This window comes from Verruconatronum alginivorum, from assembly GCF_056590205.1.
Window position 1 is genome coordinate 4,696,849 of record NZ_JBWPVQ010000001.1, and the last position, 230,686, is coordinate 4,927,534.

Below are 230,686 nucleotides of genomic sequence, written 5' to 3' on the forward strand. Positions count from 1 at the left end.
GGCGTCTTGGCATGAAGAGCGTTTTCATTGTCGCCCCCACCACGCCGGAATCGCGGATGAAGAAGATCGCCGAGGCGGCCAGCGGTTTCATTTATTACGTTTCGCGGGTCGGAGTGACCGGGGTGCGGGACGATTTGGAAGGAAACATCGGCGAGGCGGTCGTCGCGATCCGCCAACATACGGAGTTGCCGGTGGTGGTCGGTTTCGGCATTTCGAACCGCGAGCAGGTCCGTCAGATCGCCGCGGTCAGCGATGGGGTGGTCGTCGGAAGCGCCTTGGTGAATTGCGTCCGGGATCATTTGGGGAAACCGGATCAAATCGTCGAAGCTTTGCGGGCGAAGGCCGGTGACCTGGTCGCCGGGGTCGGCCGTTGAGCGGCGGAAAGAGGAGGCGGTTTTGAGCGATCCGGGAAGGATATGGCCGGCCGGACTCGACCTCCACATTTTGACCGGTCCGACGGCGGTCGGGAAAACCGAGTTGGCGCTGCGGTGGGCCGAGCGGTTCGACGCGGAGATTGTTTCGTGCGATTCGCTCCTTTTCTACCGGGGCATGGACATCGGCACCGCGAAACCGACGGGCGAAGAGCGAGCGCGGGTGCCGCATCACCTGATCGACATCGCCGAACCAGATCGGCCGTGGAACATCCAGGAGTATTTGGCGGCCGCCGCCGAGACCGTGGCGGCCATCGCCGGGCGGGGACGGCGGGTGTTGGTCACCGGCGGGAGCGGGTTTTACCTGAAAAGTTTTTGGGCGCCGGTGGTCGATCGGCTCGTTATTTCCCCGGAGATTTCCCGGCGGGTGGAGGCGTGGGCGGAAGTAGGACGGGAGAAGCTGGCTGAGGAGTTGCTCCGCATTGATCCGGCGGCCGGGGAGACGGTCGATTTGGCCAATCCCCGGCGGGTGGCGCGGGCGTTGGAGCGTTCCTTGGCGACCGGCAGGAGCGTGCGGGAATTGAAGGAGGAAATGGCGCGGGAGCCGTTTCCGTTCATGGAGTGCCGTCCTCGCGTGACGTTGTTGGAGCGCGACCGAGAAGAATTGGAAAACCGGATCGCGCGGCGGGTGGACGCGATGCTGGAGGCGGGTTTGATCGACGAAGTCCGCGGTCTCCTGCGGCGCGGGCTCCGGGAGAACCCCTCGGCCGCCTCGGCGATCGGTTATCGGGAAACGATCCGGTTTTTGGAATCGGAAGAGGAATCGCAGGGCGCAGGGCGGATTGAAGAGTTAAGGGAGGAGATCGTTCGAAACACCCGGCGGTTGGTCAAAAAGCAGCGGACCTGGTTCCGGTATCAGTTGCCTTCGGCGACGAGAGTTCTGAACTTGAGCGCGGGCGAGCCGGAACTCGACCGGTTGTTTCCGATGGGGGGATGACGTTCGTTGAAACCGCGGTGACATTCCCGACCGCTCTGGCAAGCGGTCCCCCGGCGCGAGCACGAGCAAAAATCCGGGCCGCGCCCGGGGAATAACATGGAATAAAACTTCCTCGCCACTGGGAGGGATGGCATCCTGCCGTCCGCCGTCGTTTCAAGGTAAGGTCGGCTGGAAGCCAACCCTCCGTTTTAGCACTGCGACCCGCATGAACAGGAAAGTTTCATACGCGGGGAACGATGACATTCGCCACCGCTCTCAAGAGGGGATCGGCGGAAGGGAGCTTCCCTTTAACGTCACTGTTTCTCGTATTCGCCGCCGCTGATCTTCTTCAGGACGGTGAAACCGGCCTGTTTGGCCTCGGAAATCGACGGTTTTCGGGTGATCTGGGGGGAGCCGATGCCGGAAGGAAGCTCTTTGATGACGGACCGACCGCATGTCGGACATTCCGAGAGGTCGGGGTCGTTCGCCCGTTGCGAGTGATCGAATCCGGTCCCGCAGATTTTGCAGGGTGCCGGATCGGGTGTGTAGCGGTAGATCGGCATAGTCGGGCCGGGACCGGAGAGCCGTTTAGCGCGCCCGCCCCTGGTCGGCTTTGCGCTCCATGAATTCCTGGATGACGGCCTGCTCGTTGCTCATCATCGAGAACATCCGCATTTGCTGCGTGGTTTGGACGAACTCGTCGCTGGTGGCGTCGACTTCCGGCACATTCCGATCGGCGACCTTCACAAAGTAGCCGGTGTTGCGGATGGTGATCATCGGGGAGATTTGGCCCACTTGGAATTCCTCCAAACGCCGGAGCAAGTCTTGCGGCAATTCTTCCGGGAAGGGGGGCGTTAAAGTGAACGATTCGATTGACTTCGCTTGGAGCTCGTTGGCTTCGGCGGCTTCCGCAAACGAGGCTCCTTCATCGATGCGCTCGCGGAGGTTTTGCCGGATCTCCTCGCCGTGCTGCGCCATCAGGCGGCGGCGTTCCTCGCTTCGGTAATCGCGGGCGACTCGCTCGCGGACTTCATCCAAAGGCGGAATGTAGGAGGGAAGGGTTCCTTCGTAGATGAGGACGATGTAATTGTTGCGGAGTTCCAGCGGGTCGGACAACCGGCGGCCTTCGCTGAGGCGGAAGACCCATTCCTGGATCTGGCGGGGGAAACCGAGCTCCTGGGGGAAATTGTCGCGGCTAGCTGGAGGGGCGTCCCGAAGTTCGCCCCGGTGGTTTTCGAGGATTTGGTTGAAACCATCGTCTCCCAGGCGGACGTTTTGCTGGAACAAGGTATAGGCGAAATCGGCGGCGGAGTTGCCGGCGATCCGGCGGGCGCGCTGGCGGCGGAGCGATTCCTCCACTTCGTCGCGGACGTCGGCGAGAGTGGTTTCGGGACGTTCGGCCGGCTCTTCGCCCTCTGCGGTTTCCTCGTCGGCCGGGGCCGGGGGAGTGAAACGTTGACGGTTTTCGTTGAAATGGCGTTCGAGGTCGCGTTCGGAAAGTTCGCCGACTTGATCGAGGAAATTATCGCGGGGGAAGAGGGCGAACGAGAAATCGACTCGGGGCGAGCGCTCGTAGCGGAAATCATTGTCGGCGAAAAACTGCTCGAGTTCCTCGTCTCCGACGGTGATTTCAGGATCGAAGCCGGACAGGTCGAGTTGAGCGAGTTCGACTGACCACTCGGTCTTTTGGCGTTGGAGTTGGAGACGGACTTCGGCGGGGAGGACGTAGCCGGGGCCGGCCAACAACTCGCGGGCCCGTTGGATGCGGAAATCCTGTTCAATCACCAAGGCGACATCCCCGGTGGAAATCTGTGGATTGGCTTCGATCTCGTCGATGAAAAGGTCGAACTTGGACCGGCTGAACCGTCCGTTGTCATCACGGAAGGCGTTTTGAGAGGCGACGAAGCGCCAAAATTGTTCCTCCGTCGGGGCGGGGATGCGTAGTTCGTTGGCGAGGCCGAGGTAAGCGATCCGCTCGATCAGGTAGTTGTCGAGCTCGTTAGCCTGGGGTTGGCGGTCGCCGTGCATGATTTGGAAGCTCGTCGAGCCGAGGCGGACGATTTCCTGGCGGTCGCGTTCGGACTGAAGGTTGTAGCCGAAGAACTCCTGGCGGGCGGTTCCGGTGTCGCCGCCGAGGCCAGGCGCCGCGCCGATGGTGAAGACGAAGGCGACAATGATGACGGCGAGGAGGACGAAGAAGACGACTTTGTTGTGCTTCTGTAACTTATCTTGGATGTAGGAAATCATGAATGAGGAGGATGGAAAGGAACGAACGTAGACCGATTGCGCCGCCTGTCAAGGTGAGCCTCGCCGGTTTTCCGTCCTGGCCGAACGGTCGAACGGAGTGGGGCGAGGTCGCCTGCGGATTCAATTCGAATGGATCAAATCCCGAAGCTCAGGACCAGGAAGCCGAGCATCCCTAAAATGGCCAAGGCGGCCGAGATCAGGAATGGCACTTTGTCGAGGAACAGGGTCAAACCGTAAACGCCGAGGGAGCCGAGGGCGGCCAATACTCCGAGGAGCGGTTGCTCGACCGCCCAGAAAAAGAAGAGGAAGAAACCGGCGCCCGCCATGGTGCGGAACCGCATGAATTGGTAGACCGCCGTGGTTTGCAGGAACAAGAGCAGGGCGAGGCCGAGGTCGAGCAGGGCGACGATGACCAGCGGCGAGGTGATCATCGCCCCCAGGTCGAAGGCGAAGACGATGTCGCGCCGGAGCCAGATCAGGGCGACCGCGCTCAGGATGAAAGCCGCGCCGGAAAGATACATCGCGGCGACGGCGGCCTTTTCCCGCCAGACCCCTTCCTTCTTGCGATGTTTGGTGTCTTCGGTGTTTCCTTCGGCGGCGGCGAGCAATTGGTCGATGGTGATCGGCGGGATATCCGCTTCGCCTTTGTTTAAGGATTCGATTTCTTGTTTCGGTTTGACGATCAGGCGCTTTTTTTCGGGGAAAATCGCGGACCGCAACTCTTCGTTTTCCTCCAGCAGCACCCAGTTTTCCGATTCCTGATCGTAAAGGTAAGTCTCCAAAGTCACGTGACCGGTTTCACCCAGTGACTGGAGTTGATCGATCGTGAAAGGTCCGCGGGCTTCCTCCGAGTCCGGGTTACGAATGTAATATTCCTGCATAGGTTAAGGTTTTGTAATGAGAAAAGAAGAACGGAATTCAATCTAAAAGTCACCTGGGCCAATCTGGACAAAAACCCGCCGTAAGCGGAAAGGCAAGCCGTGGTTTCCTCCCCGGCGGACTGGAGGCTGATTTTGAAAGGAATTTCTCATCCGTTTTCCCCGCGGGCGGAGGTGTTCCAGCCGAGTTTGGTCCGGAGCACGGAAAAGTGGGCATAGTCGACCGGTTGGACCAGAGGGAGTTTGTCCGGAGACATCGCGACGGAAATCACCTCGTCTCCGGTGACGGTTATCTGGCGTTGTCCATCCATGGTGGCGGAGAGCGAATGGTCGGGCAGGGCGCTGACCACCGTGAGCCGGACGCTTTCGTCGAAGATCACCGACCGGTTGCTCAAGGTGTGGGGACAAATGGGGGTCATGGCGATCACCCGGGCGTGGGGGTGGACGATCGGTCCGCCGGCGGAAAGATTGTAGGCGGTCGAACCGGTCGGGGTGGAGAAGATGAGGCCGTCGCAGCTGAAACGGCTCACCCATTCGTCGTTGGCGAAGACGTCGAGTTCGGTCAGGCGGGAGGAAGAGGGTTCCTTGATGATGATGTCGTTCAAGGCGAGTCCGCTCTCGTCACCCGCGCCGCATTGGAGGATGGCTCGGTGGGAGAGATTGTAGGAACCGTCCAGGAGCGAAGGGAATTTCTCCCGAGCTTCCTCGTGGGAAAAGATCGTGAGGAAGCCGAGGGTGCCCCGGTTGACCCCGATGATCGGCACATTGGCGCGGGCCGACTGGACCACGACACTGAGCAAAGTGCCGTCGCCGCCGATCACGCAGCAGGCGTCCTGCCCGTCGAGGAAATCGTCGGCGACGGGAAATCCTTCCGTGACGACGGTTTCGGCGCCATGGGAACGGGCGGTGGCCACCAACACCTTTCCCAGTTCGGGCGCGCCCGGTTTGCGGGAATTGATGACGAAAGCGATTTTGCGCAGAGGAGACATCGATACGTGATCCGGTCCGAAACAATAACCCATTGCCGGGCGAAAACGTGCATTGTTTCAAACCCGGCTGAGATGGCAATGGCGAAAGCGACCCCGTCGGTTTTTGGGAGGCCTTTCGGACCTCTCTGGATCGATGGTCTGCCGGGGCTTCGTGTTTCGCCTATTTCGCGAGGTATCGGGTTTCGAAGAGGCAGTTCACATTTTTGTCCGTGTTTCTAAAGAAGTAGACGTGGCCGTCCGCGAGGGAGATCCGGCGGGAGGATACCGACTGCGGGAGTCGTTGCCGCCAGTCGTTTCGTCCGACGAAATCTTCGATCCTGCCGGGGCCGAGATCGAAGTATTCCGAGGGCACCCACGTGAATCCCGCTTCAATCCCTTCCGCGTCGGCATGCAGACGCAGTCTCATTCGGTTGCGAAGCTCGTCCCGCTGGTCGGTGAACAGAAAGTAAGTCGTATTATCGCAGAGGATATTTTGCGATTCGGGTTCCGGCCACGACTTGGGATCGGCCTCCAAATCGATTTGCGAGACGTAAGTGAAGCGGATGGTCGGCGCTTTCTGCAGCTCGATCTCTTCGAGTTCGATGTGCCCCGTTACATCGGGATGAATCTGGATTGTTTGATGAATGTAGCCGGGCGCAGAGATTCTGAGGTCGTAAAGTAACGGCGAGAGTCCGTCGATTTGAAAGCGAGTTCCGCTGGCCAGGGACTTTGTCGTCACCAACGCTCGCCGACGTTGCTGCCAGTGGCCGTGATCCCTGCTGACGGTGGTGTTGTGGGGAATCTCCAGTTTCAGCTCAATGTCCGGGGGATGGTTTCCTGTCTCGCTGAGACGAATCAGGCCCGAGATCGTCCTTAGTTCCTCCTGCTGCGCTTTTTTAAAGGAGAGCGTGCCCGCGTCAAAAATGGGGCCCAGGATATGGGTCTTGGGTTCCACGATCAAAGGCGCGTATCCATGGGCGTAGAATTCAAGACTTCTGCCCGGAAAGACCGCTGTGGCGAAGCTACCGTCGGAATGAATGGTGGCGCGCCTCGCGATTTCCGCATCTTCCGGTTGAACGATTCGGCCGATCAGGATCATGCCTTCCCCGTTCCAATTTCGGTGGATCCGGAAACGGAGCTCCGCCGGCAGTCGACTGGCGGCGTCGTACCGCTGAAAAAGATCCGCCCGGACCGGTTGTCTGGTGATGGGTCGGACTTCCGTGATCCATTCGTGGGCGAGTTTTGAGCTGAAAGCGATCGCCCCAATACCAATCGCCACAAGAGTTATTTTAAAGGAGTAGGTCATAGGTGGGTGGTTAGGAAAATGTTACGGGGTAAACTGGCGGTGAATAACGGACAGAACCAAAGCGAACGGGGGTGGTCAAGGGAAACCTGTAGCGGACGACTTGTCGCGATCCTTGATTTATGGGTGGCTCCACGGCATTCTCGGGGTAGGCTTTAGCAATGAAAACGACCATTCAATGGTTTCTGCTTCTGGCGCTTCCGCTGGCCGCGGCCGCGCAGCCGTTGCTCGACCGTCCTTCGCTGGTTTCCACCGAGTGGCTGGCGGAAAATATGGATGATCCCGGCTTGCGGATCGTCGACGCGCGTCCATCGATGGGACCTTATCTCCAAGCGCATCTCCCGGGGGCGGTCTACCTGAACACCGAGACGGTCAGGGCCTCCGCGGGTGGAGTTCCAGCCCGGCTTCTGCCGCCTGAATTTCTCGGCGAGCTCTTCGGGAAACTCGGAATCAGCAACGACCACACGGTGGTAATCTATTCCGGCGCCGATGATTCTTTTTCTCACGCGACCTACATCGCTTTCATTTTGGAATGGCTCGGCCATGAATCGATTGGCGTTCTGGACGGAGGTTTCGAAAAATGGCGAACGGAGGGACGCGCGGTTACCGACGGGTTCCCCTCGTATTCGCAGGCTGAATTCGTGCCCCGTTTGAACTCCGCCATCATGAAAACCGCGGAGGAGGTCGGCGAAGGCCGGAAGGCCGGAGCCCTTCTCCTGGATGCCCGGCCCTCTCGGGCGGTGGCGGGAGGGCGTCTTCCCGGAGCCGAAAGTTTTTCCCTTGAAGATACGTTGACGGAGGGCGAGCCCAAACGGTGGAAAAGAGGCGAAGAGATCCTGGAAATGGTCCGCGCCGCCGGTTACGACGGGCAGGGAACGGTGGTTACTTATTGCACCAGCGGCCGGCAAGCGTCGCAGATTTGGTTCACCCTCCGCCACGTTGCCGGAATCGGGGCGGTCGCCAATTACCACGGTTCCCTGATCGATTGGACCGCCCGCGGTTATCCGCTGGAGTCGTTTCCCGTGCGATGAGTCGTTTCCGCGACATTCATCCGGCGAAAACCGGGATGCTGGTCCGCGGCATTCATCCGGCGAAAGCCGGGATGCTACAGAGGCGCAAAGGAACCTCCTAAGTTCGGCGGTCCGCGGCTGCCTTGGGTGGTTGTCTCGGCGACTTACTCTTTGCGGAGACAGAGGAGGAATTCGCGGTTGCCTTCGGCGCCGCGGATGGGGGAGTCGATCGCGCCGATCCGGGTGGCGGCGGGGAGGGTTTCCACGGCGAAGTTTTCGATGCTTTCGAGGACGCGATCCTGGATCGCGGGGTCTTTGATGACGCCGCCGGCGCGGTCGACTTCCTTCCGTTCGGCTTCGAATTGCGGCTTCACCAGGGCAATCAGCGATCCGCCGGGAACGAGGAACGGCCAGACGGCGGGGAGGATGATCCGGAGGGAAATGAAGGAGACGTCGATCACGATCAGGTCGTAAGTCTCGCGTGGAAGGTCGCCGGGTTGCAGGTGGCGGGCGTTGACCTTTTCCAGATTGGTCACCCGGGGGTCGTTTTGCAGTTTCGGATGGAGTTGGCCGTGTCCGACGTCGACGCAGGTGGCCGACTCCGCCCCGGCCTGGAGGGAGCAATCGGTGAAACCGCCGGTCGAGGCCCCGACGTCGAGCAGATGTTTCCCCCGGCAATCGATGGCGAAGGCTTCGAGGGCGCGCTCCAGTTTTTCGCCCCCCCGGCCGACGAAACGGGGAGGTTGCACCACCCAAACCGGGGCGTCCTCGGAGATCGTTTTTCCGGGTTTGTCCAACACCTCAGTGCCGAGCCGGACCCGCCCGCTGAGAATCAAACCCTTCGCCTGCGAGCGGGTTTCGCATTGACCGGTCGTCACCAGGAGTTCGTCGAGCCGAACTTTTCGCGGCGGTTTTTCACGTGCCATCCATTTAAACAAAACCCTCATCGGGGCGGAAATCAGCTCAAAAACCGGTCCCAAACGAAAAAAAGCGCCGACTCGGTGGGGCGAAAGCTTGACTAAGTGGGGCAAAGTGGGGTGAAATGGGGCAAGTTGGATTACCCGGGTCCGTTCGCTTTCAAATGACATCTTCCGCAAAGACCATTTATGTCGGTTCATTCCGGCACAATTTGGACGTTAAGAATCGTCTGACGATTCCGTCCAAATGGCGGTTCGCGGGCGACGAGGACGAGGTCTATTTGGCGACCCAGCATCCGGATGGTTACATCTCGGTTCTTCCTCCGGCGGAGCGGGACCGGATGTATGACAAGGTGGCCCAACTGAAGATGAGCGACCGGGCGGCCCAGGACTTTATGCATCGGTTCTTCGCGACGGCCCATTCGTGCGGGTGCGACAAGCAGGGGCGGATCAATCTCACCCCGGACTTGGTGAAGCATGCGGGAATCGAAAAGGAGACCGTGATGGTCGGCACGATGACTAAGTTCGCGATCTGGAGCCCGGAGCGGTGGGAGATCATGAACAACCGGACCTCCGGGGATGCGTTCGGCGATTTGATGAGGCAACTCGATTTGTGATGGTGAAACCGGAATCCAGTTCAAAGACCGACCGGGAAGGGAAGGGCGACGTGAGGAATCACAGCCCGGTTCTTCCCGCGGAAGTCCTTGCGATCCTGGCGCCCCGCGCCGGGGAGCGGATGCTCGACGGCACCTTCGGCGGCGGTGGGCACAGCCGGTTGATCCTCGAAGCCGGGGCCGACCTGGTCGCGCTCGACCGCGACCCCTCGGCGGCGGAGCGGGCGGAGCAGTTCCGGCGCGAGTGGGGGGAACGCTTTCAATTTCACCGGTTGAATTTCGAACAACTCGATCGGTTGCCTGCGGGCGGTTTCGACGGGATCCTGCTTGATGTCGGGGTTTCGTCGTTCCAGTTGGACGAAGGCGAGCGCGGGTTTTCGTTTCGCCAGGACGCTCCGGCCGACATGCGGATGGACCCGGAGTCGGGGCAACCGGCCTCCGAGTGGCTGGAGACGGCCGGCGAGCAAGAGCTTTATCAGGCGATCCGCAACTACGGCGAGGAGCCGGAATGGCGGCGGGTGGTCCGGGCGATCCTCGACGCCCGCGGCACCGGGGCGTTGGCGCGGACCGCGACCCTGGCGGATTTGATCGCCTCGGCCAAGACCGCCCGGTCCCGGCGCGAAAGCCGGCTGCATCCGGCGACCCGTTCCTTTCAGGGGATTCGGATCGCGGTCAACGACGAACTCGGCGCCCTCGAACGGACGTTGCCGAAAGCCTTCGAGCGGCTCAATCCCGGGGGGCGTTTGGCCGTCATCAGTTTTCATTCGTTGGAAGACCGCATCGTGAAACGGTACTTCCGGCAGTTGTGCGGCCAGCCGGTCGGCGCCCGCGACAACACCCCGCAGCAGTTGCGGGAGAAACACGCGGAAGCCCTGACTTCCCGCCCCGTCGGGCCGAAGCCCGAGGAAATCGAAATTAACCCGCGCAGCCGTTCGGCGAAATTGCGCGCCATCCGGAAACTCGAAACCGAGAAAGCATGAAAACGATTCAGAAAAGCACTTTACCGCGTCAATTGGTCGTCCTGACCTTTCTCCTGATCTTCGTCGCCGGGGTCTTCGGCCTGGTGACGGTCGGTCTGCGCCAGCAGATCGCGGCCAGCGGGGCGAAGACCCGGGCGATGGAGACCCGTCTGGCCGAGATCGACCGCACCGTCAGCAAGTTGCGCGGGGAGATCGCCATCGCGCTGAGCCCGGGGCAACTCGAGGCAAAAAACCGGGATTTCCAGCTCGGCCTCCGTCCGGCCCGCGAGTCGCAGATCGTGCGGGTCGACGCGGAGACGCAAATTTGGTTCGCCGCTCGCCGCTGGGAACAGATGGTGGCGCGGTCGGGCGAAACGGTCGGCTTCTACGCGCCGCAAAATCATTGATCCAGTGAGCCCGGCATTCACATCCAGTTGGCGTTTGGGACTTGTTGCCCTTCTGGTGACCGGCTGTTTCGGCGGGCTCGGCTTCCGCTTGTATATGTTGCACGTGGTGGAGGCGGATACCCTCTCGGAAATCGTCGAGCGCAACCGTCGGCAGATCGTGGTGCAATCGGCCCGCCGGGGAAACATCGTCGACGCCCGCGGCAATCTCCTCGCGACCACCCGCACCCAGATCGAGCTCGGGGTCGATCCGCAGTTGTTGCGGGAAGAGGACGAGGAGAAATGGCCGAAACTGGCCTCGTTGATCGGAATGCCATATCCGGAACTGGAGCGGTTGATGAACCGTCGGACCATGCCGGGCGGTTCCGGGTTCGCCGACGACGTCCGGCTGGTGCGGTGGCAGAAGCTGCACGACGGTTTGAGCGAAGCGGTTCACGACCGGGTGGTCGCCCTCGGGATCCGGGGTGTTTACGGAAACCGCCGGTTCGACCGGTTTTATCCGGGAAATGAATTGGCGGCCCACATCGTTGGCTACGTCAACCGCGAGGAAACCCCGGTCACCGGGGTGGAGCGGGCGATGGATTTTTACCTGCGCGGTCAGGATGGCTGGGTCGAATCGGAGCGGGACGGACGCCGCCGGGAGTTGGTGCAATTCCGCAGCCGGGAAGTGGTGCCGACCGATGGCCTGCACGTGCAATTGACCCTCGACACCGTGGTTCAACACATGGTCGAGGAGGAGTTGAAACGGATCGTTGAAGAGCATAATCCGAAAGGGGCGACGATCATCGTCAGCGAGCCGGTGACCGGTTTCATCCTCGGTCTCGGCAATTATCCAACCTACGATCCGAATCGTTTCAACGCGGTGCCGCTCGACAACCAGCGCAACCTCGCGATCACCGACGTGTTGGAGCCCGGCTCCACCTTCAAGATCGTGCCGGTGGCGGCGGCGTTGAATGAAGGATTGATCCGTCCGGACACCGTGTTCGATTGCGGCATCACCAGTATCCAGGTCGGTAGCCGTTCGGTCCGGTTGCCGCGCGACCACCGTCCGTTCGGGGAAATGAACGTCGAGGAAATCGTGGCCAAATCGAGCAACATCGGGGTGGCCCATATGGGGGTGTTGATGGGGGCGAACCGACTTTACGATTACTCGGCCCGGTTCGGGTTCGGGGAACGGACCGACTTCCGGATCGGGGGGGAAGTCCGCGGGACCTTGCATGAAGTGCGCAACTGGGACGGTCTGACCATCACCCGCTTGCCGATGGGACACGCGGTCAGCGCCACGCCGATGCAGATTCACTCCGCGATGGGAGCGATCGCCAACAACGGCGTGTTGATGCGGCCGCAAGTGGTTCGCCGGGCGATCGACGACCGAGGGGAGACGGTGGTTTCATTCTCGCCGAATCCTCGGCGGCGAGTGGTGTCGACCGAAACGGCGCGGACGTTGTCGTCGATGTTGGTCAAGGCGGTCGGCCCCGGAGGAACCGCTCCGCAGGCGGCGATCCCGGGCTTCGAGGTGGCCGGGAAGACCGGAACCACCCAGAAGATCGTCAACGGCCGTTATTCCAACCGGCACCATGTCGCCTCCTTTTCCGGGTTTTTCCCGGCCTCCCGTCCGCAGGTCGTGATCACCATCATCGTCGACGAGCCCCGCGGTCCCGGCAACTCCTACGGAGGACGGGTCGCGGCGCCGAGCTTCAAGCGGATCGGCGAGCAATTGATTCCTTACCTGGGGATTCCCCCCGTCACTGAAAGCCAACCGTTTTTCGCCCAGGAGAGAGCGATTTATGATCCTGCACGCACCGGGTTATAATCTGACACGACGCCGCGAACCGGCCCGTGCGGCGACCGGTCGACGGTTCGTCACTCTCCCGAATCGGCCCGTCGCCGATCCGGGTTCGCCGCTGCTGCGCGAGTTGTGCGACGGGATCGGCCTCCTCTCGGTGCGGGGCGATTTTGACCGCCCGATCCACGATCTCTGCATGGACAGCCGCCGGGCTTCGCCGGGTTCCCTCTTCTTCGCTTTGCCGGGGGAGCAAACTGACGGCAGCTATTATATAGAGGAAGCGATCGACCGCGGGGCGGTGGCGATCGTCACTGAAAAGTCCCGGCCGAATCATCCCCGGGCGACTTTTATTCAAGTGAGCGACGCCCGGTTGGCGATGGCGGTCGTTTCGCGCCGGTATTTCAAGTTCGCCCGGACATCGCCCGCGATCACCGCGATTACCGGCAGCTTCGGCAAGAGCTGCGTGGCGCATTTGGTGAAACACTTGCTGGCGGGCGGAAAGCCGATCGGGTTGCTCAGCAGCATTCATTATGATCTCGGATCCCGGAAGGTTCCTTCTTACCGGACCACCCCGGAAGCGCTCGACTTGTATGGAATGTTGGCGCAGATGGAGGAAAACGGCTGCGCTCGGGCGGTGGTCGAAGTCAGTTCGCATGGCATCGAGCAACAACGAGTGGCCGGACTGCCACTCGATGTGGCGGTCTTTTTGAACCATGGCGGGGACGAACGGTCATTCCAGGTGAAACGTCGGCTCTTCACTGGCGAGAACGGTTCGCTGCCGCGGGTGGCGGTGGTCAATCTCGACGATTCTCATGGCCGGCGGTTGATCCAATCGATCCCGGAAGACGTCCAGGTGGTCACCTTCGGCCGGAGTTTTCACGCCGACATCCGGGCCACAGACGTCGAGGAAGGGGAGGTCGGTACCTCGCTCCGGATCGTCTGGCCGGAGGGATCGGCCAAGGTGCGGAGCCGTCAGCTCGGGGGATTTAGCGTGGGCAACGTTTTGGCGGCGGTGGCGGCGGTTTACGCGGGTGGGACGAATCTTCACCTCGCGTTGTCCCGGCTGGTCTCGTTCGAAGGCGCGCCCGGGCGGATGGAGGAAGTCGACGAAGGTCAGCCGTTCCGGTTGTTGGTCGATTCCGCACATACTCCGGAGACGATCCGCCAGACCCTGCGGGCGGCGCGGGAGTTGGGGGACGGACGGTTGTTGGTGGTTTTCGGCTGTTGCGGCCAGCGCGACTCGTCAATCCGGCCCCGGGTGGTGGACGCGGTCCAGGAGGAGGCGAGTTTCAGTTGGGCGACCGCCGACAATCCACGGAATGAGCCGTTGGAGCAAATATTTGATGGGATGCGACATGGGGTGGCCGACCCCGAAACGATCGTGTTCATCGACGACCGGCGCCGTGCAATTGCGCTTGCGCTCGACACTGCTTTGCCCGGGGATGTCGTCATCTTGCTCGGGAAAGGGGAAGAACCATTTCAGTATATCGGCGATGCCGCGTTGCCCTTCGACGACCGCCTGGTGGCGCGCGAACTGTTGGCTTTGCGGGAAGTCGCCCATGCAACTTTTTTAAAACGCGATGATGGTCTTTGATTCGCAACGATTGGAAAAATTGAGCGGAGGCCGCTGGCAGGGGCCGGCGGTCAAATCCGTGCGCGGCTTCAATTACGACTCCCGGTTGATCTCACCGGGGGAAATGTTCGTCTGCCTGAAGACCGATCAGCGGGACGGACATGATTTCATGGAGAAGGCGGCGGCGGCGGGCGCCTCGGCGGCGTTGGTCAGTCGCTTCCGCGAGGAGGTCGACTTGCCGCAACTCGTGGTGGAAGATCCGCTCCGGGCTCTTTGGGAAATGGCGACAGAGCATCGCCGGGCGTTTGCGGGCCCGGTGGTCGGCATTACCGGCAGTTGCGGGAAGACCTCGACCAAGGATTTGCTCGCCCTTCTGCTCGGCGGTCCGGCGGTGGTGCATGCCACCCGGGGCAACCACAACAACCTGATCGGCGTTCCGTTGACCCTCCTCGGGCTCGATCCGGATCGCCATCAAGCGGCGGTGGTGGAAGCCGGAATTAACCAACCCGGTGAGATGGTCGAGTTGGCGAAAATGATTCAGCCGACCCACGCGATCGTCACCATCATCGCACCCGCCCACCTGGAGCAATTGGGAAGCCTGGAAGGCGTGGCGAAGGAGAAGGCGAAATTGGCGGAGGCCGTCCCGCATTCCGGGGCGGTGGTGATCCCGGTTTCGTGCCGGTTGTTCGAGCCGTTTTACGACCTGCCCGCCGCCACCTTCACGATCGGTCAAGCCGGGGAAGGGGTGGAACCTGACATTGTTTACCGGGCGGAGCAATTGCCCAACAGCACCGTCCTCCACATCAGCAACGAATCGGGGCGGCAGATTTGCACCATGAGAAAAGTGAGCGCCGGGATGGCGGCGAACGCGGTCCTGGCGATCGAGCTGGCCCGGATCCTCGGGGTGGACGATGCGGTGATTCAGGAGCGCTTGTTGCATTGGAGCCCGGGGGGCAACCGCGGGGAAGTGGTGGAGCATGGTCCCAACCGTTTCTACGTCGATTGTTACAACGCGAATCCGGCGGCGATGGAGGATTCGCTCGACTTTTTCAACGACTTGGCGGTCGATTGCGAGCGCCGGTTTTACGTTCTCGGCTGCATGGGGGAACTCGGGGAGGAGTCCGCCGGATACCATCGCGATCTCGGACGGAGAATCCAGTTGAAGCCCCAGGACCGGATGTTCATCACCGGCGGCGCGGAAGTGCTGGCGTTGCGGGAAGGCCTGTTGGCGGCCGGAAACGATTCGGACCAGATCCGGGTGTTCGACCGGATCGAGGAAATCGAAGACGAAGTCCTCTCGGGCGACGGATTCATTTTCGTCAAAGGGAGCCGGGTGTATGCGCTGGAGACGCTGGTGGAGCGGGCGGCGGTGCGGGCAAGGAGGGCCGGATAATGCTCAGTTATCTCGCCGAACTCGAACACATTTGGGGGCCGTTCCGCCTCTTTGGTTTCATTACCTTCCGGGGACTCTTCGCGGCGGCGACCTCGCTGATGATCGGCTTTTTGCTCGGACCGTGGTTGATCCGGAAATTGCGGGCGCTGAGCTTCGGTCAGGTTTTTCGCGACGAAAGCCAGGTGGGAGATTTGGCCGCCTTGCACGCGGGCAAGAAAAACACCCCGACCATGGGTGGATTGTTGATTTTCACCTCGGTGGCGGTCAGCACGCTCTTGTGGGCCCGTCCCAACATCTGGATCCTCACGGCACTCTTTGTTTACGCGGCGTTGACGGTCCTGGGGTTCGCCGACGATTTCCTGAAAGTTTCGCGGAAAAACTCGAAAGGGGTGGCCGGTCGGCAGAAATTGATCTGGCAGAGCGCGATCGCGGTGGTGGCGCTCGGGATCCTGTTGCTCGGGCCGGAGTCGGGCCCGAAGATGCGGGAACTCTGGGTGCCGTTCATGAAAGATCCGATCTGGGCTGCGGCCCCGCTCTGGTTTTTGCTCCCGTTTTTCTTCCTGGTGTTGGTCGGTTCGAGCAACGCAATCAACCTCACCGACGGGATCGACGGACTGGCGATCGGTTGCACGATCTCGGTGGCGTTGGTGTATGCGATCATGGCCTACGCGGCCGGCCATATCATCATCGCGGAATATCTTTTCATCAGTTACGTGCCGGGCACCGGGGAACTCGCCATCATGTGCGGGTGCCTTGTCGGGGCGGGACTGGCCTTCCTCTGGTTCAACGCGCATCCGGCGGAGGTATTCATGGGCGACACCGGGTCGCTCGCACTCGGGGGACTGATCGGCACCATCGCCTTTATGGTCCACCAGCCACTGACGTTGATCATCGTCGGCGGCATTTTCGTGATGGAAGCGATGTCGGTCATTATCCAGGTCGGCTCCTTCCGGATGCGGGGCAAGCGGGTTTTCCGCATGGCCCCGATTCACCATCATTTCGAGTTGAAAGGTTGGATGGAATCGAAAGTCGTGGTGCGCTTCTGGATTCTCTCGCTGGTTTTCGCGCTGGCGGGTCTCGGAACCCTGAAGTTGCGCTGAAAGTCAAAAAACCATGAAAAGCAGGAGGATCTGGAAAAAGGTAAAAGAAGCCGGGAAAATGGTTTGCCCCGGAGGCGTTACCTTGTGCAAATGGCCCCAGGAAACCCGGTTTTTTCGTGGACTTGAGATCGAAACGAACCATCGGCGGACGGGCGGAAATCCGCTTGTCTTCAACCTTCTCAACCATTCCAAAGGACTCAGTGAAAATGAAAATAGTTAGAATATTCGGCGTCGTTCTGGCACTGCATGTGGTCGGCGGCATTCTTTTTATCCAGCCCGGTTGCCAATCGCAACCCCGTCCGGATACCGCGGCGACACTTCCCGCCACCGGCGACCAACCGGCCGAAAGGCTGGATTGGGACGACTGGGACGAGGAGTCCTTCGCGGTCGCCCAGGAGCGGCCACGCTCGGCTCCGAGCCGTCCGGCTTCGCGTCCTTCGACGCCGACCGCCGGGACCGGTTCGACCTTGCAGCCGCTCCCTTCCGGTTTGGAACCGCTCACGCCGGTCCCCGGCGATGAGGGAGAGGAGCGGACCTACACCGTGCGCGGCGGCGACAGCCTTTGGACCATCGCCAACCGTCACAATGTCTCCCTTCGGGCGTTGCTTTCGGCGAACAACTTGACCGAAGACAGCGTGATCCAGCCCGGCCAGGTGCTCCGTCTCCCCTCCGGGAGCAGCGCCTCCCCGCGTTCGTCCGGCACGACCGCGTCGTCGGCTTCGAGCGCGCCGTCCGGGACCACCACCTACACCGTCCGCCGTGGCGACAGCCTTTCCGTGATCGCCCGTCGTCACAACACCACGGTGCAGGATTTGAAGGCGCTCAACAACATGACTTCCGACGTGATCCGGATCGACCAACGCTTGATCGTTCCCGACGTCGGCAGCGAAGGCGCCCGGCCGCAAAGTTCGACTCCGGCTCCCCGGTCTTCGACTTCCGGTTCCAACTCCGCCGCCACCGGCCGCACCCACACGGTCGAGCCGGGCGAAACCCCGGGCGGGATCGCTTCGCGGTATGGCATTTCGGTGAACGACCTGATGAGCGCCAACAATATTTCGGATCCGCGGCGGATGCGGGTCGGTCAACGGCTGACCATCCCGGGCGTGGCCGCCGAAACGACCGCCGCCTCGGCACCGCGGCCGAGCGCTCCGGCGCCGCGCCAGGACCGCGAGCCGGCCGCCACCCGTCCGACGCCCGCTCCTCAACCGTCGCAGCCGGCCCGCACGCCGACGCCGCGCGACATTCCCGTCATTCCTTTGGACGACGAGGAAGAAGAAGAATTCCCCATCATTCCGATCGTTCCGGCAAATGGTTGATGCCGCCGGGGCCACCACGGTGAAACTTTAGGATGCGAACCAAACCAGCAGGATCCAGAAAACAGGACTTATTGCTTCATCCTGCCTTCGTGGTCCTGGTCTGCGTCACCGGCCTCACCTTGCTCGGGGTCAGCATCCTTTTCAGCGCCAGCAGTCATTCCGGTCCGGATCCTTACTTCTTTCTGAAGCGGCAGGTCATCTGGGTCGGGGTGGCGCTGATGGCTGGAATCACCGTGAGTATGGTTCCGCTCGAAAAGTCCAAGCCGCTGGCTTGGATCATCTTCGGAGTCGTCATCGTCGGATTGATCCTGGTTTTGATCCCCGGGATCGGGGTTTGGGTCAACGGCAGCCGTCGCTGGCTCTCCGTCGGTCCGATGCGACTCCAGGTCTCGGAGTTCGCCAAACTGGCGATGGTTTTCGCCCTGGCGGTCTACCTCGGGGCGAACCAACGGCAGATTACCACGTTCTGGAAGGGATTCATCATCCCGTCCGCTTTGGTCGGAGTGATCACCGGTCTGGTCATCCTCCAACCCGACTACGGGATGGCGTCCCTTTGCGCGGTGGTCGGTTTCACCATGATGTTTCTCGCCGGGACCCGGTTGATCTACTTGATCCCGACTGTCACGACCCTCGGATCGCTCTTCCTCCTGGCCCTTTATCTGAGTCCGGTCCGGTGGCGACGGATCATGGCTTTCCTTGATGTCGAAGGCAACCGGATGGACAGTTCCTACCAGCTCTGGCAGGCGATTCTGGCATTTGGCGCCGGAGGTGTTTCCGGAAGCGGGCTCGGGAATGGCCGTCAACAGATGGCCTTTTTGCCGGAAGCCCACACCGACTTCATTTTCGCGGTCATCGGCGAAGAGTTGGGACTGGTTTTCACCGGCGCGGTGTTGCTGCTCTTCTTTGCGATTTTCCTGATCGGAATGGTCCACCTGCGGCGGGCCCCGAATCTTTACCAATACCTTTTTGTCGCCGGCGCCCTGATGCTGGTGGTTTTCCAAGCTTTGATCAACATGGCGGTGGTGACCGGATGCATCCCGACCCAAGGGATGTCGCTGCCATTTATCAGTTACGGCGGGTCCAACCTCGTGGTGGTCTTCATGATCGTCGGGCTGATCGTCAACACGGCCTTTTCCTGGGAAAAGTCGCCGCTCAAAGGAAAAGAACGGAGTCTTAAGGAGATCGTCGCATGAACCGGATTCTGATTTCATGCGGAGGAACCGGGGGTCACCTGGCTCCTGGCATCGCCTTGGCCGAAGGCTTGATCGCTCAAGGCCATACTTGTTGGCTGTTGATCAGTCACAAGAAGGTGGATGCGCGGCTCGTCCAGAAATATCCGCATCTCGCCTTTATCAAGAGCCCGGGAGCGCCGTTCACCTTGCGCCCGACCGGGTTGCTCCGTTTCCTCGGGGCTCAGGCGAAAAGTCTGGTTTCGTCGATGCAGTTGTTGAAGCGGTTGAACCCCGATTTGGTGATCGGGTTCGGCGGATTCAGTTCGGCCGGGATCTCGGTCGCCGCCTTTTTGAAGAAACTGCCGTTCGTGATGCATGAATCCAACCGGATTCCCGGACGGGCGGTCCGGTTCCTGAGTCACTTCGCCCCGGCCCGAATTTATCTCCCGATCGGCGTCAAGATTCGCAGTGTCAGTCCGGAACGGATACGGTATTACGGTTGCCCCGTCCGCAAGGAAGTCCAGCGCCTGCCGGTTGCGAAAAGCCGTGCCACGATCGGGGTCGACGAACATTCCAAACTCCTGGTGGTCCTCGGCGGCAGCCAAGGGGCGAGCGCCTTGAACACCTGGGTCGAGAAACATTTTGAGCATTTGGCCCACGAAGACGTTTGCGTCTATTGCGTGACCGGACTTGGGAAAGGGGATGCACGGGTGGTCGAGTCGGCCTCCGGCGAAGGAGGGAAAGCGAAGGCGCATTTCGTTCCCTTCACCGATCAGATGTCGGAAGTGCTGTCCAGCGCCGATCTGGTATTGTCGCGGGCCGGAGCGGGAACGATCGCCGAGTTGATGCGTTGCCGGACCCCGGCGATCTTGGTGCCGTATCCGTTTGCGGCGGACGACCATCAGCGGGAAAACGCCCGGTTCTTCGAGCGGCAGGGAGGCGGCATCGTGATCGAGCAGGACTACATGAACGATCTCCATAAGGAAGTGTTGGAATTGATATTCAACGACTGGATGCTCCAGAAATTTCGTCTCAATCTGGAACGGATGGACCGGGAGGACTCGCTTAGTCTGATCATCAAAGACCTGGAGGAGATCTGCCGCGCCGCGCGGCAGGAACGGGAATCGCGAAATCTGGAGGTGGCATGACCGGGCATCTCCAGGAAACCCTCTCGCCGGAAGCGGTCTTTCAGGAACGGGTTCCACTGCGCGGCAAGACCACACTGAAAGTGGGCGGACAGGCCCGCTATTACGCGGAGCCGGCTACCGTCGACGATCTGCGCTTTTTATTGAAGGAGGCGGCTCGCCTCAAGGTCGCCCCCTTTATTCTCGGACGCGGTTCCAACCTGCTCGCCCTCGACGGTGAGATACCGTGCCTGGTCATTCAGTTGCGCCATCCGTTTTGGAAACGGCTGGAGCGAGTCGATGATTTAAGATTACGGGTAGGAGCGGGGCTGCGTTTGCGCGAGCTTTGTATCCAAGCCGGCAATCTCGGCCTTGGCGGTTTCGAGTTTTTGGAAGGGATTCCGGGAACGGTCGGCGGGGCGTTGCGAATGAACGCCGGGGCGATGGGGGGATGGATGTTCGACGTGGTGGAGGAAGTCCGCCTGGTCGATTTGGCCGGAAACGAAAAAGTGGTCCGGCGAGACGAACTCCACTACGGCTACCGCCATTGCGTGGAGCTCCGCGACGCCTGCGCGGTGGAAGCGGTGCTCCGGGCGCCCGGTAAGGCGGAGACTTCCGCGATCCGGGAAAAGATCGCCGGTTTCCAGCAACATCGCTACGGCTCGCAACCGAAAGAACCTAGCGCGGGATGTATCTTCAAGAATCCCGAAGGGGATTCGGCCGGTCGACTGATCGATTCGCTCGGTCTGAAGGGAATGGCGGTCGGGGCCGCGGAAGTCTCGCGGGTCCACGGGAATTTTATCATCAATACCGGCGGAGCCACCAGCGACGAGGTGGTGGAATTGGTCCGCCGGGTCCGGGCGGAAGTCCGGCGGCAAAGCGGAGTGCTCCTCGAACCTGAGGTGCTGGTGCTCGGCGCGGACTGGGAAAAACTGTTACAGGAAGGCGGGATTCAATGAAAAACGAACCGGTGATCGCGGTGTTGTCAGGAGGGATTTCGGGGGAACGGGAAGTCTCCCAACGGTCGGCGGCGGCGCTTTATGAGGCGTTGCGCCGGGAGTATCGCGCGGAATTGATCGACGTATCGAGCGCGGCGATACCCGAGGGGCTCGATCCGGACCGCCACGTGGTGGTATCGGCCTTACACGGGACATTCGGGGAGGATGGCGGCATGCAGACGCTTTTGGAGGAGGCCGGATTCGCCTTCACCGGGAGCGACGCCGCCGGGAGTCGGCTCTGTATGGACAAAACCGCGACGAAGGAACTGGCCGCGTTCTGCGGAATTTCGGTTTCTCCCGGAGTGACGTTTTCGGCGGACGCCCCGCCGGCGTTCCGGTTTTTGGAAGCGGAGTTCGGGGACGATCTGGTGGTGAAACCGAATGGGGAGGGGAGCAGCATCGGCTTGCATTTCGTCCGCAACGCCGCCGATTACGAGCGGGCGCTGCAGGAGCTTTCCCCCGGGAAGTGGATGGTGGAGAAGCGGATTCCGGGCCGGGAGTTGACGGTCGGCATTCTCCAGGGCCGGGCGCTTGGGGTGGTGGAGATTATTCCGCAGTCGGGACATTTCGACTACGCCAGCAAGTACACGAAGGGGTTGACCGAATACAAGTGGCCGGCGGATTTGCCGGGGGAAACAACGAAGCGGATACGAAACGCGGCCGAAGCGATCTTCCGGCGATGCGGTTGCCGGGACTTCGCCCGGATCGATTGTATGATTTTGGATACGGGCGAACCTTTTTTTCTCGAAATCAACACGATTCCCGGTTTAACTGAAACGAGTTTGTTGCCAAAGAGCGCCCTCTGCGAGGGAATTGATTTCCCGGTTTTGGCAAAGGAACTGGTTGCGCCGGCCATCCGCCGGTTTTTCGCGCGAGCGGAACAAAAAATTGTCACGTGAAGAAAACCAAAACAGGCCGCAAATCGGATTCCCGTTCCTGGCGGGAAATCCGGCAGACCGCCAGCCGGAAGGTTGTCACCGCCCATGCCAAGCGGCGGATCTTGAAGGGCGTGTTGCGGGGTGCATTGGCGTTTGCCACGGTGATCATCATGGCGGTCGGGACGTATTTGGGGGTCGGATACTGGCAGTCGGGCATCCAACGGGTGAATACGGCCCTGCCATCCCAACCGCTGCGCGAGATCGTTTTTTCCACCGATGGGGTTTTGACGTTGAACTGGGTCGAGTCGGTGCTGGCCTTGCCGGAAGAGGTGGAGATCATGTCGATCGACATCCACCAGCAGAAATTGAACCTGGAAGGGCACGGTCAGGTGAAGAATGCGGTCGTCCGCCGACTGCCCGACCGGTTGGTGATCGAGATCCAGGAGCGGTTTCCGGTGGCTCGGGTGGCGGCGCGTTCTGAGACCGGCGAGGTGGTCGAATACCTGGTTGATCGGGACGGCTTCGTTTTCGAAGGATTTGGATACGACCGGCACGAGCGGGCGGGATATCCGTTTTTGGCCGGAGTCCAGCTGCAGCGGACCCGCGAGGGGTTCCGGCGGTTGCGCGGGATCGATCAGGTCGATGATTTGTTGCAGACGGCGCGGCGCGAGATGCCGCATTTGTATCGATCGTGGTATGTCGTCGACTGCAGCGAGTTGCCGCTGCTGACAGTCCGGAGCGATGATTTCCGGGAGATTGTCTTTGGTCCCGGGCGGCTTGTGGAACAGTTGCGAATGTTGGACATGATTGTTGAGGCAAATCGGCGGCAGATGCTCGGCCGGCAGGACCGGGTTGATTTGTCCTTGGGGAACCAAGTGGTGGTGCGTTGAGGTGGGAGTTTAAGAATATGGCGAAAAGCAAGATCATCGGAGCAATTGAAATTGGCACATCGAAGGTGGTGGTGTTGATCGGCGACGTGGTCAACGGCCGCAGCCTGAGTATTGTCGGAATGGGGCAATGCTCTTCGCGCGGCGTCATCAAGGGGGACATCATCGATTTCAAACAGGCCAGCGATTGTACCCATGCCGCCATTATCGCCGCCGAGAAACAGGCCAACACCAGCATCGAAGGCGTTTATTTGGCCCAAGCGGGCGGTCACATCGACGGGTTTTATAATGAGGCGGTGGTCAACGTCAGCTCCAGCGAAAACATGGTCAGCCGACAGGATATCACCACGGTCTGCCAGCTGGCCAAATCGAAAGCGGTTCCGACCAATCGGACGGTGATCCATCATGTTCGGCAACCATTCCGCCTCGACGGACGACCCGTTGTCAACCCGGAGTTTCTGGAGGGACGGAAGTTGGAGGTCGGCTATTGGACGGTCCACGGCGAGGTGGCGCATGTCAGCAATTCGATCCATATAATCAATGGATTCAGTTTGCACGTCGACGACTTGATCCTCTCCAGCCTGGCTTCCGGAGTCATGACGACGACCGAAGAAGAACGCCGGAGCGGTGCGCTGGTGATCGATATCGGCAGTGGGGTGACCGATTTCGTGTTGTATCGGGACGGACATGTCTTGATGACTGGATCGATTCCGGTTGGGGGCGATCACATCACCAATGATTTGAGCCTTGGCCTCCGAATCGGGCACAAGCAGGCCGAAAGTATCAAGACGAAATACGCCCGGGCATGGGTCCGATTGGAAGACAAAGGGGAGAAAGTTTGGCTCAATGGCGACCTTGCGATCGGCGACCGCCAGATTCCTCGGCATGCGATCAATCAGATTACCTCAGCCCGGGTCGAAGAGATTTTCGAGATCGTCAAAGCCAGGTTGGGGGAGGCATTGATTCCCGAAAAGATCACCGCCGGAGCCGTCGTGACCGGTGGCAGTTCGCGGATTGAAGGGATTGATGAGGCGGCCGCCAGGATTCTCGGGATTCCGACCCGTTGCGGTCAAAACCCGGACTGGGTAAAGGACGAATTGAGAGGGCCGGAATACAGCACCATTCTCGGACTGTTGAACTACGGTTTGATCAATCAAAAGGACAAAGTGGCCGAACAGAGTCGGAAGAAAGGGCTTTTGGCCAGGATTTTCGGTTGAGAGGAACGTTGCGATGAATAATGAAACAAGTCCTTCGATTTCGCTGAATCACAGCCTCCCCGACCGTCAGGCGTCGATCAAGATCATTGGGGTGGGCGGAGCCGGAGCCAATGCTGTCGACCGTTTGAAAATGGAGGATCTCGGGCAGGTGCCATTGGCGGTGATCAACACCGATTCTCAGGCCCTGAGCGCATCTCCGGTGGAGTCGAAGTGCATGATCGGCAAAGGAGTCACCCGTGGCCTTGGCACCGGTGGCGACCCCGAGCTCGGAAGGGCCGCGGCCGAAGCCGACATCGCGGGGATCAACCGGATCGTCAGTGGAACCGATCTGATTTTCCTTTTGGCCGGCATCGGCGGGGGCACTGGCAGTGGAGCCGCTCCGGTGGTGGCCCGGTGCGCGGGCGAGGCCGGCGCGCTCGTGATCGCATTTGTCACGTTGCCGTTTACGTTTGAAGGTGCCCGGCGTCAACGTCAGGCCGAGGAAGGATTGGTGCAACTTCGGCAGCAGTGCGACGCGGTTATTCCGTTGCCAAACGATATTTTGCTTCAGCAACTCGATGACGACGCCAGCGTGCTCGACGCCTTTGAAAAAGCCGACGAATGGATCGCCCGCGGCGTGAAATCGATCTGGTCGATTCTTTCACGGACTGGGTTGATCAACCTCGATTTCGCCACCTTGCGGCAAGTGTTTTCCAGCAAAGGGGGAAAGACGCTTTTCGGACTCGGTTGCGGCGAAGGGAAAAATTGGGTACAGGAAGGCATCAACGACCTGATGCTTTGCCCGCTCCTTCACACGCCGGAGTTTTCCCGGCGGGCCGACCGCTTGTTGGTGAACATCGTGGGCGGTCCCGATCTCGGAATTTCGCACGTGAACAAGATCATGAGCGCCGTCAACGAGCACTTTGGCAAAGAGGCTCACGTGGCGATGGGGGCGGTGATCGACGAGACAATGGCCGGCAAGGTCGAGATTTGCGTGTTAGGAACCACCGATGTGACGACGCGTCCGGGGAACTTCCCGCGCAAGACCAATGTGATGACTCGCCCGGTGGAACCGGCCGCCTTCATCCCAACCCGTCCGCCTGCCGCCGCCCAGATCGCGGCAACGGCGGCGGCCACGCCGAAACCTCCTGCTCCGCCGCACCCGGTGGTTTCGACCCCTGCGGCCCAACCATCCGCTCCGCTATCGCCATCGGTCCCGGTCAATGCGCCAGAATCGATAGTGGCCAAGAAAGCGACGCCCACGGGGCCGGTCCATGGGCAACAGGAAGAACTTCCTTTCAAGGAACCCGGCAAGCGCGGTTTCTTCGACGCGACCGACGATAACGTATTCAATGGGGAGAATCTTGATATCCCCACGTATATGCGCCGCGGCATCCGAATCGTGTTGAATTGACGCGTTGCTCTTCTTGTAGCATCCCGGCTTTCGCCGGAAACATCGAGTGAAGACTCGATGGTTGGAGCTTCGTCCTTCAGGCGAAGACTCGTCGATCACGAAGCCCGCCCCATATGACGCCCCGTCATCGAGCGAAAGCTCGACGCTACGTAGCATCCCGGCTTTCGCCGGATGACATCGAGTGAAGACTCGATCGTTGGAGCTTCGTCCTTTAGAGCGAAGACTCGTCGACCACGACGCCGGCCTCGCATGGCGCCCCGTCATCGAGCGAAAGCTCGACGCTACGTAGCATCCCGGCTTTCGCCGGATGACATCGAGTAAAGACTCGATCGTTGGAGCTTCGTCCTTTAGGCGAAGACTCGTCGATCACGACGCCCGCCCCACATGGCGCTCCGTCATCGAGCGAAAGCTCGACGCTACGTAGCATCCCGGCTTTCGCCGGATGACATCGAGTAAAGACTCGATCGTTGGAGCTTCGTCCTTTAGGCGAAGACTCGTCGATTACGAAGCCCGCCCCATATGACGCCCCGTCATCGAGCGAAAGCTCGACGCTACGTAGCATCCCGGCTTTCGCCGGATGACATCGAGTGAAGCCTCGATGGTTGTGGAGCTTCGTCCTTCAGGCGAAGACTCGTCGATCACGACGCCCGCCCCACATGACGCCCCGTCATCGAGCGAAAGCTCGACGCTACGTAGCATCCCGGCTTTCGCCGGATGACATCGAGTAAAGACTCGATCGTTGGAGCTTCGAGCGGGCGGTGGCCACCGGAGGAGCCCTGCGGATGAACGAGATCGCCCTGTTCGGAGGTGAGCTGATGTCGGCGAAGCCGGGCAGGGATAGCCGATCTTCAGTCGAGGGGTAAACCGCGGGCCTCAGCGCCGATCCGACTCGGGGCGGCGGTAAATGAGTTCGGCGCCGCGTAATTTTTCCCGTAGTTTGGCCGGGTCGTCGATAAAGGTGTAGGGTTCTTCGGCCCAACGGAAGGTCCGGCCGAGGATCAGATGTTCGATCGGCAGCTTTGGAGCGGATACCTGGACGGAATCGGAGGCTTGCGATATAACCTGAGGCGCCATCACTTCTCGGTCGCGGCTCAAACGGGAGACGACCAGCAGTCGACCGTCCGCGAGATGAATTTCTTCGATTCGGACCTGCCAGGCCGGGTCGGGAACGGTGATGTCGATGGACACGGTCCGCAATCCGTCGTTGCCGCCAGGCGCCCCCGCGGGATGCATGCAGCCAAGGAGAACGAAGAGAAGGGCGACGGTCGGCAAGCTGAGGAGGAACATTTTCATCAGGCGGATAATGTGTCCGTTTTCGTCGACGAATCAAGACCGGCGCTCCAATGGATGCCGGGAAAACCGTCGGATTCGGAAAAAATGGCGACGGTGCTGTCGTTAGACGGTTTTATCCGTATGGTAAAAGGGAACTCAGAAAGGAAAGGACGACATGCAGCTACCATTGGAAATTTCGTTTCGCGGGGTGGAGAGAACCCAGGCGATGGAGAGATTAATCAATGAACAAGCGGCGAAACTCGAACAAGTCTGCGATCACATCACCAGCGTTCGGGTCAGCGTCGAGAAACCGCAGGAACATCAGCGAACGGGAAATCCGTTTCGGGTGAGGGTGATTGCCCGGATTCCCCCCGGCCATGAATTGGTCGCCGCCCGCGATCCGGTTGAACGCGATTTACACGATCCGTTGGACAAAGTGGTCCGGGAAACCTTCAATGCCTTGCGCCGGCAGGTGAAGGAGACCAATCAAAAGCAGAAGGGGGAAATCAAACGTCATCCGGCTCAAGAAGTAGGGGCGGTGGTATCCAAGCTCTTCAAGGTGGACGGATACGGTTTTATTCTCACTCCGGAGGGGAGGGAGATCTATTTTCATCGCAACAGTGTGCTGCACGACGATTTCGACCGGCTGGTGATCGGCGCGGGCGTCCGGTTTTCGGAGACGATGGGTGACGAAGGGGCGCAGGCCACGTCATTGGAGCTGATTGACAAACCGGCGGGAAAGATCGCCCGGGGGGACGGCATGGGGAGGCCTTAGAAAGGAGGCGCCGTCTGAGCGGCGGCGGAGGGTAAATGGAATGAAACGGTATCGGGAAATTCAGGACAAATTGAAAGCCGATTTGGATGAAATCGTCGCCCGCAGCGAAGTGATCCGGTCGGCGATGCGGGAGCATGATCCGGCGGGCAATCTCAGCTTCGAGGAATTTGCGGCGGAAGGAGAGTTCGACGAAGTCTTGGATTCCTTGGGCGATCGGTCCCGGAGCGAGTTGTTGGATGTCTGGAATGCGCTCCAGCGGATCGAGCGCGGGACCTATGGGACCTGTGCGGAATGCGATGAATCGATCGCGTTCGAACGATTGGAAGCTCTTCCGGCCACCGAATACTGCATCGACTGCGCGACGAAATTGGAGCAAGCGATCCGCCGCCGGTGACCCCCCGTAGGATCGAGTTTCCCGCGATGGAACCTCGTGTTCCTGCAGGTCCTTGCGCAATTCTTGGGCGGTTCCCCGCAACGGGCCCCTGAAAGGCATCAAAAAATTGCAAATCTTCCGTTAAGCATCGGGTAGAATATCCGTATTTTAATTACATAGCCACCCGGTATCCGTCGGAAGTGATTTTCCGTAGTCGGGTTGGCTTTGCCGCCCGAGTTGGGGATAAGAGGAGGGGACGATCGGATGATCGGCGTCGAACGTTTTGGCCGTGTGGGGAGACGGGGCGGCGGAGCAAAATCCCGCCACGGTGGGAGGCAATATCGGGGTTACGGCGTTGAGTGAGTCCCCGATTGGCTCATTGTTTTTTCGTTTCGCCAAAATGGAATCGAATTTCTATTTTTGAGTCTGGCTGAAATGGGTTAAACCTTCGTATTGTTCCGGTCTTTCAATCCGAAACTTCATCGGCCTCCGGACCGATAAGATAGAAATATTGGAGGTCGTATCCAGGCGAATCAACGGTCACAATATATAATGGGCCGATTTCTGTAAGGAACTCTGTTGAACTACCATTCAAAATTCGGGCATTGCCTCCGAGACGCCCGGAACCAGATCGAAATGACTTATACTGCTTTTCGCAATTTAGATTCCCGGAGGCGATTGCCTCTCCCGTATCTTTGTTTCTTAGTTCCGCTTGGGTGGCGCGAAAAGAGTGGGTACACAACCGCTGAGGGCAATGCAGGCAGCCAAGACAAGTGTTATTGGTTTCATTGTATAGCCAAACGTCGAAATCACTCATGAGGAGAAGCGCCAGCTTCTCGTCATTGGGTGCATCGTCTGGTTGGCCTCAGTCTCGTTCGAGGATGTCGCTGATGCTGAACCGCCGCTCGCCGCGTCGCACATGAACGATAAAAACTCGGTCGCCTTCTTTACGGTGATAGATGAGTAGTGGACCAACAACCAAGCGACGGTAAGGCGTTCCACGTAATTCCTTCGGCTTCGAGCCGGATTCGGGGAAATCCGCCAATTTATCCGTTGATTTAAATGCCTTCTGAGCCAGACTCTTGGCGGCGATCTCATTCTCCAATTCGATGTATTCTAAAATTCTCTCCAGGTCGTTCAGCGCCGGGATCGACCAGATTACTTGAGCCATTTCGTCATTCGTTTGCGCGCCTGGTCCTGAGTCATCACTCGGCCCTTTCGAATCGCCTCTTCGCCCCTCGCGATACCTTCCAAAAGATTCAGGCGCTCCTGCGTGGATTCAAAACTTTCCACATCAACAAGGTAGGCACTAGGACGCCCATGCTCCGTAATCAGCACAGGGGCCTTCTCGTCCTTCACTTCCCTTAAAATTCTCGTCGCTTGCCGCTTCAGAGTGGTTACTAGTTCAACTTTCATAAGTGATACTTTAATGGCACTTGCGCGTCAGTCAAATTCATTTGGCCAACGTCGAAGGGAGGGGCGGCGCCAGTGGCTTTCGCTCTGGCGGCGCGGCTTCACGCCGTTCCCTCCCCTGATTTGTGTGCGCCCAGCATGGGTGCGTTGTAAACGGGGTGCAAGTCCCCTGCAGGAAAACCAAACATGAAAACCTATCATGACGAGACTCCTACCTGAGGCCAAGGCGGAAAGAGCAACCGATTCGCTGGAGGAAGGCTAGGGGAAACCTGCGAGCTTAGGGGTTCCCGATCTACGCCAACAATGGATCGTTCTTCACTACGGGCCAAAAGCCCGGGTCTAGTCGGAACCGCCCGGTGCGGACCCGCATGCCGGGTGGTGTGGGACCTGCCGCTGATTGACTTTTCCGTCAGTCAGCGGTGGGGACCCGATTAGGCACAACACAGCGAAGCCCTGAGTTCACTGCCGGAGGTAAACCGCGGGGTTGTGCATCGGAACAACGTGCTCTTACTCGGGGAGGCCTCGTCTTCATGCCGCGCCGGTTTCAATCTACCGTCAAGGCGCGGCGGCGCGTCCAGCAATGGCCGCGTTGGAAGGCGAGGAGTCAGCCGAGGTCGTAGTAGTCGCATCGAACGAGCCGGGAGTAGCTGCCGACGGGTGACCCGTCCAGTGTTCCGAGGCCGAAGGCCGACAAGACCGGGCGCGAAGCGAGCCGGACCAATGGACCGGAGGCCTCAGGTGTGGTGAAGGACCGAACCGAAGAAGTGGAAACAACCGGAGGTGCCTGTGAGTGATCATGCGGCATCTTCCGTGGAGAACCAAGTTCCACAGGAAAACCTGCTGGAGCGGATTCTGGATCAATCCAATGTTGAAACGGCGTGGAAACGCGTTCGCTCGAACAAAGGGGCGCCGGGGATCGACAACATGTCGGTCGCCGAGTTCCCGGCGTTTGCGCGGGCTCACCTGCTGAGGATACTGGAGCAGATCCGGGAAGGGCGGTATGCCCCCGCTGCGGTAAAACGAGTCTGGATTCCCAAACCGGACGGAAGCGAACGCCCTCTGGGCATACCGACCGTTCTGGACCGGGTGATCCAGCAAGCCATAGCCCAAATCCTCAATCCCATCTTTGATGTGGAATTCAGCGAAGGCAGCTATGGCTTCAGATACGGGCGTCAGGCTCACGCCGCCGTCGAGCGGCTGAGCCAGGCGAGTCAAGATGGATACCGTTGGGGAGTGGACTGCGATTTGAAGTCTTACTTCGACATGGTAAACCACGACCTGTTGATGCACCAGTTGGGCAGACGAATTCGGGACAAGCGCGTCCTCGCCCTGATCGGCAAATACCTGCGTGCAGGTATCCGGCACGACGACGGCAGCACGGAGAAAACACTTAAAGGCGTCCCGCAAGGCGGCCCGCTTTCTCCTTTGCTCGCCAACGTTATGCTCGACCCGCTCGATCGGGAAATCGAGGCGATGCACCTGCCGTTTGCCCGCTACGCGGATGACTTCCTTATCCTCGCCCGCACCCAGACCGAGGCGCTTAGCGTCATGAGCGAAGTTCGGGAATATGTGGAAGGGAAACTGAAGCTGCTGGTGAACAACGACAAGAGCCGGGTCGCTCCTTTGAAGGAGTGCGCCTTCCTGGGGTTTTGTATCCACGGGAAGAAAATCCAGCGGACCGATAAGGCCGCCCGGAGATTCAAACTTCGGATACAGGAGATCACCGCCCGCAGTCGGGGTATCTCGATGAGGCAGCGCCTCCTTGAGCTTCGACGCTACTGCGTGGGTTGGTTTCATTACTTCAAGCTAGGCCTCTCATACAAGGAGGTTTTGCAGTGGGACCAGTGGATCCGCAGGCGAGTGCGTCTGTGCTACTGGTTCCGAGGCGAAGCCGACAAGACCGGTCCGAAGGAGCCGGAACAAGACTGGAAGCGGCCGCGCACGCGGCGGAGAATGCTCATTAGACTCGGTGTACCCAAAGACCGGGTAAAGCTCGCCTCGCGCTCCCGCAAGGGATATTGGCGAATGTCGCGCAACAGTCTGGTGAACCTGGCACTCAACGACCGCTATCTGGAAAAGCAAGGGGTTCAATACCTGAGCAAATTATGGGTAACCTTCAAATACGGAGACAAGGCCAAGGTCTAGTCTCTGGTCCCTGATTCTTCGGAACCGCCGTGATACGGACCCGTATGTCCGGTGGTGTGGGGGCCGGGAGAGTTAATGCTCCCGGCTACCCGATTGGGCTATTTTCGGTAAACGTCCCGTCGATGTCCGACCTTCACCACCTCGACGACAAGAACTTCGTCAAAGACCTCGTAAAGCACGCGGTAATCTCCGATCCTAATTCTGTGCGCGGAAACACGCTTCCGGCCAGCTTCTGGCATCCGGGAGGGTAGGGATTGGTCGCGAGTTCCTCCACCGCCGAGATAATTCGCGTCACCGCCTCGCGGTCGATCCGCCGCAAATCCTTCTTGGTGGCTCGCCGCCACTCAATCCGATAGGATGCCATCCTTCTTCAGCTCCGCGAGGAACTTTTCATGGGAAACGGTCGGCTCCTTGCGCCTGTCTGCGATCGCGGCCAAATCGGAAAGGTCCTCCATAAGCCGTTCATAATCAGCAATAGGCATCAGAACGGCCTTCTTCTGGCCATCTTCGTCGGTCACGTACTGAACGGAGGAACTCATGATCGAAATCTACTGGTTCTTATGAATTTGTCCATCTTTTCCTGCCCAACGTCGAGGCATGGCACGCCGCCTACAGTGATCGCACATCGCCGAGCGGCTTCACGGCGTTGCCATGGCCGATTTGTGTGCGCCCAGCATGGGCGCGTTGTAAACGGGGTGCAAGTCCCCTGTAGGAAAACCAAACATGAAAACTCATCATGACGAGACTACTACCTGAGGCCAAGGCGGGAAGGGCAACCGATTCGCTGGAGGAAGGCTAGTATCTTGTAATACAAACAATTTCGCAAATTGACATTTCTCCTCGGTCATTGATCTTGGGTGAATGGCCAAAAGATACCGAGTGACTCTTACTGGCGAAGAACGCCAACACCTGGAGACTCTGACCAGAAAAGGCAAGGGAACGGCCCGCAAGTTCATTCATGCGCGTGCCCTGCTTCTGTGCGATTACGCATCGAAGGAAAAACCGTGGACGGTCGTGGAGGTTGCCAAGGCGCTGGGTGTGACTTCGCGCACCATCGAACATGTAAAACAGCGCTTTGTTGAGGAGGGCATCGAGGCCGCGCTTGAGCCGCGGCCGCGATGCACGCCACGAGAAGTCACTTTCGATGGCGCCTTTGAAGCACGCCTGACGGCGCTGGCCTGTTCGGCTGCGCCGGATGGTCGCAAGCGCTGGACAATGCGCCTGTTGGCCGAGAAGGTAGTCGAACTTGAGATCGCTCCAGAAGTTTCCGTGATGACAATTCAACGGACACTAAAAAAAACGAACTTAAGCCTCACCTGAGCAAATACTGGAAGATTCCGCCGGATCGAAATCCGGAATTTGTAGCTTGCATGGAGGATGTCCTCGATCTGTATCACCGGCCGTACGATCCGCTTTATCCTGTGGTCTGCATGGATGAATCCTCACAACAGTTGATCGGAGAAGTGGCCGCGCCCATTCCTATGGCGCCGGGACACCCACAATTGATCGACCATGAGTACGTGCGAAACGGTGTTGCCCAGATTTTCATAGCGGTGGAGCCGCTGCGGCGATCACAGAACGCCGGACCGCTAAGGACTGGGCCGCCTTCATTGAATTCTTGCTGGTCGAAAAATATCCAAACGCCGAAAAGGTTCGCTTGGTAATGGACAACCTCAACACCCACACGCTTGCCTCCTTCTATGTCGCATTTGAACCCCAGAGGGCTCGGGCACTTGCTCGTCGTCTGGAACTCCATTTCACCCCAAAACATGGGAGTTGGCTGAACATCGCGGAGATCGAGTTTAGCGTTCTCAAGTCCCAGTGTCTAAATCGACGAATATCTGAAATCGATGAGATGAGAACCCAAGCAGCGGCTTGGGAACGCGAACGTAACAACCGCGACACCTTGGTCAATTGGCAATTTAGCACTGAGAAAGCCCGAACGAAACTCTGCCGACTATATCCGAAGTTTTAAATGTTACAGGATACTAGGGGAAACCTGCGAGCTTATGAACAAGAACCGCATAGAAGGCCGACACAGGGCGACGAGCTGGCACAACGCAGCGTACCGAGCGAAGCGACATGACCACAAGAGCCCAGTCGTTTGGTTTGCCCGTGGAGGTAAATGCGGAGGTTGTGCAGGGAAGCAACGCGCTCTTACCTGGGGAGATCCCGCTGCCCAAAAGGCGGCGGGTTCCGAGCGAAGCGACAAGACCGGATGCGAAGCAGGCCGGAACAGTCAGCAGAGGTCGTAGTAGTGAGCGAACAAGCCGGGGGCTGGAATACGCCCGTTTAAACTTGGAAACCGGAAGTCTTGATCGATCATGAAGGGCCGAACCGAAGAGGAATCTCCTGACCCCGCGAAGGACGTGGCAGACGCTCAAGCCGGACGGTCCGCGTCGCACGAGTGCCTTCGCGGCGGGAAGCATGAGGGGGTTCAAGATCGATCCTTGATGGAGCAAGTTCTCGATCGGGAAAACCTGAATACGGCCTGGAAACGGGTCAAAGCGAATAAAGGAGCCCCCGGTCTCGACGAGATGTCGATCGAGGAGTTTCCCGCGTTCCTTCGGGCCAACTGGACGAGGCTTCGCTTCATGCTGGTGAAAGGAACCTATCGCCCGGCGCCTGTGCGCCGGGTGTTTATTGCGAAACCGGACGGGTCTGAACGCCCGCTCGGAATACCGACGGTGCTGGATCGTTGGATTCAACAGGCGTTGGCGCAAGTGCTGGGGCCGCTCTTCGAGTGCGACTTCAGCGATAGCAGCTACGGTTTCCGTCCCAACCGATCCGCTCATCAGGCGGTGAGGCAGATGGAAGCCTGTTGGAAGGAAGGACGCCTCCATGCGGTGGACTGCGACCTCAAATCCTTCTTCGATACCGTTAACCACGACCGGCTTATGGAGCAACTGCGAGAAAAGGTCCGGGACCCTCTGGTCCTTGGCTTGATTCGCCGCTACCTGCAAGCCGGCGTCGTGCTGCCCGAGGGAATCCGCGAGGCCACGCCTTGCGGCGTACCGCAGGGAGGGCCACTGTCGCCCCTGCTGGCCAATATCGTGCTCGACCCGCTCGACAAGGAGTTGGAGCGGCGCGGACATCGTTTTGTCCGCTACGCTGATGACTTCCTCGTCCTGGTCAAGAGCGTGAAAGCGGCCGAAAGGATGAAAGAGAGCCTGACGCGATTCATCGAAGGAAAACTGAAACTGGTGATCAACCAAACCAAAAGCAAAGCCGCTCCCCTGCGCCAATGCTCCTTCCTCGGCTTCTGCCTTGGAAAGCGCGGCCAGATCATGTGGACGGACAAGGCACTCGCCCGCTTCAAGCTGCGGATCAAGGACGTAGCGGAGCGGAGATGGAGCGCCGGCAGGCGGCCCGAAGGGTGGCGAAGCCATCAAATTACCTCCCGAAACCGCGGTCGCCGGGTCGAGGACGTCATCCTTGAGCTTCGCCGGTATGTCACCGGCTGGCTCAATTACTTCGGGATAAGTCATACCTGCAAAACGGTATTTGCACTCGATAAATGGATACGTCGGCGAGTGAGGTTGTATTATTGGAAACAGTGGAAGCAGCCGCGGACGCGCCGTCGTCGCCTGATCGCCCTGGGTATACCGCCCGAGGAAACCAAACGAGCGACGCGCAGCCGGAAAGGCTACTGGAGAATGAGCAACAACAGCATTCTTCAACGCGCTCTGACCAACAACTACCTGACAAAACAAGGGGTTCCCGATCTACGCAAACAATGGATCGTTCTTCACTACGGGCCAAAAGCCCGGGTCTAGTCGGAACCGCCCGGTGCGGACCCGCATGCCGGGTGGTGTGGGACCTGCCGCTGATTGACTTATCCGTCAGTCAGCGGTGGGGACCCGATTAGGCTTCTCGTTCATTCCGTCCATCTGTGGACAATCGGGAGTGCGAGTAGCAGAAGAATAGGCCATATCGCCAATAGAACGCTTCCAGTCGCCCATCGGGAATTCTCCTTATCACTCCACGATTTGGCAGAAAATACAAGTGAGAGCAGAGCGGAGCCAATATATATCATTGCCCCATAGCCGATGATTCGCATCCCGTGCCGTTCGGAGTAGCCTTGCGCAATTGCGAACGACAAAACAAGTACTAAATTCCCAAGAACGGCAAGTGCAATGGCCAAAACCGACCAGAATCGCTTTGATTCCGGCGCGACACGTGATCGGATGCCTTGGAGAATCAATATACAACCGGCGATCAAAATCACGCTGGTAAATATCTCAATCATAATTCACTTTGCCTAACGTCGAAGCATGGCACGCCGCCTACGGCTCCCGCTCAACACCGGCCGGCTTCTCGGCGTTGCCATCGCTGGTTTGTTGGGCTTCCGTGGTTACCCTACGCTGCGACAGAGATTTCTCTGCATGCCCTCCTGGCGCAGGAGTCCCCCACCCACCGATTGGAGTCCAGAAAAATTTGCACTTACGTCCTTTCTCGATGAGCCATTCTGCATAGCGCCTGCCTTCGTCGGTCAAGGACCAATAGCTTCCATTCCCACTCACGCGGGCAACACCGCTTCCCTCAATCCGGTTTCCTTTTCCATAGGGACTCAAACCACCACTACCCGAACTTCCGCTTTCAGTCTCATAAATATACGAAGTGTAGCGGGGAACGTCTTTTCCCGACTCGTGCATCAATATGATGAACTGTGATTCCACTTCATCAGCCATCGAATCGATCAATGCGAACTTGGCATCTTCGTCATAGGGATTCTCTTCAACCGACTTCGCCAGTTCAAGATGCGTCGCGACCGCTGGTGAGGAATCCCTAAGTGCGGTAAGGAACTGTTTCGGATCAACATCGCCGTATTCAGATGGCGAATAGAATACCCATGGGCGGTTCCAGAGGATCGCGAAAAATCCGCCGGAAATCAAGAGAGCGAAAGCGATGACGAAGAACGTCAGGGCAACTTGGACGCCACCTTCGACTTGGGTTACCGCATAAACAAGGGCAACTTCCGTCAATGTCAGGAAGGACGCTATAATCCATAATGGAGTGATGCGTCCCGGGGGTGTTTGTTTTGTATACTTCATTCTCTTCTGCCCAACGTCGAGGGGAGGTGCGAGTGAAAGCGGCAGCTTTCACTCGTTACCTCTCTCGATTTGTGTGTGCCCGGCATGGGCACGTTGTGATGGGGTTAAAGTCCCCTGTTTGCTTCGCCATCTCCGTTGCACTCCGTCATGAACTCAACTCAACAAATGAAACTAGATTATGGCAACTGCGGAGTCGCGAGGCTCCGTGGGGAGGAAGCCTATGTCAAAGATGTGAGCCCACGTACTGTTCCGAGGCCGAAGGCCGACAAAACCGGGCGCGAAGCGAGCCGGAACAACGCGGTACAAGGCCGACGGCACGGGTAAGCTGGCACAACACAGCGAAGCCCTGAGTTCACTGCCGGAGGTAAACCGCGGGGTTGTGCATCGGAACAACGTGCTCTTACCCGGGGAGGCCTCGATGGGGCGCAATGCCGGTTTCAATCTACCGTCAAGGCATTGCCGCCGGTCCAGTAATGGGCCGGTTGTCCATCGAGGAGTCAGCCGAGGTCGTAGTAGCCGCATCGAACGAGCCGGGAGTAGCTGCCGACGGGTAACCCGTCCAGCGTTCCGAGGCCGAAGGCCGACAAGACCGGGCGCGAAGCGAGCCGGACCAATGGACCGGAGGCCTCAGGAGTGGTGAAGGACCGAACTTAACGTGCGGGACCAACCGTGAGAGTCTGCGAGTCATCGTGCGACTTCTTGCGAGGAGAACTGTGTTCCGTGGGACGATTCGCTTCGGCGGATCGTCTGGTTAGGAACCGCCGTGATACGGACCCTTATGTCCGGTGGTGTGGGGGCCGGGAGAGTTAATGCTCCCGGCTACCCGATTCGCCTCCGATACCATACGAATCCCCAGAAAAGAACACTTACCAAGCCGAAGAAGATCATAGCCATACCCGAAAGGATAATAGACGGCCCCATTGGGTCGCCTTTATCTAGCATGATATGTTCACTCATCTCTTCACTCAATCCGCCCCAATACCGGCGGTGATCGAGGATTAAGATCCCGAGACTCGATGCCGCCACGAAAAATAGAATCGTGGTCGTGGAGGCAAATGCTGTGGCAACCGGGTTCCTAATCTTTATCATTCCTTTGGCGAACGTGAAGAGTAGTCGCGAAGAGTAGTGCGGCAGCGTTACTCGGAGTTGACTACCTCGCCTTGTGGGGAGGTCTTACTTCGCCGTCCGATCTCCTCCAAGGTGATATTTGGATCCGTTACGCTTGCATCAATCAAATCTCGGGCCTCTCCAATCTTAAGAATGAGGCAAAGAAAATCACCTCTTTGAATCCCCGCGTTTGAAAGGCCGAGGTCCTTCCGCATGGCTTTGTAGAAGGTTTCCATTGAAAAGACTGTTGGCGCAGCCGTAGAATTCTGAGACAACCGCGCCATCATATCCACATATGCCCTTACCGTAGCAGGACCTGCCCAAAGAATAATCTTTCGATTAAAGTCCCGGAGAAACTTAACCAGACGGTCTGGCTTGCCTGATCTGGAACCACTTTCCGATGCGATGTTTTGAAACTGATCAATGAACTCTTCATAGACCTTCTGTCTTTTCTCTCTATAAACCTCGGTCACTTCCTTGACCTTCTCCAAATAACGGCCAAGGGCGACGGCTCCGATCGAAACCGTGACCGTAAAAAAGCCGGTCACAAGGGCTGCGCCTAATTCTGGATTCAAACCAGACAGGGTGATCCACAGAGCCCTTACCCCAAGAAACGCTCCCGCAATCAGTCCGATGAGTAAGATCAAACCAGTCAGAATCGAAATGGCTTTTTTCATTTTTATTTCTCCCAACGTGAAGGACACTCGCGGAATAGGCGCTAGCCTATTTCGTTGAGTGCTCCGCCTGGTTGTGTGCCGGGCACGGCCCGTGATCTCAAGAGTGAGAAAATGATAGTGCAGACACAGTTATCAAGTTCAAGTCTCAACCCCAGCCTGACAGAGGCGAAGGGGATAGCGAACGGCAAGGTGCGTCCGGCAACGGACGTATTGAAGGAGGCCGCACGCAAAGCGCGTGTATCGCAAACGCATGGGGTAACGAAAAGAAACCGGTTTAGGCGGTCCGACGCCGGGACGAGTCCGCAACGCAGGATGAAGTCCTCTATCTGTCGAATGGCTAGGAACGTAGAGCCGGTGCTCGTGTGCGAACAGATCATGGGTTCACCCCGGGAGATCCCCTCCACCGTCCCCGCCCTCTGGGGGGACTGGGCCGAGCGCGAGCGAGGTCGACATGGCGGGGAAGTCAGCAGAGGGCATAGTAAGCGGTGGAAACGAGCCGGGAGTAGTCGCCGACGGGTTACCCGTCCGACGAAGAACCAACCGGAGGTCTCACCCCGACGAAGGCCCGAACGGTGCCCGTACCGAACGGTCCGGGTAAATGAAAGCGGCAAGTAGCCGGAGCGTCTTATGGAAGAAGAGCAACTGTCAGTTGAAGCTTTCATAGCGTCGCGCCTGAGCGAAAGCCCGACAGGTCAAGTCCGACTGATGGAATCGATCCTCGAACGGACCAACATGCAGAACGCGCTCCAGCGCGTGAAACGAAACAAGGGAGCCCCCGGGGTGGACGGCATGACTGTCGGCCAACTCAAGGGCTACACCAAACGCCACTGGGACGAGATCAGAGAGAGCCTGCTTAACGGAACCTACCAGCCCTTGCCGGTCCGCCGAAAGGAGATCGACAAGCCGGATGGAGGGGTCCGCCTGCTGGGCATCCCGACCGCTCTCGACCGGATGGTGCAACAAGCGGTCGCCCAAGTGCTCAACCACATCTGGGACCACACGTTTTCCGAAAACAGTTTCGGATTTCGTCCCGGACGCGGCCAACGCCAGGCGATCCGGCGCTGTCAGGAGTATCTGGCAGCTGGATACCGCTACGTCGTGGACATCGATCTCTCGAAGTTCTTCGATCGCGTAAACCACGACCGGCTTATGAGCCGGTTGGCCACCAAAATCAAAGACAAGCGGGTGCTTAAACTCATCCGCGCCTTCCTCACCTCGGGAACGATGGTGGGAGGGCTGGTCGAACCGGGAGACGAGGGGACGCCGCAGGGCGGACCTTTGTCCCCGTTGCTCAGCAACATTGTCCTGGACGAACTGGACAAAGAGCTGGAGAAGCGCGGGCTGAAGTTCGTGCGTTACGCGGACGATTGTGTCATCTACGTTCGCAGCGCCGAAGCGGCCCAGCGAGTCAAGCGCAGCATCACCACCTTCATCACCCGGCGACTCCGTCTGGTGGTTAATGAAGAGAAAAGCGCCATCGCACGACCGTGGCAAAGCAAGTATCTCGGCTTCAGCCTGACAAACTCTCGTCAGAAGCCGCTGATTAGCATCCACTGGAAATCGATCAAGCGCTTCAAGGAGCGGGTAAAGGAGATTACCTCCCGAACCCGCGGCCGTTCCCTGAGACAAGTCATCGACGAACTGGTCACCTACCTGAAAGGCTGGTGGGGCTACTACGGCATCGCCGAGTCGCGCTCCCGCCTGACGGGATTGGCAAACTGGATACGACGACGACTGCGGAGCTTGCAATGGAAGCATTGGAAGAATCCTCGAACTCGGGTCAGGCATCTGCTCGGACTGGGAATATCCCGCGACTATGCCGTCAAAACTGGCAGCGCCAGCAAAGGCTGCTGGCGGATGAGCCAGGTGAAATGGGTGATGATTGCGATGCCCAATCGCTACTTCGAAAAGCTCGGTCTGGTTATTCCTTGGGATTGACCTGCCTCGAATCAGCCGAACCGCCACTTACGGACCCGTATGAGTGGTGGTGTGGGGGGGCCGGCCCGCGAGGGCCGGTTCTATCCCGATCTGCCATTTCCGTTACAGTCCCACCAAAGTGTTCCTCAAGTTTGGCCATGCCGACCAAACAAGAATCTCTTGAATCATCAAGGTCAGAATAACCGCAACGGACAGGACGACCACGGCGGAAAGGATAGGATAATCTTTCTTTTGTATCTTCTGCCAGAACAACGCTCCGATTGCGATCAAAGCACACGCGGGGAGGACGTGAAAAGAAATCGATATAATACTTCCTCCTGGGTTGATTCGAGGTGCGCCTTGAGTGGGAAGGGCGAGAAGAACGATCAAGGGGATTCCGAATAAAAATGCAGTCCATCCGGTTCGGTGGCGAATAGTTTCGGTGCCAAATAATGCCAACGATGCCACGTAGATAAAAGGAGTATTAAAAATCCATCCATTCAATTTTTCGCAGAACGTCGCCGAGTAGGCACGGCGCTTATGATGATCGCTCCTCGCCGGACGGTTTTCCGCCGTTGACTACCTCGGGCTTGTTCTCCTTTAATGCTCCGCGCTCGCTAGTGATCCAACCAGCACAGAACCATCCTCGTCCTTGAATGAACTGTGGAAGCGACTCCTTAAGAAGGGAGTAAATGTCATTCTGGCTAAATATGCTGAATGTGAAGGAATCATGATAAGGCTCAGGACCACCGGAAAGGTACCACGGCTCCTCGAACCCAATCGAGCCATCCCATATAATCCTTTTCGGCAAGCCCTGATCGGCGATTTCGATCGAATTATAGAAGCTCCGGAGATTCGAAAGGCTTCCATCCCGGATTTCCACGTGACCCATGTCTATCGTGATCGGATTCCCAATTGCCGCTTCTGAGATAAACTGAACAAGTTCAACGAAGAGCTCGGAGTCAAAAAACATGTCAGCGCAGCCACTCCGGTAGGAATCCAAAACCAGTGCGATCCGGTAACGATGACCGGTCTTTCGGATCTCCTTGGGAATCGGCGTGATCTTGTGATGCGTCCCATTCACCAGATTTACTTTCCTTTTATTATTCATCTGGAGAACGTGAAGAGGAGGTATGGAGAGTAGCGCGACAGCGCTACTCGGAATTACCTCCCTCGCCTTGTTAGCGGATCCTTGTAGTAGTTGTAGGGCCCAACGATGCGCATACCAGCCCCAGGCTGCACGGTCGATTCCGCCTCGACAACATAGGCGATACCATCCCGTTCCGTCTGAAGCACCCACAACTCCCGCCCAGGCTCAAGGAATAACACACGGTCGATGGAGGGATCCACAACTCGTTCCCGTGGACGGTCCGGATAGAAATCTGCTAATGCCTGCTCGGTGGCGGAAATCCTCTCAATAGCCTCTTGCTGGGCATTCGAATTCATTCTACTCGGTCCGCTCGGGAGGTCGGCGAGAATGGGCCGGAGGACAACCCTTCCTTCCACTTCCACTTCTTCCCATTTAAGGGGCGAAATCCCAGGACCAGCCCAGCCGTCGTCGCTCTGCGGGGCAACCCTTTGCTCTGAAAAAGGCTCGTTCTGAGCGGGCGAGTGACCCTGGCATCCGAAGAACAGAAGAAGGATCGGAAGTATCCATAGGATGTATTGTCTATTCATCATACTTCTCTCGCTAACAGTATAGACTGCGAAACTCAGTTTCGCTTTTTGTGAAGACGTTTTTTGAGGAGATTTGGTTTCATCGAGATCGGGTGGGGAGGGGGACGAATTGAGTTTTTTCTTTTTAAGTATCTGATTTAGCGACTGATAGGGGGATGGTCAAGACTTGATCAGGCGAAGGGGAGTTTCGCATTCTGCGGTAAAAAGCGAAACTCACGTGTCGTGGAAAAAGCGAAACTCGCGGAAGGGAAAAGCCTAGGTGCAATGCGTGGGAGGTGATTCTATCTGACGGCGCTCCGACGGGGGCGATGATCGAAGTCCGGTTGGGGTGAAAGAGATTCGGAAGTCGGGTGGATCGGTGGCGGAGGGAATCGCTTTGGGCGATTCGAACGCGGCGGGAGACGGGGCGGCGAAGCCAACCCCGCTACGGGGGAACGGGGGTTGAGTGGCGACGATGGTGGCGGACGACACGGAGGTCATCCCTCTCGGTTGCGTGGATGAAAGGTGGCGGAGGCTGTTTTGGGACGGGGGAGCGGTGGCTGAGGGGGGACGATGTTGGCGGACGACACAGAGGTCGTCCCTCCCGGTTGCGTGGATGGAGGGTGGCGGAGGCGGTTTTGGGACGGGGGAGCGATGGTTTGAGGGGGGACGATGATGGCCGGACGACACGGAGATCGTCCCTCCCGGTTGATGCGGAGCTCGGTTGGGGGGCGACGCGGGGGCGTTTGTTCTTTGAAGGAAGGCTTCGCCCCGTCACTTCCCCGGGGAAAGGAGAATGATGAATGATGAGGGATGAATGATGAAGGATTCCCGGGGGAGTCGGTGTTCCGGTGGGATCCTGTTGTTTCCGGAATTACTTATCCCACGGGTTGGGGGTGGTGGAAAGTCGAAAGTTTGGGTTTTGGGGGTTGGGGGAGAGGCCAGGGGCAGGGGGACAGGCAGGAATGCCTGTGTCACGGGGAGGGCGGTCGCGGGGGGCGCCCCGCGACCGGTGTGGGAGAAGTTAGCGGGCGGCGGGGGTGGCGGTCGAGGCGGGGGTGGCTTCTTGTTCGCCAAGCCAGCGTTCGGCTTCGATGGCGGCCTGGCAGCCCATGCCGGCGGCGGTGATCGCTTGGCGGTAAACATGGTCGACGCAGTCGCCGGCGACGTAAACGCCGGGGATTTTGGTTTTCACCATGCTGCCGGGTTGCGGCATGAAATAGCCGCTTTCGTCGAGATCGAGGTGGTCGGCGAAGACGTGGGTGTTGGGAATGTGGCCGATCGCGACGAAGATTCCTTTGCAGTCGATCCGCTTTTCCGCGCCGGTTTTCAGGTTCTTGACTTCGACTCCGCTGACCGCTTTCTCCGCGACGCCGTGGATTTCGGTGATGGCGCTGTCCCAGCAGACTTCGATTTTCGGGTGGGCGAGAACGCGGTCGGACATGATTTTGGAGGCCCGGAGTTCGTCGCGGCGGTGGATCAGGGTGATTTTGCTGCAGAAATGGGTGAGAAACAGGGCTTCCTCGGCGGCCGAGTCTCCGCCGCCGACCACGACGACGTCCATGTTGCGGTAGAAGGCGCCGTCGCAGGTGGCGCAGGTGGTGACGCCGCCGCCGCCGAAGAGATCTTTTTCGCCGGGGAGTCCGAGGAGGCGGGGGGAGGCGCCGGTGGAGATGATGACGCTGCGGGCGCGGAATTCTTCGGAAGCGGTCCGGAGGACGAACGGGCTTTGGGAGAAATCGACGCTTTCAATGAACCCCTGCTGGAACCGGGTGCCGAAACGGGTGGCCTGGTTGCGCATGTTTTGCATCAGGGTGAAGCCATCGATGCCGTTCTCGAAGCCGGGAAAGTTTTCGACCTCGGAGGTGGTGGTCAGTTGGCCGCCGGGAAGGTTTCCCTCGATGACGAGCGGGCTGAGGTTGGCCCGGGCGGTGTAGATGGCAGACGTCAGCCCGGCGCAACCGGTGCCGACGATAATCACGCTTTCAATTTTGTCGCTCATTCGTAAGGGTGAAACTAGACCACCTTTCGGGTCAAATGGAAAGAAAATCGGTATGAAAGATCATTTAATCGACAGTCACACGCATTTGGAATCGTTCCATCGTTCGGGGAAGTTGGCGGAAGTCCTGGAACGGGCCCGGGAGGCCGGGGTGGAGCGGTTGGTCACGGTCGGGACGGGGCGGCGGGATTGGGAGCTTTATCGGGGGTTGGCGGCGGCGGATCCGGAGCGGATCGCCTATACAGTGGGGATTCATCCGTGTGATGTCGGGGAGGATTGGCGGGAGCAGGCGGCGGAGTTGCCGGGGTATTTCGGCGGGGAGGTGCGTCCGGTGGCGTTGGGGGAGGTCGGGTTGGACCGGTTTCACCTGAGCCGGGATCCGGAGGAGGCGGAAGTGGAGATGGGGCGTCAGAAGGAGGCGTTCGCGGCGCAGTTGGCGTTGGCGGCGGAGTCGGGGGTGCCGGTGGTGGTGCATTCGCGGGGGGCGTTCGAGGAATGCGTGGAGATGGTGGATCGGTCGGGGGTGGCGTGGGACCGGGTGGTCTTCCATTGTTTCACGGAAGGGGCGGAGGCAATGCGGAAGTTGATGGAGCGGGGCGGCTGGGGGTCGTTCACGGGGGTGTTGACGTATAAGAAGGCGGAGGAGGTGCGGGAGGCGGCGTTGGCGCAGGGGTTGGATCGGTTGATGATCGAGACGGACGCGCCGTATCTGGCGCCGGCGCCGAAGCGGGGGAAGCCGAACGAGCCGGGGTATTTGCGGTATACGGCGGAGTTCGCGGCGGAGTTGTTCGGGGTTTCGTTGGAGGAGTTGGCGGCGCGGACGGCGGAGAATACGCGGGCGTTTTATGCGCTGGGCGCGGGGGCGGAGCGCGGAGCGCATAGACGATAGCTGATAGACGATAGACGATAGACGATAGACGATTGGATGGCGCCTGATAGGGCGCGATGGGCCTGATAGGACGAGGGAAGAAGAGGTTTAACCGCAAAGGGCGCGAAGAGCGCAAAGGAAAGGATTGGGTGACTTCTGTTTGGCTTTCTTCTCTTGTCTTGGCGACCTTGAGCGAAGCGGGCGGTTGAGGCGATGGGGACCGCATGAATGCGGGACTCCAACGGAGGGGTGTTGGGGGAGACGAGATTTTCGATTCCACTTGACCGGGTTTCGGCGGTTTTTCATTGTGATCGCTTTTCTTTTTGACGGGGCGGAGTTGCGTCCACGGGAAGGATACGAAACATGGCGGCGAATCAATCAGAACGGCAGAATGCGGCGAGAGGGCGGGTAACCGTGCCTTGGATACAGGCGTTGGTGTTGTTCGGGATTTGGGTGCTGTTCAGTGGCAAATTCGATTGGTTCCATTTGTCGTGCGGGGTGTTGGCGGTGGCCTTTGTCTTGTGGCTCGACCGGAAACTGGGGCCGGCCAATTTGCGGGAGACGGATTTGCCGGTGCGGGTGCATCCGGTGCGGCTGGCGCTTTATTTTCCGTGGCTGGTTTGGCAGATGATGCTGTCGGCCTACGAGGTCGCTCGGATCATTCTGGGACAAGGAGCGATGCATCCGCGGATGGTCAGCTTCGATTGCGAACAACCGCATACGGTGGCCAGGGTGGTCTTGGGGAACTCGATCACGTTGACCCCGGGGACGCTGACCTTGCATATCGAAGGGGACCGTTACCTGGTGCACGCGTTGAGCGAGAATTCGTTGCAGGGGTTGTTGGCGGGTGACATGCAGCGGAAGGTGGCGGAGATGTTTTGGGCCGACGGCAAGGGGGCGGTGTCGAACGTGAAGATTGGAGACCAAGGTATTCGAGGAGGGATTCCGGGATGATGGAGCGATTTTTCGTGGCGACGACGGTGGCGGTGGTGCTGATCATTTTGATCCCGTTTTACCGGGTGGCGGTCGGGCCGACCGTGTTTGACCGGTTGCTGGCGATCGGGGCGATGGGGGCGAAGACGATCGGATTGGTTTGCCTCTTTGGGTTTCTTTACGGGCGGTTCGACATGTTCGTCGATATCGCATTGGCGTATGCGATTCTCAACTTCATCGCGGGGATCGCGGTGGCAAAATATTTCATTATTCCGCCTTACCGGACATGATTTACCTGCAGAACAGTCTGGCGGTAATCCTGGTGATGCTGGGATTGGTGACGATGTTGATCGGCAGTCTCGGAATCATCCGGTTGCCCGATTTTTTCGCCCGAACCCATGCGGCCAGCAAAGTGGATACGGTCGGGATCATCTTTCTGTTGTCGGGGTTGGCGGTGTATGAAGGGTTCACGCTGACCGGCGGGAAGTTGGTCTTGACGATCTTTTTCGTCGCGCTGACGAATCCGGTGGCGGTGCATATTCTCGCGCGGGCCGCGTTGCGGTTCGGTTTGAAACCGTGGCGGAAATCGGAGAAGGAGGCGAATCCATGAACTGGGGGATCGAGCTGGTTTTGTACGTGATGCTGTTGGTAACGGCGTTGTTGGCGCTTGGGGTGAAGAACCTCTTGGCGGCGGCGTTGGCGGCGGCCTCGTTCAGTCTGATCGTGGCGGTGCTGTTCATTTCGATGGGGGCGGTCGACGTCGGGTTCACCGAAGCGGTGGTCGGCGCGGGGATCGTCGGAGTCTATTTCATTGCGGTCATTTTCAAAACGACGAGGAAGAGCCGGGATTGAGAGTATTCAATTACATACTACTGGCGGTTTTCACCGCGATTCTCCTGTATGCGACCCGTTACCTGCCGGCGCGGGGGGATCCGCATGCGCCGATGCACCAGGAGGAGAGCGTGGTTGGCACGCCGTTGGCCGGGGCGTATTTCATTCAGAACGCGTATGAAGACGCGGCGACGCCGAACATGGTGACGGTGGTCTTGGCCGACTACCGGAGTTTCGATACATTGGGCGAAGTGCTGGTGGTCTTCGCGGCGGCGATCGCCTGTATGTTGATTCTGCGGCGGAGGAGGCCGGAGGAAGAATGATCACGCCGTCGAAAAGTATCATCGTGATCGCGGTGAGCCGGGCGTTGGCCCGGGTGATCCAGTTGTTCGGGATTTATGTGATCATCCACGGGCATTACAGTCCGGGAGGCGGATTCCAGGGCGGGGCCTTGTTGGCGGCGGGGATTCTGTTGTTGCGGATGACCGAAGGACGGGCCGAAAGCCAGTCGGAGTTGCGGACGGATTTGGCGATTCCCTTGGCGGCGGTTGGGGCGTTGATTTTCGCGTTGCTCGGGGTGGTGCCGCTCTTTTTCGGCGGGGTGTATCTCGATTACGGGGCGGTGCCGTTTTTTGGCATGGAGGCTCCGTGGGTCCGGCATTACGGGATGTTGGTGATCGAAGTCGGGATCGGCCTGGCGGTGATGACGGCGCTCGTTTCGATTTTCGATCATTTGGTGGGGGACGGATACGATGATTGAGTTTCTGCACGATTATTACGCGTATTGGGCGATCATGATTCTGCTGGTGATCGGGCTTTACGGGATGCTTTTGAAGAAGAACCTGATGAAGCAATTGATCGGGATGGTGATTTTCCAGAACTCGATCATCCTGCTCTTCGTGACGGCGGCGTTCAAGTGGGAGGCGACGGTGCCGATCCTGGATGACGGCCGTCCGGTCGGGGATGTGACGAATTATTTGAACCCGTTGCCGCATACGCTAATGCTGACGGCGATCGTGGTCGGGGTGGCGATCGTGGGGGTCGGGTTCGCGATGCTGACCGCGATTTACCGGAATTTCGGGACTCTGGAGGAGCCTGAGTTGATGGAGCGGATGAAGGAATGACGGACCATCTACCAGCTCTGATACCGATGTCGCTTTTCATCGGCGCGTTATTGGCTCCGGTTTGTCGGCGTCGGGCGCGGGTGTGGCCGTATGCGGTGGCGGTCTTGGCGATCGGGTTCGCCTTCGCCGGGTCGCTGGCCGGATTGGCCCGCTCGATCCGGGACGGGGAACCGGTGGTTTATTACTTCGGCGGGTGGATGCCTCCGATGGGAATCGAGCTGATCCTCGATCCATTGTCGGCCTTCTTTTGCGCGCTGGTGACCGGGGCGGGACTGTTCGCGTTGTGGCATGGCCGGACGTTGGTGGATGAGGAGATTCCGGGGCGGGGGATTCCGTTTTACAGCGCGGTGCTGTTGTTGCTCGGCGGATTCTCCGGGATGTTGCTGACGGGAGACATGTTCAACCTCTACGTCTTCCTGGAAATCAGTTCGCTGGCGAGCTACGCGTTGTTGTCGATCGGCGACAAGCGGGCGCCGATGGCGGGATTCCGTTATTTGATTTTGGGTACGGTTGGGGCTTCGTTTTATCTGCTCGGCGTCGGGTTCCTGTTCATGGTCACCGGATCGTTGAACATGGGGGACGTGGCGGCGATCCTGCCGGAAATCGGGCATTCGCCCGTGACGTTGTCGGCCCTGGTGTTGATCGTGCTCGGGGTCGGGTTGAAGATGGCTCTTTTTCCGATGCACGGCTGGATGCCGGACGCCTACACGTATGCGACCTCGACCAGCACGGCCTTGGTCGGGGCGGTCGGGACGAAAGTGGCAGCCTATATTTTGATCCGGGTCCTCTTCTTCATGGAAGATCCGGTCTTCGTGGCGGAGGAGATTCCGTTGACGACGATCATCGGGTATCTCGGGGCGGCCGGGATCATCTGGGGGGCGGCGATGGCGATGGCCCAGAAGAATTTCAAGCGGATGCTGGCGTTCAGCAGCGTGGGACACGTCGGGTACATCGCGCTCGGGATCGGGTTGGCGACGCCGCTCGGGTTTGTCGCGGCGGTGTTGCACTGTTTGAACCACGGGGTGATGAAACTCTGTCTGTTCATGATCAGCGGGACCCTGGCCTCGAAGCTCGGTCACAACACGGTGGCCCGATTCGACAACTCGTTGGCGAAGAAAATGCCGTGGACGATGATGATTTTGGCGATCTGCGCGTTGTCGATGATCGGGTTGCCGCCGACGGCCGGGTTCTTCAGCAAGTGGTATTTGGTGATGGGGTCGCTGGAGCAGGGGAACTGGGTGTTCCTGGTGGCGATCGTGATGAGCAGTTTGTTCGCGGTGGTTTATTTCTTCCGGGTGTTGGAGCGGGTTTACCTGCGGGCGCCCGGGGTGGACGAGGAAACGGAAGCGGCGAAGCCGCCGGTGGCCCGGGAGGAAGCGCGGGCGTCGATGCTGGTGCCGATGATGATCCTCGGGGTGAGTTTGTTGGTGATCGGTTTCGGCAACTTCCTGTTGGTGCAGCATGTGATCGTGCCGATGATGCCGGTGGGATGGGGGTTTTAACCACGAATGGACACGAATAAACACGAATCGAAACGTCCGGCGGATGGTGGTGAATTGATGGTTTGGGGCTGATACGGTGTTGGAATTTGAAACATACAGTTCTTCGATTCCGCTGTGGGCGGTGTTGGTATCGTTGATCGCGACGCCGTTGATCGTGATGTCGGCGAAACGGCCGAATTTGCGGGAAGGTTGGACGTTGATCGCGGCGGTGATCAAGTTCGCCCTGGTCCTGACGTTGCTGCCGGGAGCGGTGGCGGGGGCAGTGGCGGAACAGTCGCTGCTGGCGATCGCGCCGGGAATCGAACTCGCTTTCCGGGCCGATTCGTTCGGGGTGTTCTTCGCGCTGATCGCATCCGGTTTGTGGATACTGACCTCGTTCTACTCGATCGGCTACATGCGGGGGAACCACGAGAAAAAGCAGACCCGTTACTACGCCAGCTTCGCGGTCAGTCTGTCGGCGACCATCGGGATCGCGTTTTCGGCGAACCTGCTCACCTTTATCATTTTCTACGAATTGCTGACCCTGGCGACCTATCCGCTGGTCATTCACAAGGAAAACAAAGTGGCGATCCGGGCCGGGCGCCAGTATCTGGCTTTCGCGCTTTCGGCGGGTCTGTTGTTGGTGGCCGGGTCGGCCTGGATTTACGTGACCACCGGGACGCTCGATTTCCAGCCCGGGGGGATTCTGGGCGACGTGGAGAGCGGTCCAGGGATCATGCGATTGGTCTTCGTGGCGTTCATCGCGGGGGTCGGGGTGAAAGCCGGCTTGATGCCTCTGCACAGTTGGCTGCCGTCGGCGATGGTCGCTCCGACGCCGGTGAGCGCGTTGCTGCACGCGGTTGCGGTGGTGAAGTCGGGGGTGTTTGGGGTGGTCCGGATGACCGGATTCGTCTTCGGGCCGGACGTGATGCGGGCGTATGACCTGCACATTCTCCTGGCGCTGTTCGCCGGGGCGACGATCATCTTGGCCTCGTTGATCGCGTTGCGGCAGACCGACCTGAAGAAACGGTTAGCCTATTCGACGGTGGCTCACCTCTCGTATGTGACGCTCGGGGCGGCGCTGTTGTCGGCGGAAGGATTCGCCGGCGGGATCATGCATATCTCGGCCCATGCGACGATGAAGATCACGCTCTTCTTTTGCGCCGGGGCGATTTACGTGCACACCCATCGGCAGCAGATCGGGGATCTCGATGGCATCGCGAAAGCGATGCCGTGGACGATGGGGGCGTTCGTGGTCGGCTCCATGGGATTGGCCGGGTTGCCGCCGGTGAACGGATTTTTGAGCAAATGGCTGTTGATGGAAGGGACGCTCGCCGGAGGAATGTGGATACCGATCGCGGTCCTCTTCACCAGCGGCCTGTTGAACGCGGCGTATTTCTTTCCGATCATCCACCGGGCCTATTTCCGGAAATCGACCAACTTCGACGGAATGGGGGAAGCATCCCCCTTCATGGTGGTGCCGTTGTGCATGACGGCGGCGTTGTCGGTGATATTTTTCATGTTTCCGAACCTCTTTTTCCATTTCTTCGACATGGCGATGATGATCGCGCAGAGCATCACGGAAGGAGGGCGGTCCTGATGAAAACGTGGCACTGGGTGGCGTTGGCGGTGATTTTCGCGGGAACGGTGGTCGCGTCGTTCCTGGATCCGATGGATGAAACGCCGGCGCTGTTTTACGCCTTTTTCGGTTTTTTCGGATGCCTGCTGATGTTGTTTTTGACGAAAGTGGTCGGGAAGAAATTCTTGGCGAGAAAGGAGAATTATTATGATGCTCCCTGACATCCCACCGGCCTTTATCTTCCTGTTGGGGGCATTGCTGCTGCCGCTGTTTCCGGAGCGGTTGCGGGCGACGATCTTTCCGTTGTTTCCGCTCGCCTCGCTGATTTGGATCTGGGGGCTCTCGGAAGGGACGCATCTGACCCATTCGTTGGCCGGGCTGGAGTTGATCCTGTTGGAAGTGAGTCCGCTCAACCGCGGGTTCGGGTTGGCCTTCTCGCTGGCGGCCTTCGCGGGCGGGATTTACGCGATGCACATGCGGGACCTGCGTCAGCAAGTGGCGGCGCTCCTGTATGTCGGCGGCTCGCTCGGGGTCACCTTCGCCGGAGACTTTTTCACGCTGTTGATCTTCTGGGAAGTGATGGCGGTCTCGTCGGCCTTTCTCGTGTGGGCCGGAGCCGGCCGGGCGGCGGAAGCGGCGGGGTTCCGTTATTTGCTGGTCCACCTCTTCGGGGGAAGCCTGTTGTTGATCGGCGTGGTGATGTTGTATCGGGAAGCCGGGACCTTGGAACTCGGGGTGTTCGAAGTCGGGCAATGGTCGCCGGCGGTGGTGTTTATCCTGTTCGGAATCCTGGTGAACGCGGCGGCTCCGCCGTTGCACGCGTGGTTGCCCGACAGTTACACCAAGGCGACGGAGACCGGGGCGATTTTCCTGAACGCCTTCACGACGAAAGTCGCGGTTTATGTGATCGCCCAATGTTTTCCCGGTTGGCCGCTGATCCTTTGGGTCGGGATCGCGATGGCGCTGTATGGCGTGTATTACGCGGTGTTGGCGAACGACATGCGGTTGATTCTCTCCTACCACATCATCAGTCAAGTCGGCTACATGCTGGTCGGCATCGGGATCGGGGGAGACGGGGGCGTCAGCGCCGGGGCGGCCCACGCCTATAACAACATCATTTACAAGACGCTCCTTTTCATGGGGACCGGCGCGGTGATGTATGCGGTGGGGAGGACCAAGCTGACCGATCTCGGCGGATTGGGGAAACAGATGAAATGGGTGGTTGCCCTGTATCTGATCGGGGCGTTTTCGATCTCCGGTTTCCCGTTGTTCAGCGGCTTTGTCAGCAAAGGGATGATCCTGCACGAAGCCGGAAAAGTGGAAACCTATCTACTCTTGCTGGCGGCGGTCGGCACCTTTTTGAGCGTCGGCTTAAAACTGACCTATTACACCTGGTTCTACCGCGAAAGCGAACTGAAGGTGAAGCCGATCCCGGCCAACATGTATGCGGCGATGGTCCTGCTGGCGATCCCCTGTCTGCTCTTCGGGCTCTGGCCGAACGCCTTGTTCGCGACGTTGCCGGTCGCGGTCGAGTTCCAGGCCTATACCGTTTACATGGTGGTGGAGGCGATCCAGTTGCCGTTGTTCGTCTTCGTGGCGTTTTGGATCTTCCGGCATAAAATCCTCGGCGAGGCGAAGATCGCGCTCGATACGGACTGGTTTTACCGGAAATCGGCTCCGATGGCGCGGACGCTGACGATCGGGGCGGTGAACGCGTTTTTCGCGGGGGCTGAGGCCCGATTGTTGAAAGTGATCGATTTGGCGGTCACTTTCGCGCGGAACCCGGCCGGTTTCTGGCGGAAGCCGTTCCGGGATTTCGAACCCGACTTGGACCGGGCCGGGCTGGATTTGGCCCTGATGTTGACCGTGTTGACCATTGTCGTGACGACGGTATTCGTCATTTTTTGACCGGGAACCGTATGGGACGCAGATGGTTGGCGGGGCTCTGCTGGTTGGTCGGCGGCTTGGCGGGGGTCGGGGCGGCGGATGTCCCGGTAAATTCTTTCGGCGAAGGAAGGGCGGAGCGGGTGGCGCCGTTCGCCCAAGGGTCGAGGATGGCGGGCGTTGGCGGCGGGGTTGCCTTCGGGACGCTGGAGTTCGGGGGAAGCGTGCGGCATGATCTCGCGGTTTTTCAGCTCCACCACGGTTGGATGCTCGGCGGGCCCGTGGCCGAAGGAAGCTGGTATCAAGGCGGTTGGATGGTCGGGGCGGAGTTGATCGCGGGATACCGATACCGGCCGGAGCCGGCGGTTTTGGTGGGGGCGACGCCGTTGATTCGGTATGTCTTCGGGGCGGGAAGCCGGTGGAAACCGTTTGTGGAAGCGGGAGCGGGAGTGGCGTTGACGGACGTTGGGGAACCCGACTTAGGCGGAAAGGTGCAATTCAGTCCCCAAGGGGGCGCGGGATTGTTCTGGATGTGGGGAAGGGATGCCGCGGTGGTGGTTCAGCAACGGTTCGTCCATTATTCCAATGGAGGCACGCGGTCGCCGAACGGGGGAATGAATCATCACGCCACGATGATTGGGTTGGCGCGGTTTTATTGACTGCAGGGAGTTTTGCACAGACAAGAATGTCCGTTGTAGCATGCCGGCTTTCGCCGGATGAAGGGAGCGGCGCGCTTTAGCCGCCGTCGTTGGACGGACGGGGGGGACGATTTTCGTGGCCGACGGTCTTCGGCTGAAGCACGAAGTTCTGGCTTATGCTCTGTTTCATCGAGTGAAAACTCGATGCTGCGGGTAGCATCCGGCTTTCGCCGGATGAAGGGGGCCGCCGTCAGTGCCGCGGTCGACAGTCTTTGGCTGAGGCGCGAAGTTTCGGCTTGGCCACATGTTTCATCGAGTGAAAACTCGATGCTACGTGATCCGCCTTTCGCCGGATGACTGAGCCGCCGTCAGTGCCGTGGTCGACTGTCTTCGGCTGAAGCGCGAAGTTTCGGCTTGGGCACATGTTTCATCGAGTGAAAACTCGATGCTACGTGATCCGGCTTTCGCCGGATGACTGAGCCGCCGTCAGTGCCGTGGTCGACTGTCTTCGGCTGAGGCACGAAGCTGCTATGAGGGTTTCGTGACAAGCGGAAAATGAAACCGTTGTTTGATTTATTTTTCTTAGGACATTCTTAAGATCTGCTTTCTTACCTTAGTTCCCCTAGCGGGGGTTTGGGGGCGGCAATGAGCCCCAATCTTTTGGCCTTTGGAGTTGCCCCCGGAAAGGAATGTCTCTCGTCCCCGGTCCCCTCGAACTGGCCGGGGGGACAAACTGCTATCCGCGCGTGCCTTAGAGGCAGCGCATTATAATTTATGCGACCCCCGGCGAGGCCGGAGGAAAAGAGGGACGGAGCAAGCGGCACAATCTACAGGAACGGATGAAAGTCCAAGCATCGAAACGTGCGCGCTCCACTCCGAAATCGGGTTCGCTTCAGGCAAAAAGATCAAAGAACAAAAAGGGAAGTTGGTTGCCCTCAGCCGACTGCAACCTCGGGCATCCTCAGGCCGAGCTTCTCAGGCGTGGTTTGACCGGTGGCCAACCGCCACAGATCGATGGCGAGCTTGCGGGCGGCCGCGACCGCGATCTTGCGCCGAGACCGGCCGCTGACAAGCTTCTCGACCAACTCGCGCACGGGCGGGTAATCGGGTTGCCATCGCACCATGCGCCAGACCGCTTCGATTAACAGGGCGCGTATTCGCGGATTGCCGTGCTTGTTTATACTCAGATCCCGGGAGGATCCTCCGCTTTGGTGAACCCCGGCACATAATCCGACGAAGCCGGCCACTTGACGCCGGTTCTTAAACCGTCCCCAGTCGCAGATCTCCCGCAGGAGCATCACCCAGGTCAGGGCTCCGATTCCGACCGGCAGAGGCTGTTTAACCTCCTCGACCAGTTCCTTTTTGATGGCCCTTTCCTTCTCGTCGAGCTTCAGCAGAATCTCACGCATTACCTCAAGTTGCTGGACCAGATACTCGGGTAATTCGAGACAGAGATCCTTCCATTTGCGCGGCCCCCACCAACGGCCTTTCACGTGGAATCCCTGCGCCAGCAACGCGCTTCGACCACGTGCCTCCCATCCACTCCGGCTCTTCTTGATCTGATCGCGCAGACGTGATCTCGCCCGCGCCTGTTCTTCCTCCTGGCTTGGCACACGAATGACCGTGAAGGCCTTCTTGTTGCCTCGCAAATAGCGGTCGAGTTGGTCGACCAGCCCCCGCGCATCAAGGTTATCCGTCTTTTGGTTGCGTCCGCCCGCCAGGCTCACCGGGGCAACCACGAAAACGGTGGCTCCCAATTCGGTGAGCTGGCGGTATAATCCATAGCCGCAAGGACCAGCCTCATAACAGGCATAAACCTTCAGGTCGGCGGCCACTAACTTGCCAACGAGGCGAACCAGTTCCTCGTGCTTCAAGCGCAACGGGCGTTGCGGCAAGCTGCCGTCCACCTGTAGGCAAGCCACGCCATCGCGGGCATGAAGATCGATCCCGAGCTTGACCTCCTGCCCATTGGACGAGACGATTCCGTTAATCAATTTGGAGAAGTTATTTTTCGATTGGTTATTCATATCGGGCGACATGTTGGAGAATTCTTTCCCACTTGTCGCCCTCATGTTATCTACGGGTAGCATCCGGCTTTCGCCGGATGAAGGGAGCGGCGCGCTTTAGCCGCCGTCGTTGGACGGACGGGGGGGACGGTTTTCGTGGCCGACGGTCTTCGGCTGAAGCACGATGGTCCGGCTTGGCCTGGGGGCACAGACAGGAATGTCTGTGTCACGAAGGGTCACTTGGCGGCGCGGGCGGCTTTGTCGCGGGCGAGTTGGTCGAATAAGACGACCTTGAACATCTGGTAGGCGAGCCAACCGACGCAAGTCATGCAGAGTCCCACCATGATTGCCCAGAAGTTGATCCAGAACGGTTCGTGGCTCGGCACCGTTCCCCGCAGCGAAAGGAAACTGATCAGGAAGAACGGGACGATGAACAGAAGGTCCTTGGCGAACATCAGGAAATAGGAAGGTCTGCCTTTGTTGCTCATAATGAAACGACCAACCTAAGAATGAACCGTCGGCCTTGCCAATCGAAAACTTTGGAAAAATCGGGGGACGGTGCTCGGAGGGTCGGGCGGCGTAGCCCAACCGACTCACGAGGGGGATGCACGGGGTGCCGGTTTTGCTTGTGCGGGGGAGTGCGGATTCCATAAGGTGGACCTTTGTGAAAAAAGATTCGCACACGCCTCGCGCCAGGAAGCGGAGGAAGCTCATCACCTTTCGGCAGATCGTTTACATCGCCGCGGGAATGGGGATTTTGGCGCTTCTCGCATCGTTCGCGCGGGAGGTTCCGGTGCAGGAATTCGTGCAGGCGGTCCGGGATCTTGGGCCGATTTCGTTCTTTCTCGCCATGGCCGTATTGCCGGTGATCGGTTTTCCGGTCACTCCGTTTTATCTGTTGGCGGGGGCGACCTTCGGGATTTGGATCAGCATCATCGGAACCGCGATCAGCCAGGCCCTCAATCTGTTTCTGGCCTATTGGCTCGCGCGCCGCTATTTGCGGTGGGTGATCGAGAAACTGGTCAGGAAGGCGCAATACAAGATTCCCCAAGTGGCCCCGAAGCATTATGTGAATTTCACCATGCTGGTGAAGGTGACACCGGGGCCGCCGAACTTTCTGAAGAGCTTTATTCTCGGTTTGGCCCGGATTCCGTTCGGAATTTTCTTTATCGTATCATGGCCGACGACGATGGGCTTCGCTATCGGGGTGATCATCTTCGGGGATTCGTTGATGGATGGCGATATTGCCCAGGCGATTTTGGGTTTTGCGTTGATGGCTGTTTTCCTTGTGGCGATCAAGGTGGCGGCGGGTTACTACAGCAAGCGCCGCGGGTTGATCGATCCGGTTCCGGAATTGGACGCGGACGAGGGGGAGGTCGAGGGCGACGGGAGGGTGGATGCTCCGGAAAAAGGGGGGTGACCGAGGTTGTTGCGATCTTGTTTTTCCGCCAAGGTGCGAAGATTTGAGAACCTGCCAAATCCCACTTGCAAACGGAAAGCCATCTGCTATCTTCTCCATCGTAAGAGTTAGCGGAGTTGGTGAATTGTCAGTTGATTTGTGTCAGGGACAGTTTGAAATCCGGCAGTCGGGAACAGTCCGCCCTCTTTTAGAGTTAGATACAAATCAACATGTCAACGAAGTTATATGTAGGGAATATTCCCTTCACCACGACCGAAGCCGCTCTCCAGGATCTTTTTTCCGAAGTGGGAACCGTGCAAGAAGTGGTTCTGATGCAAGATAAGTTCACCGGCAAATCCCGTGGTTTCGGGTTTGTCACCATGGCTTCTTCGGAAGAAGCCGCTCGGGCGATTGAAACCTGCAATGGCGCCAAGATCGACGGACGTGAATTGACCGTCAACGAAGCTCGCCCGCGTGAAGAGCGCAGTGGCGGCGGCGGCGGTGGTGGCGGTTACGGCGGCGGTGGCCGTGGCGGTGATCGTCGTGGCGGTGATCGTCGCGGCGGTGGCGGCGGCGGTTACGGCGGCGGTGGCGGTGGCTACGGTGGTGGCGGTCGCAGCGGCGGCCGTTACTAATCCGGCGCTGAACCGGCAACGGTTTTGAATTCGCCCCGGATCCGCAAGGATCCGGGGCTTTTTTGTGGGATGTGATGGAGGGGATGCTTGGAGCTGACGCGAACCGGCGGTTCGCCGGGTTCGATTCGGGAAAACAGACAGAATGTCTGTGTCACAGGAACCGGCTTGAACTGTGGAGGGGATTCATTAGGATGGATGGATGCCGAAACGGAAGGTTGCCATAGAGATACGTGAGGCCACGCGGGCGGATATCCCGGAGTTGGCGGAATTGAACCGGATGGCGTATCCGGATCTGGTGGAGGAAAATGTCGTCTGGGCGACGGAGCAATTGCGAAGCCACCTCCAGGTGTTTCCTCAAGGCCAATTGCTCGCCTTGATCAAAGGGGAAATCGTTGGGGCGGTGGCCTCTTTGATGGTCGATCTCGGGGCGGATCCGTTGCGACAGCATACCTTCGAGGGGATCACCGACGGGGGGTATTTCACCAATCACGACCCGAGGGCGGACACACTTTACGGGGCGGATATCTACGTCCACCCGCGCCATCATGGGAAGGGAGTGGGCTCGGCGCTGTATGAAGCGCGCCGGAATCTGTGCCGACGTCTGAACTTGCGTAGGATCGTGGCTGGCGGCCGGTTGTTTAATTACCATCAATACGCCGATAAATTCAGTCCGGAAGAGTATGTCAGCCGGGTGGTCGCCGGGGAGATCCGGGATCAGGTATTGAGTTTTCAATTACGCGAAGGGTTTGAGATTCGCGGGGTGTTGCCGAATTATTTGCCCGATCCTCCGAGCGGGGACAACGCGGCGTTTCTGGAGTGGTTGAATCCGGATTACCGTCCGGTTCCGCAGGCGAAACGAAAGGCCCGGATCACCTGCGTGCAGTATCAGATGCGGAAAGTTGAATCGTTCGAGGATTTCGCCCGGCAGGTGACTTATTTCGTCGATGTGGCTTCGGAATACCGGTCGGACTTCGTGGTCTTTCCGGAGTTTTTCTCGATGCAGTTGCTCTCCCAAAGCAAGACGTTGACTCCTCAGGAAGGAATTCGGGAGCTGGCGGAATTGGCCCCCCGGTTTCGTGAATTGATGCAGGGGCTGGCGGTCAGGTTCGGATTGACGATCATCGCCGGAAGTCATCCGGCCCAGGAGGGGAAGCATATCTATAACACCAGTTACATCTGTCTGCCGGACGGGCAGGTGGCGGCGCAGCGGAAGCTGCATATCACGCCGAACGAACGGCGCTGGTGGAAGATCACCGGAGGGAACACTCTGCGGGTGATCGACACCCCGAAGGCGAAAATAGGCGTGTTGATCTGTTATGACGTGGAGTTTCCGGAAGCGGTGCGGCATCTGGCGGACAACGGCGTCGAGATCCTGTTCGTGCCGTTTTGCACCGACAACCGGCAAGGGTATTTGCGGGTGAGATATTGCGCCCAGGCCCGGGCGATCGAGAACCAGATTTACGTGGCGATGACCGGGAACGTCGGAAATCTCCCGGATGTGACGAACATGGATGTCCAGTATGCGCAGGCCGCGGTGTTGACTCCGTCCGATTTCGCCTTCGCCCGGGATGCGGTGGCGGCGGAAGCCGATTCGAGCGAGGAAACCTTGTTGGTCTGCGACGTCGATCTGGACGACCTCTACGATTCGAGGTCGACCGGTACGGTGACGCCGAGGCTGGATCGCCGGAAGGATCTCTTCGATTTCGTCTGCCGCGCTCCGGAAGACGAAGAGGATTGAGGGGAAGACGCGAGGAAACCTGGCTTGATTTTTCGCGTTCTTCTGATTCTGTTGACCGTTTTGGCGGCGACGTTCGCCGGCATCGAATCAATCTTCAACAGACTATTAGCTATGATGAATCCTGAAATTCGTAACAAATTGGAAGACATGGAAAAGCGCGCCGGATACCTCTGGAGGTATCTTTGACGTCGCTAAACGACAATTTGACATTCAGACCCTCGAAGCGCGGATGTCCCAGCCTGAGTTCTGGGACAACCAGGAGGCCGCGCACAAAACGATCGCCGAAGTCAATCGGTTGAAGACTTCCATCTCGGGGTTGATCGAGCTCAAACGGAAGCTCGACGACGCCCAGGCGATGGTGGAATTGCTGGCTGAATCGGGCGACGACGGGGATTCCGACGATATGCGGGAGTTGGAGTCGACGGTCGACGAGATGTATGAGGAAATGGACGAGGTGGAGGTTCGTTCCTTCATGTCGGGGCCGCTCGATTCCTCCAACGCGATCCTCAGCATTCACTCCGGCGCCGGCGGCACGGAGTCGTGCGATTGGGCGGAGATGCTTTACCGGATGTATACCCGGTGGGCGGAACGGCGCGGATTCGCGGTCGAAATTCAGGATATGCAGGAAGGGGACGAGGCCGGATTGAGTCGGGTGACCATCCGGATCGAGGGGGAAAACGCCTACGGTTTTGCCAAGGCCGAGCGCGGGGTCCACCGGTTGGTGCGGATCAGTCCCTTCGATTCCAACAAGCGTCGGCACACCTCGTTTTGTTCGGTCGACGTGATCGCCGAAATCGAGGACGACGTGGAGGTCGATTTGGATGAGAAAGACATCCGGGTCGACACTTACCGGTCGAGCGGAAAAGGCGGTCAGCACGTCAATAAAACCGACTCAGCGGTCCGGTTGACCCACCTTCCGACCGGGATCGTGGTCGCGTGCCAGAACGAGCGGTCGCAGTTGAAGAACAAGAACTCGGCGATGAAGGTGTTGAAATCGCGGATCTACGAGCGGATGCTCGACGAGAAGCGGGCCGAGATGGAACGGTTTTACGGTGAAAAGAACGAGATCGGCTGGGGCAACCAGATCCGCAGTTACGTTTTCCAACCGTATCAGATGGTCAAGGACCTTCGGACCGGCGTGGAAACCTCGGGCGTCCAGGAAGTGATGGACGGCGGAATCGACCGTTTTGTCCATGCCTGGCTCCGGGCCGGGTGTCCCTCGGTGCGCAACAAGGAGATCCAAGTCGATGGTTGAGCCGGCGCCGCTCGGGTTCGACGAACTCCGGCGGACTTTCGCCGAACGGGAGTTGTTCGAAAACAAGACGTGGCAATTGTCCCCGTCGGCGTTTCCGTTCGACTCCGCGATGGTGGCGGAACTGGAGAAAATTGGCCAGGCGGCGGTCGATTTCCACCGGGCCTTGGAGAACCTTTACCTGCGGTCGGTGGCCGGGAAGAACCTTCTGCGCAATCGACCGTTGGAAGCACCGTGGGTGGCCGAGTATTTCGAGCGGGGCAAGCCGGAAAGGCTGGTCGCGTTGAATCGCGCCGAGGCTTTCCGCGGGACCCTGCCGCCGGTGATTCGTCCGGACCTCTTGGTGACCGCCGACGGCTTCGCGCTGACGGAGTTCGACTCGGTGCCCGGGGGGATCGGGTTGACCGGCTTTTTGAACCGCCTCTACGGGGAGCAGGATCCGGGGATCGTTGGCGGGGATGACCGGATGATCGACGGATTTTACCGGGCGGTGGCGGCGGCGGCGAAGACCGGCGGCAAGTTTCCGCTGGTGGCGATCGTCGTCAGCGACGAAGCGGCGGTTTACCGTCCGGAAATGGAGTGGCTGGCGGAGCAATTGCGGGAGAAAGGGAAGCGGGTCTTTTGCATGGGGCCGGCCGATTTGATTCCGCTCGGGGGCGGGATCTTCTTCGATCTCGACGGCAACCCGGAAAGAATCGACGTCATTTACCGCTTCTTCGAACTCTACGACTTGAAGAATATCGGCACCTCCGGGCTTTTGTTGGAAGCCTACGAGGCGGAGGAAGTGGCGATCACGCCCCCGGTGCGGACGATTTTCGAGGAAAAGCTCTCGATGGCTTTGTTTCATCACCACCGCTTGCGGGAGTATTGGAAAGAAGCTTTGCCGAAAGGAACGTTGAAGGTGTTGCGGAAGCTGATACCCCGGACTTGGATCGTCGACCCGCATCCCTTGCCGCCCGGGGCGGTGCATGTCGGCCCGTTGGTCGGAGGGGAGATGATGGGCGATTGGCGGGAATTGGCCGACGCCTCGCAACGGGAGCGCGACCTGATCCTGAAAATCAGCGGATTCCATGAGTCGGCTGAAGGGGCACGTAGCGTTCTTTATGGACGGGACAGTTCGCGGGAGGAATGGTTGGCCGGGGTCGAGGAAGCGATCCGGATGAGCGGCACGCATCCGCACATCGTGCAGGAATACCGCAAACCGGTGCGCCGGGAGCATCCGGTCTATGATGAGAACGGCGACATCCGGCGGGTGGAAGGGCGGTTGCGGTTGTGTCCTTATTATTTCATTGAAGACGGCGAACCGACGTTGAGCGGGATCCTGGCGACCTTCTGTCCGGCCGATAAGAAAATTATCCACGGAATGAAGGACGCGGCGATGATTCCGTGCCGGGTGGAGAGGGAGTAGTTACGTGAGACAGGCATTCCTGCCTGTTTTTGACCATCACAGACAAGAATGTCTGTGTCACGCCCGGTGCCTTGAAAAAATGCAAAACCTGCTTGCGTTACCTGCGGCGGAGGTGTCTTATCTTTCTTTTCCCTCGATTCAAGGGGGAACACAACCAACAACAACAACGAAAATCATAGAGTTAAATTTCGAAGGAACTCACTATTCCTGGAATGTTTAATTCTGAAAAGACCTATGAACGTCACACCTAGAGACCTGCTCGACGCAGGCGTCCACTTCGGGCATCAACGCAAGCGCTGGAACCCGCGCTCCAAGGATTTCGTCTATGACCACCGCCACGGCGTGTCGATCATCGACTTGGAGAAGACCCACAAGCAACTCGAGAAAGCCACCGCTTTCCTCGAAGATCTCGTCGCTTCCGACAAGACCGTCCTCTTGGTCGGCACCAAGCGCCAGGCCCAGGAAATGATCCGGGAGTCCGCGCAAGCCACCAACATGCCGTTCTGCGCCAACCGCTGGATGGGTGGTACTTTGACCAATTTCGAAACCATCAAGCGCAGCATCGCCAAATACAAAAAGTATCTGGGCATGGAGGCCGATGGCTCCTTGAACAAGCTCCCGGGTAAAGAAGGAGCGATGGTGAAGCGTGAAATGGCCCGGATGCACCGCAATTTCGAAGGCCTCCAGGAAATGGGGCAATTGCCCTCCGCGCTGTTCGTCGTCGACATCAAGCACGAGGATATCGCCATTACCGAAGCCCGCCGCCTCAAGATTCCGGTGGTGGCGTTGGTTGACACGAATTCCGATCCGCATCTGGTCGATTATCCGATCCCGGGCAACGACGACGCCGCGAAGTCGATCCGGATCATCGTCGATACGATTGTCGAAGCCATCCAGAACGGACTTTCCCAACGGGATTCGCGCCGCGCCAGCAAAGGTGTCGCCGCCAATGCGCGCGCCGACATCAACCAGGAAGCCGCCCAACAACTGAGCGGGGACGCGGGCGACGTCAGCATCGACGGCGAAGCTCTTTCCGAATCAGGATTGTCTTCGGAGACCGCGGAGGCGGCCGGCAACCAACCCGAGTCGGCCGAAGTTCCGGCCAAGGAAGAAGGGAAGGAGTGATCCGCCCCCCCTGCGATCCCAGCGATTTATCATGAGCAACGTAATTAGCGCCAAACTGGTAAGTGAACTCCGCAGCAAGACCGGCGCCGGTCTGCTGGAGTGCAAAAAAGCCCTCACCGAAGCCGAGGGGGATCTCGAAAAGGCGGAAACCTTTCTGCGGAAGAAGGGGATCGCCACCGCCGCCAAGAAAGCGGGTCGGGCCACTTCCGAAGGGATCATCGAGTCCTACATCCACCTCGGTGGAAAGGTCGGAGTTCTCCTCGAACTCAACTGCGAGACCGACTTCGTGGCCAAGACCGATGATTTCAAGGCTTTGGCGCGGGACATCTGTCTGCAAATCGCCGCGGCGATGCCGATCTGCGTGACCCGCGACGAAGTCCCGGCCGCCGACATCGAGAAGGAAAAGGAAATCATGACCTCCCAACTCGAAGGAAAGCCGGCCCACGCGGTCGAAAAGATCATGGAAGGGAAACTCGACAAGTATTTCTCGGGAATCTGTCTCTTGGAGCAACCGTTTGTGAAGAATCCGGATCAGACCATCCGCGATTTGTTGAACGAGCGGGTGACGAAGCTCGGTGAAAACATCGTGATCCGACGCTTCGTTCGTTACCAAGTGGGAGCGTAAGAAACGGTTTCCCGCTTTGGGGATTTGTTAAAAGAGGCCGGGCCGATTGTGTCCGGCCTTTTTTTTGCGAGAGGATGTCGGGAAAAGGGGAATAAACCACGAATGGACACGAATGCACACGAATGGGGAAAGGCAGATGAAGAAGCGGATGATGGGAGGGGGACAAATGTAATCGTGTTCGTTCGGGGGTTGTGGTTCAAGGATTGAGGAAATGAGTAGAAGATGGAAATATGAGGTGGGTCCGCGGGATATTCTCCGGCGGGGGATGGCCAACCGGTGCCCGAACTGCGGCGGAAAGACCTTGTTCGAGCGGGCTTTTACAATGCATGAGAATTGCCCCAATTGCGGCATGCGGTTCGAGTGGGGCGAGGGTTTCTTTCTCGGATCGATGACGATCAATTATACGGTGACGATCCTCTTCTTCCTGCTGCCGGTCGCCATTCTTGGAGTGACCGGTTTCATCTCGCCGATGACCGCGATCGTCGTGGCTCTCTTGGGGGCGATTCTCTTTCCGATTCTCACCTATCGCTGTTCCCGGAGTTGGTGGTTGATGGCCTATTTTTATTTTCTCCCCCACGAACTTCCGGTCAATCGGGCGGGTGTGCCTCCCTACGAAGACGAAGCCTGAGCTTGCCCGCAAAGTGGCGCGGGGCCGTCCCGGCTCTTGGCGGAAGAGCCTGAGCAAGGTGTCAGGTTTTCAGGCGAGCTTCGCCGTTTTGTTCCGGGTTGCGGATTTCCGGGGCCTTGGGTAGGGTCGGGGAATGACGGCGTTACGTTCGGTTAATCCGGCTACCGGCGAGGAAATCGGGAGTTTCCCTGTGATGTCCGATGGGGAAATCGGACGGATCATTGATGAGGTCGACCGGGCGTTCGGCGATTGGCGGACGCGAGAGGCGGAGGCTCGGGCGGAGCCGTTGCGGCGACTGGGGGAGATCTTGCGGGGAAAGCGGGATTCGTTGGCGGATTTGATTGCCCGTGAAATGGGGAAACCGATCAGTCAAGGGCGGGGCGAGATCGAGAAATGCGCCACCCTCTGCGATTATTACGCGGAGAAGGGACCGGCCTTCCTTCGGCCGGAAGAGGTGCCGACCGAAGCGGCCCGTTCCTTTGTTACCTTTCAACCCCTGGGAGTGATCCTGGCGGTGATGCCGTGGAATTTTCCGTTTTGGCAGGTGCTGCGGTTCGCGGCACCGGCGATGGTCGCTGGAAACGGAGTGGTGTTGAAACACGCGTCGAACGTCACCGGATGTGCCCTGGGAATCGAGCGGCTTTTCCGGGAGGCGGAGTTTCCGGAAAGTTTGTTTCGCACCTTGGTGGCTCCGAGCGACCGGATGGTAAAGGTGATCGAGAACTCGAAGATTCGCGGCGTGACGGTGACCGGAAGTGTCGCGGCGGGAAAAGCGGTGGCGGAAGCGGCGGGGCGGATGTTGAAAAAGACGGTGCTCGAGTTGGGCGGGAGCGATCCGTATCTGATTTTGGAAGACGCCGATCTGGAGTTGGCGGCCGAGACGTGTGCCGCGAGTCGGTTGATCAATTCCGGGCAAAGCTGCATCGCGGCCAAGCGATTCATCGTGGTGGAAAAAGTCCGCGCGGAGTTCGAGAGGCGGTTCGTCGACAAGATGAAGAGCAAATACGTCGGGGACCCGCTGGAGCCGGGGACCGAGGTGGGTCCACTGGCCCGGATCGATTTGCGGGACGATCTGCATCGGCAGGTGACGGAGAGCGTGGAGCAAGGGGCGGTTCGGTTGCTGGGGGGAGAGGAACTCGCGCGACCGGGGGCTTATTACTTGCCGACCGTGTTGACCGACGTTCGTCCGGGGATGCCGGCGTTTGACGAAGAGCTGTTCGGCCCGGTGGCGGCGATCGTGCCGGTCGCGGACGAGGACGAGGCGGTCTCGATGGCCAACCGGAGCCGCTTCGGGCTGGGGGCGGCGGTTTTCACGCGGGATCGCGCACGCGGAGAGATTATCGCGGCGACGCGCTTGGAGGCGGGGGCTTGTTTCGTGAACGCCTTGGTGAAATCCGATCCGCGGCTTCCGTTTGGGGGAATTAAGGAATCCGGTTACGGGCGGGAACTCGGGATCTTCGGGATCCGCGAGTTCGTGAACGTGAAAACCGTTTACGTCGCGTGAGTTCAGGGATTCCCCCTCTTTTCAGTCGGCCTTGCGCCGATGGAATCCGGGCGGATGCGACGTTACTGTAAGGGTATGGGCAACGAAGCGTTTAAATTTTTGCAGGAAGCGGTGGGGAAGCCGGAATGGGTATCAACCATCGAGGAGGGGAGCGGCGAGGAAGTGGTCGAATTGGCCAAAGAGAATGGTTATGACTGTGGGATCGACGATTTGAAGAAGGTCGCGGCGGAGATTGTCGAAGGGAAGGATGATCCCGACCGGGTTTCGGAGCAGGGGGTCAAGGAAGCGACCCAATCTTCGGCCGGTTTCGACGAACACGGGGGATACGGGTCCGACAGCGGTTTTGCTCTGATGTCCGGAATCGCGGCGGCGCTGTTGAAAAAGTAGCTCCGGGGGAGGTAGCGGGGTTAACCATTGGGAAGGTCGCGGATCAGGCATTTGGCGATCCGTTCCCATTCCTCGTCGACGGTTCCTTCGTGACGTGCCTTCCCGGCGCGGCCGTACCAGTAACCGGCGTTGCTTAAATCGCCTTCTTTCCGGTGGAGGTAACCGTGGACCCAGGCGAGCGGGCGCGTTTGCCCGTTTTGGCAGACTTCATGTGCTTTTTCCCAGTCCCCCTTGGCGTCCCACCAGAGGGCCTGCAGGGCCGGGTGAAGCTCTTCGGTAGGTTGTTCGCCTTTTTCGATTTTGTTGGAAAATTCTTCGAAAGTCATCGTTGCCTCCTTGACTGAGTATTGCGCTCTTTGTTTTAGCATAACGCATTGATTCCCGAGGGCAAGGGTAAGGGGGACGGTTTTCCGAGAGATGTCGGCAGCCGGGTCGGCGGATGTGGGTCGTGAAACAGGCATTTCTGTCTGTGGTTCCCATCGCCTCCCGGCGTTCGCTTTAGCATGCCGGCTTTCGCCGGATGTCGCGGTGGAAAAGCTCGTCGGCAACGGGAATCCATCAGGCGAAAGCCCGATGCTACGAAGCAAATACTCTTTCCGGGGCGGGCGTGGCACGGACATTTTGTCTGTTGTTCCCATCGCCTCCCGGCGTTGGCTGTAGCATGCCGGCTTTCGCCGGATGTCGCGTTGGAAAAGCTCGTCGGCAACGGATATCCATCAGGCGAAAGCCCGATGCTACGAAGCAGATACTCTTTCCGGGGCGGGCGTGGCACGGACATTTTGTCTGTGGTTCCCATCGCCTCCCGGCGTTGGCTGTAGCATGCCGGCTTTCGCCGGATGTCGCGGAGGAAAAGCTCGTCGGCAACGGAAATCCATCAGGCGAAAGCCCGATGCTACGAAGCAAATACTCTTTCCGGGGCGGGTGTGGCGCGGACATTCTGTCTGTGGTTCCCATCGCCTCACGGCTTTCGCTGGAAAAGCTCGTCGGCAACGGAAATCCATCAGGCGAAAGCCCGATGCTACGAAGCAAATACTCTTTCCGGGGCGGGCGTGGCACGGACATTCTGTCTGTGGTTCCCATCGCTTCCAGGCGTTCGCTGTAGCATGCCGGTTTTCGCCGGATGTCGCGGTGGAAAAGCTCGTCGGCAATGGAAATCCATCAGGCGAAAGCCCGATGCTACGAAGCAAATACTCTTTCCGGAGCGGGCGTGGCGCGGACATTCTGTCTGTGGTTCCCATCGCCTCACGGCTTTCGCTGTAGCATGCCGGCTTTCGCCGGATGTCGCGTTGGAAAAGCTCGTCGGCAACGGAAATTCATCAGGCGAAAGCCGGGCGAAAGCCCGATGCTACGAAGCAAATACTCTTTCCGGGGCGGGCGTGGTACGGACATTCTGTCTGTGGTTCCCATCGCCTCCCGGCGTTCGCTGTAGCATGCCGGCTTTCGCCGGATGTCGCGGTGGAAAAGCTCGTCGGCAACGGAAATCCATCAGGCGAAAGCCCGATGCTGCTATGAGGGTTTCGTGACAAGCGGAAAATGAAACCGTTGTTTGATTTATTTTTCTTAGGACATTCTTAAGATCTGCTTTCTTACCTTAGTTCCCCTAGCGGGGGTTTGGGGGCGGCAATGAGCCCCAATCTTTTGGCCTTTGGAGTTGCCCCCGGAAAGGAATGTCTCTCGTCCCCGGTCCCCTCGAACTGGCCGGGGGGACAAACTGCTATCCGCGCGTGCCTTAGAGGCAGCGCATTATAATTTATGCGACCCCCGGCGAGGCCGGAGGAAAAGAGGGACGGAGCAAGCGGCACAATCTACAGGAACGGATGAAAGTCCAAGCATCGAAACGTGCGCGCTCCACTCCGAAATCGGGTTCGCTTCAGGCAAAAAGATCAAAGAACAAAAAGGGAAGTTGGTTGCCCTCAGCCGACTGCAACCTCGGGCATCCTCAGGCCGAGCTTCTCAGGCGTGGTTTGACCGGTGGCCAACCGCCACAGATCGATGGCGAGCTTGCGGGCGGCCGCGACCGCGATCTTGCGCCGAGACCGGCCGCTGACAAGCTTCTCGACCAACTCGCGCACGGGCGGGTAATCGGGTTGCCATCGCACCATGCGCCAGACCGCTTCGATTAACAGGGCGCGTATTCGCGGATTGCCGTGCTTGTTTATACTCAGATCCCGGGAGGATCCTCCGCTTTGGTGAACCCCGGCACATAATCCGACGAAGCCGGCCACTTGACGCCGGTTCTTAAACCGTCCCCAGTCGCAGATCTCCCGCAGGAGCATCACCCAGGTCAGGGCTCCGATTCCGACCGGCAGAGGCTGTTTAACCTCCTCGACCAGTTCCTTTTTGATGGCCCTTTCCTTCTCGTCGAGCTTCAGCAGAATCTCACGCATTACCTCAAGTTGCTGGACCAGATACTCGGGTAATTCGAGACAGAGATCCTTCCATTTGCGCGGCCCCCACCAACGGCCTTTCACGTGGAATCCCTGCGCCAGCAACGCGCTTCGACCACGTGCCTCCCATCCACTCCGGCTCTTCTTGATCTGATCGCGCAGACGTGATCTCGCCCGCGCCTGTTCTTCCTCCTGGCTTGGCACACGAATGACCGTGAAGGCCTTCTTGTTGCCTCGCAAATAGCGGTCGAGTTGGTCGACCAGCCCCCGCGCATCAAGGTTATCCGTCTTTTGGTTGCGTCCGCCCGCCAGGCTCACCGGGGCAACCACGAAAACGGTGGCTCCCAATTCGGTGAGCTGGCGGTATAATCCATAGCCGCAAGGACCAGCCTCATAACAGGCATAAACCTTCAGGTCGGCGGCCACTAACTTGCCAACGAGGCGAACCAGTTCCTCGTGCTTCAAGCGCAACGGGCGTTGCGGCAAGCTGCCGTCCACCTGTAGGCAAGCCACGCCATCGCGGGCATGAAGATCGATCCCGAGCTTGACCTCCTGCCCATTGGACGAGACGATTCCGTTAATCAATTTGGAGAAGTTATTTTTCGATTGGTTATTCATATCGGGCGACATGTTGGAGAATTCTTTCCCACTTGTCGCCCTCATGTTATCTACGAAGCAAATACTCTTTCCGGGGCGGGCGTGGCACGGACTTTTGTCTGTGGTTCCCATCGCCTCCCGGCGTTCGCTGTAGCATGCCGGCTTTCGCCGGATGTCGCGCTGGAAAAGCTCGTCGGCAACGGAAATTCATCAGGCGAAAGCCCGATGCTACGAGGCAAATTGGAGGTATCTGGGCGGGACTTGCGAAAGCAGGGGATCCGGGGTAGGTTTCGTTGTCCGAAACGGACGCAGAAAAGAGGGAGGCCCCTATGACAAAGCTCGATGGTTACCTGGATTGGGTGGAGGACCGGCGGGATCTGTTTTTCGAATCGATCCGGATCTTCCTTGGAGTGGTGTTGTTTGTGCGGGGATTGTTGTTTTTCCTGCCGACCGGACGGGAGGTGTTGGCCGGTTTTTTGGATACGGTCCCGCTTGAAGGATGGTTGATGCCGGTAGTGTTGGGGCATTACGTTATCATGGCCCATTTGTGCGGCGGCTTGTTTTTGGCGATCGGCTTGCTTACGCGACTTTCCGCGTTGATCCAGATTCCGATTCTGATCGGGGCGGTGTTTTTCGTCCATATCGGCGGAGGATTGTTCGTCGCCGGGCAATCGTTGGAGTTGGCCGCTCTGGTGTTGTTTCTGCTGGTGATCGTTTTTCTCCGGGGGCCGGGTGTTTGGACGCTCGACCATTACCTGTTGCACCGGACGATGGGTCTGCCGGAGCACGGGCATGGACATGGACATCGGTCGGTGATCAATCCGTGAGTCAGGTGAGGCCACAGACAGAAATGTCTGTGTCACGGGAGATCAGTCTTTGCGCGTCGACACCTCGATGACGTCGTGGGGGGCGGATTCTTTCAGGCCGGCGGAGCTGACGCGAATGTAGCAGGCGCGTTTGCGGAGTTCGCCAAGATTGGCGGCCCCGAGGTAGCCCATGCCGGATTGGATGCCGCCGATCAGTTCCGACAAGGTGGTGTCGACCGATCCGGAAACCTCCTTGAGAGCTTCGATCCCCTCGGCGGTCACCTTGCGGGCCGTATCGGCTTTCTCGTGACCGTAGCGGGTGGCGGAGCCCATTTTCATCGCGGCGAGGCTGCCCATGCCGCGGTATTGTTTGTAAAGTTTGCCGTCGATTTCGATGATCTCACCGGGGGCTTCGCGGCAACCGGCGAAGAGACTGCCGCAGATGACGGCGTCGGCGATGGTCAGAGCCTTGGTGATGTCGCCGGATTTGGAGATGCCGCCGTCGGAGATGATTTTCACCCCTTTTTGTTTGGCGACCTCGGAGGCGACGTAGATGGCGGTGAGCTGGGGAATGCCGACGCCGGCGACGAGGCGGGTGGTGCAGATCGAGCCGGACCCTTGGCCGACCTTGATGGCATTGGCGCCGCAGTCGGCGAGGAATTCGACCCCGGCCCCGCTGGTGACGTTGCCGGCGATGATCGTCATGTCGGCGAAGGCGTCGCGGACCATCCGGACCATGTCGCCGACGCCCCGGGTGTGGCCGTGGGCGGTGGAGATCGCGATGGCGTCAACCCCTTCGTCGACCAGTTGGCCGACGTGGGTGACGATCCGGTCGCGGTCGAGTTCGCCGGTCGGTTTGCGGACCGGGGCGATGGCGGCCCCGACGATGAGGCGGAAGGAGGAGTCGCGGCTCGAACGCCGGGCGGAGGTCGCTTCCGAAGTGATTTTTTCGACGTCGGAGAGCGTGATCAAGCCGCGAAGTCTGTCCTCCGCGTCGACCACGAGAAGTTTGTGGATGCCGATGTTTTCGGTGAAAAAGCGGTCGGCGGCCTGGATCGGGTCGCGGCTGATTTCCTTGTCGGAAATGGTGATCAACTGTTGGCGCGGGGTCATGGCCCGGGCCACGGGAAGGTTGCGATAGCGCTCCTTGACCACTTTGCCGGAGAGGAGGCCGAGTAACTTCCCGGATTCGTCGACGACCGGGAAGGTGCGGAAGGCGAAGGACTTGCGTTCGATCAAGTCGAGGACGTCGCCGACGTGGAGGTCGGGGGAGATCGAAATCGGGTCCTGGATCAATCCTTGGATGTGACGTTTGACCCGGGAAACCTCTTTGATCTGGGTCTTGGCCGGCATGTTGTAATGGATCAGGCCCATGCCGCCGTTGAGGGAGAGGGCGATCGCCATCGGGGCCTCGGTGACGGTGTCCATGTCCGACGAAAGGATCGGAATGTTGAGCTTCAGGTTGTCGGAGAGACTGGTTTCGAGGGTGGTCTCCTTGGGGAGAACCTCCGAGTAGCGGGTAGCGAGCGAAATGTCGTCGAACGTGAGCGCGACATGTTGGTTCGCCCGGAAAAAGGCGTCCGCCGATTGGAAGAATTTTGAGTCGAGTTCCTCTACGCTTGAGCTTGCGTGGTCCTTCATAGTGAATAGGTGAACGAAAAAGAGGCATTGATCAAACGGAATTTATCGCCGTTTCGCATCATCCATCGGAGCTTATGAAATTGCATGTGGAAGTCCGTCCGTATCGCCGATCATTTCGCCGTCCGTTGACCACCGCTCATGGAGAATGGCGGGAGCGGCGCGGTTTTTTGCTGCGGATCACCGACGACGAAGGGAAGTCGGGTTTCGGGGAAGTCGCGCCGGTTCCATGGCTCGGGTCGGAAACCGAGGAGGAGGCGGCGGCCTTTCTGCGGAGGTTTCAGGAAGGCTCGGGCGGGATGGGGGAGATCAGCCGGTTGCCCGCCTGCCGGTTCGGCATCGATTCGGCGATGGCCGACTTGCGCGGCGATTTCGCGGAAATCCCGGTGCGACCGCTGGAAGTGGCGGCGCTGTTGCCGTCCGGGTCTGACGCCTTGGAGGAGATGGCGAGTAAAACGCGGGAAGGATTCCGGATATTCAAATGGAAGATCGGGGTGTTGCCCGCCGGGGAGGAGCGGGAGTTGTATCGCGAACTCGACCGGAACCGTCCGGAAGGAAGTCGGCTTCGGCTCGATGCGAACGGGGCGCTCTCGTTGGCGGAGGCGCGGGAGTGGTTGCGGTTATTGGACGAAACCGGGGCGGAGATGTTGGAGCAGCCGTTGCCGGTGGCGGGGTTCGCGGAGATGGTCGAATTGACCAAGGAGTTCGCGACGCCGATCGCCTTGGACGAAGGGATCGGAGGCGCCCGGCAGTTCGAGGAGGCGCACCGGCGGGGTTGGACGGGGCTCTATGTGGTGAAACCGGCGATCTTTGGGGCGATGCGGGAGGCGGCGGCCCTGTTGCTGCCGTTGCGTCCGCGGTTGGTTTTTTCGTCGGTGTTCGAGACCTCGATCGGATTCGAGTCGGTGTTGCGCTGGGCGTCTCGCTGGCAGGCCGACGGGTGCGCGGCGGGATTCGGGACGGACGCCTATTTGGAAGAGGATGGATGGTTCGTCCATCCCCGGGGACCGAAGGTCATCCGAGGATTGGTGGATTTGGCGCGGATTTGGGGTGGGGAGGGGGAGGGATAGACGATAGACGATAGCAGATAGACGATAGACGATAGGGGCTATTTTCGGGCGGCTTCTTCGTTTTCGGTGCAGTCGGAGCAGACGCCGAAGAACTCGAGCATGTGGGAGACGTTGCGGTAGCCGCGTTCGCGGACGAGCCGTTCGAGGCCTTCGACGACGCAGAAATCGAGAGATTCCACTTTCTGGCAGGAGGTGCAGACGATGTGGTGGTGGTGGTCGGGGCCGATGTCGATCTCGTAAAGACTGGTGCCGTCGTGGAAATGGCAGCGGCGGACGAGGTTCAATTTCTCGAAGGCCGCGAGGCAGCGGTAAACGGTGGCCAAATCGCAGAGGCCGGACTCCAGTTCCCCGTGGATTTCCTCGATGGTGGCCGGACGGCTCTTCTCCAGGAGGACCTGGAGGATTGCCTTACGGGGGCGGGTGATCCGCAATTGGTTCTTTCGGAGCGTTTCCAGCGCTTCTTCCATGAGGGCGCCAGGGTCGGCGTGAGTGTGCGGGTGGTCGGCCATGAGTGATGAAAGTCGCCTCCAAGCTGCTTGAGACCGGGCAAAACATCAAATTCTAATTTTACTTTTGCGCTATTCCCGAGAAAGTAGCAGCGTCAGGAGAATAAGGGAAAACACCAGTCCCCCGGTCGGGGATTGGCCCGCACTCGCCACTTTTCGGACAGGGACAAGGAGAACACCAGATGCAGGAGCAAGAATTTTCAGAGGTCGTCGATTTGATCCGCAAGGAGGATCCACGGTTTGCCAAAGGAGCCTATTTCTTTGTCCGTCAAGGCCTTGACTATACGATCCGCAAACTCGACGAACAGGAGCCGGAGCGGGGGACACGTCATGTGAGCGGGACCGACCTGCTCGAAGGGATGCGGGAATTCGCTTTGGACCGTTACGGTCCGATGAGCCACACTCTCCTGACCGAGTGGGGCCTCGGGGAATGCCGTCACTTCGGGGAAATTGTTTTCCAGTTGGTCGATTATGGCGTGCTCGGGAAGACGGAAGATGATAAGTTGGAAGACTTCTGCGGCGGATACGACTTCGAGGAGGCCTTTTTGGGGCCGTTCCGTCCGGCGAAAGCCCGGAAACCGGTCCGAAACGCCCGGCCGGCTCGCAGTCGCGACTAAACGCATCATTCTTTTCCGATATGTCTTCCAATTTCATCGCACCCGCTTCGGGGCGACTTCTCGATTCGTTGCTCAATGAAACCGTCGAGCGCTTCACGCTGCCGAACGGTCTGGTCGTTTTATTCAAGGAGGAGAGCGCCGCGCCGGTCAGTTCGGTCCAGCTCTGGGTGAAGACCGGCAGCATCCACGAAGGGGAAAGCCTCGGCTCGGGGTTGTCCCACTTCCTGGAGCACATGCTCTTCAAAGGAACCGAGAAACGGGCCGGCAAGGAAATCTCCAGCTTGGTCCAGGCCAATGGGGGCAACATCAACGCCTACACCAGTTTCGACCGGACGGTCTATTACATCGATCTGCCGAGCGACAGCACGGCGGTGGCGCTCGACATCCTGGCCGACGCGGTTTTCCACTCGCGCCTGCCGGAGGAGGAAGTCGAGAAAGAGCGGGAGGTGATCTTGCGGGAGATCGACATGTATCTCGACGACCCGTTGTCACAGTTGTCGCAATCGCTGTTCGAGACCGCCTTCCGCGAGCATCCCTATCGGGCACCGGTGATCGGTTACCGCGACGTCTTCGAGACGGTGACCCGGGATGAATTGATGCGGTATTACCGGCAACGTTACGTGCCGAACAACGCGGTCCTGGTGGTGGCGGGGGATTGGGATCTGGACTCCTGCCGGGCGGAGGTGGAGCGGCATTTCGGGAGCCTGCCCCGGCGGAAGATCGCGCCGGTCTTTGTGCCGGCGGAACCGGAGCAACTCGCCTATCGCGAGAATCGGATCTTCGGCGATGTCCATGTGATGCATTGCGGGCTCGGCTTCAAGATTCCCGGGTTGACCCATCCCGATTCGCCCGCGCTGAAGATTTTGGCCAGCATCCTCGGTTACGGAAGCAGCTCCATCCTCTGGAAAAGTCTGCGCGACCGGGACCAACTGGTCCACGATATCGACGTCTCGACCTGGAATCCCGGCACCTCCGGGCTGTTTTACGTCTCCTTCGTCGCCGACCCGGAGAATCGGGAAGCGGCGATCGCCGCGCTCTGGAAGGAATTGGATGCGGTGGTCAAGGATGGGGTCCCGCCCGCCTTGTTGCAGAAGACGATCCGCCAGGCGTTGGTCGGGGAAGTGAACGTCCGGAAAACGGTGCAAGGGCAAGCGGCCCGTCTCGGGGCGGCCGAAGTGGTGGTCGGCGATCTCGATTATCCGCGGGTTTATTTGAAGCAGTTGGCGGCGGTGACGCCGGAAGATTTGCGACGCGTTTGCCGGCAATATCTGCGAGCGGACAAGCTGACCACGGTGACGCTGAATCCGGAAGCGGAAACCGCAGGAGCTCGGACGGCGACGAAGGCGGCCCGCCGGGAGTCGGGATGCGAGCAATTCAAACTTTCGAACGGGACCACGGTGTTGTTGCAGCCCGATTCCCGTTTGCCGAGCGTGCACACCCGGTTGATCCTGCGGGGCGGTCCGGTTTATGAACGGCCGGAGACCCGGGGATCGACGGCGATCCTGGCGACGATGTTGACCAAGGACACGGTGCGCCGGAGCAAGGAGGAAGTCGCCGAAGCGATCGAAGGGGCGGGCGGCTCGATGAGCGATTTCTCCGGAAACAACACCTTTGGCCTGTCGGTGGAAGTGTTGCCGGACGATTTGGAACTCGGACTGAAATTGGCGGGCGAGGCGTTGCTCTCCCCGGCTTTCTTGCCGGAAACCTTCGCCCGGGAAAAGGAAGCGGAGATCGCCTCGTTGAAGGAGGATCTCGACGAAATCGTCGACTACGGCCGGAAGTGTCTGCGGGCCCGGTTTTTCGGGAAACATCCGTTCGCGATCGAACCGAGCGGGACATTGGAGACGTTGTCGGCGGTTCGGTTGGAGGATGTGCGGGAGCTCTACGCCTTGACGGTTTGCGCCGAAAACCTGGTGGTCAGCGTGGCCGGGGATTTCGATCCGGCGGAGATGCGGGAACGCCTCGAAGCGATTTTCGGGAAAACGCCGGCGTGCGATTTCCGTCCGGTTCCGGCTCCGTTCGCCGCTCCCTTGAGTCCGGGCGAGTATCGGGAAACCATGGCGCGGAAACAGGCCGTGGTGTTCGAGGCGTATCCGGACGCGGGGATCACCGATCCCACGTATGCCGTCGGCGAGGTGGCCGACGAGCTGTTCAGCGGGATGTCGAGCCTGTTGTTCGAGCGGGTCCGCGACGATCTCGGGTTGGCCTATTTCGTCGGGTCGAACCGGATCACCGGCGTGGACACCGGACTCTTTTACTTTTATGCCGGAACCAATCCCGCGACCGTCGATCCCGTGGTGAGCGAGATCGGCCGGGAAATCGATCGGGTCCGCGACGGCAAGGTGACCGAAGAGGAACTGCGCCGGTGCCGGAAGCGGTTGAAGGCGCGGAAACGGATGGGGCTGCAATCGTTTGGCGCCCGGGCGATGGATGCCGGATTGAATTATCTGTTCGGATTGCCGGTGGCCGATCTGAAGGCGTATGAAGCCAAGGTCGACGCGGTCACCGTGGCCGATCTCCAAGCGTTCGCCCGCCAGCGGTTTTGTTCGGAAAACCGCGTGCTGTTGGTGGTCGGCCCCGACGGGGCGAAAGCCGTCGGGTGATTCCCAATGGGTGAGACAGGGATTCCTTGTCTGTCTGTAGTTCCGATAGCCTCCCAGCTTCCGCTGTAGCATGCCGGCTTTCGCCGGATGTAGCGGGAAAAGCCCGTCGGCACCGGAAATCCATCAGGCGAAAGCCTGATGCTACGAAGAGGGTATCCGAAAAGGTTTTCGGTCGATCCCTGGCTGTAGCAGCGGGGAAAGACAACACACCCCACCATGCTTGCGCATGGTCCCCCCCTCTCCAGAGGGGATCGGCGTACAGGAAGTTCCCCTCTTGAGAGGGGGGGACCGCTCGCTAGAGCGGTGGGGTGTGTTTCCAGGCCGGTCCGGTCGCTGCGAACCCTTTTCGGATGGGGTCTATGAAGCAAATACTCTTTCCGAGACGGGCGTGGCACAAACGTCTGCCTGTATTTGCGTTGGTGTCGCGGGTCACCAACAATGGTGCGTGATGCCTCGACAAATCCTCTAAGAGTTTTCTAAGATCGGCCTTTACCTATAATTATGAAGATATTTTTGGATGGCTCATTAGTGGAGGCGGCGGACGCCAAGATTTCGGTTTTCGATCACGGAGTCCTTTACGGAGACGGCGTGTTCGAGGGGATCCGGCTCTATCAAGGGTGCGTTTTCCGTTTGGACGAGCATCTGGAGCGGTTGGAGTTTTCGGCCAAGGCGCTCATGTTGAAGTTGCCGATGTCGCGGGCGGAGATCGCCGAGGCGGTCTGCGAAACTTGCCGGCAAAACAACCTCACCGACGGTTACATCCGGTTGGTCGTCACCCGCGGGGTGGGGAATCTCGGCTTGTCGCCGAACTCGTGCGCCAAGCCGTCGATCTTCATCATCGCCGACAAGATCGAGCTCTATCCGAAGGAGCATTACGAGCGCGGGTTGACCGTGGTGACGGTTCCGACCCGGCGGAACGGTCCGGCGACGTTGAGTCCGGCGATCAAGTCGTTGAATTACCTGAACAACATCTTCGCCCGGGTCGAAGCCTCGATGGCCGGAGCGAGCGAAGCGATCATGCTCAATGAGCAAGGGTATGTGTCGGAGTGTTCGGGGGACAATATCTTCACCCTCTTCAAGGGCAAAATATACACACCCCCGGCGAGCAGCGGGGCGTTGAAGGGGATCACCCGTGACGTCGTCATCGAGATCGCGGAGGAGTTGGGGATTCCCCTTGTCGAAGCCAATTTGACCCGCTATGATCTCTGGATCGCTGAGGAGTGTTTCCTGACCGGCACGGCTGCGGAAGTGGTTCCGGTGGCCAAGATCGACGGTCGGGATATCGGCGACGGGAAGCCGGGACCGATCACCGGCAAGTTCCTCGAGGCATTCCGGAAACGGGTCTGCCGCGAGGGAACTTTCCTGTGAATACGGCGGTCCTCAATGGGGGATTTCCTGCCCGTTGACTGACGGATTCCATGGAGATGCCGCGGCTTGTGCGCTCGGGTTGCGGCTTTTCTTTACATCTTGCGCGCAAGGGGCATAGAATTGCCGGAAAAGGACCGCAATGCGGCGATTTTCGTGAGAAAGTGATATCTTAAGACAATGGCGAACTCTTTGAAATGTAACCTTTGCGACAATTTGGCATCGGTTCACCTCACTCAGATCTTGAACAACAAGATCCACAAGGTGGACCTGTGCGAATCTTGCGCACAGGCCAAAGGGGTGACCGACCCGAATGGGTTCTCACTCGCCGACCTGTTGGTCAAGTCGCCTCTCGTGGGCGAATCGCCGTCGGGGCAGTTGAAATGCCCGTCGTGCGGTTTTACTCAAAACGATTTTCGTAAACTGGGCCGCCTCGGCTGTCCGGATTGCTACGGGGTTTTCACGTCTTTGCTCGCACCGGTTCTGGAAAACATGCACAAAGGGACCACGCACAAGGGCAAGATCCCCGTCAAAGCGTTGGAACGGGTTTCGATCGACGAGCGGTTGAAGGCATTGGAGGAGGAAATCCAGGATGCCGTCAAAGCCGAGCGATACGAGGACGCCGCCAAGATCCGCGATCAAATCAACCAATTGAAACAAGGTGCGGAAAACCGATCCTCATAAAGCGATGTCGATTCGTTCGCTGTTCAATTCCAAAGCGGAGCTGACGCATAGTCCCAGCGCCAAGTGCCCGGTCGTCCTGAGCACCCGGATCCGGCTTGCCCGCAATCTCCACGGTTTTCCTTTCCCCGGTTGGGCGAAGCCGGACATGCGGCGGAAGATCGCCGACATTTGTCTCGAAGCGATCGCCGGCCTCCAGGCCGCCAAGAACGCCATCATCGTCAAGGCGGAGGACATCTCGGACCTCGAAAAGCAGATCCTCTACGAACGCCACCTGATCAGCCGGGAGCTGATGTCGAGCAAGAGCGGATCGGGCGCGGTGGTGAGCAAGGACCAGTCTTGCGTCATCATGATCAACGAGGAAGACCATCTCCGGATCCAGGTCCTCCGCAACGGCTTTAATTTCAAGCGGGCCTGGAGCGCGATCGACGCGATCGACACCGCGATCGAGGAGCAACTCTCCTATGCCTTTTCGCCGCAGATCGGTTATCTCACCGCCTGCCCGACGAATCTGGGCACCGGGATGCGGGCCTCGACGATGATGCATCTCCCGGCGTTGACCCTGGCCAACCAGATGGAGAAAGTGATCCGGGCGGTCAACCAACTCGGCATCGCGGTCCGCGGATTGTTCGGGGAGGGGTCGGACGCCAGCGGCAGCATTTTTCAAATTTCCAACCAGACCACCCTCGGCGAAAGCGAAGAGGCGATCATCAAACGACTTTCCAGCGTGCTCAATACCGTGATCGAGCAGGAGATGAACGCCCGGGCGAAGTTGATGGAGACCGACGCGGCCAAGATCCTCGACAAGATCGGCCGGGCCTACGGGACGTTGCGTCATGGCTACGTGACGGCGTCGTCTGAAGCGATGAATCTCCTCTCGTTGATCCGCCTCGGCATTGATCTGGAGGTCTTTCCCCAGGAGCACCGCTCCCTGGTCGACCGCTTGTTGATCGAATGTCAGCCGGGCCACGTGCAATACGCCGCGAAGAAGCTCAAGGTGGAGACGGGCGAACGCGATCGGCTCCGGGCCGCGCACCTCCGGGCGGAGTTTGCAAAACTGCCTGAACCAGATTTAAGTAAAACAAACGAATAACCCACAACCAGAGACATCATGGAACCAATGAACAACTTCACGCCGAGAGCGCAGCAGGTCTTGGCGTTGGCCAGAAAGGAAGCGGACCGTTTTCATCATAACTACGTGGGGACGGAGCATTTGCTTCTCGGCTTGATCAAACTCGGTCAAGGCGTCGCCGTCAGTGTGTTGCAGAAAATGGGGATGGACCTCGATACCGTCCGCAACGCGGTCGAAAAGCAGGTCGGCACCGGACCCGAGGGCAAACCGACCGGCAACATCCCGTACACCCCGCGGGTGAAGAAGGTCCTCGCCCTCGCTGGCAAAGAAGCCAAGGCGCTCAATCACAGCTACGTCGGCACCGAACACATTTTGCTGGGACTTCTCCGCGAAGGAGAAGGGGTGGCGGCCCGGGTCCTCAAGGCGCTCGACGTCGACATCGAACGGACCCGCAACGAGATCCTCAGTGAACTCGATCCGCAATTCACCGGCGAGCCCGACGAAGGGATGGCGACCGGCGGACGCGGTCAGTCGCCCGAGGAGAAAAAGGACCAGAAAACTCCGGCCCTCAAGGCTTTCGGCCGCGATCTCACCGAACTCGCCCGCCGCGGCGAACTCGATCCGGTGATCGGCCGCAAGAACGAGATTCGCCGGGTGGTGCAGATCCTTTGCCGCCGGACCAAGAACAACCCGGTCCTGATCGGGGAGGCCGGCGTCGGCAAGACCGCCATAGTCGAAGGCCTGGCTCAGGAAATCGCCAGCGGCCTCGTGCCGGAGATTCTCGCCGACAAGCGGGTCGTCACGCTCGACCTCGCTCTGATGGTGGCCGGCACGAAGTACCGCGGTCAGTTCGAAGAGCGGATCAAGGCGGTGATGGAGGAGATCAAACGGGCGCGCAACATCATCATCTTCATCGACGAGTTGCACACCATCGTCGGAGCCGGCGCCGCCGAAGGGGCGATGGACGCTTCGAATATCTTCAAACCCTCCCTTTCCCGGGGCGAGTTGCAATGCATCGGCGCCACCACGCTGTCGGAGTATCGCAAATACATCGAGAAGGACAGCGCCCTCGACCGCCGTTTCCAAAGCGTGAAGGTCGACGCGCCGTCGGTCGACGACACGATTTTGATCCTCAAGGGCATCCGGAGCAAATACGAGGAGCACCACAAAGTGGTCTTTACCGACCATTCGTTGGAAGCCGCCGCGAAGCTGTCGGACCGCTATATCACCGGCCGTTTCTTGCCGGATAAGGCGATCGACGTCCTGGACGAAGCCGGGGCCCGCGCCCGCATCGCTTCGCTGAACCGGCCGCCGGAAATCGAAGATCTCTCGACCGAGATCGACGAAGTCTGCGCCAAGAAGGAAGAGGCGATCAGCAAGCAGCATTTCGAGGAGGCCGCCGAATTCCGCGACAAGGAGAAGCAACTCCGGGCCAAACGCGAGCAGGTGCTGGAAAACTGGAAGAAGCACCGCGAGGAAAAGACCATCACCGTCGGCGACGAGGAGATGATGCATGTCGTCGCCGCCTGGACCGGTATTCCATTGCAGCGAATGGAGCGGAAGGAAGCCGAAAAGCTCCTCCAGATCGAAGGCGAGTTGCAGCGGTCGGTCATCGGCCAGGAAGAAGCGACCGTGGTCATCGCCAAGGCGTTGCGCCGCTCGCGGGCCGATCTCAAGGATCCGCGCCGCCCGATCGGATCGTTCATGTTCATGGGACCGACCGGGGTGGGGAAGACCCATCTCGCGAAGACTCTCGCCGACAAAATGTTCGGCAACCAGGATGCGATCATCCAGATCGACATGTCGGAATACATGGAGAAGTTCTCCGTCTCCCGCCTGATCGGATCGCCGCCGGGGTATGTCGGATACGAAGAAGGCGGACAGCTTTCCGAGGCGGTCCGGCGGAAGCCATATTCGGTGATCCTTTTCGACGAAATCGAAAAGGCCCACCCGGACGTGATCCAGCTCCTTCTGCAAGTGTTGGAAGATGGCCGGTTGACCGATAGTTTGGGACGGACCGTCGATTTCCGGAACACGATCATCATCATGACCTCGAACGTCGGGGCCAGCCATCTGCATTCGCAAGGGGTGATGGGCTTCGGGACCGCTCCGGGCGCCGGAGGCGGAGGTTTCGAAAAGGCGAGGGACAAGATCCTCGACGAAGCGAAACGCGTGTTCAAACCGGAGTTCCTGAACCGGATCAACGAGATGGTCGTTTTCCGTCCGCTCGGGCGCGAGGAGTTGGTCAAGATCGTCGAACTCGAAGTCGACAAAGTCGCGAAGCGTTTGGCGGAACGGGAAATCGTTCTTGATATCACCCGCGAAGCCAAGTTGCTCCTGATCGAGAAAGGCTACGACGAAAAGTATGGCGCGCGTCCGTTGCGCCGTGCCGTCGAGCATTATCTCGAAGATCCGTTGGCCGAGTCGATTCTCCGGGGCGACGTCAAGACCGGCGAGCCGATCATCGTCCGCCGCGACGGAGATCATCTCACCTTCGAGCAGGAGACGCCGATCAGCGAAGTCTCCTCATGATGGAAGAGCTTAAATAAACGGTGTCCGAGAGGGGTGATGAACGTTCACTGCTACGGCAGGCTCGAACGTTCAACGCCTCGTTCGGACCCCTCTTCCAGGTAGTGGGGTTGGCTTTGCCGCCCTATGTTTTAGGATGCTCGATACGTCCAAGGATCATCGAACCCGCCTTTGAGGTGCGGGTTCGAGATCGTTCGGTCGTCCTTGGCCGCTGCGGTCGGGCGGCGGAGCCAACCCCACTACGGTAGACGGCGCACGACGGAAATCCGGCGAAAGCCGGGATGCTACCGGGGGACCGGTGTCATGCTGAGCAACGTTGTCGTCGTGGGAATGCCAGAGCGTAAGCCGGAGCTTCGTGCTTCATCGTCCGCAGACTCCGCCAGACCCGACTACGGGCAAAGTCGTCTGGATAATCCGACAGGATAAACATTCAGGGCCGCAGGCGGGTTCGCCTGCGGCCCTTTCGTTTTTATTCAAGGAGTCCTGGGGGCACGGGAAGAGTACGTCTCATCCGGCCGCGGCATGGGATTCCGCTTCGACCGCCACCGTCTCTTTCGACTTCGCGGCGCTTTCGTCTTCATACCATATCGACACGAAAATCACGTTTTCCTGATGTCCGCTCATGCCGACCGGGGATTGTCCGTAGAATTCGGAAACTTGCTGAATAGTACGAACGTTGTTCCGCTCCATCCACCGGTTCATGTCTTCGTCGAAATATTCGAGAGAAGAGTGACTGGCGCCGCATATGAAGTGCTTTACCTTAAGAATCAGTCTCACCTCCTTTGCAGGATTCTCTTGGCGGTGTTTGGCAGGAACGACCGCCAATGTAACGGGGAGGTTATGGCGGGTCCTCTCCGATTGCAAAGGAAATCGGAGGAGGGGATGAGCGAAACGGACCGTGATGATCCGTCGAAAAACTTTGACCGCCTTCGGTTAATGGTTTTTCTTCTCCCTTTTCGCGGAATTCTCCGCTGCGTCACTGCAATACATTTCCTTAACGAAACGTGAACATCAAGATTGAAGACATTAACGACACTCGCAAGAAGCTCCTGGTCACCGTGGGAGCCGACGAGGTGGAGAAAGAGCATGGCGAATTGGTGAAGGAATTCGTCAAGATCGCGCGGGTGCCGGGGTTTCGTCCCGGGAAGGCCCCCGCCCAGATGGTCGCGAAACGCTTTTCGAGAGAGATCGCCGAGGAGCTGGACAAAAAGGTTTTGTCCGCCGCCTACCGGGAAGCCCTCGAGGAAACGAAGGTCAAACCGATGAAGCTGATCGAAGGGCCGACCGAGAGCGTAAAACGGGGCGAGGAAAATCAGATCGAGTTCGTGGTCGACATCCATCCGGATTTCAATCTGCCGGAATACAAGGGAATCGCTGTCACCAAGGGTTCCGAGAACGTCGCCGACGAAGAAATCGAAAAAGTCGTCGAACAGCTGCGTTCCCAGCGGGCGGATTTCACCGTGGTCGAGCGGGAAGCCAAAAAGGGCGACTACGTGAAACTCAATTACGAAGGCAAGATCGACGGCCAGGCGATCGCCGAGATCGCGCCGGAGCGTTCCGTTTTCGGCAAGCAAGCCAACACATGGGAGGAAGTCGGATCGGAGGAATCTCCGATCCCGGGTTTCACCGCCGCTTTGGATGGAATGAAAGCCGGCGACAAAAAGGAAGTGACGGTCAGCTTCCCCGAGGAATTCCCGGAAGAGCCGCTTCGGGGAAAGAGTGCGACCTACGACGTAGAATTGCTCGAAGTTCGGGAACGGGTACTGCCCGAATTGACCGAAGATTTCTTGAAGCAGTTCGGTGTGGCGAATGTGGAAGAGTTGAAGGAGCGGATTCGTGCCGATTTGGAACAGCAGAAGAAGACGGAGAACCGCAACAACCAACGCCAGCAAGTGGCGGAGAAGCTGGTGAATGCCGTCGAGTTCCCGCTGCCGGAAAGTGCGGTGGAGCGCGAAACCCAAGTCATTCTCCGTCAATTCATGGAGACCAATCTCCGCCAAGGAGTGCCCGCGGAAGAATTTGAGAAGCACAAGGAAGAGCTTCACGAAAACGCCCGCAAGGCCGCTCACAACCGGGCGAAGTCCCAGATGATCTTGGCGCGGGTCGCCGAAGCGGAAAAGATCAAGGTGGACGACGGCGACATTAGCCGGTATGTTTTCTTCGAAGCCCAACGCCGTCGCCAGAAGCCGGATCAACTGGTGAAGGAGTTGCGGAAAAACCCGGACGAGGTCGAGTCGATCCGGACCGGTTTGCTTTTGGACAAGACGCTTGATTTCCTCTTGGAAAACGCTAGCATCACCGAGGCAGAGTCTTAATCACAAAGAGAGGCAATTTTCGTGTCATCGTACTACCTACCGCAAGTAATTGAAACCGACGGCCGCGTGGAGCGGAGCATGGACGTCTATAGCCGGCTGTTGAAGGACAGGATCATTTTCATCGGAGCTCCCATCGACGATTTCGTCGCGAACTCCGTGATCGCCCAGCTCCTTTTCCTGCAAATGCAGGATGCCAAGCGCGACATCCATCTTTACATCAACTCCCCCGGCGGGGTGGTTTCCGGGGGGATGGCGATTTACGACACCATCAACTTCCTCCAGAGCGACGTCGTTACTTATTGCGTCGGCATGGCCGCCAGCATGTCGACCGTCTTGCTCGCCGCCGGAACCAAGGGTAAACGCTACGCCTTGCCCAACAGCCGGGTGATGATGCACCAGCCGACCGGCAGCGCCACCGGCCAGACCGCCGATATTGCCATCCAGGCCCGTGAGGTGTTGCAGTGGCGGAAGACCTTGAACCAGGTCCTCGCCAAACACACCGGTAAAACCGAGGAACAGATTCAAAAAGATTCCGACCGGGATTACTTTCTCAGCGCGACCGAGGCCAAGGATTACGGCATCGTCGACCACGTGATCGAACTTAAAGCCCAAGCGGAAGAAATCCGTAAAGCGGTGTAGACGGCTCCTCGCATGGCGAAATCGTCCAAAATGACCATGTGTTCGTTCTGTGGCAAGACCCAGAACGAAGTCAGAAAGTTGATCGCCGGACCGGAGGTTTTCATCTGCGACTCCTGCGTCAACGTCTGTAAAACGATCATCGATCGGGAAGCCCGGCCGGCTCCCGAAACCTCCGAGACTCCGTTCAAACTGATCAAGCCTTCCGAAATGAAGAAGGTGTTGGACGACTATATCATCGGACAGGAGCAGGCGAAAAAGGTATTGTCGGTAGGCGTTTATAATCACTACAAGCGCCTGATGTTCGAGCGGGAAGGGAAGAAGCAAACGGCGGTTTCGTCGGAGTTCTCGGACGTTGAGATCGAGAAAAGCAACATTTTGCTGATCGGACCGACTGGTTCCGGAAAAACCTTGTTGGCCCGGACTTTGGCCCGCATCCTCGACGTTCCTTTCGCCATCGCCGACGCGACCACTCTTACGGAAGCCGGATACGTGGGCGAGGATGTGGAAAACATCGTCCTGCGCCTCCTCCAGGCGGCCAATTACGACGTCAAGCGGGCGGAGTGCGGAATCATTTACGTCGACGAAATCGACAAGATCGGACGGAAGACGGAGAACGTTTCGATCACCCGTGACGTTTCGGGGGAAGGGGTGCAGCAGGCGCTTTTGAAAATCCTGGAAGGTTCGGTTTGCAACGTCCCTCCGCAAGGAGGCCGGAAACATCCGAATCAGGAATACATCCAGGTCAACACTTCCAACGTTCTGTTTATTTGTGGCGGCGCCTACGTCGGACTCGAGCAAATCGTGGAACGGCGGGCCGGTCGTAAAGTGCTCGGGTATGGCGGGCACCAAGGGCAAAGCGAGGCGCAGGAATTCCATCACGCGGAGGCTTTGATGAAACAGATCGCCCCGGAAGATCTGGTGAAGTTCGGAATGATTCCGGAATTCATTGGACGTTTGCCGGTGATCTCGATTCTCGATCCGCTTTCGATCGGCGACCTGGAGAAAATTCTGCTTCACACCAAGAGCGCGTTGATCAAGCAATACAGCAAGCTCTTCGCGATCGACGGTGCGCGCCTGACCTTTACTCGGGATGCGATCCGAGCGGTTGCGGAAAGGGCGATCGAGTTGAAAACCGGCGCCCGCGCTCTCCGTTCCATCATGGAGAAACTGATGCTCGAAGTGATGTATGAACTTCCGCAAAAGGATGACATTGAGGAAGTCGTGATCGACCGGGCGGTTGTCGAAGGCCGGAGAAAGGCCCGTTTGAAGCGGGTGTCGGCGAAGAAAGTGAAGAAGAAAAAAGACGCCGCTTGATCGCTCGGAAAAAATCGACGGAATTTCAGAAATATCCGTTGACTGCGACGATCACCGATGCCACGTTTATCTTTTCTTTGATGCAGGGTGGAGCAGTCTGGTAGCTCGTCAGGCTCATAACCTGAAGGTCGCTGGTTCAAATCCAGCCCCTGCACCCAATGAAGGCCGGTTTCCTCGAGAGGAACCGGCCTTCGCCATTTTCAGAGCGTCATCACGGACTTCCGGGATGAATATGGAGGCGAAGGTGGTCTCTCTTCGGTTCCAAGTGAGTCGTGACAATGGATCCCTCCGGTAAGGTCTTGGCAATGGTGCGTTCGATTTCGGTGGCGATGGCGTGGGCGGTTTTAATGGGGGTCTCATCGTCGAAGAGGAGATGGAGGTCGACCCAATGGCCGTCGCCGAGATTGCGGTGGCGAAGCGCATGGTAGGCGATCTTGTGTTTACCTGCTTCGCGGTCGAGGATTTCGACCAATTGGGCATGCACTCGCGGATCCGCTTCGTCCATCAATCCGCGGATGCTGCGACGAATTAGACCGAACCCGGCGAAGAGAATGTTGATTGCGACCAGGATCGCGAAGATCGGATCCCAGGGAAGCCATCCGGTGAACAAGGTGAGGACGAGGCCGACGATGACACCGACGCTGGTCCAGGCGTCGGTCAGAACATGTTTTCCATTGGCTTCGAGAATTAGGGAGTTTTTCCGTTTTCCGATCCAGATCAGGTAGAATCCGAGAGCGCCATTGATCAGGATGGTCAAGGCGGTCAGACCGGTGCCGAGTCCGATGTTTTCCAGCACGAGTCCGGCGATCCATTTTTGGATGGCGTCATGGATGATGAAAACCGCGGCGATAATGATGAGCGCGCCTTCCGCTCCGGCCGAAAAGAAGCCGATCTTCGCATGCCCGTAAGGATGTCCGGCATCGGCCGGTTTCTGGGAGAGCCGCAGGCTGAAGGACGCGAAGGCGACGGCGATCACATGGACGATCGTTTCGATCGCGTCGGCGAAGATCGCGGCGGAACCAGTTAGTAGGTAGGCGCCGAATTTAATGAGCAACATCAGAACGCCGACCCCGAGCGACAGGTTCATCGCGAACCTGAGCATTCTTCGATCCCGCTCGTTGGTGGGAAGCGCTTCCATTCGGGGAATTTAAACCGAAGTCATTCGGTTTCGAAATACCAAATGCGGCGGGCCTTTCAGTTTGTTCGAAGGGGACGTAGGCAGCCCCGAGGGGTGCGACGAGTTACCGGGCGAGCCATTGCCGCAAAACGGCGGCATCCTGGAGAAACTGTTCGGGGGAATCGTGGCGGACGAATTCCATCAGGACGTAATGGTCGCGGCCGGTTGAGCGGACGAGCTCCAGGTAATCTTTCCAGCGTTCTTCGCCGTCCGTCAAGGCGAGTCGGTCGGTGCCATGGGGCACCCAGGAGAAGATGTGGACGTTGGTCAATCTCGGAAGCAACGTCTTCAGCCCTTCGAGCGCGTATTCTTTCGACGCGCCAACCGCCGGCTGCCAGAGGGAAAAAACGTTCGGATGATCGACCTCCTGCAGTAACGTCGCGGCGGAATGGTTGGTATCGGTCAGGGTGTTGCCATGGAACTCGAACGAGAGGGAGATTCCCGCTTCCGCCGCCATTCCGGCGATCCGGCGGGTTTCCTCCACCACTCGGGCTCGCATTTGCGGATCGGTCTTCTCCGACCCGACGGTTCCGGCCCAGATTCGGATCGTCGGCGCTCCCAAAGCCACCGCGCTATCCAGGACGGCGGTGAATGGAGCTTGTTCGGTTTCGTTCTTGCCGACCCGGTAATAGGATCCGTAGGCGGCGACCCGCAATCCGGCCTCTTCGGTTTGGCGGCGGGCGTCGCGGGCGATTTCCGTTTCGCCCGGCGGAACGTGGACATCGCCGCCCCATTCGATGCCGGTCAAGCCGGCTTGGCCGACCAGGGAGACGATTTCAGAAACCGTGAGTTTACGGAAGGTGATCGAGACGAGACCAGGTGTCAGCATGTTTCGGGCTTCCAAGTTAGGCGATGATCGCCGCCTTCTCCTTGGAGAGTCGCCATTGCATCGGTTGGTTCTTGAGATAACGTTTCAATTCGCTGATCATGTCTTGTCCCATCCGACGGCATTCCCCGTTCACCGACCCGGCGATGTGGGGGGTGAGGGTGACGTTGGGCAGGGTGTAGAGAGGTGAACCTTTCACCGGTGGTTCGGGGTAAGTGACGTCGAGGATGGCTTGGATATCGGGGCGTTGTTTGAGGACCTCGATCATGCCCGGTTCGTCGACGATGGCGCCGCGGGCGGTGTTGATGAAGGTGGAGTTCGGCCGCATCGCGGCGAAATGTTCGCCTCGGATCATTCCGATTGTTTCGTCGAGCAAGGGGGCGTGCAGGCTGACCACGTTGGAGCGGGCGAAAATCTCTTCGAGCGGGACTCGTTCCACTTCGAGCGCATGAGCCGCTTCCGCGTTGAGGAACGGATCGTAGACGATCACGTTCAACGAAAACGGCCGGAGCCGTTCGAGTACCAGACGTCCGATCTTCCCGAGGGAAATCATCCCGACGGTACTTCCGTAAACTCCGGGTACATCTTCGCGATCGGGTTTGGTGGTGAGGCCCTTGTTGGCCGCCGCCCAACGCCAGGTGAGTTTGAGGGAGAGAAGGATGGTGGCGAGGGTAAACTCCGACACCGGCACCGCGTTGGCGGCGGAAGCGTGCGAGAGGACGATGTCGCGCTCCCACAGGGCGTCGGTCACGAATCCCCGGACGCTACCGGAACCGTAGAAAACCGCTTTCAGGTTCGGCGCTTGGCGGAGGAATTCCTCGTCCATCCTGGGAGCGCCCCAGCCGGAGAAGATGACCTCGACCTCGCTGAGCAGATCGGGATGTTTCCGGATCGATTCGGCGGTGTGGGGCTCCGCGATGACGTCGACCAAGCGGGCGATCTCCGCTTGCTCGTCGGGACCGTAGATCAATTCGAACGCTTCGGGTTTGAGAATGTAGAGTGCCTTGAGCATGTGTTTTGGGTCAGCGAATCTGACCGGTTCCGATCACCACGTATTTGTAGCTGCAAAGTTCCTTGAGCCCCATCGGGCCACGGGCGTGAAGTTTGTCGGTGGAAATGCCGATTTCGGCTCCCATGCCGAATTCGAATCCATCCGTGAAACGGGTGCTGGCGTTCCAATACACCGCGGCGGAATCGACGCCGGTCAGGAAGGCGTGGGCGGCTTCGGCGTCGCCGGTGACGATGGCGTCGCTGTGGGCGCTGCCGTGCGCGTTGATGTGGGCCACTGCCGCTTCGAGCGAGGGAACCACTTTCACCGCCAGTTTCATCGCGAGGTATTCCTCGGTCCAGTCACTTTCGACGGCTGGGTGGTGGGGGATCGGCGGTTCCGCGGTTTCCAGTATCCTGGCGGCGGATTCGTCGACCCGGAGTTCCACTCCTAGATCGGCCAATTTCCGGGCGACCCGGGGAAGCAAGGTTTCGGCGGCACCTTGATGGATCAGCATTTTTTCCGCCGCGTTGCAGACGCCGGGACGCTGGCACTTCGAGTTGACCGCGATCTGTTCCGCCATGTCTGGGTCGGCTTTTTCATCCAGATAAACATGACAGACTCCCTGGTAATGCTTGATGACCGGAATCAGGGAGTTTTCCGCGACGAACCGGATCAGTCCCTCGCCCCCGCGGGGGATGATGCATTGGACCAGCGAGTCTAGTTTCAGCAGGCAATTCAAGGCGTAGCGCTCGGTGGTCGGGATCAATTGGACCGCCTTCGGAGGCAAACTGGCCTCGGTCAACGCTTGGGTGATGATCGCCGCGAAGGCGGTGTTGGTGTGGAAGGCTTCCTTGCCGCCGCGGAGGAGGGAGGCGTTGCCCGACTTCAGACAGAGAACGGCGCAATCGATGGTGACGTTCGGGCGGGATTCGTAGATGATCCCGATCACGCCGATCGGCACCCGGAGCTTGCGGATGGAAAGGCCGTTGGGGCGGTGAATGATCTCGATCTCTTCGCCGACCGGGTCTTCGAGGGCGGCCACCTGCCGGACTCCTTCGGCGATACCGGCCAGGCGTTCGCGGGTGATTAGAAGACGGTCGAGGAGGGCTTCGCCGAGGCCGTTGGCCCGTCCCGCCTCGATATCCTTGCGATTCGCTTCGAGGATCGGTTCGGCGGAGGATTCGAGCAAGGAGGCCAAGGCTTCGAGGGCCTGGTCTTTTTGGCCGGCCGGAATCTGGGCCAGTTGAAGCGAGGCCGCCCGGGCGTCCGTCGCCATCGAACGTACCAGCTTTTCGATTTCGTCTTCGTTCATAGTTGGCCGCCATCATTTCGGTTTGCCGAAACGGTGTCAATTGCCCGGTCCACTTTCACCGGGCCCAGCGGAGGCGGAAGGTCAGTTGCTGACCGGGAGGCTGGTGACGAGGATCGGTTCGTCGTCGATTTCGATGGTGATGCTGTAGTCGCCCGGCTGGTCGAAACGGAGGTTGCGGATCTCGTTGATCAGATTGATCCGCTGCAAGGGGCTCTTGGATTCGAATTCGCGCACCACGATCTCGCGGGGGTCTTGGAGGCTGTATCCGAAAAGAATCCGGATCTTGTGTTTCCCGACCGGCACGTCGCTCAAGGTGAGGAACCACATCATCCGGGGATGGGTCACCGGAAAATGACGTGCCTTGATGTTGGAGAACACCCCGAGGAGCGTGTGTTTGCCCGAGCCCGGGTCGATATGAACCCCGTCGCAGGTGATCCAAGCCAATATTTGCGGTTTCGATTGCACCGTGCCAACGTGCAGAAGGGAGAATGGTTTATCAATTCTTTTTGGCACCAGCCTCGCGCGCCTTCAACAGGCCTTCCGATTTGTTGGAGTCCCGCCTTTAGGCGGTCCCCTGGCTTTGGTAAGGTAGCGGGGGCGCCCGCGGACCAGACGGAGCTGGTCCCTCCCTGGGAATCAGACGAAGACCGCATAAATGCGGAACTCGTGCGTCATCAAGTCGCAAACGCGGGAATGAAATGGACCCGCTCCGCTTTCCGTTTCTTTCGTTTGATCAATTGGCCGTGGTGGGGCTAACTCTCGGGGAACGATGGATTCTCCAACTTTCATCTCGATCAATCCGCGCGCGGCGGCGAGTCTGCGGCTCCGGGTGTTGCTGCCGCCGAATCTGGCGACGGTCGCCGGGCGCGACGCGATTCCGGTCAAACTCGAGCTCGAGGCGAGCGGTCAAAAACCGGTGACCCCTGAGCGGGTCTCGCCCGGTCGGGCGTTTCAGATGAAGGCCTCCCATGCGGCGGCGTTGGCCCGGATCGAGGATTGGTGCGCCGGAAAACCGGCGGCGTTTTTGCAACTTTCCCGCGACCAAGTTCGCCAACTGATCGCCCTGCTGGACGGCGAACCGGCGTTTTTTATGATCAACCGTCCCCAAGCGGCCCTCGCGTGGAAGGCCGGGGAATTGCCCGAAGTTTCGCCGCATCTGGCCGTCCGTCCGGAGGAGGCCGCCGCGTCGGCCGAATCCCCTCCGAAACGGCCGACATCGGCGGCGCAGGCTTCACCTTCAGCTTCATCTTCGCCGTCGCGACCGTCCCCTCGGCCGACGCGTCAACCGGTCGCGCGGGCCGGGGTGATGGCCGTCGACGGGTCGACCCAGTTTGTGGCGATCACGCTTCCGTCGCGGGAACATCCGCTTTACGACGAGGCGCTCGATTTGGTGAAGGGGCATGATTTCCGGCTGGAGCCGTCGAATCGCAAGTGGTGGTTGCGGGACAAACACAAGACTCTCGTCTTTTTGTCCGAGCACCTCGCCGACCTCCGGGAACGGTTCCAAGCCGACTTCACCCCAAACTTCGAGCGCAACATCGCCGCGGTGGAACAGGCCGAGGTCGCTTGCCAGGCGGCGGAAGCGGGGGAGGGGTTCCAGCTGGAACTCTCGGTCGCCGCCCGCGGCTTCGATTCCCGCCAGATCCAGGACTCGCTGCAAACCGGCCGTCCTTATCTGGAGCGCGAGGGCAGGGTGGTCTTGTTGCCCAAGAAGCAGTTGGACCGGTTGGAGGAAGTGCGGCGCCTGCTGAGCGGGAGCGCCCGCACCCAGCCGCAACCCCTTTCCGTCCATCGTCTCTCCGGCGCCGACCTGGCGGTGGCCGGCGAGTTGCTCGATTCGCTCCTTCCCGGATTCCAACCGCCGGAAACCTGGCGGTCGCGTTCCGACGCCCTCGGCAACATCTCGCGCCTCGCCCCGGCGCCGGTTCCCGCGGAAGTCGACGACCGGTTGCGGTTGTATCAGCGGATCGGGGTCTCCTGGATGTATCATCTTTATCAACACAAACTCGCCGGCATCCTGGCCGACGAGATGGGTTTGGGGAAAACCCTGCAGGCGCTATGCCTGGTCGAGGCGGCCCGCTCCGCCGGCGGTTCGCGTCCATCCCTGGTGGTCTGTCCGGCCTCGCTGGTGGAGAATTGGCGGCGGGAAGCCGGACGGTTTTTGCCCGGTCTCCGGGTTTTCCTTCATTACCGGGAACAACGACTCGGGTCGGTCGAGGAATTCGCTCCGCACGATCTGGTGATCACTTCTTACGCGACGTTGATCCGGGATCAGGAGTTGTTTCGCGAAGTGGAGTGGAACTGCATCGTCGCCGACGAAGCCCAGCACATCAAGAACCGCCGCACCCAGAACGCCCGGGCCTTGTGTTCCCTGCTCGGCCGGGGCCGGTTCGTGCTGACCGGCACGCCGGTGGAAAACAGTCTGGCCGACCTCGTGTCGCTCTTCGCCTTTCTGATGCCCGGCTATATCGGTCAGCTTCCGACCGACTCCCGGGGAGAGGAGCGCGCCTGGCATGAAGCCCGGTTGCTGAAGAAAGCGGCTCCCTACATTCTCCGCCGCACCAAAGCGTGGGTCGCTCCGGAGTTGCCCGAGAAGATCGAGCAAACGCTCTTCTGCGACATGGAGGAGGCGCAGCGGAAGCTTTACGATTCGTTCCTCGGGGAAACCCGCTTGGAGTTCGATACCCTGGTCAAAGGCGGCGAAAGCGAAGGGGGGATTCGGCGCGCGATGTTTCTCCGGTTGCTCCGCCTCCGGCAGATCTGTTGCGACCCGCGATTGGTCGACGACGGGTCGCTGGCCAAAGATTCCGGCAAACTCAATGCCTTCCGGGAAATCCTCGAGGAAGCGATCGACGACGGGCACCGCCTGCTGGTCTTTTCGCAATTCGTATCCGTTCTTCAGTTACTCAAGGAGGAACTGGAGGAGCAAGGGTTGCGGTATTCCTACCTCGACGGCCAAACCCGCAATCGATTGGCGGTGTGCGACACGTTCAACAACGACCCCGGGATACCGGTGTTCTTGATCTCGCTGAAGGCCGGCGGCACCGGTTTGAACCTGACCGGCGCCGACACGGTGATTCATTTCGATCCCTGGTGGAATCCGGCGGTGGAGGCCCAGGCGACCGACCGGGCTCACCGGATCGGTCAGCAAAAAGTGGTGACGAGCATCAAGCTGATCGCCACCGGGAGCGTGGAGGAAAAAGTCCTGGCGCTCCAGCGGAGCAAGCGCGCCCTGATCGAAAATCTGTTCGAGGAAAGCACCGCCGCCACCGCCCCGGTCGGTCTCGCCGACCTCCGCGAATTGCTGGAAGGTTGAGTGTCGGCGGAAGGCCGTCGGAGTTTTCCCGGAGAACCTCCGCCGCAGGGTGCAATTTGCATAACCGACGACGGTCCCTTTGCACTTTGCAATTCGCATGGCGGACTGGCTTTTGTGGGGGTGTTTCCGTAGGGTGTTGTTTGTTAGTGGTTAGTGGAATTCGGTGATATTGGCATGCCCCGTGCTTTTAACGGAGCCAACCCAAGAACGGGGAAAGTGAAAACAAGCAAAACCGAATTCGGAGCCGGAGGAACCCCCGGTTCCGGGAAAAGTAGAACCACGAACGAGACGACATAAAACGAAAACTATGAAGACACCGAAGAAATTATTTACAGCTGGAGCGATTGGCGCATTCAGCTTGGGCCTCGTCACGGGGGTCACTGCCCAGCAGCAGCAGACTCCGGGGCAGACCGATCGTCCGGGCCAGACTCAGCAGGCTCAGCCGGGGCAACCAGGTCAACAGCAGCAGCACGGCCAGCAGCAACAGGCTCAGCAACCGGGCATGGGGCAAGAGCAGCAACAGGCCGGCCAGCAAAGCCACCGCTGGGAAGACTTGTCCGGCACGGAAGTCACCAATCAGGAAGGCGAGCGCCTCGGCACGTTGGAAGACGTGGCGGTGAAGCTTGAGGACGGACGCCTCGCGTTCGCCATCGTTTCCGAAGGCGGATTCCTCGGGATCGGCGGCGACTGGCGCCCGGTTCCACCGGAAGCTTTGGAAATCCGAGGGCAGGACGACGATCTGGAAATCGTCCTGAATATTAGCGAGAGCGAGTGGGAAAATGCTCCGACCATCGACCGCGAACAAATCGATCAACTCGCCCAGGAACAACGGGCTCAGGAGATCTATTCGTTCTACGGCGAAGATTGGCAGCAAGCCCAACAACGGCAAACCGAGTTCGGCGCTCCCGGCGAACGGGATCGTGACGAAGGCATCCGCCTCGACGACAACCAACACGAACGCGACGATGACGACACCGAGTTCGGCGCCCGCGACCGCGACGACAAGGAAAAGGACAACGGCGAGTATGGCGCCCGTGCCCATGACCGTAAGGACAAGGACAAGAACGGCGAATACGGTGCCCGCGAGCGTGACGACGACAACGGCATGGAATTCGGAGCCCCGGGCGACCGCGATGATCAGGACCGTGCGATCCGCGAGGACGACGACAATGATCTCCAAGCCGAAGGTCTCGACCAGGACCGCGATCAAACCGAGTTCGGTTCTCCCGAGCATCGCCAGGAAGGCGCTGCCGGAGTAGGAGCTCAGCAGCAGCAAGATCAGGAACGGACCGAAGCTCTCGGTCAGGAAGATGACGACACCGAATTCGGCGCCCGCCAGCAACAGCATGGCCAAGCCGGAGTGGGGCAACAGCAACAAGCTCAAGTCGGCCAGCAACAACAGCAGGAAGGGCAGATTCGTCTCGCTTCCGATGTGACCGACTTCGAAATCGTCAATCAGCAGGACGAAGAAATCGGCCGGATCAGCGATCTGTTGGTCAACCTTGAAGAAGGACGCGTCGACTTCGTCGTGTTCACCGAAGGCACCGGCATGATGGACATGATGGGCGGAGGCGACGAGTATGTGGTTTCCCCGCGTGCTCTGCAACGCATCCAAGACGACCGGGCGGTGTTGAACATCCGTCAGCAGGACCTCGAGCAGGCCCAAGCGCTGACCCGTCAGCAACTGCCGCAGCAGGCGCAGCAACAAGCCCGCGCCGGAGCCGAGTCGCCACAAGTCTTCCGTTTCCAGGATGACGACGACACCGGCATCTTCGGCGATCCGGATCGCGACCGCGACGATGCGCGGACCGAAGATCGTGACCGTGACGATCAAGACCAAATGGGCGCCCGTCCGCAGGAAGCTCCGACCCAGCAGGAGCGTCCGGGCCGCGACACCCATCAGCAACAACAAGAGCCTGATCTTCAGACTGACTTGTAATCGTAATTGAAATACTTCGGGGACCGTCGCGTTCGAACGCCGGCAGCCGAGAGCGGATTATTGATTCGACTGGAGGCTGCCGGGGTTCTTCACCCGGCGAAACCGAGGAAAAATTCACCCGAAGGCGGGGGCGGCCGGTTCGCCGGCACCCTTGCCCAGGGGATAACCAAACTACGGGTATTTTTAGGAACTTCACGCTCTCTTCCACAAAGGAAAGGGCTCAACCATAAAAGACCGAGAACCAACACTATCAAAGAAATGAAAACGAAAATCACCTATAAAAAGCGGCTGACCGTTTTGGCAGCCATCTGCAGTTCCTTCTTCTTGCTCGCGGCTTGCGAACCGCAGGATGATCAGCAAACCGGCGCTACGGAAGATGACACTCAAACCTTCGGCGAGCCGCAACGGGATGAGGCTCCGGCCACCCAGCCCGGCACGCAAGATCCGGCCATGGATGATGGCGCGGGCGCTCAGCAGGACTACGGCGCTCCGGAAGGGGACACCCAGGACACCGGAGATACCGGAGCCCAAGACGACCAGTGGGGCGATGATCAGCTCTGATTGAGAGTCGACTGAATCATATTATTCCTGGGCGCGGCGCTCTTCCCTTGCGGGAGGGCGCCGCGTTTTTTGATTTTGGAATTTGGATTGCGGATTGCGGATTTCATGGAAAATCTGGACCAGCCGGGCTCCCGCCTTTCCCGTCCTCCGACCGCAATCCAAAATCCGCAATCCAAAATCCAAAATCCTGACGATGCCATTGGTCGAAAATCCGTTGCCGTCTTCCTATCTGCCGCATCCGTGCGGACTCATGCATCTCCCGCGGGTTCTGGAGAAGATCCGGCGTCACCTCGCGGGCACTCTTTCACCGGAATACGCGAAAACTTTGGGGCGGGGCTTCGACGATCTCCTTTGCCAGCACCTCGGGATTCCGATCGACGATTTGATCGAAGCGGTCCGGACCCATCCCGACCATGCGGAACTCGACCGGCATCTGGCGGCGATTTTCCCGGAGCCTTTGCGGGCCGACCGCTGGAACCGCAAATTGGTCCAACGGGGTTTGGAAGGATACTCGAAAGAGCGGCTCGATATCCGGAAGCGCGAATTGCAACTCACCCATCGCGACGATATTGTAACGATGTGCGACCTGCTGGAGGTCGCGGAAGGACGCCTTCCGTAGAACCGCAACCCAAGGAGAGCGAGGATGGATAAGGGAAAATTGGATACGACGGCCCGTGAACTGGTCGCGCCGGGGAAAGGAATCCTGGCGGCCGACGAAAGCAGCGGAACGATCAAGAAACGTCTCGACAGCATCGGGGTTGAATCGACCGAGGAGAACCGGCGGACTTACCGTCAGTTACTTTTGTCCACTGATGGGATGGAGCAATTCATCAGCGGAGTGATCCTGTTTGACGAAACCCTCCGGCAGAAGGCCGACGACGGCACTCCTTTCCCAAAGTTGTTGGCGGGCAAAGGAGTGATCCCGGGGATCAAGGTCGATAAAGGGGCGAAACCATTCGCGCTCCATCCCGGGAACAAGATCACCGAGGGACTCGACGGATTGCGCGACCGGTTGGCGGAATACCGGGAGTTGGGTGCCCGTTTCGCCAAGTGGCGGGCGGTGATCGGAATCGAACGGGATTCGGTTCCGAGCCGGGCCGCTCTGGAAGCGAACGCCGACGCGTTGGCCCGCTATGCCGGCCTTTGTCAGGAGGAAGGATTGGTGCCGATTGTCGAGCCGGAGGTGCTGATGGACGGGGAAAATGACATCGGCCGTTGCGAGGAGGTGACCCGGGAGACGTTGGAGATTGTCTTCGGACGGTTGCGGATTTACGGGGTGCGCTTGGAAGGGATGCTGTTGAAGCCGAACATGGTGATCGCCGGAAAGAAGTCGGACCGTCAAGCCGGGGTGCCCGAGGTCGCGGACGCGACGATTCGTTGCATGCGCCGCGCGGTGCCGGCCGCCGTGCCGGGGCTGGTGTTTCTATCGGGCGGGCAGAGCGCGGAGTTGGCCACCGAGCATCTGAAGGAGATGAACCGCCGCGGTCCCCAGCCGTGGGAACTCAGCTTCTCCTTTGGCCGGGCCTTGCAGGAACCGGCGTTGAAGGCCTGGATGGGAAAGCCGGATCAGGTTGAGAAAGCGCAGGAGGTTTTCCTGCACCGGGCGAAATGCAACGGCGCCGCCCGGCGCGGGGAATGAAAGAAGAGTTTTTAACCGCAGATGGGCGCAGATATACGCCGATAAGGAGAGACGTATCAGGAGTGCGAAGGATGGGCCTGTTGGATGAGTTCCTGATTCGTGTTTATTCGTGTCTATTCGTGGTTAACTTTGGAGTTTTTTGAGGGCGGTTTCGAGTTGTTCGGGGGAGGCGGAGCCGCCGCCCATGGCGAAGTTGGGTTTGCCGCCGCCTTTGCCGCCGAGTTGACCGGCGAGGTCGCGGATGATGTCGCCGGCTTTCTTCCCGGCGGCGATCGCCTGGGGGGAACAGAAGGCGACCACCGAGAGTTTGCCTTCTTCGAGCGGACTGCCGAGGACCACGATCCCTTCGCCGAGTTGTCCGGCCACTTGGGCGCCGAGCTCGCGGAGGGCGACCGGGTTTTCGACTTGGACCGTTTCGGCCACCAGGCGGAGACCGCCGTCCGTTTGGCCGGCGCGGCCGAGGAGATCGGCGGCGAGATTGCCGGATTCCTTTTGCTGGATCTTCTTGAGTGTTTTTTCCAGTTCGCTCTTTTGTTCGAGCAGTTGTTCGACCCGTTTTTCGAGTTCCGCCGGCTGGCAGGAGAGGCGGCCGGTGACGTGGTGGAGGCGGTCGAGTTGGTCGTCGACGTGGGCGATGGCCGATTCGCCGGCGAGCGCTTCGATCCGCCGGGTGCCGGCGGCGATGGCGGATTCGCTGACCACCTTGATCAAACCGATTTCGCCGGTGGCGCGGGCGTGGGTGCCGCCGCAAAGTTCGACGGAATAACCGCCGATGTCGACCACCCGGACGACCGAACCGTATTTTTCACCGAAGAGGGCGAGGCAGTTTTCCGGCCGCTGGTCGAACGGAACTTCGTACCAGCCGACCGGTGAGTTTTCCAGGACGTGGCGGTTGACGATCGACTCGATCCGGCTGATTTCGTCCGGCTTGAGCGCCTCGAAATGGGAAAAGTCGAAGCGGAGGCGGTTGTCGGTGACCAACGAACCGGCCTGCCGGACGTGGGTCCCGAGGACCTGGCGGAGAGCGTCGTGGAGCAGGTGGGTGGCGGTGTGATGGCGCTGGACGTTGAGACGGAACGGAAGGTCGACGCTCAGGATCGCGCTGAGGCCCGGTTCGAGATCGGCGGGGACCTCCCTGGTTTCGTGGAGGTAGCGGTCGTGGGCGTCCTTGACGGTGTTGAGGATCCGGAACGATTTGCCGTTGATTTCGACGGAGCCCCGGTCGCCGATCTGGCCGCCCATCTCGGCGTAGAACGGGGTTTGATCGAAGACAAGGAAGGTGCGGTCGCCCTGACGGACCACGTCGCGCAGGGCGGCGGTGGTTTCGCGGGCGGCGTCGAGATCGTAGCCGACGAACCGGGTGGCCTCGAGGTTTTCCGGTTGGTCGTCGCGGACGGAGATGGTGGTCTTCTGTTGGGCGGCCCGGGCGCGAGCGCGCTGTTCCTCCATCTCGTTTTCGAAACCAGTCAGGTCGACGTTGAGGCCCCGTTCGCGGGCGAGAAGTTCGGTCAGGTCGAGCGGGAAACCGTAGGTGTCGTAGAGGGTGAAGGCCTCCTTGCCGGCGATGGTGCCGGAGGCGGCGCTTTCTCCCGCGACCTTTTCGAACAACTGCATGCCGCGGTCGAGGGTGCGGCTGAAAGTCTCCTCCTCGGAGCGGATCACTTTGCGGACGATGGTCTCCTGCTGGCGGATCTCGGGGAACACGTCGCCGAGGGTGGCGACCACGGGATCGACCAGCGATTCGAAGAAACCGGTTTCGAGGCCGAGGCGGCGGCCGAACAGGACGGCGCGGCGGAGGATCCGGCGGAGGACGTAGTTGCGGCCCTCGTTGCCCGGGAGGATGCCGTCGGCGATGGAGCAGACGAGGGTGCGGATGTGGTCGGCGAGGACCCGGAAGGAGCAGTCGACCAGTTCCTGCTCCGACATCTTCGCCCGGGAGGCCGGGAAGGAAGCGGTGTATTTCTTGCCGGAAAGTTGTTCGATGTGGTCGAAAAACGGCTGGAAAAGTTCGCTGTTGTAGTTGGAGTGGGGGCGGCTGAAATCGGTGAAGTTGCGGGTGGTCCCCATGATGCCGGCGACCCGTTCGAAGCCCATGCCAGTGTCGACGTGGCGGGCGGAAAGCTGGCGGAAGTCGCCGTTGGGTTCCGCGTTGAATTGGATGAAGACCAAGTTCCAGATCTCGATGCAGGAAGGGTCGTCCTGGTTGACCAGCTTGCCCTGGGTGTCGCCGTTGGGGGTGAGGTCGATGTGGATCTCGCTGCACGGACCGCACGGGCCGGTGTCGCCCATCATCCAGAAGTTGTCCTTCTTGTTGCCGTCGATTATGTGGACCTCGGGATCGAGACCTTCGCGTTCGAAGATCGCTTTCCAGTGGTCGTAGGCCTCCTGGTCGAAGGAGGCGGGATCGCCCTCGGCGGGGTTATAGACGGTGGCGTAGAGACGGTTGGCGGGGAAACCCCAGACTTTGGTCAGAAGTTCCCAGGCCCATTCGATCGCTTCCTCCTTGAAGTAATCCCCGAACGACCAGTTGCCGAGCATTTCGAAGAGGGTGTGGTGGTAGGAATCGAAACCGACGTCTTCGAGGTCGTTGTGTTTGCCGCCGGCCCGGATGCATTTCTGGGTGTCGGCGATGCGGGGGTGGGGCGGCTTCCGTTCGCCGAGGAAATACGGGACGAACTGGTTCATCCCGGCATTGGTGAAGAGCAGATTCGGGGAATCGGGCATCAGCGGAGCCGATGGGACGATCCGGTGCTCTTTGCCGGCGAAGAAGTCCAGGAACGATTGTCTGATTTCGGAAGACGTCATGGAATTTTGGATTTTGGATTTGGGATTTTGGATTGGGGAGGGAGGAGACACCTCTAACCTCTCGGATCTCGAATTCAGGAATTTACCAATTTCCTGATGATGGCGTCGCCCATTTCGGTGGTGGAGACGCTGGAGCCGCCGAAGGCGATGTCGCCGGTGCGGGTGCCGGAAGTGACGGCGGCACGGACGGCGTTTTCGAGTTTGGCGGCGAGGTCGTTACGGCCGAAGCTGAAGCGGAGCATCATCGCGGCGGAGAGGACCTGGGCGCACGGATTGGCGAGGTTTTTCCCGGCGATGTCGGGAGCGGTGCCGCCGGCCGGTTCGTAGAGGCCGAACGGGAGTCCGGCCTTGTTTTTGCCGAGGCCGAGGCTGGCGGAAGAAAGCATCCCGAGGGAACCGCAGATGACCGCCATCTCGTCGGAAAGGATGTCGCCGAACATGTTCTCGGTGAGAATGACGTCGAACTGGTTCGGGTCGCGGGCGATCTGCATCGCGGCGTTGTCGACGTACATGTGGGTGAGCTCGATCTCCGGGGCGTGTTTGGCGACGTAGTCGATCACGGTCTGGCGCCAGAGAACGGAGGTTTCGAGGACGTTGGCCTTGTCGACGGAACAGATCTTTTTGGCCCGCGGCTTGGCGGCGTCGATCGCCACCTGGGTGATCCGCTCGATCTCGCTCTTGCGGTAGACCATCGTGTCGACCGCCTGGAGGTCGCCGTCGGGGAGGGTGGTGGTCTCTTTCGGTTGGCCGAAATAGATGCCGCCGGTCAGTTCGCGGATGCAGACGACGTCGATGCCATCGGGGATCCGTTCGGTTTTGAGCGGGGAGGCGTCGACCAATTGCGGATAGAGGAGCCCGGGCCGGATGTTGGCGAAGAGGGAGAAATGCTTGCGCAACGGGAGGAGAGAGGCCCGCTCCGGTTGTTCCTTGGGAGGAAGTTTTTCCCATTTCGGGCCGCCGACGGAGCCGAAGAGGATGGCGTCGCTCTCGCCGCAGAGTTGCAGGGTGCTGTCGGGCAGGGCCTTGCCGTGGCGGTCGATGGCGATGCCGCCGACGTCGGCCTCCTGGTAATCGAGGCGCAAACCATGGTCGCCGGCGAGGCGTTCCAAAACCTTCAGGGCGACCGCCATCACTTCCGGACCGATCCCGTCTCCGGGCAAAACTGCGAACTTGAGAGAATCCATTAGTCGAATATCAAGAAGAGTCCGGCAAAGGGTTAAAGGAAATTATTCAAAAAAAACAACCGGCCGTTAAATCGGTATCTCATTGACCGATGCCCGCACCTGCGGCAAAAACGCGGAGGTAAAGGGGAAAGGATCATTTTCCTCCCCCGCGTGTCTCTCTGCTCGAATCTATGCTCGAAATGAAACATATCCGCCAGGCCCTCGCATGCCTCGCCGTGACTTCCTGCTTGGCTTTGGCCTCGTGCCGGACCACCGATGTGCCTGCTGCTGAGGAGGTTCCCGACGAACGGACCGAGGAGGAAGGGCTGACTATCGGGGCGGTGGATGACGAGATCCGCGAGATTCTCGCCTTGGCCCGGCGCCACGAATGGGAGGAAGCGAAAATCCGGTCGGACCTTCTCTACGTCTCGTTTCCGGAAAATCCCCGGGTGGGGCGGGTCTATTATTGGTTGGAAGGAGAGATCGAGCGTCGGCGGGAGCGGGAGCTGGAGGATGAACTGTCGGCGATTTCCGCCCAGGATTCGCGGTTTTCGCCAACCGTCCGGAGCACCTTTCTCGAAAACCGGAAACGGGGACTGGCGATGCCGAGCGATTTGCGCGAGACGACGGAGGCCATCGCCTCGCAACGACTGGTTCCGGAGAGTTACGGCAAAGTGATCCAACAGGCCGGGCCGATGTATGGCTTGGAAACGGCCCGCGGGCGGATGGCCGATGTGTTGAACGAGCGGATCACCCTGCACGTCGACGAGGTGTCGCTGGAGTCGATCATTTTCGATCTCGGGGCGGCCCAGGAGATTAATTTCGTGGCTGACCGCGGCATTCCCGCATTCAAAGAGAAGCTTAGCGTCAATATGCGGGACGTCCGCCTCGCCGAATTTCTCCGGTATGTTTCCCGGAATCTTGATGTCAGCTTCCAGATTGGCGACGACCTTATTTGGATCTTAAACGGCCGGGACTCGAACAACCTTTTGGAGGAGACGCGTTTTTTCCGTCTGAACAAAGGTTTCGTGATGCCGGCCGCGTTCGGCGCTTCGGAAGTCACCCGGGTCCGGACCACGCAGGACTCGCGGGTCACCGAGACGATGACCGAGAAGGTCGAGCAGTTCGTCCGGGATGGCGCTCCCGCCCGGCCTTCGCTCGAACAGGCCATCCAGCAGTTCTTCAAGGGCGAGCACATGATCGATTACGAACGTAACCTCATTGTCGCGCGCGGCACCCATGACCAATTGGAAGTGATGGAACGTCTGATCGAGGAATTCGACACCCCGATCCAGCAGGTGTTGATCGAAGCCCGTTTCGTCACCGTCACCAAAGCCGCCTTCCTGCAACTCGGCGTTAATTGGGAAACCGGCCGGGACCGCCTTTCCGACCGGCGGGCCGCCACCGATTTCACCGGATTCGGAACCAACGTCGGTCTGGGGCTGGAGGAGACCTTCACCAATGTCTTGAGCCGGCGAAACCTTTCCGCCACCCTGACGGCCCTCGAACAGAGCGGCGAGAGCCAGACGCTCAGTTCTCCCCGGATCACCGTGATCAACAACCGCCCGGCGACGATCAGCGACGGCAAGGTCCAGTATTATTATGAAGAATACACTGTCAGCCAGACCATCCTCGAACGGCGGTCGGAATCTCAACTCGTGCCGAAGGGGAAACCGACCCGGTTGACCTCCGGAGTGTCGTTGAACGTGCTCGCCAGCATCGGCGGCGACCAGCGCAGCATCCTCCTCGCGCTCCATCCGAAGGTGAGCCAGGATGTCGAATTGGTGACCTTCGCGACGGTCAGCGATCGCAACGACGAAGGCCAGATCGTCAGCACCTTCGACATCAAGCTTCCCGAATCGCGCGACCAGGAGCTCTCCACCCGGGTGGTCGTCCAAAGCGGGCAGACCGTGGTGATGGGCGGGGTGGTGCAAATGGACCGCAGCACGTTCACCGAATCGGTTCCGATTCTCGGCAACATTCCAATCATTGGCGCCGCGTTTCGGAAGCGGACGGAGTTCGAGCAACCGCGGTATTTGCTGATCTTCGTAACCGCAACCCTTTTGTCCGACACCGGGGAATTCATCGAGACGATCCATGCCAACTGAAAAAGGCTCGCGCAATTTCCCCGAACCCGCGGCGCTCGTCACGGGTTTCCGAGGCGCGGCCGGGAGCTGACCCGGGAGGCTCCGTTTTTATCGAAGAGATCGAATGGACTCGTTCAATTTCAGTTTTAACCGCCGTTGCATCGCCGTCGACCTCGGGCAGAGCCGGGTGAAGGCGATTCTGGCGGAACGGAAGGGACGCAAGGTCGAGGTCTTGCACGCCTTCACCCTCGATTTGCAGGAGGAGGGGTTGCTGACGCAGGAAGAGACCAACCGTCACATCGGGCGCATTCTCAATGAAATGGGCGATTATCCGATCTCGTTGGTCATCCCCCAACACATTGCCGTCTCCCATTTGGTCTCGCTTCCTTCCCAAGGCAACCGCGGATGGGTGCGGATGATCGAAGCCGAGACGCAAAAGCTGACGGGATTGAGCGAGAGTGCGATCGTTTACGACTACTTCCGTCTCAAACCGTTTCCAGGCACCGCCAATCCGGTTTGGGTCACGGTAAGCCGGGAGAAGGAATTGGAAGCCCAGATCAAACGCCTGCAGGGATCCGGTTTGACGGCGGGCGAAGTGACGAATGCCAGCAACGCCCTGGCTTCGGCCTTCCTCGCGACGCAAGCTCCGGAAAAACGGGCGGTGCTGGTCGATTTAGGGGCTTCGACCACCACGGTGGTGATTTTGGAAAACTCCCAGCCAGTCTACGCGACCGCCTTTCCGTTCGCCGGGGAATTGTTCACCGAGGCGGTCGCCCTCGCCCGGGGAACCGGGTTCGACGAAGCCGAAACAATCAAGAAGACCCGGTTTCTCTACCAGGAGAAAGAGGAGGAGTTTCGCGAATTCCGCGATGCGGTCGACCGCTGGCACGACGAACTCCGGAAGGTCATCGCGGAAGGGCTCAAGGACGAGATAGACTCCGTCGAGGATCCGGTGAAGGTGTTTTTTTCCGGCGGACCATCCTTGCAACCGGGCTTTCTGGATTACCTGCGGGAGGGAACAACTCTTAATTACCATTTTTGGCGGGACGGCGGCTGCGGGGTCGATCTGCAAACCCACGCTCTGACGTATGGCGGTGCCTTGGCCGGATTGAAAATCGCCCCGGTGAGCAGCTCGCTCTTGCCCTCCACGCTGCGGCAGGATCAAGCCAAAGCCCGGCAAACGACCAAGCTGAACATGCTGACGGCGGTGATGCTCGCGGTCCTGTTCGTCCTTTTGATCGCCGATACCTCCGTCAGGCGCCAGGCTCTGGCCGAGAGGGAGTCAAAGATCGCCGATCTGGAAGAAGCTTATGCGAAAACCCGCATGGTCGACGATCTGCTGGTGGAACGAAGCCGTCAATACGACAACATCGTCCCTCTGGTCCAGCAGCAGAAGCAGACCCGCGACCTTCTGAAAACGATCGGCCTGATGCAGGAGATCGCCGGGGAGAGCGACCTCTGGTTTGTCTCCCTCGCCGACGGCCAGAGTTACCTCGACCAAAGCACTCTGCCCCGCAATTCTCCCGGTCCGTCCGGGGGACGGGACTTCCGGTCGAGGGGCGCGTTCTCTCAGGAGAGTCCGGCCGCCGTCGAAGGACCGTCTCCCCATGCCCCGTGGGAAGGGTTCGTCGCCGAAGTCTCGGTGCCTGGCACCGGATGGGAGATCCATGAATCGTTGCGGACAATCGTCAACACCTTCGGTGGCCGCGGTATTTTCCGGAACGTCGATACCCTGGCGGGCCCCGAGAGGAAGCAGGTCGTCAACTCGGAAGTGACTTTACCCGATCAAACGTTCTCGATCAGCCTCGAACTCAACCCGAGTCAGTTTTCACTGATCTCGACGGCACCGGACGGAGGACCGGACCGTCCGTAGACGGAAAGTGCCTTATGGGACGCAGCAAGAACTTGCAGCGCTGTTTCTATCTGCTTGGAGGCGGGTTGCTCGCCGCCGTGATCTATTTTTTCGCGGTCACGCTTCCCCTGATATTGCGGGAACGGGAATTGGAAAATGCTTTGACCGCCGCCGTGGAACGTCTGGCCTCGGCGGGACATGGCATGAACACCGGAGAGGTCATGGCGAACATGGCCCGGATCGAACGCGATATCGCCGTTTTTGCGGAGATCGGCGAGGACAAAGCCCGCACCATCCGCTTCTCTTCCGAGATGCAGGAGTTGCTCGACCGGCCATTTCAGTTGCTTGATTTCGATCACGGAAAATTCATGGTGGTCGACCGAATTCGACGACTCAGCCGGGAAAACGGGGTGGGGCTTTTTCCCGGGTGGGAACGCCGTTTCCCCGTGCCTAACGCGGAGCGCCATCATCTGCTTTGGACCCAGTTGGTGGTGATGGATCAACTGATTCGGACCGCGATCGAAGCCAAAGTGCAGCGGATCGACGACGTCCGCCTGCTGCCGGTTCAAGGAGGGGGGGGCGCGAACGGAACCCCGGAAGGTCCAATCGAGATCTCCGCACAAATCCGGTTGACCGGGAAGATGGAGGCGATTCACAGTGTTCTGATGATGCTGCCGCTGAATGACGACGAACTGGAGACCTTGGGCGTGACCGGATTCGTCGAGCCCAAATCCTCCTTCTTTCTCAGCCGGTTCATCCTTCGGAAAACTTCCACCGAAAACCCCGACGAAGTGTCGCTGGAATTCGTCGCCCGCGGGTTTCTCGACTTGGACGCGCGCTCTTGAAATCGGGCGCGAAACGGACACCACGGTGAACACGCTGACCAGAAATCTTGCCCTCTCCAGCCTCCTTTTCGTTTCGGTGGCCGGATTCATCGGGTATAAAATCGTGACCTTCGGCCCGGGGAGCCCGGAGCGCGTGGTCCCGCGCTCGGCCCCGATCGAGCAGGATATCAAATTGCCGCCGATTCGGGGGACTTATATGAACCTCCGGGAGGAAGTCTCGCGGATCGTCGCTTCCCAGAACCCTTCGATCAATCCGTTCCATACCCTCCATTTCGAACCGCCGCCGCCTCCACCTCCGCCGCCCCCCGCGCCGAAACCGGAACCGAAGCCGGAGCCGGAGCCGGAACCGCCGCCGCCCCCTCCGCCGACCACCCGGGAAGTCGCGTTGCGTTATCAGGGCTTTTTTGAAACCACCGATGGATCTCGCCGGGCGTATGTCTTGCAGGAGGGAACCGTCCGGGTGCTCAATTTCGGCGAAGCATTGATCGACGACTGGACCGTGACGCGCATCGAGCCGCGCGAATTGGTCTTGAAACGCGGGGAGGAAGAAGAGGAGCTTCGCCTCAACTTCAACCAGAATCGAAAAATCGAAGTCGAAATCGCCAGGAATCCATGAGTCTCTCTTCCAAGACCGCGCGCGACGTCGGGGACATCCTCCTCGAACGGGGCAAAATCGCTCCCAAACAGCTCGATCTCGCCCGGCGCCGCCACAGTCGGCAACAAGTCCCCCTGCATCGGGCGATCCTCGATCTGAATTTCGTTTCAGAGGAAGACACCCATCGGGCACTCGCCGAAGTCAACGGCATGGAGTTCGTTGATTTGAGCAAGGAGACCGTCTCCCGGGAGGTGCTCGACCGGGTGCCGGTTAAAATGGCGCTTCACTTCCGCTTCGTGCCAGTCGCCCTCGAAGGAGGCCAGTTGACCGTCGCCTTCAGTGAACCTCCGGTATTGAGCGATCTGGGGAACCTCCGTCTTTTGCTCGGCACCCGTATCCGAGCCGCCATTACAACTCCGAGCGGAGTGCACGCTTTCATCAAGAAGTATTACGGTCTGGGAGCGCAAACCATCCAGCAACTCCGCAGCGACCGCAACGCCCCGGAAATGACGGAGGAAGTCGTCTTTGATGTGAAGACCGACGATCCGGGCGCGGAGATGGACGCGACGATGTCGGATTTCGTCAATCAGATCCTGCTCGAGGCCTTGCGGCTGGAAGCGACCGACATCCACATCGAGCCCTATGCTTCCACCATCAAACTCCGTTACCGGATCGACGGGATTCTCCAGGATATCCAGGTGCCGCCGGGGCTCCGGCAGCTTTACAACTCCATTGTCTCCCGCCTCAAAGTGATGGCCGGGTTGAACATCACCGAACGCCGGGTCCCGCACGACGGACGGATCGGGATGAAGACCGGCAACGAGCAATACGATCTACGTGTATCCATTATTCCAACACCTTTTGGCGAGGCGGTTTGCTTGCGTATTTTGGGGCGCCAAAACATGTTTTTCGACATGGCCCAACTCGGGATGGAGCCGGAGCAGCAGGCGATGCTGGAGGAACTCACCAGTCTGCCTCAAGGGCTGGTGCTCCTCACCGGACCGACCGGGAGCGGCAAGACGACCACCCTTTACGCCGCGCTGGCCCACGCCAACGAAGGCTCGCGCAAGATCGTCACGATCGAAAACCCGATCGAATACCAGCTGGAAGGGATCTCGCAGATCCAAACCAACGAAGAAGTCGGCCTCACCTTTTCCAGCGGATTGCGTTCCGTTCTCCGGCACGATCCCGATGTCATTCTTATCGGGGAAATCCGTGATGTCGAGACGGCGGAAATCGCCGTTCGCGCCGCCCAGACCGGCCACTTGGTCTTCGCGACACTCCACACCAATGACAGCGTGAGCGCGATCCCGCGGTTGCTCGACATGAAGATCGAGCCTTTCCTGCTCGCCTCCTCGCTGGTTTGCAGCATCGCGCAGCGCCTGGCCCGCCGGATCTGCCGCCATTGCATGGAACCCGATTTGGAGATCGCTGACGAAATTCGCCGGGAAATGGCCGAAAGCCTGCGGATCCGCCCCGACGAAGTCCGCGCCTGGACCGGGAAGGGATGCGTCGAATGCAACCAACTCGGGTACCGCGGACGCGTCGCCCTCTATGAGTTTTTCATGGTCAACGACGATATGGTCGATTCGATCCGTCCCGGGGCGAAGGCGAGCGAACTCCGCGCTCTCGGCCGCGATTACGGATGGCGGACGATCCGGGAACACGGCTGGATGAAAGTCCAAAATGGCACCGTTTCGATCGCCGAGAACGAGCGCCTGACCCGCCGGGTGACGGTGAGGGAAATACGAAGCGAAGGATGAATTAAATCGGAGGGTTGGCTTCCAGCCGACCTCTTCTGAAGGCGCCGACGGCGGACGGCAGGATGCCATCCCTCCCAGTGGCGGGGAAGTTTCATTCCATGTTGTTCCCCGGGCGCGGCCCGGATTTTGGCTTTCGGGAGGGAAAAGCTCCGTCACTTTTCTTCTTAGGACGGCCGCTAGCTGACGTATTTTTGGACGATCGGAAGACGGCGGCCGACGCCGAAGGCGAGGGGGGTGATTTTCAGTCCGGGAGGCGCTTGTTTTCGTTTGTATTCGTTTAGGTCGACTTTGCGGACCACATCGCGCACGACCTCCGCCGGGAATCCGGCGGCGATGATGTCGCGGGATGATTCGCCCCACTCAACGTAGCGTTCCAGGATCGCGTCCAGGACGTCGTAGGGAGGCAGCGAATCTTCGTCCTTTTGATCGGGCCGCAGTTCGGCGGAGGGAGGTTTGTCGATGGTCGACTGCGGAATGATTTCCCGCTCCCGGTTCATGTGCCGCGCCAATTCGAAGACTTTGGTCTTGGGGAGGTCCGACAAGACCGCCAAGCCGCCCGCCATGTCGCCGTAGAGTGTGCAATAACCGACTGCCATCTCGCTCTTGTTGCCCGTGGTCAGCAGGAGGGCGTTCCATTTGTTCGACAGCCCCATCAGGAGAAGGCCGCGGGCGCGGGCTTGAATGTTTTCCTCGGTGACGTCGCGCGGAAGATTGACGAACATCGGTTCCAAAGTTTTTTCGGCGCTGGCGACGACCTCTCGAATCGGCAATGTTTCAAAACGAATGCCTAGGTTCTCCGCCAGTTGACGGGCGTCCTCTTTGCTGTGTTCGCTGGAAATTGGTGACGGGAGGCTGACCCCGGTCACGTGCTCCGCCCCGAGCGCCTTCACTGCGATCGCGGCGGTCACTGCTGAGTCGATCCCCCCACTGAGTCCAATCAACGCTTTCTTAAAACCGCTCTTCCAGGTGTAGTCACGGAGGCCGAGCACGAGGGCGGATTCGATGTCGGCGATAATCGGGCGGGAAGCGTGCGCGGCCCCCTTCGGTTTGGTTTTCCGGAGGGTGTCGAGATCGATCACCTGAAAATCCTCCTCGAACGGTTTGAGGCTTGCCAGGATCGAACCGTCCGGCGCCGCGGCGACGCTACTGCCGTCGAAAATCAGCTCGTCGTTGCCGCCGACGGCGTTGCATAGAACCATCGGGGCCTGGCAAAAGCGGGCGACCCCGCTGACAAGTTTGCGCCGGAGGTCTTCTTTCCCTTGGCACCATGGACTGGCGGAGAGATTCAGTACCAAATCAACCTCGGCTTGCTGAAGGAATTGGAGGGGTTGGTCCTCGTAGCGTGGGCGTTCGGGGAGAGGAGATTGCGCCCAAATATCTTCGCAGATGGTGATGCCGATTTTTTTGTCCCGGAATTGGATGATTTTCGGTCCGGGTGATCGGGCGAAGTAACGGTCTTCGTCGAAAACGTCGTAGGTGGGGAGGAGGCATTTGCGGGAAATTTCGATCACTTCGCCGTTTTGGCACCATGCGGCGGCGTTGAAAAACGGACGGCCGGAAGCGCCGGGATTGGTTTCCACGAACCCGACCACCGCCGGGACGTCGCCGACCGCGGCGGCGACCGTGAGCAACGATTCTTCGACATCGGGCACGAAACGGCGTTTGAACAATAGATCGCGCGGTGGGTAACCGCAGACGACCATTTCGGGGAAAAGAACCAAATCGGCCCCTGCTTCGCAGAGGTGGTGGTAAGCCGACAGGATTTTCTTCCGATTTCCGGTCAGGTCGCCGACGATGGTGTTGATTTGCGCAAGCCCAAGTTTCATAGCAATCGATTGGAGCGGCCCGAAGCCTCTCCAATCCCCGACTCAACACCAAATTCCTTCGTCCGACAACGTCATTTCCAACGTGAACCTCAAAGAACGAAGCGCAAAAAGGGCTGATCCGAAGAGGATGTTCCTGCCTTCCAGCCCGTCACCCACCCACCCATCGTGCGACAATCCCAGACACGATCGGGTCAGGGATTGTCCGCTCGGGGGCGACCGAACACAGGTCGCAGACGGTGCCTCCGGGGGCGGGAGGTTGTCCCTTTCGGCGACATTGTGTGACGCGATCGGGTCAGGGATTGTCCGATCGGGGACGACGGGAGTCGGGGTCGCAGGGGTGCCTCCTGAGGCGGAGAGTTGTCCCTTTCGGCGACATTGTGTGACGCGATCGGGTCAGGGATTGTCCGTGGGGTGACGGGAGTCGAGTCGCAGACCGGTGCTCCGGAGGCGGGAGGTTCTCCGTTTCAACGACATTGCGTGACGCGATCGGGTCGGGAATTGTCGCCGGGGCGAGGAAAGCCGGGTCGCAGACGGTGGTCCGGAGGCGGGAGATTGTCCATTTCGACGCCATTGCGTGACGCGACCGGGCCAGGGGTTGTCGCGGGAGGCGACGGAAGCCGGGTCGCAGACGGTGCCTCCGGGGGCGGGAGATTGTCCCTTTCGGCGACATTGTGTGACGCGATCGGGTCAGGGATTGTCCGCTCGGGGACGATGGACCCGGGATTGCAGGCGGTGCTCCGGGGGCGGGAGGTTGTCCCTTTCGGCGACATTGTGTGACGCGATCGGGTCAGGGATTGTCCGATCGGGGACGACGGGAGTCGGGGTCGCAGGGGTGCCTCCGGAGGCGGAGAGTTGTCCCTTTCGGCGACATTGTGTGATGCGATCGGGGCAGGGATTGTCCGCTCGGGGAGGATGGACCCGGGATTCCAAGCGGTGCCTCCGGGGGCGGGAGGTTGTCCCTTTCGGCGACATTGTGTGATGCGATCGGGTCAGGGATTGTCCGCTCGGGGACGATGGACCCGGGATTCCAAGCGGTGCCTCCGGGGGCGGAAGGTTGTCCCTATCGGCGACATTGTGTGACGCGATCGGGTCAGGGATTGTCGCGGGGGAGGGCGGGCTGATGGTGGGTATTTTGATCTGAATCAATTGGTGGGGAAAATCCGGTTGAGGCTTGGTCGGGGTCGATTGAGGGTGATTCCCATGAGTCATTCCGCTGTTGAATTTTCGCCTCCCGGAACACCGATGATCGACCGGACGGTCGGGGAATTGGTCGCCGAGCGTCCGGGGAGATCCCGGGTGTTCCAAGCCCACAAGATCGATTTTTGCTGCCAGGGCGGTTTGACCCTTCGTAAGGCTTGCGAGAAAAAAGGGGTCGCTGTCGATCTGATCGTGGCCGAGTTGGAGCGGGAGGGAGCCGACCCGACCGAGGTCGAGGTGAATCCGGCGGAACTGCCGGTGGATCGGCTTTGCGACTACATCGCCGAGAAACACCATGAGTTTCTCCGCCGGGAATTGCCCCGGCTCTATGCGATGTCGCAACGGGTCGCCCATGTCCATGGCGGGCACACCGCTTCGCTCGTTGAGCTTTACGAGGTGTTCTGTCATCTCGCGAGCGAGTTGGTCAGTCATTTGCAGAAGGAGGAACAGGTCCTGTTCCCGGCGGTTCGCGGGATGGTCGGGGGAGAAACGGCTGCCGGGTCGCTCGACGGTCCGATCGAGGCGATGTCGCGGGAACACGGCGAAGCCGGGGCGGTGCTGGATCGTTTGCGGGATTTGACCAACGGCTACCAGCCGCCGGCTCAAGCGTGCAACACCTATCGCGCCCTCTTCGCGGGACTGCGCGACTTGGAAGAGGACATGCGTTGCCACATCCACTTGGAGGACAATGTTTTGTTTCCGGCGGTGAAAAAGCTGGCCGCCGGACTCGGCAACTGAGGCGTCTGGATCAGCGGCCCGGCCGGGTGCGGCCTTCGCGTTCCATTTTCTCGATGGTCTCGCGGATCATTTCTTCGATTCGCAACCGGTCTTCGCCGGTTGCTTTCTCGAGCCGGGCTTCGAGGACCATCAATTCCTTTTCGTCGGTCGACGGATCGGGCGCGCCGGCGTCGCCGGCGTTTTTCTGGCCGTTGTACAGTTTGCTGCGATCAACGTCTTTCATACCTGTAACTATAGCGGGACGAAGCGGGTCTGGCAAAAGGGAAGGACCGATTGCGACCCGCCGAATCCGATTCGTTACAGCGAGTGGATCGCCCGTTTATCGACGGCGAGCGCGGCTTCCTTGAGCGCTTCGGAGACGGTCGGATGGGCGTGGACGGTGCGGGCGATGTCTTCGGCGCTGCCGCCGTATTCCATGTGGGCGACGGCGGATGCGATCAGTTCCGAAACTCCCCGGCCGATCATCTGGACGCCGAGGACCCGGTCGGTTTTGGCGTCGGCGATCACTTTGATGAATCCTTCCGTCGCGCTGTTGGCGAGCGCCCGCCCGTTGGCGGTGAAAGGAAATTTCCCGGTGCGGATTTCGATCCCTTTGGCTTTGGCGTCGGCTTCGGTCAATCCGGCCGAGGCGACTTCCGGATCGGTGTAAATGACGTTCGGGATGACGTCGTAGTTCACATGTCCGGCTTTGCCCGCCAGCATCTCGGCGAGGGCGACCCCCTCTTCCTCGGCCTTGTGGGCGAGCATCGGTCCGGCGATCACGTCGCCGATGGCGTAGATTCCGGAGACGTTGGTGGCGAAATGCCGGTCGGTCTTCACCCGCTTCCGCTCGTCGAGCTCGACGCCGGCCTCCGCCAAGCCCAAGCCGTCGGTGAACGGAACCCGACCGACCGCGACCAAGACTTTGTCGGCTTCGAATTCAAGTTTCTTTCCATCGCGTTCGGCGGTGAGGACGGCCTTGTTTTTCCTCTTTTCGAGCCCGGTCACCTTGGTGTTCGTCTCGATGGCGATGCCCTGTTTTTTGAGGGATCGCTCGAGGAGTTTGGATACGTCGTCGTCGAAAGTCGGAGCGATGCGGGGAAGGAACTCCACGACAGTCACTTCGCTGCCGAGGCGGGACCAGACCGAACCGAGTTCGAGGCCGATCGCGCCGCCGCCGACCACCACCAGTTTCTTCGGGGTTTTGTCGAAGGCGAGGGCATGGGTGCTGTGGACGACGATCTTGTCGTCGAACGGCAGGAACGGCAGCGTCGCGGGGGCCGACCCGGTGGCGATCACGATATTCCGGGTCTTCAAGGCGGTGGTTTTCCCTTCATGGGTGACTTCGACGGTCGAGGCGTCGCGGAGGCGGCCCGCACCATGGAAAACCTTGGCCCCTTTTTTGCCGACCACCGCTGAAACGCCTCCGACGAGGGTGGAGACGATTTTGTCCTTCTTCTGCATCATGGCCGGCAGGTCGACGGAGATCTTCTCAAGTTTGATTCCGAGGTCGGCGGCGCCGTGGCGGGCGAAGTGAAGCATCTCCGAGGAGTGGAGGAGGGCCTTGCTCGGGATGCAGCCGACGTTGAGGCATGTGCCCCCCAGGTTGGCGGATTTCTCGACGAGAGCGGTTTTCAATCCGAGTTGGGCGGCGCGAATCGCGCAGACATAACCGCCGGGGCCGGCGCCGATTACGACAAGGTCAAAGGATTCATCAGACATGGCAGGGGATTATGCATGATGAATGGTGAATTATGAAGAGAATTGTCCCCCTGAATTTCATAATTCATCATTCATAATTTTCGTCTTGGGTCGAGGGCGTCGCGGAGTCCGTCGCCGAGGAAGTTGAGGCAGAAGAGGGTGAGGGCGAAGGTGAGGCTGGGGAAGATCAGGAGCCAGGGATATTGCTCCATGCTTTCGGCCCCTTCCTTGATCAGGATGCCCCAGGAACTCATCGGGGGTTGGACGCCGAGCCCGAGGAAACTGAGGAACGCCTCCAGCAACATCACGCTCGGAATAGTGAGCGTGGCATAGACGATGATCGGGCCGATGGCGTTTGGAATCAGATGCTTGCGGAGAATCCGGCCCCGGGGGAGACCGAGCACCACCGCCGATTCGATGAACGTGAGATGTTTGAGCGACAAGACCTGGCCCCGGACGATCCGGGCCATGGTGAGCCATTCGACCGCCCCGATGGCGATGAAGAGCAGGAGGAGGCTGCGGCCGAAAAAGACGGTCAGCAGAATCACGAAAACCGTGAAGGGGAGGGCGTAAAGGATGTCGACCGTCCGCATCATGACCGAATCGAGGCGCCGTCCGCCGTATCCGGCCACCGCCCCGTAAATCACTCCGATGGTGAGCGAAACGGCGGTGGCGCAGAGGCCGACCATGAACGAAATCCGGCCGCCGTAGAGGATGCGGGAGAGCAGGTCGCGCCCGAGCAGATCGGTGCCGAGCCAATGTTCCCGGCTCGGCGGAGTCGGGCCGACGTCGAGCCGGGTGGTGAAATAATCATGGGGGGCGACCCATGGGGCGAGTCCGCAAAGAAGGCCGAGCACGCTCAACACGGCGAGGGCGGCGAGGGCCATTTTGTTGGCGCGCAGGCGAAGCCAGGCTTCCCGCCAAGGGGATCGTCCGGCAGAGCTTGGCGGACCGGATGGCTGGGGATCGGGTTGGGTGGCGGTCGGCTTCATCGCTTCGGGTTGAGGAGGATTTGGAGGATGTCGACCAGCAGGTTGAGCAGGATGATCAAGGTGGCGTAAAACAGCACCGTTCCGATGATCAAGGTGTAGTCCCGGTTGAAGGCGGATTGGACGAAAAACCGTCCGAGGCCGGGGATGTTGAAGACCGTCTCGACCACGAACGAACCGCTGATCAGTCCGGCGACCGCCGGTCCCAGAAACGAGACCACCGGCAGCACTCCGACCCGGAGGCCGTGTTTGCCGACGACAACCGCCTCCGACAGTCCCTTGGCCCGGGCGGTTCGGACGAAATCCTGGCTCAACGTCTCGATCATGCTGCCCCGGGTGAGGCGGGCGACGTAGGCGGCGTAGAAGGCGCCGAGGGTGAGCGACGGCAGCACCCGGTCGGACGGATACGTCCAGCCCGAGGCGTTGAACCAGCCGAGCCAAAGGGCGAAGACGAGGACCAGGATCGGCCCCATGACGAAAGTCGGCAGGCAAATACCGGCCATGGCGAGGGACATTGGCCCGTAGTCGAGTCGGGTGTTCGGGCGGAGGGCGGCGATCAAACCGGCGGTGAGACCGATGGCCAACGCGACAAGGAGGGAGTAGAAACCGAGTTCGAGAGAAACCGGAAAAGCCTCGGCGATCAGTTCGTTGACGGAAAGCGTCTGGTATTGGAAGGAAGGCCCGAGGTCTCCCCGCAGGAGATTGCCGAGGTAGGAGAAGTATTGGCGGTGGAGCGGTTGGTCGAGGCCGTAATGGGCTTCGAGGTTGGCCAGGACCTCGGGGGTCACGGTACGTTCTTCGCTGAACGGACCGCCCGGGGCGAGCCGCACCAGGAAAAAAGTGATGGTCGCGATGAGGAAGAGGACCGGAACCACTTCGATCAGGCGACGGATGATCAGGACGAACATACGAAAAACGAAAGGAAAAAGGAAAACCGGCAAAGAAAGAAGCGGAAAAGAAAGGAAAAGGCGAAATGGGTGTGAAACTGGATTCGAACAAGAAGATGGGGTTTGCTTGGGGTTCGATTGTTGGAGTTCCGCATTTATGCGGTCCCGGCTTTTCGTTTGCGGGGTCGCTGGGTTTCCACTTGCGGATTTGGTGGAAACGCGTTGCTTTGTGCGGTTTGAGTATCGTCGATCGTTATATTTTCCGGGAATGGGTGAAGATTTTCGGACTGTGCGTCGCCGTGACCATGGGGTTGCTGGTGTTGAACGACATGTACTCCAATTTCAGCGATTTGATGGATTACCAGGCGGGGTTGGTCCAGATTTTGCGCTACTATGCGGTGCTGTTGCCGGCGTTTATTCCGATCGTGTTGCCGATCGCGTTGTTGCTGTCGCTGTTGTTCAGCTTGGGGAATTTGCACCGGAACAGCGAGTTGATCGCGCTGCGGGCGGCGGGGTTCGGGATCGGGAGGGTGACGGTGACCCTGTGGATTTCGGCGGCGGTGTTGTCGGGGCTTTTGCTCGGGTTGAACGCCAAGGTGGTCCCGTGGTCGGTCGAGCAGTCGAGGCAGATGCTCGACAACATCGAGTTCGCCTACTACGCGGAGGCCGAGGAGGAACGGGACGTCGGCATGGTTTACGCCCTGGCTTTCGACAATCGGCGGGAGAACCGGTTGTGGTTCATGAACCGGTTCAGCGAATTCACCTACCGGGGGTTCGGGGTGAACGTCTATTATCTCGACGAAAACCGGCGGGAGATCGGACGGATCGTGGCCCGGGAGGCGCATTTCGACGACCACTTGCAGGAATGGATGTTCCGGGAAGGACGGAGAATGACCTTCGAGCAGGAAACCGGGCAATTGGTCCGGTCGGTGCCGTTCGAGCAGTTGGTCGACGACGATCTGAACGAGACGCCTGGGACGATGCTGTTGTTTCACAAACGCCCGCGCGATTTGTCGTTGAACGAGATCCGGACGATTCTGGCGGTGATCGAAGAGGACAACCCGCGGGCCAGCGCCTTCGCGATCCGTTACCACAGCATCATCGCGGGGGCCTTTAGTTGCCTGATCATCGTCGGGTTGGCGATTCCATTCGCCACCACCGGGGTGCGGGTGAATCCGATGGTCGGGATCTCGAAGTCGCTCGGACTCTTTTTGCTTTATTACCTGCTGGAAAACGTGGCCCGGATCATTGGCGAACGGGACCTGATCGCGCCGATGGCGGCGGCTTGGCTGCCCGGGGTGGTGATGGCGTTGCTGGCGGTCTGGCTCTTCCGAAGGGCGGTTTGATATGAATGAGAAAACGGTTGCGCTTAAACTGAAACCATCCAACCGGCCGCGGGTGTTGCACGGCCATCCATGGGTGTTCGGCAACGAGGTGGAAAAGCCGTTGCCGCCGGAGTTCGACGGCGAGGCGGTCGCTTGCCGCGATTCGCGGGGCCGTTTCCTCGGAAGCGGGATTTACAACAGTCGGTCGCAGATCGTCTGGCGGCGGTTTTCCTGGGCCAACGAAGCGCTCGACGAAGCCTTTCTCCGGGAGAAACTGACGGCGGCGATCGCCCGGCGGGCTCCGGAGGAGGCCCGGCGGTTGGTTTGGTCGGAGTCGGACGATCTTCCCGGCCTGGTGGTCGATCAATACGGCGACGTCCTGGTGGTCCAGGCCCTGACGATGGCCATGGACCGGCGGCTCGCGGTCATCGGCGATCTGTTGGCGGAGTTGGTCGAACCGCGCGAAATCGTTTTCCGCAACGACGCCCCGGTGCGGACGCGGGAAGGACTTCCCTTGGGCGTGACGACTCGCTCCGGCGGCGATCTTCCCGCCTGGTGGGCAATGATCGGGGGACTTGAGTATCGGGTCGACCTGCGGGCCGGGCAGAAGACCGGCTTTTATCTCGATCAACGCCACGAGCATCATCGGGTGGCCCGGCACGCGGCCGGACGCCGGGTGCTCGACGCTTTTTGCAACCAAGGAGGCTTCGCGTTGCAGGCGGCCCGGGCCGGGGCGGCCTCGGTGCGGGGAGTCGACATCTCCGAGGAAGCGGTGAAACAGGCGGCCGAAAACGCCGAACGCAACGGCGTGGCGGTCGATTTCACCGCCGCCAACGTCTTCGATTTTCTCCGTCAAGGGGAGGAGACCTGGGACCTCGTGGTGCTCGATCCGCCGCCGTTCGCCAAGTCGCGCGGGGAAATGGCCGGGGCGCTCCGCGGTTACAAGGAAATCAATTTGCGGGCGATCAAGCGGCTCGAGCCCGGCGGAATCCTGGCGACCTACGCCTGTTCGCACCATGTTTCCCATTCGATCTTTTTGGAATTGATCGGGGAGGCGGCGGGCGATGCCCGGCGGAAGGTCCGGGTGTTGGAATTCTGCCATCAACCGCCGGATCATCCGGTCCTCCCCTCGATGCCCGAGAGCGAATATCTGCGCGGTTTCCTCTTGCAGGTCGATTGAGAAAAGCGCCTTGCTGGGGCGGAATTTATGGAACTTTCGGGGGGAGCGTTGTCCCCATTAATCTGGGGCCGTCCCGGACGGTAGCCCTCATTAGAAACACTAACCCTCGGACCGGCCCGCCATTATAAACGACCGTATTTGTTTGTAAGCCCGGCCCATCGGGGGCTATCTTCCGCACTTTTTGATTGAAACTCACCGAATTGTGAACCAGCCAACCGACGAAAACCAAGCGAACCAAAGGGCGGCCCCGGCGGCCCCGCAACCGCGGAAGCGCTCGAAACGGCCTGCTTCCCACCAAGGCCCGTGGTGGAATCTGGTCCACATCTTCGGCTCCTTGAAGCTGGCGATGACGTTGTTCGTGGTGATCATCATCGCCTCGGCGATCGGGACCATCGAGGAGAGCCGGTTTGACGCCCGGGTGGCGCAGCACAAGATCTACAACGCCACCTGGTTCACTTTTTGGCTGGTGGTGCTCTGCATCAACCTGGCCGCCGCCGCGCTGACCCGCTGGCCATGGCAGAAACGGCACACCGGTTTCGTGGTGACCCATTCCGGAATCATCATTCTGTTGATCGGATCGATCATCGGCAAGCACATGGGGATCGAAGGGTCGATGACGTTGAACGTCGGCCAGGAGGCGAAGCGGCATTTGTTTCTGGCGGAAATGGCGATCCAGTTCGGCGATCCGGCCCGGGAGCAGGTTTACCGCGGGTCGTTCCCGCTTGATCTGGTGCCGCCGAACGAGGCGAATCCGGTCCATTATCCGATTCCCGGTTATCAATCCCGGGCGTTGTCGGCCCCCTTCGCCCGCCTCGGCACCCGCTTTTTCAACCGGGATCCGATCGAGCCGACGATGGTGTTCGATCAATTCACCAATCGTTTGGTGGAGGAACGGTCGATCGTCGCGACCCCGGGAAGTCCCGGCAGCGCGGTGCGGTTGGAAATGCGCAGCGCGATGATGGGGGCGGGGCATCCGGTCGAGGTCGAATTGATCACCGAACCGGCGGACCGTTCCTATTACGATCTCTCCGGACTGGCCCAAGTGACGCTCGGGTCGAGCATCGTCCGTTCGTTTGAAGGAATGGAGTCCCCCTCGCCGCTGATGCAATTGCGGGTCCGGAGCGATGCCGAAGTCGAGTATCATGTGATCAATTCCCGGGGGGAAGTGAAGCAAGGCGTGCTCGCCGTCGGCGAATCGTTTGAAACCGGCTGGGCCGATTGGACCGTGACTTTGACCGAGGCTTTGCCGGAGGCGCTGTTGAAAACCGTTCTTTACGAAGACCGGAGACTGCGGGAAAACGGCGGTTACACCGGCGTGCGCGGCTGGCTCGATTGGGGGGACGGCCGCCGGACGGAGCCCCGCTGGTTCGTGGCGGGCGAGTCGCACCTGGTGACGATGGATTACCATCAGATCCGTTTCGCGTTCGGTTACCGCCGGGAGGCGTTGCCCTTCAAAGTGGAGTTGCTCGATTTCGAAGTGCCCCGCGATCCTGGCACCGAGAATCCGGCGAACTTCACCAGTTACCTCCGGTTCACCGATTTGACCACTGGGGAAACCGCCGAAGGATCGTGCGGGATGAACGTTCCCGCGATTTTCCCGACCGGTTTCCATCGTCTGGTGACCGGCAACACCTACAAGTTTTCCCAAGCCTCCTGGAATCCGGACGACCTTTCGGAGAGCACCGTGCAGGTGCTCCGTGATCCAGGCTGGTTGTTCAAGTGGGTCGGTTCGCTGACGATTGTGGTCGGCATCTACCTGATCTTTTTCGCCCGCTCGTTCCGCCACCGGCGGCCTGAGGACATCATTGACGAAATCGAACCTGAGGCCATCGAAGGACCCGGCGGAAAGCGGAAGAAAGAACTCGTTTCCAAGTAATGAAAAACCGTATTCACAACCTGGTTCTGGCGGTCCTTGTCGCGACCGTGGCGCAGACGGCGGCCGTGTCGGCCCAACCCGCGGAGCTTCCGGCTCCGGACGAACTCCTTCATTCGCACGGCGAAGGCGAGATGGCTCCGCACGAGCATCTTCATACCTTGCCGCCGCGGTCGGAGACGGCGGCGGTCGAACCGGCCCGCTTGATGCCGCCGCATGATTACTCGGAGCTGGAGAGCCTGGTGATCCTCGAAGGCGGCCGGAAGAAGCCGCTGTTGACCTTTGCCCGGGAATCGCTCCTGACGATCGCCGGACGGAGCCGATTCGAGATTGCTGACGGGGTCCGGGTCGAGCCGATGCCGTTCGTGGTCTCGATCTGGTTGAGCGGCCGGGATTGGTCGGGTCAGCCGTTGATCCTGTTAAATTACCCGGAGTTGAAGGAAAAACTCGATTTGCCCTTGGACCGGAGTCGATTCTCGTTCCGGGAGATCGTCGGCAGCGACCGGTTCCAGGAGCTTTACGCCGAAATGGAACGGGTCCGGGAAGAGGAAGGGACGGAAGCGTTTTCCGAGTTGCAGGAAAAACTTAATGAAGTCGCCTATCGGTTGAGCGTCTTCCAAGGGATGCAAAACGGCACCGCCTTCACCGTGGTGCCGCATCCGAGCGATCGCAAGGGAGCTTGGGTCTCGGTGCCGGAGGGAGAACTTTATTATAGCGGCGAACGATGGACGGAAGTCCGGGCGGCGACGGTGCAGCTCTTCGCCGCGTATCACAAGGAACTCATGAGCGAGGAGGAGCGGGAGGCGATGGGCCTCGATTTCGCAGCCGCCTCGAGGAATTACCGGGAATTGCTGGCGGCCTTGTCTCCGGAGGTGATGCCGACTCCCGGAGTGGTCAAGGCGGAGTTGGTTTACGAGAAATTTGGCTTCTTTCGCTGGGCCTGGATCCTCTGTTTGGTCTCGTCGCTGGTGGTGGCGGTGACTTGGACGGTGGGACGGAAGCCTGGCTTCGTTTTCGGAATCGTCGGGTCGGTGGTCGCATTGCTCCTCCTGACGATTGGAATGGCGTTGCGGGTCTATATCTCGGGCCGGGCCCCGGTGACCAACATGTATGAGACGGTGGTCTGGGTCGGATTCGGGTTGATCCTTTTCGCGTTGATCTTCGAATTGAAATATCGCTGCCGGTATTATTTGGTGAGTGGCGTTTCCTTCGCGGCGGTTTACCTCATCTTGGCCGACAGCGTGCCGGCGATCCTCGATCCGAGCATCACTCCGCTCACGGCGGTGTTGCGGGATAATTTCTGGCTGACCACCCACGTGTTGACGGTGACCATCAGTTATGCGGCGTTGGCTTTGGCGTTTGCCCTCGGGCACATCGTCCTCGGACGACAAATCGTTTTCGGACCCGGGGTGGAGGAGCACAAGATGCTTTACGCCTACATTTACCGGGCGATGCAGGTGGGACTTCTGTTGCTGACGATTGGGGTCATTCTCGGCGGCGTCTGGGCGAATTATTCCTGGGGCCGTTTCTGGGGCTGGGATCCGAAGGAAACCTGGTCGTTGATCGCGATCCTCTGTTATCTCTTCCTGATGCACGGTCGCTTGGTCGGCTGGTGGCGCGGGTTCGGGATGTCGGTCGGCGCGGTTTTGGCGTTCCAGAGCGTTCTGATGGCCTGGTATGGGGTGAACTTCATTCTTGGAGCGGGCTTGCACAGTTACGGCTTCGGAGCCGGCGGCGATGAGTACGTGGTCGCCTTCGTGGTCGGTCAGTTTCTGTTCGTGGGCGCCGCCCTTTACCGCCGTTATCCGGGCAAAGGCAAAGGCCGGCGCGGACCGGGCGGCGGCGGTGGGGAGAAAGCGATCCGCCCGCCGGTGACGCCCGAAAAGCCGACGGTGAAGACACCCGAACCGGTCGGCGTCGAATCGTGACGGACTGAGTTGCGGAACTCCAACGATTCTGAGGACTAAGGTTGGAGTCCCGCCTTCAGGCGGTCTTTCCATGACGCAAGGACCGCATAAATGCGGAACTCGTGCGTCATCAAGTCGCAAACGTCTGACAGGTGCGAGACCTGTTCCGGGCAAACCGTGCGCTGCCCGCGAATCGAACCGAAACTGCGTCGCCGCGAGGCGGGGTGGAGAGCAACGGAAAGAGAGAATGCAGACCATAACGAAAGTGAACCTGATACGGCCGTCATGCGGGCCGAGCCTGCGGGTTGTTGAGCGAAGGCACGCGCGACGAATGAGTCGCGACTCATGGAGGGCGGATCCCACGGCAAAGCCCTGCCATGGCTGCATGGAGGTGGTTGGGGATAGTATGCATTCAAGGACGTCTGCGATGAAGATGAGAGATCTGATGGGAAAGGCCGACCTGTGTCCGACACCGTCCCGGAACGAGCGCGACCGGGTTACCAACGCTCAGCCAAATCGGACGTCCCGTCGCCCATCAGAAGTCAGAGTCCTCGTAGGAGCGATGAATCCGGGTAACTCCGGAGGAGCAAAGGAGGGCAGGAAGATGAAAGGAAGTCGCTCATGACCGAAGGACCAACCCCGTCGCAAGTGCCGGAAACGGCTATCCAGGACGGACAGGCCCGCGAGTTGCGCAAACGACTCGGAGCCGACCCTTTGGTCTGGACCGATCCCATGCTGGCAGCCCTCAAATCGGGGGTGAAGGGAGGCAAGTGGTTCAGCCTCAAAGACAAACTCTACAGCCGTCGCACGCTGCAACATGCCTGGCATATTGTGGCAAGCCGCAAGGGCGGTGGAGGAGTCGACAAGATCAGCCTGCATCAGTATGGCGAGCAACTCGACCTTCGGTTGGGCAAGCTGGAAGCCAAACTCAGAAGCGGGCGATATGAACCGAACCCGGTGAAACGAGTGTATATCTCGAAACCGGGAAGCAAAGAGAAACGCCCCTTGGGCATCCCGACCGTGGAAGACCGCATCGTCCAAACGGCGATGCTGCTGGTGATCGGACCGATCTTCGAGATCGGGTTCTCGACCCACAGTTACGGTTTCCGTCCCGGACGCGGCTGCAAAGACGCGCTTCGGGAAGTGGACGGTCTGCTCAAGGAAGGATACGAATGGATAGTCGACGCCGACCTCAAAAGCTACTTCGACACGATCGACCATGACATGCTCATGGCGCTCGTGCGCGAAAAGGTGGCCGACGGGATGGTGCTCGACTTGCTGGAATCCTACCTGAAACAAGGAGTGGTCAACGAACTCAAGGACTGGGAACCGACGGAGAAAGGCACGCCCCAGGGAGCGGTGATCTCACCGCTGCTGGCGAACCTGTATCTGAACGGACTCGACCACCTGCTCGCTGCCCGGGGCCACAAGATGATCCGCTACGCGGACGACTTCGTGGTTCTCGCGCGAAGCAGGGAGGAAGCCGAAATGGCCCTCGCCGCGACCTCGGAATGGACTCGCGGGCGCAAGCTTACGTTGCATCCCGAAAAGACGCGGTTGGTGACCCATCGGGAAGGCTTTGAGTTCCTCGGTTACCGTTTTGAAAACGGAAACCGCTATGTCCGGCAGAAAAGCCTGACGAAGTTGCGCGCAACCCTGCGACCGAAAACCAAACGAACCAATGGCGTTTCGCTGAAGGCGATCATCAAGGAGATAAATCCGGTGCTGGTCGGGTGGTTCGGGTACTTCAAAGACGCCCACAAGAACACCTTCGTCTGGATGGACGGTTGGGTGCGGATGCGTTTGCGCAGCATCCTGCGCAAGCGTGCCGGGCGCAAAGGCCGCGGCCGCGGACTCGACCACCAGCGCTATCCGAACAAGTACTTCGCCGAGATGGGATTGTTCAGCCTTGAACGGGCCCATCGGGAAGCGTGCCAGTCTCGATAAAGAGCAATCATCAACCGGAGAGCCGGATGCGGGAGATCTGCACGTCCGGTTCGGAGGGAGGGGCGGGGCCTCGGCCCCGTTCCTACCCCTATCAACGAAGCCGGTTTGCATCGGCGCTGTGGACTGGGACTGGCGTTGGCTTTTCGAATTGCTCCGGCGGGTGGGCTGATGTTTGTTGGGGGGCATGACACAGCCGTTGAAGGGGAAGACGATTTTGGTCGGGGTTTCCGGATCGATCGCCGCGTTTCGGGCGGCCGATCTGGTGAGCCAGTTGCGCAAGGTCGGGGCGGAGCCGTTCGTGATCATGACGCGGGCGGCCGAGCAATTCATTACCCCGATGACGCTCCAGGTCTTGAGCCGCAATCCGGTGGCGCGAAGTCTCTGGGATGAAGGAAACGGCTGGCAACCGGGACATATCGAATTGGCCGACAAGGCGGACCTGCTGCTGGTCGCTCCGGCGACGGCCGATCTGCTGGCGAAATTCAGTCACGGCTTGGCCGACGACGAACTCACCTCGGCATATCTCGCTTGCCGGGCCCCGGTTTTGATCGCCCCGGCGATGAACGGCAAGATGTATTCCCATCCCGCCACGCAAACGAACATTGAAACCCTGCGGGCCCGCGGCCACGAGTTCATCGGTCCGGAAGAAGGGATGCTCGCCTGTGGGTACGAAGGGCAGGGGCGGCTTTGGCCGGTCGACAAGATCGTGGCCAGAGTGGTGGAGATGCTGGGAGGCGGGGGTTAGGGGTCGGCGGTGTTACCGGGATGGAGCGCCGAGGGGATCGGCGAGTTCTTTGGGGGATTCTTTCGCCGAGGCGGCTGGATTGATCGGGTGGCGGATGGTGAAGGTGGAGCCGTAGCCGTAATCGCTGGTGACTGAGGCCACGGCGCCGAGGGGTTGGCACATTTTGTGGACGATATAAAGCCCGAGGCCGGAAGAGGATTCGCCGCCGGTCGGTCGGGTGGAAAGGTGGGCGAATTTTTTGAATACCCGGTCGAGTTCCTCCGGTTTGATGCCCGGGCCCTGGTCGATGATTGCGATTTCGACCTGGTCGCCGGAGAGGCGGGTGCGCACGGTGACTTCGGTGTCGGGGGGGCTGTATTTCAGGGCGTTTCCGATCAGGTTGTTGAGGCAGATTTCGATCCAGCGCTGCCTGGTCGGGATGTCGCGGTCGGCCGAGGGGTCGAGTTTGACTCGGAGCCGGATTGATTTGCGGGCGGCTCGGCGGCGGAAACGGTCGGCGGCTTCTTGGGCCAGGTGGTTCCAGTTGGAAGGGTGAAGCTCGAGGCGGCCATGGAAGCTTTCGATCGCGGAGACGTTCAGGATGTCCTCGATCAAGGTCAGCATTTCCTCCCCGGACCCCTGGACTTCGGCCAAGGCGTTTTGGAGGTCGGTGGAGGCGGCGGGGGGATTCCGGCGGAGTTCGTCGCAATAGGCGATGATTCCGCCGAGGGGATCGCGGAGGTCATGGGCGACGAGGGCGAGAAAGTCGTCTTTTTCCCGATTGAGAGAGGAGAGCGTTTGATTGGCGTTCGCCAGTTCCTCGGCGGTCGCGGCCAAGGTCCGGCGTTGGGTTTCGACCTCATGGTTCACCCGGGAGAGGTCGGCGTTGCGGGCTTCGAGTTTTTTCTGGTGGCGGTTGATCGCCGAGACGCAGACGACGGCGACGGTGAGGGTGATCAGGAATCCGATGGCGAGGTTAAGACGAAGGCTTTCTTTGAGAGGGGCGAGGAGATCGGATTCGGTCTGTTCGACCATGAGGAACCAGTCGAATTCGGGGAGAAACCGGCTGTTGAGGAATCGGGTCTCGCCCTGGTTTTGATAACTGAGGCTTTCGACGTTGCCGTCGAGCAAAGCGTCGGCGAAGGAGGCGAGGCCGGAGATATCGTGCAGCGTGGTGCCTTCGACGTATTTGCGCCCGGAAGAACTGAGGACGATCCGCCCGTCGCGGTCGGAGAAAAAGATGCTGCGGCCGAATCGTTCTTCGTATTCCTCGATCAGGCTGTTGACGCGGGTGACGGTCATCCCGGTTCCGGCGGCGCCGATGTATTCGCCGTCGAAGTCGAACACCCGGTAGTTGATGAAGATGGTCATCGCGTCTTTGTTGGCGAGATCGGGGTCGACGTTGATTTCGAACGGCTCCTCCATCTGGCGCACGCGGAAATACCATTCGTCGCGGGGTTCGTCTTCGCGAACCTGCTTTAGGATACCATCGGCGTAGTAGTAATTGCGGGAGATCTCGGAGACGAAGAAGCTGGTGACCGTGCCATATTCGCGGCGGATTTCGTGGAGGTAGCGGCTGAGTTGCTCGGGGTTTTCTTCCCCGTCGAGGGTCCACTGCCGCAGGAAAGCGTCGTTCGCCATCATCGAGGAGATGAAAATCGGCTGGAGGAGGTCGCGCTGGATGACGGAGTAAATGTTGTCGGAAGTGAGGGGCAGGGCGCTGTCGGTGATGGTTTCCCGGATTTTTTCACGGGAGACGAAATAGCTGCTGATGCTGCTGCCGGTGAAGCCGATCAACAACAGGAAGCAGACTACACTCGCCAAGCGGTAACGCGATTCGACGCCCATTGGGAGGATGAAATGCGGGTTTTGGGTTAATTTCAACCGGTTTTTAGTTTTGCCATCCGGTTGATTTTCGGGGCATGTTGCCGGTTTATTTTTTCAACCTATGGAATTTTGGTCAAAGAGCTTCATTCCGACTCTCAAGGAGAGTCCGGCCGACGCGGAGATCGCCTCCCACAAACTGTTGATCCGGGCGGGTCTGATCCGGAAGATCGGCGCCGGAATTTACGCCTATCTGCCGCTCGGGCTGCGGGTGTTGCGCAAGATCGAGACGATTTGCCGGGAGGAGATGAATCGCGGCGGGGCGGTGGAGCTTTTGATGCCGGCGTTGCATCCGGCGGAGTTTTGGCAACGGGGTCCCCGTTGGGAGGCGGCCCGGGAAGTGATGTATGCGGTCGGCGACGCCGGCGCTGCGGCGGAAGGACGGAAAAAACAGGAAGAGGCGCAACTGGTGTTGGGGCCGACCCACGAGGAGATCATCACGCCGTTGATCGGCAATGACGTTTCGAGTTACCGGGATTTGCCGCGGAATTTCTATCAGATCCAAACCAAATTCCGGAACGAGATCCGGCCGCGGTTCGGATTGATGCGGGCCCGGGAGTTCCTGATGAAAGACGGATACAGTTTCGATGCCACCGACGAAGGGGCGACCGAGGTGTATCACGTGATGCGGGCGGCGTATGAGGCGTTTTTTGCCCGATGCGGACTCGATTTCGTGGTGGTGGAGGCCGACACCGGGGTGATGGGGGGAAGTTTTTCCCATGAGTTCATGGTTCCGGCGGAAATCGGCGACGACGATGTGGTTTATTGTCAGGAAAGCGGCTATGCGGCGAACCGGGAGAAGGCGCGCAGCAAATTGATGCCGGATGACTTCGCCGACGCGGAGCCGACGGGTGAGTTGGAGGAGTTCGCCACCCCCGGCGTGACCACCATCGCGGGGCTGGCGGAGGCTCCTTACGGGATCCCGGCCGAACAGCAGTTCAAGACGCTCGTCTATATGGCCGACGGCAAGCCGCTGGTCTTGATTTTGCGCGGGGAAGACGAGTTGGAGGAAGCGAAAGTGGGCGCCCTAGGGTTTTCGTTGTTCCGTCCGGCGACGGCGGAGGAAGTGGTCCGGGTGATGGGAGCGGCTCCGGGAAGCCTGGGGGCGATCCGGGGAACGATCGCGAAAGCGGGCGAATTGGCCGGAGTTTTCGCCGACGAAACGATCCGGTTGATCGGCAACGGGGTGACCGGAGCCAACAAGGATGGTTACCATGTGCGGAACGTGAACGTCGCCCGCGATTTGGAGATCACCCGCTTCGTCGATATTCGCCGGGTGCGCGCCGGGGAGCCGTGTCCGCTGTCGGGGAATCCGTTGCGGATCCGGCGGGCGATCGAGGTGGGACATATTTTCAAGCTCGGGACCAAATACAGCGAGAAACTGGAAGCGACCTTCACCGACGAGTCGGGGCAGGTCCGTCCGATGGTCATGGGTTGTTATGGAATCGGAATCAGCCGGACCTTCCAATCGATCATCGAGCAGGGCCATGACGCGAACGGCATTGTTTGGCCGTGGAGTGTCGCGCCCTACCATGTGGAAGTCGTCTTGCTCGATCCGGCGAACGCGGAAGTCCGGGAAGCCGGGCTGGCGATCGCCAAGGCGGCGGAGGAAGCCGGCGCGGAGGTTCTGGTCGACGACCGGGAAGAACGTCCAGGGGTTAAGTTCAAAGACGCGGACCTGATCGGCATCCCGTTGCGGGTGACCGTCGGCGGCCGCGGTTTGAAGGAAGGGATCATCGAGATGAAGGAGCGCACCAGTGCCGACGTCGAAAAGATCGCCCTCGCCGACGGCCCCGGACGGGTGCGGGAAATTATCCGCGAAAAGCTCGGGGCGAAGTAGAGGGGGCCTCGGACCGTTTCATCGCAGACATCACAGACAGGAATGTCCGTGCCACCCCTTCTACCGGAGGGATTGGAGGAAGGCTTGGTGGCGGGCGTATTGGTCGAGGACATCGTGGATGATCTCCTCGATCGAAAGTCCCATGATGTCGTAGTCCTGGCTCCCTTCCCGGAGATGAACTTCGGCGCGGTAGTATTTCAACTGTTCCGCGCGCGACGTTCGGGTGTCGTCCAAGGCGAAGGCCGGCGGTTCGTATTGGCGGGGACGGACCTCGTAGAAAAAGTCCATCTCGTGGCCGTGGAGAACTTCCAGCCAGACCCGTCCGTCGGGGCGGCGGTCGATCCGGGTTTCCAGGTTCTGCTTGGCGAATTCGCGGGAGACGTTTTCGAAGGCGGCCTGGACGGTCTCGTTGAGAAAGTGATCGACCTCGGCCCGCTTGGGGTGGTGGGCGAGCGCGCGTAACCGCCGTTGCCAGGAGACATGGGCCGGGCCTCCGCGCGGCATGATCCACGCTTCCTTAAGGCTGGTCCGGCGAAGCGTTTCGATATTGAGCGCGCGGAAGAGCCCCCAGCACATCAGGAGCATTACCACGACAAACGGGAGCGCGCTGGCGATCGCCGCGGTTTGCAGGGCATGCAGGCCATCCATCGCGTTGGCCGCGCCCATCGCGCCGGCCAATAGAAGGGCGGCTGCGATCACACCTTCGGTGATCGCCCAGAAAATCCGTTGCCAGACGGGCGGATCATCCCGTCCCCCGGAGGTCAACATGTCGACCACCAACGAGCCGGAGTCGGAGGAGGTGACGAAAAAAGTCACGACCAGCAATGTCGCGATGAGCGAAACGAATCCCGACCAAGGGAGGTTTTCCAGCATGGCGAAGAGGGCAACGGAGTTGTCGGCTTGCACCGTGCCGACAAGATCCTGCACCCCCTCCAGCATGACCATGTGGATGGCGGTGCCGCCGAAGACGGTCATCCAGAGAAAGGTGAATCCGACCGGAACGAAGAGCACCCCGGCGACGAACTCGCGGATGGTCCGACCTTTGGAGATCCGGGCGATGAACATGCCGACGAACGGCGCCCAGGCGATCCACCAGCCCCAGTAAAAGATGGTCCATCCTCCGATCCATGCCGCGGCCTCGGAGTCCGGCTGGTAGGCGTAGAGGTTGAAGGTCAGATGGGCGAGTCCGGAAAGATACGCCCCGGTGTTTTGGACGAAGGCTTGCAGGAGAAAGACCGTCGGCCCGGCGATCAGGACGAACAGCAACAGGAAGACGGCCAGCACGATATTCAGTTCGGACAGCCGGCGAATCCCTTTGTCCAGTCCGAGAACGACCGACAAAGTCGCAACGGCGGTGATGGCGACGATGAGGGCGACCTGCAGGTTGGTGGTGTTGGCAAAGCCGAAGAGATGGTTGAGTCCCGCCCCGATCTGGGTGACGCCGATGCCAAGCGATGTGGCGACGCCGAACAAAGTGCCGAGGGTCGCCAAGGTGTCGACGAGGTGACCGGCCGGCCCGTGGATCCTGTCGCCGATCAATGGATACAAAGCTGACCGAATGGTCAAAGGCAGGTCGTGGCGGAACGCGAAATAGGCGAGGGCCAGGGCGACGACGGCGTAGATCGCCCAGGCGTGCATTCCCCAGTGGAAGAAGGTGAGGCGCATTGCCTGGCGGGCGGCTTCCACGGATTCTCCTTCGCCGGTGGGGGGCGTGGCGTAGTGCATGATCGGCTCGGCGACCCCGAAAAACATCAGGCCGATTCCCATGCCGGCCGAGAAGAGCATGGCAAACCAGGAGACGTAACTGTAATCGGGTTCGGTGTGGTCGCGTCCAAGTTTGATTGCGCCGAAACGGGAAACGGCGAGGAAAATCACGAACACTAAAAAGAAGGCGACGGCGAGCACGTAGAACCAACCGGCCGATTCGGTGATCCAGCCGTGGACGGACTGGAAAAGATCCCCGGCGCCTTCCGTATCGAAGACGGCGTAAGCGACCAGGAGCGCGGAAAAAACCGCCGAGCTGATGAAGACGGGCGGATTGATTTGGATCCGAGCCGGGGAGGGTCGTGATTTTGATTCGTTTTTCATGAGCAAAAAGAGCCTACCGGAAATCGAGACGCCGACAAAGAGATTAAACCGGAACGCCTTGGAGCCCGCATGGGAGGCGATTTAGCGAATGGACTCGCACCGGAGCGGACGTCCGGACCCCGACGGATCGACCCGGCGGAGACCGTGCCGACCCTTGGGGATAATCACTACTCCGGCCTCCATGAGGCCTGCAAGGGGACGGGGGGAGGTCCCCAGGAAGTCTCAGGAATCCGGAGGAGGTTTTGGCAGGCGGTGACCCTACCGGCACTCCGGGTAGGGGCCTGATAGCGGTTCAATCGGCCGCCCGTTATAATCACTACCCAATCGGGATGCCAAGCGCGGGTTCCGGTGATCCGATTCATTCCGGATCTTCCCGAAGTGGGGAAGTGACGGGGCGAAGCTCGCTCAACTTCCGAAAGGATACGACTGGACCGGGTATTTTCAACTCTCTCTCAAACAACTCTCTCAAGGAAAATTCGCATGAAAATTTTAGTCACCGGAGCCGCCGGCTTCATTGGTTTTCACACCGTCCAGCGTCTGCTCAACCGTGGAGACGAAGTGATCGGGGTCGACAATCTCAACGACTATTATGACGTTCGCCTGAAGTTGGCCCGTTTGGCTGAACTGGAGGGACGCCCTGGGTTCATCTTCCTTAAGGAAGACCTGGCCGACCGGCCGGCGATGGAGGCGTTGTTCGCGGAGCATCGTCCGCAGCGGGTAATCCATTTGGCGGCCCAGGCGGGGGTCCGGTATTCGCTGGAGAATCCCCACGCGTATGTCGACAGCAACCTGGTCGGTTTCATGAACATCCTCGAAGGGTGCCGTCATCATAGGGTCGAGCATCTGGTCTACGCGTCTTCCAGTTCGGTGTATGGCGCGAACCGCGAGATGCCGTTCTCGGTCGATCAGAACGTCGATCATCCGGTGAGCCTTTACGCGGCGACCAAGAAAGCGAACGAACTGATGGCGCACACTTACAGCCATCTCTATGCGCTGCCGACCACGGGTCTCCGTTTTTTCACTGTTTACGGACCATGGGGCCGGCCCGACATGGCGTATTTCAAGTTCACCGAAGCGATCGAACGGGGAAAGCCGATCCAGGTATTCAATCACGGGAAAATGCGCCGGGACTTCACCTACATCGACGACATCGTGGAAGGGGTCGTCCGCACCTGCGATCGGGTTGCCCGGGGAAGAGAGGACGAGGAGGCTCCCGAATGTCCGTCGCGGGGAGCCGGCAACGCGCCGTATCGTATCTATAATATAGGTACGCATAGTCCGGTGGAGTTGATTCGATTGATCGAAGTCATCGAGGAGCGCCTCGGGAAACGAGCGGAAAAGGAGTTTCTGCCGATGCAGCCGGGCGATGTGCCGGCGACCTACGCTGATGTCGAGGATCTGCGGAAGGATGTCGGTTTCGAGCCATCGACGCCAATCGAGGAAGGAATCGGACGGTTCGTGGATTGGTACAAAGCGTATCAAGCGAAGTCCGTGCTCCAGCCGGTGAGCGGGTGATTATCGACTGATGAACGAGCTTTTGTATTCAGGGATCATCGAGCTGTTCCTTTACGGATCGGCGGCCTTCTTGTTCTTCCGCAAGAAGGAGTTGGTGATCATCTATATGCCGATGCTCTTCTTCACCCGGAACCTGGTGGGCGACCCCTTCATCCGGGCCATGCTCTGGTATCTGCTCATCACCGGATTGCTGGTTTACAGCGCCCACCGGTTGAACCTGATCAAACGAATCAACCTGCCGGCGGTCCTGTTGTTCTTTTATTTTACGATCCTTTTTATCCTCTCGGATGACATGCGCGGGACCCGTTCCAACTATCTGGCGATGTATTCGTTGATCGGGGTCTTCTGCATCGCGCCGGCTCTCTACGCGAAATACGGGAAAAATGTCATCTATGAAAATCTCTACAAGATGGCGGGGATCGTCCTCTTCCTCTTTGTCGCCAATTGCATCATCTCCTCGCTTACGGGATACGCGCCGCGGCCGTTCTACGGTCAAACCACCGGAATCGTTTACGGGAATATGGCGCCCACCAATTTCATGTTGGTGCCGGTCGCGTTGTTCATCTTTCTGATCGCCAACATTCATAAGGTATCCTGGTTCAACCTTACCCTCAGTTTTCTCGGATTCGCCTTTGTCATGGTATCGATGCGCCGGACGGCGGCGTTGGCGGCATTAGTCGCCGTGGGGTGTTTTCTGATGATGTTGCTCCTGGAGAAGGACAAACGGCGCTTCGTCCAGTTGGCCTCGGCGGTGGCGGTCATTGTGGTGATCGGATTCCTGTTCACCGACATCGATGAACAGTTCTCTGAGCGGTATGAAAGCCGCTTCGAGGATGGGACGGTTGTATCCACCGATGAAGGACGATTTACCGACCACCAAATGGTCTATGACGACATTTTTGTCCACCAGCGATATAGCGCGGTCTTCGGATACGGATTCTTCGATAGTCCGGGCAACTACGGCGGTGGCGTGCATGGCCCCAGCCGTCCGTTGCACCCGGATATTCCGGTGATCGTCCACGCTTCGGGCGTCGTGGGATTGTTCCTGTATGCGGCAATGATCGGATTGGGTTTCCTCCAGTCGTGGCAAGCGAGCCGCGGATCACGGGAGCGAGTCTTGATCCTCTTTTGTCTGATCATCTTCGGGATTTTCACGTTCTCCGGACGAATCACCGAAACCTCCTACGCAATGGGACTTTTTCTCCTGTTGTTTTTGCCGATAGCCGGAGCCGACCTCGTCTCGAAGCGGCCGGTGGTCGCGAGAAAGGCGGAGGCTCCCAAACCCGAACCCGAGACCGTCTCCGTCCAGTGACCGCCATCTCCAACATCTCCATTTTATGAAAAGACCGACGATCCTCTTTTGCGACGACAAGTATATAGCACTCTTACACGACCCATGGTTCAAGTCCGGAGGAGCGACCAAGCAGGTCGTGGCGTGGGTCGACGGTTTGATGGCCAGGGATGTCGACGTGAAGGTCGTCGGCGCTCACTCCAGTCGGTCGGTGTTCGAGAAGAACGATCACTTGATTCGGTCTTACGATTCGCGAAAAGGCATTCCAAAGCTGCGCTACCTGTATGTGCGGATACCAGGGATGCTGAAGGCGATCGTTCGGTCGCGGGCCGATTACGTGTATTACGGGATTCCGTCGGCATTTGCGGGAGTCTTGGCCGGATGTTCGAGGATCTTGAAGAAAAAATTCATTCTCCGGGTCTCGAACGATTTCTTCGTCGACGAACGGGCCCGGGGGAAGTTCGACGCCTTTCGCTATTTCTGGTTTTGGCTCGGGTTTCGGTTGGCGGATTACATCCTTTGTCAGAATGATTATCAGCTGGCCCAGCTGAAGGCGAAGTATCCGCAAAAGTCGTTCAAAATTGGCAATCCGTATCTGGGGGAGATCGCCGCCAAGCCACGTTCGTTGGGGGAACGCCGCCATGTGGCGTGGATCGGGATCTTTCAACATCAGAAGAACCTCCCGTTGTTGCTGGAAATCGCCCGCCGGATGCCGGAGGTCTCGTTCCGGATCGCCGGAGGGAACGACAATCCCTTGAGCCAGAAGGACCAGAACGCCTTGGCGGAACTGCAATCCTTGCCGAACGTTTCGATGGCCGGGTTCCTGAACCGGGAGAAGGTCCTGGAGTTGTTGGACGAATCGTATCTTCTGCTCAACACCTCCCATTACGAGGGGTTTTCGAACACTTTTCTGGAGGCGTTTTCACGAGGGACCCCGGTGCTGACTCTTCCGAAAAACGATCCCGACCGGATCATTCAAAAACATGAACTCGGGGCCGTCTTTAGTGATATCGAAACGGCATGCAAGCGGATCCGCCAGTTCGGCCGGGAGGAGGTCGCCTTTGATCGGGCCTCCGCGAACACCGTGCGTTACATGCGGCAGAACCATGATCTTTCGCGGCAAACCCGCGAATTTCTGCGGTTGATCGAATGGACCGAAGAACCGGCGGCATTGGGACGTCCGGTCGAAGCATAAGGAAAAAGTGGAAAACCGAATCGCACAACCGCTGGTCATCGAGTTTGCCGGGCATGCCGGATCCGGGAAGAGCTTCCTCCGGGAACGTTTGGTCGCGGACCTCGATGGCGTGTTTGACATCTCGGCCAATGGCGATCTTGGAATCCGGGATGTAGTGGTGTTTTTCCTGCGGCATCCCGTCACCGCATTTCTGATACTTCGCCTGGTCTGGCATGCTCGGCCCCGCACGGTCGGTCTGGCTCGAAAAGCCTTTCTGAAGTTTTTGGTTTATCAACTGAAAATGAAGCGGGCCGAACGCGCCGGGGCCCCGCTGGTGGTCTGTTGCGAGGGGATGTTGCATCGGTTTCGGATGTTGAAATCGAACTCCCGCCGGGCGGATCTCGCTTATCCCGATCTCCCCCGGGCGGTCCGGCGGAATTTGTTCCACAAGGCTGATTTGGTCGTTTTCGTGACCGCCTCGTTGGAAACGACTTCGGCCCGCCGAGTGGCCCGCGATGAGGAAGCACGGATGGAAGGGCTGGAGGCGATGGTCGCTCGGAAGAAGGATTCGTTCGCCGGCTCGCTCGCCCGCACCGAAGCGGACATCCGAAGCGCGCAGGAGGAACATCGGTTTCACTATCTGCAGATCGTCAACGAGACGGACTCCCCAATCGAAGAAAACCTGAAAAAGATCCGGACGGAGCTCGCGTTGTTATGCCGCAACAAAATGTCGGTGCCATCTCCTTTGAGCCAACCCCAGATCGCGACCCAGAAATGAAGATTCTATTTACAGCAGGCAGCCTGGAACGGGGAGGGAAGGAGCGGAGAATGCTTTCCTTGATGGAGGATTTGGCGGAGCGGGACGTTGAGTTGGCGTTGATCGCCGGATCGACGAGTCCCCTTCTGGAGGAAGCGCGTCCCTTGTGCCAAAAGGTTTATGAATACCGCGCCCGGGCCAAGTCGTTCAACCTGCGGGAGCATTTGCGGGCGGCGGAAGAATTTCGGCCTGATCTAATCCATTCGTGGAATCGAAGCTGCACAACCTATTCGATCCTTGCGGGATGGCGCCATCATTGCCGGGTGGTTACGAGCGAAATCACCAACGCCCGGCCGGTCGGGGCGTGGACGGCGGAGTTTTGGGCGACCCGGTTCAACTTCGCCGGATCCGCCGTGGTGCTGTCGAATTCCCACGCCGGAGTGGAAGCGAAGCATGCGCCGGAGAGAAAGTCCGAAGTCATTTACAACGGTTATCGCTTCTCCCGGTTGAAGGAGGTCAATCAACGGACCTACGCGCATCTCCATCGGCCGGGGTATCTGAACGTAGTGATGGCCGCCCGCTTCACTCGGGAGAAAGATTTTGAGACGGTTTTGAAGACGGCCCGGTTGGCGGAGGAGCGGGGACTCCCGTTGGCCTTCGTCTTAGCCGGCGATGGTTCCGGACTCTCCCGTTGCCAGAACGCAGTGAAGGCGGCCGGCCTGGGGAACGCGGTCTTCCCCGGCCATGTCGCCGATATCGACAATTTGTTGTGCCAGATGGACGTGGGAATTCTGGCTACTGATCCACGTCACCACCAGGAGGGAATTCCGAATTCGGTGATGGAGTGTATGGCGCACGGGTTGCCGGTGGTGGTCAGTGATGGCCCGGCGATCCCTGAAATCGTCAAAGACGGCTGCAATGGATTCATTGTGCCGCCCCGGAATCCGGAGGAACTCCTGGAAAAGTTGACCCTATTGGCCAAGGACCGGCGCTTGGTTGCCGGGCTTGGGGAGAATGCGGTTCGAACCGTCAAAGAACGATTCGATCTGGCGACCATGGGAGACCGGTTTATGCGGATTTACCGGAAGGTCCTGGATGGTCGGCTCGGCAAACCGGTGGAAACGGTGGAAGTGGCAACGGAGTATCAAAAATGAGCATGTATCCGAATTTTGAAACATCCTCCAACGGATCATCTGTTCTGGTGACATTGCGTGACCTCCAGGACGAGGAAAGGATGGGAGGTATCGGCAACTATTACAAGGCCTTGCGCCCGCACCTGAGTGCCGCCGGATGTTATTTCACGGTTGGGAAGCGCCGGGGAATGTCCGGGTTGGGTCGCGGATTGCAGCAACTCTCCGCCGATTATTTGCGGTTGTGGCGGGACCTCGGGACCGGCAAAGGAAAAATGGTCCATGTGAATCCTTCGCTCACCCGCAATTGTCTGGTTCGCGATGGGATTTCGTTGGCCCTTGCGCGGGCTCGGGGCAAAAAGTCTCTGGTCTTCTTCCGGGGATGGGACGAAAACGTCGAGCGGTCGATCGATCACCGGTGGCGCGGGCTCTTTCGGAAGTCATTTGGCAACGCGGATGGAGCGGTGGTCCTGTCGCGGAAATTCGCCGACTGCCTGCGAGGCTGGGGGTATCGCGGTCCGGTCTTCATTGAAACGACCACGGTGGACGACGCGCTTTTGAGCGCGGGTGAGGATTCCCGGGCGGGCCGCCCCAAAAATGAGGGGCCATTGAGGATTCTGTTTCTTGCGCGGGTTGAGCGTGACAAAGGAATCTATTCGGCAATCGATGCGTTCGCCGGATTAGGCGAGCTCTGGCGGGGGAAGGTGGAACTCTCGGTGGCTGGCGTCGGCGGCGAAAAAGCGGCAGCGGAGGAATACGTCCGGCGGCGAGGCATTGCGGGCGTTCGATTTCTTGGATACGTCAGCGGCGCGGACAAGGCGGCGGTATACCGTCAATCGGATCTTTACCTCTTTCCCTCGAGCCATGGTGAGGGAATGCCGAACTCGGTTTTGGAAGCGCTCGCGTTCGGTCTGCCGGTGATTGCGACTCCGATCGGCGGGTTGGCCGATTTTTTCGAGCAAGGGCAGATGGGATCAGTGATCGAATCGACCGACCCGGAAACCTTGCGGGCCGAGATCGTGCGCCTCGTTGAAAATCAGGAAATCCGGCGCGCCATGGGCGAACGGGGCGCCGTCTTTGCCCGTGAACATTTTCTGGCGAGTGCCGTCGCTCGCCGGCTGGAAGCGATCTGGAACGCATTGCTTTCGGGGCGTGCGGAGCCCGGCCGGACCTATTCCTGGCTGGAGAAAAACGCCACCGCCCGGGACGAAATCCACTCGGCCGCCTAAACAATTTCTCTCCTCCAAAGATAAACCTCACGAACCAACGTTTATGTCTCAAACTTCGACTCAAGTCCGTGTTCCCGGGGGCAAAGCCCGGGCGGACCTTATTCGCTCTCTCGATCGACTGCGCTCGTACGCCGAAAAAGAATCATTCGCCGGATACGACCCTTATGACGCGCTGAACGGCTGGGCTCCGTTCTGGCTGGGCGGAAAATGGACCCAGGCGGTTTACACTCAGATCCACAAACGGAATCCGGTCAATTTGCGTCCGATCCTCGGCATTACGAAAGGACGGAATCCGAAGGGCATCGGACTTTTCCTGGGCGCCTACTGCCGCATGGCGAGGGGCGGGGCCGAGGCTGCGCAAAAGGTGGCGACGGGATTGTTCGAATGGTTGCTGGCAAATCAATCACCCGGTTACGGCGGCAGTTGCTGGGGGTATAGTTTCGATTGGGTCAATCCGGTCAAGACGGTCAAGGCGGGCGTGCCTTCGGTGGTGGTGACCGCCTTTATCGCCAAGGGGATCTTCGACTACTTTCGACTCACCGGAGACGAACGGGCCAAGGAGACGTTGCTTTCCTGTTGTGATTATGTTTTGAATACATTGCCCCGGGTCGAGAAGCACCAGGAGGTCTGCTTCAGTTACACCCATTTGAAGAAAGACTGCGTGTTCAACGCCAACATGTTGGCGGCGGAGATCCTGGCGATGGGATTCGCTGTGGGAGGTCCGGGGGAATTGGCCGATTGGGCTCGGAAGGCGACCGACTTCACGGTGGCCCGTCAGAAGGAAGATGGGCGGTGGAATTACAGTTATGACTGGGAAACCGGAGCGGAGCGGGCGCAGATCGATTTTCACCAAGGCTTCGTTCTCGATTCGATCGACGCGGTGGTCCGATTGTTGAATCTCAACGATTCGATCTACCCGTTGGCGCTTCGGCGCGGGGTGCGGTTTTATTTCCACGAACAGTTCCATCCGGAGGGCCGTTCAATGTGGCGGCTTCCGAAGGAGTGGCCGGTCGATATTCACAATCAGGCGCAGGGAATTCTGTCGCTGACCCGCCTTCGGCGGATGGATCCCGGCTACCTGACCTTCGCGGAGCGGATCGCTTCGTGGACGATCGAAAACATGCAGGATCCGGAAGGATATTTTTATTACCAGAAGTTTCCGAATGTGACCAATCGGATTCCCTACATGCGGTGGGGGCAGGCCTGGATGCTCCTGGCATTGACCGAACTCAAGGAAACCCTGGAGGCGCTATGAGAGGCAAGTTGATCGCAGAGAAAGAACGAAACGCGGGCCGTTTGCTGGTCTACCTCGGGCACCCGGCGCATTACCACCTTTTCAAGGAATGTATCCGGCATTACCGGGAACGGGGAGCGGTCCGAATCTTGATTAAGAAGAAGGACATCCTGGAAGACCTTCTTAAACGGGCGGGGCTCGACTACGTGAACATCTTCGATCGCGAACGCGGAAGTTCGCCGGTCTCCACGGCGGTTGCGATGATGCGCAAGACCGCGGCGGTGATGGCGGAAGCCCGGAAGTTCAAGCCGGACGTGATGGTCGGAACGGCCGCCGAAATTGCTCAAGCGGGAAGAATGCTCGGAATTCCCTCATTTATCTTCGAAGAAGATGATGTTGAGGTTATCCCGCAAATGGCCTGGGCCGGTTATACGTTCGCCCACCATTTGATCGCGCCCCGTTGTTGCCGAATGGGGCGGTGGGCGAAAAAGACGATCGCCTACGACAGTTATCATGAATTGGCGTATCTTCATCCGAACCATTTCATTCCGAACCGCAAAGTCGTGGAACGATGGATACCGACCGACAAGCCTTTTTATATCATTCGCTTTGCGAAACTCGGGGCGTTCCACGATGGTGGCAGGAAAGGATTGACCACCGAGGTGGCGGAACGGGCGATTCGGTTGCTGGAAAAGCGAGGGCGGGTCTATATCACTTCGGAGCGCGAACTCGAGCCGCAGTTCGAGCAATACCGGATGGCGATCGATCCGTTGGACATGCACCATGTGATGGCGTTCGCCGATCTGTATTTGGGCGACAGCCAGACGATGGCCGCGGAGGCGGCGGTGCTGGGGACTCCGGCGATCCGGTTCAATGATTTCGTTGGACAAATCGGATATCTGGACGAATTGGAGCACGAATACGAGTTGACCTATGGCATACCCACGTCCGAACCCGAGAAGATGCTGGAGTTGGTCGGCCGACTGGCTGGTCCGGGGAAAAAAGCGGAGTGGGCCGCGCGGCGCGAGCGGTTGCTCCGAGAGAAGATCGATTTTGCCGCCTTTATGATTTGGTTGCTCGGTCGGTATCCGGCGAGCGTGGCCGAGTTGGAGCGGGATCCGGCTTGCCAGTTCCGCTTCGGATCCTCCGAGACGCAAAGCGTATGCACTTGATGAATCCACCACTCGCCGGACATCGGTCCGCTCCCGCCGAGGAGAAACGCCGTTCGCTCTTCGTGCGATTGATGCCTTATTTTATTTTGGCTTACATTCCGGGGGTGCTCATTCTCCACGTGATTCCTACGGGGAGCGTTGGACTCAGCGACGGCGCGTTGAGCGGAACGGAAGTTGGGAGTTTCCGGCTCGATCGCCTGTTGCACTTCGGAATGTTTCTACCGTGGGGACTTCTGGCCGGAACGTGCGGCGACCGGGTCCTCTGTCGCCGCGCGGGATGGTGCCTCCTGGCTGGACTCGTTTTGGCCGCCGCGGCGGAAGGGGCGCAATACTGGGTTCCGTATCGGAATTTCAGTTGGAACGATCTCGCGGCCAATCTGCTCGGGGTCCTGGCGGGTTTCGTGTTGATGGCCATGGGACGCTTCGCGTGGCGTCGATGATATTTCTCTCTCTTTCTCTCTCGTGTGGCGTTCCCGGCCTTCCGGCACGCCTGAACCTAAAGACAAAACCATGCTCGATCTAATCAAGAAATTACTTTTCATTCTCCCGTCCTCGGACAAATGGAAATTGGCTGGCCTGCTGACCCTGATGATTATCGGGTCCGCTTTGGATGTGTTGGGGGTCGGGATGATTCCGGTTTTCATATCGATCGTCGCCAATCCGCAGCGGGTCCTGGAAGTGGAGTTTTTGCAGCCCGTCTTTGAATATTTTTCAGTGGAAAGCGGACGGGACCTCCTGGTGATGGGAGGCATCGTGCTGATCATTGTTTTCGCGGTGAAGAACGCCTATTTGGTGGCATTTCATTACGTGAAGGCGCGTTTCCTTTACAACCGGGGAGCGATCATTGCGAACCGACTGTTTCGTGGATACATGAACGCTCCCTACACCTTTCTCCTGTCGCGCAATTCCTCGGAAATTTTGCGCAATGTCACCCAGGAAGGGAATATGGTGGTCGGGCATGTGTTGGGACCGATCCTGAAATTGGTGATGGACGTCCTATTGATTCTTTTGGTCGTGCCGCTTCTTTTCGTCGTTAATCCGATGATCACGTTGGTGGCGATCGGCATCTTTCTGGTCGCGGCCGGGGGATTCCTGAAGTTGATCCGGGGAAAAATCCAAACCTTCGGGTGGCGGGCGCAAAAGCAACGGAAAGTGATGATCCAGGCGGTCAACGAAGGGGTAGGGGGAATGAAGGATATCCGGGTGCTCCAGCGGACGAATTGGTTCGCCCGCCGATTCCAGCGCTCGGTGATACGGTATGCCAACGCTCAAATATTCCGGGATATTACCCGGCACATGACCAAGCCGATGTTGGAAACCGTGGCGGTGGCTTCGATGCTCGGGATCGCCTTGTTCCTGTTCTGGCAAGGGCAAAGCGTCGATATGGTGATCACGATCCTCGCCCTCTTCGGGGCCGCGGCGATCCGGTTGATGCCTACGATGAAGGAGATCGTCGACGCGGTGAACAGCCTTCGTTACTACAGCAATTCCGTCAATGTCATCTATAATGAGATCCAGCGCCTGGAATCGATGCCGCAAGCGGTTAAGAATGATATCGGCGTGCGGGCGCCGACTCTGAAGCGGGAAGTCCGGTTCGAAAATGTTTCTTTCGCGTATCCGGATTCCAACTTCGCGGCAATCAAGGATCTTTCGCTGGTGATTCCCAAAGGCAAGGCGGTGGCTTTCATCGGACCCTCCGGAGCGGGAAAGACGACCGTGGTCGATCTCCTGCTTGGGTTGCTGGAGCCGCAGCAGGGAAGAATCACCATGGATGGGATCGACATCGGCGAGGATATCGAAGGGTGGCGACAAAACGTCGGATATATTCCCCAGTTCATCTTCCTTTCCGACGACACCCTGCGGAGGAACATCGCGTTTGGATTGCCGGAGAAGGCGATTGACGAAGAACGGCTCTGGAAGGCGATACGATCGGCGCAGTTGATGGATCTGGTCGACAATCTGCCGGACGGCATCGAGACGGTGATCGGCGAACGGGGAGTGCGTCTCTCCGGTGGGCAGCGGCAGCGGATCGGGATCGCGCGGGCGCTGTATGAAAACCCGAGTGTGTTGATCATGGACGAAGCGACCTCGGCGCTCGATCACGAAACGGAGCGCTGCGTGATCGAATCGATCGAGCGGCTGAAAGGCGAGCGCACGATCATCATGATCGCCCATCGCCTCAGTACGGTCCGGAACTGCGATTGCCTCTATATGCTGGAAGAAGGGCGGGTGAAAGATTCCGGGAGATTCACGGAACTCTCGGGCCGGAACGCCGAGCTCTGCGTCGAAGCGGTCCGGTGATAAAACGAACGGTTTCAATCGAAAGGAAACTCTCATGAAAAAACAAAAAGGCCTCATCTACGTGGCATTTGGCTACGAATATCTCCTGATGGCCGTTCATTCGGCCCGCACCGCCCGGGAAAGCAACCCTGGGATTCGGTGCGAACTCATCACCAACGTGCAGTTCGACCATGACCGGTTGGACGACGATTATCGTTTCGACCAGGTGACTTTCCTGGAATCGAAATCCGAAGAGAACCGGTTCGTGAAGACCGACATCGTGAACCGGACCGATCTGGAATACGGCGCTTACATCGATTGTGATACCGAGATCCGCGGGAACCTCGACGAAGCCTTTGCGTATCTCGACCGCTTCGATCTGGCGATCAAGCATTGTTCCAAACCGACCCGTAAGATTTACGAAGTGGCGCCCGGACTCTCGTCGTTGAATTTTCCGGAGTGGAACGGGGGTATCCTCTTTTTCCGGAACAATGAAAAGACAAAAGCCTTCTTCCGGACCTGGAACGAAATTTTCCGCAGGGAAGGGAAGAACCGCGACCAGCCGGCCCTGGCCCGGGCGATGTATCACTCGGACTGGGGAGGGCGGCTGCTCTCGCTCAACGCCGTTTGGAATACTTTCCGGGCCGATCTTTCGCTATTGAAGCGGGGAATTGCCGATTCGCGGATCTGGCATTACCGTAAGGCGGAGGAGTGGCCGGCGGTTGCTCCGAAGATCCTGGCGGTGCACGAAGTGCTGAAGGAAGTGGTGACGGTCGACGAAGCCACGACGTCCACCGAACTCGAGGAAGTGGGACGGCGTTACCGCTTCCTCAGTTTGCGCCTGTATAAGTTGGCCTGTCGTCGGCAGGTTTTCCGGAAGAACCTCACCAAATTAGTCCAATCGCTGATTCGGCTCGGGGCGGTGCCCAGCTTCAAGGTAATCCGCGAGGACCAGGTTGCGGGCGAGAAGTATCAGGAAATTGGAGGCGAAGCGAGAACATGAAGTTCGTCCGCCGGAAGAAAAATCTCAATAGGAGGATGGTGTTATGAGTTACTGGTTTTCAAAGACCGAACGACCGATGATTAATGGATTTTCCACTCGGGGTGGGCCCCGGCGCCGGGTGGCTCCCGGCCGTCGTCGGTGGATTCCCCGCCCGGCGGTGGAGTATGACGATCCTCCGGAATTCCGGGGATTGGTCGAGGATGTCGTGGTGGCGCCGGTCCGGGAGATCGAGGCGTTCAACGAAGTCCGTGAACGGCGTGGGACCGCGGTGGCGGAGTTCTTCCAGCGTCACCTCGGATCGGCGGGAACCCGTTTGAAGATGCTCTGGAGCATCCGGCGGGAGCGGGTCGAGGCGTTGGAGTCCCGAATGGATTCGCTCTGTGTTTTGCAGCGGGTCAACAACTCCCGGTGGATCAACAAATATTTCCGGGCGGTCAACACCCGGTTGCGGGTCGGCGGGGTTTTCGCCGGTTGCCTGGAGGCCAACGATCAGCGGCGGACCCGGATCTTTCAGAAATATCCGCGAATCTTCGCTGACGTTTTTTACGCGCTTGATTTCGCGCTGCATCGGATCTGTCCGAAGATCCCGATCGTGAAACGGGCCTATTTCGCGATCACCCGGGGGCATAACCGCCCGTTGTCGACGGCGGAGGCGCTGGGACGTTTGGTGTCGTGCGGCTTTGAAATCATCGATTATCAAAGCATCGATGGCTTGACCTATTTCGCGGTGAAAAAGGCGGGGGATCCGATCCAACTGTCGAAGCCGACTTACGGACCGCTCTGTGCGTTGAAGCGGGTAGGAAAGGACCGGAATCTGTTGACGGTTTACAAGCTCCGGACGATGCATCCGTATGCGGAATTTCTGCAGGAGTATCTCTTCACCCGCAATGGCACGGAAGACGGGAACAAGATCAATGACGATTTCCGGGTGGCGGCCTGGGCGGGTTTCCTGCGGCGGGTCTGGTTGGATGAGTTCCCGATGCTGTTCAATCTCTTGCGGGGTGACTTGAAGTTGGTTGGAGTCCGGCCGCTGAGCGTGGCGAAATTCAAAACCTACGACGAGGCGCTCCAGGATCTCCGGACCCGTTACAAACCCGGGCTCATTCCTCCCTGTTATCTCGATATGCCGACGACCCGGGAAGATTTCTTCGAGTCGGAGCGCCGGTATCTCAACGCCTATGCCAAGGCCCCGTTGCGCACGGATATCAAGTACTTTTTCGCCGTGATGTGGAATATTTTCGTCCGGCGTGCAAGAAGCGCTTAGGGACCCCGGAGCGATCTCCGGGGCTCCCGTCGGGTATCTCCCTATTCAACTCTCCAAATGGATAAAATATAATCGGAACCACTAATATGAAAATTGCTATCATTGGCCTTGGCTATGTCGGACTTCCTCTCTCTCTGCAATTCACCTCTTCGGGCGTCGACGTGATCGGTCTCGATGTCGATCAGAAGAAGGTCGATTCGATTCGCGAGGGACGAAGTTACATCAAACACATTGAAGACGAAACGATCGCCCGGGCGTTCAATGCCGGACGTTTCACGCCCTCGACCGATTTCAGCCTGGTCCAGGATGCGGAAGCGATCATCATCTGCGTTCCGACTCCCTTGAGCAAATACCGCGAGCCGGACATGTCCTTCGTGTTCAACACCGGCAAGGCGATCGCTCCATACCTGGCGGCCCGGCCCGCCAAGCGACTGCACAACCGGGTGTTTGCCGAAGCCGAGGTCCCGGTCGGAGCGGGGGCCAACGGGCTGAATGGCAACCACGGGAACGGTTCGAACGGGTCGAACGGGTCGGCGTGGATTGACGGGACGGTCGCTTTGACCGATGCGACCGAATCGAATGGCGAAGCGCGTCCCAAGTTGGTGGTCCTGGAGTCGACCTCGTATCCGCGGGCGACCGACGAAGATTTGCGGGCGATTCTCGAAGAAGGGTCCGGCCTGAGGGCGGGAGTCGATTTTCATCTCGCCTTCTCGCCCGAGCGGGAAGACCCGGGCAATCCGATGAGCAAAGTCGGGGCCATTCCGAAGGTGGTCGGCGGATACACTCCGGCTTGTTTGGAGCGGGCGATGGAAGTCTATTCGAAAGCGATCGAAAATCTCGTTCCGGTTTCCTCCTGCCGGGCTGCCGAGGCCACGAAGCTTTTGGAAAACATTTTCCGCAGCGTGAACATTGCGCTGGTGAACGAATTGAAGGTGGTTTACGAGGCGATGGGAGTCGACATCTGGGAGGTGATCGAGGCCGCCAAAACCAAGCCGTTCGGATACATGCCTTTTTATCCGGGGCCTGGCCTCGGCGGGCATTGCATTCCAATCGATCCGTTTTATCTGACGTGGAAGGCGCGGGAATTCAACCAGCACACTCGATTCATTGAGTTGGCGGGAGAAGTGAACACCAACATCCGTAATCACGTCATCGCGAAGGTCAGCGAAGCGTTGAATGAAAAGCGGAAGGCGATCAGCGCCAGTCGCATTCTCCTGGTCGGCCTCGCTTACAAGGCCGATGTGGACGATACCCGGGAATCGCCCACCTTCGTTCTAATGGACGAACTGAAAAACCGGGGCGCCGAGATCGCTTATTTCGATCCATGGATTCCGGAAATTCCGCCGACCCGCGAGCATTCGCACTGGGCGGGTGAGAAGTCCGTCGAATGGAATGAGGAAACGATTGGATCGTTCGATTGCGTGGTGATCAGCACCGCCCACAGCAATGTCGATTACCGGCAACTCGGGGAGTGGAGCGACTGCATCGTCGATACCCGGAACGCGATGGCGAAGGCCGGGGTGACGGGTCCGAAGGTGATCAAAGCCTGAGGCGACCTGTCGGCGTTCCACACACACTCTCTCTCTCCCTCACACACACTCTCTCTCGTGACGTATCAATGACTGGCAGTAAATTCTCTCTCAAATATTGGTCCAGCGGCTTTCGGATTTGCGCTTTGGCGGCGGCGATTCCTTTCCTGGCGCCAGGGGCGGCGAAGGGGTTGGTCCCGTTTCTCGACGGGGGAATCTTCATCGATGTCGCGGGAGGAGTGGCTTACGATACCAACATCTTTTCCAACGAATCGGAAGTCACCGACGCATACTTCACCTTGGTTCCGACCTTGCAGTATCGGCGTGCCGCCGGGGTGCTGAACCTGGAGTTCGATCTGGGAGTCGAGTTGTTGCACTTCGTCGACCAACAGGATGAAAACGCTTTAAACCCGTTCACGAGTTTGACCCTGCTCTATCCAAACCGTGAGGGGCGGGATCCGCGGCAGGTGCGGTTCAACTTCCGGTGGCGGCAGGATAGCGGTGCCCGGCAGTTGATCGGGGAACGCCTCGATTCGGAAACTTTGAACGTCTCCCTCACCGGGAGAAACCGGGTATCAGATCGGCTCGCCTTGCGAGGAGACATCAGTTTTGAAAACGAGCAATTTGGAGGCGGGGTTTACAGTGAGATCGAAATCCTGACTTTGAGCTTCGAAGGGATCCATGTTTATTCCGATAATCTCGAGACCTTCCTCGGCTATCGTTACCGTCATACTCAAACCGCCGGGGTGGCGCGGCGCGCCTTGAACATTCACGACCATCTCCTGCAAGGGGGAGCGGAAGGTCAGTTGGCCTCCCGCACGGTCGGGAGGGTCTCGGTTGGGGTGCAGAACCGGTTGTTTGGCGAAGACGATATCGCCGATGTGATCCGTCCCTACGGATCGGTCTCGGTGACATGGACGCCGCGGGCGCGGACGGCGTTCACGGTGCTCGCGCTGAAGGACTTTTCGGTGACGCCGAACGATCGTTCGGTCGACGGGACCGAGTTCCGGGTCACCTTGAACCAAGGGGTATATCGTGGGTTTTCGTTGGAGCCGACACTGGCGGTCATCAATCGAAGGGTCGACCGGCGAGACGAGGAGACCCGGGTCGATGACCGCTACGAGGCGGGGATCGGCTTTCTCTACGCCCTGGCGAGCGGCGCCACGACGGCGCTGCGCTATTCGTATCAGAATCAGGACTCCAACGAATCCCATTTTACTTATGAACGGCACGTGATCGATTTTTCCGCCAGGATCACCTTCTAGGGGTTCCCCGGTCCTGCCACATCCACATTTTCAAAAAAAAGAACCAGTTCGAAATGATCCACGTATCGGAGGGCTCGCGCCGGACGGAAGGGTCGGTTTTCGGACGAAACAGATGAACCGGACAATGAAAACACTGATCTCACGAACTCTCTGGCTATGGATATGTATCCAACTCTCTATTACCGTCGCACACGGTCAAGGCAGTGGGGCGGTGCCTCGCAACTACACCTTGGCGGTCACTGACCAAATCAGCTTCTCGGTGCTGAACGAACCCGAGACGTTGACGGAGCAACGTATCGACGGATCCGGGAGCATCCAGGTGCCTTATCTCGGGTCGGTCCGGATCGCCGGGCTGACCGTTCGGGCGGCGGAGCGGGGCATCGAGCAGGCCTACATCGACAATGATATTTTCCTGAAACCTCAAGTGACGATTCGAGTGCTGGAATACTCGGTCCGGGAGGTGTCGGTGTTGGGGCAAGTGAACAACCCCGGGAAAGTCTCCTTTCCGATCGAGTCGGACCAGCTCGATATCCGGGCGGCGATATCGGAGGCGGGTGGTTTCACCAACATCGCCCGTTCCCGGTCGGTGACGGTGACCCGCCAGACCCGAACGGGAAAGATTTCGTTCAATGTGAACGTCGACCGGATGTTGAGCGGGCGGCGAAGTGATTCGGCCGAGACGTTTTACGTCCAGCCGGGGGATGTGATTCACGTTCCCGAGCGCTTCTTTTAATCCAGCGAATTTCCATCCATTATTATGAGCCAATTTGAAAACAGTCGATCAGCGGATGGGGGCAACCCGACCGCGGAAAGTCAATCTCTCGAGCTACGGACCTGGAGGGATTATTATGTGATCATTCGCGAGCGCCTCTTCCTGGGGGCTGGTGCGGCCATTTTGATTGCCGGCCTTGTCGGATACCTGATGATGTCGCAACCACCGCTCTATGTCTCGACCGGCCAATTGATTTTGGACGATCAAGGCGAGCGGGTGCTGGACGTTCCTCATGTGGTGGACACCGGTTTGGATAGTGGGCGTCAAATGTGGCGGGTCTCGTTGGAGAATCATATCAACCAATTGCGGAGCCGGAGCTTCCGGAATTACGTGATCGATTCCTTCACCGAAGAGGAGCAGGAACTGCTGTTGCGGGCGCACCTGTCGGACAACCCGCGCCCGTCGGTGCGGGGAGTGGTCCAGGGAATCGAAGTCGAAGCGGTCCCCGATAGTTTCATCATTCAAATTCGGGCCAGCCATCGCGACTCCGAAGCGGCGGCGCTGATCGCGAACCGTTATCTCAGCCGTTACCTCGATTTTAGCCGGGAGCGGAGTCACGAGGGCACTTATGGAGCGATCAAATTCCTGGAGGCCCGGGAGGAGGAACTTCGCGAACAGATCGTCGAAGCCGAAGCCGCGGTGCGGGACCATCGGCGGGAATTCAATTTGGTCGCGGTGGACGAAAACCAGGACCTGCTGGCCCGGCGACTCGATTCGGTGAACCGGGCTCTCGCTGAGGTTCGGATGGATCGGATGCGCCTGGAGGCGAGGTTGCGTCAGGTCGAGACGATGCAGCAGGAGGGGCGCAATTTGCTGGAGGTCTTTTCGCTGACAGCGGGAGGTGCCACTCCCCGGGTGGTCAATGAGCTCGACGATCTGCGCAAACAACGCGAAGTGATGTCTCAACGCTACGGCGCGCGGCATCCGGAAATGATCGCCAACCAACGGGCGATCGAGACGGCGGAGAAGTTGATCGCCGACAACATTGAGTTGGCGGTGGCCGACTTGCGCAACCGGATCGAGAACGCCAGGGACAACGAAAGCGGCCTGTCGGAAACACTGAGCGGGCTGGAGCAGGAGAGTCTCGCCCTCGATGACGCAAAAGCCCATTACGAATCGCTGCAACGGAAGGTCGAATCGGTGCGGGCGACCCATGCCCGAATCCAAGGCCGGTTGGACGAGACGATCCTGCTGAGTCAGATGGAAGATTCCCGGGTGAGGGTCTTCGATATGGCGCGGGCGTCGGGAACGCCGTCGGAGCCGAATATCACCCGGGCGGTGATGTTGATGGTGTTTCTGGGGGGATTCTTTTTCTTCGGCACGCCGATCGGATTGGCGGTGATCGACAACAAGTTGAAGAACGCCCGCGACGTCGAGGATTACCTTCAGCAAAAGTTGCTTGGTGAAATCTCGACCGTCAATAACCTCAAGCGGACCCAACGTCCCCATGTGGTGGCGGAGGAAAGCGATGATCGGGCCGCCGAGAGTTTTCGCAGTATTTTCAGTCAAATGCAACTGACCTCGCAGACGGGATACCCGAAAGTGATCCTGGCGACCAGCACGATTCCGGGCGAAGGAAAGTCTTTTGTGGTGAATAATCTTGGGTCTTGTTTCTCGGCCCATGGCAAGCGGACCCTGATGATCGATTTCGATCTTCGACGCCCGTCGCTCCATCGCTTTCATAGTCGGTTGAACAACGGCGGCGTGTTGCCGTGGCTCGATTCGGACGAGTCGATGGACCGGGATCCGACCGCGGAGGATCTGGGGATCGCGGAAGTCGGGCCGGATCTCTTCCTGCTCGGTTCCGGGGGCCAGACCAAGCGGGCGACGGAGGCGATCGAACTTCCCTCGGTGGTGCGGATGATCGAGGCATTGAAGAAGGAGTTTGATGTAATCCTGATCGATACGCCGCCGCTCGGAGTTTTCACCGACGCCCTGCCGTTGGCGCGGATGGTCGACGAGGCAATTTACGTGGTGCATTTCGGAAAAGTGGAGCGCCAGCAGGTCAGGAAAAACATCCGCCGAATCACCGAAACCCGGGCGAAATTGCTGGGCGTGGTGATGAACGGAATGCCCAATGGAGCGCGGTTTTCGCACTACTATTCCGGGTATGGATTCCGCAACTCTGAATACACCAATTACTACATGAGCAGAAAAGACTGATCGGGAAAACCCTGAAATCGAAGGAACGTGGGCTCCGTTCCTTTCGGACGGGGGTGTTTCCGTTTATGGTCTTGGTCCTGACATGACGAAAAACACCGCCAAATACCCCGACACAGGGAAAAAATCCGCCAAGCGATCCCGCTATTCGTTCCGGGAGAAACTGGTCCGTGTCGCGATGAACCGGATACTTGGGACCGTGGCGGGAGTCGCGACCGGAGAGAAGGTGGCCGCCTTGACGTTTGACGACGGACCACACCCGGAACATACGCCCCGGCTGTTGGAGGTGTTGGAACGTCACGGCGCGAAGGGGACGTTTTTCATGCTGGGGGAGATGGCGGAAAGACACCCCGAAATCGTTCGCCGGGTGATCGACGGAGGGCACGCCGTCGGGAACCATACGTGGGATCATCCATCAATGCCGCGGATTTCTTCCGCGGAACGAAGGCGGCAGATCCGCCGGTGTGCCGCGGTGACCCGGAGCGACGGACCCCGGTTGTTTCGTCCTCCCTACGGACATCAGAATCTGGCTTCGAGGCTGGATTCGCTGCGGATGGGTTACCAGGTGATCGGGTGGACCGCCCATGTCGAGGACTGGTGCCGGCAGTCTCCCGAAGAATTGGCCAATCGCCTCCGGACCAAGAATGGACCGGGGGCGATCTTATTGTTGCACGACGCCTTGAACGACGTGAGGGATGCCGGGGCGGTCGATCGTGATTTTTGCATTCGCGGGCTCGATCTATTCTTGAAGGAGGCGGGCGGCGATTACCGGTTTTTGACCATCCCCGAATTGCTGAAGCGAGGCCCGGTCAAGCGCAAGCTTTGGAACAAGGAAGGAGATGAGGCTTGGGTCGAAGGATGCACGACCCGTTGGGCGGAGGCATATACCCAAACGGAGTAGCACTCTCCAGAAGGGGATACGACCGATGCGTAACAACAATTTTATATGTCCACGAACACGAATGAACACATACTGGGAATATCCGCATTCTTTCATGACTCGGCGGCGACACTCGTCAGGGATGGCGAGATTCTGGCCGCCGCTCAGGAAGAGCGGTTTACACGAAAGAAAGGAGATGAACGATTTCCGGAAAACGCCGTTAATTATTGTTTGAAAGAGGCCGGCATCGGCATGGGGGACGTCGCCCACGTGGTGTTTTACGAGAGCCCCTATTTGAAATTCGATCGATTGGTTGAAACGTGGCGGGCTTATGCGCCGAAGGGGTTCGGGGCTTTCGCGAAGGCTTTTCCGCTTTGGAGCGGTCAGCGAATGCGGGTTGCCGCGGAAATCCGGGAGAATTTGGGCAATGAGTTTCGGGGAAAGATTTCCTACACCGATCATCATCTGTCGCATGCGGCCTCGGCCTTTTATCCGTCGCCCTTCGAACGGGCCGCGATCCTGACCTTGGATGCGGTGGGAGAGTGGTCGACGAGTTCGATCGGTTTGGGAGAGGAAAACCGGATTCAGCTATTGCAGGACATGCGGTTTCCGCATTCGATCGGAATGCTGTATTCGGCGTTCACCTACTACACTGGATTCAAGGTCAATTCCGGTGAGTATAAACTGATGGGATTGGCTCCCTACGGAGAGCCGAAATATGTCAATTTGATCCGCGATCGACTTCTGCGGATCTTTCCGGATGGAACCATCTGGATGGACATGAGCTACTTCAGTTATTGCGAGAGCCACACCATGACGTCGGAAAAATTTCACGACCTCTTTGGGGGGCCGCCGCGGAAAGCCGAGGAAACGATCCGGCAGAAAGACATGGATTTGGCCGCGTCAATCCAGAAGGTGACCGAGGAGATTATTTTGAACGGGGCCCGGCACGCACATGAAATAACCGGCGAGGACAACCTGGTGATGGCCGGAGGAGTCGCGTTGAATTGCGTGGCCAACGGCAAGCTGCTGCGGGAAGGTCCTTTCAAGCGGATCTGGATTCAACCGGCGGCCGGCGACGCTGGCGGCTCTCTCGGGGCGGCCCTCCTGTTGTGGCATCAGGAAATGGGACGGCCGAGAAAGGTCGTCTCAGGGGACGTCCAGAAAGGATCGTTTCTGGGACCTGCCTTCGACGACGACCGGGTGCGCCTCGATCTCGACGCGATGGGAGCGGTTTACCACCGGATCGAGGATGAAGACGAATTGTTGGAACGGGTGGTTGATTTGATGACCGATGAAAAAGTGATCGGTTGGTTCCGGGGGCGAATGGAATTCGGGCCCCGGGCGCTCGGGGGACGGAGCATCATCGGAGACGCCCGCTCCGAGAAGATGCAGCAAAAGATGAACGTGAAGATCAAATACCGGGAGTCGTTCCGGCCGTTCGCGCCCTGCGTGCTGCGGGAGCGGGCCCATGAGATCTTCGAAATCCGGGAGGATCAGGAGAGTCCATACATGTTGTTGGTGGCGCCGGTTCGGGAGGAACTTCGGCGGCGGTTGAATCCGGAGGAGAAGGAGAGGATGAGGGATCCGGATCTACGGGTGCGGGTTTCCGTTCCCCGCTCGACAGTGCCGGCGATCACCCACGTCGATTATTCCGCGCGCGTCCAGACCGTCGATGAAAAGCGGCACGGTCGCTATTACCGGTTGATCAAGAAATTCGAAGAAAAGACGGGATGTCCGGTCATCGTGAATACCAGTTTCAACATCCGGGGAGAGCCGATCGTTTGCAGTCCGGAGAATGCCTATCGATGCTTCATGGCGACCGATATGGACTGCCTGGTCGTCGACGACTACCTGTTGTTGAAGGAAGAGCAACCGGTCGGCCTGATGCCGGGAATCGAAACATTTAAAGAGAGCATTGCGCTCGATTAAAGGAGGGACCGGTATGATCTATTTACCAAAAACACCGACCTCGACGTCGGTCGCAAGCTTCTGGATCGTGATGGCGATATTGGTGGCGATCGTCGCCGGAGTTGTCTATTTGACGATCCTTCCCTCATCCGGGCTACTCGTCGGAGCGGTCTTGCTGGTCTGCGGACTCCTGACCCTTGCTGTCTGGCGGCCGGGGTTCGCCAGCGCGGGTTATCTGTTTTACGTCAAAGGTCAGCGAGGGGTGGTTATCCCTTTGGTCCGGATCTATTTGTCGGCGATCGTTTTTTACGGATTGATGGTGGGAAACCGCTTGACGAAGAGTCGGCTTGATCTTGCCGGAATGGAGGAGATCGGATCGATGTGGCGTCCGAAGGTGGTGGGTGCGGTCGCGGGAGGAGGAACCCGGGAATCGCTCTCCGAATCGGTCGATGAAGAAAGCTGGGGCCGGAATTTCTATCAATGGATCAAGGAGACTGGAAATTGGTGGATGGTCGGACTCATCCCTTTCATGGCGATGATCCATGCCTTGGACTTTGACCGCAAGAACACCTCCGCTCCGTCGGAGACTTATACCCTGTATTGAGAAATCGAATCATGAAACTATTTTTAAATGCAATCTACGTGACCGGAGGCCTGCTGCTGACACTTCCGGCGCTGATGGTGTTGATTCCTCTTTGGGGAGTCAATTTGATGATCAACGCGGTTCGGTCGCTGGTTGGTTGGGGGGCGATCGAGTGGGATCAGATCCTCCGGTTTGAACCGCGGCTCGGATGGCAACCTCGGGCGAACTTGAAGGCCCCTTATTTCGACCGGATCGGCGACAAGTGTTGGATCGAGACCGACGGAGAAGGATGGCCTGGTCGGGAACCGATGGAAGAGGCGGACATCGTTGCCTTTGGCGATTCTTTTGCTTTCGGATACGGCGCGCCGGGACGGAAGGCCTATTTTTCCCTGACCCGCGGACCGCGGATCAAGGCGATTGGCGCTCCCGGTTACAGCATGGTGCAGGCGGTGATGTTGATGAAGCGGTATGCCAGCCGCTTGAAGGGAAAGACGGTCCTCTTCTTCGTGTGTGTGGAGAATGACTTGGCGGAGAATTTGAAGGCCTACAATCCGAGGTTTTACACCAATCCATTCGTGCGGAATCCCGGAGGCGGGGAGAACTGGGAGATCGCGTCGGATCACGTCACTGGAGAGCGTTGGATGCAAGGTGGCCCTGGGACGAGCAATCGCCTCCTCTTTTCCAGTCTTTGCACGGATTCGCCGTATTCCGACCGGGTCTTTTCCGCCGCCCGTTATCTGATTGGTGAAGCCAAGAATTTGTGCGATCAGGTCGGTGCGGAGCTTGTTGTATTCACGATTCCATACAAATATCAATTGAGCGAACGCGGGATCCGGCAGTTGAAAAAGTTTTTGCCCGGCAAGAACACGGAGACATTCGATTCGGAAAAACCCGACAAGGCGATCGGCAAGATCTGCGGGAATCTGTCGGTTCCGTTTATCGCCGGAGCCCGTTACCTGACGGTCGACGATTACAAGATCCGGGATGGCCACTGGAACGCGCGGGGTAACCGCACGGTCGCGGCAATTCTCGATCGATTCCATGAAGATAGGGCATCGAAAGCGAAGACGACGACGTTTGAGCGCGATGATACGCTTCCATTTCCGGATCTGCGTCAGATGCGGGAAGGGGCTTGAGGTTGATTCGTTACATTTTTCGACCAATTGGACTCGCGAAGCTTTACCTTCATCGCCGAATTTGATATAACTTCGGGATGAGCAAATCCAAGAGTCCTCCTGGAAAGGATGGTGGCGTTGTACCGCTAAAGAGAAGAATCAGACGGATGATTGTAACAAATCTTAAAACCGCCCGGACCAGCGATGCTTTCGTCTTCCGGGCAGGAAGAAAGATCGGGAACACGGTGGCGCGCTGGCCGGCGCATTTTCGCCGGATTTGGTATCGGATAAAATACGGTGTGCCGGCCGGAAGCTTCTTTCTGGAGATTTCTCCCCGGGACGTGGTTTACGCCGATATCGACGAATACGGGAACCGGGGGATCGAGACGAGACCGACCTCCGAAATGGTGGCGCGGGTGATTGATGGAGATTGGGATCTGATCCGGTCGCCCCTAGAGGAGTGGCATATTTTCAAAGGGTTGCGCGCCTTCCTGATCGAAGGGAAGGACCTGAAGGAAACCAGTTACTACAACGACGGTTCGGGCCGCAACCGCTACATCTCGGATCGGATTTGGTTCTGCATCACCGAGCGCAATTTCGAAAAGGAACGGGATCGCAACCGTCGGATTTTCGATACGCTCAAGAATGGCGGCTTCCGGAGTCAGCGGGAAATGGGCAGTCCTGATATTTTGGATGAAGTCTGTGTGAAAATCGGACGCCGCGGGGAGCTCCTTTTCGACAACTCGATTCACCGCATGGTCATTTCGAAGCTTCTCGACCTGCCATTGATCCCGGCGGTGGTCACGGTGCGCCATGCCAGGTGGGATGAGCTGAGACGCGAGTTGTGGTGGGAGGCCAGGCGGGTGAGCAAGCGGTCGGCGGACCCGGTCGAGGTTTATCCTCATCCGGACCTCCAGGAAATTCCCGTTACTCCCGTCGGTTGGAAACGTTTTCGCCAAGCGGTCAGTCAATCGGGTGTCTCCCGAAGGGAACCCCTGGGGCGAGCCACCGGGAAAGCGTTGTTGCCGGAAGAAACCCCCATTTAAACTCTCTCCAATACCCTATGAAGTCCTCCGAGAATAGATCGAAGGTGACGGCCATCGTCACTTGTTATAATACGGCCCGTTACCTTCGGCAGGCGGTCCAAAGCGTCCTGGATCAAACGCACCGGAATTTGGAGTGTTTGATCATCGACGACGGCTCGCGTGACGAAACATCGGAGATCGCTGCGGAATTGTGCCGGGAGGATTCGCGGGTTCAATATTTCCGCAAGGAGAACGGAGGACCGGGATCGGCCCGTAATTATGGATTCGAACGGGCCACCGGCGATTGGATCCAAACGCTGGATGGAGACGATTGGATCGCGCCGGACAAAATCGAGCGACAACTGAAGGTTGCGGCGGAGACCGGGGCCGGTTGTCGCCAGGTGTTGGTCTATTCCGATTACGAAATGGTTTTCCACGATGGGGAGGGAGGGGTGCTCCGCCGGGTTCCGGTGGAAGTCGGAGACTTGACCCGGGAAGAGATCCTCGCCCAAATCCTCGGGAGACGGTTCGGCGGCGGAACAATTCCGATCTCGACGAACAGCATTTTGTATTCGCGGGATATCTGCGAGCGGCACCGTTTCGACGAAACGATGACTTCCTCCGAGGATCTCGAGTTTTACTATCGGATCCTGCAGGAGGATATTCACTGCGTGTATGTCCCGATGTGCAGCATGTCGTATCGCCAAAACGCTGACAGCATTTCAAAGGACGTTCAGCGATCAAATCTCGGCTACACGGAGTTTCTGGAAAGAGTGTTGGCGAAGGATAAGGACCATTTGCGAACGTTTCCCAACCTGGCCCGGATGTTTCAACGGGCGTTGCGGAATTCCGACCGCGACACGGTGAATCGGCTTTGGGCGATTTTGTTCGAATCGGCGGCCCCGGTATATCTGAAGATCCGAAACCGGAATGTTAATGTTCGATGGTTGATTGTCGCCGGAGCCCGTCTGGGACAATCGGCCCGAATGGAACGGTTGATGTCGGGCTCCGGAACAGAAAAAACCGCGAGGACCGCATCCGAACCGGCGGAGGATGAACGGGTCGTCGCTGACGGGGAAGTCCGGATGGGAGGAAAAGCTTAAGAATATCTACTGACCATGAAGAAAGAAAAACCTCTGGTAACGATTGGAATACCGACTTACAACCGCGCTGGATCGTATTTACGGCCGGCTTTGGAAAGTGCGTTGAAGCAGACGTATCCGAATCTGGAAATTATCGTCTCAGATAACTGTTCTCCGGACCGGACCCGGGATTTGGTGGAAGGTTTCGGCGACGAGCGGATCCGCTATTACCGGCACGATCCGGCGGTGAAGCCCCACAGGAACGCCGACTTCTGTTTGGCCGAAGCCAAAGGAGAGTTTTTCCAGTTGCTGCACGACGACGACCTTATTGATCCGGATTTTATCGCCCGGTGCGTGGAGGCGCTGGAAGGGAAGGAGGTCGGATTCGTCCGAACCGGAGCTCGGGTGATCGATGCGCGGGGAGGGGTGATGAAGAGCCGTCCGAATCGGGACTTCGGGAACGATTTTTTTGCATTTTGTGATAATGTCCTGAAAGGGGGAGCCGTCACCTATTTTTGCAACACGCTTTACCGGACGGCGGATTTGCGTGAAGTCGGTGGCTTCCGTTCGAAAGGTCATGCCTATCATGATATTCTCACGAACATCAAACTGGCGAGTGCGCGAGGCTGGATCGATTTGGAAGAACCGCTGGCCTCCTATCGAATTCACGGGTCGAAGATGGGCGGTGCGACCCATATTGGCAAGTGGTGCGAGGACTCGATCGCGATTGTGAATTTGATGTGCGAGTTGCTGCCGGAGCACAAAGAGTATTTTATGAAGGAAGGGATGGACCGGATGTGCCGAAGGAATTTCACCAAGGCCGACCGGATGATGAATATGCCGATGAAATTGCAGGCTTTCGCCATAATCGCTCGGAAGTATCGATTCCGTCACGTTCCGTATCGATTTGTAATGTCCCGTTTCATTCCGGCGGCTTTCAGTGGAGGTGCGAGCCGTGGATGATAAACTGACCATCCTCGGGGCCGGCTTGGCGGGCATCAGTGTTTCATCGCACGCCGGTCACGGAAATTGTGAACTGTGGGAGCGGAACCCGTATGCGGGCGGGCACATACAGTCGGAGGTATTAAACGGCTTCACCTGGGACGAGGGACCTCATTTATCTTTCACGAAGCATGAGTATGTGAAGCAACTGTTCGCGGAAAACGTCGAGGGTGATTTCCTGGAGTATCCGGTGGTGACCGGCAACTACTTCAAAGGGGAGTGGATTCCACATCCGGCCCAATCCAATCTCTACGCGGCTCCCGAACCATTGCGTTCCCGTTGTGTTGCCGATTTCCTAAAAGCCCGCGAACGTCCCGATGACTTTACTCCGGCCAATTACCAGGAATGGCTCCATTATGCGTTTGGGCGCACCTTCGCCGAGACCTTTCCGGCGGCATACACCCGGAAATATTGGACGACGGAACCGGCGAACCTGACCACTGATTGGGTGGGAAAACGGGTCTATTTCCCGAGTGTCGAGGATGTGACGAACGGAGCGAAAGGACCGTTGCCGGAGCAGACACATTACATCAAGGCGATCCGGTACCCGAACCGGGGCGGATTTGTTTCTTATGCCCGCAAAATGATGGAAGGGGCTGACGTGCGGCGCAACCGGGAGTTGACCCGGATCTCGTTCCGGGAGCGCGAACTCTTTTTCGCGACGGGCGAACGTCGGCCGTTCGAGAAACTCGCCATCACGCTGCCCCTTCCCGTGGTGATCCGGCAAAGCGACGCTCCCGGCGAAATACAAGAGGCGGCCAACGCCCTAAGTTGTTCCTCGGTGCTGATCGTCAACGTGACAGCGGCCCATCCTACCGTTCGCCCGGAGAATTGGATTTATGTGTATGACGAAGACAAATACACAACCCGGATCAATTGTACGGAAAAACTCTCGCCCAACAACGCGCCGGCTGGAAAGACCGGGATTCAGGTCGAAGTTTATTTTTCGAAATATCGTCCGATGGAGGAGTCCGCGGAACATGTGGCGGACAAGGTTTGCCACGAGTTGTTGGAGATGGGCCTGATCAAGTCGCCGGAATACATCGAGTCCGTTCATACGAAATGGGTCCCCTGGGCGAATGTGATCTTCGATCATGGGCGCCGCGATGCCCTCGACACTGTCCTGGGGTGGCTGGAGCGTCATGGGCTGGAGCGGGAAGAGGATGATTTGGAACCGGTGTCGGATTGGGACCGGCGGATCCCGGCGACGCGTTCGAGCTCTCGGCAGACCCTCTTTTTGGCCGGCCGTTATGCTCAATGGAAATATTATTGGACCGATGACTGTGTCTTGCGCGGCGTGCAGGTCCGCAAGCAACTGGGATTGCCGCCGGTATTGGAAGGGGACCGGCGAATCCACGGCAGATCCGAGCCTCTGAACACCCGTTAAACCTCAGAACAAACAATGCGATGTCTGTAAGCGAGCCCTTGATTACCCCTGTTGATTCCCGTCGATCGAAGCGAATTCTCGTGACCGGATCGAATGGATTCGTGGCTCGCAATTGTCTCGCGCCGTTGGTGGAGCGGGGATACGAGGTGCATGCGCTCCACCACCGGAATCCGCCCGCGCCGGTTCCGGATGTGCGATGGCACCGGGCGAATCTGATTGAGCCGGGGGTGCCGGAACGATTGATCGAACGAATCCGACCAAGTGCCTTGCTGCACATGGCGTGGATTGCGACTCCGGGGATTTACATGACCTCGATGGATAACATCGCCTGGCTGGAATCGAGCCTTCGTTTGTTGCGATCGTTTCAGGAGAACGGGGGACGTAGGGCGGTCGTCGCCGGCACCTGTTTCGAATACGATTGGAGTCACGGTTTTTGCCGGGAGTGGGAGACTCCCTTGAGTCCGACGACTCTCTATGGGTCTTGCAAAGATGCTCTGCGCGTCGCCTTGTTTGGACTGGCCCGGGAGACTGGATTGAGCACCGCGTGGGGACGAATCTTTTTTTCCTATGGTCCGCGTGAGTATCCATCCCGGTTGGTCGCATCGGTCGTTCGCTCATTGTTGAGGGGCGAGAAAGCCGATTGTTCGCCGGGGACCCAGGTCCGGGATTTCATGCATGTCGAAGATGTAGCCGGAGCATTCGTTGAGCTGGTGGAGAGCGACGTAACCGGTCCGGTCAACATGGCGTCCGGTCGTCCGATTGTATTGAAGGATCTGATTCATTGCGTGGCGGACGAAATCGGACGATCGGATCTGGTCAACCTTAACGCCTTCCCGATCCGCCGGGGTGAGCCTCCTGTGCTCTTGGCGGACGTAAGACGGCTGCGCGAGGAAGTCGGCTTTGTCCCACGCTACGACCTTCGGCAAGGGATCAGACAGACGATCGCTTGGTGGCGCGAACATTTGGAACCCGCGCCGCGGAGCGACGGAAATGGAAAGGAAGGCGAATACGCGTCGAGCGTGGCAGGCCGTCCTGCGACGTGATTTAGCGTTCCCCTCAAGCCCCTAAGAATGCGCGGCAGGGCTGGTCGCTGTATTCATACGATTTCTTAATAGGCCCGGAGCGGCTACTGGCTGAGCCGGGATTCCCAACAAGATAACCCCCTACCATGGAAACATAGCAATGATGCAGAAAGAGAAGATGCATGCCCTCAATACGCGCCCCCCCCGATCCCTGATGCTCCGAGGATTTCGGAAGATTTTGGGAAAACCGCATGACCCCCTCCCGGATCAATTGGGCACCCGCCTATTGATCCAGATTGACCCCTTGGCGATCACGCGAATGGGGGCGACACCGGCCGAACGAATGCGACGGGAGAAAGCTTTTTACGCGGCGGCGTATTATTCCAGCCGTCAGCGATTCGTCCTTCCGGGCGATTGGGACCGGCAAACGCGGGCGTTCAAAGAGAGTGATCGATATTTGTTCATCGAGGATCTGTTCGCCCATGATTTGGATTACACCCAAAGCCACCGGTTTGTGAATTTGATGAAGGAAATCCGCCGTGAGAAGACTTTGGTGTATAAGAACAAAGGATTGGTGCTGAACAGCGAGGAAGACATTCATTCTTATATGAAGGGTCATGTGGAGGTTTGTCGGAGTATGCAAAAGCATGGATACGTTCCGGATAAAGCCCATGATCACATTTGCGTTTTGATCGGCCGGGATGGGGACATCATCAAAGAGATCAAAGGAATGCATCGGTTGGCGATCGCCCAAATCCTGCGAATCGAAAGTGTATTGGTGCAGATCCGGCATGTCCATCCGTTATGGGTGAAGCAGGAGCGGGAACGATTCGGCGACCTGCCGCTTGAAGACGTGATCCGTCGGGGGATCGATCGCCTGGAGGAGATGAATCAGGCATTGGTACCCCGCCGGCGGGTGGTCCGGCAACGGCGGGAGTATCGCAGTCCTCGGGTGGTTTCCTGACTGAAGAACGTCCCGACGAAGGTGTCCGGTTTGGCTTTCCGGGTTAGTTTATCCAAATGAATCGAAAGATCCGGGTAAGTGTGGTGGTTCCGACGTATCAACGCCGGGAAACCGTCGTTCGATCGGTCGAAGCCTTGTTCCGGCAACGATTCGCGGGAGGGTTCGAGGTGATTGTGGTCGTCGACGGATCAACCGATGGGACAGCCGAGGCATTGCGACGGCTTGATCCCCCGTTTCCGTTGCGGGTGATCGAGCAGGCGAACGCCGGGGCGGCGTCGGCGCGGAACCACGGGGCCCAGGCGGCAAGCGGGGAGCTTTTGCTTTTCATCGACGACGACATGGAGGCTCATCCAGAGATGATCCATTGGCACGACCGCCGACATTCGCAGGGAGCCGACGTGGTGATGGGCGACATTCCGTTGCATCCCGACTCGCCGGTCAACTTGTTGAGCCGTGGGGTTGGCCGATGGGCGGAGAAACGGCGGGAACGCCTGGCGGACCCGGACGCGAAGCTGGAGCTTGATGATTTTCTGACCGGACAAATTTCGATCACCCGCCGCCTCTTTGCGGAGGTTGGAGGGTTTGATACGAACTTCACCCGGGACGGAGCCTTCGGCAACGAAGACGTCGATTTTGGATACAGGCTGCTGAGGGATGGGTATCGACTGGCATTCGAGCCGAAGGCGGTCAGCTGGCAACGTTATGTGGTGACTCCGGAGCGTTTTTTGAAGCAATGGAGGCAAGCCGGATCGGCCGATGTGGCGTTCGTGCGAAAGCACCCCGGACTTATTTCCCGGATATTCCCTCCGGAAAAATGCGACCGGCCTCGGAACAAACGGTTCTGGATCCCGGCCGCCCGGGCGCCGCGGGCGACGGCACCGTTCCGGGCGGTCCTGCGGAAGGCGGCGGTGAGCCGGGTCGGGCGGGGTTTTTTGGATGGCCGGACCAAGCGGTTGATGGAGGAAGCCCGTTGGAGCGAATATTGGCAGGGGGTCTATGAAGCGGGAGGAATACCGGCGGGAGAGTCGGTGGTGGCACTCGCCTATCATTCGATCGCGGAGCCGCAGCGGGAAGGTGTCCTCGCCGATTATGCGGTGTCGCCCGAGCGCTTCGCCCGGCAGATTGACCTCATGCGCGCGGCCGGCTGCCGGTTTGTTTCCGGGGCGGAGCTGGCGGCGTTTCTGGCCGGGGAAGGGCGGTTGCCGCGCCGGGCGGTGTTGATCACTTTCGACGATTGTTACCGGGATCTGTTGGAGAATGCTTTGCCGGTGTTGAAAAACGCCAACGTTCCGGCGCTGGCCTTCGCGGTGAGCGGGCATATCGGCGGGCGAAACGAATGGGACCGGACGCACGGGGGCGGGACGGCCCCGTTGCTCGACCGGGACGGATTGCTGGAACTCGAACGAAACGGGATCGAGATCGGAGCACATTCGCGGACGCATCCGGTGTTGTCGCGGATGGATGCCGTCGAGTTGGAGAAGGAGATCGGCGGAAGCGTCGAGGATTTGGCGGCCCTTGGGTTGCGGCGGCCCCGGTTCTTCGCGTATCCTTATGGAAAGTTTGATGAACGATGTGAAACCGCGGCGGCGAGGGTCGGTATCCGCGGAGCTTTTACGGTCCGATCCGGGGTGATCGGACGAAATATTTCCGCCATGGCGTTGCGACGGGTCGAGGTTTTGCGGACCGACTCATCGATCGGCTTGGCGGCCAAGATTGTCCGGGCGCATCTCGGAGAGAGACGACGAAGGATGGAAACGATGAAAACCACGGCTGCTTATTCACGATGAAACTAACCATAATCATACCCTGTTACAACGGGGCGAAGACGCTTGCGGAACAATTGGAGGCATTGGCCGCGCAGGAGTGGGACCAACCCTGGGAGATCGTCTTTGCCGACAACGGTTCGACCGACCGCTCGCGCGCGATCGCGGAAAGTTACCGGGAGCGATTGCCGAACCTGCGGATCGTGGATGCCTCGGAACGGAGAGGGCAGCCGTTCGCCCTCAATACAGGGGCCGCGGCGGCTCGCGGGGAGAGCCTGGCTTTTTGCGACGCGGACGACGTCGTCGGCGACGGATGGGTGGCGGCGATGGGCGAGGCATTGTTGAAGTATGATTTTGTGGCGAGCCGGTTCGATTTGGACCGGCTCAATTCGCCTACGATCCGGCGGGTGCGGCGCAACCGTCAAACCGAAGGTTTGCAGCCGTATTTGAATCCTCCATACTTAAGTCATGCGGGCGGTTGCGGGCTCGGGGTGAAGCGGGCGCTCCATGAGGCGATCGGAGGATTCGACGAAACCCTGCCTTATTTGCATGACACCGATTATTGTTGGCGCCTGCAATTGAAAGGGACGGAGCTCCATTTTGTTCCGGATGCGGTGATGCACGTTCGCTTCCGGGAGGATTTCCGGGCGACCTACCGGCAGTCCCGGAATTACGCGGAGTACAATGTTTTGCTTTACCGTCGCTACCGTGCGCTGGGAATGCCCCCGATCCAATGGCGCCGTGCCTGGGCGGGATGGTTCAAATTGATGCGGACCCTTCCCGGACTGCGGACGGAGTTCGGGCGATTGGTCTGGGGACGAAACCTCGGTTGGCGGATCGGGCGCTTGAAGGGAAGTTTCAAGCACCGGGTCCTGGCACCGTAACGAAGGAGACAACGAGCGATTATGACGAAGAACCTGACGGGAAAAAACGCAATGGTATCGGTGGTGATTCCATTCTTAAACGTGGAGGATTATCTCGACGAGACGATCCGGTCGGTTCTGGCGCAGGATTACGACGAGTGGGAATTGATTCTGGTCGATGACGGATCGACCGACGAGAGCACCCGGATCGCGCGGGACTACGCGGCGCGGCATCCCGACCGGATCCTTTATCTGGATCATCCGGAACACATCAACCGGGGGCAGGCCTTCAGTCGTAATGTGGGAATCGAACATGCTCGAGGTGAATACATCGCGACTCTCGATGCCGACGACATTTGGCTGCCGGGAAAGCTCTCGAATCAAGTCAGGATTTTGGAAGAACACCCGGATGTTTCGATGGTGGTCGAAGCGTCGAAGTATTGGTATAGTTGGAATGCGGATTTCGGGAAAGGCGACCGGGTGGTGCAAGTCGGAATGCCGCAGGACCGGGTTTATGAACCGCGGGAACTTAGCCGGGTCCTTTATCCATTGGGACGGGGGGTCTCCGCGTGTCCATCGGCGATGATGATCCGGCGCGATGCCTGCGTCCAGGCGGGGAGCTTTGAGTCCGTTTTCTTCGGCGATCTGTCATTATACGAAGACCAGGCATTCTTTGGGAAACTCTATCTGACGGAACGGATTTATGTCTCTTCGGCGTGCAATAATCTTTACCGGCAGCGTCCGGGATCCGTGGTGGATAGCGTTAACGCGCACGGGAAATATCATTTGGTCCGGCGGTTTTACCTGGAATGGTACGAGGAGTATTTGCGGGAACGGGAGATTCATGATCCTGAAATCGAGGCGTTATTGCGAAAAGCCTTGATGCCGTATCGCCAACGGTTGCGCCATTACGTGACTCGGCGTTTGCCGAAAAAGGCCTGGCGAAAAGTTTCGCGTTGGATACCTGCGGGGAGCGAGGGACGGAGGAAAGCCGTGGCCAAAGGATGATGGGGGGGAAGCGAGATTCAAAGCCCCCAAAAACCTGGGACGATCTCCGGTTCTCCATCGTCGTTCCCGCTTACAATCAAGGAAGATGGTTGCGAAAGACCTTGGAGTCGGCGCTGCGGCAGAATTTCATCGCCTACGAAATCATTGTGGTGAACGACGGATCGACCGATGAGACACCGGTGATTTTGCAAGAATACAAAGACCGGGTGCGGGTCATTTCCCAGGAGAACCAGGGCCTCAGCGCGACCCGCAACCGAGGCGCGCGGGAAGCTCGGGGAAAGTATGTGATCTACCTGGACAGCGACGATATCCTCTTTCCGTGGGCGTTGGCGGTATTGGACCGCGTGATCGACGAAGGAGGATGTCCGGCCATCGTCCTCAGTCGGGCGTTCAAGTTCGCCGCGGAACGGGAGATCGACAAAGTGCGTCAAGCGGAACCGGAGGTGGACCGGTGGACGGATTACCTGGAAAGCGTGCGGGCCGGATATCCGATCACCGTCACCGGCGCGATCCGGCGTGATGTTTTGTTGGCTCATGGCGGGTTCCATACCGCGGCAAACGGGGCGGAGGATCACGACCTCTGGTTGCGGTTGGGAACGGAGCCAGGGTTCTGTTATTTGAAATCGCCACCGATTTATGGATACAGGCAGCATCAGACCGGGATCACCCACCGGGCCGATTCGATTTACGCGGGGTTAACGTATTTGCTTCAACAAGAGAGCCAAGGGAATTACTCCGGTGGCGCCGCTCGGGAAGAGGACCGGAGTTTCGTGTTGGCCCGGTTGTCCGGTTGGGTGATCAAACGGTGTTTTTTTACGGGCAGTTTTTGGCGTGGATACCGTCTATATTGGCAGGCGTTGTCGATTTTGCGCAAAGGAGAATCGGTCGGGAAGACGGCGAAGTTGCCCTTGATTCCGGTTCGTTATGCCGGACGAAGACTGTGCGGGCGCGTTCAGGAAACGGGGGGAACGAAATGAAATCGCTGAAGGAATGCGTGAGGCGAATCGTCCCCCGATTCGGAATGAGATCCTTTTACCGGGTGGCTTTGCGAAAGCCATACACTCCTCCGGTCGGCCGGGTGGACGCGGGAGACTTTTTGCGTGAGACACCGTTTTGTAATCTGTTCGGGGTGAAGCGGGGCGGATCGCTCGACCGGGTCTACATCGAAGGATTCCTGCAACGGGAGTCGGCGGCGGTCCGTGGCCGGGTGTTGGAGGTGGGCGATAATGAATACACCCTCAAATACGGCGGGTCGCGGGTGGGCCGAAGCGATGTTTTCCATGTTGATTCGAGCAATCCGAAGGCGACGATCGTGGGAGACCTGAGCGACGCCCCGGAAGTTCCGGACGAGTCGTTCGACTGTGTCGTCCTTACCCAGACACTACACCTGATTTACGATTTCAAGAGCGCGTTGAAAACCTGTTTCCGGATTCTCCGGCCCGGCGGGACTCTTCTGATGACCTCGCCGGGAATCACGTCAATTTCCCGGAAAGGATGGAAGGATATTTGGTTTTGGTCATTCACTCCGCTATCCTTGGAGCGGGTGACGAAGGAAACCTTCCCCGGCGCCCGGGTGGAGGTGGAACCGCATGGAAACGTTTATGCGGCGACGGCTTTTCTTTATGGGATGGGTCGCAAGGAAGTATCGGAACGGATGTTGAACGTGTGCGATCCCCATTATCCGGTGATCATCGCGGTGAAAGCGGTGAAAGCGGTGAAAGCGGCGAATGCGGCGAATGCGAACACCTCCCGGAACGGTCCTCCCAATTGACCGGGAGACCGTCCGAACACGTTTCCCAGCGCCGAAGGTGCGTCATCCAACAGCCCAGTCCTGCATGGCGACCTTTCAGGCCGCGGAAATTGTTATCCCGTTTACCCAGCCCTGCGGACTGGGCTGTAGAATCAGGCACCTACGGCGCCACAAAACGCGGCCTGGAATCCGGAGGGTTGAGAGGGACTGGCTGAACACCGTCCGGACGGGTTTCCAGCGCCGAAGGTGCGTCATCCAAAAGCCCAGTCCGAAGGGCTGGGTTGGCGGACCGGATGGAACCGCGGCCTGAAGGGCTGCCATTCGAACCCCGACCCGCCTCCATTCCCGCATGGCGACCCTTCAGGCCGCGGAAACTGTATCCCCGTTTAGCCAGCCCTGCGGACTGGGCTGTAGAATCAGGCACCTACGGCGCCACAAAACCCGGCCTGGAATCCGGAGGGTTGAGAGGGACTGGCTGAACACCGTCCGGACATGTTTCCCAGCGCCGAAGGTGCGTCATCCAACAGCCCAGTCCGAAGGGCTGGGTTGGCGGACCGGTGGAACCGCGGCCTTAAGCGCTGCCATTCGAACCCCCGACCCGCCCCCATTCCCGCATGGCAACCTTTCAGGCCGCGGAAACTGTGATCCCGTTTACCCAGCCCTGCGGGCTGGGCTGTAGAATCAGGCACTTACGGCGCCACAAAACCCGGCCCGGGATCCGGAGGGCTGAAGACTGGCTGAACACCGTCCGGACACGTTTCTCAGCGCCGAAGGTGCGTCATCCAACAGCCCAGTCCGATGGGCTGAGCTGACGGACCGGATGGAGCCGCGGCCTGAAGGGCTGCCATTCGACCCCGACCAGCCCCCATTCCCGCATGGCGACCCTTCAGGCCGTGGAAACTGTTATCGCGTTTACCCAGCCCTGCGGACTGGGCTCTAGAATCAGGCACCTACGGCGCCACAAAACCCGGCCCGGGATCCGGAGGGCTGAGAAGGACTGGCTGAATACCGTCCGGACATGTTTCCCAGCGCCGAAGGTGCGTCATCCAACAGCCCAGTCCGAAGGGCTGGGTTGGCGGACCGGTGGAACCGCGGCCTGAAGGGCTGCCATTCGAACTCACCCAGCCCCCATTCCCGCATGGCGACCCTTCAGGCCGTGGAAACTGTTATCGCGTTTACCCAGCCCTGCGGACTGGGCTGTAGAATCAGGCACCTACGGCGCCACAAAACCCGGCCTGGAATCCGGAGGGTTGAGAGGGACTGGCTGAACACCGTCCGGACATGTTTCCCAGCGCCGAAGGTGCGTCATCCAACAGCCCAGTCCGAAGGGCTGGGTTGGCGGACCGGTGGAACCGCGGCCTTAAGGGCTGCCATTCGAACCCCCGACCCGCCCCCATTCCCGCATGGCAACCTTTCAGGCCGCGGAAACTGTGATCCCGTTTACCCAGCCCTGCGGGCTGGGCTGTAGAATCAGGCACCTACCGGCGCCACAAAACCCGGCCTGGGATCCGGAAGGCTGACAACTGGCTGAAGACCGTCCGTTCCCGTTTCCGTTTCCCAGCGCCGAAGGTGCGTCATCCAACAGCCCAGCCGAAGGGCCGGGTTGGCTTCAGCCGCCGTCGTTGGACGCTCAGCGGTCGAGGTTTTCGCGGAATTCCTGCATGAGGGCGAGGACTTCCTGGCGAATTTGGAATAGCTCGTCGCGGGATTTCTGGAGCCAACCGGACTCCTCCGGGACCCGATCAGCCAGGCGGTCGGCGGCAGCGATCGCCTGGTGCAGGGGCGTGAGAGAGCGCTTGAGCGCGGCGATCGCAAAACCGTAGTCGGGCATTTCGTCTTCAAGCACCGTCGTGAGGGCTCCGGCCAGTTTGGCGGCGGTGGCGTTGGAGCAGGTGAGAAGTGACAGGAGCGTGGAGTCCTGGGATTTCAACAGACCCCGTTCCTCGGTCAGTTGGTAGACGTAGGCGGCCAATTCACGAGCTTGGCGGGCGAGCGGATGTTCCTCCGCCTCCTCCTCTTCGGAGTCATCCTCGAAGAGGCCGTTTTCCTCGTCGCACGAGTCGTCCTCTTCACTCTCGTCGATGCCGTCGTGTCCGGTGGCGTGCCGAACAAAATCGAACAAGGGGTTGTCATTCGGGAGGTCGCCTTCCTCGATGAGCCAATCCCAACCCATCGCCTCGGCGACCAATCGGTCGCAGTCGGGGTCGTCGCGGAATTTTTCCAACGCTTCGAGATACTGGTCGGTGATTTTGTCCGATTGGCGGAGGAGTTGCTCCCATTGGAACTCGTCAAGTGGCTCGCCTTCGGTCTGGTCGTCCGTCAGGTCGAGGAGTGATTGTTGGTTGACGAGGTTCTGGAGGAAGTCCTGGAGGTTTTCCTGGTTTTTGTGACGTTGGTCGTTTTCCTGTTGGGCGGTCATCGTCCATTCGCGGGCGGAAAGCTGACAATGGTAGTGGGCGGCTTCGACGACCACCCGGCCATTGGCGCCGCTGAACCATTCGAGGTAAAGGCTGTTGCCGAGTTGGGTCGGGATCGGTTCGCCGTTCTCGATGAGCCGTTGGAGTTCGGCCTGGCTCACGGTCGGGACCTTCACTTTGCGGGAGGCGGTCATGTCGCCGACGACTCCCTCCTGGTCGAGATCGAGGGTGAGCGGACCGTTTTCAAGCGGTTCCGGGTTGCGGAAGGTGAGGAGGCAACCGGCGAGGTCGCTCCAGCAATTGCCTTTCAGGTCGAGGAGGATCGGTTCGGTGGAACCGGCGATCCAGATACGGCCGGTGACCCGCCCTGGTTTGCGGTTGTCAATTTCGCCGTGTGTTACTTTGTCGTGAATGCGCCAAGCCATAAGGTATCGATCTGTCGAGAGGAAGCCTTTGCGGCGCCTTTGGTTGGAAAGGCGGAAAAGGCGGACCTCAGGAAAACATTGGTCCCATGGCTGGCTCTGTCAAACGCTAGGAGCAGGTCGGACGGGATAATTTCGTTTTGCCTTTCGGCGGGGAATCGGCCTTTGTGAAGGCGAATTCCGCGAATTTTTCCGTCACCATGCTTCAATACCTGCGCATCCGAAACCTGGCCCTTCTCGATGAAGTTTCCCTTGAGTTCGAGAACGGCTTCACCGCCGTGACCGGGGAGACCGGCGCGGGCAAGAGCATTTTGCTGGGGGCGCTGCGGTTGTTGTCGGGCGCCCGGATCGGGAAAACGGTGATCCGGCAGGGGGCCGATGCCTGTGAAGTCGAAGGCGGGTTTTATTTCGGCGATACGGGGCGGATCGACGCGCTATTGGAAGAGATCGGGGTGCCGCCGTGCGAGGAGGGGGTGTTGTTGCTGAAACGGACGCTGCCGCGGGACAAGATGGCCCGGATCACGGTGAACGGCAGCTTGACCACGTTGGCGAACCTCCAACGGATCGGGGAGTTTTGGATCGATTTCCATGGACCGGAGGACCCGCAGCGGTTGTTTCAACCGGCGTTCCAGCTCGAATTGCTCGATTTGTATGCGCAAACCACCGGGTTGCGGGATCGTTATTTGGGCGAGTTCGAGACATGGAACGGGCTGCGGGAGAAACGGAAGGAAGTGGCCGGGGCGGGCCGGTTGTCGGGGGAGGAAATTGAATTTTACCGCAACCAGATCGCGAAGATCGACCAATGCGAAGTGTCGGAGGAAGCGATCGAGGAATTGGAGCGGGCCTTCAATCGCCTGAGCCGGAGTCAGGAGTTGACCGAAGCGGCGCGGACTCTGGCGGAAGGTTTGGCCGGGGACGACGGCGTGTTTTTCCGCTTGGGCGAACTCCAGCGGGCCGGGCGGGAGCTGGAGGAGATCGATCCGTCGACGGCGCCATTGTTGGAGCGATTGGTGTCGTTGAGCGTTGAGGCGGAGGACTTGGGCCGGGAAATGGAACGTCTGGCCGGCGAGTGCGAATTCGATCCGGAGGAAATCGAGCGGGTGACGATGCGGATGAACCTCTGGCAGGAGTTGCGGCGGAAATTCGGCGGATCGGTGGAGACGGTGCTGGAAAAGCGGGCTGAATTGGCCGAACGGTTGGAGCAACAAGGAGACATCGAGGGGACATTGGCCAAGCTGGACCGCCAGATCGCGGCAGCGGAAAAAACGGTGCGCCAGACCGCGGCGGAGTTACTGGAGAAACGTCAGGCCGCGGCGAAAAAGCTGGGTCGGGAAGTGGTCAAGGCGATCGCCGGTCTCGGCTTCGTGAAGGCGGAATTTTCCGCGGAAGTGACCCGGGAGGAGCGGTTGACCGCCGGCGGGGGGAGCAAGTGTCAATTTATGTTTTCTCCGAACGCCGGGCAGGCGGCGGCGCCATTGCACAAGATCGCGTCGAGCGGGGAAATCGCCCGGGTGATGTTGGGATTGAAAACGGTGTTGGCGGAAGTCGACCGGGTGCCGGTGCTGGTGTTTGACGAAGTCGACGCGAACGTTGGCGGCGAAATCGGGCGGATCGTCGGCGAGCGGATGGCAGAACTTGGGCGGGCCCATCAAGTCTTTTGTGTGACCCATCTGCCGCAGGTGGCCTCGTTGGCGAAGTCGCACCTTTTGGTGGAGAAACGGCAAAGCGACGGCAGGACGGAGGTGACGATCAACTCCGTGCACGGTCGCCGCGACCAACGGGTTGATGAGTTGGCCAGGATGTTGGGCGACCGCCGGGCGAAATCGGCCCGGGCCCATGCCGAAGAGTTGTTGGGAATGTAGGCCCCGACGGTCGTGGAAATTGCCGCGAAAAGGCACAAAAGGCGCAAAAAGCATGGAAAGGAGCTCTTGAGAGGCTGATTATTATCCCGTCCGCTGGTGAATTGGCCCTTCCGGCTAGTCTGAGGGTGTCCGAAAAGGTTTTCGGCCGTTCCCTCGCTGTAACAGCGGGCAAGACAACACACCCCACCATGCTCGCGCATGGTCCCCCCCTCTCCAGAGGGGAATTGCGCACAAACAGGTTTGCTCACAAACAGGTCCCCCTCGCACCGTGGGCTAGTCTAAGTTCCTGTCATTGCGCCTTTTGTGCCTTATCGCGGCTAACTCGACGATCCCAAACGCGGACGGGCTCACCCGTGTTCGCTGAGGCCACCACCGTTGCGGAGCAGGGCGGCGACTTCGACCTTTTCGGGCATCCGTTCCTTGGGGAGGAAGTAAACTTCGCCCCCGTGGAGAACGGTCTGCATCGCGGCGAAATCGAGAAGCTCACAGCGGTTCGCCGGGTCGGTGGTCTCGCGTTTTACCTTTTCGGTCGTTTCGTCGAATTCGCCCCAGACTTCTTCCTCGCGGGGAATCATCAAGGCGTCAACCCTCCCTTCAAAGGCGGCCACCACGGCGGCTTCGAGATCACGGGCGGCCTTTTCGGCGGCTTCGCCATTGTTGTAGGCGACCCGTTCGAAACGTTCGAGCACCTTCTTCTCACCGGCGATCAGGTGAGGATGGACGACCGGCCAGGCCTTCTCGCGGAGCTCCTTGTCGGAAAGGGCGTCCACGCCGAAACCAACTCCTTCCTCGACCAGTTTGGAATAGCTGTTGGCCTCCCGGTAAATCGGGAGGTAGTAATCGACCGCCGCCACCACCAGGGGCAACTGGGGGCCGCCATTGACGTGACGGCGGAACCCGCGGTCGATCGCCTTGAGGTAGCGGAGGAGGTCGGTGCGATGGACGTCTTTTTCGCCACCTTGACCATGGAAAATGGTGGCGCCCTGGTCGGCCAACTGGCCGGAGCGGCGGTCGACCGATCCGCCGAAGGAGCGTTGCTGGGCCGCGCTGCTTCCGGTGGTCGGGCCGAAGGAACGCTGTTGAAGCTGTTGCTCCGGATCGTCGAATTGCAAGACGGCTTCCTGGAAGTTCTTTGGCAGCTCCGGCGCTTCGACGTGGTGGATACTGTATCGATTTGCTTCATACAGCCGCACCTGATTCTTGCTGATCGCGAGAATATAAAACTGCTCCGTGCGGGAAAAAAGCGGCAGGATCGGTTTCAAGTAGAAGTTCTTCGCGGCGAGGACGATTTCCGGGACGGGGAAGGGAAGATGGAAAAAGCGGAAATCGCCGGGGCTGGCGAACAAGGCGAGACCATCCTGTTGGTGCCGCCAGAACTCGGTGTCGGGCACCAAGTCCCAGGCCGGTTTTAGAATCGCATCGGCTTTGGCTTCATGTCCGGCTTCGCTAAGGCTTTCGCGGGCCTGCCGAAGCAGGTTTTTCAATCGGATCGGATCCTGGCGGGTTTCGGGACCGCCGCGGTGGGTCGGATAGTAAATGGAGACGCGTGGTTGTTGGGCATTTTGGGCGAAGTTGATGATCGGATCGGTGACAGTGATTTTCATAGTTGTTCGTTCAAGTAGCTTAATCGTGTTTCAAAGGGAGGATGTGGCCGCCGTTTCGTTCGAGCATATGGCTGACCAGCGGCTCTCTTTCGGGGGCCTCGACGGTGACGACGACCGCGTTCCGGCCGAGGGCGGATTGCAGCGGTTCGATCGCTTTCTCGTCAAGCGAGAGGATTCCCGCCAATTCCCGAATATCCTTGGGGCGGTCGCCGTGCGGGGTCAGGGAAAGCGATCCCATGACCACGATCGGGGAAACACCCCCGATCATCCACGGTGCCATCGGAGCGGTCCAACCGGGGATGGCCGCCGACAGGCCGCCGGGGAAAAAGACCCCTTTGCTGGCGCCGGGAGGTCCCCGCTGGGCCGACTCGGTGGTGAGGATGCCGATCTTGTTTTTGGGGACGCCATTGCGCTCGAGTTCGTCGATCGCGATCTCGGCTTCGGCTCCCTCGCCGAAGTAGGCGGTGGTGCGGTGGGGAGCGGTGGCCGTCTCGCCCGGACGGGCGGTTTGGTCGTGGTGGTTTTGGTCGTGTTCCATGTTGGCTCCCGGGTTGGTCGGTGAAAAGAGTGGGTCAAAGGGTCTCCGGAGGCTCGCCCTTGGCGGATTTCCAGATGGTGAAAACCCCGAAGCCGATCATGATCAGGCCGAAGATCGGTCCGACCAGGGTAGCGACGGTCATTCCTCCGAGGAGCAATCCGAAAAAGATCAGAAAAAGGCCGAAGATAAGGGCTCGGCTGGTCGGGGCGTTGGAATCAGGATCTGACATAGGTTGGAAAATGGTTGAATTGAAGTGACGGAATGGATACGGCCGGAAAGCGTCCCGGCCGGAAATCAGTCGGTGCCGGAGGGGGGCCGTCTGAAGGGCGACTCTTTCTCGCGTTTGGCTTTTTCGTATTCGGATTTGCTGACCGAAGGACGGGCTTCGTCGCCGATGAATTCTTCATGGGATTTGAGGATGCCCTTCTTTTCCGGATTCTCCGATTTCGGTTCTCGTTGTGGATCGGGACCGCTCATGGTCGTTCCTTTCGTTGAAAGTTGGTTCGTCCGCCTTGGTTTGCGGGCCGTTCGTTGGTAACAATATACCCGTTCTCCTCCATGCGTCCAAACCGGTTGCCGCATTGTCGTTCTCCCGTGGCATTTTGCAGAACGGAGAGGGTGAAGTCGTGCGGTATGCAACGAACCGGGGTGCGGCGCGGCGCTGGAATGGCCGAATGGATGAACGGTTTTGTCAAACCGGTGAAAAGACGGTATGATTCCAGCTGTGAAGGGGTTTCTCTCCGTAAAACTCTCGTGCTTCGGCTGGAGCCGGGCAGCGGAGGAAACGACTGAACGAAGGAGTCGCGATGGGTATCTCTCTCAAACGAAAGCATCTGAAGCGCTACAAGGAAATCTTTTACCTGTTCCGAAAGTACGGGCGGTCGAAGGCGATGCGGCGGGCCCGCGGCGACGAACTTTTCGAGGCCGAGGACGGTCCTGATGAGGAGACGCTGGCGGAGGGACGGGAGTTCGCCGCCGATCTCGAGCGGCTGGGGCCGACGTTCATCAAACTGGGGCAACTCCTGTCGACCCGCGGCGAGTTGCTGCCGATGAGTTATTTAAAAGCGTTGGCGCGGCTCCAGGATGACGTGGAGCCGTTTCCGTTCGAGCAAGTCGAGGCGACGATCGTCGCCGAACTCGGGGTGAGTATGGCGAAAGTTTTCCGGGAGTTTGACCGGGTGCCGATGGCGGCGGCCTCCTTGGGGCAGGTTCATACGGCGACGCTTCACGATGGTATGCGGGTGGCGGTGAAGGTCCAGCGGCCGGGAATCCGGCAAGTGATGGCGGCCGATTTGGAATCGTTGGAGCAGATGGCGGGCTTTCTGGACCGGAGGACGAAATTCGGGAAACGGTATGAATTTTGCCGGATGGTCGACGATTTCCGGCGGAGTTTGTCGCGCGAAGTCGACTATTTGCAGGAAGCGTCGAATCTGGAGCGCTTGCGGCAGCGATTGAAGGAGTTCGACCGAGTTGTCGTGCCGAAGACGGTGCCGGCTTTTTCGACGTCGCGAATTCTCACGATGGAGTTCATCCGCGGTTGCAAGATCACGGCGATGGGCTTGCGGGAGAGGCACGAACTCGACGGGGACGTCCTGGCGGATCAACTCTTTCGAGCGTATTTGGAGCAGACCCTGGTCGATGGCTTTTTCCACGCCGACCCCCATCCGGGGAACGTGTTCGTGACCGAGGATCGGAATCTGGCGTTGATCGATCTCGGGATGGTCGGGCGGATCGATCCCCGGTTGCGGGAGCATTTGTTGACGCTCTTGCTGGCGATCAGTGAAGGACGGGGGGAGGAAGCGGGGGAGGAAGCGCTGAAAATCGGGGAGCGGAAAAAGGACTTTAATGAGGCCGAGTTTCGGCGGCGGGTGACCATCCAGGTGAACGATCAGCAAGGCCGCAGATTGCAGGATTTGCAGATGGGACGGATCATGATGCAGATCACCTCGATCTCGGTCGAGTGCGGTATTCGGGTCCCGGGGGAATTGACGCTTTTGGGAAAAACGCTGATGAATCTCGACGAAGTCGGTCGCACGCTCGATCCGGATTTCGACCCGAACACCGCCGTGCAGCGTCACGCGACGGAGATCATGAACCGACAGGTCTGGAAAACGTTTTCGCCGGCCCATTTACTCGGCGGAGCCTTGGAAACCAAGGAAATGATCGAACGTTTTCCAGCCAGCGTGAATCGAATCCTGGATATCGTCAGTCACAACCGGACCCGCGTCCGGGTGGACGCTCTCGACGAAGAATATTTGATGGAAGGACTGCAAAAGATCGCCAATCGGATCACAATGGGGGTGATTTTGGCGGGCATCGTGGTCGGCGCATCGTTGTTGACCCGAGTCGACACGGATTTCGAGGTGCTTGGTTACCCCGGTCTGGCGATCATATTCTTCCTGGCGGCGGCCCTCGGTGGAATCGCCCTCATGTTGGAAATATTGTTCCGGGACAAACATCACCATAAAAAGGAGCCGGAGCACCGCGATTAGCGGGGCATCGGGCAAAGGCCGACGGTATTCGAGGGGCGGCCATCGGCTATTCGAAAGGGGTGCGGGAGGTAGCGGGGCGCTGGGAGTCCGGGGGCTTTCGAGGCGGAGCCTCTTTGGAGTGCTCCGCGTCCTCGCGGAGCTTTCGTGCGGGCGGAAGAGCCCGGTTGTCGATTGACTGTCGGGCGCGCGGCCATCGTTTGCCATTCGAAAGCGGTGCGGGGACGCACCAGCACTCCAAAGCGCTTCGCGCGAAAGGAAGGCGGCCCTTGGTTTTTGAGGCGGAGCCTCTTTGGAGTGCTCCGCGTCCTCGCGGAGCTTTCGTGCGGGCGGAAGAGCCCCGGTTGTCGAATGAGTGTCGGGCGCGCGGCCATCGTTTGCCATTCGAAAGCGGTGCGGGGACGCACCAGCACTCCAAAGCGCTTCGCGCGAAAGGAAGGCGGCCCTTGGTTTTTTGAGGCGGAGCCTCTTTGGAGTGCTCCGCGTCCTCGCGGAGCTTTCGTGCGGGCGGAAGAGCCCGGTTGTCGATTGACTGTCGGGCGCGCGGCCATCGTTTGCCATTCGAAAGCGGTGCGGGGACGCACCAGCACTCCAAAGCGCTTCGCGCGAAAGGAAGGCGGCCCTTGGTTTTTGAGGCGGAGCCTCTTTGGAGCTCCGCGTCCTCGCGGAGCTTTCGTGCGGGCGGAAGAGCCCCGGTTGTCGAATGAGTGTCGGGCGCGCGGCCATCGTTTGCCATTCGAAAGCGGTGCGGGGACGCACCAGCACTCCAAAGCGCTTCGCGCGAAAGGAAGGCGGCCCTTGGTTTTTGAGGCGGAGCCTCTTTGGAGTGCTCCGCGTCCCCGCGGAGCTTTCGTGCGGGCGGAAGAGTTTTGGCCGTCGGATGAGTGTCGGGCGTGTAGGCCATCGCTGATCGTTCGAAAGCGGTGCGGGGGCGCACCGGCAGTCCAAAGCGCTTCGCGCGAAAACCTGCCCCCGTTTCTTGGGCTGGACATGATCCGGGCGGGGGGAGAGAATGGACGCTTTATGAGTGCGATCGACGACTTGAAGGAAACCATGGCCCGTTTGCGAAGTCCGGACGGTTGTCCCTGGGATTTGGAGCAGACCCATCAATCGTTGGCGCGCTGCCTGATCGAGGAATGCGCGGAGTTGCTCGACACCATCGATCGGATGGATATGGAGCACATGCGGGAAGAGCTGGGCGACGTCCTTTTGCAAGTCATTTTCCACGCCCAAATGGCGGCCGAGGCGGGGCATTTCACCTTCGACGACGTCGCGGCAGAGATCAACGAGAAGTTGGTCCGGCGGCACCCGCACGTTTTCGGAGAGGTCTGCCTGGGGAATTCCGACGAGGTCATCCAACAATGGGAGGAAATCAAAGCCCGGGAAAAGGCGGCGCGTCCGGCCGACGAGCGATTGTTCAAGGACCTTCCGCCGAGTCTCCCGGCGTTGCTTTTCGGATGGGACTTCGTGAAACAGCTGCAAAAAAAGGAAATGGAAGGGGAGGTTCTCGATTTGGAACGGGTTGAGTCGCTCGCGGGAGATTTGGACGAGCGGAAGGCCGGCAAATTGCTTTTCGATCTGGTTGCGGCATGCCGGGTTGCGGGAATCGATCCTGAATCGGCTTTACGCCGCCATGTGAGCGGACTTATGGTAGAGATTGAAAAAGCGGCCCGGTGAGCGCGGTCGGCCGGGCGGAATCCATCCATTTCAATCAATGAACAAACGACGGGCCAGTCCTCAACCAGCGATTCAGTTGTTGGACAAAGGAGTCTTGCGGCTCGATTCCGAGCAGGGGACGCTGTCGGTCACTTACCGTTTGAACCGCTCGCGGCGGGCACGCTACATGCGGCTCACCATTAACCGTTTCAACGAAGTCGTGCTCACGCTGCCAAGCGGGTGCGCGACCGAACGGGGCCTTCGTTTCATGAAGACGAAAACGGAATGGTTGCGCCGGCATCTCTTCGCCAAGGATCCGACGGAAACGCTTTCCCGTTATCTCCGTTCGACCGGTTTTCTCGCGGTGGAGGGGCGGAGGGTCCCGATCGATTGGTCGGAGACGGCGGGAGGGGAGGGGGCGTTTCTGCGGTTCGATCGACGGGTCGGGCGGGTGGCGGTCGGCTTCGATCCCGACCGCGATGGCGAGACCGGGTTGAAGGATTTGATCCGCCAGTTTGCTTCGGCGACTTTGGCCCGTCGGACGATGGCCCTGGCGGCCCGCCACGCGTTTAGGGTCAACGGCGTGAGCGTGCGCGACCAGATCAGCCGCTGGGGGTCGTGTTCGGTGAAGCGGAATGTCTCGCTCAATTGGCGCCTCCTATTGTTGGCGCCGGAAATCAAGGACTACGTGATCCTGCACGAGTTGGCCCATTTGGTGGAGATGAACCACTCGACTCGTTTTTGGAAAGTTTTGGAGCGGCTCGATCCGGAGGCTCACCAGCACGACCGGGTATTGACCCAGGTGGCCAACCGGGTGATGGCGATCGGCCGGACTCCCAAACCATGAGCGGCGACGGGCAGGCGACGGAATTAGAGGCGAAGGCGGCCCCGGAAGTCGAATGGCTCCCCGCGTTCGTCGACTATCTGGCGAAGGAGCGGCGGTATTCAGGCTACACCGTGCGAAATTACCAGGCGGCGGTCGTCTCCTTTTTCGTTTGGCTGCGCGGAGACGGCCGGTGGGGAGGCACGTTGGAGGAGATCAACGCCACCCGGATCCGCGGATTTTTGATCGAAAAACAACGGGAAGTGGCCCGGCGGACCTTGCATAACCATGTGTCGGGCGTCCGGGCGTTTTTCCGTTTCGCCATGCGGAAAAATTGGGTCTCGAAGAATCCCTTCACCGGTCTGGTTCTGCCTAAACTCGACAAACCGTTGCCTAAATTTCTGACCGAGGCCCAAATGAAAAAACTCCTGGCCGGGCCGATGCTGTTGTTGGAGAACGAGGCGTGCGACCCCTTCACCGCCTGGCGCGACCGGCTGATGTTGGAGTTGCTCTATGGTGGAGGCTTCCGCGTGAGCGAGCTCGTCTCGCTCGATTACGGTCAGATCGATTTGCGAAGCGGGGTCGCTCGGGTGCGGGGCAAAGGAAACAAGGAGCGACTCTGTCCTCTGGGGAAAGTCGCGATGGCCTGCCTGGAAACGTTCAAGCGGGATCACGCCCGCACCACCGGTTTTTCGGATCCGGTATTGGCGAACGAAAAAGGCCAGCGTCTCTACCCGCGTTACATTCAGTTGAAAATGAAACGATATCTGGCCTTGGCGGACCTTCCTCTCGATCTTTCGCCGCACAAGGTCCGTCATTCTTACGCGACCCATCTGTTGAACAACGGGGCTCAACTGCGTCTCGTCCAGGAATTATTGGGACACGCGAATCTTGCCACCACCCAGATTTACACCCATGTTTCGATCGAACGCCTCAAGGAGGTATATCGACAAGCGCATCCGCGGGCTTAATTCAAAACGATGTTTCGCAATCCCATTTTCTTGACCGTGCTCGGCCTGGTTCTTCTCGGCGTCGGGGTGTATTTTCTGTTTTTCGGCGACGAAGACGCCGCTATCATCAACCGCAACCTCGACCGGATTGTCGAATTGGCAGAGAAAGAAGGGGACGAGTCCTTTTTCGTGGTGGTTGCCGCCGCCCGGGAGATAGCCGGTTTTTTCGCGGAAGAGATGCAGATCGACCTCGGCCCGCCTTTGCCGGTGGTGAATGATCGGAACGAGTTGCAATCGCTGATCGTCCAAGCCCGCCAGTCGGCCCAAACCGTCGCGATTCGGATCGTGCGCAACAATCTGACCGTGGCGGATGACGGCTTGAGCGCCCGGATGAACCTCGAAGTCGACGGTCAAGTGACCCTCGGCGGGGAGAGCGGCCGGGAGCGCCGGGAGTTTTTGGTCGAGTGGATCAAATCCGACGGCGAATGGATGATCCGGAACGTCGAAATGGAAGGCCGCCTCCACGGTTTGGAGTTTTAACGCCGGATGGAAGCGCCAGGCACGCGAGGCGTGAACCTATTTGCGCTGTTTTTTCGAAGAAGCGGGAAGATGTTCTCCTGCGGGTTGGATGCGAGATTCGGGAAGAGTTTCGGCAATAAGTTCTGAACCACTCAGACCATACCCATTCGCCAGTTTGTCTAAAGTATCCAATCGAATTCGCGAGCGCCGTCCGGTTTCGATGTGCTGATAGTATTTATACTCCATCCCAATCACAGCGGCTGCTTGTTCTTGCGTCAGTTGATGCTTGTCGCGGAGAAGTCTCAAATTACGACATAGCAATTCTGATGAGCGTGACACTCACGGAGTTTAAAGGAGGGACTGGAAAACAAACACCGATCAAAAGATAGTGCTTGACCGAAAAAGTTTTTAGCTCCGATATTGACAAATTACTTTTTGCCGGACCCCCTCAATCGAAAATGACCTTCATCACAGCTGTTTTCTCTTACAGTTCCCTTTCCATGGGCCTCCTTACTCTGCTGGTATCCGCTCAAGCGGCGGTGGAATTGTCCGACGCGGAGGCCGACGCGATTGTCGCCGCGGAAATGGCGGTTCGGGCCGAATATGACGCGGAACGACGGGCGGAATTACTGGAGGTTCCGGCCATCCACGCGCAAATCGTCGAGCAAGGCGGTCGTCGGACGGTTTTCCGGCGGATCGCTACTCCGGAAGCGTGGTCGGCGCCCAGGGTCGCGACGGCGGAACCGAACCCGGGTGAAGCGGAGCCGGAGGGGAAGACCGCTCTAATCCGGCCGTTTCGGAATTTCACGCTTTTCGTCACCGTTTACGGCGACGGGATCACGGAAATCGAGGTTGCGCCGCAATCCGAAGGTATCACCGTTCTGAGCAATGTGGCGTTCGGCCATGTTCCGGCGATAAAGACCTTGTCCACGAAAGAAGCGATTTTCAACTTTTTGAGTCTCGTCACCCGGACCGAGTCAAACAGCTCTTTCGAACCCGCTTCGCTTTTTTCGTCGGGCGCTCCCGAATACGTGGTCTACGCCGATCCGGAAACCGACCTTCCTCCCGGATTGTTGGAAGGGCTCGACGAACTTCACCGGCATTATTTGGAACACGAAACTGAATACGCTCTCCAAGCCCAACGGGCGGCCGCTTTACGCGCCGCGGAGGAACGGTATCGTCTGGAGAACCCGGCTCCCCCGCAAGAGACCGTCATCAATTTTTTCCCGGTCCGCAGCGGCACCGCATCCTCACGCTGACAACACTGAACTTCCGGCATCCAATGAATCAAATCCCCTTTTCGATTCGGGTCCTCCTCTTCGTCCGGCCGACGGCAAGCGCCGCCTTCCTCTGGACCGCTTCCACTCTCGCGCTCGCAGCCGCTCCGCCCAACGAAAAGCTGACGATGTTCCATGATCCCGGCACCGACGCGTTCCACCTCTCCTGGCAGGGTGCACTCGATCACACTTACTTCATCCAGTTCAGTCCGGATCTCACCTCCGGCTGGCATTACGTCCCGTTGATCGAACAAGGTTTCGACGACGAGATCATCTGGGGTTTCCACCTCGCCGGAGATCCCGGCCGGGGATTCTTCCGTCTCCGTTTCACCGACATGTTCGCCCCGGATCCCTATCTCTCGGTTTTCGGCGGCGACGGTATCCCCAGCGGTTGGAAACTGGAGAACGGGCTCGACCCCTTCGCCGATTACACCGGTCTTTCCCCCGACGGCAGCGCGCTCACCTACTGGGAGCTCTGGCAACTCTCCCTCGAAGGGGGCGAAGATCCGGCGACGGCGAACGCCGCCGGGTTGATCGTTTATTCACCATAAAGTTTCCCCGTATCCCTTTGCGTATTTCAAAACAGCCGATCTATCATGACACTTTGTCGTAGGCTCTTCATCGGATCGTTGGCGGTCTTCCTTCCTCTGGCGACCGTTTTTCCGGCCGGTTTAAAACATTCCGTCGTCCTGCGCGCGCTTGCCGAAGACGATCCGGAAAATTCGATTCAATTTGAAGCGAGCGGATTCCGGGGAGAGTGGGCGGGCTTTGAAGCGTTCACCGGACATACCGAAGGAATTCTTTATCTGTCCGGATTGTTCGGCCATAGCACGACGATTTTCGATTGTTCCGAACCGGAGTTAGTCTTGCACACAAGCGCTTATGGAGTCACTTATTGGGTAGTATCGAATCCCACCGTATCGTTCGTCGAGTCGTTCGAGACGGGAGAAATTTTCAGTTATATTCCCGCACCGACGGAAATCGACGTCACCGCCATCTCCGGAGAGCAGGATTGCGGCGATTGCGTAGGGGCCTCGACCCGATCAAGAAACTGGGCGCGGGCGGAACTGGAAAACGAGTATCCGTTCACCGCTCGCAACCGCCGGGCCTTTCCGGTTCCGTTCGAACCATCCACGGGTTGGAGTTTTTTGTCCGGGTTGGACAGGACTTCCTTTCATACGAACATCCACCGTGTCGCATGGACTTCGAGCCGGGTGGCGACTTCCTGCGAAGACGTCACGGCGTCAAATGTTTATCCATTCACTTTCGCCGATTACGCGTGGGCGGAGCAAACCGGACGGTTTCGAGTCAAAGGATGCCCCGGGGTTTATATGCTTCATTACACGATCGGGAAGTTCACGCCGACACTGACCCGCAGTAGCTCGAGCGGGGAACAGGGGGACAACCTCCCTTCTGATTGGGGCGGTTCCATCTCGGTGACTCACAACGAACTCCTTCCCCAAGAGCCCGTGATGGTGACTATCGACGAGAGCGGATGGTCCGACTTTGTCGATCTGCCGTTACCGAATGAACCGACCTCCGAAATTTACCCGACCGGCGAAGGATTCGAATTGATCACCGATGTATCTCAGGCTGCGAAATATGGTGCGACGAATCTCGATACTGAAGGATGGCTGGCCATCGCTCCGCGACTGATCCCTTTCGCCAGCGGTTGCGAAACCGCCTGCGGCGGAGATGGCCATGGGGGCGGTCTGCCAGGTTCGGGCACCGCGGCTTTAGGGTCGGTGTCTTTAAACGTCAGCTTGGGCCAACTCTCCGACGGCAAACCGGCCGGGGCAATCGGTTTGAGTTCGCCGGATCTCAGCGGCGACCTCCTGGACCCGGCGAAACTGGTGATTTTCTCCGGCGCTTCGACCGCTTGGGAAAATGAAGTGAGGGTGATCCGTCAAAACGGCGTTGTTCGTCAGATCCGCGCGCCCGGCGCCTTTGTGGACGTGACCGCGCTGTCGCCGGGAATGCGGATCCGCTTCTACGAGGCCTCGGCCGGTGGCAATTACGATCCGGAAAACCCAATCGTCGCTCCGTCCGGAACCGCCCATACCGAATGGGAAGTGGCCCCCGGCGCGATCGCCCCGGCGATCCGGATCGAACGCACGGGACGCGGGGCGGACAGCACTTGGGATTTCGTCCCCAATGCCGGAGGGGGGATCGCGATGATCCGTGAGGGAGTGATTGAAACCTACCACACCTTCGCGGCCAACGGCGCCGTGGTCGAACTGCGTACGGTCTCGGACACGACCTACGGCCTGCTTTCTTCGACGCGACAGATTTGGCGGTGGACCAACGATCGCTTGAAATTGGAGGAAGACGTGAGGCTCGACACATCCGGAAATATTGTGGAAGGCCTCGTGACCAGCGCCTCCTACGAATATGATCAGGAATATCGGGTCGGGACAAGCGTTCTTTACTGGGCGAGCGATTGGGTCGCCTCCGGGACAGGCAACACTTATACGAGCCGGGAATACGTCGATGGGACTTGGGTCGACGCGAGTCGGACGAACTCCATCCTTTCGGATCTGGATGGCGATGGAAAAGACGAGCGACTGCGGACCAGCCGGACCCTCGTCGATCCTTTCGCGACTAACCGGGTTTCCCATACCATCACCTACAGCAAGCCGGTCACTTTCAAAGGGGAAGCCTTCAAGAAGGAAGAGACCCGCGAGCCCACGGCCGCCATCGCGACCGCTTGGAACTCGCCGAACCAGCGGGTGACCGTCCGCTACGTTCATCGGGCGGGCCAATGGGCGGGCCGCACGGCTTGGGAATTCCATCCCGACGGAACGACCGTTTCCTGGATTTACGGCGAGACCGGAGAAGGCGGGCGGACCACGATCCATCAACGCGGCCGCTTCGACGAAATCGAAGGCGTGTTCGTGGCCGGCACCCGCACCACCAACGTGACGGACGCCAACGGCCGATGGGTTTCCCGAACGGAAACCGACATCGCGACCGAATTGGATACCTCGGAGGAAGCGGTAATACTCCGGCATCCGCTCCTTGGGAGCCCGACGGAAATCGATCGCAACGGGAGCGTCGAAACCCGGGTCTACTCGGAGTGCTGCGGAACATTGGAATCCGTCACCGTGGACGGGCTCACCCGGACCATCCTCTATGACGACTTGAACCGCGAGGTCGGCGAAGAAATCCGGACAGCGACCGGCGGTTTCATTTCCGGCCGCCGCAGCGAATTGGACGGGCTGAACCGAATCCGAAAAACCTGGATTCGCGCTTCCGACGGCTCGGAACGACTCGTCGAGAGCCTTGAATATGACTTGGCCGGACGACTCGTCTCCCGTATCGACGCCCGGGGTTTCAAAACCGAATTCGAAGACAAGGTCGTTTCCGGCAAATGGCATCGCACGATCACGCATCCGGCCACCGATGCTTCCTACGCATTGGAAGAACTGACGGTCACCGCCGGGGACGGCACGCCATTGGAGTTCCACCGAAACGGCCTCCTCGTCACGAAGTGGTCTTACGAATCGCACGACGACGGACGCGAAATCCGCGAGATCCGCGTCGGAAACAACGGCGCCGAAACTGAATGGACCGACACGGTCACGAACCTGCGGGGACAGCGTCTGGGCGTCACACACCCGGATGCGGCGCGGTCCGAATGGGAATACGATTCGGCGGGCCGCCTGATCCGCCAGACCGATCCCGACGGCGTCCAGCACCTCTTCGATTCCGTCTGGAACGAAGAACCAATCCTGATCCCTGTCGAAGGCGAAGCCGATCCGAACAACCCGCTCGCTTTCCCGGAAATCACCTGGGAACAGATCGGCAGCATCTGGCGGGAATGGCGGGTTACGGCCGTCGACCTCGACCGCGACGGCGTCATCGATTACGGCGGCGACGACCGGATCACCCGTTCCACCACCACCGCCGCGACCCGGGCCGGACAGGTGGTCCGGCGGACCATCACCCAAGCCTGGACCGGCCCCGGCGCCGATCCCGAAACGGTTTCCCTGGTCGACGTCTCGGTCGACGGAACCCAGACCTGGGAAATCCGCCACGGGACGTCAACCCATACCGCGACCTCCATCGACCCGTCGGGCCAACGGACCGAAACCACCACCTTCCCCGACCGGACGAAACTTGTCCGGACCTACCTGGGAACCCGTCTGATGAGTGAAACCCGGAAAGCCTCCGACGGCGAAATCGCATCGGTCGAAACCTTCACCTACGACCTTTACGGCCGCCTCCAGACGTCGACGACTGCCCGCGGCACCACCGTTTTCACCTATCATCTGGACGACCGGCTCGAAACCGTCACCACCCCCGACCCGGGCGACGGCACCCAGACCACCGCCTACGAATACAACGCCCGCGGCTGGACCGTCAAAGTCATCCATCCGGATCTCACCGAAACCGAAACAACTTACTGGCCCACCGGCGAAGCCCGCAAAGTTTCCGGCTCCCGGACCTACCCGGTTGAATACGAATATGACCGGCAGGGGCGTCGCACCAAAATGACCACCTGGCAGGATTCTGGCACCACGGCCGAAACCACCTGGACCTACCATCCCCAGCGCGGCTGGCTCACCGGGAAGACCTACCACGGCCCGACCGCCGGTCCGACCTACCAATACTGGCCGTCCGGCCGCCTCCAACAACGGACCTGGGCCCGGGGCGTCACCACCGACTATGCCTACAACAACGCGGGTGATCTCTGGACCGTGACCTACAGCGATTCCACTTCGGACGTCACCCACACCTATGACCGGATGGGAAGGTTGCAAACCACGACCGACGCCGCCGGACAGCTCACCCGCGCCCACACCTTCGCCGGTTCCCTGAAAGAAGAAGTCTACACCGGCGCCGGCCTCCTCTCCGGCCGCCGGATCGACCGCGGCCACGACGCGATCCACCGGCCCCGCAGCCTCGAAACCGACAGCGGCTACCAACTCCATTACCTCTATGACCAAGCCGGAAGACTCGGCCAAATCAACGAAGGGCACCACCGCGCCGACCTCGGCTATGAACCCGGAACCGGGGCGCACCAATCCACCACTATCCGCCGGGTCGGGGTGGAGCGGGCCCGCCACGAACGGATCCTCGACGCTCTCGGCCGGGTCGAACAGGTGAAAACCACCGTGGCCGGCTCCGCCGCCGTTTTGCGCAACTACACCCACAACGCCGCCAACCAGCGGACCATCGTCGAACACGAAGACGGCCGCGCCTGGCACTACGGCTATGACCCCCTCGGACAGGTGACCTCCGCGGTCAAACGCCTCTCCGACGATCCGCAATCGGCCGTCCTCCCGGGCTACACGTTCGGCTACACCTTCGACGACATCGGCAACCGGAAAACCGCCACGCGCGACGGTCGAACCGCCACCTACACTCCCGACACGAACCTCCTCAATCAATACGAGCAGCGCACGGTCCCCGGCTATATCGACGTCCTCGGAGAAGCCCTTCCCGCCGCCACGGTAACCGTCAACACCGATTCAACCCAGCGCACCGGCCGCGATTTCCATCGTCAGATCCCGGTGGACAACACTGCTTCCCCGACGCATACTTCCATCATCGTGGAAGCTGAAATCGACAACGACCTGATCGACGAAACCCGCTGGGCCTTCCTCCTGGAAACTCCGGAGTCCTTCGACCACGACGCCGACGGCAACCTTAAGTTCGACGGCCGCTGGACTTACACTTGGGACGGAGAAAACCGCTTGATCGCCATGGAGACTCTCCCGGGCATCGCCGCCACATTCCCCGGTCTCAAGCAACGGCTCGAATTCGCGTATGACTTCCAGGGACGCCGCATTCAAAAGGTGGTCAAATCTTGGGACACCGGATCGTCTACCTGGCAAACCACGAAAGACCTTCGCTTCCTCTACGACGGTTGGAACCTGATTGAGGAGCGCGATGCCCTGAACAACGGCAAGATCGTCCGCGCCCACGTCTGGGGCCTAGACCTCAGCGGTACCATGCAAGGCGCCGGCGGAGTTGGCGGCCTGCTCTGGACGACCACGCCGACCCAAACCTTCGCCGCAAGCGTCGACGCAAACGGAAACGTCGTCGCCTGGATCAACACCGCCACTCAAGCCATCGCCGGCCGCATCGACTACTCGCCGTTTGGTGAACCCGTCATCCGAACAGGGATCGCGAACGAACTCCCCTTTGGCTTCAGTACCAAATACCTAGATGCAGAGACGGGCCTATCGTATTACGGCTTTCGTTACCTCGATCACAGCACCGGCCGATGGATTAGCCGTGATCCTATCGGGGAAGCGGGTGGATTAAATCTATACGGGTTCGTCGAAAACAATCCTGGAAGCAGATGGGATTATCTTGGGTTATTTCTGGGTGGGCCCGGCTGGAGTGATAGCATGCCGCGCCCGCTATCTTCGCCCCCTGGTCCATCTGCATTGGAGCAATTTCTACCACCTTTTGGTCCTTCAAACGGCGCCTTTGTGGATAATACAGCGTGGTTTGAACATGAATACGCTACAGAAATTGAACAATATAAAGCGTGGGCAAAACTTGAGATTACATATGCTATTATAGCAGGCTGCGTCGGAAGGCCAACACATGTTGGTCCATTTTCGAAAGGCGAGCTTCCTCCCGGTCAATCCTATTTTAGCAAACAGTTTCAGCTCGGAAACGTGTCGCTGATAGTCGATACTGCGACAGTTGCATGGGCCGGTGATCAATTTAGCTGGACGGCAACCCTGCGAATTTCAGACGGCTTAGGATTTGATGACAGGGGAGGATGGTTTGAAACGCACGTTCAATATCCAATTTTTGGTAATCCGCAACTGACGTTGCCATCGATGTTGCCAGGAGGAGGCACAGTAACCGCTCCCCTTCCTGGGCTCTTTCCTCCGAGGAGCATAACGCGAGCGAAATGGCAGATCGAAGGCAGTGGTGAATGCTGCGCCAGCGCGGAAGGAGGGAATCCATGAAGTCGATCGCGTTCTTTCTCTCTGCTTCCTTTTCTATCCTGATGGCCATATTGCTGACTCCCAAAGGAGGTGATGTGGCTTGGGCAATCTATGTATCAGCTTACTTTTTTTGCTTAGGACTTTTTCTTTATCTGATGAAATCACGAATTGATAGGCTGTTCTGGATATTTTGCCTAGGACTAATGTTCATGCCATTCGTTTCCCTAGCCATATTTGTTGTGTTGGACATCCTCTTTGGAGTGTGGGCTTGATTTTTTGGAAGCAAACAAGGGATCGGGCTGGGTCTTTCGATGTTAACACGGAAAGAGCGAAGGGGACATTGCTCATAATTCATATCGATACAATCGGCAATCGCCTCTGGTCGAGCCGCAACTTCGCCACCACGACCTACACGCCCAATCTCCTCAATCAATACGAAGAGCGCGACGTTCCGGGGGTAGTCCACATCCTCGGCACAGCAAACCCGGAGGCGACCGTCACGGTCAACCAACAGTCGGTCCTCCGTCAGGAAGTCCTCTTCGCCCGCAATCTGAACGCCACTAGCTATTTGAACAGCTTAGTAGTTGATTTGTGTTGTAACCGCCGAAGCGATGCACCGCCATATCGGGACACCTTTTTACCGACTCGACATGGAGGAGGCCCACGGGATTGGTATACCGTACAGGTTCTGATTGGGCACGTGACATTTATGAGCCAAGATTTGGATTATGCTTGTCACAATGGATTCTTTGGCTGGACCGCCAAACTGGTCGTTATGGACCGGATCGGATTCGACGAGGGAGATGCTTGGTTTCAGCAACTATTTCGCTGGACAATATTTCCAGATCGAGTAATCCAGCGGGCTGAATGGACGATTTCTGGCCAAGGAAAATATAAGTAATGGCGGCTTCTGAAGGTGGTATTGTGGCCAGATTAGTAGGTAGCTACGTATGTACGTTGCTAGGATTTGTGGTGCCTGTAGTTATGCCGGTAATAGGTTTTTTTTTAGCGTCTAGTGCATTAAAGCGGGAGCGTGAAAGTTGCGCTCGAAAGAGCGTGATTCGCCTATGCTATTTAGGTCGTTTTGCGGCTATCATAGTTGCTGGTTGGGCGGTAATCGCACTTCTTGGGCCCATGGTTTGATCCGGAATCGGGCCTAAGCGTTTAGAAATTGGAACAAATCAGAGAAATCGGAACGGGTCAGGCTTACGCGCTTAAGTGCTCCATTTATTGAATACGCCCAACACGGCAGCGGCAAACGGACCTCAACGGCGTAATCGACCGCCCCTCCCTTCCCCCTGTCCGCGGATGGTTCGCCCCTGGTGAACTCGGAAGCCGCTCCCTCGCACAACATCACCCTATGTCCAATCCCGCCTTTATCCTGCCTGCCATGATCGGAGATCATTCGGCAGGGGCGAGACTTGACATAGGGTGGCATTGTGCGCCTCCGCGGCAGGGCAGCGGGCGGGGCGAAACAGCCGCGGCCAGGGGATAAATCCGAAGGGGTCAGATGAATCCGAAGGGAGCAGCCGTTGGGGTCAGTCGTCAAATTACAAAATAATACCACCGGAACCGGCTTGCGCTCCGGCCACCGGATTGATCGCCGCCACGACACGATCCAAAAACTCGGGCGATCGGGCCTCGACTTAAGGGGAGGTGGCGTCCTTGCCGCCGGGGGCGGCGAGGCGGCGGTGGGCGGAGGCGACGGTGATGTATTTGTCGGCGAGGCGGCGGATGGCGAATTGTTCGTTGTCGGACAGGGGACGGACGACGCGGGCGGGGGAGCCGTAGACCAGGGAGCCGGGTGGGATTTTCATCCTTTGGGGAACAAGTGTATTCGCTCCTATGATACAGCGGTCGCCGATCTCGGCGTGATCGAGGATCGTGGCGCCCATTCCAATCAGGCATTCGTTGCCGACCGTGCAGGCGTGGAGGATGGCGCGATGTCCGACCGTGGTGTAATCTCCGACGGTGACGCCGGCGTCGTCGGCGAGATGGACGATGACGGCGTCTTGCAGATTGGACCCGACGCCGATGCGGATGGCGTTGATGTCGGCTCGGAGGACAGCGCCATACCAGACGCTGCTGTGGTCGCCGAGGACGACGTCGCCGAGGATGGTGGCGTTGGGGGCGATGAAATGGGCGCGGGAAATGTCGGGGCGGGCGCCGAGGAAATGGTCGAGTCGGGAGGAAAGGTCCATGGGTGGTCCGGCGGATGCGGTCACATGATTTTCAACTTCGGAAGATCCTGATTGTCGACCAGTCCGACCGGAAGGCCGTCGGCGTCGACCACGATCAAGTCGTTGATGTTGTGTTTTTCAAAAATCTTCAGCGCTTCGACCGCCATTTGGTCGGCCCGGATCGTCTTCGGTTGCCGGGTCATGAATCGTTGGACGGGCGCCTCGAGGAAATCGGGGCCGGAGAGGGCGGAGCGGCGGAAATCACCGTCGGTGAAAACGCCAGCGAGGCGGTTGGTTTCCGGGTCGATCACGGCGAGGCAGCCGCCGCGGGCGTGGGTCATGGCGAGGATCGCTTCCTTTACCGTGCGGGTTTCCGGCAGGCGGGGGAATCGATCGCCGGTGCGCATGATGTCGGTGACTTTGAGCAGGAGGCTCAATCCAAGGGCGCCGGCCGGATGGAAACGGGCGAAATCGTCGCGGGTGAAGCCCCGTTTTTCGAGGTAAACCATGGCCAGGGCGTCGCCGAGGGCCATGGCGGCGGTGGTGCTGGCGGTCGGGGCGAGTTGCAGCGGGCAAGCTTCGCGGGGGACCTCGAAGAGCAGGGTCTGATCGCAGATCCGGCTGAGGGGGGAATCAGCCATACCCGTGATGGTCGCGGTTTTGAGGCCGAAACGTTTGAGGAGGGGGACGAGGCGGAGGAGCTCTTCAGTTTGGCCGCTGTTGCTCACCAGAAAGACCAAGTCGCCTTCGGCGCAGAGTCCGAGGTCGCCGTGAAGGGCCTGGGTTGGATCGAGGAAGGTGGCGGGGGCGCCGATGCTGTTGAAGGTCCCGACCAATTTCTGGCAAATATGGGCCGATTTGCCGACCCCGGTGAAGATCACCTTGTTTTTTGACTCAACCGTCGTTTCGATCTCCCCAATGAGAGTCACAAACGAATCGCCCAATTGGCGGCTGGTTGCTTCGAGCGCGTCAGTCTCGGCCCGAATACAGGCTCGTCCTTTTTCCAGAACGGTCTTGGAATCCCAAATCATCTGTCGTACATCAGTTGGCTTTTAAAGGTCGCCCTTGTCATGAAGAATATTCGAAAGCACGGTTCTCGCAGGATTCTCGCGCTGTCTCCAGTTTTTTTTCTGGCGGCGTTTTGGCTCATGTTTTTGGGCGGCTGTTCCCCGACGGAGCAGCTGGAGCAGATTTCGGAACGGGAGGAGAGGAATTTCCAGCGGGGAAAACAATTGCTGCGGGAGGGGCGAAGGCAGGAGGCGCTGAGCGCTTTCCTGAGCGTGATCGAGAAGCGCCGGGGAAACGCACCGGAGTCTCATTTGGAAGCGGGAGAACTTTTTCGGACCCACATTAAAGACCCGATTTCGAGCATTTACCATTATCGGAAGTTTTTGGAGCTCAGTCCCAACAGTCAGCAGGCTCCCCATGTGCGGCAATTGATCGAGACCGCCACGAAGGATTTCGCGGCGCAATTGCCCGCCAATCCGATGGAGAGCCAGCACGAGCGGATCAATCTCCTGGAAACGGTCGACCGGTTGCGCCGGGAGAACGAGGCGCTCAAGCGGGAGCTCCAAGGGGTCCGGCAGGAGCGGGAGGCGGTTCAACGGCAACTCGCTTCGGGGGCGCCCCGGCCCCGCACATCGGTGCCCTCCACCGTCGCCGAGGCGCCCGCCGCCGGGAACGGTTTTCGTCAACAGACTTACACGGTGGTGGCGGGGGACACCTTGTCGCACATCAGCGGGAAAGTTTACGGGACCACCGCCCGTTGGCGGGATATCTTCGAGGCCAACCGCGACGTGATGGCCAACGAAAACAGCCTGCGGATCGGCATGGAGTTGCGGCTTCCGGAATGATTCCTCTTTTTCATCGCGATTTCGGAGGGGAGGGAAAACCGAAGCTGGCCTTGCTGCACGGGCTGCTCGGGTCGTCGCGCAATTGGCTGGCGGCCGGCCGGGCGCTGGCCGAAGATTTCCACGTGGTGGCGCTCGATTTGCGCAACCATGGGGATTCGCCGCACAGCGCGGAGCACAACTTTGAAGCGATGACCGGGGATGTGCTCCATTGGCTCGACCGGGCGGGGTGGGACCGGATCCATTTGCTGGGACACAGCATGGGAGGTAAAACGGCGATGCAATTAGCCTGCCGGCACCCGGATCGTTTTTCGTCAGTCACGGTGGTCGATATCTCCCCGCGGGCGAAGGAGCCGAGTCACACCGCGGAATTCGAGGCTTTGCTGGAACTGCCGTTGGAACGGATCACCTCGCGGGCCGAGGCGGATCGGATGCTGGCGGAAAAGGTCGCTTCGTGGCCGATGCGGCAGTTTTTGTTGACCAACCTGGTGCGGCGCCCCGACGGCACCTTCGGTTGGCAGGTCAATTTGGAAGGTTTGGCGCGCAACCTGGCCGAGACCGGACGGGCTCCGCTTGGCGATGACGAACGTTTCGACGGCCCGGCGCTTTGGGTCGTCGGGGGAAAATCCGATTTTCTGCAGCCCGGCGACGAGGGGGTGATCCGGCGGCATTTTCCCCAGGCCCGCATCGAGGTCTTTCCGGAAAGCGGTCACAATCCCCATGTGGAGGACCGACCCCGCTTTGTCGCGACGGTGGCGGAATTCCTCCGTGTGGTGGCGGAGTGAGCGAGTCGGATCCACGTTTACTTTTGCTGATTTCGGGCCAGATTGGTTGGGGGAAGGCAATCGAATGGAAAGGACGAGGGTAACATTATGTTGATCGGTTGGACCACAACGGCTTCGCGGGAAACGGCGGAGAAACTGGCAGCGGAGGCGGTGGAGCGCGGATTGGCGGCCTGTTGTCAGATTGACGGGCCGATTGTGTCGGTTTACCGTTGGGACGACGCGGTGCAGCGGGAGGAGGAATTCCGGGTGACCTTTAAATTCCTCGCCCAGAAGGCCGCGGCGCTCGAAGCCTGGTTGATGGACGAGCATCCTTACGAAAACCCGCAATGGGTAGCGGTCTCGGTCGAAAGGATTTCACAAAAGTACTTGATTTGGGCGCAAAAGCAGACTAGCTAAGACCGCTTCACAAAAAATCGAGAATTGTCTCAAGCTATTTAGTCATGTCGCAGCACAACAGTTTCAAAAGCCTTTCAACGGCCGCCAGCTCCAAGCGCACGGTCCTCAAACGTTTCGAGCGTGTCGAGCTCCTCCAGAAGCGCGGTCAATGGAAGGACGGCGACCGGGTGGTCGGTCTCCGCAAGACCAAGCCGGACGAATAGTCGTCGGATTTTTTTTCGAAAGCACAAAGCGCCTCGCCGGTTTTGGCCGCCAGGCGCTTTTTTCGTAGCAGCGGAGGGATAAACGCTTCCAAACTTGACGGTTGGCCCGGAGGGCGAAACATTTTTGGAGGAACCGAATTAAACGTTTGCAAAGGATATTGATATGGCCGGTGTCGGAAAAATGTTAAAGCAAGCCCAGAAGATGCAGCAGCAGATCGCGGCGATTCAGCAAGGCTTGGCGGATAAGGAAATCGTGGTCACCAGTGGTGGCGGAGCGATCGAGGTGAAGGTGAACGGGCAAGGCGAGTTTCTCGGCTTGAAGCTCGATCCGGAGTTTTTGAAAGAAGAAAGCACGTTCGTGGAGGAGTCCCTTCTCGCCGCGATCCGCGAGGCCGCGGCCAAGGCCAAGGAAGCCAGCGAAGCTGAAATGCAGAAGGCGACGGCCGGTTTCAGCATGCCCGGTCTGTTTTAATTCAGAAAGGCCCTCGCGCCAACGGCCCGGGCGCAGCCGAATCTCCCGTTGATACCGACGGTTTCGTGGGGGAAGTGCGGTCTTCGGGTTGTCGCCGCTCGTTTTTTCTCTTATGAAACTTCACTGTCCATGCGGGTTGCAGGGCTAAATCGGAGGGTTGGCTTCCAGCCGACCTCACCCTGAAACGACGCCGACGGCGGACGGCAGGATGCCATCCCTCCCAGTGGCGAGGAAGTTTCATTCTATGTTGTCCCCCCCGGCGCAGCCCGGATATTGGCTCTTGTGACGCCCGCGTTCGAAAAAGTTCAGAAACTGCTGAAGCAACTGCCGGGCCTCGGTTACCGCTCGTCGGAACGGATCGCGATGCACTTGTTGGTGGAGCGTCCGGGGAAGGCGGAGGAACTGGTCGAGGCGCTCGCCGAAGCGGCCCGGTCGGTCCGGCGTTGCGCGGTGTGCGGCAATATCGCCGAAGAGGAGCTCTGCGCGATTTGCGCGGATCCCCGGAGGGAGAGCGGGACCCTTTGCGTGGTGGAGCACGTGCCCGATTTGGTTGCCTTCGAACGGGCGGGCGCTTTCCGGGGGCGTTACCATGTGCTTTTCGGAAAACTGTCGCCGATCAACGGGGTCGGGCCGGGCCAATTGAATCTGGCGGCCCTGGAGAAACGTTTGGGAAGCGGCGAAGTGACGGAGTTGGTCCTGGCGCTCTCGAACGACGTGGAAGGGGAGGCGACTTGCCATTATATCACCGACAGCCTGGTCAAGGAAGGGGTGACGGTCACGCGGATCGGTTTTGGTCTGCCGAGCGGCGGCGGGGTTCTTTACGCCGATGCGGTGACGCTGAAAAGTGCTTTGGAGGGACGACGTCCGTTTCATTGAGTTAAGGATGGCGCCGACGGTCGTTTCTCTGATAATGGATTTCGAATGGCTAAAGTTTTAGTAACAGGAGCGGCCGGTTTTATCGGCAGCCATACGGTGGATCGGTTGCTGCGGTTCGAATTCGACGTGGTCGGCGTGGACAACTTCCGCACCGGGCGACGGGAGAATCTGGAAGCGGCCTTTCGCTCCGACGCTTTTCGTTTCGAAGAAGCCGATTGCTCGGACAGCGCCCGGATGGCCACGTTATTGGATCAAGTCCGTCCGGATGCGGTGATCCATCTGGCCGCCCTGGTCAGCGTGCAGGAGAGCATGGAGAATCCGGAACTGAATTTTCAGCTCAACGTGCAGGCGACCCACGCGATGGCGGACGCGGCCCGGCGATCCGGAACGGGGCGCTTCGTGTTCGCCTCGTCGGCGGCGGTTTACGGTCACCAAAAGCATCTGCCCATTTCGGAGCGGGCCCAGCGCTCGCCGATCAGCCCGTATGGCGCGGCCAAACTCGCTTCGGAGGCCTTGATCCATGGGTATGGGCGGAGTTATGGAATGACGACCGTCTGTCAGCGGTATTTCAACATCTTCGGCCCCCGGCAGGATCCGTCGTCGCCGTATTCCGGCGTGATCTCGATCTTCGAGAAACGTTTTCGCGCCGGGCAACCGGTGACGATCTACGGGACGGGAAGGCAGACCCGGGATTTTGTTTCGGTCCATGATGTCGCCCGGGCGAATGTGATGGCGGCCACGGGAAAGGTGGCCGGCTCCTGCACCCACAACATTTGCACCGGGCGGCGCACCTCGCTGCTCGATCTGATCGCTGCTTTCGAGCGCCTTTTCCCCGACCATCCGTCGCCGGATTTCGCGGACGGGCGTGCGGGGGACATCGAGCATTCGTGCGGAGACCCGTCGAAGGCGCAACGGACGATGATGTTCAACGCCGAAGTCGACGTCGCCACCGGGTTGCGAGAGATGATCCGCGGCACTCCGATTCCGGAGCGAAGCCTCGATCCCCGCGCCGATCTCAGCTGGTAAATTGTTTGTCATGCAAGTCATCGAATCAATCAACGAAATGCAGTCGCTCGCCTTCAGTTTGCGGTCGAAGGGCCGGCTGGTCGCTCTGGTGCCGACGATGGGCTACCTGCACGCGGGACATCTCAGTTTGATCGAAACGGCGAAAGCCCGGGCCGACCAGGTTGTCGTTTCAATCTACGTGAATCCGACCCAATTCGGAGCCAACGAAGATTACGGATCGTATCCCCGCGATCTCGAACGGGATTTGGCGGCCTGCCGCGAAGCCGGGGTCGATGTGGTTTTCGTCCCCAGCGACAAGGAAATGTATCCGGCGGGTTACTCCACCCATGTGGTCGAGGAGACGATCACCAAGGTGATGTGCGGGATCTCCCGTCCGCACCATTTCCGCGGGGTGACGACGGTGGTGGCGAAGTTGTTCAACATCGTCCGGCCGGACACCGCGGTTTTCGGGCAAAAGGATGCGCAACAGGCGGCGGTGATCCGGAAGATGGTGGCCGATCTGCATTTCTGTATCGATGTCGTCGTCGCTCCGACGGTGCGGGAAGAGGACGGGCTGGCGATGAGTTCCCGGAACAAATATTTGAGTGCGATCCAACGCGGGGAAGCGGCGGTCATCCCGCAGGCTTTGGAGAAGGCGAAAGAGATGGCCGAAGGGGGCACGCGCAGCACCGATCGATTGATCGCGGAGGTGACCCATATCCTCGCGTCGAAACGCCGGTTGCGGGTCATCTACGTTTGTATTGTGGACCGTGATACGATGGCGCCGATGCGGGAAATCGTTCCCGGGCGGTCGTTGTTGGCCTTGGCGGTTTGGGTCGATGAAGTCCGGCTGATCGACAATCTGCTGTTCTAGTCAGACTTCTCTCCGGATTTCCCCTTTTTATTTTCACTGGATGAGCCAGAATTTTGACGCATTGATCGTCGGCAGCGGAATCGCCGGCTTGTGGTTTGCCCTGAAAATGGCCGGCCAAAACTACCGGGTGGCCATTTTGACCAAGAAGGACCAGGCCGAGTCGAACACCAACTACGCCCAAGGGGGGGTCGCTTGCGTCACGTCGAACACCGACGACTTTGAGAGCCACGTGCGCGATACCATGGAAGCCGGCGACGGGCTTTGCGACGAAGAAGTGGTGCGGCGGATCGTGCGGGAAGGCCCGGCCCGGATCAAAGAACTGGTCGAACTCGGCCTGGAATTTTCCACCACGGAGACCGGGGAGTATGATTTGGGACGGGAAGGGGGCCATTCGGAAAGGCGGATCCTCCATGTGAAGGATATGACCGGCAAGGCGATCGAGACGGCGCTTTTGGCCGCGATCGACCGGTCGCCCTTGATCACGGTTTACGAACATCATTTTGCGGTCGACCTGATGACCAATCGGAAGGCCGCGATCCGGTCCGGGGAAGAACCGCCGGAAGAGGAGCGGGTCGTCGGAGTTTACGCGCTCGACGTGCGGGCGAACGAAGTCCGGGCCTTCGCCGCCCCGGTGATTTTGTTGGCGACCGGTGGCATCGGACAAGTTTACCGGTTCACCACGAATCCCGACATCGCGACCGGAGACGGGGTGGCGATGGCCTACCGGGTGGGGGTGCCGGTCAAGAACATGGAGTTTATCCAGTTCCACCCCACGACGCTTTACACGCTCGGCAACGAACGGTTTTTGATCAGCGAGGCCGTTCGCGGGGAAGGGGCGGTCCTGCGGAATCTGGAAGGGGAGGCGTTCATGGCCAGATACCATCCCCAGGGCGATCTGGCTCCGCGTGATGTGGTCGCCCGGGCGATCGACGAGGAAATGAAGACCTCGGGTGCCCAGCACGTCTGGCTCGACATCACCCATCATTCGGAAGAATACCTGCGCGAGCGGTTCCCCAACATTTTCGCGACCTGTCAGCGGATGCTTGGGCTGAACATCGCGCACGATCGGATTCCGGTGGTGCCGGCCGCCCATTATTCGTGCGGGGGAATCGCCACCAATCTGGACGCGGAAACCCCGCTGGCTGGACTATACGCCTGTGGCGAAGTCGCTTGCACCGGGCTCCATGGGGCGAACCGGTTGGCCAGTAACTCCCTGCTGGAGGCCTTGGTTCTGGCTCACAACGGAGCGATGTCGGCGGGTCGTTATTTGGAAGCCGGGCGGAATGGTTCGCTCGATATTCCGGAGTGGGTCGATCTGGGTGGGCACGACCCGGACGAACGGGTGGTGATCTCGCACAATTGGGACGAGCTGCGGCTCACGATGTGGGACTACGTGGGGATTGTCCGTTCGACCAAACGTTTGGAGCGCGCCCGGACGCGGATTCGGAATCTGGCGCGCGAGATTCAGGATTATTACTGGAACTTCTCGGTCGACGCCCGGTTGTTGGAGTTGCGCAATCTGATCCAAGTCGCCGACCTGGTGATCGAATGCGCGCTGCAACGCCATGAGAGCCGGGGCCTGCACGAGACGATTGATTATCCCCGGAAAGAGGAGGTCGCGGGCAACAGTATGGTGGTGCGGTCGGTGGTCCAGCCTGAGGCCCGCGGTTGGGGCACCAATTGAGGGGACCCGTTTTCTTGGGGGGGAGGGCACCGGCGGTCGACCGCGGCCGGGCCCGAACCGGGGAATCAAATTCGGCGAACGACCGCGGTGGCCACACCCTGGATGATCAGTTCGTCGGCCGGGTGGATGTCGGGATAACGGGCGTTTTCCGCTTTCAAGTAGGGAGAGCGGGCGCGGTCCTGGATGAAGCGTTTCAACGTGGTTTCTCCGTCGATCAAGGCGGCGACGATGTCGTTGTTGCGGGGCGGTCGGGGATCGAGGATGACGGTGTCCCCCTCGAAGATGCCGGCGTCGATCATGCTTTCGCCACGGACCCGGAGAGCGAAAGAACGACGGGAGCGGTTGTTGCGCCCGATGAGACCGACGCCGATCTGGATTCGGTCGATGGCGTCGCCCTGTTCGACTCCGTCCGGATAACCGGCGGCGATGGTGCCGTAAACGGGGATTTCAACCACTTCCTCGGCTTCGTCCGGAATGCTCTCCCGGGGGGCGGAGGTCGGACGATTGATGCGAAAGGTGCGGGCCTGGCCGGGGATCCGTTGGATCGCTCCCTTGCTTTCCAGTGCTCGAAGGTGACCGGCCACCGCATTGGTGCTGCGAAATCCGAAATGTTGTTGGATGTCGCGGATGCTCGGCCAGTAGCCTTCGGTCCGGGAAAAAGTGTCGAGGAATTCAAGAACAGCTTGTTGGCGGAAGGTTAGATCGCTCATGGTGGACATAAGAATAGGATGAACGTTTGAGCAGGATCAAGCGGAAAAAATCCAGACTTGGGTTCCCTGGGGTAGCATCCCGGCTTTCGCCGGATGACCCTTCACGTAGCATCCCGGCTTTCGCCGGATGACCCTTCACGTAGCATCCCGGCTTTCGCCGGATGACCCTTCACGTAGCATCCCGGCTTTCGCCGGACGTCTCTTCAAGTAGCATCCCGGCTTTCGCCGGATGTCTCCTCACGTAGCCTCCCGGCTTTCGCCGGATGGCCCTTCACGTAGCATCCCGGCTTTCGCCGGATGATGCTTCACGTAGCCTCCCGGCTTTCGCCGGATGTCTCCTCACGTAGCATCCCGGCTTTCGCCGGATGTCTCTTCACGTAGCCTCCCGGCTTTCGCCGGATGTCTCCTCACGTAGCATCCCGGCTTTCGCCGGATGTCTCCTCACGTAGCCTCCCGGCTTTCGCCGGACGTCTCTTCACGTAGCCTCCCGGCTTTCGCCGGATGACCCTTCACGTAGCATCCCGGCTTTCGCCGGATGTCTCCTCCCGTAGCATCCCGGCTTTCGCCGGATGTCTCCTCCCGTAGCATCCCGGCTTTCGCCGGATGTCTCCTCACGTAGCATCCCGGCTTTCGCCGGATGTCTCCTCCCGTAGCATCCCGGCTTTCGCCGGATGTCTCCTCCTGTAGCCTCCCGGCTTTCGCCGGACGTCTCTTCACGTAGCCTCCCGGCTTTCGCCGGATGACCCCTCACGCGAGAAGTTGATTGTTCAGGCGCACGTTATGATCATGATATAAGCATGCGATGCCTCCCCTTTTTGATTCTCGCTCTCCTTCCTTTTGGCTCCGCGGCGGGAGGTGCGGCATCTGATCCGCCGTTCGTACCCAAAATAATCGCGCATCGGGGTGCGATGGCCGAGCGACCGGAGAACACGATGGCCTCGTTTCGCCGCGCCCTGGAAGTGAGTGCTGATGGGATTGAAGTGGATGTCCGCACCAGTCGAGACGGGCGCTTGGTCGTGATCCACGACGCCCGGGTCGATCGCACCACGGATGGGAGCGGGCGGGTTTCAGAATTTACCTTCGCGGAACTGCGGGAGTTGGATGCCGGGTCCTTTTTTGGCCCGGAATATTTTGGAGAGACCATTCCGGCGGTCCATGAAATCCTCGAGTGGGCCGGGGACCGTGTCACTGTTCTACTCGATTTGAAAGAAGCGGGTGTCGTCTACAATGAGAGAGTGGTCGAAGTGATCCGTGGGTACGGGAATCCTGAAAGAATCGTTATCGGCGTTCGGTCGCCCGCCCAGGCGCGGCAATTTCGGGAGATGATTCCGGAGTGTCGCCAACTGGCCTTTATGCGAACCCCTGGTTTGATCGACGCCTTCGCCGAATCCGGTGTTGATTACATGCGACTCTGGCTCCACTGGGCGGAGTCCGAACCGGCTCTTGTCGATCGGGTGCGCGCCTCGGGAGCTAAACTCATGATCAATGGTGTGACCGGTGATTCAGATGAGCTCATGCGGATCCTTCCCTTCCGGCCCGACTGGATCCTGGTCGACGATCCCGCTGAGCTCCGTCGCTCCCTGGAGCGCTTCCGGAGAAAATAGCCGCTTTTCGCGCGAAGCGCCTTGGAGTGCCGGTGCGTCCCCGCACCGCTTTCGAACGGCCGACGATCGTCACACGCTCGACGGTCGTTCGACGCACGATAGGTGGCCGAAGCTCCATGAAAGTTTTTTTGATCCAGCCAAACAAGGATACGTAGCGAATCTTCCCCGAAGATTCGACCTCCGTCCGCCACGAAGGAAAGTCCGCCCCGCCCACATGGCTCCGGGCGATGCCGAGTCTATCCGCCGAGATACGACATTTCACGAATCATTCCCGCCCCCTTTCTCCTTGTCCCTCCCAATTTTATGGCCATAAAACGTAAACATCTCGCATGGGGACAGCACTTCGCCCGCACCCCATTGCTCGCGACCCGTTTTATTTGATTTTCCATGCTCAACGGAACCATCCGCAGCCAAATCGACGCCATCTGGAATGCCTTCTGGACCGGCGGCATCTCCAACCCGCTCGAAGTCATCGAGCAGATCACCTACCTGCTCTTCCTCCGGCGCCTCGACGACCTCCACACCCTGGAGGAGAACAAGGCCACCCGGCTCAAGAAGCCGATGGAGCGTCGCATTTTCCCGGAGGGCAAGGACGGCATCGGCACCGGTGGCGGCCGCTCCTACGACGACCTCCGTTGGTCGCGCTTCAAGCATTTCGAGGCGAAGGAAATGTATGCCGTCGTCAGCCAGCACGTTTTTCCGTTTCTGCGCACCCTCGGCGGCGACGGCTCCACCTACGCGCACCACATGAAGGACGCGCGCTTCACCATCCCGACGCCCGCGCTGCTGGCCAAGGTCGTCGATATGCTGGAGCAGGTGCCGATGGAGGAGCGCGACACGAAGGGCGACCTCTACGAATACATGCTCGGGAAGATCGCCTCCGCCGGGCAAAACGGCCAGTTCCGCACCCCGCGTCACATCATCCAGCTCATGGTCGAGCTCACCGCGCCGCAGCCGCTCGATGTCATTTGCGATCCCGCTTGCGGCACGGCTGGTTTTCCCGTCGCCGCCGGGGAATACCTCCGCGAACACCACCCGGAAATTTTCCGCGACGCGAAACTCAAAGAGCATTTCCACCACCACCTTTTCCACGGATTCGATTTCGACAGCACCATGCTCCGCATCGGCAGCATGAACATGCTCCTGCACGGCGTGGAAAACCCCGCCATCACCCACCGCGACTCCCTCGCGCAGGACCACGCGGGCGAGGAGGAAAAATACACCCTCGTCCTCGCCAATCCCCCCTTCGCCGGATCGCTCGACTACGAGAACTGCGCCAAGGACCTCCTGCAAATCGTAAAGACGAAGAAGACCGAGCTGCTCTTTCTCGCCCTCTTTCTCCGTCTCCTCAAACCCGGCGGACGCGCCGCCGTCATCGTCCCGGAAGGCGTCCTCTTCGGCTCCTCCAAAGCCCACAAACAACTCCGGGAAATCCTCGTCGAAAACCAGAAACTCGACGCCGTGATCAAGCTCCCCGGCGGCGTCTTCAAACCCTACGCCGGCGTTTCCACCGCCATCCTGCTTTTCACCAAAACCAACTCCGGCGGCACCGACCACGTCTGGTTCTACGACGTGGAGGCCGATGGCCAGAGCCTCGACGACAAACGCACGCCGCTGCTCCCGCCGGAAAAACTCGGCGCTGTCCCGCGCGTCGCCCTCACCGCCGAGGAACACGCGAAGAACAACCTGCCCGACATTCTGGCCCGATGGGCCAAAGTGCGAAGTGCGAATGCCAAAGTGCGAAGTGAAGAACTCGCCCGGTCGCGCACCGCCCAGTCGTTCTGCGTCCCCAAGGCCGACATCGCCGCGCAGGGCTACGACCTCTCGCTCAATCGCTACAAGGAAGTCGTCCACGAAGAAGTGGAGCACCGCCCGCCAGGCGAAATCCTGAAATCCCTCCGTAAACTGGAGGCGGAGATTCAGCAGGGGATGAAGGAACTGGAGGGGATGCTGAAGTGAGCAAACACAAATGGCCCCGAGTTCCACTTACTGCCCTCTGCGCGACTTCCGATGATATCAAGTGTGGCCCGTTTGGAACACAGTTGAACAAAAGTGAGTTCCGATCCGAAGGCGTGCCACTCTGGGGAATTAAACAAGTGAACGTAAATTTCGCGATTCCGACAAAGGAGTTTATCGAGGCACGCACGGCAAAGCGGCTACAGCAGTATGACTTGAGGCCAGGCGACATTGTGATGACCCGCAAGGGAACGGTTGGAAACTGCGCCGTCTATCCAGAGCATTTCGACGTAGGAATAATGCACTCTGATCTGCTTCGATTGCGCGTAGACGCGATGCGGTGTGCTCCTTCTTTCCTCGTTCATCAGCTCCACCACAGCCCGGATGTTGAGCGGCAGCTTTCGCTTATAAGCGGTGGTGCGATCATGCCGGGAATTAATGTTGGCCGGCTGAAGCAATTGGAGGTTGTGCTCCCGCCGCTGGCGGAGCAGCGGCGGATCGCGGAGGTGCTGGACGGGGCCGAGGCGTTGCGGGCCAAGCGCCGCGCCGCCCTCGCCCAACTCGACTCCCTCACCCAATCCCTCTTCCTCGACCTCTTCGGCGACCCGGCCACCAATCCGAAAGGCTGGCCCCGCGTCGAATTCGGCGCGCTGCTCTCGAAAATCGAAAGCGGTTGGAGTCCCAAATGTCTTGACCGTCCAGTAACTGGTGAAGAGTGGGGCATCCTTAAGTTGGGCGCCGTGACGTGGTGCGAATACAATCCGGCCGAGAACAAAGCACTGCCACCGGCTGTAAAGCCCAACGCAGCGATCGAAGTAAAGCCTGGGGATTTGCTGTTTACGCGAAAAAACACATACGAGTTGGTCGCTGCTTGCGCGTTGGTTCGCGAGACACCTCCGAGATTGCTGATGTCTGACCTCATCTTTCGCCTCTGTCTTCGCCCCAACGCGCCCGTGGACTCCTGCTACCTACACCAACTTTTGATTTACCCCACGAAGCGTCGAGAAATACAGAAACTTGCAGGCGGCTCGGCCGGTTCGATGCCAAACATTTCTAAGGCGCGGCTTGAGAAGACCCTCCTCGAAGTTCCTCCCATCTCCTTGCAGCGCAGATTCGCCCGCCGAGTCGCGGCGGTGGAAAACTTAAAAGCGCGCCACCGCGCATCGCTCGCAGATCTCGACGCCCTCTTCGCCTCCCTTCAGCACCGCGCTTTCCAAAACGAACTCTGATATGGAAAAAACCCCGTCAGTTGGTAGGGAGCCGAGTTCTCGCTCCGACTTCGGCGTTTTAATCAAGCCGAGGAATCTTCTTAAGACAATTTCTTCTCTAACACCTGGCACCTCCGCATTTGTCGCGATGTTGGATCAAATAGAAGGCGATCGGGTAGAACAGCGACTGATAGCTCTTCTATGAAACTTCACTGTTCATGCGGGCTGGGGGGCGATCCGGTTTTCGCGCGAAGCGCTTTGGAGTGCGGTGCGTCCCCGAACCGCTTTCGAATGGCCAACGACAACCGCACGCCCGGCAGCCATTCGACTGCCGGAGCTCTTCCGCCCGCTCGAAAGCTCCGCGGGGACGCGGAGCACTTGCTCCAAAGAGGCTGCGCCTCGGAAACCAAGTTTCATTCCATGATATTCGCCGGGCGCAGCCCGGATATCGGCTCTTATGAAACTTTGCTGTTCATGCGGGTCGCAGGGTCAAATCGGAGGGTTGGCTTCCAGCCGACCTTCCCCCCAAAAAGGACGCCGACGGCGGACGGCAGGATGCCATCCCTCCCAGTGGCGAGGAAGTTTCATTCCATATTGTTCCCCGGGCGCAGCCCGGATTTTTGCTCTTGAGTCCCAGCGAGAACTTAAAAGGTTGGAAACGGCTAATCCTTCGCCGCCACCGAGTCTTCTGGATTGGTCATACGCTGCATCTCAGTTCATGGACCGCACTGCAGAACTGACAGTTTTCTATGACGGTGCCACTGATCCGGTTCCTCACCCCGGAAGACGCGTATTTCTCACGGTTGCCCATGCCTGCATTTTCGATGCGAAGACAATGGTCACCGCTACGAGTGCCATTGAGATTGCCGTCAGCGTGGCAATGGCATCCAAATAGTCGCGCCGTTCTCGAAGCGTGCGAAGTCATGTCTCTCCATTTTATGCAACCAGCCCTACCTGCTTATGAACTGCCAGCCAAAGGTCGTGCGCTCCTGCGTGTGATCGTGGCTGAAATCCGATCCGGTCGAATCGTCGCCGGTGACCGGAATAGCTTTCTTCCTTATTCGGAAGCCTTGGCCGCACTCGGGCAGCCGAGGCCGGAGGAACTTTCCGGACGACGCCTCCAACGTGAAGGACTTACCGATCTCAATGAATGGACCAAGTCATCGACTGGCATACCTCACGTCTGCGGTCTCATCGTGAACAAATCCACGAGACTACCCAGTGAAGGCTACCCCGAGTCACACGGATATCCTCAGGGCACGAATTGGGAGCGTTGGTGGTTGGACCAAACTGCGGCATCCGTCGCGTTCGATTGGGCTCCTTACCTTTGATCATCCCATTCCTGCCCCTTTTTCGCTCCCTCCACGCCGTACCCGGCGGATAAGTCCCAAGTCCAGCTGTGTGCGGTTCTCCCTCTCAGAAAAATAAACACACATATCTGAGTTCAGGCGAGGCCGTCGGATGCAGCCAAGGTCCTCGCGGAAGACGCGCGGGTTTCTACACTCGTTACGAACAGCGCATGACCGTCCATCCGATCAAGTATCAGAACCAGCAAGGAGCACGGCAGGGGCGGCTACGAGCGCGTTCCAGATTACGCGGTCGCCTTACCGCGATTCTGTTACAAAAACAGATTCGTTTTTTTAACAGGCAGGATTGGACGGTCAGCCGTTGGCCGCTTTCAGCTTTTCTCGTTTTTTGCGGGAGCCTGCCTTGAGCAGAGGTCATGACTCTCGGGTGACTCCACCTTCCACCTCCACGTGACTTTCACCGTTCAAGACAAACCGCTTAACTCAGGGGCCTACACTCTACCGGACGCCGCGCGCTTGCTCGGCGTAACGCTCTCGCGTTTGCGCCCATGGAGAGCCCGGCCTCACAGGCATGAAGTTTCCGGGTTTTCGCCGGAGGCGATTTGTCGTGGCAGCGGCTTCCAGCGGCTGCTGGGCGGCAAGATGCCGCCTCCAAATTTTCCGAGAACTTGGCGCGGTGGAGTATACTTCGACGAGAACTTTTCTCCCGCGCCGATCGCAGGTTTGGCTAAAGAGGCACGACGACCATTCGGTTTTTGCATCGAGCACGGAAGCAGTAAGATCAAGCCCCTTTGACGGAACCGGGCGAACCGGAACACCCGCACGGGAGGGCCATGGGCTGCAACGAGCGGCGGACAAGATGAGAGCGAGGCGGATTTGTTGATCGTTTTCGGCTCGGGTTGCATCCGTAAAGAAGGCTTGCAATCGATATGATTCTGTAGGAAATACCACCCTGTTTTTCCCACAAGAAGCCCGTGCCTAACCCAAAGCAAAGTGTTGAGCAATCAATCATTAACCGGATTTACGGTCGGGGCAGGGGTTCCGTGTTCTTTTCGAATGAATTCCTGGACCTGGGCAACCGTAAATCGGTGGACATGGCGCTCCTCCGCCTGACCAAGGCCGGAACGATTCGGAGGCTTGCCCGCGGGTTGTATTACTTGCCTAAATCCAGCGCTTTGCTGGGAGAGCTTTATCCAACGGTGGAGGCTGTGACCAAAGCGATCATGGCGCGCGATCATGTAAAATTGCAGCCCTTTGGGGCCTATGCCGCCAACCTTCTTGGACTCTCGGAACAGGTGCCGGCCCAGGTGGTTTTCTTAACAGACGGTGCCGGCCGCAAGATTGCCTTGGGCAAGCTCGTTATTGAGCTGCGTCCATCCACCTCACGGCAAATGGCGACCGCTGGCCGCACGAGCGGTTTGGTCATTTCCGCCCTGCGCTACCTCGGCAAACAACACATGAGCGCGGACCGGATCGCGCATTTGCGCCAGACCTTGTCACCGAAGGACCGCCAGCGGCTCATGGGCGATTTGGCCTACGCTCCCGAATGGATGCACGACGCGCTCCGGCAAATCGCGGCAGACTGATTCCCCATGAAAACCTTCGCTACGCTGGACGCAAAGGAACGTCGATCCGTATTTGAGGAGTTTCAACTTCGAGAAGGCGTGAGCGCGGTCATTGCCGAAAAGGATTTCTGGGTCGTCTGGCTGCTCGCGCGGATTTTCGAAACTCCGGAGTTGGGCGGTCACGCGGTGTTTAAGGGCGGCACCTCGCTCTCCATTGTTTTCGGCGCCATCGCCCGCTTCTCTGAAGACATCGATCTCGGGATCAGCCCCGAAGCCTTGGGATGGTCAGAAACGCAACTCGAGAGTGCATCCAGGAACGCGTGGACCGAGCGAATCCGTCCGAAGTTGGAGGCCGACTGCGCCCGGCATGTCGCGCGGGTTTGGCTGCCTGCTTTGGAGTCGGTCGCTGCCCGCGAGCTTGGCCCGGCCGGATCCGGCAAGACCTGGTTCCGGTATCAACTCGACGAAACGAGCCGCTCCCCCGTGATTTTTTTCGACTATCCGGGAGCGTTGTCGCGCGGCGTGGAATATATCGCCCGTTCGGTGAAGATCGAATTTGGCTCTCTCGCCGACCAACGGCCGACCGGAACCCATCCGATCCGGGCGATGGTTTCGAAGGTCGTGCCGGTGGAGTTTTCCGATTTCAACGCGGAGGTCGTCGCGCTGGAGATTGAGCGCACTTTTTGGGAGAAAGCCACGATCCTGCACGCCGAGTTTCACCGGCCTGCCGACAAGCCCCAACCCGCCCGATACGCCCGTCACTATGCCGACTTCGCCGCCTTGTGGCGTCACTCATCGGGCCTGATAGCCTCCAAAAAAATCGATTTGTTGGAGCGAGTTCGTCTTCACAAATCGCGATTCTTCGCGTCCGGGTGGGCCAACTACGCTACCGCGGTGGCGGGAACATTTCGGCTTCTCCCGCCCGACAGCCGCCTCGCCGAACTGCGCGCGGACTACGAGGCCATGCGTCCGATGTTCATCGGCGAGCCGTTGTCCTTCAACGAAATGCTCGCCATTCTGGGCGAGGCCGAGCAAACCTTGAATCGCCCATGAGCAACTTCGCCTTCCTCCAATCCGAATGGCCCGGCTTGCACGAAGCGGCGAGCAAGGCGGAGGCGTTGGTGCATACCGATCCGCGGGCGGCGTGCTTTTACGCTCGCCGTGCCTTGGAAGCAGCGATGGCATGGCTTTACAAGTACGACGCCAAGCTGAAACTTCCGTATCAGGATAACCTGAGCGCGCTGATCCATGAGCCGACTTTCAAGACGGTCGCGGGCAACGCGGTCTTTACCAAGGCGCGGGTCATTCAGCGGCAGGGTAATGATGCCGTGCACAGCACGCGGCCCGTGCGGCAATACGAGGCGCTGCAAGTCGTCAAAGAGCTGTTCCATTTCAGTTACTGGCTGGCTCACACCTATGCGCGCGGGGCCAAGCCGGCGCCGGGGCTCGCTTTCGATCCGGAGGCCCTTCCGCAAGAGACGTCGTTGCCAAAGCAGACGCCCGATCAGCTTCAGCAGTTGGAAGCCAGGTTGCGCGAGAAGGATGAAAAGCTCTCGGAGCTGCTGAGCGACAAGACGAACCTGGACGCGGAGCTGGTCAAACTCCGCGCTGAGGTGGCCGAGGCCAAGCGAGCGAACGCCGCGACGCCGGACACCCACGACTATTCCGAAGCGGAGACCCGCGATTTCTTCATCGACCTGTTGCTGAAGGAGGCAGGATGGGCGCTCGATCAGGAGCGCGACCGGGAGTTTCCAGTCGCCGGGATGCCGAACGCGCAGGAGAAAGGTTTTGTCGATTACGTGCTCTGGGGCTACGACGGCAAACCGCTCGCGCTGATCGAGGCCAAGCGCACGAAGCGCGATCCGCGCGTCGGCCAGCGACAGGCGGAGTTGTATGCGGATTGCCTGGAGAAACAGTTCGGCCAACGGCCGGTGATCTTTTACTCGAACGGATACGAGCATTGGCTTTGGGACGACGCGCAATATCCGCCGCGGGCGGTGCAGGGATTTTACAAGAAGGCCGAGCTGGAGCTGCTCATTCAACGCCGCACAACGCGCCGACCGCTTGGGGAAGCAACGATCAACGAGGCGATCGTCGAGCGTTATTACCAGACGCGCGCGATCCGCCGCATCGGCGAGGCTTTCGAAAAGGACAAGGATCGCAAAACGCTGGTCGTGATGGCCACTGGCGCGGGGAAGACGCGCACGGTGATCGCGCTCTGCGATCTGCTCATGCGCTGCAACTGGGTGAAGCGCGTGCTTTTCCTCGCCGATCGCGTGGCGCTGGTGAATCAGGCGGTAAACGCGTTTAAGAAATTCCTCCCCCAGGCGTCACCGGTGAATCTCGTGACGGAGAAAGAGACGGAAGGCCGGGTGTTCGTCTCCACCTATCCCACGATGATGCGCCTGATCGACGAATCGAAGGATGGCCAGCGGCGTTTCGGTCCGGGGCATTTCGATCTCGTCATCATCGATGAAGCCCACCGCTCGGTGTATCAGAAGTATCGCGCGATCTTCGATTATTTCGACTCGCTTCTCGTCGGGCTCACCGCCACGCCACGCGACGAAATCGACCGCGACACTTACGGCCTTTTTGATCTGGAAAGAGGCGTCCCCACCGATGCCTACGACCTCGCCGACGCGGTGGGAGACGGTTTTCTCGTGCCGTCGAAAGCTGTCTCGGTGCCGCTCAAGTTTCAGCGGCAAGGCATTCGCTACGACGATCTCTCCGAGGAGGAAAAGGAGCAATGGGACGCTAAGGAGTGGAGCGAAGATGGCACGGCGCCTGACTTCGTCGAAGCGGAGGCGGTCAACAAGTGGCTCTTCAACATCGACACGGTGGACAAAGTGCTCGCCCACCTGATGACCCACGGCCTCAAAGTCGCGGGCGGCGATCGTCTCGGGAAAACGATCCTCTTCGCCAAGAACCAGGCGCACGCGGATTTCATCCAGGAGCGTTTCGACAAGAACTATCCCCACCTCGCCGGGAAGTTCGCGCGGGTGATCACCTTCAAAACCGAATACGCCCAAAGCCTGATCGACGACTTTTCGCAGAAGGAGAAAAACCCGCACCTCGCAATATCGGTGGACATGCTCGATACCGGCATCGACGTGCCGGAGGTGGTGAACCTCGTCTTCTTCAAGCTGGTTCGTTCAAAGACGAAATTCTGGCAGATGGTCGGGCGCGGCACGCGGCTTTGTCCCGACCTGTTCGCGCCCGGGAAGGACAAGGAGTTTTTCTTCATCTTCGATTACTGCCAAAACCTGGAGTTTTTCAGCCAGAACCCGGAGACGAGTGAAGGCTCGCTGGGCGAATCCCTCGGCAAACGGCTGTTCAAAACGCGGCTGGAGCTGATCCAAACAATCGACAAGCAGGGCGCGCAATCCGACGCCGTGCGCGAAGATGGGGAAACCATCGAAGAGTTGCGCCGCGAGACCGCCGCGCTGCTGCAATCGGAGGTGGCGGCGATGAACGTGGAAAACTTTGTCGTTCGCTCCAGGCGGAGGCTGGTCGAGAAGTATGCGACGCCGGAAGCGTGGAGAGAATTAAAGGTCGAAGAGCACACCGAACTCGCGGAACAAGTCGCGGGGCTGCCGTCCGAACTGGAGGCCGAAGACGAGGAGGCGAAACGATTCGACCTGCTTTTGTTGAATCTTCAGCTCGCCGTGTTGCGCGTCGAACCGGCGTTCAAGCGGTTGAGCGATCAGGTGCGAGCCATCGCGGGCTTGCTGGAGGAAAAGGCGAGCATCCCGATGGTGCAGGCGCAACTGATACTGATTCAGGAAGTCCAGACCGATCCATGGTGGCAGGACGTGACGGTGCCGATGCTCGAGACCGCGCGGCGGCGGTTGCGCTCGCTGGTGAAGTTGATCGAAAAACCAGCCCGCAAACCGATCTACACCGACTTCGAAGACGAAATGGGCGACAACCTCCCGGTGGAGTTGCCGGGTTTTGCTGCCCCGGATTCCTTCGAGAAATTTCGGGAGAAAGCCCGGGCTTTTCTTCGCAGCCATGAGGATCACCTTGCCATCCGGAAGCTGAGGATGAACGAACCGCTGACGCCCCTGGATCTGCAGGAACTGGAACAAATGCTGGCGGAAAGCGGGGCGCTGAATCCTGATCATTTGGCCAAGGCAAAGGCTGAGAGCGAAGGTCTGGGCTTGTTCGTGCGCTCGTTAGTCGGACTGGAGCGGGAGGCAGCCAAGCAGGCACTGAGCGGCCTCATCGCCGACCGAACGCTGACGGCAAATCAGATCGAGTTCTTGAACCTGATCGTGGATCAATTGACGGCGGACGGAGCGATGCCGCCGGAGTTACTTTACGAATCACCCTTCACGGATGTCAGTCCCCAGGGGCCAGACGGGGTCTTCAGCTCCACGGAAGTGGACAAATTAATTGGACTTCTGTTGGAGATCCGGGCGAGGGCGACCATTTAAAAAAGGCAGGATGCGCGTCAATGGAACGACTTTTTCGTTCAAGATTCCCAGCGCAAGGAATAGACGCCTATGACGGAGCGTCTGCCATGTTGCAAGTTCCGGCTTCAGCCGGTTTTTAGCTAGAGGTGGGGACCGGCTGAAGTCGAAACTTGCTCCAGCAAGGCAGATGAAATAACCCTGAAATTCGACGCAGGGCGGAATTGATTCTTGTTGATTTGGGTCATTGGAATTCGCGATAATCGAATCGCTTTTAAACGATCCCGTATGTTCGTCGGGATGCGCATTAAAAACGGTCACCGTCGGATTCAGGGCCAATGACAGATTCAACGCCAAGCCCCAGTCTTGTTGATGTGGCGCGCCGGGCCGGCGTCTCCCCAATGTCCGTTTCCCGTGTATTAAATGGTTCGCCGCGTGTTTCCGAGGAAATGAAACAGCGGGTTTTAAGCGCTGTCGCGGAAGTCGGCTATCGGCCCGATCCACGAATGAAAACGCTGATGAGCATTTTACGGGACAAGCGAAAACGATCTTTGGCTTCGATCGGTGTGCTCCGGGTGACTTCCTCGACCGATCCCCTTAATGATACGGTTTACCGGTTCGTTTCTCAGAAGTTTATCCAAAGCCGGGCCGCGGAGCACGGCTATCAAGCCGAGGAATTTTACCTCGGTCCTGAAGGGCTTTCGGCTTCCCGGGCGCAACGGGTTTTGCGAGCGAGGGGGATCGAGGGGATCATTGTTTCCCAGCAGACTTCGACCAGCCTCATGGAGGACTTCGATTATTCCGATTACAGTTCCTCGACATTCGGGTTCGGTTTGACGTCACCTAAGCTGAATCGGGTGACGGCTAATATGAGTGAGGGGATAATCGCAACCATGCATGAACTGCTGGCTCGCGGATACGAGAGGGTGGGGTTGGTCATATCCGATTGGATTGACCGACGTTCGGACTATACTTATTCGGGGGCTCTTTTGCATTACAACCAACTCCGCCTCCCCACCGGAAGGGGGCTTCCTCCATTGGTTTTGCCCACCGGAAATCTCCGTGGGTCGAAACAGATTTTTTGCGATTGGGTAAAGTCCCACCGGCCCGATGCGTTAATCTCATTTGAGGAATATGTTCCTGACTGGGTCACGAAAGACCTGGGGATGAAGATACCCGATGATTTGGGTTTTGTGATTCACGATTGGGTCGAGGGAATGGAAGGATGGGCCGGCATTCACCATCAGCGTCATCAACTGGCCGCCGCGGCCGTAGACCTGGTAGCGAATCAATTGATGCGGAATCAAAAGGGGATACCCAAGACCCCTTGGCATATTTTGATTCCTCCGGTTTTCGTTAACGGAGGGAGCCTGAGGAGCCGGTAGTTTTACTTCCGCTCTTTTCAGGCTTTATTCATGAAGTCTTCCAAGCCCCATCATTGCCGAGTGCATTCCCCCGGTGAGTCACCGGGGGCATGGTAAGGGCGTGATTGAAAGTGGTGGGAAAAACAGACGACCATCTGTCATTGCGAGGAAGGAGGAACGACCGCGGCAATCCACGTTCCGGGAAAGGGGGCGCGGGTCGCTGTTTCGTGGATTGCTTCGTCGGCGGAGCCTCCTCGCAATGACACGACGGTGATCCCACCACGTCAGATTACCCTGTATGGTAAGGTAACATGAAAAAAGTGTTGCTGTCGGTTTTAAGCACAACAATGCTTCTTTGTGTTGAAATAACGTTAAGGCCTATCGGTTGTCCGTTTGGCGCCTTAGCCCCATCTTAACCTAACCTACCTTCTGCACCCATCTATGAAAATCGCCCTCTGCTTTGGTCGTCTTGTTCGAAATATCCTGCCCTGGCGGGCATCCCGTCTAGTTGTCGCCTCTCTTCCCTTCCTGGTTTTTTCCGGTCCCTTGCACGGATTCGAAAAGGAGTGGGTGAACCCTTCCGGAGGTAGTTTCCATGATGGGGGAAACTGGACCCCCTCGGGTGAACCGGATGAGTTCGAAGATGTCATTTTCGACCTCGGGGCGGAGGCTCCGTACCAAGTTACTTTCTCTAAGGATGTTACGAATTACCGGGTGATTGTGAACAACGATCAGGTGGAACTCAACATCGGCGAGTATGAGTATTATCTCCGGGACCCTTCGGAAACCAGCCATGAATCGTTCGCTCTGTTGACGGGTGTGACGGTCGGTCCGTTCACGGGTGACGATGGCACGTTGATCATTTCGAGTGGAACACTGCTGAGTGAGGCCTTCCATATCGGGGCGCAGGCAGGTTCATCGGGCCGTTTGATTCTCCGTGGTGCCGACACCGTTTGGGACAACACCCTCAATAGCAATAGCCACTTTGCCGGACGGAACGTGCTGGGACGTTCCGGTTTCGCATCGTTAATCATCGAGGATGGGGCTATGGCCCGGATTGGCCGTGGATGGGCCGCATGGGGAGCGGGTTCGGAAGCGGAGATTGTGATCCAGAACGAGGGGACGCTGATTATTGAGGGAAACGCAGATGGTTTGGGTCGGTTGGATGGCACGTTTTCCTTGACCGTTGACAATGGAACCTTCGAAAGCGGGGGGGTGCAATTGGCACGGGATGGTTCGACCGGCTCCATGACGATTTCAAATGGAAGTTTTGTGAATACCGGCTACGTGCAGCTGGCGGATAAGGATTCCGAGGCTTCCGTCCTTATCACCGGGGCTGGCACTGAGTTCCGGTGCGACACTCGATTCGTTGTGGGCCAAGAGGGACCGGCGGAGGCTTTTGTCGAAGATGGGGCTTTATTGCATATCGCGGGAGAGTTGCGGGTTGGATTTTGGTCACCGGCTGATGGAAGCCTGTGGGTGACGGATTCTCAGATGGTCGCGACGGGACAAGCTAGAATCGGTTCTCAGGTAGGCGGGGTCGGCCAGGTGGTTGTCGACAACAGTACAGTGACGACCGGTGCGGTTTCAATCGGCCAAGCTGCCAATTCGGTCGGACACATTGTCGTGAAAGGAAATTCCACGTGGCAGGCATCCGGCAATACCATGCTGGGGAGAGATGCTGGAACGGTGGGATCGTTGGAGGTGAGCGAGGGAAGTTTGTTCGAACTTCAAGGCGGCGGCACGTTTATCGTAGGGCAAGGTTCGGGTTCTGACTGCAGCGTGACGGTGAGCGGCGGCGACACCTTGTTGAGTGCTGCCGGAAGAGATTTGTTCGTTGGCGGAAATGCGACGACAGCGGGAGGCAACGGACGTTTTGAAGTAAAGGAAGGAGCTTTGGTCGCGCTGGATGATGTTTTTGTGTGGGAAAGCGGTGAATTGAGGCTTTCGGAGGAAGGGCGAGCGAGCTTTGGATCATTGACCTTTTCCAACGTCTCCGGAGCCGAGTTGCATCTTTCCCTCGACGCCGCATCCACGCCTCATATCGAGGTGGCCAGGGAAGTGACGTTGGGAGCCGGGGCTTCATCGCTAGTCCTTTCCGCTCCCACCGACTTGGTCGTGGGGGTGGGAGAAACCATTGTTCTGCTAAGCGCAGGGGGTGCGATCTCCGGTCATTTTCAAGGGCTGGAAGAGGGAGCCGAGATTGAGATCGCCGATACCGTTGTTCGGATCAGTTATGGGTTGGAAGTCGGCGGAGCGATTACGCTTCGGGAAGTATCCACCGTCATAGACGGCGGTTTCGCGGAATGGATTTCGGGTTTCGGCCTCCCTCCTGAGCTTCAAGGTCCGAATGTCGATGCGAGTGGAGACGGTGTCACCAATTTGGAAAAATACGCGTTCGGAATGAGTCCCCTCGTTGCATCCCGGATTGGCCTGCCTGAACTTGGGACCCTGCGAATCGATAATGAGGAAGTTGGCCTCCTTCGCTGGAATACGGCTGGAACCGGAACCGTTCGCGAGTTGAATGCGACTTCAGTGGCCGATGGGGTTCAATCGAGCACGCTGGCCATGGGGCCTGGGTTGACGGAGGAAGTCCTTGCAAATGCTCTTTCTGCCAGAGGTTGGGGCGATGAGGGAGAAACGTTCGAAACTTCCCTGGCTCAAGGGCATTGGTTTGAGTTCAATGTGCAAGCGGCGGAGGGTGAAACCCTTTCTCTCACGGCACTGGACGTCAATCTCAGGCGTGCCTCGCGGGGGCCCCAGACGGTTCAGTGGGGTTACAGCTTGGATGGCACCAACTTCAATCCAATTGGCTCTCCGATTGCCGTGACGGTTTCAGGAAGCGATGGGGCTTTTTATGGTCCAGTCGATCTCTCGGCCATTGGCGATCTTCAGGATATTCAGTCGGTTACGTTTCGTTTGGTTGGTTGGGATGCGAGCGGGGCGATCGATACTGGTCGTACGATGGGGGTCGGGCGGTTGAGCGGAGACAATTTGATCCTGTCGGGAAGCGTGCTTAGCGATGCCGTGGGTGACTACCTGACCATTAAAGTCACGAAGAACCCAGATATGGAGGGGGTGACCGTGGAAGCCGAGGGAAGCTTCGATCTAGCGGACTGGTCTACCGATAACGTTGTGATCATCAGTGAGACGTTACAGTTCCTGGAGGCCCGCCTCACAGAGCCTCTTGACGTGACGAATGCCGGATTCATTCGAGTTCGCGTTACGCATGATGAGTAAGAGTCTTGAATCTTAAAAATACGAACTATCATGAAAATAAAAAGAATCGGTGGCTTTACACTAATTGAACTACTAACCGTAATTGCCATCATTGGGATATTAGCTGCGATACTAATCCCCGTCGTTGGAAAAGTTCGCGAATCCGCGCGAAGCGCTCAATGTGTGGGTAATCTTCGTTCAGTGGGCCAGGCTGGCATCATGTGGATCAATGATAATAATGGGCGCACGCTGGATCGATGGGGGTGGAGACTTCCGCCCGATCAAAACGCATCCGGAATCCGGCCTGACCCTATTCCCGGCGGAGGGCTACGCTTTGATACGATTATTCCATATCTGGATTTGACGTCTGATCAGGCGCAGCCGGCGAGTGTTACTGTATTGAGTTGTCCCGCTCAAACCGCAATCGAAGGTGTCTCCGGAGACTACGGGCGCCAATATGGAGTGAACGATTTCGCATGCGGAACCATCACGGAGTCAGCTTCCTCCCAAGGCAATCCCCCTTCGTTCTATGGACCGAGGTTTGTTTCCGAGCTCCCCGCCCCTCCGAGTCGAATGGCGTTCTTCTTTGACGGCTATAGTACCGGAGATGGCTCATCATGGCCGGGAATGCGCCCAAATCGCGACGGTTGGCATGACGTATATACCGGAGCAGGATCTACGGGAATGCCCTTTCTCCACAATAATCGAATCAACGTGGTCTTTATGGATGGTCATGTCGAAGGAAGGACCCGGCAACAAATACCGAATAACCCGAGGGAGGATTTTTGGGGAGAAATCGATCCCCGTTTCCGTTGAAGCTTAATATCAGGCGACCGGGTATATGAGCTTTGTTAAACGGATTGTTGTCGTAAAAATCGTATGCTTTTTATCCCTCTTGTTGGCGGGGGTGGCGAATGCGGACGAAGTCTTAAGGAAGATCCAAATACCGACTGTCGACATTTCGGAATGGAAGGATCGACATGTTATCATCGCGCAGGGAACTGAGGATGTCTATCAAGGCCATCCATGCACCGCGCTGATGCCAGACGGTAAAACGATGTTCGTCGTGTGGTGTTACGATCATGCGGGCAATTTGGGCCCGTTAAAGCGGAGTGATGATGGCGGCCTTACGTGGTCCGAGATGATCGAGGTGCCGGAAGATTGGAAGGAGGTTGGCAATGTGCCCAATATCTTCTATCTCGAGGACCGCGAGGGCGTCGGTCGATTGATTGTATTTGGAGGACGTGATCCTTTTTATCAGGCGATTTCTGAGGATGGTGGCGCGACCTGGAGTTCGATGAAACAGACCAGCGAACCGCTAATCGGATGGACCACCCCCATTACGATCCTCCCTGTCGATGATGGAACGAGGCATTTGATGTGGTATGAGAGGGATAATCGGGGAAGACCGCGTCCGGGGGTGATATGGCAAAGCGCGAGCGAAGATGGAGGTTTGACTTGGGGTGATTCCCGGCCAGTGGTGGAAAAGGCGGGCGCGAGCGAACCGGCCGTGATTCGATCTCCAGATGGTGATCAGCTGCTTATGTTTATCCGGGAGCAGGATCGTCGCTACAATTCTCTGTTTTCGGTGAGCGACGATGAAGGGCGGACCTGGTCGGCGCCGAAGGAACTTCCCGCAGCCCTTACTGGCGATCGCCATTTGCCCAGATATGCTTCTGACGGACGTTTGGTGGTCGTTTTCCGTGATACTTTTCGTGACGGGAGGCAGATCCAGCACAGTGTGCTTCGGCAAGCGGACGACATCGATAATCATGCCATTGCGTGGGTGGGTCGTTATGAGGACATAATCGAGGGCAGAGAAGGGCAATACAGAGTAAAGCTATTCCATAGCTATGGAGGGATTGATCACACCTATCCAGGCTTTGAGATTCTGTCCGATGGAACGATGGTCGTCACGACCTACATTAAATACAATCCGGGGCCCGAGAAGCAGTCCGTCGTAAATACCCGCTTTACGATGGAGGAATTGGATCAGGAGTTTGAGAAATTGAAACCGGAAGTAAACGATCCAGCAAAGCTTCCGACTCGGATTGACCTGAATCCAGGCGAAGAATTTGGCGATTCAAAAAGGCGCTTCGAGGGGATTCCGGGTCTCGCTGTCGCGCCCGGGGGCCGTCTTTGGTCCGCTTGGTATGTCGCTGGTCGCGGGGACTGGCGGGGCACGTGGGGAGGCGTTGCCGAGGGCCCTGATAATTTCGTGGTGGTTGTGACCAGCGACGATGATGGGCGCTCGTGGTCGGACCCCGTCCTCGTTGTGGATCCTCCCGGAAAGGTTCGAGCTTTCGATCCCGTCCTATGGGTGACGCCATCCGGGGAACTCTGGTTCTTTTATGCCCAGTCTTACAACTGGTGGGACGGACGAGGAGGAGTATGGGTAACAATCAACAAGACCCCGGATTCGGCCGAAGCCGAATGGACACTTCCCAGGCGGATTGCCGATGGAGTCATGATGAATAAGCCGACTGTTTTGAAAGACGGCTCATGGTTGCTTCCAATTGCGGTATGGAATATTACCCCCGAAAGCGATCAAACATCCGCCCGGTTCGTCCCGGAGGCTTTCAATCGGTGGGCTCCCTCGAATGCGGGCACGCATGTATACCGAAGTGTAGATCAGGGTGAAACTTTTGAACGGCTTGGGACTGCCGAAATTCCAGGAACCGTGCACGATGAACATATGATCGTTGAGAGAAAGGACGGCTCTCTTTGGCTGTTGGCCAGGACCGGCTCCGGCATCGGGGAAAGTGAATCGGAAGACGGGGGATATTCGTGGACCCCAGGGGCGGCTTCCAGTATTCCCCATGCTCCCTCCCGTTTTTTCATCAGAAGATTGAACTCCGGAAATCTCATTCTCGTTAAAAACAATCCAACAATGGATAATACGTGGTTGACCGGAATTCGTGGGAACTGGCGGTTGCGGACTCACCTGACAGCGTATCTTTCCGAGGATGACGGAAAAACGTGGAAGGGAGGGCTGATACTCGATCCACGGGCAGTTGTCTCTTATCCGGATGGTCAGGAAACAGACGATGGATGGATCTATATTGTCTATGACCACAATCGTTACTCGAATCGAGATATCCTGGTCGCAAAGTTTACGGAAGCCGATGTGCTGGCGAGAGAGCTTGTGAGTGAAGGGTCCAGACTTCGGATACGGGTAAACGGGAACTAATGGATACTCGTATTGGGTGGAAATGACAAATTGAGTCAATTGAGGCCACGTCCGCCTGCGCCCGAGGTAGATGGATGTTTTCTCTCAGCGTTATTCAATTCCTTTTTTATTCTTGTTTTTCCGGTGCTATGTTTAAATTAAACCTAGAGTGGCTTATGGTCGCGAGGAAGGGACTGAGAGTGATTTCCGTTTTCGCGGTGTTCTTGATCCTTCCCGGGTTTGCTTCCGACCGATTGCAGGAATTGCGGGGGAGTGAGGGCAAGAGTTTCGCAGCATGGGCTGCCTACTACGGGTTGTCAGAGGAAGAGAATGATCCCGAATCGAATCCGGCTGGTGACGGAATTTCCAATGCAGTGAAATACGCTTTGGGCTTGGACCCAAGGGTCAGCAACCCGCGTGGACTTCCTTTTCCGGAAATCGTGGAATATAACGGGGAAGTATACGTTGAGATTTCCGTGCAAAAGAATCCGGATGCTTACGAAGCTGTGCATAAAATCGAGGCATCCGCTGATCTTATTCATTGGGAATCGGATATTCAGGATTCGGTAATCGAAGATTCCGTAGATGAACTTCTGGTTCGTGAGGCGATGCATGAAGCGACTCAACGATTTTACCGACTGCGGGTCGATCTCGTCAGAAGTTTTGCGGGTGGAACCGGATCGATCGACGATCCTTATCGAATCGCATCTCGGGCGCAATTGGAGGGCATCTCGGATGGAGCGGCGAGTTACCGGTTGGTTAAGGATATTGATTTCGGGGGAGCCGCTTTGGCGGCACCTGTAGTGAATATGCCGGAAGGGTTTTCTGGATTCTTTGATGGTGGCGGGTTTGTCATTCGGAATTTTTCGTTAACCGGTGCTCATTCCCTGGGCTTTTTTCGAAAGATCGCCCGTGGAGGGGTTGTTTCCAATCTTGGCATTGAAGATGCGGTCGTTTCCGGCCGGGGTTTTGCCGGAATACTGGCATCGGTCAACGAGGGGACGATCAACAATTCGTATGCCACGGGGACGATTACGATAACCGAAGGGCATGTCGGTGGTTTGGTTGGAGACAATGATGGACGGATATTTCGCTCCTTTTCGACCGCGGCGGTAAGTGGCGGATCAGTGGCTGGAGGACTTGTCGGGCAAAACCGGGGGGAAGTCATCGGGAGTTTCGCCGAAGGGCAGGTCTACGCATCGGCGGGGCTCGCGGGTGGAATCGTGGGACGAAGCCGAGGAGGGGGGCGTATCACAGACTCCTACGCTTCGGGCAGCGTCGCAGGCGATGGGAACTACGTCGGGGGACTGGTCGGTCGGAGTGACGACACCACAATCCTTCGCTCATTTGCGACTGGAAATGTCGTCGCGGGAGGAGCCGCGAGTTATGTGGGGGGCTTTGCGGGACGGATTGAGTTGAGCGTTTCTGATTCATTTGCGCGGGGCTCGGTTACGGCGATGAGTGGAACCCGAATTGGTGGTTTCGTCGGGCGGGTGGACGATAACGCTACCGTGCGTAATTCTTTTTCGATAGGTGCTGTTACCGGATCCTCCTCACAATTCAAAGGGGGATTCGCGGGTGAGACACGGCAAGCGCAGGGCGCGTTGGTAGAGGGATGCTTCTGGGATATTGATTCGTCTGGGACCACCATTAGCTCGAGTGGCGTCGGAAAGGGAACGGAAGCTTTGAGCTTGGCCTCCACTTTTGTGAACGCCGGCTGGGACTTGGAGAAAATCTGGTTCCTGGAGAATTCCTATCCCGTCTTGCGGGAACGGGCATCGGTGTTGGAAGCATTGCAATTCGAGCGGCACGAGCTCGCATGGAAAGATCGCCGAGTCATTTACAACAACGATGGCTGGGATTGGCCGACTTCGGGCCCCGTTACTCCGGAGAAATTTTTATCCAGGCGAACCGCCCCGCTTGCGGGTACGAAAGTCGACTCCATCTTCTATTGCACGGGACTGACCAGGTTTTACACTCATCGAACGAATACCGCTGAAAGGTGGCTCTATAATCCGGAGATCGAACAATCAAATTGGGTGGCGGAATTGGAACAGCAGGGACACGATCCGTTGCAGCTGGTGATTGACTGGAGCCGGGCGAATAAAAAAGAGATTTTCTGGTCGCTACGCATGAACGACAACCATGATTGGGCGGCTGATCGCACGTGGATGTTGACCGACTGGAAGCGAAACACGCCGGGACTCACAATGTTTCCATCTAGGTCCGCGGCCGTTCCATACGACCGGTACTCCATTCGGTGGAGTTCGCTGAATTATGAAATGTCGGAAGTGAGAACTGCCTTATTGGCGGATATAGAGGATGTCTTGAAGAATTATGATGTCGATGGGATCGAATTGGATTTCTTCCGGTTCCCAATATTCTTCTTCCCCCAGATGATTTACCAACCTGTCACTCAATATCATTGCGATATCATGACAGAGCTCTTGGTGGATGTTCGGCAGATGACAGAGGCCCATTCGATTAGGCGTGGTCGGCCCATCCTTTTAGCGGTTCGGGTTCCCGATTCGGTGGGGTATTCGAAGGAGATAGGATTAGACTTGGTAAAGTGGCTCGAAGACGGTTTGTTGGACATTCTGATCGCCGGAGGTTTTTTCCAACTCAATCGCTGGAGTTATATGGTTGATATCGGGAATCGTTATGACGTGCCCGTATACGCTTGTATGTCCTTTCGCATTGTCAGAGAAGGACCGAACGCAATTCCCGCGTGGCGGGGCGAGTCGCTATTGGCACTGGAAGACGGGGTGAAGGGGATTTATTTATTCAATGCTTATTTTCAAGAAGGATACAGCGGTTCGGCCGCGAACATGCCGATTTTTTCAGAGGTTCACGATATTAACGTTCTACGGAGTTTGCATCACGTCACGAGTTATTCATTCGGGGAATTTGCGGACCGGTATGAACGGCGAATTGAACTGCTGCAAACTGCCTTGCTCAATGGTATCCGTTACCTGAGTCCCGAAGTTGGGAGGCGCGTTCCTTATTATATGGTGTACCCTGGGGGGGGTATCAAGGTTCCCACTGAGGTTCCAAGTATTGCGGCCGCGATCGCCGTCGCTTCCAGCAACGATGAGATTTGGGTTGATTTCTCCCACGTTGAGACCTTGTCGAATTTAGTTATCAATAAGAAAGTTTTTATTCGTTCGTTTGATCTGAGCGAAGGAACGAGGCGAAAGGGCGCGACGATTCTGTTGGGTGATTCCAATGGTGGATTGCTTGACATTCGACCCGCGGGATCCCTCCGGATGGAGAACATGCGGATTGAGATTCCGGGGAATCAAGTAGTGACCATCAATGTCGAGGGGGCCCTGGAAACGAGTGGGGGCGAGTTTGTTTCGCTTGATGATGGGGAAGATGGAGTGGTGATCCGTGTGTTAAACGGCGGGGCGTTCGGCGCTGAACAAACCAAATTTCTTCACGCCGGAAGAAACACCATGATCACTTCATCGGGGTCGGGGAAAATCAGGTTTCGGAATTCCTTGCTTGTCGGTTCGAATTCCGAATTGCGAACCCTCATTCGCGGAGAAGGCAGTGAAACACTTTTTGAGGCCTCGACTTTTTATCTCTCCAAGGGAAGTGCCTTGGCGGGCCGGGCGCTTTCCAGCAAGGTTGTGCTCCGAAACAATATTTTCGGCGTTCAAGATTCCACCGAAGCGCGTCCGGCAATCGATGGGCTTTTCGGCGAGACAATCGCCCAGCGCAATTTATTTCAAAATGCGGGTGGCCTTGGTTCCGCGATCACGAACGACCCCGAAAGTATTGTGGGGGAAGATCCTTTGTTTGTGGCTCCCGGCGATGGCATCACCGGAGACTTTCGGTTGCGATCCGATTCGCCCGCGCGAGGTGTCGCAACCCGGGATCTTTTTCCTCCTATTGTCTATGATATCCTCGGAGAGTTACGCAGCGGACAACCTAGTATGGGGTGTTTTGAATGAATGCTCTGTTTATTGATCGAATTTGTGGTCCGACTCTGCGGATTTCGGGAGCGGGGGAGCGTTTGTCGTGATGAACCGTGAATTTGGAGAATCCGGGATGGGGCGACCGTGGCGATCGAGGTTCGTTTTGGTCTGGTTGTTACTCGCATTCCTGTTTGGAGGATGCGGACAACAAGACCAAGGCTTTCCGGATCGCCCGATCATTCTGATTTGCCCGTGGGCTGCCGGGGGAGGCACCGATCGGGTCGCTCGCCAGGTGGCGGTGGGACTGGAGCGGGAGTTGGGTGTCCCGGTGAGTGTCGTGAATGCGACTGGAGCCTCGGGAGTGACTGGGCATACGCGAGGAGCACTTGCCCGTGCCGATGGATATACAATCACGTTGGCAACGGCCGAGTTAAACATGCTTCATTGGCGTGGGCTAACTCCTATAACGTATCGGGATTATGAACTGGTGGGTTTGCTGAATCGGGATCCCGCCGCCTTATTCGTCAGAACCGACGCGCAATGGCAAACTCTCCGGGAGCTGGAAGAATTCATCTTGCGAAATCCGCGGGCCTTACGGGGATCGGGCGCCTCTCTCGGGGGCATTTGGCATGTTGCGATGGCCGGTTGGCTCAATTCGATCGGGGCGGATGTTGATGCTGTCCGGTGGATTTCGATGGAAGGCGCGACACCATCGTTGCAGGAACTCATGGCGGGCGGTCTCGACATTGTGAGTTGCAGTCTTCCGGAGGCGAGGTCCCTGCTTGAAGCAGGGCAAATCCGTGCATTGGGGGTCATGGAAGAAGAGCGACTTGAACAGTTTCCAAGTGTTCCGACGGTGAGAGAGCAGGGTGTGGATGCGCTGCTTGGCACTTGGCGGGGAATCGTAATGCCGAAAGGGGTTCCCGAAGATCGACGTCAGGTGCTTGTCACAGCTCTTGAGAAAGTCGTGCGGGATGATGAGTTTCGACTTTTCATGAGCCGGGCCGGTTTCAACTGGACGTATGAAGGGCCGGATGGTTTTGCTGAATTCCTCGAGGAATTGGACAGAGATTTTGGGGAAGTCCTGACGAGTGATGCCTTTGTGACCATAGGGGACGAAATCATCGGCCCCATGGCTTTTCCCGCACTACTTGGAGTATTGGGAGTGATCGTGATGATTGCCCTGCTGGCAACCAAGGAGATCGGACGCAATCAATCGTCTCCTGTTATCACGGGCAGAGGCGTTGTTCGTGTAGGCGGGGTTCTGGGTGCCGTCATTCTTTATGTGCTCGCCGCGGAAAGTGTCGGTTTTCTCCTGACTGCGTTTCCGCTCATCGGCCTTTTAATGTGGCGTTTTGGCGTGAGGTTTCGCACGAGCATGCTCGTGACCTTTTGCGTCGTGATCGTGGTATATCAAATCTTTGCGGTAATGCTGCGGGTGCCATTGCCGCGTGGGCTTTTAGGGTGGTAAGGCGTTATGGAAGGAGCATTTGCACAGGCGATCCAACAGGTTTTGTTCGACCCCTACGTATGGGGAGTTATCGTTCTGGCTGCCTGTTATGGTGTTTTTATGGGGGCGGTTCCCGGCCTCACGGCCACGATGGCGGTCGCCCTGCTGATTCCTGTGGTCTATTTCATGGAGCCAATTCCCGCATTGGCGGCCCTGGTTACCTTGGTGGTCTGCGCCATATTCGCCGGGGACATCCCGAATGCGATTTTACGTATACCGGGGACTCCCGCGAGCGCTGCCTATACGGATGACGCCTACAACCTTACCCAACAAGGAAAAGGAGAGCAGGTATTGGGGACATGTCTTCTTTTCAGCGTGGCGGGAGGATTGGTGGGAGTGGTTATTTTGATTTTGTTTGCGCCATTTCTGGCATCGTTTGCCGCACGCACCTTCAGTGTCGTCGAATATTTTTGGTTGTATCTTTTAGGTCTCACTTGCGCGGTCGTTGTATCCCGAGGATCACCGCTACGCGGTTTGCTTGGATTGATTATCGGCCTCCTCTTGGCCTCTATCGGGTTGAGTGCGATTCACGCTGAGGCACGCTTAACCTTTGGTTGGCCGGAATTGTTTCAAGGAATCAATTTCATTCCGGCCATGATTGGATTGTTTGGGGTCTCGGAGATTTTGCGGCACGCCTGTTCTTTCGATCAGGAGCGAAAACAGCCCGAGATCGACCCGAGGGGAGCAGTGGAAAACGGTGATGATCCTGGTTCAGATGGGGGACGGGTGACGGCGATCATTGCCCCCCCGAAGGCCGTGGCCCCGAGTAGAATGGCTCGTTGGACGGATGCTTCCGTCGGGGTTCTTTTTCGTAATACGCTTCCAATGCTTTGGGGCCGCAAAGCCCACACGCTTCGCTCGGGGACGGTCGGTTCGTTTGTTGGAATGCTGCCGGGAGCGGGGGCGGATATCGCGTCTTGGGTTTCGGTTGCCGCATCAAAGCGTTTTTCGAAGAAACCCCAGGACTACGGGAACGGGTCCCTGGAGGGAGTAGGGGATGGAGCGGCAGCAAAAAGTGGGGCCCTCGCCGGGGCGTGGGTGCCGGCGCTTGTGTTCGCGGTTCCCGGCGATTCCGTTACCGCAATCATTATCGGAGTTCTGCTGATGAAGGATATCGTGCCGGGGCCCGACATTTTCATTAATCAGGCTGATGTCGTCCATAGCATTTATATTTTGTTTATTTTAGCCAATTTGGTTCTCATCGTTGTTGGAATCGCTGCGATCCGGGCGGGCGGTTTCATTCAGATTATCCCGAAGCGGATATTGTTACCCCTGATCCTTCTGTTCTGTATCGCGGGATCTTACGCTATCAACGGAAGTTATTTTGATGTGATGGTGATGGGCGCCATGGGGCTGCTCGGTTTTCTTCTCGATCGACGCAACATTCCGTTGGGTCCCGTTGTATTGGGCATAATTCTCGGACCTCCGCTTGAGGAGCGCTTCATTCAGACGATGACGGCAGCGGAAGGAAACCTCCTTGCCTTCTTCTCCCGTCCGGTCGCCGCTGTATTGGGGATCCTGGTAATACTCATATGGGTGACTCCAACCATAGCCTGGTTGCGTCGCAGGCGGGCGGAAACGCGAGACCAGCGCGTTGACTGAGATGAAGTTGCGCGTTAGAAGCCAACTGTTTCTCACCTTTGTTCTTGTTTCTTCGGCGACAGGCGTCACTTCCGGGAATAGCAGCAGAATCATCGCCGATTATCCGTTAACGCATGTTTGGGACAGCCGGCACTCCTCGGCAGGGATCACAATAGGAGAGTTGGAGTTGGGCCCGGGCCTCATCCCCGTTTCAGTAAGTCGTGCACTGGGTGCGCAAGGGTGGAATCGAGAGAGTCCGTCTTTATTGAATTCTATTCGGACCGATGCATATTTTCAGTTTAATTTCGTGGTCGAAGCCGGGTACGAGGTTTCACTGGATTTGCTCGAGTTGGTAGTGCGTCGGTCAGGCCCCAATTCTCCTCGTTACCTTGATGTGCAGGTCAGCACAGATGATTTCCGAACTGAAGGCTTTTCGGTCGCTCGGTTCGCGATGGTCAGTAGTGGTGGCGACGGGGAGGAGATCCCCCCAATCGAATTGGCCCAGTTCCCTGTAATTCAAGGGATCCGAGGACCCCAGAGTGTGGCTTTTCGAATCTTCGCATGGGGAGATTCTGCGACGGGAAGTCAAAATAATCTGGCCCTCGGGCGAGAGAGAGGTCCCAGGATCAGCGGCCGGGTTCACTTGGATGAAACGTTCTCGCCGGGGACGGCAGGAGCGGTAAATGCGGCACTTGCTTCAGATGGAACGGAGGTGGCTGCAAGCGGCGGGAAGAGGGAGGATATTCGATTCTTGTTTATGGAATCTGACGATGTGGTGGATCCTTGGGGCCGCTTATCATTCAAGGCTGGTGCGATACGTCTTCAGGGGGAAGCTCGGACCGATCGAGGGGCGACTCTGCCGGCATTTTACCATGCCTTATCAAGTCAGCCGAAGAGAGACGGATGGTGGCTATACGCTGTTCGCATGCGGGAAGGCGAATGGAGTTTAATTCGCTACCACACCAGGGACGGTGTTCTATTCGAGGACGAGCAAGTGTTGTTCACGGAGTCACAGGATCGGAATTGGGTGGGACCTAGTGGAATTACGCGGAACGAGCGGACGGGAGAAATGATCATGCTCCGCACCTCTCGTCCGGATCCAGCGGAGGGGCTTCCGTATTGGATGTGGGCGTATGGCAGTGCCGACGGATCAAATTGGCAGCTTCTCCGGAATGAGCCCTTGTTTTCTGATCACGAGGTTTTTGGTTTATTGTGGAGCCGGGAGCCGGAGGAGTATATTTCCTTGCAGACGACCTATCAGCAGTGGGCGAAAAAATATCCTGATAACCTCGGCGGCAACACCCGGAGGGTCTTGCATCTGCGCAGTTCGCCTGACGGTCAAAACTGGGCGCCGAATACAAGTGTGGGACAAGCGCGTTTAGAATACCCTAGGATTCCTGTAGAAGATTTGATCGTTCCAGATGCGATGGATCCGGATGAACTGGAATTTTATGCGATGCAGGGGTTTTACTACAATGATCGCTATGTAGCCATGGTATTAAATTATGCTCCCAGTCCACAGGCTGTAAATCCAAATTCAACGAGAGGTGAATTGCACGGACCGCACCTTTATGCAGAATGGTGGATTAGTGATAATGCATCGAATTGGAGGCGTCCATACCAGGGACAGTCTGCAACGTCTTTCGGGAGCATCGTGCCTTGGAAGCGAATTACACATTCTCCCATTCTGGTTAATGATGAACTTAGATTTATCATAGGATCGACTGTGTACAGTTTAGATCAAGATCGGTTCGCGGGGGTATATTCTCGGGCGAATGCGGAGTTTTCAACACCCACTAGCGTCCAGTTAAAAGTCCTTGAATACCAGTTGGTTCGAAATATCATTCGCGGGTTTTCCGTTATTATAGTTTGCAAATAGCTGATTCATAGGGGTCTTCTGAAATACGTTGACGCTCAAGATTTGTAGAATTCGGCTGAGACTTTCATCGAGTCCATGGACCTTATTGAGACAGGCCACCATGAGGTAGACGCACGTGGCGATCCATATCTGGGTGCGCACCGCGTTGTCACTGGTTCCGTAGAATGCTTTTATTCGAAGATTCTGCTTGATCCATTTGAAGAAGAGTTCGATCCGCCAGCGGCTCTTGTAAATCGCGGCGATGGTTAACGCAGGCAACGTTAAATTGTTTGTAAGGAATGTCAGGCGCTTGTTTGTTTCGGTATCGAAATAAGAAATACGGCGAAGGCGGTCAGGGTAATCCCGTTTTCCCTTTTTCGTCCGCAAGACGATCACTTGATCGCATCTGAGACCAGTGGATTTATCAACCTGCCGAGATTCACACACGGTGAATCGGGTATTGGATTTACTGCGAATAACGAAGAATGCACCAGCCAGATGGATACGGAAAAGGCGGGCGAAATCCAGGTAGGCACGATCAAAAACATAGATGCTTCCCTCCTCAAATGCCATGCGATCGAGAAAGTTGACGTCATGAATTGATCCATCGGTAATGCTGATGAACACAGGGATCGAGCCGGCAAGATCGATCTGGGTATGCAGCTTGATCGCCGCCTTCGTTCTTCTGAACTTCGCCCACGGGAAAATAGAAAGGCACAGGTCGATAGTCGAGGCGTCAACCGCGTAAACCATCTCATCCATCTCCAAGCCGTTCGGCTCGTTGACGTAAAGGCGGCGCGCCTTACGAATGAGAATTTGGCCGAGCGCTTCATAAATTCGCCAATCCCGAAACTCGTTCGCGTAAGCAATGTTGGTTCGGGTGATGTTGCCCCGAATTCCCATGGCGTAGAGATGTTGACTGTTACGTAAACAAGCTTCGATATCACGCAATCCTTCGCGAAATGTGATCTGCGCAAATGCCATTGCCAGGAATTGGTCACGTGCGCTCATTCCCCGACTCTGGCGAGGCATCGGGTAGAGAGCAACGCAACGCTCAAACTGCTCGCGGTGCAGCGTATCCATTACTTGGGTGAAAATGAGACGGCCTTCGTTCATGAGGCCAGTCTCAATAAGCCCGCCCCGAACACCAGACCAAGCTTCAAATACGTCACAACAAACTCACCTCTTTAGATCATGAAAATCCGTTACTTACAAATCCGAGGTGGCCCCTTAGCTGGACGCTAGTGTTCAACACCAATCTTTACCATGCCCGCCGTACCGATGGAGATCAATGCTGACGTTTCCTGGCAAGATGCGCCACGGAGACAACGGTACCATTCGCACCAGCAAAGTTACGTGATGGCGGAGCTAGTGTTGGAGGATGGAAGGACGATCCCCGGTTATGAAAGGGAAAGAATGATCATCCGGGGACTCGATGTGAAGAGGTACCAGTTGTCGTGGGATGGGCGAACTGGCGTTGAGCTCGCCGGAATTCCGGTGCAGTTGAGGATTTTTTTTCGCGATGCATATATATACTCAGTATCAAGCGAGGGAAGCTCGCCGATAATCTATTAATACGTTATATAAATGGGCGGATGAGTTAACATTAACTGCTTTGCGTAACCATCATTCCCGCATGTCCAAAATTACTTTATGATGTTTAAATCCCTATGCCCGTCTCGCACCGCGTCGCTTCTCGCGGGCCTTCTATTGGTAAGCTCGAGCCTACTTGACCCGATGATTATGACCTATCCGGAATCCTAGGACTTTCACGCGGAACCGTGAGGGACGAGGTGGTTGAGATGCGCGATATTGTGCCGACACTGCTTGAGGCCGCCGGAGTCGAGATTCCCGCCTCGATCTAAAACCAGCTGAAGCCGGAACCCCAACAGGGCAGACGCTCCACCGCGGGAGGGTTGTCGGCCAGATGAAACAGCCTTGGTTTAGCTCATTTAACGTAATCGCAGTTTTTGGCGGATGTGTTGCAGGAATTCCAGCCGGATGTCTGAGGGGAAAAGGTGGGCCATATCCGGACGGTAAAGTGGAATGACCTCTCCCGGGACGTTGTTGATGGCCGCTTGAATTCCGTCGGCGGGGCAGACTCGGTCAATGAGTCCAAGAGAAACGATCAGCGGGGCCTCGATCCTGCGGGCGAAGTTACCGCCATCATAGTACTGGAAGGTCCGGTTGATCTGTTCGCGCTGGCTTTGGGGGGTGGTATCCGCCATCGCCTTCGGCCAACCGGGTTCTCTGTTCAGAAGATAGCCGGAGAGGTCACACATGGCTGGGACGGAGGCCACGGCCAACGATACCCGGGGGTCGAGCCCGGCACCCGCCAGGACTTGAGCCCCCCCTTGGCTGGAAC

The 230,686-nt window shown here is 58.8% G+C and carries 189 protein-coding genes, 1 tRNA gene and 3 pseudogenes (2 of these 193 running past the window's edge); 143 read left to right on the plus strand and 50 right to left on the minus strand.

Annotated elements, in window-relative coordinates; translation table 11 throughout:
- Both trpA and miaA read left to right on the plus strand, forming a co-directional pair.
- Nucleotides 1-374, plus strand: the 3' portion of a protein-coding gene (gene trpA / locus ACWUI2_RS17105; RefSeq protein ID WP_486984067.1) for a tryptophan synthase subunit alpha. Its footprint begins 469 nt before the window's first position; the window shows 374 of its 843 coding nt (coding positions 470-843); its start codon lies off the left edge, out of view; the stop codon is at nucleotides 372-374.
- Nucleotides 346-1,368, plus strand: coding sequence for a tRNA (adenosine(37)-N6)-dimethylallyltransferase MiaA (miaA, locus tag ACWUI2_RS17110; RefSeq protein WP_486984068.1), 1,023 nt, complete (start codon nucleotides 346-348; stop codon nucleotides 1,366-1,368). Before trpA ends, miaA begins: the two co-directional genes overlap by 29 nt.
- A 293-nt stretch (nucleotides 1,369-1,661) precedes the next feature.
- Here the strand turns inward: miaA and ACWUI2_RS17115 are convergent, their stop codons facing one another.
- The 5 genes from ACWUI2_RS17115 to ACWUI2_RS17135 all read right to left on the minus strand — a co-directional run bounded on the left by ACWUI2_RS17115 (nucleotide 1,662) and on the right by ACWUI2_RS17135 (nucleotide 6,746).
- Nucleotides 1,662-1,910 carry an FmdB family zinc ribbon protein gene (locus ACWUI2_RS17115; RefSeq protein WP_486984069.1) on the minus strand — a complete coding sequence of 83 codons (249 nt, stop codon included), beginning with the start codon at nucleotides 1,908-1,910 and terminating at the stop codon, nucleotides 1,662-1,664.
- Between the two features lie 25 nt (nucleotides 1,911-1,935).
- On the minus strand, nucleotides 1,936-3,594 hold the full coding sequence (locus ACWUI2_RS17120) for a peptidyl-prolyl cis-trans isomerase (RefSeq protein WP_486984070.1): 1,659 nt from the start codon (nucleotides 3,592-3,594) through the stop codon (nucleotides 1,936-1,938).
- Between the two features lie 134 nt (nucleotides 3,595-3,728).
- Entirely contained in the window at nucleotides 3,729-4,475 is a 747-nt protein-coding gene (locus tag ACWUI2_RS17125) for a GYF domain-containing protein (RefSeq protein ID WP_486984071.1), read from the minus strand.
- Nucleotides 4,476-4,621: 146 nt separating this feature from the next.
- A complete protein-coding gene (locus ACWUI2_RS17130) occupies nucleotides 4,622-5,461 on the minus strand; it encodes an NAD(+)/NADH kinase (RefSeq protein ID WP_486984072.1) in 840 nt (279 codons plus the stop codon).
- Between the two features lie 160 nt (nucleotides 5,462-5,621).
- Complete coding sequence (locus tag ACWUI2_RS17135; RefSeq protein WP_486984073.1) at nucleotides 5,622-6,746, minus strand: hypothetical protein; 1,125 nt, start codon at nucleotides 6,744-6,746, stop codon at nucleotides 5,622-5,624.
- A 158-nt stretch (nucleotides 6,747-6,904) separates the two neighbouring features.
- Between ACWUI2_RS17135 and ACWUI2_RS17140 the strand changes: the two genes are divergently transcribed.
- Nucleotides 6,905-7,774 carry a sulfurtransferase gene (locus ACWUI2_RS17140; protein WP_486984074.1) on the plus strand — a complete coding sequence of 290 codons (870 nt, stop codon included), beginning with the start codon at nucleotides 6,905-6,907 and terminating at the stop codon, nucleotides 7,772-7,774.
- 143 nt (nucleotides 7,775-7,917) lie between these two features.
- Here ACWUI2_RS17140 and ACWUI2_RS17145 read toward each other — a convergent pair whose 3' ends face one another.
- Entirely contained in the window at nucleotides 7,918-8,679 is a 762-nt protein-coding gene (locus tag ACWUI2_RS17145) for a TlyA family RNA methyltransferase (RefSeq protein ID WP_486984075.1), read from the minus strand.
- Between the two features lie 155 nt (nucleotides 8,680-8,834).
- Between ACWUI2_RS17145 and ACWUI2_RS17150 the strand changes: the two genes are divergently transcribed.
- From ACWUI2_RS17150 to ftsZ, 15 genes are all read left to right on the plus strand, one after another.
- Entirely contained in the window at nucleotides 8,835-9,287 is a 453-nt protein-coding gene (locus ACWUI2_RS17150; RefSeq protein WP_486984076.1) for a division/cell wall cluster transcriptional repressor MraZ, read from the plus strand.
- On the plus strand, nucleotides 9,287-10,264 hold the full coding sequence (gene rsmH, locus ACWUI2_RS17155; RefSeq protein ID WP_486984077.1) for a 16S rRNA (cytosine(1402)-N(4))-methyltransferase RsmH: 978 nt from the start codon (nucleotides 9,287-9,289) through the stop codon (nucleotides 10,262-10,264). Before ACWUI2_RS17150 ends, rsmH begins: the two co-directional genes overlap by 1 nt.
- Nucleotides 10,261-10,650: a hypothetical protein gene (locus ACWUI2_RS17160; RefSeq protein WP_486984078.1), complete on the plus strand. Its 390-nt coding sequence runs from the start codon at nucleotides 10,261-10,263 to the stop codon at nucleotides 10,648-10,650. Before rsmH ends, ACWUI2_RS17160 begins: the two co-directional genes overlap by 4 nt.
- Nucleotides 10,651-10,684: 34 nt before the next feature.
- Nucleotides 10,685-12,460: a peptidoglycan D,D-transpeptidase FtsI family protein gene (locus ACWUI2_RS17165; RefSeq protein ID WP_486984079.1), complete on the plus strand. Its 1,776-nt coding sequence runs from the start codon at nucleotides 10,685-10,687 to the stop codon at nucleotides 12,458-12,460.
- Nucleotides 12,435-14,027 (plus strand): UDP-N-acetylmuramoyl-L-alanyl-D-glutamate--2,6-diaminopimelate ligase, encoded by a 1,593-nt coding sequence (locus ACWUI2_RS17170; RefSeq protein ID WP_486984080.1) that lies wholly within the window; start codon nucleotides 12,435-12,437, stop codon nucleotides 14,025-14,027. Before ACWUI2_RS17165 ends, ACWUI2_RS17170 begins: the two co-directional genes overlap by 26 nt.
- Nucleotides 14,014-15,399, plus strand: coding sequence for a UDP-N-acetylmuramoyl-tripeptide--D-alanyl-D-alanine ligase (locus ACWUI2_RS17175; protein WP_486984081.1), 1,386 nt, complete (start codon nucleotides 14,014-14,016; stop codon nucleotides 15,397-15,399). Before ACWUI2_RS17170 ends, ACWUI2_RS17175 begins: the two co-directional genes overlap by 14 nt.
- Nucleotides 15,399-16,499: a phospho-N-acetylmuramoyl-pentapeptide-transferase gene (mraY, locus tag ACWUI2_RS17180; protein WP_486984082.1), complete on the plus strand. Its 1,101-nt coding sequence runs from the start codon at nucleotides 15,399-15,401 to the stop codon at nucleotides 16,497-16,499. Before ACWUI2_RS17175 ends, mraY begins: the two co-directional genes overlap by 1 nt.
- A gap of 206 nt (nucleotides 16,500-16,705) precedes the next feature.
- The gene (locus ACWUI2_RS17185) at nucleotides 16,706-17,815 is read left to right on the plus strand and encodes a LysM peptidoglycan-binding domain-containing protein (protein WP_486984083.1); all 1,110 of its coding nucleotides are present in this window, start codon (nucleotides 16,706-16,708) and stop codon (nucleotides 17,813-17,815) included.
- A 32-nt stretch (nucleotides 17,816-17,847) separates the two neighbouring features.
- Entirely contained in the window at nucleotides 17,848-19,008 is a 1,161-nt protein-coding gene (locus tag ACWUI2_RS17190; RefSeq protein ID WP_486984084.1) for an FtsW/RodA/SpoVE family cell cycle protein, read from the plus strand.
- Nucleotides 19,005-20,135, plus strand: coding sequence for a UDP-N-acetylglucosamine--N-acetylmuramyl-(pentapeptide) pyrophosphoryl-undecaprenol N-acetylglucosamine transferase (locus ACWUI2_RS17195; RefSeq protein ID WP_486984085.1), 1,131 nt, complete (start codon nucleotides 19,005-19,007; stop codon nucleotides 20,133-20,135). Before ACWUI2_RS17190 ends, ACWUI2_RS17195 begins: the two co-directional genes overlap by 4 nt.
- Entirely contained in the window at nucleotides 20,132-21,070 is a 939-nt protein-coding gene (murB, locus tag ACWUI2_RS17200; protein WP_486984086.1) for a UDP-N-acetylmuramate dehydrogenase, read from the plus strand. The genes ACWUI2_RS17195 and murB overlap by 4 nt, the downstream gene beginning before the upstream one ends.
- On the plus strand, nucleotides 21,067-22,008 hold the full coding sequence (locus tag ACWUI2_RS17205; RefSeq protein ID WP_486984087.1) for a D-alanine--D-alanine ligase family protein: 942 nt from the start codon (nucleotides 21,067-21,069) through the stop codon (nucleotides 22,006-22,008). The genes murB and ACWUI2_RS17205 overlap by 4 nt, the downstream gene beginning before the upstream one ends.
- Nucleotides 22,005-22,877 carry a cell division protein FtsQ/DivIB gene (locus tag ACWUI2_RS17210; protein ID WP_486984088.1) on the plus strand — a complete coding sequence of 291 codons (873 nt, stop codon included), beginning with the start codon at nucleotides 22,005-22,007 and terminating at the stop codon, nucleotides 22,875-22,877. The genes ACWUI2_RS17205 and ACWUI2_RS17210 overlap by 4 nt, the downstream gene beginning before the upstream one ends.
- A 17-nt stretch (nucleotides 22,878-22,894) precedes the next feature.
- The gene (gene ftsA, locus ACWUI2_RS17215) at nucleotides 22,895-24,091 is read left to right on the plus strand and encodes a cell division protein FtsA (protein ID WP_486984089.1); all 1,197 of its coding nucleotides are present in this window, start codon (nucleotides 22,895-22,897) and stop codon (nucleotides 24,089-24,091) included.
- 13 nt (nucleotides 24,092-24,104) lie between these two features.
- Nucleotides 24,105-25,484 carry a cell division protein FtsZ gene (gene ftsZ, locus ACWUI2_RS17220; protein WP_486984090.1) on the plus strand — a complete coding sequence of 460 codons (1,380 nt, stop codon included), beginning with the start codon at nucleotides 24,105-24,107 and terminating at the stop codon, nucleotides 25,482-25,484.
- A gap of 873 nt (nucleotides 25,485-26,357) precedes the next feature.
- On the opposite strand, the gene ACWUI2_RS17225 is transcribed toward ftsZ, so the two are convergent.
- Nucleotides 26,358-26,777: a hypothetical protein gene (locus ACWUI2_RS17225; RefSeq protein ID WP_486984091.1), complete on the minus strand. Its 420-nt coding sequence runs from the start codon at nucleotides 26,775-26,777 to the stop codon at nucleotides 26,358-26,360.
- Between the two features lie 154 nt (nucleotides 26,778-26,931).
- Between ACWUI2_RS17225 and ACWUI2_RS17230 the strand changes: the two genes are divergently transcribed.
- Together ACWUI2_RS17230 and ACWUI2_RS17235 are read left to right on the plus strand one after the other, a co-directional pair.
- Nucleotides 26,932-27,531, plus strand: coding sequence for an HPF/RaiA family ribosome-associated protein (locus ACWUI2_RS17230; protein WP_486984092.1), 600 nt, complete (start codon nucleotides 26,932-26,934; stop codon nucleotides 27,529-27,531).
- A 40-nt stretch (nucleotides 27,532-27,571) separates the two neighbouring features.
- Nucleotides 27,572-27,925: a TraR/DksA family transcriptional regulator gene (locus ACWUI2_RS17235; RefSeq protein ID WP_486984093.1), complete on the plus strand. Its 354-nt coding sequence runs from the start codon at nucleotides 27,572-27,574 to the stop codon at nucleotides 27,923-27,925.
- 445 nt (nucleotides 27,926-28,370) lie between these two features.
- Here ACWUI2_RS17235 and ACWUI2_RS17240 read toward each other — a convergent pair whose 3' ends face one another.
- The 3 genes from ACWUI2_RS17240 to ACWUI2_RS17250 are packed head-to-tail and all read right to left on the minus strand — an operon-like array spanning nucleotide 28,371 to nucleotide 29,320.
- On the minus strand, nucleotides 28,371-28,721 hold the full coding sequence (locus ACWUI2_RS17240) for a hypothetical protein (protein ID WP_486984094.1): 351 nt from the start codon (nucleotides 28,719-28,721) through the stop codon (nucleotides 28,371-28,373).
- A 48-nt stretch (nucleotides 28,722-28,769) separates the two neighbouring features.
- Complete coding sequence (locus tag ACWUI2_RS17245; protein WP_486984095.1) at nucleotides 28,770-29,075, minus strand: type II toxin-antitoxin system RelE/ParE family toxin; 306 nt, start codon at nucleotides 29,073-29,075, stop codon at nucleotides 28,770-28,772.
- On the minus strand, nucleotides 29,063-29,320 hold the full coding sequence (locus tag ACWUI2_RS17250; RefSeq protein ID WP_486984096.1) for a type II toxin-antitoxin system Phd/YefM family antitoxin: 258 nt from the start codon (nucleotides 29,318-29,320) through the stop codon (nucleotides 29,063-29,065). The genes ACWUI2_RS17245 and ACWUI2_RS17250 overlap by 13 nt, the downstream gene beginning before the upstream one ends.
- Before the next feature lie 783 nt (nucleotides 29,321-30,103).
- Here ACWUI2_RS17250 and ltrA (ACWUI2_RS17255) point away from each other — a divergent pair.
- Nucleotides 30,104-31,462 (plus strand): group II intron reverse transcriptase/maturase, encoded by a 1,359-nt coding sequence (gene ltrA, locus ACWUI2_RS17255; protein WP_486984097.1) that lies wholly within the window; start codon nucleotides 30,104-30,106, stop codon nucleotides 31,460-31,462.
- A 98-nt stretch (nucleotides 31,463-31,560) separates the two neighbouring features.
- Here ltrA (ACWUI2_RS17255) and ACWUI2_RS17260 read toward each other — a convergent pair whose 3' ends face one another.
- Both ACWUI2_RS17260 and ACWUI2_RS17265 read right to left on the minus strand, forming a co-directional pair.
- Complete coding sequence (locus ACWUI2_RS17260; protein ID WP_486984098.1) at nucleotides 31,561-31,701, minus strand: type II toxin-antitoxin system RelE/ParE family toxin; 141 nt, start codon at nucleotides 31,699-31,701, stop codon at nucleotides 31,561-31,563.
- A gap of 105 nt (nucleotides 31,702-31,806) precedes the next feature.
- Complete coding sequence (locus ACWUI2_RS17265; RefSeq protein ID WP_486984099.1) at nucleotides 31,807-32,001, minus strand: hypothetical protein; 195 nt, start codon at nucleotides 31,999-32,001, stop codon at nucleotides 31,807-31,809.
- Between the two features lie 322 nt (nucleotides 32,002-32,323).
- On the opposite strand from ACWUI2_RS17265, the pseudogene ACWUI2_RS17270 reads away from it, so the two are divergent.
- Together ACWUI2_RS17270 and ltrA (ACWUI2_RS17275) are read left to right on the plus strand one after the other, a co-directional pair.
- Nucleotides 32,324-33,437 (plus strand): annotated as a pseudogene (locus tag ACWUI2_RS17270) (IS630 family transposase).
- A gap of 349 nt (nucleotides 33,438-33,786) precedes the next feature.
- Entirely contained in the window at nucleotides 33,787-35,238 is a 1,452-nt protein-coding gene (ltrA, locus tag ACWUI2_RS17275; protein WP_486984100.1) for a group II intron reverse transcriptase/maturase, read from the plus strand.
- Nucleotides 35,239-35,748: 510 nt separating this feature from the next.
- On the opposite strand, the gene ACWUI2_RS17280 is transcribed toward ltrA (ACWUI2_RS17275), so the two are convergent.
- Nucleotides 35,749-36,516 (minus strand): hypothetical protein, encoded by a 768-nt coding sequence (locus tag ACWUI2_RS17280; RefSeq protein ID WP_486984101.1) that lies wholly within the window; start codon nucleotides 36,514-36,516, stop codon nucleotides 35,749-35,751.
- Between the two features lie 1,136 nt (nucleotides 36,517-37,652).
- Nucleotides 37,653-38,300 carry a hypothetical protein gene (locus ACWUI2_RS17285; RefSeq protein WP_486984102.1) on the minus strand — a complete coding sequence of 216 codons (648 nt, stop codon included), beginning with the start codon at nucleotides 38,298-38,300 and terminating at the stop codon, nucleotides 37,653-37,655.
- Between the two features lie 705 nt (nucleotides 38,301-39,005).
- On the opposite strand from ACWUI2_RS17285, the gene ltrA (ACWUI2_RS17290) reads away from it, so the two are divergent.
- Nucleotides 39,006-40,238 (plus strand): group II intron reverse transcriptase/maturase, encoded by a 1,233-nt coding sequence (gene ltrA / locus ACWUI2_RS17290; RefSeq protein ID WP_486982643.1) that lies wholly within the window; start codon nucleotides 39,006-39,008, stop codon nucleotides 40,236-40,238.
- A gap of 102 nt (nucleotides 40,239-40,340) precedes the next feature.
- On the opposite strand, the gene ACWUI2_RS17295 is transcribed toward ltrA (ACWUI2_RS17290), so the two are convergent.
- The 3 genes from ACWUI2_RS17295 to trxB all read right to left on the minus strand — a co-directional run bounded on the left by ACWUI2_RS17295 (nucleotide 40,341) and on the right by trxB (nucleotide 43,875).
- Nucleotides 40,341-40,685, minus strand: a complete 345-nt coding sequence (locus ACWUI2_RS17295) for a hypothetical protein (protein ID WP_486984103.1) — start codon at nucleotides 40,683-40,685, stop codon at nucleotides 40,341-40,343.
- Between the two features lie 70 nt (nucleotides 40,686-40,755).
- Nucleotides 40,756-41,328 carry a hypothetical protein gene (locus ACWUI2_RS17300; protein ID WP_486984104.1) on the minus strand — a complete coding sequence of 191 codons (573 nt, stop codon included), beginning with the start codon at nucleotides 41,326-41,328 and terminating at the stop codon, nucleotides 40,756-40,758.
- Between the two features lie 1,569 nt (nucleotides 41,329-42,897).
- A complete protein-coding gene (trxB, locus tag ACWUI2_RS17305) occupies nucleotides 42,898-43,875 on the minus strand; it encodes a thioredoxin-disulfide reductase (RefSeq protein ID WP_486984105.1) in 978 nt (325 codons plus the stop codon).
- A 52-nt stretch (nucleotides 43,876-43,927) separates the two neighbouring features.
- Here trxB and ACWUI2_RS17310 point away from each other — a divergent pair, with 52 nt between their 5' ends.
- The 13 genes from ACWUI2_RS17310 to ACWUI2_RS17370 all read left to right on the plus strand — a co-directional run bounded on the left by ACWUI2_RS17310 (nucleotide 43,928) and on the right by ACWUI2_RS17370 (nucleotide 53,231).
- Nucleotides 43,928-44,761, plus strand: coding sequence for a TatD family hydrolase (locus tag ACWUI2_RS17310; RefSeq protein WP_486984106.1), 834 nt, complete (start codon nucleotides 43,928-43,930; stop codon nucleotides 44,759-44,761).
- Nucleotides 44,762-45,103: 342 nt separating this feature from the next.
- Complete coding sequence (locus ACWUI2_RS17315) at nucleotides 45,104-45,694, plus strand: Na+/H+ antiporter subunit E (protein ID WP_486984107.1); 591 nt, start codon at nucleotides 45,104-45,106, stop codon at nucleotides 45,692-45,694.
- Nucleotides 45,691-45,963, plus strand: a complete 273-nt coding sequence (locus tag ACWUI2_RS17320) for an MrpF/PhaF family protein (protein ID WP_486984108.1) — start codon at nucleotides 45,691-45,693, stop codon at nucleotides 45,961-45,963. Before ACWUI2_RS17315 ends, ACWUI2_RS17320 begins: the two co-directional genes overlap by 4 nt.
- Nucleotides 45,960-46,283, plus strand: coding sequence for a monovalent cation/H(+) antiporter subunit G (gene mnhG, locus ACWUI2_RS17325; protein WP_486984109.1), 324 nt, complete (start codon nucleotides 45,960-45,962; stop codon nucleotides 46,281-46,283). Before ACWUI2_RS17320 ends, mnhG begins: the two co-directional genes overlap by 4 nt.
- Nucleotides 46,280-46,525: a Na(+)/H(+) antiporter subunit B gene (locus ACWUI2_RS17330; RefSeq protein ID WP_486984110.1), complete on the plus strand. Its 246-nt coding sequence runs from the start codon at nucleotides 46,280-46,282 to the stop codon at nucleotides 46,523-46,525. Before mnhG ends, ACWUI2_RS17330 begins: the two co-directional genes overlap by 4 nt.
- Complete coding sequence (gene mbhE / locus ACWUI2_RS17335) at nucleotides 46,522-46,827, plus strand: hydrogen gas-evolving membrane-bound hydrogenase subunit E (protein WP_486984111.1); 306 nt, start codon at nucleotides 46,522-46,524, stop codon at nucleotides 46,825-46,827. Before ACWUI2_RS17330 ends, mbhE begins: the two co-directional genes overlap by 4 nt.
- Complete coding sequence (locus ACWUI2_RS17340; protein WP_486984112.1) at nucleotides 46,824-47,264, plus strand: MnhB domain-containing protein; 441 nt, start codon at nucleotides 46,824-46,826, stop codon at nucleotides 47,262-47,264. Before mbhE ends, ACWUI2_RS17340 begins: the two co-directional genes overlap by 4 nt.
- Nucleotides 47,257-47,628: a cation:proton antiporter subunit C gene (locus ACWUI2_RS17345; protein WP_486984113.1), complete on the plus strand. Its 372-nt coding sequence runs from the start codon at nucleotides 47,257-47,259 to the stop codon at nucleotides 47,626-47,628. The genes ACWUI2_RS17340 and ACWUI2_RS17345 overlap by 8 nt, the downstream gene beginning before the upstream one ends.
- A gap of 26 nt (nucleotides 47,629-47,654) precedes the next feature.
- Nucleotides 47,655-49,130, plus strand: a complete 1,476-nt coding sequence (locus ACWUI2_RS17350; RefSeq protein WP_486984114.1) for a complex I subunit 5 family protein — start codon at nucleotides 47,655-47,657, stop codon at nucleotides 49,128-49,130.
- A gap of 79 nt (nucleotides 49,131-49,209) precedes the next feature.
- The gene (locus ACWUI2_RS17355) at nucleotides 49,210-50,709 is read left to right on the plus strand and encodes a monovalent cation/H+ antiporter subunit D family protein (RefSeq protein ID WP_486984115.1); all 1,500 of its coding nucleotides are present in this window, start codon (nucleotides 49,210-49,212) and stop codon (nucleotides 50,707-50,709) included.
- Nucleotides 50,709-50,909 (plus strand): hypothetical protein, encoded by a 201-nt coding sequence (locus ACWUI2_RS17360; RefSeq protein WP_486984116.1) that lies wholly within the window; start codon nucleotides 50,709-50,711, stop codon nucleotides 50,907-50,909. The genes ACWUI2_RS17355 and ACWUI2_RS17360 overlap by 1 nt, the downstream gene beginning before the upstream one ends.
- On the plus strand, nucleotides 50,896-52,596 hold the full coding sequence (locus ACWUI2_RS17365) for a Na(+)/H(+) antiporter subunit D (RefSeq protein ID WP_486984117.1): 1,701 nt from the start codon (nucleotides 50,896-50,898) through the stop codon (nucleotides 52,594-52,596). Before ACWUI2_RS17360 ends, ACWUI2_RS17365 begins: the two co-directional genes overlap by 14 nt.
- 11 nt (nucleotides 52,597-52,607) lie before the next feature.
- Nucleotides 52,608-53,231: an acyloxyacyl hydrolase gene (locus tag ACWUI2_RS17370; protein WP_486984118.1), complete on the plus strand. Its 624-nt coding sequence runs from the start codon at nucleotides 52,608-52,610 to the stop codon at nucleotides 53,229-53,231.
- 914 nt (nucleotides 53,232-54,145) lie between these two features.
- Here the strand turns inward: ACWUI2_RS17370 and ACWUI2_RS17375 are convergent.
- Together ACWUI2_RS17375 and ACWUI2_RS17380 are read right to left on the minus strand one after the other, a co-directional pair.
- Complete coding sequence (locus ACWUI2_RS17375) at nucleotides 54,146-55,282, minus strand: IS110 family RNA-guided transposase (protein WP_486981276.1); 1,137 nt, start codon at nucleotides 55,280-55,282, stop codon at nucleotides 54,146-54,148.
- Between the two features lie 170 nt (nucleotides 55,283-55,452).
- Entirely contained in the window at nucleotides 55,453-55,704 is a 252-nt protein-coding gene (locus ACWUI2_RS17380; protein WP_486984119.1) for a hypothetical protein, read from the minus strand.
- A gap of 176 nt (nucleotides 55,705-55,880) precedes the next feature.
- Here ACWUI2_RS17380 and ACWUI2_RS17385 point away from each other — a divergent pair, with 176 nt between their 5' ends.
- From ACWUI2_RS17385 to ACWUI2_RS17435, 11 genes and pseudogenes are all read left to right on the plus strand, one after another.
- Nucleotides 55,881-56,636 (plus strand): TVP38/TMEM64 family protein, encoded by a 756-nt coding sequence (locus tag ACWUI2_RS17385; RefSeq protein ID WP_486984120.1) that lies wholly within the window; start codon nucleotides 55,881-55,883, stop codon nucleotides 56,634-56,636.
- 209 nt (nucleotides 56,637-56,845) lie between these two features.
- Nucleotides 56,846-57,055: pseudogene (locus tag ACWUI2_RS17390) on the plus strand (RNA recognition motif domain-containing protein); the annotation flags it as partial.
- Nucleotides 57,056-57,089: 34 nt separating this feature from the next.
- Nucleotides 57,090-57,278, plus strand: a complete 189-nt coding sequence (locus tag ACWUI2_RS17395; protein WP_486985094.1) for a hypothetical protein — start codon at nucleotides 57,090-57,092, stop codon at nucleotides 57,276-57,278.
- Between the two features lie 171 nt (nucleotides 57,279-57,449).
- Nucleotides 57,450-58,988 carry a GNAT family N-acetyltransferase gene (locus ACWUI2_RS17400; protein ID WP_486984121.1) on the plus strand — a complete coding sequence of 513 codons (1,539 nt, stop codon included), beginning with the start codon at nucleotides 57,450-57,452 and terminating at the stop codon, nucleotides 58,986-58,988.
- Nucleotides 58,989-59,099: 111 nt separating this feature from the next.
- Nucleotides 59,100-60,243, plus strand: a protein-coding gene (prfB, locus tag ACWUI2_RS17405) for a peptide chain release factor 2 (RefSeq protein ID WP_486984122.1) whose coding sequence is annotated in 2 segments (ribosomal slippage) — nucleotides 59,100-59,171 and nucleotides 59,173-60,243 — 1,143 coding nt in all. Because the reading frame shifts where the segments join, the coding sequence is not laid out codon by codon here.
- On the plus strand, nucleotides 60,236-61,648 hold the full coding sequence (locus ACWUI2_RS17410) for a hypothetical protein (protein ID WP_486984123.1): 1,413 nt from the start codon (nucleotides 60,236-60,238) through the stop codon (nucleotides 61,646-61,648). Before prfB ends, ACWUI2_RS17410 begins: the two co-directional genes overlap by 8 nt.
- Nucleotides 61,649-61,882: 234 nt before the next feature.
- Nucleotides 61,883-62,773 (plus strand): 30S ribosomal protein S2, encoded by an 891-nt coding sequence (gene rpsB, locus ACWUI2_RS17415; RefSeq protein WP_486984124.1) that lies wholly within the window; start codon nucleotides 61,883-61,885, stop codon nucleotides 62,771-62,773.
- 31 nt (nucleotides 62,774-62,804) lie between these two features.
- Nucleotides 62,805-63,398, plus strand: a complete 594-nt coding sequence (gene tsf / locus ACWUI2_RS17420) for a translation elongation factor Ts (RefSeq protein ID WP_486984125.1) — start codon at nucleotides 62,805-62,807, stop codon at nucleotides 63,396-63,398.
- Nucleotides 63,399-63,609: 211 nt separating this feature from the next.
- The gene (locus ACWUI2_RS17425) at nucleotides 63,610-64,026 is read left to right on the plus strand and encodes a DUF983 domain-containing protein (protein ID WP_486984126.1); all 417 of its coding nucleotides are present in this window, start codon (nucleotides 63,610-63,612) and stop codon (nucleotides 64,024-64,026) included.
- A gap of 133 nt (nucleotides 64,027-64,159) precedes the next feature.
- Complete coding sequence (locus ACWUI2_RS17430) at nucleotides 64,160-65,530, plus strand: NAD-dependent succinate-semialdehyde dehydrogenase (protein WP_486984127.1); 1,371 nt, start codon at nucleotides 64,160-64,162, stop codon at nucleotides 65,528-65,530.
- 54 nt (nucleotides 65,531-65,584) lie between these two features.
- Nucleotides 65,585-65,917 carry a hypothetical protein gene (locus ACWUI2_RS17435; protein ID WP_486984128.1) on the plus strand — a complete coding sequence of 111 codons (333 nt, stop codon included), beginning with the start codon at nucleotides 65,585-65,587 and terminating at the stop codon, nucleotides 65,915-65,917.
- Between the two features lie 20 nt (nucleotides 65,918-65,937).
- On the opposite strand, the gene ACWUI2_RS17440 is transcribed toward ACWUI2_RS17435, so the two are convergent.
- On the minus strand, nucleotides 65,938-66,243 hold the full coding sequence (locus ACWUI2_RS17440) for a hypothetical protein (protein WP_486984129.1): 306 nt from the start codon (nucleotides 66,241-66,243) through the stop codon (nucleotides 65,938-65,940).
- A 1,587-nt stretch (nucleotides 66,244-67,830) separates the two neighbouring features.
- The gene (locus ACWUI2_RS17445; RefSeq protein ID WP_486981276.1) at nucleotides 67,831-68,967 is read right to left on the minus strand and encodes an IS110 family RNA-guided transposase; all 1,137 of its coding nucleotides are present in this window, start codon (nucleotides 68,965-68,967) and stop codon (nucleotides 67,831-67,833) included.
- Nucleotides 68,968-69,230: 263 nt separating this feature from the next.
- Here ACWUI2_RS17445 and ACWUI2_RS17450 point away from each other — a divergent pair, with 263 nt between their 5' ends.
- Nucleotides 69,231-69,728 (plus strand): DoxX family protein, encoded by a 498-nt coding sequence (locus tag ACWUI2_RS17450; RefSeq protein WP_486984130.1) that lies wholly within the window; start codon nucleotides 69,231-69,233, stop codon nucleotides 69,726-69,728.
- Nucleotides 69,729-69,770: 42 nt separating this feature from the next.
- Here ACWUI2_RS17450 and guaB read toward each other — a convergent pair whose 3' ends face one another.
- Nucleotides 69,771-71,348, minus strand: a complete 1,578-nt coding sequence (guaB, locus tag ACWUI2_RS17455; RefSeq protein ID WP_486984131.1) for an IMP dehydrogenase — start codon at nucleotides 71,346-71,348, stop codon at nucleotides 69,771-69,773.
- A 74-nt stretch (nucleotides 71,349-71,422) separates the two neighbouring features.
- On the opposite strand from guaB, the gene ACWUI2_RS17460 reads away from it, so the two are divergent.
- On the plus strand, nucleotides 71,423-72,415 hold the full coding sequence (locus ACWUI2_RS17460) for an o-succinylbenzoate synthase (RefSeq protein WP_486984132.1): 993 nt from the start codon (nucleotides 71,423-71,425) through the stop codon (nucleotides 72,413-72,415).
- 38 nt (nucleotides 72,416-72,453) lie between these two features.
- On the opposite strand, the gene ACWUI2_RS17465 is transcribed toward ACWUI2_RS17460, so the two are convergent.
- Complete coding sequence (locus tag ACWUI2_RS17465) at nucleotides 72,454-72,924, minus strand: Fur family transcriptional regulator (protein WP_486984133.1); 471 nt, start codon at nucleotides 72,922-72,924, stop codon at nucleotides 72,454-72,456.
- A 179-nt stretch (nucleotides 72,925-73,103) separates the two neighbouring features.
- Between ACWUI2_RS17465 and ACWUI2_RS17470 the strand changes: the two genes are divergently transcribed.
- The 6 genes from ACWUI2_RS17470 to ACWUI2_RS17495 all read left to right on the plus strand — a co-directional run bounded on the left by ACWUI2_RS17470 (nucleotide 73,104) and on the right by ACWUI2_RS17495 (nucleotide 81,791).
- Entirely contained in the window at nucleotides 73,104-73,538 is a 435-nt protein-coding gene (locus tag ACWUI2_RS17470; RefSeq protein ID WP_486984134.1) for a Minf_1886 family protein, read from the plus strand.
- A gap of 20 nt (nucleotides 73,539-73,558) precedes the next feature.
- Nucleotides 73,559-76,141, plus strand: coding sequence for a M16 family metallopeptidase (locus ACWUI2_RS17475; RefSeq protein WP_486984135.1), 2,583 nt, complete (start codon nucleotides 73,559-73,561; stop codon nucleotides 76,139-76,141).
- Nucleotides 76,142-76,642: 501 nt separating this feature from the next.
- Complete coding sequence (ilvE, locus tag ACWUI2_RS17480; RefSeq protein ID WP_486984136.1) at nucleotides 76,643-77,509, plus strand: branched-chain-amino-acid transaminase; 867 nt, start codon at nucleotides 76,643-76,645, stop codon at nucleotides 77,507-77,509.
- A gap of 240 nt (nucleotides 77,510-77,749) precedes the next feature.
- A complete protein-coding gene (locus tag ACWUI2_RS17485) occupies nucleotides 77,750-78,190 on the plus strand; it encodes a UvrB/UvrC motif-containing protein (RefSeq protein ID WP_486984137.1) in 441 nt (146 codons plus the stop codon).
- 4 nt (nucleotides 78,191-78,194) lie between these two features.
- Nucleotides 78,195-79,280, plus strand: a complete 1,086-nt coding sequence (locus tag ACWUI2_RS17490; protein ID WP_486984138.1) for a protein arginine kinase — start codon at nucleotides 78,195-78,197, stop codon at nucleotides 79,278-79,280.
- A gap of 18 nt (nucleotides 79,281-79,298) precedes the next feature.
- Nucleotides 79,299-81,791, plus strand: coding sequence for an ATP-dependent Clp protease ATP-binding subunit (locus tag ACWUI2_RS17495; protein WP_486984139.1), 2,493 nt, complete (start codon nucleotides 79,299-79,301; stop codon nucleotides 81,789-81,791).
- Between the two features lie 504 nt (nucleotides 81,792-82,295).
- On the opposite strand, the gene ACWUI2_RS17500 is transcribed toward ACWUI2_RS17495, so the two are convergent.
- Nucleotides 82,296-82,490, minus strand: coding sequence for a hypothetical protein (locus ACWUI2_RS17500; protein ID WP_486984140.1), 195 nt, complete (start codon nucleotides 82,488-82,490; stop codon nucleotides 82,296-82,298).
- Between the two features lie 302 nt (nucleotides 82,491-82,792).
- Here ACWUI2_RS17500 and tig point away from each other — a divergent pair, with 302 nt between their 5' ends.
- The 4 genes from tig to ACWUI2_RS17520 all read left to right on the plus strand — a co-directional run bounded on the left by tig (nucleotide 82,793) and on the right by ACWUI2_RS17520 (nucleotide 86,214).
- Nucleotides 82,793-84,103 (plus strand): trigger factor, encoded by a 1,311-nt coding sequence (tig, locus tag ACWUI2_RS17505; protein ID WP_486984141.1) that lies wholly within the window; start codon nucleotides 82,793-82,795, stop codon nucleotides 84,101-84,103.
- 21 nt (nucleotides 84,104-84,124) lie between these two features.
- The gene (locus tag ACWUI2_RS17510) at nucleotides 84,125-84,742 is read left to right on the plus strand and encodes an ATP-dependent Clp protease proteolytic subunit (protein WP_486984142.1); all 618 of its coding nucleotides are present in this window, start codon (nucleotides 84,125-84,127) and stop codon (nucleotides 84,740-84,742) included.
- Nucleotides 84,743-84,754: 12 nt separating this feature from the next.
- Nucleotides 84,755-86,056 carry an ATP-dependent Clp protease ATP-binding subunit ClpX gene (gene clpX, locus ACWUI2_RS17515; protein WP_486984143.1) on the plus strand — a complete coding sequence of 434 codons (1,302 nt, stop codon included), beginning with the start codon at nucleotides 84,755-84,757 and terminating at the stop codon, nucleotides 86,054-86,056.
- An 81-nt stretch (nucleotides 86,057-86,137) separates the two neighbouring features.
- Nucleotides 86,138-86,214 (plus strand) — tRNA-Met (locus ACWUI2_RS17520).
- A gap of 53 nt (nucleotides 86,215-86,267) precedes the next feature.
- Here ACWUI2_RS17520 and ACWUI2_RS17525 read toward each other — a convergent pair.
- From ACWUI2_RS17525 to ACWUI2_RS17545, 5 genes are all read right to left on the minus strand, one after another.
- On the minus strand, nucleotides 86,268-87,158 hold the full coding sequence (locus tag ACWUI2_RS17525; RefSeq protein ID WP_486984144.1) for a cation diffusion facilitator family transporter: 891 nt from the start codon (nucleotides 87,156-87,158) through the stop codon (nucleotides 86,268-86,270).
- Between the two features lie 139 nt (nucleotides 87,159-87,297).
- Nucleotides 87,298-88,062 carry a sugar phosphate isomerase/epimerase family protein gene (locus tag ACWUI2_RS17530; protein ID WP_486984145.1) on the minus strand — a complete coding sequence of 255 codons (765 nt, stop codon included), beginning with the start codon at nucleotides 88,060-88,062 and terminating at the stop codon, nucleotides 87,298-87,300.
- A gap of 16 nt (nucleotides 88,063-88,078) precedes the next feature.
- Nucleotides 88,079-89,071 (minus strand): hydroxyacid dehydrogenase, encoded by a 993-nt coding sequence (locus ACWUI2_RS17535; RefSeq protein WP_486984146.1) that lies wholly within the window; start codon nucleotides 89,069-89,071, stop codon nucleotides 88,079-88,081.
- 10 nt (nucleotides 89,072-89,081) lie between these two features.
- The gene (locus tag ACWUI2_RS17540) at nucleotides 89,082-90,362 is read right to left on the minus strand and encodes a glutamate-5-semialdehyde dehydrogenase (RefSeq protein ID WP_486984147.1); all 1,281 of its coding nucleotides are present in this window, start codon (nucleotides 90,360-90,362) and stop codon (nucleotides 89,082-89,084) included.
- Between the two features lie 81 nt (nucleotides 90,363-90,443).
- Entirely contained in the window at nucleotides 90,444-90,875 is a 432-nt protein-coding gene (locus tag ACWUI2_RS17545; RefSeq protein ID WP_486984148.1) for a DUF6941 family protein, read from the minus strand.
- Nucleotides 90,876-91,131: 256 nt separating this feature from the next.
- On the opposite strand from ACWUI2_RS17545, the gene ACWUI2_RS17550 reads away from it, so the two are divergent.
- From ACWUI2_RS17550 to ACWUI2_RS17570, 5 genes are all read left to right on the plus strand, one after another.
- Complete coding sequence (locus tag ACWUI2_RS17550) at nucleotides 91,132-93,678, plus strand: DEAD/DEAH box helicase (protein ID WP_486984149.1); 2,547 nt, start codon at nucleotides 91,132-91,134, stop codon at nucleotides 93,676-93,678.
- A gap of 307 nt (nucleotides 93,679-93,985) precedes the next feature.
- A complete protein-coding gene (locus ACWUI2_RS17555; RefSeq protein ID WP_486984150.1) occupies nucleotides 93,986-95,617 on the plus strand; it encodes a PRC-barrel domain-containing protein in 1,632 nt (543 codons plus the stop codon).
- Between the two features lie 258 nt (nucleotides 95,618-95,875).
- Complete coding sequence (locus tag ACWUI2_RS17560) at nucleotides 95,876-96,178, plus strand: hypothetical protein (protein WP_486984151.1); 303 nt, start codon at nucleotides 95,876-95,878, stop codon at nucleotides 96,176-96,178.
- Between the two features lie 193 nt (nucleotides 96,179-96,371).
- The gene (locus tag ACWUI2_RS17565) at nucleotides 96,372-96,797 is read left to right on the plus strand and encodes a DUF5069 domain-containing protein (RefSeq protein WP_486984152.1); all 426 of its coding nucleotides are present in this window, start codon (nucleotides 96,372-96,374) and stop codon (nucleotides 96,795-96,797) included.
- A gap of 24 nt (nucleotides 96,798-96,821) precedes the next feature.
- Nucleotides 96,822-97,817 (plus strand): class I fructose-bisphosphate aldolase, encoded by a 996-nt coding sequence (locus tag ACWUI2_RS17570; RefSeq protein ID WP_486984153.1) that lies wholly within the window; start codon nucleotides 96,822-96,824, stop codon nucleotides 97,815-97,817.
- Nucleotides 97,818-97,940: 123 nt separating this feature from the next.
- Here ACWUI2_RS17570 and alaS read toward each other — a convergent pair whose 3' ends face one another.
- Together alaS and leuB are read right to left on the minus strand one after the other, a co-directional pair.
- The gene (gene alaS / locus ACWUI2_RS17575; protein ID WP_486984154.1) at nucleotides 97,941-100,622 is read right to left on the minus strand and encodes an alanine--tRNA ligase; all 2,682 of its coding nucleotides are present in this window, start codon (nucleotides 100,620-100,622) and stop codon (nucleotides 97,941-97,943) included.
- A gap of 74 nt (nucleotides 100,623-100,696) precedes the next feature.
- Nucleotides 100,697-101,806 (minus strand): 3-isopropylmalate dehydrogenase, encoded by a 1,110-nt coding sequence (gene leuB / locus ACWUI2_RS17580; RefSeq protein ID WP_486984155.1) that lies wholly within the window; start codon nucleotides 101,804-101,806, stop codon nucleotides 100,697-100,699.
- A 179-nt stretch (nucleotides 101,807-101,985) separates the two neighbouring features.
- Between leuB and ACWUI2_RS17585 the strand changes: the two genes are divergently transcribed.
- From ACWUI2_RS17585 to ACWUI2_RS17605, 5 genes are all read left to right on the plus strand, one after another.
- The gene (locus tag ACWUI2_RS17585; protein WP_486984156.1) at nucleotides 101,986-103,893 is read left to right on the plus strand and encodes a type II secretion system protein GspD; all 1,908 of its coding nucleotides are present in this window, start codon (nucleotides 101,986-101,988) and stop codon (nucleotides 103,891-103,893) included.
- Between the two features lie 103 nt (nucleotides 103,894-103,996).
- Nucleotides 103,997-105,745, plus strand: coding sequence for a pilus assembly protein PilM (pilM, locus tag ACWUI2_RS17590; RefSeq protein ID WP_486984157.1), 1,749 nt, complete (start codon nucleotides 103,997-103,999; stop codon nucleotides 105,743-105,745).
- Nucleotides 105,746-105,759: 14 nt separating this feature from the next.
- A complete protein-coding gene (locus tag ACWUI2_RS17595) occupies nucleotides 105,760-106,569 on the plus strand; it encodes a hypothetical protein (RefSeq protein ID WP_486984158.1) in 810 nt (269 codons plus the stop codon).
- A gap of 25 nt (nucleotides 106,570-106,594) precedes the next feature.
- Nucleotides 106,595-107,185, plus strand: a complete 591-nt coding sequence (locus ACWUI2_RS17600) for a hypothetical protein (protein WP_486984159.1) — start codon at nucleotides 106,595-106,597, stop codon at nucleotides 107,183-107,185.
- Complete coding sequence (locus ACWUI2_RS17605) at nucleotides 107,182-108,927, plus strand: GspE/PulE family protein (RefSeq protein WP_486984160.1); 1,746 nt, start codon at nucleotides 107,182-107,184, stop codon at nucleotides 108,925-108,927. Before ACWUI2_RS17600 ends, ACWUI2_RS17605 begins: the two co-directional genes overlap by 4 nt.
- Before the next feature lie 176 nt (nucleotides 108,928-109,103).
- Here ACWUI2_RS17605 and ACWUI2_RS17610 read toward each other — a convergent pair whose 3' ends face one another.
- Nucleotides 109,104-110,753, minus strand: coding sequence for an NAD+ synthase (locus tag ACWUI2_RS17610; protein WP_486984161.1), 1,650 nt, complete (start codon nucleotides 110,751-110,753; stop codon nucleotides 109,104-109,106).
- A gap of 1,200 nt (nucleotides 110,754-111,953) precedes the next feature.
- Here ACWUI2_RS17610 and ric point away from each other — a divergent pair.
- Nucleotides 111,954-112,688 (plus strand): iron-sulfur cluster repair di-iron protein, encoded by a 735-nt coding sequence (gene ric, locus ACWUI2_RS17615; RefSeq protein ID WP_486984162.1) that lies wholly within the window; start codon nucleotides 111,954-111,956, stop codon nucleotides 112,686-112,688.
- A 10-nt stretch (nucleotides 112,689-112,698) separates the two neighbouring features.
- Here ric and ACWUI2_RS17620 read toward each other — a convergent pair whose 3' ends face one another.
- The 4 genes from ACWUI2_RS17620 to ACWUI2_RS17635 form a co-directional block, all read right to left on the minus strand.
- Nucleotides 112,699-112,911, minus strand: coding sequence for a hypothetical protein (locus ACWUI2_RS17620; RefSeq protein WP_486984163.1), 213 nt, complete (start codon nucleotides 112,909-112,911; stop codon nucleotides 112,699-112,701).
- 74 nt (nucleotides 112,912-112,985) lie between these two features.
- Nucleotides 112,986-114,389: a dihydrolipoyl dehydrogenase gene (gene lpdA, locus ACWUI2_RS17625; protein ID WP_486984164.1), complete on the minus strand. Its 1,404-nt coding sequence runs from the start codon at nucleotides 114,387-114,389 to the stop codon at nucleotides 112,986-112,988.
- A gap of 71 nt (nucleotides 114,390-114,460) precedes the next feature.
- On the minus strand, nucleotides 114,461-115,360 hold the full coding sequence (locus ACWUI2_RS17630) for an ABC transporter permease (RefSeq protein ID WP_486984165.1): 900 nt from the start codon (nucleotides 115,358-115,360) through the stop codon (nucleotides 114,461-114,463).
- Nucleotides 115,357-116,265 carry an ABC transporter permease gene (locus tag ACWUI2_RS17635; protein ID WP_486984166.1) on the minus strand — a complete coding sequence of 303 codons (909 nt, stop codon included), beginning with the start codon at nucleotides 116,263-116,265 and terminating at the stop codon, nucleotides 115,357-115,359. Before ACWUI2_RS17635 ends, ACWUI2_RS17630 begins: the two co-directional genes overlap by 4 nt.
- Nucleotides 116,266-116,480: 215 nt before the next feature.
- Here ACWUI2_RS17635 and ACWUI2_RS17640 point away from each other — a divergent pair, with 215 nt between their 5' ends.
- The 6 genes from ACWUI2_RS17640 to ACWUI2_RS17665 all read left to right on the plus strand — a co-directional run bounded on the left by ACWUI2_RS17640 (nucleotide 116,481) and on the right by ACWUI2_RS17665 (nucleotide 125,221).
- Nucleotides 116,481-117,590, plus strand: a complete 1,110-nt coding sequence (locus ACWUI2_RS17640) for an LptF/LptG family permease (protein ID WP_486984167.1) — start codon at nucleotides 116,481-116,483, stop codon at nucleotides 117,588-117,590.
- A gap of 1 nt (nucleotide 117,591) precedes the next feature.
- Nucleotides 117,592-118,749 (plus strand): class I SAM-dependent rRNA methyltransferase, encoded by a 1,158-nt coding sequence (locus ACWUI2_RS17645; protein WP_486984168.1) that lies wholly within the window; start codon nucleotides 117,592-117,594, stop codon nucleotides 118,747-118,749.
- A gap of 202 nt (nucleotides 118,750-118,951) precedes the next feature.
- The gene (locus tag ACWUI2_RS17650; RefSeq protein ID WP_486984169.1) at nucleotides 118,952-120,625 is read left to right on the plus strand and encodes a hypothetical protein; all 1,674 of its coding nucleotides are present in this window, start codon (nucleotides 118,952-118,954) and stop codon (nucleotides 120,623-120,625) included.
- On the plus strand, nucleotides 120,625-122,550 hold the full coding sequence (locus tag ACWUI2_RS17655) for a cytochrome c biogenesis protein (protein ID WP_486984170.1): 1,926 nt from the start codon (nucleotides 120,625-120,627) through the stop codon (nucleotides 122,548-122,550). Before ACWUI2_RS17650 ends, ACWUI2_RS17655 begins: the two co-directional genes overlap by 1 nt.
- A 600-nt stretch (nucleotides 122,551-123,150) precedes the next feature.
- Nucleotides 123,151-124,476, plus strand: a complete 1,326-nt coding sequence (ltrA, locus tag ACWUI2_RS17660; RefSeq protein WP_486981817.1) for a group II intron reverse transcriptase/maturase — start codon at nucleotides 123,151-123,153, stop codon at nucleotides 124,474-124,476.
- A 184-nt stretch (nucleotides 124,477-124,660) separates the two neighbouring features.
- Complete coding sequence (locus tag ACWUI2_RS17665) at nucleotides 124,661-125,221, plus strand: flavoprotein (protein ID WP_486984171.1); 561 nt, start codon at nucleotides 124,661-124,663, stop codon at nucleotides 125,219-125,221.
- Nucleotides 125,222-125,233: 12 nt separating this feature from the next.
- On the opposite strand, the gene ACWUI2_RS17670 is transcribed toward ACWUI2_RS17665, so the two are convergent.
- A complete protein-coding gene (locus ACWUI2_RS17670; RefSeq protein WP_486984172.1) occupies nucleotides 125,234-127,048 on the minus strand; it encodes a sensor histidine kinase in 1,815 nt (604 codons plus the stop codon).
- Nucleotides 127,049-127,148: 100 nt separating this feature from the next.
- On the opposite strand from ACWUI2_RS17670, the gene ACWUI2_RS17675 reads away from it, so the two are divergent.
- Nucleotides 127,149-128,924: a proline--tRNA ligase gene (locus ACWUI2_RS17675; RefSeq protein ID WP_486984173.1), complete on the plus strand. Its 1,776-nt coding sequence runs from the start codon at nucleotides 127,149-127,151 to the stop codon at nucleotides 128,922-128,924.
- A 60-nt stretch (nucleotides 128,925-128,984) separates the two neighbouring features.
- On the opposite strand, the gene ACWUI2_RS17680 is transcribed toward ACWUI2_RS17675, so the two are convergent.
- Nucleotides 128,985-131,012 (minus strand): BCCT family transporter, encoded by a 2,028-nt coding sequence (locus tag ACWUI2_RS17680; protein WP_486984174.1) that lies wholly within the window; start codon nucleotides 131,010-131,012, stop codon nucleotides 128,985-128,987.
- A 480-nt stretch (nucleotides 131,013-131,492) separates the two neighbouring features.
- On the opposite strand from ACWUI2_RS17680, the gene ACWUI2_RS17685 reads away from it, so the two are divergent.
- The 31 genes from ACWUI2_RS17685 to ACWUI2_RS17835 all read left to right on the plus strand — a co-directional run bounded on the left by ACWUI2_RS17685 (nucleotide 131,493) and on the right by ACWUI2_RS17835 (nucleotide 167,163).
- Nucleotides 131,493-132,527 (plus strand): NAD-dependent epimerase, encoded by a 1,035-nt coding sequence (locus ACWUI2_RS17685; RefSeq protein WP_486984175.1) that lies wholly within the window; start codon nucleotides 131,493-131,495, stop codon nucleotides 132,525-132,527.
- 10 nt (nucleotides 132,528-132,537) lie between these two features.
- Nucleotides 132,538-133,839, plus strand: a complete 1,302-nt coding sequence (locus ACWUI2_RS17690) for an O-antigen ligase family protein (protein WP_486984176.1) — start codon at nucleotides 132,538-132,540, stop codon at nucleotides 133,837-133,839.
- Between the two features lie 25 nt (nucleotides 133,840-133,864).
- Nucleotides 133,865-135,013: a glycosyltransferase family 4 protein gene (locus ACWUI2_RS17695; protein ID WP_486984177.1), complete on the plus strand. Its 1,149-nt coding sequence runs from the start codon at nucleotides 133,865-133,867 to the stop codon at nucleotides 135,011-135,013.
- Nucleotides 135,014-135,020: 7 nt separating this feature from the next.
- On the plus strand, nucleotides 135,021-135,770 hold the full coding sequence (locus tag ACWUI2_RS17700) for a hypothetical protein (RefSeq protein ID WP_486984178.1): 750 nt from the start codon (nucleotides 135,021-135,023) through the stop codon (nucleotides 135,768-135,770).
- On the plus strand, nucleotides 135,767-136,903 hold the full coding sequence (locus tag ACWUI2_RS17705) for a glycosyltransferase family 4 protein (RefSeq protein ID WP_486984179.1): 1,137 nt from the start codon (nucleotides 135,767-135,769) through the stop codon (nucleotides 136,901-136,903). The genes ACWUI2_RS17700 and ACWUI2_RS17705 overlap by 4 nt, the downstream gene beginning before the upstream one ends.
- The gene (locus ACWUI2_RS17710) at nucleotides 136,900-138,108 is read left to right on the plus strand and encodes a glycosyltransferase family 4 protein (RefSeq protein ID WP_486984180.1); all 1,209 of its coding nucleotides are present in this window, start codon (nucleotides 136,900-136,902) and stop codon (nucleotides 138,106-138,108) included. Before ACWUI2_RS17705 ends, ACWUI2_RS17710 begins: the two co-directional genes overlap by 4 nt.
- A gap of 43 nt (nucleotides 138,109-138,151) precedes the next feature.
- Nucleotides 138,152-139,363: a La RNA-binding domain-containing protein gene (locus ACWUI2_RS17715; protein ID WP_486984181.1), complete on the plus strand. Its 1,212-nt coding sequence runs from the start codon at nucleotides 138,152-138,154 to the stop codon at nucleotides 139,361-139,363.
- On the plus strand, nucleotides 139,360-140,514 hold the full coding sequence (locus ACWUI2_RS17720; RefSeq protein ID WP_486984182.1) for a hypothetical protein: 1,155 nt from the start codon (nucleotides 139,360-139,362) through the stop codon (nucleotides 140,512-140,514). The genes ACWUI2_RS17715 and ACWUI2_RS17720 overlap by 4 nt, the downstream gene beginning before the upstream one ends.
- Complete coding sequence (locus tag ACWUI2_RS17725; RefSeq protein ID WP_486984183.1) at nucleotides 140,514-140,954, plus strand: VanZ family protein; 441 nt, start codon at nucleotides 140,514-140,516, stop codon at nucleotides 140,952-140,954. The genes ACWUI2_RS17720 and ACWUI2_RS17725 overlap by 1 nt, the downstream gene beginning before the upstream one ends.
- A gap of 70 nt (nucleotides 140,955-141,024) precedes the next feature.
- Nucleotides 141,025-142,815 carry an ABC transporter ATP-binding protein gene (locus ACWUI2_RS17730; protein ID WP_486984184.1) on the plus strand — a complete coding sequence of 597 codons (1,791 nt, stop codon included), beginning with the start codon at nucleotides 141,025-141,027 and terminating at the stop codon, nucleotides 142,813-142,815.
- A 34-nt stretch (nucleotides 142,816-142,849) separates the two neighbouring features.
- A complete protein-coding gene (locus ACWUI2_RS17735) occupies nucleotides 142,850-143,797 on the plus strand; it encodes a putative nucleotide-diphospho-sugar transferase (protein WP_486984185.1) in 948 nt (315 codons plus the stop codon).
- A 43-nt stretch (nucleotides 143,798-143,840) separates the two neighbouring features.
- Nucleotides 143,841-145,061: a sugar transferase gene (locus tag ACWUI2_RS17740; RefSeq protein WP_486984186.1), complete on the plus strand. Its 1,221-nt coding sequence runs from the start codon at nucleotides 143,841-143,843 to the stop codon at nucleotides 145,059-145,061.
- Between the two features lie 86 nt (nucleotides 145,062-145,147).
- Nucleotides 145,148-146,611, plus strand: coding sequence for a nucleotide sugar dehydrogenase (locus ACWUI2_RS17745; protein WP_486984187.1), 1,464 nt, complete (start codon nucleotides 145,148-145,150; stop codon nucleotides 146,609-146,611).
- Nucleotides 146,612-146,679: 68 nt separating this feature from the next.
- On the plus strand, nucleotides 146,680-147,855 hold the full coding sequence (locus ACWUI2_RS17750) for an outer membrane beta-barrel protein (RefSeq protein ID WP_486984188.1): 1,176 nt from the start codon (nucleotides 146,680-146,682) through the stop codon (nucleotides 147,853-147,855).
- Nucleotides 147,856-147,979: 124 nt separating this feature from the next.
- Nucleotides 147,980-148,588: a polysaccharide biosynthesis/export family protein gene (locus tag ACWUI2_RS17755; protein ID WP_486984189.1), complete on the plus strand. Its 609-nt coding sequence runs from the start codon at nucleotides 147,980-147,982 to the stop codon at nucleotides 148,586-148,588.
- A 24-nt stretch (nucleotides 148,589-148,612) separates the two neighbouring features.
- On the plus strand, nucleotides 148,613-150,790 hold the full coding sequence (locus tag ACWUI2_RS17760) for a GumC family protein (protein WP_486984190.1): 2,178 nt from the start codon (nucleotides 148,613-148,615) through the stop codon (nucleotides 150,788-150,790).
- An 82-nt stretch (nucleotides 150,791-150,872) separates the two neighbouring features.
- Nucleotides 150,873-151,688 carry a polysaccharide deacetylase family protein gene (locus ACWUI2_RS17765; RefSeq protein WP_486984191.1) on the plus strand — a complete coding sequence of 272 codons (816 nt, stop codon included), beginning with the start codon at nucleotides 150,873-150,875 and terminating at the stop codon, nucleotides 151,686-151,688.
- Nucleotides 151,689-151,733: 45 nt separating this feature from the next.
- Entirely contained in the window at nucleotides 151,734-153,599 is a 1,866-nt protein-coding gene (locus ACWUI2_RS17770; protein WP_486984192.1) for a carbamoyltransferase family protein, read from the plus strand.
- Between the two features lie 13 nt (nucleotides 153,600-153,612).
- The gene (locus tag ACWUI2_RS17775) at nucleotides 153,613-154,182 is read left to right on the plus strand and encodes a hypothetical protein (RefSeq protein WP_486984193.1); all 570 of its coding nucleotides are present in this window, start codon (nucleotides 153,613-153,615) and stop codon (nucleotides 154,180-154,182) included.
- Nucleotides 154,183-154,193: 11 nt separating this feature from the next.
- Nucleotides 154,194-155,297, plus strand: coding sequence for an SGNH/GDSL hydrolase family protein (locus tag ACWUI2_RS17780; protein ID WP_486984194.1), 1,104 nt, complete (start codon nucleotides 154,194-154,196; stop codon nucleotides 155,295-155,297).
- A 146-nt stretch (nucleotides 155,298-155,443) separates the two neighbouring features.
- Nucleotides 155,444-156,322 (plus strand): hypothetical protein, encoded by an 879-nt coding sequence (locus tag ACWUI2_RS17785; RefSeq protein ID WP_486984195.1) that lies wholly within the window; start codon nucleotides 155,444-155,446, stop codon nucleotides 156,320-156,322.
- 17 nt (nucleotides 156,323-156,339) lie between these two features.
- Nucleotides 156,340-157,404, plus strand: coding sequence for a glycosyltransferase family 2 protein (locus ACWUI2_RS17790; protein ID WP_486984196.1), 1,065 nt, complete (start codon nucleotides 156,340-156,342; stop codon nucleotides 157,402-157,404).
- Between the two features lie 15 nt (nucleotides 157,405-157,419).
- The gene (locus ACWUI2_RS17795; protein ID WP_486984197.1) at nucleotides 157,420-158,346 is read left to right on the plus strand and encodes a glycosyltransferase family 2 protein; all 927 of its coding nucleotides are present in this window, start codon (nucleotides 157,420-157,422) and stop codon (nucleotides 158,344-158,346) included.
- Nucleotides 158,339-159,772 carry a protoporphyrinogen/coproporphyrinogen oxidase gene (locus ACWUI2_RS17800; protein WP_486984198.1) on the plus strand — a complete coding sequence of 478 codons (1,434 nt, stop codon included), beginning with the start codon at nucleotides 158,339-158,341 and terminating at the stop codon, nucleotides 159,770-159,772. Before ACWUI2_RS17795 ends, ACWUI2_RS17800 begins: the two co-directional genes overlap by 8 nt.
- Before the next feature lie 20 nt (nucleotides 159,773-159,792).
- Nucleotides 159,793-160,815 (plus strand): NAD-dependent epimerase/dehydratase family protein, encoded by a 1,023-nt coding sequence (locus tag ACWUI2_RS17805; RefSeq protein ID WP_486984199.1) that lies wholly within the window; start codon nucleotides 159,793-159,795, stop codon nucleotides 160,813-160,815.
- Nucleotides 160,816-160,954: 139 nt separating this feature from the next.
- The gene (locus ACWUI2_RS17810; protein ID WP_486984200.1) at nucleotides 160,955-161,758 is read left to right on the plus strand and encodes a hypothetical protein; all 804 of its coding nucleotides are present in this window, start codon (nucleotides 160,955-160,957) and stop codon (nucleotides 161,756-161,758) included.
- Between the two features lie 56 nt (nucleotides 161,759-161,814).
- Nucleotides 161,815-163,545 carry a glycosyltransferase gene (locus tag ACWUI2_RS17815; RefSeq protein ID WP_486984201.1) on the plus strand — a complete coding sequence of 577 codons (1,731 nt, stop codon included), beginning with the start codon at nucleotides 161,815-161,817 and terminating at the stop codon, nucleotides 163,543-163,545.
- Nucleotides 163,542-164,405, plus strand: coding sequence for a glycosyltransferase family 2 protein (locus ACWUI2_RS17820; protein WP_486984202.1), 864 nt, complete (start codon nucleotides 163,542-163,544; stop codon nucleotides 164,403-164,405). The genes ACWUI2_RS17815 and ACWUI2_RS17820 overlap by 4 nt, the downstream gene beginning before the upstream one ends.
- Before the next feature lie 21 nt (nucleotides 164,406-164,426).
- Nucleotides 164,427-165,392 carry a glycosyltransferase family 2 protein gene (locus ACWUI2_RS17825; protein WP_486984203.1) on the plus strand — a complete coding sequence of 322 codons (966 nt, stop codon included), beginning with the start codon at nucleotides 164,427-164,429 and terminating at the stop codon, nucleotides 165,390-165,392.
- A complete protein-coding gene (locus ACWUI2_RS17830) occupies nucleotides 165,392-166,369 on the plus strand; it encodes a glycosyltransferase family 2 protein (protein WP_486985076.1) in 978 nt (325 codons plus the stop codon). Before ACWUI2_RS17825 ends, ACWUI2_RS17830 begins: the two co-directional genes overlap by 1 nt.
- A gap of 44 nt (nucleotides 166,370-166,413) precedes the next feature.
- Nucleotides 166,414-167,163 carry a class I SAM-dependent methyltransferase gene (locus ACWUI2_RS17835; RefSeq protein WP_486984204.1) on the plus strand — a complete coding sequence of 250 codons (750 nt, stop codon included), beginning with the start codon at nucleotides 166,414-166,416 and terminating at the stop codon, nucleotides 167,161-167,163.
- Nucleotides 167,164-168,772: 1,609 nt separating this feature from the next.
- Here ACWUI2_RS17835 and ACWUI2_RS17840 read toward each other — a convergent pair.
- Complete coding sequence (locus ACWUI2_RS17840; protein WP_486984205.1) at nucleotides 168,773-169,984, minus strand: hypothetical protein; 1,212 nt, start codon at nucleotides 169,982-169,984, stop codon at nucleotides 168,773-168,775.
- A gap of 164 nt (nucleotides 169,985-170,148) precedes the next feature.
- Between ACWUI2_RS17840 and recN the strand changes: the two genes are divergently transcribed.
- Nucleotides 170,149-171,843 carry a DNA repair protein RecN gene (gene recN / locus ACWUI2_RS17845; RefSeq protein WP_486984206.1) on the plus strand — a complete coding sequence of 565 codons (1,695 nt, stop codon included), beginning with the start codon at nucleotides 170,149-170,151 and terminating at the stop codon, nucleotides 171,841-171,843.
- 347 nt (nucleotides 171,844-172,190) lie between these two features.
- On the opposite strand, the gene ACWUI2_RS17850 is transcribed toward recN, so the two are convergent.
- The 4 genes from ACWUI2_RS17850 to ACWUI2_RS17865 form a co-directional block, all read right to left on the minus strand.
- Nucleotides 172,191-173,447 carry a baeRF7 domain-containing protein gene (locus ACWUI2_RS17850; RefSeq protein WP_486984207.1) on the minus strand — a complete coding sequence of 419 codons (1,257 nt, stop codon included), beginning with the start codon at nucleotides 173,445-173,447 and terminating at the stop codon, nucleotides 172,191-172,193.
- 19 nt (nucleotides 173,448-173,466) lie between these two features.
- Nucleotides 173,467-173,985 (minus strand): hypothetical protein, encoded by a 519-nt coding sequence (locus ACWUI2_RS17855; protein WP_486984208.1) that lies wholly within the window; start codon nucleotides 173,983-173,985, stop codon nucleotides 173,467-173,469.
- A gap of 34 nt (nucleotides 173,986-174,019) precedes the next feature.
- Entirely contained in the window at nucleotides 174,020-174,214 is a 195-nt protein-coding gene (locus tag ACWUI2_RS17860; RefSeq protein WP_486984209.1) for a hypothetical protein, read from the minus strand.
- Between the two features lie 65 nt (nucleotides 174,215-174,279).
- Nucleotides 174,280-174,462 carry a hypothetical protein gene (locus ACWUI2_RS17865; RefSeq protein ID WP_486984210.1) on the minus strand — a complete coding sequence of 61 codons (183 nt, stop codon included), beginning with the start codon at nucleotides 174,460-174,462 and terminating at the stop codon, nucleotides 174,280-174,282.
- Between the two features lie 329 nt (nucleotides 174,463-174,791).
- Here ACWUI2_RS17865 and ACWUI2_RS17870 point away from each other — a divergent pair, with 329 nt between their 5' ends.
- The 5 genes from ACWUI2_RS17870 to ACWUI2_RS17890 all read left to right on the plus strand — a co-directional run bounded on the left by ACWUI2_RS17870 (nucleotide 174,792) and on the right by ACWUI2_RS17890 (nucleotide 180,443).
- The gene (locus tag ACWUI2_RS17870) at nucleotides 174,792-176,477 is read left to right on the plus strand and encodes an ABC1 kinase family protein (RefSeq protein ID WP_486984211.1); all 1,686 of its coding nucleotides are present in this window, start codon (nucleotides 174,792-174,794) and stop codon (nucleotides 176,475-176,477) included.
- Nucleotides 176,478-177,497: 1,020 nt separating this feature from the next.
- On the plus strand, nucleotides 177,498-178,151 hold the full coding sequence (mazG, locus tag ACWUI2_RS17875) for a nucleoside triphosphate pyrophosphohydrolase (RefSeq protein WP_486984212.1): 654 nt from the start codon (nucleotides 177,498-177,500) through the stop codon (nucleotides 178,149-178,151).
- 37 nt (nucleotides 178,152-178,188) lie between these two features.
- Nucleotides 178,189-178,977 (plus strand): M48 family metallopeptidase, encoded by a 789-nt coding sequence (locus ACWUI2_RS17880; RefSeq protein WP_486984213.1) that lies wholly within the window; start codon nucleotides 178,189-178,191, stop codon nucleotides 178,975-178,977.
- On the plus strand, nucleotides 178,974-179,924 hold the full coding sequence (locus ACWUI2_RS17885) for a tyrosine-type recombinase/integrase (protein WP_486984214.1): 951 nt from the start codon (nucleotides 178,974-178,976) through the stop codon (nucleotides 179,922-179,924). The genes ACWUI2_RS17880 and ACWUI2_RS17885 overlap by 4 nt, the downstream gene beginning before the upstream one ends.
- Nucleotides 179,925-179,933: 9 nt before the next feature.
- Nucleotides 179,934-180,443 (plus strand): hypothetical protein, encoded by a 510-nt coding sequence (locus ACWUI2_RS17890; protein ID WP_486984215.1) that lies wholly within the window; start codon nucleotides 179,934-179,936, stop codon nucleotides 180,441-180,443.
- 36 nt (nucleotides 180,444-180,479) lie between these two features.
- Here the strand turns inward: ACWUI2_RS17890 and ACWUI2_RS17895 are convergent, their stop codons facing one another.
- A complete protein-coding gene (locus tag ACWUI2_RS17895; protein WP_486984216.1) occupies nucleotides 180,480-180,761 on the minus strand; it encodes a helix-turn-helix domain-containing protein in 282 nt (93 codons plus the stop codon).
- A gap of 161 nt (nucleotides 180,762-180,922) precedes the next feature.
- On the opposite strand from ACWUI2_RS17895, the gene ACWUI2_RS17900 reads away from it, so the two are divergent.
- The 4 genes from ACWUI2_RS17900 to ACWUI2_RS17915 all read left to right on the plus strand — a co-directional run bounded on the left by ACWUI2_RS17900 (nucleotide 180,923) and on the right by ACWUI2_RS17915 (nucleotide 189,514).
- A complete protein-coding gene (locus ACWUI2_RS17900; RefSeq protein ID WP_486984217.1) occupies nucleotides 180,923-181,681 on the plus strand; it encodes a hypothetical protein in 759 nt (252 codons plus the stop codon).
- 23 nt (nucleotides 181,682-181,704) lie between these two features.
- Nucleotides 181,705-182,250, plus strand: a complete 546-nt coding sequence (locus tag ACWUI2_RS17905; protein WP_486984218.1) for a hypothetical protein — start codon at nucleotides 181,705-181,707, stop codon at nucleotides 182,248-182,250.
- Between the two features lie 45 nt (nucleotides 182,251-182,295).
- A complete protein-coding gene (locus ACWUI2_RS17910) occupies nucleotides 182,296-188,634 on the plus strand; it encodes an RHS repeat domain-containing protein (protein ID WP_486984219.1) in 6,339 nt (2,112 codons plus the stop codon).
- A 319-nt stretch (nucleotides 188,635-188,953) separates the two neighbouring features.
- The gene (locus tag ACWUI2_RS17915) at nucleotides 188,954-189,514 is read left to right on the plus strand and encodes a hypothetical protein (protein ID WP_486984220.1); all 561 of its coding nucleotides are present in this window, start codon (nucleotides 188,954-188,956) and stop codon (nucleotides 189,512-189,514) included.
- Nucleotides 189,515-190,259: 745 nt separating this feature from the next.
- Here ACWUI2_RS17915 and ACWUI2_RS17920 read toward each other — a convergent pair.
- Nucleotides 190,260-190,814, minus strand: a complete 555-nt coding sequence (locus ACWUI2_RS17920) for a gamma carbonic anhydrase family protein (RefSeq protein WP_486984221.1) — start codon at nucleotides 190,812-190,814, stop codon at nucleotides 190,260-190,262.
- Between the two features lie 20 nt (nucleotides 190,815-190,834).
- Nucleotides 190,835-191,824, minus strand: a complete 990-nt coding sequence (locus ACWUI2_RS17925; protein ID WP_486984222.1) for a KpsF/GutQ family sugar-phosphate isomerase — start codon at nucleotides 191,822-191,824, stop codon at nucleotides 190,835-190,837.
- A 39-nt stretch (nucleotides 191,825-191,863) separates the two neighbouring features.
- Between ACWUI2_RS17925 and ACWUI2_RS17930 the strand changes: the two genes are divergently transcribed.
- The 9 genes from ACWUI2_RS17930 to nadB all read left to right on the plus strand — a co-directional run bounded on the left by ACWUI2_RS17930 (nucleotide 191,864) and on the right by nadB (nucleotide 198,938).
- Entirely contained in the window at nucleotides 191,864-192,646 is a 783-nt protein-coding gene (locus ACWUI2_RS17930; RefSeq protein ID WP_486984223.1) for a Cell division protein CpoB, read from the plus strand.
- Complete coding sequence (locus ACWUI2_RS17935; protein WP_486984224.1) at nucleotides 192,643-193,428, plus strand: alpha/beta fold hydrolase; 786 nt, start codon at nucleotides 192,643-192,645, stop codon at nucleotides 193,426-193,428. Before ACWUI2_RS17930 ends, ACWUI2_RS17935 begins: the two co-directional genes overlap by 4 nt.
- 87 nt (nucleotides 193,429-193,515) lie before the next feature.
- Nucleotides 193,516-193,824, plus strand: coding sequence for a divalent-cation tolerance protein CutA (gene cutA / locus ACWUI2_RS17940; RefSeq protein WP_486984225.1), 309 nt, complete (start codon nucleotides 193,516-193,518; stop codon nucleotides 193,822-193,824).
- Nucleotides 193,825-193,868: 44 nt separating this feature from the next.
- Nucleotides 193,869-194,027, plus strand: a complete 159-nt coding sequence (locus ACWUI2_RS17945; protein ID WP_486984226.1) for a small basic protein — start codon at nucleotides 193,869-193,871, stop codon at nucleotides 194,025-194,027.
- 157 nt (nucleotides 194,028-194,184) lie between these two features.
- Nucleotides 194,185-194,499, plus strand: a complete 315-nt coding sequence (locus tag ACWUI2_RS17950) for a YbaB/EbfC family nucleoid-associated protein (RefSeq protein WP_486985077.1) — start codon at nucleotides 194,185-194,187, stop codon at nucleotides 194,497-194,499.
- Nucleotides 194,500-194,781: 282 nt separating this feature from the next.
- Nucleotides 194,782-195,375 carry a recombination mediator RecR gene (gene recR, locus ACWUI2_RS17955; RefSeq protein ID WP_486984227.1) on the plus strand — a complete coding sequence of 198 codons (594 nt, stop codon included), beginning with the start codon at nucleotides 194,782-194,784 and terminating at the stop codon, nucleotides 195,373-195,375.
- 45 nt (nucleotides 195,376-195,420) lie between these two features.
- Nucleotides 195,421-196,401, plus strand: coding sequence for an NAD-dependent epimerase/dehydratase family protein (locus ACWUI2_RS17960; protein ID WP_486984228.1), 981 nt, complete (start codon nucleotides 195,421-195,423; stop codon nucleotides 196,399-196,401).
- A 10-nt stretch (nucleotides 196,402-196,411) separates the two neighbouring features.
- Nucleotides 196,412-197,254 (plus strand): pantoate--beta-alanine ligase, encoded by an 843-nt coding sequence (panC, locus tag ACWUI2_RS17965; RefSeq protein WP_486984229.1) that lies wholly within the window; start codon nucleotides 196,412-196,414, stop codon nucleotides 197,252-197,254.
- Nucleotides 197,255-197,294: 40 nt separating this feature from the next.
- Entirely contained in the window at nucleotides 197,295-198,938 is a 1,644-nt protein-coding gene (gene nadB, locus ACWUI2_RS17970) for an L-aspartate oxidase (protein ID WP_486984230.1), read from the plus strand.
- A 65-nt stretch (nucleotides 198,939-199,003) separates the two neighbouring features.
- Here nadB and lexA read toward each other — a convergent pair whose 3' ends face one another.
- Nucleotides 199,004-199,648 carry a transcriptional repressor LexA gene (gene lexA, locus ACWUI2_RS17975; protein ID WP_486984231.1) on the minus strand — a complete coding sequence of 215 codons (645 nt, stop codon included), beginning with the start codon at nucleotides 199,646-199,648 and terminating at the stop codon, nucleotides 199,004-199,006.
- A 908-nt stretch (nucleotides 199,649-200,556) separates the two neighbouring features.
- On the opposite strand from lexA, the gene ACWUI2_RS17980 reads away from it, so the two are divergent.
- From ACWUI2_RS17980 to ACWUI2_RS18005, 6 genes are all read left to right on the plus strand, one after another.
- Nucleotides 200,557-201,252, plus strand: a complete 696-nt coding sequence (locus ACWUI2_RS17980) for a glycerophosphodiester phosphodiesterase (protein ID WP_486984232.1) — start codon at nucleotides 200,557-200,559, stop codon at nucleotides 201,250-201,252.
- A 387-nt stretch (nucleotides 201,253-201,639) separates the two neighbouring features.
- A complete protein-coding gene (locus tag ACWUI2_RS17985) occupies nucleotides 201,640-203,211 on the plus strand; it encodes a class I SAM-dependent DNA methyltransferase (protein ID WP_486984233.1) in 1,572 nt (523 codons plus the stop codon).
- Nucleotides 203,212-203,348: 137 nt separating this feature from the next.
- Nucleotides 203,349-204,437 (plus strand): restriction endonuclease subunit S, encoded by a 1,089-nt coding sequence (locus ACWUI2_RS17990; protein WP_486984234.1) that lies wholly within the window; start codon nucleotides 203,349-203,351, stop codon nucleotides 204,435-204,437.
- A gap of 2,260 nt (nucleotides 204,438-206,697) precedes the next feature.
- On the plus strand, nucleotides 206,698-207,309 hold the full coding sequence (locus tag ACWUI2_RS17995; RefSeq protein ID WP_486984235.1) for a DUF6088 family protein: 612 nt from the start codon (nucleotides 206,698-206,700) through the stop codon (nucleotides 207,307-207,309).
- 6 nt (nucleotides 207,310-207,315) lie between these two features.
- Nucleotides 207,316-208,341 (plus strand): nucleotidyl transferase AbiEii/AbiGii toxin family protein, encoded by a 1,026-nt coding sequence (locus ACWUI2_RS18000; RefSeq protein WP_486984236.1) that lies wholly within the window; start codon nucleotides 207,316-207,318, stop codon nucleotides 208,339-208,341.
- On the plus strand, nucleotides 208,338-211,724 hold the full coding sequence (locus ACWUI2_RS18005; RefSeq protein ID WP_486985078.1) for a DEAD/DEAH box helicase family protein: 3,387 nt from the start codon (nucleotides 208,338-208,340) through the stop codon (nucleotides 211,722-211,724). Before ACWUI2_RS18000 ends, ACWUI2_RS18005 begins: the two co-directional genes overlap by 4 nt.
- Here ACWUI2_RS18005 and ACWUI2_RS18010 read toward each other — a convergent pair.
- Nucleotides 211,680-212,057 (minus strand): hypothetical protein, encoded by a 378-nt coding sequence (locus ACWUI2_RS18010; RefSeq protein ID WP_486985095.1) that lies wholly within the window; start codon nucleotides 212,055-212,057, stop codon nucleotides 211,680-211,682. The two genes, ACWUI2_RS18005 and ACWUI2_RS18010, sit on opposite strands and share 45 nt — an antisense overlap.
- Here ACWUI2_RS18010 and ACWUI2_RS18015 point away from each other — a divergent pair.
- The 9 genes and pseudogenes from ACWUI2_RS18015 to ACWUI2_RS18055 form a co-directional block, all read left to right on the plus strand.
- A pseudogene (locus ACWUI2_RS18015) lies at nucleotides 212,039-212,188 on the plus strand (LacI family DNA-binding transcriptional regulator); the annotation flags it as partial. The gene ACWUI2_RS18010 and the pseudogene ACWUI2_RS18015 overlap by 19 nt on opposite strands.
- A gap of 30 nt (nucleotides 212,189-212,218) precedes the next feature.
- On the plus strand, nucleotides 212,219-213,085 hold the full coding sequence (locus ACWUI2_RS18020) for a LacI family DNA-binding transcriptional regulator (protein WP_486985096.1): 867 nt from the start codon (nucleotides 212,219-212,221) through the stop codon (nucleotides 213,083-213,085).
- Between the two features lie 420 nt (nucleotides 213,086-213,505).
- Nucleotides 213,506-216,304, plus strand: a complete 2,799-nt coding sequence (locus ACWUI2_RS18025; protein ID WP_486984237.1) for a hypothetical protein — start codon at nucleotides 213,506-213,508, stop codon at nucleotides 216,302-216,304.
- A 30-nt stretch (nucleotides 216,305-216,334) separates the two neighbouring features.
- Nucleotides 216,335-217,099, plus strand: a complete 765-nt coding sequence (locus tag ACWUI2_RS18030) for a prepilin-type N-terminal cleavage/methylation domain-containing protein (RefSeq protein ID WP_486984238.1) — start codon at nucleotides 216,335-216,337, stop codon at nucleotides 217,097-217,099.
- Nucleotides 217,100-217,124: 25 nt separating this feature from the next.
- Complete coding sequence (locus tag ACWUI2_RS18035; protein WP_486984239.1) at nucleotides 217,125-219,473, plus strand: sialidase family protein; 2,349 nt, start codon at nucleotides 217,125-217,127, stop codon at nucleotides 219,471-219,473.
- A gap of 74 nt (nucleotides 219,474-219,547) precedes the next feature.
- Nucleotides 219,548-223,408 carry a phage tail tape measure protein gene (locus ACWUI2_RS18040; RefSeq protein WP_486984240.1) on the plus strand — a complete coding sequence of 1,287 codons (3,861 nt, stop codon included), beginning with the start codon at nucleotides 219,548-219,550 and terminating at the stop codon, nucleotides 223,406-223,408.
- 70 nt (nucleotides 223,409-223,478) lie between these two features.
- Complete coding sequence (locus ACWUI2_RS18045) at nucleotides 223,479-224,843, plus strand: tripartite tricarboxylate transporter substrate-binding protein (RefSeq protein ID WP_486984241.1); 1,365 nt, start codon at nucleotides 223,479-223,481, stop codon at nucleotides 224,841-224,843.
- A 6-nt stretch (nucleotides 224,844-224,849) separates the two neighbouring features.
- Complete coding sequence (locus tag ACWUI2_RS18050) at nucleotides 224,850-226,484, plus strand: tripartite tricarboxylate transporter permease (RefSeq protein ID WP_486984242.1); 1,635 nt, start codon at nucleotides 224,850-224,852, stop codon at nucleotides 226,482-226,484.
- A gap of 1 nt (nucleotide 226,485) precedes the next feature.
- Nucleotides 226,486-228,342, plus strand: a complete 1,857-nt coding sequence (locus ACWUI2_RS18055) for a hypothetical protein (RefSeq protein ID WP_486984243.1) — start codon at nucleotides 226,486-226,488, stop codon at nucleotides 228,340-228,342.
- On the opposite strand, the gene ACWUI2_RS18060 is transcribed toward ACWUI2_RS18055, so the two are convergent.
- Nucleotides 228,271-229,437: an IS4 family transposase gene (locus tag ACWUI2_RS18060; protein ID WP_486981265.1), complete on the minus strand. Its 1,167-nt coding sequence runs from the start codon at nucleotides 229,435-229,437 to the stop codon at nucleotides 228,271-228,273. The two genes, ACWUI2_RS18055 and ACWUI2_RS18060, sit on opposite strands and share 72 nt — an antisense overlap.
- An 836-nt stretch (nucleotides 229,438-230,273) precedes the next feature.
- Nucleotides 230,274-230,686 carry the end of an acetylxylan esterase gene (locus tag ACWUI2_RS18065; protein WP_486984244.1) on the minus strand. Its footprint extends 907 nt past the window's final position, so 413 of the gene's 1,320 nt are visible here — the last part of the coding sequence; its start codon lies off the right edge, out of view; it ends in the stop codon at nucleotides 230,274-230,276.

What these genes read in the sequence shown, in the direction of transcription:
- ACWUI2_RS17115 (WP_486984069.1), bottom strand. Translation starts at nt 1,910, where the DNA reads ATGCCGATCTACCGCTACACACCCGATCCGGCACCCTGCAAAATCTGC.
- ACWUI2_RS17120 (WP_486984070.1), bottom strand. Translation starts at nt 3,594, where the DNA reads ATGATTTCCTACATCCAAGATAAGTTACAGAAGCACAACAAAGTCGTC.
- ACWUI2_RS17125 (WP_486984071.1), bottom strand. Translation starts at nt 4,475, where the DNA reads ATGCAGGAATATTACATTCGTAACCCGGACTCGGAGGAAGCCCGCGGA.
- ACWUI2_RS17130 (WP_486984072.1), bottom strand. Translation starts at nt 5,461, where the DNA reads ATGTCTCCTCTGCGCAAAATCGCTTTCGTCATCAATTCCCGCAAACCG.
- ACWUI2_RS17135 (WP_486984073.1), bottom strand. Translation starts at nt 6,746, where the DNA reads ATGACCTACTCCTTTAAAATAACTCTTGTGGCGATTGGTATTGGGGCG.
- ACWUI2_RS17140 (WP_486984074.1), top strand. Translation starts at nt 6,905, where the DNA reads ATGAAAACGACCATTCAATGGTTTCTGCTTCTGGCGCTTCCGCTGGCC.
- ACWUI2_RS17145 (WP_486984075.1), bottom strand. Translation starts at nt 8,679, where the DNA reads ATGGCACGTGAAAAACCGCCGCGAAAAGTTCGGCTCGACGAACTCCTG.
- ACWUI2_RS17150 (WP_486984076.1), top strand. Translation starts at nt 8,835, where the DNA reads ATGACATCTTCCGCAAAGACCATTTATGTCGGTTCATTCCGGCACAAT.
- rsmH (WP_486984077.1), top strand. Translation starts at nt 9,287, where the DNA reads ATGGTGAAACCGGAATCCAGTTCAAAGACCGACCGGGAAGGGAAGGGC.
- ACWUI2_RS17160 (WP_486984078.1), top strand. Translation starts at nt 10,261, where the DNA reads ATGAAAACGATTCAGAAAAGCACTTTACCGCGTCAATTGGTCGTCCTG.
- ACWUI2_RS17170 (WP_486984080.1), top strand. Translation starts at nt 12,435, where the DNA reads ATGATCCTGCACGCACCGGGTTATAATCTGACACGACGCCGCGAACCG.
- ACWUI2_RS17175 (WP_486984081.1), top strand. Translation starts at nt 14,014, where the DNA reads ATGATGGTCTTTGATTCGCAACGATTGGAAAAATTGAGCGGAGGCCGC.
- mraY (WP_486984082.1), top strand. Translation starts at nt 15,399, where the DNA reads ATGCTCAGTTATCTCGCCGAACTCGAACACATTTGGGGGCCGTTCCGC.
- ACWUI2_RS17185 (WP_486984083.1), top strand. Translation starts at nt 16,706, where the DNA reads ATGAAAATAGTTAGAATATTCGGCGTCGTTCTGGCACTGCATGTGGTC.
- ACWUI2_RS17190 (WP_486984084.1), top strand. Translation starts at nt 17,848, where the DNA reads ATGCGAACCAAACCAGCAGGATCCAGAAAACAGGACTTATTGCTTCAT.
- ACWUI2_RS17195 (WP_486984085.1), top strand. Translation starts at nt 19,005, where the DNA reads ATGAACCGGATTCTGATTTCATGCGGAGGAACCGGGGGTCACCTGGCT.
- murB (WP_486984086.1), top strand. Translation starts at nt 20,132, where the DNA reads ATGACCGGGCATCTCCAGGAAACCCTCTCGCCGGAAGCGGTCTTTCAG.
- ACWUI2_RS17205 (WP_486984087.1), top strand. Translation starts at nt 21,067, where the DNA reads ATGAAAAACGAACCGGTGATCGCGGTGTTGTCAGGAGGGATTTCGGGG.
- ftsA (WP_486984089.1), top strand. Translation starts at nt 22,895, where the DNA reads ATGGCGAAAAGCAAGATCATCGGAGCAATTGAAATTGGCACATCGAAG.
- ftsZ (WP_486984090.1), top strand. Translation starts at nt 24,105, where the DNA reads ATGAATAATGAAACAAGTCCTTCGATTTCGCTGAATCACAGCCTCCCC.
- ACWUI2_RS17225 (WP_486984091.1), bottom strand. Translation starts at nt 26,777, where the DNA reads ATGAAAATGTTCCTCCTCAGCTTGCCGACCGTCGCCCTTCTCTTCGTT.
- ACWUI2_RS17230 (WP_486984092.1), top strand. Translation starts at nt 26,932, where the DNA reads ATGCAGCTACCATTGGAAATTTCGTTTCGCGGGGTGGAGAGAACCCAG.
- ACWUI2_RS17235 (WP_486984093.1), top strand. Translation starts at nt 27,572, where the DNA reads ATGAAACGGTATCGGGAAATTCAGGACAAATTGAAAGCCGATTTGGAT.
- ACWUI2_RS17240 (WP_486984094.1), bottom strand. Translation starts at nt 28,721, where the DNA reads ATGAGTGATTTCGACGTTTGGCTATACAATGAAACCAATAACACTTGT.
- ACWUI2_RS17245 (WP_486984095.1), bottom strand. Translation starts at nt 29,075, where the DNA reads ATGGCTCAAGTAATCTGGTCGATCCCGGCGCTGAACGACCTGGAGAGA.
- ACWUI2_RS17250 (WP_486984096.1), bottom strand. Translation starts at nt 29,320, where the DNA reads ATGAAAGTTGAACTAGTAACCACTCTGAAGCGGCAAGCGACGAGAATT.
- ACWUI2_RS17260 (WP_486984098.1), bottom strand. Translation starts at nt 31,701, where the DNA reads ATGCCAGAAGCTGGCCGGAAGCGTGTTTCCGCGCACAGAATTAGGATC.
- ACWUI2_RS17265 (WP_486984099.1), bottom strand. Translation starts at nt 32,001, where the DNA reads ATGAGTTCCTCCGTTCAGTACGTGACCGACGAAGATGGCCAGAAGAAG.
- ltrA (WP_486984100.1), top strand. Translation starts at nt 33,787, where the DNA reads ATGAAGGGCCGAACCGAAGAGGAATCTCCTGACCCCGCGAAGGACGTG.
- ACWUI2_RS17280 (WP_486984101.1), bottom strand. Translation starts at nt 36,516, where the DNA reads ATGAAGTATACAAAACAAACACCCCCGGGACGCATCACTCCATTATGG.
- ACWUI2_RS17285 (WP_486984102.1), bottom strand. Translation starts at nt 38,300, where the DNA reads ATGAAAAAAGCCATTTCGATTCTGACTGGTTTGATCTTACTCATCGGA.
- ltrA (WP_486982643.1), top strand. Translation starts at nt 39,006, where the DNA reads ATGGAATCGATCCTCGAACGGACCAACATGCAGAACGCGCTCCAGCGC.
- ACWUI2_RS17300 (WP_486984104.1), bottom strand. Translation starts at nt 41,328, where the DNA reads ATGAATAATAAAAGGAAAGTAAATCTGGTGAATGGGACGCATCACAAG.
- trxB (WP_486984105.1), bottom strand. Translation starts at nt 43,875, where the DNA reads ATGAGCGACAAAATTGAAAGCGTGATTATCGTCGGCACCGGTTGCGCC.
- ACWUI2_RS17310 (WP_486984106.1), top strand. Translation starts at nt 43,928, where the DNA reads ATGAAAGATCATTTAATCGACAGTCACACGCATTTGGAATCGTTCCAT.
- ACWUI2_RS17315 (WP_486984107.1), top strand. Translation starts at nt 45,104, where the DNA reads ATGGCGGCGAATCAATCAGAACGGCAGAATGCGGCGAGAGGGCGGGTA.
- ACWUI2_RS17320 (WP_486984108.1), top strand. Translation starts at nt 45,691, where the DNA reads ATGATGGAGCGATTTTTCGTGGCGACGACGGTGGCGGTGGTGCTGATC.
- mnhG (WP_486984109.1), top strand. Translation starts at nt 45,960, where the DNA reads ATGATTTACCTGCAGAACAGTCTGGCGGTAATCCTGGTGATGCTGGGA.
- ACWUI2_RS17330 (WP_486984110.1), top strand. Translation starts at nt 46,280, where the DNA reads ATGAACTGGGGGATCGAGCTGGTTTTGTACGTGATGCTGTTGGTAACG.
- ACWUI2_RS17340 (WP_486984112.1), top strand. Translation starts at nt 46,824, where the DNA reads ATGATCACGCCGTCGAAAAGTATCATCGTGATCGCGGTGAGCCGGGCG.
- ACWUI2_RS17345 (WP_486984113.1), top strand. Translation starts at nt 47,257, where the DNA reads ATGATTGAGTTTCTGCACGATTATTACGCGTATTGGGCGATCATGATT.
- ACWUI2_RS17350 (WP_486984114.1), top strand. Translation starts at nt 47,655, where the DNA reads ATGTCGCTTTTCATCGGCGCGTTATTGGCTCCGGTTTGTCGGCGTCGG.
- ACWUI2_RS17360 (WP_486984116.1), top strand. Translation starts at nt 50,709, where the DNA reads ATGAAAACGTGGCACTGGGTGGCGTTGGCGGTGATTTTCGCGGGAACG.
- ACWUI2_RS17365 (WP_486984117.1), top strand. Translation starts at nt 50,896, where the DNA reads ATGATGCTCCCTGACATCCCACCGGCCTTTATCTTCCTGTTGGGGGCA.
- ACWUI2_RS17370 (WP_486984118.1), top strand. Translation starts at nt 52,608, where the DNA reads ATGGGACGCAGATGGTTGGCGGGGCTCTGCTGGTTGGTCGGCGGCTTG.
- ACWUI2_RS17375 (WP_486981276.1), bottom strand. Translation starts at nt 55,282, where the DNA reads ATGAGGGCGACAAGTGGGAAAGAATTCTCCAACATGTCGCCCGATATG.
- ACWUI2_RS17380 (WP_486984119.1), bottom strand. Translation starts at nt 55,704, where the DNA reads ATGAGCAACAAAGGCAGACCTTCCTATTTCCTGATGTTCGCCAAGGAC.
- ACWUI2_RS17400 (WP_486984121.1), top strand. Translation starts at nt 57,450, where the DNA reads ATGCCGAAACGGAAGGTTGCCATAGAGATACGTGAGGCCACGCGGGCG.
- ACWUI2_RS17410 (WP_486984123.1), top strand. Translation starts at nt 60,236, where the DNA reads ATGGTTGAGCCGGCGCCGCTCGGGTTCGACGAACTCCGGCGGACTTTC.
- rpsB (WP_486984124.1), top strand. Translation starts at nt 61,883, where the DNA reads ATGAACGTCACACCTAGAGACCTGCTCGACGCAGGCGTCCACTTCGGG.
- tsf (WP_486984125.1), top strand. Translation starts at nt 62,805, where the DNA reads ATGAGCAACGTAATTAGCGCCAAACTGGTAAGTGAACTCCGCAGCAAG.
- ACWUI2_RS17425 (WP_486984126.1), top strand. Translation starts at nt 63,610, where the DNA reads ATGAGTAGAAGATGGAAATATGAGGTGGGTCCGCGGGATATTCTCCGG.
- ACWUI2_RS17430 (WP_486984127.1), top strand. Translation starts at nt 64,160, where the DNA reads ATGACGGCGTTACGTTCGGTTAATCCGGCTACCGGCGAGGAAATCGGG.
- ACWUI2_RS17435 (WP_486984128.1), top strand. Translation starts at nt 65,585, where the DNA reads ATGCGACGTTACTGTAAGGGTATGGGCAACGAAGCGTTTAAATTTTTG.
- ACWUI2_RS17440 (WP_486984129.1), bottom strand. Translation starts at nt 66,243, where the DNA reads ATGACTTTCGAAGAATTTTCCAACAAAATCGAAAAAGGCGAACAACCT.
- ACWUI2_RS17445 (WP_486981276.1), bottom strand. Translation starts at nt 68,967, where the DNA reads ATGAGGGCGACAAGTGGGAAAGAATTCTCCAACATGTCGCCCGATATG.
- ACWUI2_RS17450 (WP_486984130.1), top strand. Translation starts at nt 69,231, where the DNA reads ATGACAAAGCTCGATGGTTACCTGGATTGGGTGGAGGACCGGCGGGAT.
- guaB (WP_486984131.1), bottom strand. Translation starts at nt 71,348, where the DNA reads ATGAAGGACCACGCAAGCTCAAGCGTAGAGGAACTCGACTCAAAATTC.
- ACWUI2_RS17460 (WP_486984132.1), top strand. Translation starts at nt 71,423, where the DNA reads ATGAAATTGCATGTGGAAGTCCGTCCGTATCGCCGATCATTTCGCCGT.
- ACWUI2_RS17465 (WP_486984133.1), bottom strand. Translation starts at nt 72,924, where the DNA reads ATGGCCGACCACCCGCACACTCACGCCGACCCTGGCGCCCTCATGGAA.
- ACWUI2_RS17470 (WP_486984134.1), top strand. Translation starts at nt 73,104, where the DNA reads ATGCAGGAGCAAGAATTTTCAGAGGTCGTCGATTTGATCCGCAAGGAG.
- ACWUI2_RS17475 (WP_486984135.1), top strand. Translation starts at nt 73,559, where the DNA reads ATGTCTTCCAATTTCATCGCACCCGCTTCGGGGCGACTTCTCGATTCG.
- ilvE (WP_486984136.1), top strand. Translation starts at nt 76,643, where the DNA reads ATGAAGATATTTTTGGATGGCTCATTAGTGGAGGCGGCGGACGCCAAG.
- ACWUI2_RS17490 (WP_486984138.1), top strand. Translation starts at nt 78,195, where the DNA reads ATGTCGATTCGTTCGCTGTTCAATTCCAAAGCGGAGCTGACGCATAGT.
- ACWUI2_RS17495 (WP_486984139.1), top strand. Translation starts at nt 79,299, where the DNA reads ATGGAACCAATGAACAACTTCACGCCGAGAGCGCAGCAGGTCTTGGCG.
- ACWUI2_RS17500 (WP_486984140.1), bottom strand. Translation starts at nt 82,490, where the DNA reads ATGAACCGGTGGATGGAGCGGAACAACGTTCGTACTATTCAGCAAGTT.
- clpX (WP_486984143.1), top strand. Translation starts at nt 84,755, where the DNA reads ATGGCGAAATCGTCCAAAATGACCATGTGTTCGTTCTGTGGCAAGACC.
- ACWUI2_RS17525 (WP_486984144.1), bottom strand. Translation starts at nt 87,158, where the DNA reads ATGCTCAGGTTCGCGATGAACCTGTCGCTCGGGGTCGGCGTTCTGATG.
- ACWUI2_RS17530 (WP_486984145.1), bottom strand. Translation starts at nt 88,062, where the DNA reads ATGCTGACACCTGGTCTCGTCTCGATCACCTTCCGTAAACTCACGGTT.
- ACWUI2_RS17535 (WP_486984146.1), bottom strand. Translation starts at nt 89,071, where the DNA reads ATGCTCAAGGCACTCTACATTCTCAAACCCGAAGCGTTCGAATTGATC.
- ACWUI2_RS17540 (WP_486984147.1), bottom strand. Translation starts at nt 90,362, where the DNA reads ATGAACGAAGACGAAATCGAAAAGCTGGTACGTTCGATGGCGACGGAC.
- ACWUI2_RS17550 (WP_486984149.1), top strand. Translation starts at nt 91,132, where the DNA reads ATGGATTCTCCAACTTTCATCTCGATCAATCCGCGCGCGGCGGCGAGT.
- ACWUI2_RS17555 (WP_486984150.1), top strand. Translation starts at nt 93,986, where the DNA reads ATGAAGACACCGAAGAAATTATTTACAGCTGGAGCGATTGGCGCATTC.
- ACWUI2_RS17560 (WP_486984151.1), top strand. Translation starts at nt 95,876, where the DNA reads ATGAAAACGAAAATCACCTATAAAAAGCGGCTGACCGTTTTGGCAGCC.
- ACWUI2_RS17565 (WP_486984152.1), top strand. Translation starts at nt 96,372, where the DNA reads ATGCCATTGGTCGAAAATCCGTTGCCGTCTTCCTATCTGCCGCATCCG.
- ACWUI2_RS17570 (WP_486984153.1), top strand. Translation starts at nt 96,822, where the DNA reads ATGGATAAGGGAAAATTGGATACGACGGCCCGTGAACTGGTCGCGCCG.
- alaS (WP_486984154.1), bottom strand. Translation starts at nt 100,622, where the DNA reads ATGACGTCTTCCGAAATCAGACAATCGTTCCTGGACTTCTTCGCCGGC.
- leuB (WP_486984155.1), bottom strand. Translation starts at nt 101,806, where the DNA reads ATGGATTCTCTCAAGTTCGCAGTTTTGCCCGGAGACGGGATCGGTCCG.
- ACWUI2_RS17585 (WP_486984156.1), top strand. Translation starts at nt 101,986, where the DNA reads ATGAAACATATCCGCCAGGCCCTCGCATGCCTCGCCGTGACTTCCTGC.
- pilM (WP_486984157.1), top strand. Translation starts at nt 103,997, where the DNA reads ATGGACTCGTTCAATTTCAGTTTTAACCGCCGTTGCATCGCCGTCGAC.
- ACWUI2_RS17595 (WP_486984158.1), top strand. Translation starts at nt 105,760, where the DNA reads ATGGGACGCAGCAAGAACTTGCAGCGCTGTTTCTATCTGCTTGGAGGC.
- ACWUI2_RS17605 (WP_486984160.1), top strand. Translation starts at nt 107,182, where the DNA reads ATGAGTCTCTCTTCCAAGACCGCGCGCGACGTCGGGGACATCCTCCTC.
- ACWUI2_RS17610 (WP_486984161.1), bottom strand. Translation starts at nt 110,753, where the DNA reads ATGAAACTTGGGCTTGCGCAAATCAACACCATCGTCGGCGACCTGACC.
- ric (WP_486984162.1), top strand. Translation starts at nt 111,954, where the DNA reads ATGAGTCATTCCGCTGTTGAATTTTCGCCTCCCGGAACACCGATGATC.
- ACWUI2_RS17620 (WP_486984163.1), bottom strand. Translation starts at nt 112,911, where the DNA reads ATGAAAGACGTTGATCGCAGCAAACTGTACAACGGCCAGAAAAACGCC.
- lpdA (WP_486984164.1), bottom strand. Translation starts at nt 114,389, where the DNA reads ATGTCTGATGAATCCTTTGACCTTGTCGTAATCGGCGCCGGCCCCGGC.
- ACWUI2_RS17630 (WP_486984165.1), bottom strand. Translation starts at nt 115,360, where the DNA reads ATGAAGCCGACCGCCACCCAACCCGATCCCCAGCCATCCGGTCCGCCA.
- ACWUI2_RS17635 (WP_486984166.1), bottom strand. Translation starts at nt 116,265, where the DNA reads ATGTTCGTCCTGATCATCCGTCGCCTGATCGAAGTGGTTCCGGTCCTC.
- ACWUI2_RS17645 (WP_486984168.1), top strand. Translation starts at nt 117,592, where the DNA reads ATGAATGAGAAAACGGTTGCGCTTAAACTGAAACCATCCAACCGGCCG.
- ACWUI2_RS17655 (WP_486984170.1), top strand. Translation starts at nt 120,625, where the DNA reads ATGAAAAACCGTATTCACAACCTGGTTCTGGCGGTCCTTGTCGCGACC.
- ltrA (WP_486981817.1), top strand. Translation starts at nt 123,151, where the DNA reads ATGACCGAAGGACCAACCCCGTCGCAAGTGCCGGAAACGGCTATCCAG.
- ACWUI2_RS17665 (WP_486984171.1), top strand. Translation starts at nt 124,661, where the DNA reads ATGACACAGCCGTTGAAGGGGAAGACGATTTTGGTCGGGGTTTCCGGA.
- ACWUI2_RS17670 (WP_486984172.1), bottom strand. Translation starts at nt 127,048, where the DNA reads ATGGGCGTCGAATCGCGTTACCGCTTGGCGAGTGTAGTCTGCTTCCTG.
- ACWUI2_RS17675 (WP_486984173.1), top strand. Translation starts at nt 127,149, where the DNA reads ATGGAATTTTGGTCAAAGAGCTTCATTCCGACTCTCAAGGAGAGTCCG.
- ACWUI2_RS17680 (WP_486984174.1), bottom strand. Translation starts at nt 131,012, where the DNA reads ATGAAAAACGAATCAAAATCACGACCCTCCCCGGCTCGGATCCAAATC.
- ACWUI2_RS17685 (WP_486984175.1), top strand. Translation starts at nt 131,493, where the DNA reads ATGAAAATTTTAGTCACCGGAGCCGCCGGCTTCATTGGTTTTCACACC.
- ACWUI2_RS17690 (WP_486984176.1), top strand. Translation starts at nt 132,538, where the DNA reads ATGAACGAGCTTTTGTATTCAGGGATCATCGAGCTGTTCCTTTACGGA.
- ACWUI2_RS17695 (WP_486984177.1), top strand. Translation starts at nt 133,865, where the DNA reads ATGAAAAGACCGACGATCCTCTTTTGCGACGACAAGTATATAGCACTC.
- ACWUI2_RS17705 (WP_486984179.1), top strand. Translation starts at nt 135,767, where the DNA reads ATGAAGATTCTATTTACAGCAGGCAGCCTGGAACGGGGAGGGAAGGAG.
- ACWUI2_RS17710 (WP_486984180.1), top strand. Translation starts at nt 136,900, where the DNA reads ATGAGCATGTATCCGAATTTTGAAACATCCTCCAACGGATCATCTGTT.
- ACWUI2_RS17715 (WP_486984181.1), top strand. Translation starts at nt 138,152, where the DNA reads ATGTCTCAAACTTCGACTCAAGTCCGTGTTCCCGGGGGCAAAGCCCGG.
- ACWUI2_RS17720 (WP_486984182.1), top strand. Translation starts at nt 139,360, where the DNA reads ATGAGAGGCAAGTTGATCGCAGAGAAAGAACGAAACGCGGGCCGTTTG.
- ACWUI2_RS17725 (WP_486984183.1), top strand. Translation starts at nt 140,514, where the DNA reads ATGAATCCACCACTCGCCGGACATCGGTCCGCTCCCGCCGAGGAGAAA.
- ACWUI2_RS17730 (WP_486984184.1), top strand. Translation starts at nt 141,025, where the DNA reads ATGCTCGATCTAATCAAGAAATTACTTTTCATTCTCCCGTCCTCGGAC.
- ACWUI2_RS17735 (WP_486984185.1), top strand. Translation starts at nt 142,850, where the DNA reads ATGAAAAAACAAAAAGGCCTCATCTACGTGGCATTTGGCTACGAATAT.
- ACWUI2_RS17740 (WP_486984186.1), top strand. Translation starts at nt 143,841, where the DNA reads ATGAGTTACTGGTTTTCAAAGACCGAACGACCGATGATTAATGGATTT.
- ACWUI2_RS17745 (WP_486984187.1), top strand. Translation starts at nt 145,148, where the DNA reads ATGAAAATTGCTATCATTGGCCTTGGCTATGTCGGACTTCCTCTCTCT.
- ACWUI2_RS17750 (WP_486984188.1), top strand. Translation starts at nt 146,680, where the DNA reads ATGACTGGCAGTAAATTCTCTCTCAAATATTGGTCCAGCGGCTTTCGG.
- ACWUI2_RS17755 (WP_486984189.1), top strand. Translation starts at nt 147,980, where the DNA reads ATGAAAACACTGATCTCACGAACTCTCTGGCTATGGATATGTATCCAA.
- ACWUI2_RS17760 (WP_486984190.1), top strand. Translation starts at nt 148,613, where the DNA reads ATGAGCCAATTTGAAAACAGTCGATCAGCGGATGGGGGCAACCCGACC.
- ACWUI2_RS17765 (WP_486984191.1), top strand. Translation starts at nt 150,873, where the DNA reads ATGACGAAAAACACCGCCAAATACCCCGACACAGGGAAAAAATCCGCC.
- ACWUI2_RS17770 (WP_486984192.1), top strand. Translation starts at nt 151,734, where the DNA reads ATGTCCACGAACACGAATGAACACATACTGGGAATATCCGCATTCTTT.
- ACWUI2_RS17775 (WP_486984193.1), top strand. Translation starts at nt 153,613, where the DNA reads ATGATCTATTTACCAAAAACACCGACCTCGACGTCGGTCGCAAGCTTC.
- ACWUI2_RS17780 (WP_486984194.1), top strand. Translation starts at nt 154,194, where the DNA reads ATGAAACTATTTTTAAATGCAATCTACGTGACCGGAGGCCTGCTGCTG.
- ACWUI2_RS17785 (WP_486984195.1), top strand. Translation starts at nt 155,444, where the DNA reads ATGATTGTAACAAATCTTAAAACCGCCCGGACCAGCGATGCTTTCGTC.
- ACWUI2_RS17790 (WP_486984196.1), top strand. Translation starts at nt 156,340, where the DNA reads ATGAAGTCCTCCGAGAATAGATCGAAGGTGACGGCCATCGTCACTTGT.
- ACWUI2_RS17795 (WP_486984197.1), top strand. Translation starts at nt 157,420, where the DNA reads ATGAAGAAAGAAAAACCTCTGGTAACGATTGGAATACCGACTTACAAC.
- ACWUI2_RS17805 (WP_486984199.1), top strand. Translation starts at nt 159,793, where the DNA reads ATGTCTGTAAGCGAGCCCTTGATTACCCCTGTTGATTCCCGTCGATCG.
- ACWUI2_RS17810 (WP_486984200.1), top strand. Translation starts at nt 160,955, where the DNA reads ATGATGCAGAAAGAGAAGATGCATGCCCTCAATACGCGCCCCCCCCGA.
- ACWUI2_RS17815 (WP_486984201.1), top strand. Translation starts at nt 161,815, where the DNA reads ATGAATCGAAAGATCCGGGTAAGTGTGGTGGTTCCGACGTATCAACGC.
- ACWUI2_RS17820 (WP_486984202.1), top strand. Translation starts at nt 163,542, where the DNA reads ATGAAACTAACCATAATCATACCCTGTTACAACGGGGCGAAGACGCTT.
- ACWUI2_RS17825 (WP_486984203.1), top strand. Translation starts at nt 164,427, where the DNA reads ATGACGAAGAACCTGACGGGAAAAAACGCAATGGTATCGGTGGTGATT.
- ACWUI2_RS17830 (WP_486985076.1), top strand. Translation starts at nt 165,392, where the DNA reads ATGGGGGGGAAGCGAGATTCAAAGCCCCCAAAAACCTGGGACGATCTC.
- ACWUI2_RS17835 (WP_486984204.1), top strand. Translation starts at nt 166,414, where the DNA reads ATGAGATCCTTTTACCGGGTGGCTTTGCGAAAGCCATACACTCCTCCG.
- ACWUI2_RS17840 (WP_486984205.1), bottom strand. Translation starts at nt 169,984, where the DNA reads ATGGCTTGGCGCATTCACGACAAAGTAACACACGGCGAAATTGACAAC.
- ACWUI2_RS17850 (WP_486984207.1), bottom strand. Translation starts at nt 173,447, where the DNA reads ATGAAAATCACTGTCACCGATCCGATCATCAACTTCGCCCAAAATGCC.
- ACWUI2_RS17855 (WP_486984208.1), bottom strand. Translation starts at nt 173,985, where the DNA reads ATGGAACACGACCAAAACCACCACGACCAAACCGCCCGTCCGGGCGAG.
- ACWUI2_RS17860 (WP_486984209.1), bottom strand. Translation starts at nt 174,214, where the DNA reads ATGTCAGATCCTGATTCCAACGCCCCGACCAGCCGAGCCCTTATCTTC.
- ACWUI2_RS17865 (WP_486984210.1), bottom strand. Translation starts at nt 174,462, where the DNA reads ATGAGCGGTCCCGATCCACAACGAGAACCGAAATCGGAGAATCCGGAA.
- ACWUI2_RS17870 (WP_486984211.1), top strand. Translation starts at nt 174,792, where the DNA reads ATGGGTATCTCTCTCAAACGAAAGCATCTGAAGCGCTACAAGGAAATC.
- mazG (WP_486984212.1), top strand. Translation starts at nt 177,498, where the DNA reads ATGAGTGCGATCGACGACTTGAAGGAAACCATGGCCCGTTTGCGAAGT.
- ACWUI2_RS17880 (WP_486984213.1), top strand. Translation starts at nt 178,189, where the DNA reads ATGAACAAACGACGGGCCAGTCCTCAACCAGCGATTCAGTTGTTGGAC.
- ACWUI2_RS17885 (WP_486984214.1), top strand. Translation starts at nt 178,974, where the DNA reads ATGAGCGGCGACGGGCAGGCGACGGAATTAGAGGCGAAGGCGGCCCCG.
- ACWUI2_RS17890 (WP_486984215.1), top strand. Translation starts at nt 179,934, where the DNA reads ATGTTTCGCAATCCCATTTTCTTGACCGTGCTCGGCCTGGTTCTTCTC.
- ACWUI2_RS17900 (WP_486984217.1), top strand. Translation starts at nt 180,923, where the DNA reads ATGGGCCTCCTTACTCTGCTGGTATCCGCTCAAGCGGCGGTGGAATTG.
- ACWUI2_RS17905 (WP_486984218.1), top strand. Translation starts at nt 181,705, where the DNA reads ATGAATCAAATCCCCTTTTCGATTCGGGTCCTCCTCTTCGTCCGGCCG.
- ACWUI2_RS17910 (WP_486984219.1), top strand. Translation starts at nt 182,296, where the DNA reads ATGACACTTTGTCGTAGGCTCTTCATCGGATCGTTGGCGGTCTTCCTT.
- ACWUI2_RS17920 (WP_486984221.1), bottom strand. Translation starts at nt 190,814, where the DNA reads ATGGACCTTTCCTCCCGACTCGACCATTTCCTCGGCGCCCGCCCCGAC.
- ACWUI2_RS17925 (WP_486984222.1), bottom strand. Translation starts at nt 191,824, where the DNA reads ATGATTTGGGATTCCAAGACCGTTCTGGAAAAAGGACGAGCCTGTATT.
- ACWUI2_RS17930 (WP_486984223.1), top strand. Translation starts at nt 191,864, where the DNA reads ATGAAGAATATTCGAAAGCACGGTTCTCGCAGGATTCTCGCGCTGTCT.
- ACWUI2_RS17935 (WP_486984224.1), top strand. Translation starts at nt 192,643, where the DNA reads ATGATTCCTCTTTTTCATCGCGATTTCGGAGGGGAGGGAAAACCGAAG.
- cutA (WP_486984225.1), top strand. Translation starts at nt 193,516, where the DNA reads ATGTTGATCGGTTGGACCACAACGGCTTCGCGGGAAACGGCGGAGAAA.
- ACWUI2_RS17945 (WP_486984226.1), top strand. Translation starts at nt 193,869, where the DNA reads ATGTCGCAGCACAACAGTTTCAAAAGCCTTTCAACGGCCGCCAGCTCC.
- ACWUI2_RS17960 (WP_486984228.1), top strand. Translation starts at nt 195,421, where the DNA reads ATGGCTAAAGTTTTAGTAACAGGAGCGGCCGGTTTTATCGGCAGCCAT.
- panC (WP_486984229.1), top strand. Translation starts at nt 196,412, where the DNA reads ATGCAAGTCATCGAATCAATCAACGAAATGCAGTCGCTCGCCTTCAGT.
- nadB (WP_486984230.1), top strand. Translation starts at nt 197,295, where the DNA reads ATGAGCCAGAATTTTGACGCATTGATCGTCGGCAGCGGAATCGCCGGC.
- lexA (WP_486984231.1), bottom strand. Translation starts at nt 199,648, where the DNA reads ATGAGCGATCTAACCTTCCGCCAACAAGCTGTTCTTGAATTCCTCGAC.
- ACWUI2_RS17980 (WP_486984232.1), top strand. Translation starts at nt 200,557, where the DNA reads ATGGCCGAGCGACCGGAGAACACGATGGCCTCGTTTCGCCGCGCCCTG.
- ACWUI2_RS17985 (WP_486984233.1), top strand. Translation starts at nt 201,640, where the DNA reads ATGCTCAACGGAACCATCCGCAGCCAAATCGACGCCATCTGGAATGCC.
- ACWUI2_RS18000 (WP_486984236.1), top strand. Translation starts at nt 207,316, where the DNA reads ATGAAAACCTTCGCTACGCTGGACGCAAAGGAACGTCGATCCGTATTT.
- ACWUI2_RS18005 (WP_486985078.1), top strand. Translation starts at nt 208,338, where the DNA reads ATGAGCAACTTCGCCTTCCTCCAATCCGAATGGCCCGGCTTGCACGAA.
- ACWUI2_RS18020 (WP_486985096.1), top strand. Translation starts at nt 212,219, where the DNA reads ATGAGCATTTTACGGGACAAGCGAAAACGATCTTTGGCTTCGATCGGT.
- ACWUI2_RS18025 (WP_486984237.1), top strand. Translation starts at nt 213,506, where the DNA reads ATGAAAATCGCCCTCTGCTTTGGTCGTCTTGTTCGAAATATCCTGCCC.
- ACWUI2_RS18030 (WP_486984238.1), top strand. Translation starts at nt 216,335, where the DNA reads ATGAAAATAAAAAGAATCGGTGGCTTTACACTAATTGAACTACTAACC.
- ACWUI2_RS18035 (WP_486984239.1), top strand. Translation starts at nt 217,125, where the DNA reads ATGAGCTTTGTTAAACGGATTGTTGTCGTAAAAATCGTATGCTTTTTA.
- ACWUI2_RS18040 (WP_486984240.1), top strand. Translation starts at nt 219,548, where the DNA reads ATGTTTTCTCTCAGCGTTATTCAATTCCTTTTTTATTCTTGTTTTTCC.
- ACWUI2_RS18045 (WP_486984241.1), top strand. Translation starts at nt 223,479, where the DNA reads ATGAACCGTGAATTTGGAGAATCCGGGATGGGGCGACCGTGGCGATCG.
- ACWUI2_RS18050 (WP_486984242.1), top strand. Translation starts at nt 224,850, where the DNA reads ATGGAAGGAGCATTTGCACAGGCGATCCAACAGGTTTTGTTCGACCCC.
- ACWUI2_RS18055 (WP_486984243.1), top strand. Translation starts at nt 226,486, where the DNA reads ATGAAGTTGCGCGTTAGAAGCCAACTGTTTCTCACCTTTGTTCTTGTT.
- ACWUI2_RS18060 (WP_486981265.1), bottom strand. Translation starts at nt 229,437, where the DNA reads ATGAACGAAGGCCGTCTCATTTTCACCCAAGTAATGGATACGCTGCAC.